Source organism: Amycolatopsis albispora, assembly GCF_003312875.1.
GTDB lineage: Bacteria > Actinomycetota > Actinomycetes > Mycobacteriales > Pseudonocardiaceae > Amycolatopsis > Amycolatopsis albispora.
The window spans coordinates 1,973,740-2,204,425 of record NZ_CP015163.1 but is presented as its reverse complement, the minus strand read 5'-3'; the positions used below and the strand labels follow the sequence as shown (position 1 = coordinate 2,204,425).

Annotated in this window: 199 protein-coding genes, 1 tRNA gene, 2 pseudogenes and 1 riboswitch (2 of these 203 running past the window's edge); of the genes and pseudogenes, 129 read left to right on the top strand and 73 right to left on the bottom strand. The window is 70.8% G+C overall.

The features are described from left to right. The 5 genes from A4R43_RS10205 to A4R43_RS10185 all read right to left on the bottom strand — a co-directional run. A protein-coding gene (locus A4R43_RS10205; protein WP_113692105.1) for an AEC family transporter crosses the window boundary here: on the bottom strand, window positions 1–168 show its 5' end (the start). The gene continues 747 nt to the left of window position 1, outside the view; 168 of the gene's 915 nt are visible here — the first part of the coding sequence; its start codon is at window positions 166–168; its stop codon lies off the left edge, out of view. Window positions 169–175: 7 nt separating this feature from the next. After that, entirely contained in the window at window positions 176–1,312 is a 1,137-nt protein-coding gene (locus A4R43_RS10200) for an L-talarate/galactarate dehydratase (RefSeq protein ID WP_113692104.1), read from the bottom strand. Window positions 1,313–1,332: 20 nt separating this feature from the next. Next, a complete protein-coding gene (locus tag A4R43_RS10195) occupies window positions 1,333–2,658 on the bottom strand; it encodes an enolase C-terminal domain-like protein (protein ID WP_113692103.1) in 1,326 nt (441 codons plus the stop codon). After that, the gene (gene kdgD, locus A4R43_RS10190; protein WP_113692102.1) at window positions 2,655–3,572 is read right to left on the bottom strand and encodes a 5-dehydro-4-deoxyglucarate dehydratase; all 918 of its coding nucleotides are present in this window, start codon (window positions 3,570–3,572) and stop codon (window positions 2,655–2,657) included. The genes A4R43_RS10195 and kdgD overlap by 4 nt, the downstream gene beginning before the upstream one ends. Window positions 3,573–3,692: 120 nt before the next feature. After that, window positions 3,693–4,586 carry a LysR substrate-binding domain-containing protein gene (locus A4R43_RS10185; protein WP_113692101.1) on the bottom strand — a complete coding sequence of 298 codons (894 nt, stop codon included), beginning with the start codon at window positions 4,584–4,586 and terminating at the stop codon, window positions 3,693–3,695. Between the two features lie 103 nt (window positions 4,587–4,689). Between A4R43_RS10185 and A4R43_RS10180 the strand changes: the two genes are divergently transcribed. Genes A4R43_RS10180 through A4R43_RS10170 form a run of 3 tightly spaced genes read left to right on the top strand, consistent with a single transcriptional unit; the run spans window position 4,690 to window position 7,684 of the window. After that, entirely contained in the window at window positions 4,690–5,703 is a 1,014-nt protein-coding gene (locus A4R43_RS10180; RefSeq protein ID WP_113692100.1) for a tripartite tricarboxylate transporter substrate binding protein, read from the top strand. After that, window positions 5,700–6,167 carry a tripartite tricarboxylate transporter TctB family protein gene (locus A4R43_RS10175; protein WP_113692099.1) on the top strand — a complete coding sequence of 156 codons (468 nt, stop codon included), beginning with the start codon at window positions 5,700–5,702 and terminating at the stop codon, window positions 6,165–6,167. The genes A4R43_RS10180 and A4R43_RS10175 overlap by 4 nt, the downstream gene beginning before the upstream one ends. Window positions 6,168–6,175: 8 nt before the next feature. Next, window positions 6,176–7,684 (top strand): tripartite tricarboxylate transporter permease, encoded by a 1,509-nt coding sequence (locus A4R43_RS10170; RefSeq protein ID WP_113692098.1) that lies wholly within the window; start codon window positions 6,176–6,178, stop codon window positions 7,682–7,684. Here A4R43_RS10170 and A4R43_RS10165 read toward each other — a convergent pair. Beyond that, entirely contained in the window at window positions 7,639–8,193 is a 555-nt protein-coding gene (locus tag A4R43_RS10165) for a TetR/AcrR family transcriptional regulator (protein WP_113692097.1), read from the bottom strand. The two genes, A4R43_RS10170 and A4R43_RS10165, sit on opposite strands and share 46 nt — an antisense overlap. A gap of 53 nt (window positions 8,194–8,246) precedes the next feature. On the opposite strand from A4R43_RS10165, the gene A4R43_RS10160 reads away from it, so the two are divergent. Next, complete coding sequence (locus A4R43_RS10160; protein ID WP_113692096.1) at window positions 8,247–9,569, top strand: glycoside hydrolase family 1 protein; 1,323 nt, start codon at window positions 8,247–8,249, stop codon at window positions 9,567–9,569. Here A4R43_RS10160 and A4R43_RS10155 read toward each other — a convergent pair. Then, window positions 9,566–10,144: a TetR/AcrR family transcriptional regulator gene (locus tag A4R43_RS10155; RefSeq protein ID WP_113692095.1), complete on the bottom strand. Its 579-nt coding sequence runs from the start codon at window positions 10,142–10,144 to the stop codon at window positions 9,566–9,568. The two genes, A4R43_RS10160 and A4R43_RS10155, sit on opposite strands and share 4 nt — an antisense overlap. 92 nt (window positions 10,145–10,236) lie before the next feature. Between A4R43_RS10155 and A4R43_RS10150 the strand changes: the two are divergent. After that, window positions 10,237–11,194, top strand: a pseudogene (locus tag A4R43_RS10150) (NADP-dependent oxidoreductase). A gap of 13 nt (window positions 11,195–11,207) precedes the next feature. Continuing rightward, the gene (locus tag A4R43_RS10145) at window positions 11,208–12,158 is read left to right on the top strand and encodes a GlxA family transcriptional regulator (protein WP_113692094.1); all 951 of its coding nucleotides are present in this window, start codon (window positions 11,208–11,210) and stop codon (window positions 12,156–12,158) included. Here A4R43_RS10145 and A4R43_RS10140 read toward each other — a convergent pair. After that, window positions 12,122–12,892 (bottom strand): class I SAM-dependent methyltransferase, encoded by a 771-nt coding sequence (locus A4R43_RS10140; protein WP_205215290.1) that lies wholly within the window; start codon window positions 12,890–12,892, stop codon window positions 12,122–12,124. The genes A4R43_RS10145 and A4R43_RS10140 overlap by 37 nt on opposite strands. 141 nt (window positions 12,893–13,033) lie before the next feature. On the opposite strand from A4R43_RS10140, the gene A4R43_RS10135 reads away from it, so the two are divergent. The 6 genes from A4R43_RS10135 to A4R43_RS10110 all read left to right on the top strand — a co-directional run bounded on the left by A4R43_RS10135 (window position 13,034) and on the right by A4R43_RS10110 (window position 20,082). After that, window positions 13,034–13,384: a DoxX family protein gene (locus A4R43_RS10135; protein ID WP_113692093.1), complete on the top strand. Its 351-nt coding sequence runs from the start codon at window positions 13,034–13,036 to the stop codon at window positions 13,382–13,384. 100 nt (window positions 13,385–13,484) lie between these two features. Continuing rightward, window positions 13,485–15,266 (top strand): pectate lyase, encoded by a 1,782-nt coding sequence (locus A4R43_RS10130; protein WP_113692092.1) that lies wholly within the window; start codon window positions 13,485–13,487, stop codon window positions 15,264–15,266. Between the two features lie 120 nt (window positions 15,267–15,386). Continuing rightward, window positions 15,387–15,851, top strand: a complete 465-nt coding sequence (locus A4R43_RS10125; RefSeq protein ID WP_113692091.1) for a (2Fe-2S)-binding protein — start codon at window positions 15,387–15,389, stop codon at window positions 15,849–15,851. Continuing rightward, window positions 15,848–17,905 (top strand): xanthine dehydrogenase family protein molybdopterin-binding subunit, encoded by a 2,058-nt coding sequence (locus A4R43_RS10120; protein WP_162788401.1) that lies wholly within the window; start codon window positions 15,848–15,850, stop codon window positions 17,903–17,905. Before A4R43_RS10125 ends, A4R43_RS10120 begins: the two co-directional genes overlap by 4 nt. A 54-nt stretch (window positions 17,906–17,959) precedes the next feature. Beyond that, on the top strand, window positions 17,960–18,661 hold the full coding sequence (locus tag A4R43_RS10115) for a DUF6882 domain-containing protein (RefSeq protein ID WP_113692089.1): 702 nt from the start codon (window positions 17,960–17,962) through the stop codon (window positions 18,659–18,661). 98 nt (window positions 18,662–18,759) lie between these two features. Beyond that, a complete protein-coding gene (locus A4R43_RS10110; RefSeq protein ID WP_113692088.1) occupies window positions 18,760–20,082 on the top strand; it encodes an MFS transporter in 1,323 nt (440 codons plus the stop codon). Here A4R43_RS10110 and A4R43_RS10105 read toward each other — a convergent pair whose 3' ends face one another. Continuing rightward, the gene (locus tag A4R43_RS10105; protein WP_236808879.1) at window positions 20,083–20,997 is read right to left on the bottom strand and encodes a hypothetical protein; all 915 of its coding nucleotides are present in this window, start codon (window positions 20,995–20,997) and stop codon (window positions 20,083–20,085) included. It abuts the gene before it with no gap. Window positions 20,998–21,001: 4 nt separating this feature from the next. Next, window positions 21,002–21,559: a hypothetical protein gene (locus A4R43_RS10100; RefSeq protein WP_205215289.1), complete on the bottom strand. Its 558-nt coding sequence runs from the start codon at window positions 21,557–21,559 to the stop codon at window positions 21,002–21,004. Between the two features lie 162 nt (window positions 21,560–21,721). Between A4R43_RS10100 and A4R43_RS10095 the strand changes: the two genes are divergently transcribed. Continuing rightward, on the top strand, window positions 21,722–23,113 hold the full coding sequence (locus A4R43_RS10095; RefSeq protein WP_113692087.1) for an FAD-binding oxidoreductase: 1,392 nt from the start codon (window positions 21,722–21,724) through the stop codon (window positions 23,111–23,113). On the opposite strand, the gene A4R43_RS10090 is transcribed toward A4R43_RS10095, so the two are convergent. The 9 genes from A4R43_RS10090 to A4R43_RS10050 all read right to left on the bottom strand — a co-directional run bounded on the left by A4R43_RS10090 (window position 23,088) and on the right by A4R43_RS10050 (window position 31,989). Further along, window positions 23,088–24,893 (bottom strand): helix-turn-helix domain-containing protein, encoded by a 1,806-nt coding sequence (locus A4R43_RS10090; protein WP_113692086.1) that lies wholly within the window; start codon window positions 24,891–24,893, stop codon window positions 23,088–23,090. The genes A4R43_RS10095 and A4R43_RS10090 overlap by 26 nt on opposite strands. A 41-nt stretch (window positions 24,894–24,934) precedes the next feature. Continuing rightward, complete coding sequence (locus tag A4R43_RS10085) at window positions 24,935–26,113, bottom strand: PQQ-dependent sugar dehydrogenase (RefSeq protein ID WP_113692085.1); 1,179 nt, start codon at window positions 26,111–26,113, stop codon at window positions 24,935–24,937. Between the two features lie 86 nt (window positions 26,114–26,199). Beyond that, complete coding sequence (locus tag A4R43_RS10080) at window positions 26,200–26,619, bottom strand: VOC family protein (protein ID WP_113692084.1); 420 nt, start codon at window positions 26,617–26,619, stop codon at window positions 26,200–26,202. Between the two features lie 63 nt (window positions 26,620–26,682). After that, window positions 26,683–28,509, bottom strand: a complete 1,827-nt coding sequence (gene glmS / locus A4R43_RS10075) for a glutamine--fructose-6-phosphate transaminase (isomerizing) (RefSeq protein WP_113692083.1) — start codon at window positions 28,507–28,509, stop codon at window positions 26,683–26,685. A gap of 16 nt (window positions 28,510–28,525) precedes the next feature. Then, the gene (locus tag A4R43_RS10070) at window positions 28,526–28,795 is read right to left on the bottom strand and encodes a hypothetical protein (RefSeq protein WP_418190814.1); all 270 of its coding nucleotides are present in this window, start codon (window positions 28,793–28,795) and stop codon (window positions 28,526–28,528) included. A gap of 66 nt (window positions 28,796–28,861) precedes the next feature. Further along, window positions 28,862–29,845, bottom strand: coding sequence for an aldo/keto reductase (locus A4R43_RS10065; RefSeq protein WP_113692081.1), 984 nt, complete (start codon window positions 29,843–29,845; stop codon window positions 28,862–28,864). A 20-nt stretch (window positions 29,846–29,865) separates the two neighbouring features. Next, window positions 29,866–30,867, bottom strand: coding sequence for an inorganic phosphate transporter (locus A4R43_RS10060; protein WP_113692080.1), 1,002 nt, complete (start codon window positions 30,865–30,867; stop codon window positions 29,866–29,868). Beyond that, window positions 30,868–31,494, bottom strand: coding sequence for a DUF47 domain-containing protein (locus tag A4R43_RS10055; RefSeq protein WP_113692079.1), 627 nt, complete (start codon window positions 31,492–31,494; stop codon window positions 30,868–30,870). A gap of 69 nt (window positions 31,495–31,563) precedes the next feature. Next, window positions 31,564–31,989, bottom strand: a complete 426-nt coding sequence (locus A4R43_RS10050; protein WP_113692078.1) for a MarR family transcriptional regulator — start codon at window positions 31,987–31,989, stop codon at window positions 31,564–31,566. Between the two features lie 84 nt (window positions 31,990–32,073). Here A4R43_RS10050 and A4R43_RS10045 point away from each other — a divergent pair, with 84 nt between their 5' ends. The 19 genes from A4R43_RS10045 to A4R43_RS09955 all read left to right on the top strand — a co-directional run bounded on the left by A4R43_RS10045 (window position 32,074) and on the right by A4R43_RS09955 (window position 59,366). Then, window positions 32,074–33,147 carry a substrate-binding domain-containing protein gene (locus A4R43_RS10045; RefSeq protein ID WP_236808877.1) on the top strand — a complete coding sequence of 358 codons (1,074 nt, stop codon included), beginning with the start codon at window positions 32,074–32,076 and terminating at the stop codon, window positions 33,145–33,147. Window positions 33,148–33,669: 522 nt separating this feature from the next. Beyond that, entirely contained in the window at window positions 33,670–34,299 is a 630-nt protein-coding gene (locus A4R43_RS10040) for an AmiS/UreI family transporter (RefSeq protein ID WP_113692077.1), read from the top strand. 15 nt (window positions 34,300–34,314) lie between these two features. Next, window positions 34,315–35,352, top strand: coding sequence for an aliphatic amidase (locus A4R43_RS10035; protein WP_113692076.1), 1,038 nt, complete (start codon window positions 34,315–34,317; stop codon window positions 35,350–35,352). Next, window positions 35,352–36,401, top strand: a complete 1,050-nt coding sequence (locus A4R43_RS10030; protein WP_113692075.1) for an AAA family ATPase — start codon at window positions 35,352–35,354, stop codon at window positions 36,399–36,401. Before A4R43_RS10035 ends, A4R43_RS10030 begins: the two co-directional genes overlap by 1 nt. 74 nt (window positions 36,402–36,475) lie before the next feature. Further along, the gene (locus A4R43_RS43900; protein ID WP_113692074.1) at window positions 36,476–36,736 is read left to right on the top strand and encodes a cation:proton antiporter regulatory subunit; all 261 of its coding nucleotides are present in this window, start codon (window positions 36,476–36,478) and stop codon (window positions 36,734–36,736) included. Further along, window positions 36,730–37,515: an alpha/beta fold hydrolase gene (locus A4R43_RS43235; protein WP_236808876.1), complete on the top strand. Its 786-nt coding sequence runs from the start codon at window positions 36,730–36,732 to the stop codon at window positions 37,513–37,515. Before A4R43_RS43900 ends, A4R43_RS43235 begins: the two co-directional genes overlap by 7 nt. Window positions 37,516–37,609: 94 nt before the next feature. Next, window positions 37,610–38,383 carry a 2,3-dihydro-2,3-dihydroxybenzoate dehydrogenase gene (locus A4R43_RS10015; protein ID WP_113692073.1) on the top strand — a complete coding sequence of 258 codons (774 nt, stop codon included), beginning with the start codon at window positions 37,610–37,612 and terminating at the stop codon, window positions 38,381–38,383. A gap of 114 nt (window positions 38,384–38,497) precedes the next feature. Next, entirely contained in the window at window positions 38,498–39,682 is a 1,185-nt protein-coding gene (locus A4R43_RS10010; protein WP_113692072.1) for an isochorismate synthase, read from the top strand. After that, entirely contained in the window at window positions 39,679–41,313 is a 1,635-nt protein-coding gene (locus tag A4R43_RS10005) for a (2,3-dihydroxybenzoyl)adenylate synthase (protein WP_113692071.1), read from the top strand. Before A4R43_RS10010 ends, A4R43_RS10005 begins: the two co-directional genes overlap by 4 nt. Before the next feature lie 3 nt (window positions 41,314–41,316). Further along, window positions 41,317–41,985 (top strand): isochorismatase family protein, encoded by a 669-nt coding sequence (locus tag A4R43_RS10000; RefSeq protein ID WP_113692070.1) that lies wholly within the window; start codon window positions 41,317–41,319, stop codon window positions 41,983–41,985. After that, a complete protein-coding gene (locus tag A4R43_RS09995; RefSeq protein WP_113692069.1) occupies window positions 41,982–42,224 on the top strand; it encodes a phosphopantetheine-binding protein in 243 nt (80 codons plus the stop codon). Before A4R43_RS10000 ends, A4R43_RS09995 begins: the two co-directional genes overlap by 4 nt. Beyond that, entirely contained in the window at window positions 42,221–43,084 is an 864-nt protein-coding gene (locus A4R43_RS09990; protein ID WP_113692068.1) for a siderophore-interacting protein, read from the top strand. Before A4R43_RS09995 ends, A4R43_RS09990 begins: the two co-directional genes overlap by 4 nt. A gap of 54 nt (window positions 43,085–43,138) precedes the next feature. After that, window positions 43,139–44,134, top strand: coding sequence for an ABC transporter substrate-binding protein (locus A4R43_RS09985; RefSeq protein ID WP_113692067.1), 996 nt, complete (start codon window positions 43,139–43,141; stop codon window positions 44,132–44,134). Further along, on the top strand, window positions 44,131–45,129 hold the full coding sequence (locus A4R43_RS09980; protein WP_113692066.1) for a FecCD family ABC transporter permease: 999 nt from the start codon (window positions 44,131–44,133) through the stop codon (window positions 45,127–45,129). Before A4R43_RS09985 ends, A4R43_RS09980 begins: the two co-directional genes overlap by 4 nt. Beyond that, a complete protein-coding gene (locus A4R43_RS09975; RefSeq protein ID WP_205215287.1) occupies window positions 45,126–46,148 on the top strand; it encodes a FecCD family ABC transporter permease in 1,023 nt (340 codons plus the stop codon). The genes A4R43_RS09980 and A4R43_RS09975 overlap by 4 nt, the downstream gene beginning before the upstream one ends. After that, window positions 46,145–46,921 carry an ABC transporter ATP-binding protein gene (locus A4R43_RS09970; RefSeq protein ID WP_113692065.1) on the top strand — a complete coding sequence of 259 codons (777 nt, stop codon included), beginning with the start codon at window positions 46,145–46,147 and terminating at the stop codon, window positions 46,919–46,921. Before A4R43_RS09975 ends, A4R43_RS09970 begins: the two co-directional genes overlap by 4 nt. Before the next feature lie 40 nt (window positions 46,922–46,961). Beyond that, window positions 46,962–56,972, top strand: a complete 10,011-nt coding sequence (locus A4R43_RS09965) for a non-ribosomal peptide synthetase (protein WP_113692064.1) — start codon at window positions 46,962–46,964, stop codon at window positions 56,970–56,972. Continuing rightward, the gene (locus tag A4R43_RS09960) at window positions 56,969–58,369 is read left to right on the top strand and encodes a DHA2 family efflux MFS transporter permease subunit (RefSeq protein ID WP_236808874.1); all 1,401 of its coding nucleotides are present in this window, start codon (window positions 56,969–56,971) and stop codon (window positions 58,367–58,369) included. Before A4R43_RS09965 ends, A4R43_RS09960 begins: the two co-directional genes overlap by 4 nt. Further along, complete coding sequence (locus A4R43_RS09955) at window positions 58,362–59,366, top strand: 3-deoxy-7-phosphoheptulonate synthase (RefSeq protein ID WP_113692063.1); 1,005 nt, start codon at window positions 58,362–58,364, stop codon at window positions 59,364–59,366. Before A4R43_RS09960 ends, A4R43_RS09955 begins: the two co-directional genes overlap by 8 nt. Window positions 59,367–59,524: 158 nt before the next feature. On the opposite strand, the gene A4R43_RS09950 is transcribed toward A4R43_RS09955, so the two are convergent. Beyond that, a complete protein-coding gene (locus tag A4R43_RS09950; RefSeq protein ID WP_113692062.1) occupies window positions 59,525–59,908 on the bottom strand; it encodes a tautomerase family protein in 384 nt (127 codons plus the stop codon). 350 nt (window positions 59,909–60,258) lie between these two features. Here A4R43_RS09950 and A4R43_RS09945 point away from each other — a divergent pair, with 350 nt between their 5' ends. From A4R43_RS09945 to A4R43_RS09920, 6 genes are all read left to right on the top strand, one after another. Further along, complete coding sequence (locus tag A4R43_RS09945) at window positions 60,259–60,861, top strand: TetR/AcrR family transcriptional regulator (protein ID WP_113692061.1); 603 nt, start codon at window positions 60,259–60,261, stop codon at window positions 60,859–60,861. Next, window positions 60,858–63,665 carry an AfsR/SARP family transcriptional regulator gene (locus tag A4R43_RS09940; RefSeq protein ID WP_162788400.1) on the top strand — a complete coding sequence of 936 codons (2,808 nt, stop codon included), beginning with the start codon at window positions 60,858–60,860 and terminating at the stop codon, window positions 63,663–63,665. Before A4R43_RS09945 ends, A4R43_RS09940 begins: the two co-directional genes overlap by 4 nt. Before the next feature lie 97 nt (window positions 63,666–63,762). Beyond that, on the top strand, window positions 63,763–64,914 hold the full coding sequence (locus tag A4R43_RS09935; RefSeq protein ID WP_113692059.1) for a WXG100 family type VII secretion target: 1,152 nt from the start codon (window positions 63,763–63,765) through the stop codon (window positions 64,912–64,914). 60 nt (window positions 64,915–64,974) lie between these two features. Then, window positions 64,975–65,286, top strand: coding sequence for a hypothetical protein (locus A4R43_RS09930; RefSeq protein ID WP_236808872.1), 312 nt, complete (start codon window positions 64,975–64,977; stop codon window positions 65,284–65,286). Next, window positions 65,283–66,074 (top strand): ESX secretion-associated protein EspG, encoded by a 792-nt coding sequence (locus A4R43_RS09925; protein WP_113692057.1) that lies wholly within the window; start codon window positions 65,283–65,285, stop codon window positions 66,072–66,074. The genes A4R43_RS09930 and A4R43_RS09925 overlap by 4 nt, the downstream gene beginning before the upstream one ends. Continuing rightward, complete coding sequence (locus A4R43_RS09920) at window positions 66,071–66,451, top strand: YbaB/EbfC family nucleoid-associated protein (RefSeq protein WP_113692056.1); 381 nt, start codon at window positions 66,071–66,073, stop codon at window positions 66,449–66,451. Before A4R43_RS09925 ends, A4R43_RS09920 begins: the two co-directional genes overlap by 4 nt. On the opposite strand, the gene A4R43_RS09915 is transcribed toward A4R43_RS09920, so the two are convergent. Then, complete coding sequence (locus A4R43_RS09915; RefSeq protein ID WP_113692055.1) at window positions 66,418–67,605, bottom strand: epoxide hydrolase family protein; 1,188 nt, start codon at window positions 67,603–67,605, stop codon at window positions 66,418–66,420. The genes A4R43_RS09920 and A4R43_RS09915 overlap by 34 nt on opposite strands. A 63-nt stretch (window positions 67,606–67,668) precedes the next feature. Here A4R43_RS09915 and A4R43_RS09910 point away from each other — a divergent pair, with 63 nt between their 5' ends. Continuing rightward, window positions 67,669–68,631 (top strand): helix-turn-helix transcriptional regulator, encoded by a 963-nt coding sequence (locus A4R43_RS09910; protein ID WP_113697469.1) that lies wholly within the window; start codon window positions 67,669–67,671, stop codon window positions 68,629–68,631. A 4-nt stretch (window positions 68,632–68,635) separates the two neighbouring features. Here A4R43_RS09910 and A4R43_RS09905 read toward each other — a convergent pair whose 3' ends face one another. After that, window positions 68,636–68,953: a DUF6223 family protein gene (locus A4R43_RS09905; protein ID WP_113692054.1), complete on the bottom strand. Its 318-nt coding sequence runs from the start codon at window positions 68,951–68,953 to the stop codon at window positions 68,636–68,638. A 164-nt stretch (window positions 68,954–69,117) separates the two neighbouring features. Between A4R43_RS09905 and A4R43_RS09900 the strand changes: the two genes are divergently transcribed. Further along, window positions 69,118–70,224, top strand: a complete 1,107-nt coding sequence (locus A4R43_RS09900) for a sensor histidine kinase (RefSeq protein ID WP_113692053.1) — start codon at window positions 69,118–69,120, stop codon at window positions 70,222–70,224. Next, window positions 70,221–70,874, top strand: coding sequence for a response regulator (locus A4R43_RS09895; protein ID WP_113692052.1), 654 nt, complete (start codon window positions 70,221–70,223; stop codon window positions 70,872–70,874). Before A4R43_RS09900 ends, A4R43_RS09895 begins: the two co-directional genes overlap by 4 nt. Here the strand turns inward: A4R43_RS09895 and A4R43_RS09890 are convergent, their stop codons facing one another. After that, window positions 70,875–71,687, bottom strand: a complete 813-nt coding sequence (locus A4R43_RS09890; RefSeq protein WP_113692051.1) for an SDR family oxidoreductase — start codon at window positions 71,685–71,687, stop codon at window positions 70,875–70,877. Continuing rightward, the gene (locus A4R43_RS09885; RefSeq protein WP_113692050.1) at window positions 71,680–71,880 is read right to left on the bottom strand and encodes an alpha/beta hydrolase family protein; all 201 of its coding nucleotides are present in this window, start codon (window positions 71,878–71,880) and stop codon (window positions 71,680–71,682) included. Before A4R43_RS09885 ends, A4R43_RS09890 begins: the two co-directional genes overlap by 8 nt. Before the next feature lie 331 nt (window positions 71,881–72,211). Between A4R43_RS09885 and A4R43_RS09880 the strand changes: the two genes are divergently transcribed. Continuing rightward, window positions 72,212–73,660: a DHA2 family efflux MFS transporter permease subunit gene (locus tag A4R43_RS09880; RefSeq protein ID WP_113692049.1), complete on the top strand. Its 1,449-nt coding sequence runs from the start codon at window positions 72,212–72,214 to the stop codon at window positions 73,658–73,660. An 8-nt stretch (window positions 73,661–73,668) separates the two neighbouring features. Here A4R43_RS09880 and A4R43_RS44440 read toward each other — a convergent pair whose 3' ends face one another. The 3 genes from A4R43_RS44440 to A4R43_RS09870 all read right to left on the bottom strand — a co-directional run bounded on the left by A4R43_RS44440 (window position 73,669) and on the right by A4R43_RS09870 (window position 75,427). Next, the gene (locus A4R43_RS44440) at window positions 73,669–73,797 is read right to left on the bottom strand and encodes a hypothetical protein (RefSeq protein ID WP_257791791.1); all 129 of its coding nucleotides are present in this window, start codon (window positions 73,795–73,797) and stop codon (window positions 73,669–73,671) included. A gap of 395 nt (window positions 73,798–74,192) precedes the next feature. Next, window positions 74,193–74,804, bottom strand: a complete 612-nt coding sequence (locus A4R43_RS09875; RefSeq protein WP_113692048.1) for a hypothetical protein — start codon at window positions 74,802–74,804, stop codon at window positions 74,193–74,195. Beyond that, entirely contained in the window at window positions 74,801–75,427 is a 627-nt protein-coding gene (locus tag A4R43_RS09870; RefSeq protein ID WP_113692047.1) for a TetR/AcrR family transcriptional regulator, read from the bottom strand. Before A4R43_RS09870 ends, A4R43_RS09875 begins: the two co-directional genes overlap by 4 nt. Window positions 75,428–75,531: 104 nt before the next feature. On the opposite strand from A4R43_RS09870, the gene A4R43_RS09865 reads away from it, so the two are divergent. Beyond that, window positions 75,532–76,713, top strand: coding sequence for a lipase family protein (locus A4R43_RS09865; RefSeq protein WP_113692046.1), 1,182 nt, complete (start codon window positions 75,532–75,534; stop codon window positions 76,711–76,713). Here A4R43_RS09865 and A4R43_RS09860 read toward each other — a convergent pair. Further along, window positions 76,710–77,483 (bottom strand): LysR family substrate-binding domain-containing protein, encoded by a 774-nt coding sequence (locus A4R43_RS09860; RefSeq protein ID WP_113692045.1) that lies wholly within the window; start codon window positions 77,481–77,483, stop codon window positions 76,710–76,712. The genes A4R43_RS09865 and A4R43_RS09860 overlap by 4 nt on opposite strands. On the opposite strand from A4R43_RS09860, the gene A4R43_RS09855 reads away from it, so the two are divergent. After that, on the top strand, window positions 77,482–77,853 hold the full coding sequence (locus A4R43_RS09855; protein WP_113692044.1) for a DUF5997 family protein: 372 nt from the start codon (window positions 77,482–77,484) through the stop codon (window positions 77,851–77,853). The genes A4R43_RS09860 and A4R43_RS09855 overlap by 2 nt on opposite strands. A 4-nt stretch (window positions 77,854–77,857) precedes the next feature. On the opposite strand, the gene lexA is transcribed toward A4R43_RS09855, so the two are convergent. The 3 genes from lexA to A4R43_RS09840 are packed head-to-tail and all read right to left on the bottom strand — an operon-like array spanning window position 77,858 to window position 80,443. Next, window positions 77,858–78,514, bottom strand: coding sequence for a transcriptional repressor LexA (gene lexA / locus A4R43_RS09850; protein ID WP_113692043.1), 657 nt, complete (start codon window positions 78,512–78,514; stop codon window positions 77,858–77,860). Between the two features lie 21 nt (window positions 78,515–78,535). After that, the gene (locus A4R43_RS09845; protein WP_113692042.1) at window positions 78,536–78,946 is read right to left on the bottom strand and encodes a PPOX class F420-dependent oxidoreductase; all 411 of its coding nucleotides are present in this window, start codon (window positions 78,944–78,946) and stop codon (window positions 78,536–78,538) included. A gap of 6 nt (window positions 78,947–78,952) precedes the next feature. Further along, on the bottom strand, window positions 78,953–80,443 hold the full coding sequence (locus A4R43_RS09840; protein ID WP_113697468.1) for a family 43 glycosylhydrolase: 1,491 nt from the start codon (window positions 80,441–80,443) through the stop codon (window positions 78,953–78,955). A 99-nt stretch (window positions 80,444–80,542) separates the two neighbouring features. Continuing rightward, window positions 80,543–80,707, top strand: a riboswitch (cobalamin riboswitch). A 53-nt stretch (window positions 80,708–80,760) separates the two neighbouring features. Here A4R43_RS09840 and A4R43_RS09835 point away from each other — a divergent pair. Both A4R43_RS09835 and A4R43_RS09830 read left to right on the top strand, forming a co-directional pair. Beyond that, the gene (locus A4R43_RS09835) at window positions 80,761–81,759 is read left to right on the top strand and encodes an ABC transporter substrate-binding protein (RefSeq protein WP_113692041.1); all 999 of its coding nucleotides are present in this window, start codon (window positions 80,761–80,763) and stop codon (window positions 81,757–81,759) included. Then, on the top strand, window positions 81,756–82,799 hold the full coding sequence (locus A4R43_RS09830) for a FecCD family ABC transporter permease (RefSeq protein ID WP_113692040.1): 1,044 nt from the start codon (window positions 81,756–81,758) through the stop codon (window positions 82,797–82,799). The genes A4R43_RS09835 and A4R43_RS09830 overlap by 4 nt, the downstream gene beginning before the upstream one ends. Here A4R43_RS09830 and A4R43_RS09825 read toward each other — a convergent pair. Beyond that, window positions 82,793–85,633, bottom strand: coding sequence for a beta-L-arabinofuranosidase domain-containing protein (locus A4R43_RS09825; RefSeq protein WP_113692039.1), 2,841 nt, complete (start codon window positions 85,631–85,633; stop codon window positions 82,793–82,795). The genes A4R43_RS09830 and A4R43_RS09825 overlap by 7 nt on opposite strands. 60 nt (window positions 85,634–85,693) lie before the next feature. Then, window positions 85,694–86,467, bottom strand: coding sequence for a class I SAM-dependent methyltransferase (locus A4R43_RS09820; RefSeq protein WP_113692038.1), 774 nt, complete (start codon window positions 86,465–86,467; stop codon window positions 85,694–85,696). Between the two features lie 48 nt (window positions 86,468–86,515). On the opposite strand from A4R43_RS09820, the gene A4R43_RS09815 reads away from it, so the two are divergent. The 3 genes from A4R43_RS09815 (at window position 86,516) to A4R43_RS09805 (ending at window position 88,756) form a co-directional block, all read left to right on the top strand. Beyond that, a complete protein-coding gene (locus A4R43_RS09815; protein WP_113692037.1) occupies window positions 86,516–87,088 on the top strand; it encodes a TetR/AcrR family transcriptional regulator in 573 nt (190 codons plus the stop codon). 43 nt (window positions 87,089–87,131) lie between these two features. Next, the gene (locus A4R43_RS09810) at window positions 87,132–87,764 is read left to right on the top strand and encodes a CatB-related O-acetyltransferase (protein WP_113692036.1); all 633 of its coding nucleotides are present in this window, start codon (window positions 87,132–87,134) and stop codon (window positions 87,762–87,764) included. A gap of 71 nt (window positions 87,765–87,835) precedes the next feature. Next, entirely contained in the window at window positions 87,836–88,756 is a 921-nt protein-coding gene (locus A4R43_RS09805; protein ID WP_113692035.1) for an NADP-dependent oxidoreductase, read from the top strand. Between the two features lie 11 nt (window positions 88,757–88,767). Here A4R43_RS09805 and A4R43_RS09800 read toward each other — a convergent pair whose 3' ends face one another. From A4R43_RS09800 to A4R43_RS09790, 4 genes are read right to left on the bottom strand one after another with little or no spacing between them, the layout of a single operon-like run. After that, window positions 88,768–89,466 carry a class I SAM-dependent methyltransferase gene (locus A4R43_RS09800; protein ID WP_113692034.1) on the bottom strand — a complete coding sequence of 233 codons (699 nt, stop codon included), beginning with the start codon at window positions 89,464–89,466 and terminating at the stop codon, window positions 88,768–88,770. A gap of 19 nt (window positions 89,467–89,485) precedes the next feature. Beyond that, window positions 89,486–89,830: a GNAT family N-acetyltransferase gene (locus tag A4R43_RS42640; RefSeq protein WP_162788399.1), complete on the bottom strand. Its 345-nt coding sequence runs from the start codon at window positions 89,828–89,830 to the stop codon at window positions 89,486–89,488. Continuing rightward, window positions 89,827–90,000: a hypothetical protein gene (locus tag A4R43_RS42635; protein ID WP_162788398.1), complete on the bottom strand. Its 174-nt coding sequence runs from the start codon at window positions 89,998–90,000 to the stop codon at window positions 89,827–89,829. The genes A4R43_RS42640 and A4R43_RS42635 overlap by 4 nt, the downstream gene beginning before the upstream one ends. Then, window positions 89,997–90,863, bottom strand: coding sequence for an LLM class flavin-dependent oxidoreductase (locus A4R43_RS09790; RefSeq protein ID WP_113692032.1), 867 nt, complete (start codon window positions 90,861–90,863; stop codon window positions 89,997–89,999). Before A4R43_RS09790 ends, A4R43_RS42635 begins: the two co-directional genes overlap by 4 nt. A gap of 309 nt (window positions 90,864–91,172) precedes the next feature. Between A4R43_RS09790 and A4R43_RS09785 the strand changes: the two genes are divergently transcribed. Both A4R43_RS09785 and A4R43_RS09780 read left to right on the top strand, forming a co-directional pair. Further along, a complete protein-coding gene (locus tag A4R43_RS09785) occupies window positions 91,173–91,472 on the top strand; it encodes a DUF1540 domain-containing protein (protein ID WP_113692031.1) in 300 nt (99 codons plus the stop codon). A gap of 163 nt (window positions 91,473–91,635) precedes the next feature. After that, window positions 91,636–93,495: a LamG-like jellyroll fold domain-containing protein gene (locus tag A4R43_RS09780; protein WP_113692030.1), complete on the top strand. Its 1,860-nt coding sequence runs from the start codon at window positions 91,636–91,638 to the stop codon at window positions 93,493–93,495. Between the two features lie 10 nt (window positions 93,496–93,505). Here the strand turns inward: A4R43_RS09780 and A4R43_RS09775 are convergent, their stop codons facing one another. Further along, complete coding sequence (locus A4R43_RS09775; protein ID WP_236808871.1) at window positions 93,506–94,261, bottom strand: MerR family transcriptional regulator; 756 nt, start codon at window positions 94,259–94,261, stop codon at window positions 93,506–93,508. Window positions 94,262–94,303: 42 nt separating this feature from the next. On the opposite strand from A4R43_RS09775, the gene A4R43_RS09770 reads away from it, so the two are divergent. Continuing rightward, entirely contained in the window at window positions 94,304–94,570 is a 267-nt protein-coding gene (locus A4R43_RS09770; protein WP_113697466.1) for a hypothetical protein, read from the top strand. A gap of 13 nt (window positions 94,571–94,583) precedes the next feature. Here A4R43_RS09770 and A4R43_RS09765 read toward each other — a convergent pair whose 3' ends face one another. Together A4R43_RS09765 and A4R43_RS09760 are read right to left on the bottom strand one after the other, a co-directional pair. Further along, complete coding sequence (locus tag A4R43_RS09765) at window positions 94,584–96,002, bottom strand: MFS transporter (RefSeq protein ID WP_113692029.1); 1,419 nt, start codon at window positions 96,000–96,002, stop codon at window positions 94,584–94,586. Window positions 96,003–96,151: 149 nt separating this feature from the next. Next, on the bottom strand, window positions 96,152–96,940 hold the full coding sequence (locus A4R43_RS09760) for an IclR family transcriptional regulator (protein ID WP_113692028.1): 789 nt from the start codon (window positions 96,938–96,940) through the stop codon (window positions 96,152–96,154). A 122-nt stretch (window positions 96,941–97,062) separates the two neighbouring features. Between A4R43_RS09760 and A4R43_RS09755 the strand changes: the two genes are divergently transcribed. From A4R43_RS09755 to A4R43_RS09705, 11 genes are all read left to right on the top strand, one after another. Beyond that, the gene (locus tag A4R43_RS09755; protein WP_113692027.1) at window positions 97,063–97,410 is read left to right on the top strand and encodes a bifunctional 3-phenylpropionate/cinnamic acid dioxygenase ferredoxin subunit; all 348 of its coding nucleotides are present in this window, start codon (window positions 97,063–97,065) and stop codon (window positions 97,408–97,410) included. After that, a complete protein-coding gene (locus A4R43_RS09750) occupies window positions 97,410–98,585 on the top strand; it encodes an NAD(P)/FAD-dependent oxidoreductase (protein ID WP_113692026.1) in 1,176 nt (391 codons plus the stop codon). Before A4R43_RS09755 ends, A4R43_RS09750 begins: the two co-directional genes overlap by 1 nt. 31 nt (window positions 98,586–98,616) lie before the next feature. Continuing rightward, window positions 98,617–99,759 carry an aromatic ring-hydroxylating oxygenase subunit alpha gene (locus A4R43_RS09745; RefSeq protein ID WP_113692025.1) on the top strand — a complete coding sequence of 381 codons (1,143 nt, stop codon included), beginning with the start codon at window positions 98,617–98,619 and terminating at the stop codon, window positions 99,757–99,759. 36 nt (window positions 99,760–99,795) lie between these two features. Beyond that, window positions 99,796–100,884, top strand: a complete 1,089-nt coding sequence (locus A4R43_RS09740; protein WP_113692024.1) for an S-(hydroxymethyl)mycothiol dehydrogenase — start codon at window positions 99,796–99,798, stop codon at window positions 100,882–100,884. Beyond that, window positions 100,881–101,501 (top strand): MBL fold metallo-hydrolase, encoded by a 621-nt coding sequence (locus A4R43_RS09735; protein WP_113692023.1) that lies wholly within the window; start codon window positions 100,881–100,883, stop codon window positions 101,499–101,501. Before A4R43_RS09740 ends, A4R43_RS09735 begins: the two co-directional genes overlap by 4 nt. A gap of 98 nt (window positions 101,502–101,599) precedes the next feature. Next, window positions 101,600–102,901, top strand: a complete 1,302-nt coding sequence (locus A4R43_RS09730) for a serine hydroxymethyltransferase (protein ID WP_113692022.1) — start codon at window positions 101,600–101,602, stop codon at window positions 102,899–102,901. Beyond that, window positions 102,898–104,136 (top strand): sarcosine oxidase subunit beta family protein, encoded by a 1,239-nt coding sequence (locus A4R43_RS09725; protein ID WP_113692021.1) that lies wholly within the window; start codon window positions 102,898–102,900, stop codon window positions 104,134–104,136. Before A4R43_RS09730 ends, A4R43_RS09725 begins: the two co-directional genes overlap by 4 nt. Before the next feature lie 14 nt (window positions 104,137–104,150). After that, window positions 104,151–104,426 (top strand): sarcosine oxidase subunit delta, encoded by a 276-nt coding sequence (locus A4R43_RS09720; RefSeq protein WP_113692020.1) that lies wholly within the window; start codon window positions 104,151–104,153, stop codon window positions 104,424–104,426. Then, the gene (locus tag A4R43_RS09715; protein WP_113692019.1) at window positions 104,423–107,200 is read left to right on the top strand and encodes a 2Fe-2S iron-sulfur cluster-binding protein; all 2,778 of its coding nucleotides are present in this window, start codon (window positions 104,423–104,425) and stop codon (window positions 107,198–107,200) included. The genes A4R43_RS09720 and A4R43_RS09715 overlap by 4 nt, the downstream gene beginning before the upstream one ends. Next, the gene (locus A4R43_RS09710; RefSeq protein WP_113692018.1) at window positions 107,193–107,786 is read left to right on the top strand and encodes a sarcosine oxidase subunit gamma; all 594 of its coding nucleotides are present in this window, start codon (window positions 107,193–107,195) and stop codon (window positions 107,784–107,786) included. Before A4R43_RS09715 ends, A4R43_RS09710 begins: the two co-directional genes overlap by 8 nt. A gap of 1 nt (window position 107,787) precedes the next feature. Further along, window positions 107,788–110,256 carry a GcvT family protein gene (locus A4R43_RS09705; RefSeq protein ID WP_113692017.1) on the top strand — a complete coding sequence of 823 codons (2,469 nt, stop codon included), beginning with the start codon at window positions 107,788–107,790 and terminating at the stop codon, window positions 110,254–110,256. An 11-nt stretch (window positions 110,257–110,267) separates the two neighbouring features. Here the strand turns inward: A4R43_RS09705 and A4R43_RS09700 are convergent, their stop codons facing one another. Next, window positions 110,268–110,933 carry a GntR family transcriptional regulator gene (locus tag A4R43_RS09700; RefSeq protein ID WP_113692016.1) on the bottom strand — a complete coding sequence of 222 codons (666 nt, stop codon included), beginning with the start codon at window positions 110,931–110,933 and terminating at the stop codon, window positions 110,268–110,270. Between the two features lie 42 nt (window positions 110,934–110,975). Between A4R43_RS09700 and A4R43_RS09695 the strand changes: the two genes are divergently transcribed. The 3 genes from A4R43_RS09695 to A4R43_RS09685 all read left to right on the top strand — a co-directional run bounded on the left by A4R43_RS09695 (window position 110,976) and on the right by A4R43_RS09685 (window position 113,560). Further along, on the top strand, window positions 110,976–112,349 hold the full coding sequence (locus tag A4R43_RS09695; protein WP_113692015.1) for an L-serine ammonia-lyase: 1,374 nt from the start codon (window positions 110,976–110,978) through the stop codon (window positions 112,347–112,349). 23 nt (window positions 112,350–112,372) lie between these two features. Beyond that, window positions 112,373–113,221, top strand: a complete 849-nt coding sequence (gene purU, locus A4R43_RS09690; RefSeq protein WP_113692014.1) for a formyltetrahydrofolate deformylase — start codon at window positions 112,373–112,375, stop codon at window positions 113,219–113,221. Window positions 113,222–113,359: 138 nt separating this feature from the next. Then, window positions 113,360–113,560 (top strand): antitoxin, encoded by a 201-nt coding sequence (locus tag A4R43_RS09685; protein ID WP_113692013.1) that lies wholly within the window; start codon window positions 113,360–113,362, stop codon window positions 113,558–113,560. Between the two features lie 42 nt (window positions 113,561–113,602). On the opposite strand, the gene A4R43_RS43895 is transcribed toward A4R43_RS09685, so the two are convergent. Then, a complete protein-coding gene (locus A4R43_RS43895; protein WP_236808870.1) occupies window positions 113,603–113,809 on the bottom strand; it encodes an SDR family NAD(P)-dependent oxidoreductase in 207 nt (68 codons plus the stop codon). Next, a complete protein-coding gene (locus A4R43_RS43890) occupies window positions 113,754–114,275 on the bottom strand; it encodes an SDR family NAD(P)-dependent oxidoreductase (RefSeq protein WP_236808869.1) in 522 nt (173 codons plus the stop codon). Before A4R43_RS43890 ends, A4R43_RS43895 begins: the two co-directional genes overlap by 56 nt. Window positions 114,276–114,540: 265 nt before the next feature. Here A4R43_RS43890 and A4R43_RS09675 point away from each other — a divergent pair, with 265 nt between their 5' ends. Continuing rightward, the gene (locus tag A4R43_RS09675) at window positions 114,541–115,389 is read left to right on the top strand and encodes an alpha/beta fold hydrolase (protein WP_113692012.1); all 849 of its coding nucleotides are present in this window, start codon (window positions 114,541–114,543) and stop codon (window positions 115,387–115,389) included. On the opposite strand, the gene A4R43_RS09670 is transcribed toward A4R43_RS09675, so the two are convergent. Continuing rightward, window positions 115,376–116,029: a haloacid dehalogenase type II gene (locus A4R43_RS09670; protein ID WP_113692011.1), complete on the bottom strand. Its 654-nt coding sequence runs from the start codon at window positions 116,027–116,029 to the stop codon at window positions 115,376–115,378. The genes A4R43_RS09675 and A4R43_RS09670 overlap by 14 nt on opposite strands. A 35-nt stretch (window positions 116,030–116,064) precedes the next feature. Between A4R43_RS09670 and A4R43_RS09665 the strand changes: the two genes are divergently transcribed. The 3 genes from A4R43_RS09665 to A4R43_RS09655 all read left to right on the top strand — a co-directional run bounded on the left by A4R43_RS09665 (window position 116,065) and on the right by A4R43_RS09655 (window position 119,555). Beyond that, the gene (locus tag A4R43_RS09665; protein WP_113697465.1) at window positions 116,065–116,646 is read left to right on the top strand and encodes a CGNR zinc finger domain-containing protein; all 582 of its coding nucleotides are present in this window, start codon (window positions 116,065–116,067) and stop codon (window positions 116,644–116,646) included. Window positions 116,647–116,691: 45 nt separating this feature from the next. Continuing rightward, entirely contained in the window at window positions 116,692–117,585 is an 894-nt protein-coding gene (locus A4R43_RS09660; protein WP_113692010.1) for a LysR family transcriptional regulator, read from the top strand. Between the two features lie 149 nt (window positions 117,586–117,734). Then, entirely contained in the window at window positions 117,735–119,555 is a 1,821-nt protein-coding gene (locus A4R43_RS09655; protein WP_418190813.1) for a glycoside hydrolase family 3 protein, read from the top strand. Between the two features lie 54 nt (window positions 119,556–119,609). On the opposite strand, the gene A4R43_RS09650 is transcribed toward A4R43_RS09655, so the two are convergent. Both A4R43_RS09650 and A4R43_RS09645 read right to left on the bottom strand, forming a co-directional pair. Continuing rightward, complete coding sequence (locus A4R43_RS09650) at window positions 119,610–120,959, bottom strand: aspartate aminotransferase family protein (RefSeq protein WP_113692009.1); 1,350 nt, start codon at window positions 120,957–120,959, stop codon at window positions 119,610–119,612. A 164-nt stretch (window positions 120,960–121,123) separates the two neighbouring features. Continuing rightward, the gene (locus A4R43_RS09645; protein WP_113692008.1) at window positions 121,124–121,603 is read right to left on the bottom strand and encodes an Lrp/AsnC family transcriptional regulator; all 480 of its coding nucleotides are present in this window, start codon (window positions 121,601–121,603) and stop codon (window positions 121,124–121,126) included. 107 nt (window positions 121,604–121,710) lie between these two features. Between A4R43_RS09645 and A4R43_RS09640 the strand changes: the two genes are divergently transcribed. Next, window positions 121,711–123,144, top strand: a complete 1,434-nt coding sequence (locus A4R43_RS09640; RefSeq protein WP_113692007.1) for an aminobutyraldehyde dehydrogenase — start codon at window positions 121,711–121,713, stop codon at window positions 123,142–123,144. Here A4R43_RS09640 and A4R43_RS09635 read toward each other — a convergent pair. Then, window positions 123,116–123,736: a TetR/AcrR family transcriptional regulator gene (locus tag A4R43_RS09635; protein WP_113692006.1), complete on the bottom strand. Its 621-nt coding sequence runs from the start codon at window positions 123,734–123,736 to the stop codon at window positions 123,116–123,118. The genes A4R43_RS09640 and A4R43_RS09635 overlap by 29 nt on opposite strands. A 173-nt stretch (window positions 123,737–123,909) precedes the next feature. Between A4R43_RS09635 and A4R43_RS09630 the strand changes: the two genes are divergently transcribed. Genes A4R43_RS09630 through A4R43_RS09590 form a run of 9 tightly spaced genes read left to right on the top strand, consistent with a single transcriptional unit; the run spans window position 123,910 to window position 134,361 of the window. Further along, window positions 123,910–125,556 carry an ABC transporter substrate-binding protein gene (locus tag A4R43_RS09630; protein WP_162788396.1) on the top strand — a complete coding sequence of 549 codons (1,647 nt, stop codon included), beginning with the start codon at window positions 123,910–123,912 and terminating at the stop codon, window positions 125,554–125,556. Further along, window positions 125,556–126,509: an ABC transporter permease gene (locus A4R43_RS09625; RefSeq protein WP_205215286.1), complete on the top strand. Its 954-nt coding sequence runs from the start codon at window positions 125,556–125,558 to the stop codon at window positions 126,507–126,509. The genes A4R43_RS09630 and A4R43_RS09625 overlap by 1 nt, the downstream gene beginning before the upstream one ends. After that, window positions 126,506–127,381, top strand: coding sequence for an ABC transporter permease (locus tag A4R43_RS09620; protein WP_113692004.1), 876 nt, complete (start codon window positions 126,506–126,508; stop codon window positions 127,379–127,381). The genes A4R43_RS09625 and A4R43_RS09620 overlap by 4 nt, the downstream gene beginning before the upstream one ends. Next, on the top strand, window positions 127,378–128,358 hold the full coding sequence (locus A4R43_RS09615; protein ID WP_113692003.1) for an ABC transporter ATP-binding protein: 981 nt from the start codon (window positions 127,378–127,380) through the stop codon (window positions 128,356–128,358). Before A4R43_RS09620 ends, A4R43_RS09615 begins: the two co-directional genes overlap by 4 nt. Continuing rightward, window positions 128,355–129,170: an ABC transporter ATP-binding protein gene (locus A4R43_RS09610; protein WP_113692002.1), complete on the top strand. Its 816-nt coding sequence runs from the start codon at window positions 128,355–128,357 to the stop codon at window positions 129,168–129,170. The genes A4R43_RS09615 and A4R43_RS09610 overlap by 4 nt, the downstream gene beginning before the upstream one ends. After that, window positions 129,161–129,631, top strand: coding sequence for a DUF3237 domain-containing protein (locus A4R43_RS09605; protein WP_113692001.1), 471 nt, complete (start codon window positions 129,161–129,163; stop codon window positions 129,629–129,631). The genes A4R43_RS09610 and A4R43_RS09605 overlap by 10 nt, the downstream gene beginning before the upstream one ends. Before the next feature lie 5 nt (window positions 129,632–129,636). Then, window positions 129,637–131,322: a CocE/NonD family hydrolase gene (locus A4R43_RS09600; RefSeq protein ID WP_113692000.1), complete on the top strand. Its 1,686-nt coding sequence runs from the start codon at window positions 129,637–129,639 to the stop codon at window positions 131,320–131,322. Further along, the gene (locus A4R43_RS09595) at window positions 131,319–132,974 is read left to right on the top strand and encodes an amidohydrolase (protein WP_205215285.1); all 1,656 of its coding nucleotides are present in this window, start codon (window positions 131,319–131,321) and stop codon (window positions 132,972–132,974) included. The genes A4R43_RS09600 and A4R43_RS09595 overlap by 4 nt, the downstream gene beginning before the upstream one ends. After that, the gene (locus A4R43_RS09590) at window positions 132,958–134,361 is read left to right on the top strand and encodes an NAD(P)/FAD-dependent oxidoreductase (RefSeq protein WP_113691999.1); all 1,404 of its coding nucleotides are present in this window, start codon (window positions 132,958–132,960) and stop codon (window positions 134,359–134,361) included. Before A4R43_RS09595 ends, A4R43_RS09590 begins: the two co-directional genes overlap by 17 nt. A gap of 20 nt (window positions 134,362–134,381) precedes the next feature. Here the strand turns inward: A4R43_RS09590 and A4R43_RS09585 are convergent, their stop codons facing one another. The 4 genes from A4R43_RS09585 to A4R43_RS09570 are packed head-to-tail and all read right to left on the bottom strand — an operon-like array spanning window position 134,382 to window position 137,545. Next, on the bottom strand, window positions 134,382–134,561 hold the full coding sequence (locus tag A4R43_RS09585; protein WP_113691998.1) for a hypothetical protein: 180 nt from the start codon (window positions 134,559–134,561) through the stop codon (window positions 134,382–134,384). Window positions 134,562–134,576: 15 nt separating this feature from the next. Next, entirely contained in the window at window positions 134,577–135,536 is a 960-nt protein-coding gene (locus A4R43_RS09580; RefSeq protein WP_113691997.1) for a YihY/virulence factor BrkB family protein, read from the bottom strand. A 50-nt stretch (window positions 135,537–135,586) separates the two neighbouring features. Further along, window positions 135,587–136,828, bottom strand: coding sequence for a DUF3500 domain-containing protein (locus A4R43_RS09575; protein WP_113691996.1), 1,242 nt, complete (start codon window positions 136,826–136,828; stop codon window positions 135,587–135,589). 15 nt (window positions 136,829–136,843) lie between these two features. Further along, on the bottom strand, window positions 136,844–137,545 hold the full coding sequence (locus A4R43_RS09570) for a FadR/GntR family transcriptional regulator (protein ID WP_113691995.1): 702 nt from the start codon (window positions 137,543–137,545) through the stop codon (window positions 136,844–136,846). A 60-nt stretch (window positions 137,546–137,605) separates the two neighbouring features. On the opposite strand from A4R43_RS09570, the gene A4R43_RS09565 reads away from it, so the two are divergent. Next, entirely contained in the window at window positions 137,606–138,451 is an 846-nt protein-coding gene (locus A4R43_RS09565; protein WP_113691994.1) for a fumarylacetoacetate hydrolase family protein, read from the top strand. A gap of 6 nt (window positions 138,452–138,457) precedes the next feature. On the opposite strand, the gene A4R43_RS09560 is transcribed toward A4R43_RS09565, so the two are convergent. Next, entirely contained in the window at window positions 138,458–140,197 is a 1,740-nt protein-coding gene (locus A4R43_RS09560) for a glycoside hydrolase family 3 protein (protein WP_113691993.1), read from the bottom strand. Further along, window positions 140,194–141,684, bottom strand: coding sequence for an MFS transporter (locus tag A4R43_RS09555; protein ID WP_113691992.1), 1,491 nt, complete (start codon window positions 141,682–141,684; stop codon window positions 140,194–140,196). The genes A4R43_RS09560 and A4R43_RS09555 overlap by 4 nt, the downstream gene beginning before the upstream one ends. Window positions 141,685–141,837: 153 nt before the next feature. Here A4R43_RS09555 and A4R43_RS09550 point away from each other — a divergent pair, with 153 nt between their 5' ends. Continuing rightward, window positions 141,838–142,461 (top strand): TetR/AcrR family transcriptional regulator, encoded by a 624-nt coding sequence (locus A4R43_RS09550; protein WP_113691991.1) that lies wholly within the window; start codon window positions 141,838–141,840, stop codon window positions 142,459–142,461. 13 nt (window positions 142,462–142,474) lie between these two features. On the opposite strand, the gene A4R43_RS09545 is transcribed toward A4R43_RS09550, so the two are convergent. Then, window positions 142,475–143,251, bottom strand: a complete 777-nt coding sequence (locus A4R43_RS09545) for an IclR family transcriptional regulator (RefSeq protein ID WP_113691990.1) — start codon at window positions 143,249–143,251, stop codon at window positions 142,475–142,477. Between the two features lie 104 nt (window positions 143,252–143,355). Here A4R43_RS09545 and A4R43_RS09540 point away from each other — a divergent pair, with 104 nt between their 5' ends. From A4R43_RS09540 to A4R43_RS09535, 3 genes are read left to right on the top strand one after another with little or no spacing between them, the layout of a single operon-like run. After that, window positions 143,356–144,951: an FAD-dependent monooxygenase gene (locus A4R43_RS09540; protein ID WP_113691989.1), complete on the top strand. Its 1,596-nt coding sequence runs from the start codon at window positions 143,356–143,358 to the stop codon at window positions 144,949–144,951. 30 nt (window positions 144,952–144,981) lie between these two features. Next, window positions 144,982–145,128 carry a hypothetical protein gene (locus A4R43_RS42630; protein ID WP_162788395.1) on the top strand — a complete coding sequence of 49 codons (147 nt, stop codon included), beginning with the start codon at window positions 144,982–144,984 and terminating at the stop codon, window positions 145,126–145,128. Between the two features lie 23 nt (window positions 145,129–145,151). Continuing rightward, a complete protein-coding gene (locus A4R43_RS09535; RefSeq protein ID WP_162788394.1) occupies window positions 145,152–146,384 on the top strand; it encodes an MFS transporter in 1,233 nt (410 codons plus the stop codon). A gap of 6 nt (window positions 146,385–146,390) precedes the next feature. On the opposite strand, the gene A4R43_RS09530 is transcribed toward A4R43_RS09535, so the two are convergent. The 3 genes from A4R43_RS09530 to A4R43_RS09520 all read right to left on the bottom strand — a co-directional run bounded on the left by A4R43_RS09530 (window position 146,391) and on the right by A4R43_RS09520 (window position 149,272). Beyond that, on the bottom strand, window positions 146,391–147,224 hold the full coding sequence (locus A4R43_RS09530; protein WP_162788393.1) for an alpha/beta fold hydrolase: 834 nt from the start codon (window positions 147,222–147,224) through the stop codon (window positions 146,391–146,393). A 16-nt stretch (window positions 147,225–147,240) separates the two neighbouring features. Then, entirely contained in the window at window positions 147,241–148,455 is a 1,215-nt protein-coding gene (locus A4R43_RS09525) for an MFS transporter (protein ID WP_162788392.1), read from the bottom strand. Between the two features lie 208 nt (window positions 148,456–148,663). Beyond that, window positions 148,664–149,272 (bottom strand): TetR/AcrR family transcriptional regulator, encoded by a 609-nt coding sequence (locus tag A4R43_RS09520; RefSeq protein ID WP_236808868.1) that lies wholly within the window; start codon window positions 149,270–149,272, stop codon window positions 148,664–148,666. Window positions 149,273–149,383: 111 nt separating this feature from the next. Between A4R43_RS09520 and A4R43_RS09515 the strand changes: the two genes are divergently transcribed. The 3 genes from A4R43_RS09515 to A4R43_RS09505 are packed head-to-tail and all read left to right on the top strand — an operon-like array spanning window position 149,384 to window position 152,949. Next, window positions 149,384–151,837, top strand: a complete 2,454-nt coding sequence (locus A4R43_RS09515) for a glycoside hydrolase family 3 protein (protein WP_236808866.1) — start codon at window positions 149,384–149,386, stop codon at window positions 151,835–151,837. A gap of 40 nt (window positions 151,838–151,877) precedes the next feature. Next, on the top strand, window positions 151,878–152,783 hold the full coding sequence (locus A4R43_RS09510; protein WP_236808864.1) for a phosphotransferase: 906 nt from the start codon (window positions 151,878–151,880) through the stop codon (window positions 152,781–152,783). After that, window positions 152,752–152,949, top strand: a complete 198-nt coding sequence (locus tag A4R43_RS09505) for a hypothetical protein (RefSeq protein WP_162788391.1) — start codon at window positions 152,752–152,754, stop codon at window positions 152,947–152,949. Before A4R43_RS09510 ends, A4R43_RS09505 begins: the two co-directional genes overlap by 32 nt. A gap of 146 nt (window positions 152,950–153,095) precedes the next feature. Here A4R43_RS09505 and rraA read toward each other — a convergent pair whose 3' ends face one another. Further along, window positions 153,096–153,584 (bottom strand): ribonuclease E activity regulator RraA, encoded by a 489-nt coding sequence (rraA, locus tag A4R43_RS09495; RefSeq protein WP_113691982.1) that lies wholly within the window; start codon window positions 153,582–153,584, stop codon window positions 153,096–153,098. A gap of 248 nt (window positions 153,585–153,832) precedes the next feature. On the opposite strand from rraA, the gene A4R43_RS09490 reads away from it, so the two are divergent. Continuing rightward, complete coding sequence (locus A4R43_RS09490; RefSeq protein WP_162788390.1) at window positions 153,833–155,323, top strand: hypothetical protein; 1,491 nt, start codon at window positions 153,833–153,835, stop codon at window positions 155,321–155,323. A gap of 24 nt (window positions 155,324–155,347) precedes the next feature. Here the strand turns inward: A4R43_RS09490 and A4R43_RS09485 are convergent, their stop codons facing one another. Both A4R43_RS09485 and A4R43_RS09480 read right to left on the bottom strand, forming a co-directional pair. Further along, the gene (locus A4R43_RS09485) at window positions 155,348–156,319 is read right to left on the bottom strand and encodes a hypothetical protein (RefSeq protein ID WP_162788389.1); all 972 of its coding nucleotides are present in this window, start codon (window positions 156,317–156,319) and stop codon (window positions 155,348–155,350) included. 164 nt (window positions 156,320–156,483) lie between these two features. Continuing rightward, the gene (locus A4R43_RS09480) at window positions 156,484–157,236 is read right to left on the bottom strand and encodes a LysR family transcriptional regulator (RefSeq protein WP_236808862.1); all 753 of its coding nucleotides are present in this window, start codon (window positions 157,234–157,236) and stop codon (window positions 156,484–156,486) included. Between the two features lie 130 nt (window positions 157,237–157,366). On the opposite strand from A4R43_RS09480, the gene A4R43_RS09475 reads away from it, so the two are divergent. From A4R43_RS09475 to A4R43_RS09440, 8 genes are read left to right on the top strand one after another with little or no spacing between them, the layout of a single operon-like run. Then, window positions 157,367–157,642: a hypothetical protein gene (locus A4R43_RS09475; protein WP_162788388.1), complete on the top strand. Its 276-nt coding sequence runs from the start codon at window positions 157,367–157,369 to the stop codon at window positions 157,640–157,642. After that, complete coding sequence (locus tag A4R43_RS09470) at window positions 157,639–158,355, top strand: class I SAM-dependent methyltransferase (RefSeq protein WP_113691979.1); 717 nt, start codon at window positions 157,639–157,641, stop codon at window positions 158,353–158,355. The genes A4R43_RS09475 and A4R43_RS09470 overlap by 4 nt, the downstream gene beginning before the upstream one ends. Before the next feature lie 5 nt (window positions 158,356–158,360). Continuing rightward, window positions 158,361–159,590, top strand: a complete 1,230-nt coding sequence (locus A4R43_RS09465) for an MFS transporter (protein WP_236808861.1) — start codon at window positions 158,361–158,363, stop codon at window positions 159,588–159,590. Between the two features lie 32 nt (window positions 159,591–159,622). Continuing rightward, window positions 159,623–160,594: an ABC transporter substrate-binding protein gene (locus tag A4R43_RS09460; protein ID WP_236808860.1), complete on the top strand. Its 972-nt coding sequence runs from the start codon at window positions 159,623–159,625 to the stop codon at window positions 160,592–160,594. Further along, complete coding sequence (locus A4R43_RS09455) at window positions 160,591–161,574, top strand: FecCD family ABC transporter permease (RefSeq protein ID WP_236808859.1); 984 nt, start codon at window positions 160,591–160,593, stop codon at window positions 161,572–161,574. Before A4R43_RS09460 ends, A4R43_RS09455 begins: the two co-directional genes overlap by 4 nt. Then, entirely contained in the window at window positions 161,571–162,569 is a 999-nt protein-coding gene (locus A4R43_RS09450) for a FecCD family ABC transporter permease (protein ID WP_113691976.1), read from the top strand. The genes A4R43_RS09455 and A4R43_RS09450 overlap by 4 nt, the downstream gene beginning before the upstream one ends. Next, window positions 162,566–163,426 carry an ABC transporter ATP-binding protein gene (locus A4R43_RS09445; protein WP_113691975.1) on the top strand — a complete coding sequence of 287 codons (861 nt, stop codon included), beginning with the start codon at window positions 162,566–162,568 and terminating at the stop codon, window positions 163,424–163,426. The genes A4R43_RS09450 and A4R43_RS09445 overlap by 4 nt, the downstream gene beginning before the upstream one ends. Continuing rightward, complete coding sequence (locus A4R43_RS09440) at window positions 163,423–164,424, top strand: RNA polymerase subunit sigma-70 (protein WP_113691974.1); 1,002 nt, start codon at window positions 163,423–163,425, stop codon at window positions 164,422–164,424. The genes A4R43_RS09445 and A4R43_RS09440 overlap by 4 nt, the downstream gene beginning before the upstream one ends. 22 nt (window positions 164,425–164,446) lie before the next feature. Here A4R43_RS09440 and A4R43_RS09435 read toward each other — a convergent pair whose 3' ends face one another. After that, complete coding sequence (locus tag A4R43_RS09435) at window positions 164,447–165,031, bottom strand: dihydrofolate reductase family protein (protein ID WP_113691973.1); 585 nt, start codon at window positions 165,029–165,031, stop codon at window positions 164,447–164,449. A 594-nt stretch (window positions 165,032–165,625) separates the two neighbouring features. Here A4R43_RS09435 and A4R43_RS09430 point away from each other — a divergent pair. Further along, complete coding sequence (locus tag A4R43_RS09430; RefSeq protein ID WP_113691972.1) at window positions 165,626–166,825, top strand: FAD-dependent monooxygenase; 1,200 nt, start codon at window positions 165,626–165,628, stop codon at window positions 166,823–166,825. Window positions 166,826–166,841: 16 nt separating this feature from the next. Here A4R43_RS09430 and A4R43_RS09425 read toward each other — a convergent pair whose 3' ends face one another. Continuing rightward, complete coding sequence (locus tag A4R43_RS09425; protein WP_113691971.1) at window positions 166,842–167,264, bottom strand: DUF6292 family protein; 423 nt, start codon at window positions 167,262–167,264, stop codon at window positions 166,842–166,844. Window positions 167,265–167,354: 90 nt separating this feature from the next. On the opposite strand from A4R43_RS09425, the gene A4R43_RS09420 reads away from it, so the two are divergent. Then, window positions 167,355–167,582 (top strand): SDR family oxidoreductase, encoded by a 228-nt coding sequence (locus A4R43_RS09420; RefSeq protein ID WP_236808858.1) that lies wholly within the window; start codon window positions 167,355–167,357, stop codon window positions 167,580–167,582. Here A4R43_RS09420 and A4R43_RS09415 read toward each other — a convergent pair. The 3 genes from A4R43_RS09415 to A4R43_RS09405 are packed head-to-tail and all read right to left on the bottom strand — an operon-like array spanning window position 167,579 to window position 170,413. After that, window positions 167,579–168,703, bottom strand: coding sequence for an aspartate aminotransferase family protein (locus A4R43_RS09415; protein ID WP_113691970.1), 1,125 nt, complete (start codon window positions 168,701–168,703; stop codon window positions 167,579–167,581). The two genes, A4R43_RS09420 and A4R43_RS09415, sit on opposite strands and share 4 nt — an antisense overlap. Before the next feature lie 60 nt (window positions 168,704–168,763). After that, window positions 168,764–169,963 carry a cytochrome P450 family protein gene (locus A4R43_RS09410; protein ID WP_113691969.1) on the bottom strand — a complete coding sequence of 400 codons (1,200 nt, stop codon included), beginning with the start codon at window positions 169,961–169,963 and terminating at the stop codon, window positions 168,764–168,766. A gap of 33 nt (window positions 169,964–169,996) precedes the next feature. Next, complete coding sequence (locus A4R43_RS09405; protein WP_113691968.1) at window positions 169,997–170,413, bottom strand: nuclear transport factor 2 family protein; 417 nt, start codon at window positions 170,411–170,413, stop codon at window positions 169,997–169,999. Between the two features lie 158 nt (window positions 170,414–170,571). Here A4R43_RS09405 and A4R43_RS09400 point away from each other — a divergent pair, with 158 nt between their 5' ends. From A4R43_RS09400 to A4R43_RS09390, 3 genes are read left to right on the top strand one after another with little or no spacing between them, the layout of a single operon-like run. Next, the gene (locus A4R43_RS09400) at window positions 170,572–171,972 is read left to right on the top strand and encodes a cytochrome P450 (RefSeq protein WP_113691967.1); all 1,401 of its coding nucleotides are present in this window, start codon (window positions 170,572–170,574) and stop codon (window positions 171,970–171,972) included. Next, window positions 171,969–172,970 (top strand): terpene synthase family protein, encoded by a 1,002-nt coding sequence (locus A4R43_RS09395; RefSeq protein ID WP_113691966.1) that lies wholly within the window; start codon window positions 171,969–171,971, stop codon window positions 172,968–172,970. Before A4R43_RS09400 ends, A4R43_RS09395 begins: the two co-directional genes overlap by 4 nt. After that, a complete protein-coding gene (locus tag A4R43_RS09390) occupies window positions 172,967–174,001 on the top strand; it encodes a polyprenyl synthetase family protein (protein WP_113691965.1) in 1,035 nt (344 codons plus the stop codon). The genes A4R43_RS09395 and A4R43_RS09390 overlap by 4 nt, the downstream gene beginning before the upstream one ends. Before the next feature lie 21 nt (window positions 174,002–174,022). Here the strand turns inward: A4R43_RS09390 and A4R43_RS09385 are convergent, their stop codons facing one another. Beyond that, the gene (locus A4R43_RS09385) at window positions 174,023–174,724 is read right to left on the bottom strand and encodes an alpha/beta fold hydrolase (protein WP_113691964.1); all 702 of its coding nucleotides are present in this window, start codon (window positions 174,722–174,724) and stop codon (window positions 174,023–174,025) included. Window positions 174,725–174,842: 118 nt separating this feature from the next. Here A4R43_RS09385 and A4R43_RS09380 point away from each other — a divergent pair, with 118 nt between their 5' ends. Continuing rightward, window positions 174,843–175,181 (top strand): winged helix-turn-helix transcriptional regulator, encoded by a 339-nt coding sequence (locus A4R43_RS09380; RefSeq protein ID WP_113691963.1) that lies wholly within the window; start codon window positions 174,843–174,845, stop codon window positions 175,179–175,181. 418 nt (window positions 175,182–175,599) lie between these two features. Here the strand turns inward: A4R43_RS09380 and A4R43_RS09370 are convergent, their stop codons facing one another. Next, window positions 175,600–177,096 carry a DNA/RNA helicase domain-containing protein gene (locus A4R43_RS09370; RefSeq protein ID WP_205215284.1) on the bottom strand — a complete coding sequence of 499 codons (1,497 nt, stop codon included), beginning with the start codon at window positions 177,094–177,096 and terminating at the stop codon, window positions 175,600–175,602. An 890-nt stretch (window positions 177,097–177,986) separates the two neighbouring features. Here A4R43_RS09370 and A4R43_RS09365 point away from each other — a divergent pair. The 14 genes and pseudogenes from A4R43_RS09365 to A4R43_RS09295 all read left to right on the top strand — a co-directional run bounded on the left by A4R43_RS09365 (window position 177,987) and on the right by A4R43_RS09295 (window position 211,034). Further along, complete coding sequence (locus tag A4R43_RS09365; RefSeq protein WP_113691961.1) at window positions 177,987–178,604, top strand: hypothetical protein; 618 nt, start codon at window positions 177,987–177,989, stop codon at window positions 178,602–178,604. Then, entirely contained in the window at window positions 178,601–179,926 is a 1,326-nt protein-coding gene (locus A4R43_RS09360) for a 7-cyano-7-deazaguanine synthase (RefSeq protein WP_162788387.1), read from the top strand. Before A4R43_RS09365 ends, A4R43_RS09360 begins: the two co-directional genes overlap by 4 nt. A gap of 199 nt (window positions 179,927–180,125) precedes the next feature. Further along, window positions 180,126–185,234, top strand: coding sequence for an AAA domain-containing protein (locus tag A4R43_RS09355; protein WP_236808857.1), 5,109 nt, complete (start codon window positions 180,126–180,128; stop codon window positions 185,232–185,234). Window positions 185,235–185,744: 510 nt separating this feature from the next. Continuing rightward, entirely contained in the window at window positions 185,745–190,091 is a 4,347-nt protein-coding gene (gene pglW, locus A4R43_RS09345; protein ID WP_113691958.1) for a BREX system serine/threonine kinase PglW, read from the top strand. Between the two features lie 59 nt (window positions 190,092–190,150). Next, window positions 190,151–193,756 (top strand): BREX-2 system adenine-specific DNA-methyltransferase PglX, encoded by a 3,606-nt coding sequence (gene pglX / locus A4R43_RS09340; protein ID WP_113697457.1) that lies wholly within the window; start codon window positions 190,151–190,153, stop codon window positions 193,754–193,756. Beyond that, the gene (locus A4R43_RS09335) at window positions 193,753–197,547 is read left to right on the top strand and encodes a BREX-2 system ATPase PglY family protein (protein WP_113691957.1); all 3,795 of its coding nucleotides are present in this window, start codon (window positions 193,753–193,755) and stop codon (window positions 197,545–197,547) included. The genes pglX and A4R43_RS09335 overlap by 4 nt, the downstream gene beginning before the upstream one ends. 2 nt (window positions 197,548–197,549) lie before the next feature. Continuing rightward, window positions 197,550–200,222: a BREX-2 system phosphatase PglZ gene (gene pglZ, locus A4R43_RS09330; protein ID WP_335645152.1), complete on the top strand. Its 2,673-nt coding sequence runs from the start codon at window positions 197,550–197,552 to the stop codon at window positions 200,220–200,222. Then, window positions 200,219–201,541 carry a BREX system ATP-binding protein BrxD gene (gene brxD / locus A4R43_RS09325; protein ID WP_113691956.1) on the top strand — a complete coding sequence of 441 codons (1,323 nt, stop codon included), beginning with the start codon at window positions 200,219–200,221 and terminating at the stop codon, window positions 201,539–201,541. Before pglZ ends, brxD begins: the two co-directional genes overlap by 4 nt. After that, window positions 201,538–203,643, top strand: a complete 2,106-nt coding sequence (locus A4R43_RS09320; RefSeq protein ID WP_113691955.1) for a DEAD/DEAH box helicase — start codon at window positions 201,538–201,540, stop codon at window positions 203,641–203,643. Before brxD ends, A4R43_RS09320 begins: the two co-directional genes overlap by 4 nt. Window positions 203,644–203,847: 204 nt before the next feature. After that, a complete protein-coding gene (locus tag A4R43_RS09315) occupies window positions 203,848–204,633 on the top strand; it encodes a transposase family protein (protein WP_113691954.1) in 786 nt (261 codons plus the stop codon). 378 nt (window positions 204,634–205,011) lie between these two features. Continuing rightward, complete coding sequence (locus A4R43_RS09310) at window positions 205,012–208,005, top strand: AAA domain-containing protein (RefSeq protein WP_205215283.1); 2,994 nt, start codon at window positions 205,012–205,014, stop codon at window positions 208,003–208,005. Between the two features lie 345 nt (window positions 208,006–208,350). Beyond that, window positions 208,351–209,581 (top strand): annotated as a pseudogene (gene istA / locus A4R43_RS09305) (IS21 family transposase). Beyond that, window positions 209,581–210,387 carry an IS21-like element helper ATPase IstB gene (gene istB, locus A4R43_RS09300; protein WP_113691953.1) on the top strand — a complete coding sequence of 269 codons (807 nt, stop codon included), beginning with the start codon at window positions 209,581–209,583 and terminating at the stop codon, window positions 210,385–210,387. Before istA ends, istB begins: the two are co-directional and overlap by 1 nt. 254 nt (window positions 210,388–210,641) lie before the next feature. Further along, window positions 210,642–211,034, top strand: a complete 393-nt coding sequence (locus A4R43_RS09295) for a PDDEXK family nuclease (RefSeq protein ID WP_113697454.1) — start codon at window positions 210,642–210,644, stop codon at window positions 211,032–211,034. A 122-nt stretch (window positions 211,035–211,156) separates the two neighbouring features. Here the strand turns inward: A4R43_RS09295 and A4R43_RS09290 are convergent. After that, window positions 211,157–211,240 (bottom strand) — tRNA-Leu (locus A4R43_RS09290). Between the two features lie 113 nt (window positions 211,241–211,353). On the opposite strand from A4R43_RS09290, the gene A4R43_RS09285 reads away from it, so the two are divergent. Together A4R43_RS09285 and A4R43_RS09280 are read left to right on the top strand one after the other, a co-directional pair. Next, the gene (locus A4R43_RS09285) at window positions 211,354–212,676 is read left to right on the top strand and encodes a M20/M25/M40 family metallo-hydrolase (protein WP_113691952.1); all 1,323 of its coding nucleotides are present in this window, start codon (window positions 211,354–211,356) and stop codon (window positions 212,674–212,676) included. A gap of 23 nt (window positions 212,677–212,699) precedes the next feature. Then, window positions 212,700–213,899 carry an RNA polymerase sigma factor gene (locus A4R43_RS09280; RefSeq protein WP_335645151.1) on the top strand — a complete coding sequence of 400 codons (1,200 nt, stop codon included), beginning with the start codon at window positions 212,700–212,702 and terminating at the stop codon, window positions 213,897–213,899. 22 nt (window positions 213,900–213,921) lie between these two features. Here A4R43_RS09280 and A4R43_RS09275 read toward each other — a convergent pair whose 3' ends face one another. Both A4R43_RS09275 and A4R43_RS09270 read right to left on the bottom strand, forming a co-directional pair. Further along, entirely contained in the window at window positions 213,922–214,281 is a 360-nt protein-coding gene (locus A4R43_RS09275; RefSeq protein WP_113691950.1) for a YciI family protein, read from the bottom strand. Window positions 214,282–214,373: 92 nt separating this feature from the next. Then, window positions 214,374–215,252 (bottom strand): NmrA family NAD(P)-binding protein, encoded by an 879-nt coding sequence (locus A4R43_RS09270; protein WP_113691949.1) that lies wholly within the window; start codon window positions 215,250–215,252, stop codon window positions 214,374–214,376. Window positions 215,253–215,921: 669 nt separating this feature from the next. Between A4R43_RS09270 and A4R43_RS09265 the strand changes: the two genes are divergently transcribed. The 7 genes from A4R43_RS09265 to A4R43_RS09240 all read left to right on the top strand — a co-directional run bounded on the left by A4R43_RS09265 (window position 215,922) and on the right by A4R43_RS09240 (window position 225,929). Next, complete coding sequence (locus A4R43_RS09265; RefSeq protein WP_113691948.1) at window positions 215,922–216,143, top strand: hypothetical protein; 222 nt, start codon at window positions 215,922–215,924, stop codon at window positions 216,141–216,143. Between the two features lie 217 nt (window positions 216,144–216,360). Beyond that, the gene (locus A4R43_RS09260; protein WP_162788386.1) at window positions 216,361–217,878 is read left to right on the top strand and encodes a hypothetical protein; all 1,518 of its coding nucleotides are present in this window, start codon (window positions 216,361–216,363) and stop codon (window positions 217,876–217,878) included. After that, window positions 217,875–218,612 carry a hypothetical protein gene (locus A4R43_RS09255; protein ID WP_113691946.1) on the top strand — a complete coding sequence of 246 codons (738 nt, stop codon included), beginning with the start codon at window positions 217,875–217,877 and terminating at the stop codon, window positions 218,610–218,612. Before A4R43_RS09260 ends, A4R43_RS09255 begins: the two co-directional genes overlap by 4 nt. After that, the gene (locus tag A4R43_RS09250) at window positions 218,613–222,962 is read left to right on the top strand and encodes a coiled-coil domain-containing protein (protein WP_113691945.1); all 4,350 of its coding nucleotides are present in this window, start codon (window positions 218,613–218,615) and stop codon (window positions 222,960–222,962) included. Beyond that, entirely contained in the window at window positions 222,952–224,001 is a 1,050-nt protein-coding gene (locus tag A4R43_RS09245) for a Wadjet anti-phage system protein JetD domain-containing protein (RefSeq protein ID WP_113691944.1), read from the top strand. The genes A4R43_RS09250 and A4R43_RS09245 overlap by 11 nt, the downstream gene beginning before the upstream one ends. A 365-nt stretch (window positions 224,002–224,366) precedes the next feature. Then, entirely contained in the window at window positions 224,367–224,987 is a 621-nt protein-coding gene (locus A4R43_RS42625) for a hypothetical protein (RefSeq protein ID WP_162788385.1), read from the top strand. 210 nt (window positions 224,988–225,197) lie between these two features. Further along, a complete protein-coding gene (locus tag A4R43_RS09240; protein WP_113691943.1) occupies window positions 225,198–225,929 on the top strand; it encodes an SDR family oxidoreductase in 732 nt (243 codons plus the stop codon). A gap of 3 nt (window positions 225,930–225,932) precedes the next feature. Here A4R43_RS09240 and A4R43_RS09235 read toward each other — a convergent pair whose 3' ends face one another. The 3 genes from A4R43_RS09235 to A4R43_RS09225 form a co-directional block, all read right to left on the bottom strand. Continuing rightward, the gene (locus A4R43_RS09235; protein ID WP_113691942.1) at window positions 225,933–226,970 is read right to left on the bottom strand and encodes an LLM class flavin-dependent oxidoreductase; all 1,038 of its coding nucleotides are present in this window, start codon (window positions 226,968–226,970) and stop codon (window positions 225,933–225,935) included. Beyond that, window positions 226,970–227,470: an SRPBCC family protein gene (locus A4R43_RS09230; RefSeq protein WP_113691941.1), complete on the bottom strand. Its 501-nt coding sequence runs from the start codon at window positions 227,468–227,470 to the stop codon at window positions 226,970–226,972. Before A4R43_RS09230 ends, A4R43_RS09235 begins: the two co-directional genes overlap by 1 nt. A 69-nt stretch (window positions 227,471–227,539) precedes the next feature. Further along, a complete protein-coding gene (locus A4R43_RS09225) occupies window positions 227,540–228,046 on the bottom strand; it encodes a winged helix-turn-helix transcriptional regulator (RefSeq protein WP_113697453.1) in 507 nt (168 codons plus the stop codon). Window positions 228,047–228,144: 98 nt separating this feature from the next. Here A4R43_RS09225 and A4R43_RS09220 point away from each other — a divergent pair, with 98 nt between their 5' ends. The 3 genes in view from A4R43_RS09220 to A4R43_RS09210 are tightly spaced (each overlapping or abutting the next) and all read left to right on the top strand, a layout consistent with a single transcriptional unit that may run on beyond the window. After that, window positions 228,145–229,011, top strand: coding sequence for an SIS domain-containing protein (locus A4R43_RS09220; RefSeq protein ID WP_418190841.1), 867 nt, complete (start codon window positions 228,145–228,147; stop codon window positions 229,009–229,011). Next, complete coding sequence (locus tag A4R43_RS09215) at window positions 229,011–229,916, top strand: 1-phosphofructokinase family hexose kinase (protein ID WP_113691939.1); 906 nt, start codon at window positions 229,011–229,013, stop codon at window positions 229,914–229,916. The genes A4R43_RS09220 and A4R43_RS09215 overlap by 1 nt, the downstream gene beginning before the upstream one ends. Beyond that, window positions 229,894–230,686: the 5' portion of a class II fructose-bisphosphate aldolase gene (locus A4R43_RS09210; protein ID WP_113691938.1), read on the top strand. Its footprint extends 41 nt past the window's final position; 793 of the gene's 834 nt are visible here — the first part of the coding sequence; it begins with the start codon at window positions 229,894–229,896; its stop codon lies off the right edge, out of view. Before A4R43_RS09215 ends, A4R43_RS09210 begins: the two co-directional genes overlap by 23 nt.

Sequence of the window (230,686 nt, the reverse complement as noted above, 5' to 3'; positions counted from 1 at the left end):
GTCGGCGTCGGCCAGGGTGAGCAGCAGCAGGGCCGGGGTGGCCACGTAGTAGGACAGGCGGGACAGCATTTCGGCCGCACCGGCACCGAGGATGCCGGTGCGGCCGGTCAGCCAGCCCACCGCGATCACCGCGAGCAGGGTGGCGAAACCGCCGAGGACAGCGTTCACGCAGTGATCATGCGGGCTTGTCCACGATCACACTGTCGGTGGTCCAGGCACGGGCCTGCTCGCTCAGCGTGATACCGAGCCCGGGGCGCGAGGACAGCCGCATCCGGCCGCCGCTGATCTCCAGCCGCTCGTTGAACAGCGGGTACAACCAGTCGAAGTGCTCGACCCACGGCTCGTGCGGGTAGGCCGCGGCCAGGTGCACGTGGATCTCCATGGCGAAGTGCGGCGCGAGCTGCAGGTTCCGGTGGTCGGCCAGGGTGGCCAGCTTGAGGAACTGCGTGATGCCGCCGATGCGTGGCGCGTCGGGCTGCAGGATGTCGGCGGCACCGTGGCGGATCAGCTCGTAGTGCTCGGCCACACTGGTCAGCATTTCGCCGGTGGCCACCGCGGTGGTCAGCGACCGCGCCAGCTCGGCGTGCCCCTCGGCGTCGTAGGCGTCCAGCGGTTCTTCGATCCAGACCAGGCCGAACTCCTCCAGCGCGCGCCCGGCCCGCATCGCGGTCGGCCGGTCCCACTGCTGGTTCGCGTCGACCATCAGCGGCACCGCGTCACCGAGGTGCTCGCGGATCGCGGCGACCCGGCGCAGGTCCTCGGCCAGGTCCGGCTGGCCCACCTTGATCTTGATGCCGCCGACGCCGGATTCGAGCGTGCGCGTGGCGTTGTCCTTGATCTGCTCGACGGACTCGTGCAGGAACCCGCCCGAGGTGTTGTAGCAGCGCACCGAATCCCGGTACGCGCCAAGGAGCTTGGCCAGCGGCAACCCGGCGCGCTTGGCCTTGAGGTCCCACAGCGCCACGTCGATCGCGGCCAGCGCCTGCGTGGCGGCCCCGCTGCGCCCGACCGAGGCACCCGACCAGGTGAGCTTGGTCCACAAGCGGCCGATGTCGCTGGGGTCCTCGCCGATCAGGTCCGGCGCGACCTCCCGCGCGTGCGCGAACTGGGCGGGCCCGCCCGCGCGCTTCGAATAGCTGAAACCGACGCCTTCGGCACCGGAGTCGGTGGTGATCTCCGCGAACAGGAACACCACCTCGGTCATCGGGCGCTGCCTGCCGGTCAGCACCTTGGCGTCGCTGATCCCGGTCGGCAGCGGCAGGGTCACCGAGGACAGCCGCACCGAGGCGATCCGGTCGAGCACGGGGGACATGGGCGCTCCTATGTAGACGGTCAGCGGACGAGGCTGGGCCGCTTGGGATCGAACTCCCAGCCGGGCACCAGGAACCGCATGGCCACCGCGTCGTCTCGGGCACCGAGCCCGTGTTCGCGGTATAGCTCGTGCGCGGCGGCCAGCGCGTCGCGGTCGAGTTCGACACCGAGGCCCGGCGCGTCGGGCACGGCCACCTCGCCACCGGTGATGCGCGGCGGGCGCCGGGTCAGCGCCTGGCCGTCCTGCCAGATCCAGTGCGTGTCGAGCGCGGTGATCGGGCCGGGGGCCGCGGCACCGGCGTGGGTGAACATGGCCAGCGAGATGTCGAAGTGGTTGTTCGAGTGTGAACCCCAGGTGAGCCCGGAATCCGCGCACAGCTGAGCCACGCGGACCGAGCCGCGCATGGTCCAGAAGTGCGGGTCGGCCAGCGGGATGTCCACCGCGTCCGCGCGCAGCGCGTGGGTCAGCTGCCGCCAGTCGGTGGCGATCATGTTCGTCGCGGTGCGAAGGCCGGTGGCACGCCGGAACTCCGCCATGGTTTCGCGGCCGGAGAACCCGCCTTCCGCGCCGACCGGGTCCTCGGCGTAGGCCAGCACGCCGTGCAGGTCGCGGCACAGCGCGATCGCCTCGTCGAGCGCCCAGGCGCCGTTGGGGTCGAGCGTGATGCGGGCGTCCGGGAACCGGCCGGCCAGCGCGCGAGCGGCCTCGATTTCCTGCTCCGCGGTGAACACCGCGCCCTTGAGCTTGAAGTCGGCGAACCCGTACCGCTGCTGCGCGGCCTCGGCCAGCTTGACCACCGCGTCGGCGGTGAGCGCGGGCTCGCGGCGCAGCCTCGCCCAGTCGTCGGCCGGGTTTCCCTCGGCTACGTAAGGAAGATCGGTGCGTTCGCGGTCACCGACGTAGAACAGGTAACCCAGCATCGGCACCGAATCCCGTTGCTGACCGTCACCGAGCAGTTCGGCCACCGGCACGCCGAGGTATTGCCCGTGCAGGTCGAGCAGCGCGGATTCGAGCGCGGTCACCGCGTGCACGGTGGTGCGCAGGTCGAAGGTCTGCAGGCCGCGGCCACCGGCGTCGCGGTCGGCGAAGGTCTCCGCGACCTGGCGCAGCAGCGACGCGTACCGCGCGACCGGCTGTCCCGCGAGCAGTTCGCCCGCCTCGGAAACGGTGCGCCGGATCGATTCGCCGCCGGGCACCTCACCGAGCCCGGTCCGGCCCTCGCTGTCGGTCACGATGGCCACGTTGCGGGTGAAGAACGGGCCGTGCGCGCCACTGAGGTTCAGCAGCATGCTGTCGTATCCGGCCACCGGCACCACTTCGACGGTGGCGACCGACGGCCCGCTCATCGCGCGGCCTTCTCGATCAGCGTGCTCAGCTCGGCCAGCTCGCTCGCGGTCAGGTCGGTCAGCGGCGGCCGCACCGGCCCGCCGTCCCGGCCGACCGCGGTCAGCCCGGCCTTGATGATCGACACCGCGTAGCCCTTGGCGCGGTCGCGGATGTCCAGGTAGGGCAGCACGAAATCGGCGAGCATGCGGTAGACCGCGGTCCGGTCCTGCGCGCGCACCGCGGTGTAGAACTTCATCGCGAACTCGGGCACGAAGTTGTACAGCGCCGAGGAATAGGTGGACACGCCGAGCTGCAGCAGCGGCAGTGCGAAGGTCTCGGCGGTGGGCAGGCCGCCGATGTAGATGAGCCGGTCGCCGACCCTGGCGTAGGTCCTGGTCATCCGCTCGATGTCGCCGATGCCGTCCTTGAGCCCGATCAGGTTCGGGTTGCGCTCGGCGGCCTCGGCCACGGTGGTGTCCGACAGCACGGCGTTGGCGCGGCTGTAGACGATCACGCCGAGCCGGGTGGCCCGGCACACCGCGCTGATGTGCTCGACCAGCCCGCGCTGCGAGGCCTCGGTCAGGTACGGCGGGAACAGCAGGATGCCGGACGCTCCGGCGGCTTCGGCGGCCTGCGCCTGCGCCACCGAGACCGCGGTCGCGCCGGTCGCCGGGGCGACCACCGGGACGGTGCCGCCCACCTCGCCGACGGCCGCGCGGACCACCTGGTCGATCTCCGCCGGGGTGAGCGAGAAGCCCTCACCGGTACCGCCCGCGGCGAACAGCCCGGCCGCGCCGCAGCTCGCCTGCCAGGCCAGGTGCTCGCGGTACCGCGGCTCGTCGAAGCGCAGCTCGGCGTCGAAGTGCGTCACCGGGAAGGAGAGCAGCCCGGAGGTCAGCTTTTCGGCCAGGGCGTCGGGCGGCAGCAGCGTCACGGTTGTTGTCCCCTTGGATTCCGGTGGTCCGCGTGGTGGCGCGGCGGTCACGATCACCGTAAGTACCGGAATCGATGCTTGTCCAAGTGCTGTTTCGCATGGCTTGATACCCGCGCGGCATCACTGGAGCGGAGTGAAGTCTTTCAGCACCTCCAGCGCGCGCCACAGCGCCGGGTTCGGGGAGTCGCGGCGCCACAGCAGGTGCAGCTCCGCGGGCTGCGGCACGGCGGTGGCCAGCCGGACGAAGCCCACGCCCGCGATGGACAGCCGGGCCGCCGACGCGGGCACGAAGGCGATCCCGCGCCCGGCCGCGACCAGCCACAGCATGGTCAGCACCTGGCTGACCGTGTGCACGGTGTTCTGGTGCGCGATCGGCACGATGCCGACCACCAGGTCGTAGAAGTACCTGGCCTCGGTGGGGGAGTGCATGATCACCGGCTCGTCGGCCACGTCGGCGGCGGTGACGTCCCGGCCCAGCTCGAGCAGCAGGTGCCCGGTGGGCGCGGCGACCAGCATCGCCTCGCGGTGCAGCAGGTGCGAGCTGAACGTCTTGTGGTCGAACGGGGGCCGCGCCAGGCCGAGGTCGATCTCCTCGTTGCGCAGCCCGGCGACCTGCTCCCTGGTGACCATCTCGCCGAGGCCGACGTCGACCTCCGGCAGTTCCGCGCTGAGCCGGTTGAGCAGCCTGCCGAGCACCCCGTAGGTCGAGGCGGCGGTGAAGCCGATGCGCACCATGCCGGTCGAGCCGGACGACACCCGGCGCGCCAGGTCCGGGGCCGCGTCGGCGAGCGAGAGCAGGCGGCGCGCTTCAAGCAGGAACACCTCGCCCGCCGCGGTCAGCTCGACCCGCCGGTTGTCGCGGACCAGCAACTGCGCGTCAACGGCCCGCTCCAGCTTTTGGATCTGCCTGCTCAGCGGCGGCTGGGTCATCTTCAGCCTGGCCGCCGCGCGGCCGAAGTGCAGCTCGTCCGCGACGGCGACAAAACCGCGGAGCTGTTCGAGCGTGAAGGTCATGCCGCGAAGGTATCAATCCATGCCTTATCGGATTTGGACAGACATCGAATGCCGCCCATACGCTCCCTTCCCTCTGGCCGCTTCTCGAAGGAGAGAAACGACAATGACCAGGAACCCCGGCACACGCCGATGGCTGGCGCTCGGCCTCGGCTTGGTGCTGGCCATGCCGCTGGGCGCGTGCGGCGGAAATCTGGGGGCCGGCGCGGACGCCGCAGCGAAGGACTACCCCAACGGCGACCCGATCACCGTCTACGCCGGCGCGGATCCCGGCGGCAGCACCGACCTCATCGCCAGGGCACTGGCCGACGGCGTGACCGGCGACCTCGGCGTCGCGGTCACCGTGGAGAACAAGCCGGGCGCGAACGGCGCGCTGGCGGCCAGGGAACTCAGCGGGAAGAAGCCGAACGGCCACACGCTGATGGTCTACAACGGCAGCCTCGCCTACATCACCCCGCTCGCGGTGCCGGAGAAGCAGGCGATCGACATCGCCGACTACGAGGTGGTCACCGGCGTTTCGCAGGACGACTACGTGCTGGTCACCGCGCCCGGATCCGGGCTGTCCACGATCGAGGACCTCAAGCGCGCCGGGCGCCCGCTCACCTACGGCACCACCGGCGCGGGCACCGGCAGCCAGCTCGCGCAGGCGCTGCTGTTCGCCCAGGCCGGGATCGCCGGCACCGCGGTGCCGTTCGACGGTGGTTCGCCCACGATGACCGCGGTGCTCGGCGGGCAGGTCGACGTCGGCGCCGTGCAGCTCGGTGAGGCCAGCGAGCAGATCGTCGCCGGGCAGCTCAAGCCGATCGTCACCTTCGCCGAGAAGCGTCCCGCCTACCTGCCGGGCACACCGACCGCGGTGGAGGAGGGCTACCAGGTGCCGGTGCAGCAGTCGCGTGCGGTGTTCGCGCCGAAGGGCACGCCGGTGGAGATCCTGCAGCGGCTGCGGCTGGCGTTCCAGCAGGTGTTCGCCACCCCGGCGTACCAGAAGTTCAACCAGGACAACCTGCTCACGCCGAACGAGGTCGACGGTGCGGAGTTGCGCCGCCAGTGGACCGCGAACCTGGAGCGGTACCGCGCGGTGACCCGGCAGTTCCAGATCGATCTGGGGGATTCCGAATGACCGCACCGGAAGAAGAACAGCCGTCCGCCGCCGGGCCGCTGACCAACGCGGTGACCGCGGTGGTGCTCATCGGCATCGGCGTGGTGGCGGTGATCGCCTCGCTGGCGCTCGGTGTCGGCACCGCGAGCGAACCCGATTCCGGCATGTGGCCGCTCCTGCTCGGGGGCGCGCTGGTGGTGCTCGGCGCCGCGCTGCTGGTGCGGTTCCGCGCCCCCGCCGACACCGAGCGCTTCACCGGTTCGAGCTGGCTGGTGCTCGCGGGCCTGGCGACGATGGTCTTCTTCGTCGCGGTCATCGAGTACATCGGCTTCGAGATCCCGGCGACGCTGCTCTGCTTCGCCTGGCTCCGGTTCCTCGGCCGCGAGAACCTGCGACTGTCCATTGTGGGCAGTGTCGCGATGGTCGCGGTGTTCTACGCCGTGTTTGTCGGCGCCCTGTCCGTGCCCATCCCGCACCTGCTCTAGGAGGGTTCGTGGACCTCACGCCCGTGCTCGACGGTTTCGCCGTCGTCGCCGAACCGGCGAACCTGCTCTACTGCCTGCTCGGCGTGGTGATCGGCATGCTGGTCGGGGTGCTGCCCGGCCTCGGCCCGGCGGCCACCATCGCCATCCTGCTGCCGCTGACCTTCGGCATCGAGCCGGTGACCGCGATCATCATGCTGGCCGGGATCTTCTACGGCGCGCAGTACGGCGGCACGATCACCTCGGTGCTGCTGAAGCTGCCCGGCGAGGCCTCCTCGGTGGTGACCGTGTTCGACGGGCACGCGATGGCCAAGCAGGGCAGGGCGGGCACCGCGCTCGGCATCGCCGCGATCGGCTCGTTCGTCGGCGGCACGGTGTCCATCGTGGCGTTGTCGCTGCTGGCACCGCTGGTCGCCGGGTTCGCGCTCGACTTCGGCCCGCCCGAGTACACCGCGCTGGCGCTGCTCGGCATCCTGCTGGTGGCCACGGTCAGCAGCGGCAACCGGCTCAAGGCGCTGATCGCCGCCTGCCTCGGCCTGCTGCTGGCCACCGTCGGCCGGGACGGGTTCACCGCGGCCGAGCGGTTCACCTTCGACAACCTGTCGCTGGCCGACGGGCTCGACTTCGTGCCGATCGCGATGGGCCTGTTCGGCCTCGGCGAGATCCTCTACAACCTCGAGCAGCGGCACCGCGCGGCGCAGGCACCGGCGACGGTGGCGAACGCCTGGCCGTCGCGGGCGGACCTGAAGCAGTCCTCCGGGGCCATCGGCCGCGGTTCGGTGCTCGGGTTCGTGCTCGGCATCCTGCCCGGCGGCGGCGCGACGCTGTCGTCGCTGGCCGCCTACGCCGTCGAGAAGCGCCGCGCGAAGGACCCCGGCCGCTTCGGCAAGGGCGCCGTCGAAGGCGTCGCGGGCCCGGAGTCGGCCAACAACGCGGCCGCTACCTCGTCGTTCATCCCGCTGCTGACCCTGGGCATCCCGGCGAACGCCACCATGGCGGTGATCTTCGGCGCGCTGCTCATCCAGGGTGTGAGCCCCGGCCCGCAGCTGGTCTCCGAGGACCCGGAGCTGTTCTGGGGCGTGGTCAACTCGATGTACCTCGGCAACATCCTGCTGCTGATCATGAGCATTCCGCTGGTCGGGTTGTTCGTGAAGATCCTGCGCGTGCGGGCCACCGTGCTCGCGCCGATCACCGTGCTGATCACGCTGATCGGGGTGTACACGGTGAACAACGACGTGTTCGACATCGTGCTGGTGATCGCCTTCGGCGCGCTCGGTTACCTGATGAAGAAGCTCGGCTTCGACCCGGGACCGCTGGTGCTCGCCTTTGTGCTCGGCTCGCTGCTGGAGGAGTCGCTGCGGCGGTCGCTGCTGATCTTCGACGGCAATCCCGGCGGCTTCTTCACCCGGCCGATCTCCGGGGTGCTGCTGGTGGCCTTCGTGCTCGTCGCGGCGTGGCCGGTGGTGCGGGCCCGTCAGCGCCGGTCCCGCGAGAGGAGTTCGGCGAGCACCCGGGTGTAGCGCCCGGCGTCCACCCCGCCGGGATCGGCGCCGAAGAACTCGGAAGTGAGGAAGTAGCCGACGGTCGCGCACAGCAGGACCGCCGCGTCGGCGGCCGGATCGCCGGAGCCCGTGCCGAGGTCTCCGGCGATCCCGGTCAGCCCGCCGTCGACGAGCACCTCCCGGACGCGGCGCACCAGGTGCGGCATGGCACCGCGTTCGCGGATCAGGATCTCGATCAGCGGCCGGACCTCACGCAGGAACTCCAGGTCGGCGGCCAGGCGGTCGGCCAGCGGGCGGCCGGGATCGGGTTCGCGCTCGGGCCGGATTTCCCGCAGCCGCGCCAGTTCCCGCTCGACCACGGCGTCCAGCACGGCTCGTTTCGACGGGAAGTGGCGGTGGAACGAGCCGGTGCCCTCGGCCAGGCCGACGCCGCGCTCGATGGAGCTGATCGTGGTGCCGGCGAAGCCGCGCTCGGCGAACTGCCGCAGCGCTTCGTCCATGATCCGTGCACGCGTCTCGCCGGACATGGGCGCAAGGGTACCCTTGCGTCGCGCAAGGGGTTCCTTGCATACTCGCCGGTATGGCGATCCGATGGCGTGCCGCGGCGATCCTGCTCCTGCTCATCCCGCTGGCCCTGCCGGGCAGCGCGGTCGCCGAGGCCGCGGTGCCGATTCCGCGGGTGCCCGCCGATTTCCACTGGGGCGTGGCGACTTCGGGCTTCCAGACCGAGGGTGACGCGCCGGACAGCAACTGGCGGCGCTACGTCGACGGCGGCGCCACCACGGTGCACGACCCGTACGCCAACGCCGTCGACTTCCGCAACCGCTACGCCGGTGACATCGCGCTCGCCGAGGACATGGGCGTGAACACCTTCCGGATCGGCGTGGAATGGCCGCGGATCGAACCGCGTCCCGGGGAGATCGACCAGTCGGCGCTGGCGCTCTACGACGGCATGGTGCGGGAGATCGAGGCGGCCGGGATGACGCCGATGATCACGCTGACCCACTTCACCCATCCCGGCTGGATCACCGACCGCGGCGGCTGGACGAACGCCTCCACAGTGGACAGCTGGCTGGCCTTCGCCGAACTGGTGGTGTCGCGGTACGCCGGGAAGGGCGCGCTCTGGATCACCTTCAACGAGGCCACCATCTACCGGAGCTTCGAGGAGCGCAACGGCGGGCTGAACGTGTTCCAGTCCGACGCGATGATGCGGAACCTGGTCACCGCGCACCGCCGCGGCTACGACCTGATCCACCGGCTCGACCCGGGCGCGAAGGTGAGCAGCAATCTCGCGGTCAAGCCGCCGCCGCTGCAGTGGTTCGACGACGCGTCCTTTGTGGACAAGGTGCGCGACAAGCTGGACTTTGCCGGCATCGACTACTACTACGGCGCCAGCCTGGACAACCTGAGCGCGATCCACGGTGCCACCGACGAGTTCTGGAAGATCGACCCGCAGCCGGACGGGCTGTACCACGCGCTGAAGACCTATCACCGCAAGTTCCCGGAACTGCCGCTGTACGTGGTGGAGAACGGGATGCCAACGGACAACGGCAAACCCCGCGCGGACGGCTACACCAGGGCGGACCACCTGCGTGACCACGTGTACTGGCTGCAGCGCGCGATGGCCGAGGGCATCGAGGTGATCGGCTACAACTACTGGAGCATCACCGACAACTACGAATGGGGCAGCTACCGGCCGCGGTTCGGGCTGTACACAGTGGACGCGCTGACCGATCCCGCGCTGACCCGGCGGCCGACCGACGCCGTGCCCGCCTACCGTGAACTCATCTCGGGCGCGGGCGTGCCGCCGGGCTACCTGCCGAAGCGCCGTCCGGCGTGGTGTGCCTTCGCCGACCTGAGCACCTGCTTCGGCCCGGTCCCGCTGTCGGCCCAGCCCGGTTAGCGGCCGGCCGGCGGGCGGAGGCCGTCCATCAGGAGGTTCAGCAGGCGACCGGCCTTGGCTTCCTGCTCGGGCCGCGGGGCCACGGTGAAGATGCCGATGAGGGAAGCGGCGATGTCTTCGGCCGTGACATCGGTGCGGAGATCGCCCGCCACGCGGCCCGCGTCGAGAATCGTGGTGATGGCCGCCAGTAGCTCGGCCCGGGTCCGCGCATGGGCGATCTCGCCCGCTTCGACCATCGCGAGCAGCGTGTCGAGCATGCCGTTCTTGGTCGCGATCCAGTCCCCGAACAGGTCCATCCAGTGCCGCATCGCGGTGGCCGGTGGCAGCCGGTCGAGCAGGTCGCGGGCACCGGTGGTCAGCCGCTCGACCTGGTCCCGGTAGACCGCGTCGACGAGCGACTCGCGGGTCGGGAAGTGCCGGTAGAGCGTGGCGATGCCGACGCCGGCCTCGCGGGCGATCGCCCGCATCGACGGCTCGGCGTCCGCCGAGGCGAACAGGCGAGTCGCCACCGCGAGCAGCTGGTCGCGGTTGCGGGCCGCGTCCGCCCGTGGTCCACGGGTCTCCACTTCGGCCAAAACGGATCACGCTCCGGTTGTGTTAGGCTCGTCCAGGTAACCGGAGCATAGTCCGTTTCGGCGTGTTCCCTCAGCCAAGGAGACAGGCGTACATGCGGCAACAGCACGATCGACCGCCGGTGGACCGGAGCCGGGCGGTCCGGCTCGATTCGTTCGGCGGTCCCGAAGTCCTGGACGTCCGCGAGGTTCCCGCCCCGCTGGCCGGTCAGGGACAGATCCGGGTGCGGGTCACCACGGCCGGTCTCAACCCGATGGACTGGATCATGACCGCGGACGCGGAGACCGCCGCCCGGTTCGGCCTGAGCCTCCCGGCCGGGTTCGGCACCGACTACGCGGGTGTGGTCGACCAGGTCGGCGCCGGGGTGACCGGCTTCGTGCCGGGCGACCGGGTGTTCGGGGGCGCGTTGTCCCGCGCGGTGGCTGACTTCGTGGTGATCGACCCTGGCGGGGCAGTCGCGGCGAACGAGGTGCATCACACCCCCGACGGCGTCGGCGACCGCACCGCCGCCACCCTCACCATCGCCGGCCGCACGGCATCGGCCGCGCTCGCCGCGGTGGCCCCCGGCCCGGACGACACCGTCCTGATCGGCGGCGCGGCCGGCGGGGTCGGGGTCTTCGCCGTCCAACTGGCCAGGATCGCCGGAGCGCGCGTGATCGGCACGGGATCCGGCGGCATCGGCCGGGTTCCTGCGTGATCTCGGCGCCGAGCCGGTCACCTACGGCGACGGCCTGGCCGACCGCGTCCGCGCCCTCGCGCCCGGCGGCGTCACCGCCGCCCTCGACCTGCACGGGACGGAGACCGTGCACACCGCGAGGGAACTCGGCGTCCCGGACAGCCGCATCTGCACCATCGCCACCAAGATCGACGGAGTGGCGGCGGCCAACGGCGCGAACGCCGCGCCCGGTGCGCTGGACGAGATCGCCGGCCTGGTCGCGGCCGGCCGGCTCCGGGTACCGATCGCCGCGAGCTTCCCGATCGAGAAGATCCGCCAGGCGGCCGAGCTCCAGGCCGGCCGGCACGTGCACGGCAAGGTCGTCATCGGCCTCTAGCTAGATTGGCCCCATGCACACCGTGGCCGTTCTCGCGCTGGACAAGGTCATTCCGTTCGACCTGTCGACGCCGATCGAGGTGTTCACGCGCACCCGCCTGCCCGGCGGTGACGCCGCCTACGAAGTGCGGGTTTGCGGGGTGTCGCCGGCGGTGGACGCCGGGGCGTTCGTGCTCCAGCCGCGCTGGGGACTCGACGGGCTGACCGGCGCGGACACGGTGATCGTGCCGGGTTGTGCCGAGGCGGCCGAGGTACCCGAGGCGGTGCTCGACGCGCTTCGGCGGGCCGCCGCCCGTGGCGCGCGGATCGCCTCGATCTGCTCGGGTGCGCTGGTGCTCGCGAGCACCGGGCTGCTCGACGGCCTGCGCGCGACCACGCACTGGGCCTGCGCCCCGGCGCTCGCCGCGCGTCATCCCGCGGTCGAAGTGGACCCGGACGTGCTCTACGTGGACAACGGGCAGCTCCTCACCTCGGCCGGGGCGTCGGCGGGCCTGGATCTGTGCCTGCACCTGATCCGCCGCGACCACGGTTCGGCGGTCGCCGCCGACGCCGCGCGGCTGTCGGTCATGCCGCTGGAACGCGAAGGCGGGCAGGCGCAGTTCATCGTGCACGAGCAGCCGCCGGTCCCGCGCGGCTCCGAGCTGGAACCGCTGCTGCGCTGGATGGAGGAGAACTCCGCGCGCGAGCTGACGCTCAACGACATCGCCGCGCACGCGGGCATGAGCCCCCGCACGCTGAACCGGCGGTTCCGCGAGCAGACCGGGACCACCCCGGTGCAGTGGCTGCTGCGGGCACGGATCCGCCGGGCGCAGCACCTGCTCGAAGCCACCGCGCACCCGGTCGACCGGATCGCTGGCGAGGTCGGGTTCGGCTCCGCGACGGCGTTCCGCGACCGGTTCAAGCGCGTGGTCGGCATCAGCCCGAAGACCTATCGCGCGGCCTTCTTGGTGCCGGTCACCAGGTAGCTCGGGAACCACGGGCCGCCCCACCAGGCCCGCCAGCCGAGATTGCGGCGTCCCGGCGTCTCGATTCCCTTGGCGCGCAGCACTTCGACGTACTTCCCGGTGTGCCCGAGATCCGCGATGGCGAGGCGGCCGCCGGGGCGCAGCACGCGCACGGCCTCGCCGAGCGCGGCCCGGCGGCCTTCGGCGGTCGGGATGTGGTGTAGCGCGAAGCCGCTGACGACCACGTCGAAAGCGTTGTCGGCGAAGGGCAGCCTGGTCATGTCGGCGGTGTGCAGCGACACCCGCGCGGCGACGCCCTCGAGTTCGGCGTTGCGGCGCGTGGCCTCCGGTGAATTGCCGGTCTGGTCGGGCCGCCACCGGTCGACGCCGGCCGCGTGGCCTCCGGGAAGCAACTCGGCCGCGGCAAGGAGAACCGCACCGCGGCCGCAGCCCAGGTCGAGCAGGCGTTCGTCCCCGCGCAGCCCGAGCGCGGCGAGCACGCGAGCCCACACCTCGAACTTGCCGACGCGGGAGGTGTAGGCGAACGTGGCCGCCGTGAACGCCAGCAGGGCGATGATCAGGCCGCCCCCGACGGCCGCCCAGACCCGCCCGGTGACGGCGTCGGACACCACAAAGCCCAGCAGGACGGCGAACATCGTGACGATGGCGACGCCCTGCACCTTGGCCGGGATCAGCCGGAAATCGCCGTCGATGCCGTACTTCCCGCGACGGCCGCGCGTTCCGGCATGTCCCACAACGACCTCCGTGCCCGATTCGGGTGACCGCGGCCATCCTCGGCCAGGCACGCACCTTTTGTGAAGATGTTTCGGGTCACCTCGGGTGGTCCCGGCTCGTCAGGGAAGTGGTAATTCCCTTTTCCGAGCAAAGGAGCGGCTGTGACTGTCGCGTTCTACCTGATCATCGGCCTGACCATCGTGCTGAACGCCGGGATCGCGATCGCGGACTACCTGCGGGCTGATTTTGTGCTGGCGAATTCGGCCGCGGTGGAGGTGCCGCCGTCGTGGCTGCCGATGCTGGCCACGGCCAAGCTCGCCGGTGCGCTCGGCCTCGCGGCGGGGCTGCTCGGCCTGCGGTACCTCGGCATCGCGGCGGCGGCCGGGCTGGTGTTGTTCTTCGTCGGCGCGGTGGTGGCCCACCTCCGGGTCCGGGTGCTGCGTTCGCTCCCGGTGCCCGCCGCTTTCCTGGGCCTCGCCACGGCTTCGCTGGTGCTCATGCTCGCTCACTGAGCGGCGAAGTTGTTGACGTGAGCGCTCCCGCGAGCCAAGCTGTCGTTTACAAATGTGGACGTTGTTCATGTATGTGAACACGCGGGAAGGGTGCTGGGGCATGGACATCACTCGTCGTCAGTTCGGTTTTTTCGCCACGGCCGTGCCGGTGGCGACGTTCGCCGCCGGAGGGCCCGCGCTCGCGGCCGGTGCGCCCAGTGCGCTTGGCAGTGCGCCTGATGTGCCCGCCGCGATGCGCCGGGCCGCGGTGTTCTTCGACGAGCACCTGTCCCACCGCGGTGGTTACGTGTGGAGCTACCTGCCCGACCTGTCGCGCACCTGGGGTGAGATGGCTGCCGAGCGCACCATGTGCTGGGTGCAGCCGCCGGGCACGCCGTCGGTGGGGCACAGCCTGCTCGACGCCTACCACGCCACCGGCGACGAGACGTTCTGGCGCGCCGCCGAGCGGACCGGTCTCGCGCTCGCCGAGGTGCAGCTGCCCGGCGGTGGCTGGAACTACGTGCACGACTTCGCCGGGGAGAAGTCGCTGCGCCGGTGGTACGAAACGGTCGGCGCGAGCGGCTGGCGGCTGGAGGAGTTCCAGCACTACTACGGCAACGCGACCTTCGACGACGCCGGTACCTCGACCGCCGCGCAGCTGATCCTGCGGCTGTACCTGGAACGCCGCGACCCCCGGTTCCGCGCGGCGCTCGACCGCGTGCTGCGCTTCCTGCTCAAGGCGCAGCTCAAGGGCGGCATCGTCGATGGCGGCTGGCCGCAGCGTTTCCCGCGCGTTTCGGGGGCGGTGACGGACACGCCGTGGCCGGAGGTGCTGCCGCCGTGGCTGCCATCGGACATCCGGCACGGCATGGAGGACGGCGACTACACCGGGCACGTCACGTTCAACGACGACGTGCTGGGGGAGAACATCAAGTTCCTGCTGATGTGCATGGCCACCCTCGGCAAGACGGAACTGGCCGGCCCGATCCGGCGGGCGATGGAGTGCCTGCGGCGGCTCCAGCAGCCCGGCCCGCAGGCCGGCTGGGGATTGCAGCACCTGGCACGCGCCGCCGGTGGCCGGCCGGCCGGGGCGCCCGCGGGCGCGCGCTCCTACGAGCCGCGCGCGCTGGCCACGCACACCACGCAGACCAACGTGCAGCAGCTGTTCCACTACTTCCGCCTCACCGGCGACCACAACTTCCTGGCCGGGGTGCCCGCCGCACTGTCCTGGTTGGACAGTTGCCGGCTGACCCCGCAGCAGCTGGCGGAAAACCCGCTGCTGGCCGGGAGAACGCACCCGACCTTCGTCGAACTGGGCACCAACCGGGCGCGGTTCGTGCACCGGTTCGGCTCGAACGTGCGCAACGGGGCGTACTACTCGGACTATGATCACCGGGCGACGCTGAGCCACTACTCCGGTGGTCGCGCGGTGGACACGGCCGGGCTGCGCAAGACCTACGACGAGCTGATGGCGCTGACCCCGCGCGAGGTCGCCGACCTGAAGGCGAGGTCACCGCTGAGCGGTGAGACGATCCCGCTGCCGAGGTACTTCTCGCTGCGCGATCTGCAACTGACCGACCTGTTCCGCGACGCGCCGATGCCGCTGCCGGTGGTCACGGACGAGGAGGCGCAGGGCCTGGCCGACAAGCTCGTCGGCGGGGAGTACTGGCTGAGCGCGTCGGACGCCACGACGAACCCGTATCTCGGGCCCGCGCCGGAGACGCCGTACCTGGGCAAGGCGTACATGAGCAAGCACGTCGGGGATGTCTACGACACGTCGCCGTACGACCCGGCGAACCCGCCGGAAGAGCCGCCGTACGTGCCGACGCCGCGGCCGCAGGTGATCAGCACGAGCACCTATGTGGCGAACATGGGGAAACTCATCGCCTGGCGAGCCGGGTAGCCCCGGCGGCGAGCGCAGGGCAGGCCCGATGTCACCTCAGCGGCCGAAAGGACGATTGTCGGGCTTCTGCGGCGGTGCGATGCTGGGTGGGATCGCTCCCACCACCATCCGGAGGCACTCGTGCCGGTGTACCGACTGCTGGTCAACGGCATCGAGCGGGAAGTCGAGGCACGCCCGGACACGCCCCTGCTCTGGGTCCTGCGCGACCAGCTCGGCCTGACCGGGCCCAAGTACGGCTGCGGCGTCGGCGCCTGCGGAGCCTGCGTGTCCCTGCTGGACGGCGAGGCGGCCAGGGTGTGCGTGCTGCCGGTCGGGGAGCTGGGCGAGCGCGCGGTGACCACCGTCGAGGGCCTGGACGACCACCCCGTGCAGCGCGCCTGGATCGCCGGTGACGTGGCACAGTGCGGTTACTGCCAGGCCGGGCAGATCATGAGCACCGTCGCGCTGCTGCGAGACCGGCCTCAACCGTCCGATTCGGACATTGACGAAGCGTTGCGGGACAACGTGTGCCGCTGCGGGACCTATCCGCGGATCCGCCGGGCCGTGCACGCGGCGGCGGAGCTGGCGCGGGAGGAGGGCCGGTGATCAGCAGGCGCGGCTTCCTGGCCGGTGCGGGTGCCGCGGCGCTGCTGGTCGCGATCCCCGTCCCGGCCGTCGGCCAGTCCGCGCAGTCCGCCCAGTCAGCCGAGTTCACGCCCAGCGTGTTCGTGCGCATCGGCGCGGACGGCCGCATCGAGGTGACCGTGCCGCGCCCGGACACCGGCCAGGGCGTCCGCACGGTCGCGTTGCTGCTCGTCGCCGAGGAGCTTTCCGTTGCCCCTGAACACCTCGTGGTGCACCAGGCACCCGGTGACACCGCGCGTTACGGCTCGCAGCTGGTCGCCGGTTCGCAGTCGGTCCAGCTGCTGATCGGGCCGTTGCGCACGGCGGGCGCGACCGCGCGCTGCCTGCTGCTGACCGCGGCGGCCCGCCGCTGGCAGGTGCCGGTCGCGCAGTGCCGGGCCCGCGACGGTTACGTCTGGCACGACCAGCACGGCCGCCTTTCCTACGCCGAACTGGTGGCCGACGCCGCCGCCATCGATCCGGCGACCGTGCCGGTCACGCTCACTCCGCGGGCCGAATGGCGGTTCCTCGGCAAGGAAGCCACCCGCATCGACGCCGCCGACATCGTCACCGGCCGGGCGCGCTTCGGCATCGACGTGCGCGAGCCGGGCACGCGGTTCGCCGTGGTGCGCCGCGCGGAGTGGATCGGCGCGACCGTCGCCACGGTGGACGACACCGCCGCCCGCGCGGTGCCCGGCGTGCTCGACGTGATCCGGCTCGACCCGGCCGCGGGCACGCAGGGCGGCGTGGCCGTGATCGCCGACTCGACCGCCGCCGCGCTCGCCGGGCGCGAAGCGCTGGTCGTCGGCTGGACCGGCGGCAGCCCGCAGGCCGACAGCCGGGCGTGGCTGGCCGGCCTCGCGTCCGCCGTGCCCGCGCCACCGCGGGCACCCGGCCCGGTCGGCCTCGACCTGACCTACCACCTGCCGCTGCTCGCGCACGCGCCGATGGAACCGCTCAACGCCACCGCGCACCTGCCCGGCGACGGCACGCTGACCATTCACGCGCCCACGCAGGACCCCGGCGGCATGCGCGACCAGCTGGCGCAGCTGCTCAAGCTCGACCGGGCCGCGGTCACCGTGCACGCGACGCTGGCCGGTGGTGCCTTCGGCCGCCGGTTCGAGCTGGACTTCGTGCTGGAGGCGGTCGCCTGCTCGCGGGTCACCGGGAAGCCGGTGAAGCTGCTGTGGACCCGCGACGACGACACGCAGCACGATTCGTACCGCCCGATGTCGGTGCACCGGCTCACCGCGGTGCTCGCCCGCGACGGCGTGCCGCGCTGGCGTTCGCACGGGGTCGCGACCTGGCCGCTCACCACGGCTCCGTTCTCCAACAACCCCGAGCTGGTGCTGCTCAGCGGTGACCAGTTCCCGTACCGGGTGCCGGGGAAACCGTCGGTGGTGCTGAAGCCGTCGCCGCTGCGCACCGGGTTCTGGCGGTCGGTCTACGCGGGCCCGTTCGTGTTCGCCGAGGAGTGCTTCCTCTCCGCCGCGGGTCACCGCGCCGGGCTGGACCAGGTGGAGCTGCGACGCCGGTTGCTGCCGTCCGATTCCCGGCTCCGGCGTGTGCTCGACGCGGCCGCGAGCCAGGCACCGCCGCCCGCCGGGGTGGTGCGCGGAGTCGCCTGCCATCTCGACTACGGCTCAGCCATCGCGGTGCTCGCCGACGTCCGCGATCTCGGCGGCACGCCGGTGGTCAGCCGGGTCACCGCGGCCGTGGACGTCGGGATCGCACTGCATCCGTCCGGCGTGCGCGCGCAGGTCGAGGGCGGCGTGATGGACGCGGTGTCCACTGTGTTCGGTGCGCAGATCACCGTGCGCGACGGCCGCGTGGTGCAGTCCTCGTTCCGCGACTACGCCTGGGCCCGCATCGACCGGGCGCCGGAGATCGACGTGGTCATCGTGGACTCCGGGGAAGCGCCGGGCGGGCTCGGCGAACTCGCCTACCCGCCGGCGTCCGCGGCGATCGCCTCGGCGGTGGCGGCACTGACCGGCGTGCCCGTGCACGGCATGCCGGTGACCGCGGAAACCGGCTGAGGAGTTCCCCGGAAACCGCCTGACGGCGGCCGCCGGAACAGTACGCTCCCCGCCATGCCCACGTTTCTCGAACTCCAGGACGACGCCGCCCTGCTTTCCTTCGAACACCAGCTGCACCTGTCCGAGCGGGTCGGTGAGCACTCGTGGCGCGTGGATCTCGCGCAGCCGCTGTTCGAGTTCACCGGGGAGAATCCGCTGACCTGCGACCGGGTGCACCTGCTCGGCAGCGCCGCGCCCGGCCCTGGATCGTGGCTGTGGGCGTGGGCGAACCCGTTCGGCTACCGGCCCGAGGTGCTCGGGATCGCGCTGGAGGCCAAGGAATTCGGGGAACGCCACGGCATTCCGGAACTCGCGCAGCCGGAGGTGCCGTTCGACGCGCTGCCGGGCTCGCCGTCGGAACCGGCGCAGGTGGCGTCGCTGATGATGGAGGCGGCGAAGGTGGCGACCGGCCGCTGGTCCGGTTACCAGGGCCCGGTCGGCGGAGGCACCAGGGCCGGCTTCCTGCTGGAGCACCCGGAACTCGCGCTACCGCCCGCGACCTCCGCGCGGACCATGCGTGTGCTGCAGCAGGGCGTGCTGGAGCTGACGCTGCACGACCACCGGCGCGCGTTCGGTGCCTACGCCGTGCACCGCGGGCTGCGGGTCACCGAAGACGGTCCACTGTGGATCTCCGGCCCGGATTTCCGGATCGCCGTCGAGTTCGATGAGCAGAACCTGATGACGAAGATGTCCGCGACGCTGGGCGCGCCGGGCTGAGGGTGAAGTGATCGATCGGCGCACCTTGTCAGCGCGCGTTCTGTCCGTATAGTCCGTAGGCCCGGGTTCGACCGGCCCCATCGGACAACGGAGTTCTCATGGCACAACCGACGGCGCCCGCCGCGCGGCCGAAGCGGACGCGTGAGGAAAAGAAGGTGCTGGCCAGCACGCTGGCCGGGACCACCATCGAGTGGTACGACTTCTTCATCTACGCCCAGGCCGCCAGCCTGGTGCTCGGCCCGCTGTTCCTGGCGCCGGTGAGTCAGGCGTCACCGGGGCTGGCCACGGTGATCTCACTGGCCACCATCGGGATCAGCTTCCTGTTCCGGCCGCTCGGCGCGATCATCGCCGGGCGCTACGGCGACAAGCTCGGCCGCAAGAAGATGCTCGTGCTCACGCTGGTGCTGATGGGCGCGGCCACCGCGCTGATCGGCGCGCTGCCCACCTACGCCGACATCGGCGTCACCGCCCCGATCGTGCTGATCGTGCTGCGGATCGTGCAGGGCTTCTCGGCCGGTGGTGAATGGGGTGGGGCCGCGCTGATGTCGGTCGAGCACGCCCCGGAGAACCGGCGCGGGCTGTTCGGGGCCTATCCGCAGGTGGGCGTGCCGATCGGGCTGATACTGGCGACCGGCGTGCTGTGGATCATGACCACGGTGACCACGCCCGCCCAGTTCCAGTCGTGGGGCTGGCGGGTGCCGTTCCTGTTCTCGGTGGTGCTGATCGTGCTCGGCTACGCGATCCGGCGCGCGGTCGAGGAGAGCCCGGTCTTCCAGGAGATGCTCCAGCGCCGCAAGGAATCCTCCGCGCCGCTGCGTGACCTGTTCAAGCACCACACCAAGCAGGTGGTGCTCACCGCGCTGATCTTCATCGCCAACAACGCCGCCGGGTACCTGGTGATCGCCTACTTCATCGCCTACGGCACCGGCACGCTGAAGCTTTCCCGGCCGTCGGTGCTGCTGGCGATCGTGGTCGGCTCGCTCGGCTGGCTCATCTTCACCCTCTACGGCGGTGCGCTGTCGGACCGGATCGGCCGCGTGCGCACCTTCCAGCTCGGTTACGCGCTGGTGTTCGCCTGGATGATCCCGCTGTTCCTGCTCATCGACACCCGCAACATCTGGCTGTTCGGCGCCGCCGTCTTCGTGCTGACCATCGGGCTGGGCCTGTCCTACGGCCCGATGTCGGCGATGTACGCGGAGATGTTCCCGACTTCGGTGCGTTACTCGGGGGTGTCCATCGGGTACGCGCTGGGCGCGATCCTCGGCGGGGCGTTCGCGCCGACGATCGCGGAGCTGCTGGTGCAGAACACCGGCTGGGCGCCCTCGGTGGGCATCTACATCATGGTGCTGTGTGTGATCTCCTTCGCCGCGGTCACCGCGGTCAAGGAAACGAAGGGCACCGACCTGCGCGTGCCCGCCTGATCAGCACCCCGGGGCGGGTGTGAACCTGGCCGGGGCGAAGTCCAGGCGGAGCTTGTCGGTGCGGGGCACCACGAACGCGGTGCCCCGCGACGGCCGCCAGCTCGCCGGGAGGAACACGTACTGGCCACCGGACTGGAGCAGCAGCTTCAGTCCGGTGTACCGGTACTTGTACGCGCTGTCGGGCTGCGCGCACACGTCCTCGCGGACCCCGTCGGCGACCAGGTTCAGGCTCTGCGCGCTGTACAGCACGGCCGCCGGTTTCGACGGCAGCGCGGCGGCCGTTTCGTAGGCCGACCGCACGCTGGTCGCCTGCGCGTAGTCGCCGACCGCCCAGAACAGGCCGAAGGCTACCAGCGTGTAGGCGGACACCCATTCCGCGACCGACAACCGGGACCGCCTGCCCGAGGCCGCGCCCAGCCGGTGCCACGCGGCGGCCAGCAGCACCACCCCGAGCGCGAGCCCCGCGCCCGGCAGCCCGGCAAGCCACCGGAACGGCCCCGGCTCGAGCACCACCGGCACGGTCAGTCCGATGAGGACGAACCCGGTCACCCCGGCGATCGGCGTGGCCACGCGCTGCAACCGCTCCCACGCGGTCTTCGGGAGGCGGTGCCGCAGCGTCCGGATGACCCCGAGCACCCCGAACCCCAGCGCGGCCGCCATCGCGATCGGCAGGAGCAGGCCGTTGACCCCGCGGCCGAAGATCTCGTCGGCGGTCTGGCCCAGCAGGGTGTAGTGCACCCGGAAGTAGGCGAAGAACTCCTGGGTGCGGAGCAGGCCGTAGTAGTACAGCAGCGCGGTCAGCAGGGTGACGTTTGCCGCGACGGAGGCGAGCACCTTCGCCGCGCGGCCGGTGCCCGGTTCCCCGGCCGGGGCCGGTGGCCGCGGCCGGAGCCGGTGGTGACGCGGCCCGGGCACGGTCTCAGCCGCCGGAGCCGGACCCGGACTCGGGCCCGGACTCGGCGGGCGAGTCGGAGCCGTCGCCGGAACCCTCGCCGGAGCCGTCGCCCGAGTCTTCGTCCGAGCTTGGACCGGCGGATTCGGGTTCCTCCGACGGCGGCTTCTCGTCGTCGATACAGGCTTTGGCCTTGACGGTGATCCGCCCGCCCGGCCGCACCGGGCGCGGGGTCACCGAGGCCACGCAGTCACCGGAACCGCTGATCACCACCTTGACCCCGCAGCGGTTCCGGCCGCACTGGTCGGCCAGCTGGCCTTCCATGTCGGCCTGCACGTCCTGCGGGCTCCGGCCGCCGCCGGTGCGTGTGTTGTCGTAGTCGATCGGGCCGCCGGGGATGTCCGGTGGCTCGTCGGCGGGATCATCCCGGTCGCCCCGTCCGCCGGTGGGTTCCGTGGTTTCCCGGCCGGTGGGCTGGTCCGCCGGGTCCTGGCTGTCAGTCGGCTCGGTGCCGCCGCAACCGGCCAGTGCCAGGCAGGCCGCGGCGATCATCGTGATCGGGCTGTACCAGCGAGTCCTCATCATCGCACTCACTTCCCCTCACCCGAGAGGACGGCCAAGCGGAGCAACCTGATACACCGGCCGCACGAACGGAGCAACCCGGTAGAGAAAACCTCCATGCCCGATCACGGACGGTGGTTGTTCCCTCCATTGGACTGACCGGTGCGAGCGTGCGAAGTTGACCGGATGCGTGCCCTCCTGGACGACCTTCGACGCGAGCTGCCCGCGGACCGGCTGGTGCTCGACCCCGACCTGATCCGCGGCTTCGTGCACGACGAAGCCGAGTGGGCCCCGCACGGCACGCCCGGCGTGGTGGTGCGGCCCCGGACTTCGGCCGAGGTGCGGGCCGTCGTGCTGGCGTGCGTGCGGCATCGCGTGCCGCTCGTGCCCCGCGGCGCGGGCACCGGGTTGTCCGGCGGCGCCAACGCGATCGACGGTGCCGTGGTGCTGTGCACCGCGCTGATGACCGAGATCCGCGAGATCGACCCGGTGGAACGCCTCGCCGTGGTGCAGCCGGGAGTGGTCAACGACGACCTGCGGGCGGCCTGCGCCGAGCAGGACCTGTGGTACCCGCCCGACCCGGCCAGCGCGCCGTGGTCGACCATCGGCGGCAACGTGGCGACGAACGCCGGTGGCATCTGCTGCGCGAAGTACGGCGTCACCCGCGACTACGTGCTGGCGCTGGAGGTGGTCACCGGCACCGGCGAGCTGGTCCGGCTGGGCAGGCGCACGGCCAAGGGCGTCGCGGGCTACGACCTCGCCGGGCTGATGGTCGGCTCGGAGGGCACGCTGGGCGTGCTCACCGAGATCACCGTGCGGCTGCGCCCGCGACGCGAGCCGGAGCACACCGTCGCCGGGTACTTCTCGTCCATTGTGGACGCCGGGCGCGCGGTGACCGCGGTCGGCGCGGCCGGGCTGACCCCGTCCGCGCTGGAGCTGATCGACCGGCACTGCCTGGCCGCGGTGGACAAGTGGAAGAACATGGGCCTGTCCGCCGACGCCGAGGTGGTGCTGCTCGGCCGCACCGACGCGCCGGGCGCGGCGGGGGAGCGCGAGGTCGAGGCGATGCTGGCGTGCTTCGAAGGCGCCGGGGCGACCTGGGCGGCGCGGTCCACCGACCAGGAGGAGGCCGACGCGCTGTTCGCCGCGCGGCGGCTGGCCTACCCGGCGCTGGAACGGCTGGGCCCGGTGCTCACCGAGGACGTCTGCGTGCCGCGGGCCGCGGTGCCGGAAATGCTGGCGCGCATCGAGAAAACCGCCGCCGAGCTGGACACGCTGATCGCGAACATCGCGCACGCCGGCGACGGGAACCTGCACCCGCTGCTGATCACCCCGCCCGGTGACGAGGACGCCCGCCGCCGCGCGCAGGCCGCGTTCGACCGGATCATCGCCGACGCCATCGAACTCGGCGGCACGGTCACCGGTGAGCACGGCGTCGGCCTGCTCAAGCGCGACGGCCTGCGTGCCGAGCTGAGCCCCGCCGTGCTGGACCTGCACCACGCGGTCAAGGACGCGCTCGACCCGCACGGCATTCTCAACCCCGGCAAGGTGTTCAGCCGCGCGCCCGGAGCGCGCTGAGCACGTCGTGCAGGCGCAGCGCGAGCTGGACCTCCAGCGCGCGCCGCGGTTCGCGCCAGCCGGGACCGAGCAGCCCGTCGATCCGCTCCAGCCGCTGGTAGAGCGTGTTCGCGTGGATGTGCAGCAGTGCGCAGGTCCGCGCGTGGTGCCGGGACTGCTCCAGATAGGTCCGGAGCGTGGTGGCGAGGTCGCGCTGCCGGTCGCGGTCGTGTGCCAGCAGCGGGCCGACCGCCTCGGTGATGAACACCAGCAGTTCGTCGCGGCCCGCCTGGCCGAACAGCGAGCGGTAGAGGCCGAGTTCGGCGGCTCGCGCGCAGTCGCGGGCGCGGCCGAGCGCGAGCAGCACGGTGGCGGTCTGGCGGGCGGATTCGTGGGCTTCGCGAATAGCCCGCACCCCGCCCGCGCAGTCCGCGATGCCGACCGCGCAGGGCGGGCCGACGCGCCGGATGCGCTCGGCTGCCTGCTCGCCCGTGGTGCCGGGCAGCAGGGCGACGACGTGGCCGCCGTGTTCGGCGGACCAGCCGCCGGCGTCACCGGCCACGCGGGCCGCGGACTGGGCGGCCTGCCGCGGGTCCGCGTCACCGGGGTCGAACACCGCGACCGCCCGCACCTGCGCGAGCGCGAGGCCTGCCCGCGCGGCACGGCGGCGGAGCCCGCCCTCGTCGGCGCCGGGGGAGAGGAGCGCGCCGACGAACTCGCCGCGCGTGCGCAACTCCGCTTCCACTCGCGACCGTTCCGAGGTGATCACCACCGCGACGGAGTTCGCGCCGAGCGCGAGCAGGCGTGGCGCGTCGGCGTCGCGGGCGGCTTCACCACGGGCGACGAGGCAACCGGCGTACCCACTGCCCAGCACGACCGGCGCCAGCACCGCGTCGCCGAGGTGGACCACCGTGTGGGGCGCACCGGCTTCCCGCACCAATTCCGCCGATTCTCCTTCCCCGGCAAGGAGTTCGTGGTCCGCGCCGAACACGGCGACCGGCCCGCGCAGGGCACGGGCGAGTTCGCCGGCGATTTCGGCGTACCCGCCGCCGTCGATCACGGCCGCGGTGAGGCGCTCCCGGAGTTCGTCGGCACGCCGCAGCGTGGCGTTCGCTTCGGTGAGTTCCTCGAACAGCCCGGCGTTGTGCAGCGCGACCGCCGCATGGGACGCGAGCGCGGCGAGCAGTTCGACCTCACCGCCGTGGAAGGCCCGCGGACGGCGGTCGGCCGCCAGCAGCACACCGATCGGCCGGTCCCCGCGAATCAGCGGCACGCCGAGAATGCCGCCGAGCTGCTCGCTCTCGGCGGCCGCGTCCACGGTGGCGACGTGCTTGATCCGGGTGTCGCGCAGGTAGTCCTCGCTCCACATCGGCTCGCCGGTGCGCAGGACCCGCCCGCCGAGCCCGCGGCCCGCCGCCAGCTCGATGCCACGCAGGACCGAGCCCATGGACCCGTCGACCACCTCGATGCGCAGCCTGCCGTCGTCCTGCCGGAGCATCAGGTAGGCGACGTCCACGCGGAGCAGCCGCCGGGCCTGCGCGGCGACCTCGGTGAGCACCTCGGCGGAGTCACGCAGGGTGGTCAGGCGGCGGGCGAGGTCGTTCAGCACGGTCAGCTCGGCCGCGTGCCGCCGCCGGGCGTCGAGCCGCCGCCGGATGGCGAAGGCGCGGTCGGCGGCCAGCGCCAGCCGGTCGCGGCGGGTGCCCCCGGCCCCGGTGAGCTGCTCGCGGCGGAACTCCTCCAGCTCGGCTTCGGGTCGTTCGTCGGCGAGCAGGCGCAACCAGGAGTCGGTCTCGGACATGGGTCCATCATGGAGGCCGTCTCCATGAACCGCTCCGGTGGCTACTTGCGCTGGAACGCAACGCGGTGCAGGCGGCCGGGGTACTCGTCGACCACGTACAGCTCGCCGTATTCGTCCACGCCGAACGCGGTGACGTCGGTCGGGAAGGTGCCGATCTCACCCCCGGTGTAGGTGCCGTCGGCGTTTTCCCGTACCGCCCATGCGGTGCCACGGCAGAAGTCGGTGGCGACGTAGGTGCCTGCCACGAGCTTCGCGAACTGGCGCCCCCGGTAGACGTGCCCGCCGATCACCGCGCAGCCCTGCTCACCTGAGACGTAGTCGAAGACCGGCCCGGTGTACTTGGCCGCCGGGTCGCAGCGTTCCTGGTTGTACACCACGGGCCCCTCCAGACACGACCAGCCGAAGTTCACCCCGCCCTGGTGCGCCCGGATGTGGTCGACCTCCTCGAACCGGCCCTGGCCGACGTCACCGATCCACAGCGAGCCGTTGTGCGGGTCGAACGAGAACCGCCACGGGTTGCGCAGGCCGTACGACCAGATCTCGGTGCGCACCCCGGCGTTGCCGACGAACGGGTTGTCGCCCGGCACGCAGTACGGCTTCCCGTCACACGACCGGTTCACGTCCAGCCGCAGGATCTTGCCGAGCAGCGTGTCCAGCCGCTGCCCGGCGGCCAGCGGATCACCCGCGCCGCCGCCGTCGCCGATGCCCCAGTACAGGTAGCCGTCCGAGCCGAAGGCGACCTGCCCGCCGTTGTGGTTCGGGAACTCCGGGTGCGGCTGCGACAGCAGCTCCTGCACCGCGCCGGTGTCGAGGCGCACCCGCGCCAGCGTCACCGCGTGGTCCGGCAGCCGCGTGTACGCCGCGTACGCCGTGCGGCGGTCCTTGGCCAGCGCCAGCCCGAGCAGCCCGCGCTCGACCGCGCCCGAACTGATCCGCGCGCTGAGGTCGAGCACCGGTTTCGCGGCCAGGCCGGTCTTCGGGTGGTACGACCGGATCACCCCGCGCTTCTCGGTGATCAGCAGCCTGCCGTCGCCGACCGGGGTGATCGAGGTGGGGTTCTGCAGCCCGGTCGCCACCTCGGTGGTGACCACGGTCAGTTCCTCCAGCGGCACCCCGGTGGCCTGGACCCCGCTCGCCGCCGGGACGGAACCGCCCAGCAGTGCGGTGACGGCGAGCGGAACGGCGGTCAGCCACCGTCTCCACGTGTGCGGTCGCGACATGTCTGCTCCCCAAACGCCCTAGGCCTGATTGGTCTGGTCCAATTCAAGCGGGCGTCCGGGCGCCGCGGTACCCCCAAACGGATCGCTCAGAACACCGGGCGCGGCACCAGCACCACCAGCCAGCCGTCCGGATCGGCGAACCCGAGCGCGCCGTTCTCCGCCCAGTACGGGTTCTCCAGCTCGACCGGCTCGTGACCGGCTTCACCGAGCCGCACCACCGTCTCCTGCATGCGCGCTTCGCCGTCGAAGTACAGCACCAGCAGGTTCTCACGGCTGGGCGCCGTGCCCGGGCTGCCGCCGGCGTGCGACGTGAACTCCAGGTGGTAGTCGGTGCCCGGCAGGCCGAGCATGACCCCGTCGTACCCGGCGTGCCCGCTGAAGCGGTACAACTCCGGCAGGCCGAGACAGCCCGAATAGAACTCGACCACCTCGGCCAGCCGGTCGGTCGGGCGCGCCACCCGCACCTGCGCCACCGCCAGCCCCGGCGGCCACTCCTGCTCCCGCATCACCTGATCCTTTCCCGCGGTCGGTGCGACCGTAGGAGCTCCAGCGGACTGGAGGTCAAGGCCTCATTCGACGGTGACGCTCTTGGCCAGGTTGCGCGGCCGGTCGATCTCGCGGCCCAGCGCTTTCGCCAGGTGGTAGGCGAACAGCTGCAGGGCCACCGAATGCGTGATCGGCGCGAGTTCGCGTTCGGCCCTCGGCACCCGGATCACGTCGGTGACCAGCCCGTCCGGCAGGTCGGCGTCGGTCACCGCGACGACCGGGCCACCGCGGGCCTTGATCTCCTCGATGGTGGACAGGTTCTTCGCGAGCAGGTCGTCGGCTGGCAGCACCACCACGGTCGGCATCTCCGGATCGATCAGCGCGAGCGGCCCGTGCTTGAGCTCCGACGCCTGGTAGGCCTCGGCGTGCACGTAGGAGATCTCCTTGAGCTTCTGCGCGCCTTCCCTGGCCACCGGCCAGCCCTGCACGCGGCCGACGAAGAACATGTGCTCGGCACCGGCGTACTTCCTGGCGATTCCGGCGATTCCCGGTTCCTGGCCGAGAATTCCGGCCAGCTGGGCCGGCAGCGCGAGCAGGCCGTCCACCAGGCGCCTGCCGTCGGCCATGGACAGGTCGCGCACGCGGCCGAGTTCCAGCGCCAGCAGCGCCAGCGCCACGCCCATGTTCGTGAACGACTTCGTCGCCGCCACCGAGATCTCCGGCCCGGCGTGCAGGAACAGGCCGCTGCCGCACTCACGCGCGATCGAGCTGCTGACCACGTTGACCAGGCCGATCACCCGGCCGCCCTTGCGCTTGAGCTCGTGCACCGCGGCCAGGGTGTCCAGCGTCTCCCCGGACTGGCTGATCGCCACGTACAGCGTCTCCGGATCGACCACCGGGTTGCGGTAGCGGAACTCCGAGGCCGGTTCGGCGTCGGCCGGGATGCGCGCGAGCTGCTCGATCAGCTCGGCGCCGAGCTGCCCGGCGTAGTAGGCGGAGCCGCAGCCGAGCAGCTTCACCCGCCGGATCTGCTGGTACTCGCGCGGGGTCAGGCCGATGCCGTCGAGCCGGGCGGACATGAACCGGCGGTCCAGGCGCCCGCGCAGGCAGCGGTCCACCGCGTCGGGCTGCTCGGTCATCTCCTTGTACATGAAGTCGGGGTGCCCGCCGAGTTCGTAGTCGACCGAACCGGCTTCGAGCGCGGTCGGCGGGCGGGTGGTCGTGCGCGGGTCCGTGCTGTCGCTGGTGCTGGTGCGGTAACCGTCCGCGGTGACTGTGGCCAGCTCGTCGTCCTCCAGGTAGATCACCTGCTCGGTGAACCGCACCAGCGCGGCGGTGTCCGAGGCGATCAGCATCTCCTTCTCGCCGAGCCCGAGCACGATCGGGCTGCCGCGCCGGGCGGCGATCAGCTCACCGGGGTTCTCCGCGTCCATCGCGATGATGCCGTACGTACCCTCCACTTGGGACAGTGCGTCCCGCACGGCTTCTTCCAAAGTGGACTCTTCGCTGCGGGCGATCAGGTGGGCGAGCACCTCGCTGTCGGTGTCGGAGGCCAGCTCCACGCCCTCGCCGGTGAGCCGCTTGCGCAAGACGTCGGAGTTCTCCAGCACACCGTTGTGCACGATGGCGATCCGGCGCTTGGTGTCCAGGTGCGGGTGCGCGTTGCGGTCACTGGGCTCGCCGTGCGTGGCCCATCGGGTGTGCGCGATGCCGGTGGTGCCGACCAGCCCGTCCGGGATGACGCGGCGCAGGTCCGCCACCCGGCCCGCGGTCTTGTGCACGCCCAGCCCGTCCGGACCGGCCACGGCGACGCCCGCCGAGTCGTAACCCCGGTATTCGAGCCGGTGCAGTCCCTCCACCAGCAGGGGAACCGCGTTCTTCGAACCGACGTAACCGACGATGCCGCACATCCGCCGCTACTCCTCCTCAGCCGTAGACGATGCGCCGCAGCTGCCGCTCCGACAGCTCCGGCGCCGCGACCGGGCGCACCGCGAGTTCTTCGCGGAGCACCGGCCAGATGCGGGCGTTCGGAAGCTGCCGGGCACGCAGCTCGGCATGGCGCCGGCGCACGTACTCCTCGGGCGTTTCGACGAAGTAACCCATCACGTCGGAGACCACGCGCCTGGCGATGGCGGACGGCAGGCCGCTGGTCCTGACCACGTGGCGCAGCAGGTCCTCCGGCACTTCGTCCCCCACGCCGGCCAGCATCGCACCGGGCGGGGGAGCGGCCCAAATCCCGTGCCCGGATTCGGGCACGTCAGCTCACCACCGGTCGTGCACCAGCGGGCGGACCAGCTCGTCGTAGACCTCGCGCACCGCGGCCGCCGCCGCGCTGTCCACTGTGGGCAGTGCGGCCGCCGAGGTGTTCGCCCTGGCCTGCGCCGGATTCCGGGCGCCGGGGATCACCGTGCTCACGCCCGGCTGGTCCAGGATCCAGCGCAGCGCGAACTGGGCGAGCGTCTGACCGGGCGGAACCACGCCGCGCAGCCGCTCGACGGCTTCGAGGCCCACCTCGTAGGGCACGCCCGCGAAGGTCTCGCCGACGTCGAACGCCTCGCCGTGGCGGTTGAAGTTCCGGTGGTCGTTGTCGGCGAAGGTGGTGTCCCGCGTGTACTTGCCGGACAGCAGGCCGGAGGCGAGCGGGACGCGGACGATGATCGCCGCGCCCGCCTCGGCCGCGGCGGGCAGCACCCGCTCGAGCGGCTTGAGCCGCAGGCAGTTCAGGATGATCTGGACCGAGGCGACGTTCGGCCTGGCCAGCGCGGTGAGCGCTTCCTCGCAGGTCTCCACGCTGACGCCGTAGCGGGCGATGCGCCCCTGGGCGACCAGTTCGTCGAGCGCGTCGAACGCCGCGTCGCTCGAATACACCGGCGTCGGCGGGCAGTGCAGCTGGACCAGGTTCAGCGTGTCCATGCCGAGGTTCCGGCGGGAGCGGTCGGTCCAGGCGGCGAAGTTCGCGGCGGTGTAGTTCTCCGGCACCTGCTCGGCGCGGCGGCCCATCTTGGTGGCGACGAACAAGTCACCGTTATCGCGGGCGGCGCGGAACCGGCCGACCAGCTGCTCACTGCGCCCGTCGCCGTAGACGTCGGCGGTGTCGAAGAAGGTGACGCCCTCGTCGGCGGCGGTTTCGAGCACGGCCAGCGCGTCCTTCTCGTCGACCTCACCCCAGTCGGCGCCGAGCTGCCAGCAGCCGAGGCCGACCGCGCTGACGCCGCGGCCGAGCCGCTTCACTTCGCGAATTTCCATGCCGCGATTCTGGCACCGGCTCAGGTGGTCAGCGCGACCAGTGGCCAGGAGAACAACGCGGCGACCAGGCCCGCCGCCGGGAAGGTGAGCACCCAGGCACCGAGAATGTTGCCCGCGGTGCCCCAGCGCACGGCGGAGAACCGGCGGGTGGCCCCGGCGCCCATGATCGCCGAGGTGATCGTGTGCGTGGTGGAGATCGGCGCGCCGAAGCCGAGCGCGGCCACGTAGAGCACCGAGCTGGCGGTGGCCTCGGAGGCGAAGCCCTCCGGCGGGCGCAGGTCGATCACCTTGCGGCCGAGCGTGGCGATGATCCGCCGGCCACCGGAGTAGGTCCCGGCCGCGAGCACCGCGCTGATCAGGAAGTACACCCAGACGGGGATGTGCCAGTCGCTCTGGTGACCGCCCGCGACCAGCGCGAGCACCACGATGCCCATCGACTTCGCCGCGTCCTGCATGCCGTGCCCGACCGCCATCGCCGCCGCCGAGCAGGTCTGCGCGGCGCGGAAACCGCGGTTCAGCTTCTTCGGGTGGCCGCGCCGGAACGTCCACAGCACCGCCAGCATCAGCAGGTAACCCAGCGCGAAGCCGAGCAGCGGGGAGATCACCATCGGCAGCAGCACGTCCTCGGCGATCCCGCCCCACAGCACCACGCCCGCGGCGGGCAGGGTGGCCCCGACCAGCCCGCCGACCAGCGCGTGCGACGAACTCGACGGCAGGCCGAAGTACCAGGTGACGAAGTTCCACCCGATCGCGCCGAGCAGTCCGCAGCCGACCACGGTCAGTGCGGTCAGCCCCGGCGGCAACCGCACGATCCCGGCGCCGACGGTCTTGGCCACCTTCGCGCCGAAGAACGAGCCCACCAGGTTGCCTGCCGCGGCCAGCGCCAGCGCGGTGCGGATGCTCAGCGCCCTGGTCGAAACCGAGGTGGCGATCGCGTTCGCCGCGTCGTGGAAACCGTTGGTGTAGCTGAACAACACGGTGAGCGCGACAACGGCGACCACCGCCACCAGCTCGCCGTTCACTCAGGACTCCTTGACCACGATCGCTTCCACCGTGTTCGCCACGTGCTCGAAGGCGTCGGCGGCTTCTTCGAGCACGTCGCCGATCTCCTTGAGCTTCAACACGGTGAGGGCGTCGTACCGGCCGCTGAACAGGTGCGTGAGCAGCTGCCGGTAGATGCGGTCGGCCTGGTTCTCCAGCTCGTTCGTGCCAATCCAGTAGTGCTTGAGGTCGCGTTTGGCGGCGAAGTCCTCGAACGCGGTCACGGCGAGTTCACCGAACGCGCGCAGCACTTCCAGCTGCTCGCACATCTGCGGCGGCGGGCGCTCGCCGTCGAACGCGGCGTAGAGGTGCGCCAGCGTCGCCGCGGCTTCGAGGTGGTCGATCACGTCGTCGAGGCGGGCGGCGAGCCGGTACATGTCGTCGCGGTCGAACGGGGTGATGAACGAGGAGTTGAGCTTGTTGTACAGCTCGTGGGTGACCTCGTCGTTCTGGTGCTCGATCTCGACGAGGCGGTCGCTCAGCGCCTTCGCGGGGGTGCCCGGTACGCCCAGGTCCGCGATCGCCTCGGTGGCGCTGGCGGTGTTGCGGGCAGCGCGCACGAAATACTCGAACAACTCGGGCTGCTTCGGCCGCAGTCGTAGGCGCATGATCGGGGCGTACCCGATCGGCCGGGCGCAAAACCCGGTCAGCCCACCGGGGCAGTGCGCAGACCCCGGTCAGGCCACCGGGGCGGTGCTCAGCGCGGCGAGCAGGGCCAGCACGGCCGGGCCGTCGCCGGTGCGGCCGAGCAGCTCGGCCTCGGCCTCGGCCACCTTGGGCGCCAGCCGCCGGTGCGCGGCGCGGCCACGCGGGCCGAGGTAGACCCGCACGCGGCGGCGGTCCTCGGCGTCGACCTCGCGGTAGGCGGCCGCGGTGGTGACCAGCCGGTCCACCACCCTGGTCAGCGTCGGGCCGGTGGCCAGCGTCCTGGTCGCCAGGTCGGCCATGGACAGGCCGCGCTCGCGGGCCAGCGCGTCGAGCACCAGCCACTGGTCCAGTGTCAGGTTCTCCGGCTTGAGCACCTGCTCGACCCTGGCCGTGACCGTGCGCAGGGCCCGGGTGAGCGCCCTGGTCAGCGGTTCGTCGCCGGTGTGCGCGGTCATCGGCCTCCCCTTGCGGAACCGTGCTCTGATGGACAAGACTTTGTTCCACCTGGAAGTATTCCACCAGTACGGGAGAGTCGCGGGATGACCTTCGCCACCGCCCGTGCCCCGCGGGCGGACTGGCGCGTCGCGATGGTGATCCCGCTGCAGGGCCCGGCCGGGTTGTTCGGCCCGTCCTGCGAGGCGATCGCCGAGCTGGCCGCGCACGAGTTCAACGCCGCCGGCGGGGTGCTCGGCCGGGAGGTGTCGCTGCACGTGGTCGACGGCGGCGCGCCACCGCCGGCGGTGGCGGCCGAGGTCGCCGCGCTGGCCGAAGCCGGTGAGGTGGACGCGGTCACCGGCTGGCACATCTCGTCGGTCCGGCACGCGCTGGCGCCGGTGCTGGCCGGGCGGCTGCCCTACGCCTACACCTCGCTCTACGAAGGTGGCGAGCGGCGGCCGGGAATTTTCTGCACCGGCGAGACACCGCGGTTGCAGATCGCGCCCGCGCTCCGGTGGCTGCGGGACAACCTCGGCGCGCGCCGGTGGTTCATCGCCGGGGACGACTACGTGTGGCCGCACGCGTCCACCAGCGCGGTGCGCCGGTTCGCCGGGGAACTGGGGCTGTCGATCGCGGGGGAGGCGTTCGTCGGCCTCGGCGGCGGGGACATGGCCGGGCTGATCCGGCGGGTGGAAGCCAGCCGGGCGGACGGGGTGCTGATGCTGCTGGTGGGGCAGGACGCGGTGGAGTTCAACCGCGCCTTCGCCGCGCGGGGGCTGCACGAGCGGCTGGTGCGGTTCAGCCCGCTGATGGAGGAGAACATGCTGCTGGCCAGCGGCAGCACGGCGACGCGGAACCTGTTCGTGGCGGCGGCGTACTTCCGGTCCATGGTCAACGCGGACGCGATGGACCTGCTGGGGCGGTACGTCGGGCTGCACGGGCCGGCCGCGCCGCCACTGAACAACGCGGCGGAGTCGTGTTACGAGGGTCTGCAGGCGCTGGCCAGCCTCGCGGGCCGCGCGGGGAGCGCACGCCTGCCGGACTTCAACGCGGTGCTCGACGGCGTCGCCTACCACGGCCCGCGCGGCACGGTCGAATTCCACGGACAGCAGGCGCGCCAACGAGTCCACCTGGCCGTGGCCGACGGCTGCGACTTCGACATCATCACCCGCCTCTAGCCCCGCCCGGTTGCGCCGCCTGGGGCGGGCCGCATGTCACGAATGTGGCTTTCGAGACGTTTCGCGTCCCGAAAGCCACATTCGTGACATGCCGGGGCGGCCGCCATCGGCTGCACGGCTCGCGGCGCGGATCGTTGTCCGGCGCACCCGCCTCGGCCAGCTCGCGGCCCTGCTGCCCCGCGGCTCGCGGCAGCGCTTGCCCCGGCTGCGCTGCTCGCGGCTGTGCTGCCCGCGGCCCCGGATCTGCGGCCCGCGGGCTCGCGGCCCCGCTGCCCGGGGCACCGCGGCCCCGGATCTGCTGCTCGCGACTGCGCTGCCCGCGGCCCTGCGGCGCCGCGGCCCGCGGCCCGCGGCCCCGGCTCCACCTGCTCCGGCGGACACGAATGTGGCTTTCGGAGCGGAATCCGCCCCCAAAGCCACATTCGTGTCCATCCCCCCGGGTTGACGCGCCCGCCCGTCACCACTTAGTTTCAGGTGAAACTATTCCAAGCGGATGCAATGTGGCACCGGACGGAGGTTCGCATGAACCAGGTCGGTCTGCTCTACGTCGGCGCGGTGCTGCTCCTGAACGGGCTGATGCTGCTCGGCCGCGTCCCCGCCCGGTCGGCGGCGGCGCTCAACCTGTTCGTCGGCGCGCTCCAGTGCCTCACCCCGACCGTGCTGATCATCCAGGCCGGCGGCGACCAGGACGCCATTCTCGGTGCCTCCGGCCTCTACCTGTTCGGCTTCACCTATCTCTACGTCGGCGTCGCGAACCTCGCGAACCTCGAACCCGCGGGGATCGGCTGGTTCTCGCTGTTCGTCGCCGGGGCGGCGGTGGTCTACTCCGGACTGTCCTTCTGGCACGACCACGACCCCGTCTTCGGTGTCATCTGGCTGGCCTGGGCCCTGCTGTGGGCACTGTTCTTCGCCGTGCTCGGGCTGGGCGCCGAGCGGCTGACCCGGTTCACCGGCTGGCTCACCGTCTTCTTCAGCCAGCCGACCTGCACCGTGCCCGCCTTTCTCGCGCTGACCGGCGGTTACCGCCCCAGCGCGGGGCTGGCCTGGCTGGCCGCGGCGCTGCTGGCCGCCCTCACCGGCGTCGCCGCGCTGCTCGCGCGCCGCGCTCCCGAACCCCGTTCCGTCCCGGCCGCCACCGCCGCGGCCGCGTGATCCCAGGAGGAAATGATGCGACACGGTGACATCTCCGCCAGTCCCGACACCGTCGGCGTCGCGGTGGTCAACTACAAGATGCCCCGCCTGCATACCAAGGCGGAGGTACTGGACAACGCCAGGAAGATCGCGGAAATGGTGGTGGGCATGAAAACCGGGCTGCCGGGCATGGACCTGGTGGTGTTCCCGGAGTACTCCACGCAGGGCATCATGTACGACCCCGGCGAAATGTACGCGACCGCCGCGACCGTGCCCGGCGAGGAAACCGCGATCTTCAGCGAAGCCTGCCGCGCCGCGAACACCTGGGGCGTCTTCTCCATCACCGGCGAGCAGCACGAGGACCACCCGGACAAGCCGCCCTACAACACCCTCGTGCTGATCGACAACCACGGCGAGATCGTGCAGAAGTACCGCAAGATCCTGCCGTGGTGCCCGATCGAGGGCTGGTACCCCGGCGACACCACCTACGTCACCGAGGGCCCGAAGGGCATGAAGATCTCGCTGATCATCTGCGACGACGGCAACTACCCCGAAATCTGGCGCGACTGCGCGATGAAGGGCGCCGAGCTGATCGTGCGCTGCCAGGGGTACATGTACCCGGCCAAGGATCAGCAGGTGCTGATGGCCAAGGCGATGGCGTGGGCCAACAACTGCTACGTCGCGGTGGCGAACGCGGCCGGGTTCGACGGGGTCTACTCCTACTTCGGCCACTCCTCGATCATCGGCTTCGACGGCCGCACCCTCGGCGAGACGGGCGAGGAGGAGTACGGCATCCAGTTCGCGCAGCTCTCGCTCTCGGCGATCCGGGACGCGCGCGAGTTCGACCAGTCGCAGAACCACCTGTTCAAGCTGCTGCACCGCGGTTATTCCGGCGTGCACGCGGCCGGTGACGGGGACAAGGGCGTCGCGGACTGCCCGTTCGACTTCTACCAGCTCTGGGTCACCGACGCCGAGAAGGCCAGGGAGAACGTGGAAGCGATCACCCGCGACACCGTCGGCGTCGCCGACTGCCGGGTGGGCGAGCTGCCGGTCGAAGAAACGATGCGGGCCTGATGCCGTACCTCACCGACCGGTACCACGACCAGAACCGGGAGGCCGCCGCCGCGCGGCCTCCCGGCGCGTTCGACCGCGACGCGGTGGCGGCCGGGCTGCGCGCGCGGATCCTCGGCCAGGACCCGGCCGTCGACGCGGTGGTGCGCGCGCTGACCCTGGCCACCGCGGGTGTGGCCGATCCGGCGCGCCCGCTGGCGAACCTGCTGCTGGTCGGCCCGACCGGCACCGGGAAAACCGAACTCGTGCGCCAGGTCGCGGCCCAGTTGCGCGGTGGGCCGGAGGATCTGTGCCGGGTGGACATGGGCGCGCTCGCGCAGGAGCACTACGCGGCTTCGTTCAGCGGCGCGCCACCGGGTTACGCGGGCAGCAAGGAGGCCTACTCGGTCTTCGAACGCTCCAAAGTGGAGGGTGACGCCTACACGCCGGGTGTGGTGTTGTTCGACGAGGTGGAGAAGGCGCACCCGACCGTGCTGCGCGCGCTGCTCCAGGTGCTGGACAACGGCGAACTGCGGCTGGCGAACGGGCAGGAGCGCATCTCCTTCCGCAACAGCTACGTGTTCCTCACCTCGAACCTGGGCAGCGCGGAGCTGGCGCGGCGCCGCCGGGCGCGCTGGCGGCGGCTGGCCGACCGGCTGGGCGACCGGCCGGGCGCGTTCACCCGGCGGCTGGCCGAGCGCGGCAACCAGGCCGCGGTTTCGGCCGCACTGGGCGATTTCTTCGACACCGAGTTCCTCAACCGGATCGACGAGACGATCGTGTTCACCGAATTCGACACCGAGACCGCGACCAGGATCGCGGCGGTGGAGATCGAGGAACTGCGCCGGAGGCTGCGACGCCGCTCGGTCGAACTGGTGGTGGACGATTCGGTGCCCGAGCTGATCGCCGAGCGCGGCTTCGATCCGGTGTACGGTGCCCGTGGCCTGCGCCGCTGCCTGCGCACGGCGCTGGCCGAGCCGGTCGCCGCGGCGGTGGTGCGGCGACGGCCGTCCGGCCGCGAGCCGATCACCGTCCGGGCGCGGGTGGTGGCCGGGGTGGTGGTCGCCGAGTAGCGGAATGGGGGTTGGCTCCGATGCGGCCACGCGGTCAATCCGGGCAAAGTGGACAGCATGCGGAGGTGAGACCCATGGAAACCGATTCGCACCGGTTGCCCGGCCACCGGATGGTGCACCACTTCCGGACGCGGTCCGGCGAACGGCTCGCCGTGCTGCACGCCGGCTCGGGCCGGTCGCTGCTGGTGTACGGCACGGCCGATCCGGACGCGCCCGAGCGCTCGATCGCGCTCGACGGCGACGAAGCCGACCACCTCGCCGAACTGCTGCACGGCGAGGGGATCCGGGAGCGGCTGGACCGGATCGAGCGGCGGATCGAGGAACTCGCGTGCTGAACGGCTCGTTGTCGCGCCCCGGCGCGGTGATCCGGTACGGGTGCTCGCCGGGTCGCGGTCCGGCGGTGGTGTTCACGCACGGCGCGGGCATGAGCCACGAGGCTTTCGCCGCGCAGGCCGCCGCGTTGCCGGAGCGCCAGGTGGTGTGCTGGGACCTGCGCGGCCACGGGGAATCGGTGCTGGAGCCCGGAACGCGGTTCACGGCCGAGGACGCCCTCGCGGATCTCGCCGCGCTGCTCGACCACCTCGAACTGGAGCGGCCTGTGCTGGTCGGGCATTCGCTCGGCGGCAACCTCTCCCAGGCGCTGGTGCGCCGCGCCCCCGCGCGGGCCGGTGGGCTGGTGGTGCTCGGCTCGACCTGGAACGCCGGGCCGCTGACCGGCACCGAACGCCGCCTGCTGCGCCTGGCCGCGCCCGCGCTGGCGATGGTGCCGGAAGCGCGGCTGCCGCGGCTGATGGCCAAGGCCTCCGCGGTGACCCCCGAGGCGATCGCCGCGACCGAGGCGGTGTTCGCCAGGATGCCGAAGCGGGTTTTCCTCGACGTCTGGCGCGCCACCGCGTCGCTGGTCGAACCCGACCCGGACTACCGCACGCCGGTGCCGCTCACCCTCATTCGCGGTGAGCGCGACCGCACCGGGAACATCGCCACCGCGATGCCGCGCTGGGCGGCGGCCGAGGGCGTGTCCGAGCACGTCGTGCCGGGTGCGGGGCACGTGGTGATGCTCGACGCGCCCGCGGAAATCGCGGTCTTGCTGGGCGAACAGCTGGCCGCCATGTAAGCCAGATCACCTGATCAATCCCTTTACCATCGCCGTGAACCCGTTAGGTTAGGGCAGCCTAAGGAAACTGTTCGGGTCGGTGAAGGGAGTTCCGGTGGAGGACGGCATCCGCGGTGGGGTCGCGGTGGTCACCGGGGCGGCCCGGGGCATCGGCGCCGCCGTGGCCGGGGCACTGGCGTCGGCGGGGGCCGCGGTCGCCGCGATCGATCTGGACGCGGACGGCCTGGCGAAAACGGTGGCCGGCGCGGATGGGCGGGTCCTGCCGTTCACCGCGGACGTGGCCGATTCCGCCGCCATCGCCGAAGTGGTCGGCCAGGTCGAGCGCGAGCTGGGGCCGATCACCATCGGCGTTCCGGTGGCGGGCATTCTCCGTCCGGGCTCGGTGACCGACACCAGCGACGAGGACTGGGCAGCCACCTTCGCGGTCAACACCACCGGCGTGTTCACCGTGCTGCGCGAGGTTTCCCGGCGGATGGTGCCGCGGCGGCGGGGCGTGCTGGTGACCGTCGGCTCGAACGCGGCCGGGGTGCCGCGGACGGGGATGGCCGCCTACGCCGCGTCGAAGGCGGCCGCCACCATGCTGACCCGCTGCCTCGGCCTGGAACTGGCCGGTTCGGGCATCCGCTGCAACATCGTCTCGCCCGGATCCACCGACACCGAGATGCAGCGTCTGCTGTGGACGGACGAAAACGGGGCGGCGCGGGTGATCGCGGGCGACCCGGCGCAGTTCCGGGCGGGCATCCCGCTGGGGCGCATCGCCGATCCGGCCGACATCGCCGACGCGGTGGTGTTCCTGGCTTCGGACCGGGCGCGGCACATCACCATGCAGAACCCCTACGTGGACGGCGGGGCGACGCTGCGGGCGTGAGATCCACGCCCCGTCTTCCACTGAGGTAAATCTTAGGTTAGGCTTTCCAAATAAACGAGAGTGTGCAGTGCGCGGTCACCGCCGCCGAGTCCTCTTTGCGAAAGGGAATGACCAGTGTCCTCACCCGCTCTGGCGCGACCGCGCCCGGTGCACCGCGCGGCCGATCTGCTGGCCGCCTACCTGCCGGGGTCGTTCTACTTCTCCTCCGGCCGCGGCTCGCTGCTGGCGGACGGGGTGCACACCACCGTGCAGGCACCGCACGGGCAGCGGGCGCGCGCGGCGGCGGACGCGCTGATCGCCGCCGACCTCGCGGGGGTCGAGGAGCCGCTGGTGGTCGGGGCGCTCGGGTTCCGGCCGGACGCCGAAGCCAGCCTGGTGGTGCCCGCGGTGGTGCGGCGGGCGGGCGTGCCGGAGCGTGGTGGGCGGGCCAGCGCGCTGGACGGCTCGTGGTCGATCACGCCGAAGCCCGAGCCCGAGGTCTACGCCGGCAGCGTGCGCCGCGCGCTGGAGCTGATCGACGCCGATGAGCTGAGCAAGGTCGTGCTCGCGCGCTGCCTGGAGCTGACCGCCGGTGCGCCGGTCGAGGTCCCGGCGCTGCTGGCCAGGCTGGTGGCCGCCGACCCGGCCGCGCACGTTTTCGCCGCCGACGTCAGCGCTCCCGGTGATCCCGCGCCACGCACCCTGGTCGGCGCGAGCCCGGAACTGCTGGTGTCGCGGCACGGTTCGACGGTGGTGGCGAACCCGCTCGCCGGTTCGCTGCCGCGGGTCGCCGACGAGGCCGAGAACCGCCGCCGGATCGACGCGCTGCTGGCGTCGGCCAAGGACCGCGCCGAGCACGCGCACGTCGCCGCCCAGGTGGCCGACGTGCTGGGCGGCTTCTGCCGCGACTTGGTGGTGCCCGAGGAGCCGACCGTGCTCGGTACGCCGACCATGTGGCACCTCTCGACGCGCATCACCGGCCAGATCGCCGATCCGGCCGTTTCCGCACTCGCGCTGGCCGAGGCGCTGCACCCGACGCCCGCGGTCTGCGGTGTGCCGGTGGAACGCGCCCGCGACACGATCGCCGAGCTGGAGCCCGAGGACCGCGGTTACTACTCCGGGCTGATCGGCTGGACCGACCTGAGCGGGGACGGCGAATGGGTGGTGACCATCCGCAGCGCCGAGGTGTGCGACCGGACGGTCCGCCTGTTCGCCGGGGCCGGGGTGGTCGCCGGCTCCGACCCGGCCGCCGAACTCGCCGAAACCAGCGCGAAGTTCCGCACCCTGCTGCGGGCGCTCGGCCTGGAGGGCGCGGCATGAGCGCCGGCCACGTCGCCTGGCCGGCCGAAACCGCCGCGCACTACCGCGCCGCCGGGTACTGGCGCGGGCAGACCTTCGGCTCGCTGCTGACCACCGTGGCCGAGGCGTACGCCGGGCGGACCGCCGTGGTGGGGGAGCGCGACGGTGAGACCGCGCGCTGGACCTTCGCCGAACTCGACGACCAGGCGCACCGGATCGCCGCCGGGCTCACCGATTCCGGGATCCGCCCCGGTGACCGCGTGGTCCTGCAACTGCCGAACATCCCGGAGTTCCTGCCGGTGGTGTTCGGGCTGTGGCGGGCCGGGGCGTGGCCGGTGTTCGCGCTGCCCGCCCACCGCGAAACCGAGCTGCGGCACTTCGCCGAGCAGAGCGAGGCCGTCGCCGTCCTGACCGTGGGCGAGCACGACCGGCACGACCACGCGGCCACCGCGCGGGCCGTCGCCGACGGCGTGGCCTCGGTGCGGGACGTGCTGGTCGTCGGCTCGCCCGAGTTCACCGACCTGGCCGCGACCGCGCCGCGTGAACTGCCCGACCCAGACCCGTCCGGCGTGGCGTTCCTCCAGTTGTCCGGCGGCAGCACCGGCCTGCCGAAGCTGATCCCGCGCACCCACGACGACTACCTCTACAGCGTCCGGGAAAGCGCGCGGATCTGCGCGCTGCGGCCGGACAGCGTGTACCTGGCGGCACTGCCGGTGGCGCACAACTTCCCGCTCAGCTCGCCGGGCGTGCTGGGTGCGCTGCACGCGGGCGCGGCCAGCGTGCTCTGCCCGCGCCCGGACGCGGACACCGCGTTCCGGCTGATCGAGGCCGAGGGCGTGACGATCACCGGCGTGGTGCCGCCGCTGGCCGCCGCCTGGGTGCAGGCCGCCGCGCGCACCGCCCGCGATCTGTCCACTTTGGACGTCATACTGGTCGGCGGGGCCAAGTGCGGGCGCGAGCTGGCCGAGCGGATCGGCCCCGCGCTGGGCTGCCGGTTGCAGCAGGTGTTCGGCATGGCCGAAGGGCTGGTCTGCTACACGCGCCTCGACGATCCCGAGGAGATCGTGCTCAGCACCCAGGGCCGCCCGATCTCGCCGGACGACGAGATCCGCGTGGTGGACCCGGCCAATCCCGAGGCCACCTCCGAAGACTTGGTGCCCGACGGTGAGGCCGGGGCGCTGCTCACCCGCGGCCCGTACACCATCCGCGGTTACTTCCGCGCCGAGGAGCACAACGCCACCGCGTTCACCCCCGACGGCTTCTACCGCACCGGCGACCTGGTCCGGCGCACCCCGGCCGGGCATCTCGAAGTGGTCGGCCGCGCCAAGGAGCAGATCAACCGGGGCGGCGAGAAGGTGGCCGCCGAAGAGGTGGAGAACCACCTGATGGCGCACCCGGCCGTGCTCGACGCGGCGGTGGTCGCGGTGCCCGACGAGTACCTGGGCGAACGGACCTGCGCCTACGTGGTGCCGGTCGCCGGCGGGGCGCCGACCGGTGCCGAGCTGCGCCGGTTCGTCCGCGAGCGCGGGATCGCCGCGTTCAAGGTGCCCGACCTGGTCCAGGTGGTCGAGGCCTTCCCGGTGACCGGGGTCGGCAAGACCAGCAAACGCGAGCTGCGAGCGGCACTGGCCGCCCTCGCTGGGAAAGGGTGAAGCGTGTCCCTGCCGAAGATCGAGTCCTATCCGCTGCCCACCGCGGCCGAGCTGCCGCCGGGCCGGGTCGACTGGCGGCCCGACCCGGCCAGGGCGGCGCTGCTGGTGCACGACGCGCAGCGGTACTTCCTGGCCCCGTACCAGGGCGCGCCGGTGCCGGAGATGGTCGCCAACATCGCCGCGCTGATCGCCGGCGCGCGGGAAGCGGGCGTGCCGGTGTTCTACACCGCGCAGCCGGGCCGCCAGGCCGCCGCCGACCGCGGGCTGCTCACCGAGTTCTGGGGTGACGGCATCGGCGCGGTGATCGACGACGACCCGGCGGCCGCGGACATCGTGCCCGAACTGGCCCCGGAACCGGCGGACACCGTGCTGACCAAATGGCGCTACAGCGCCTTCCAGCGCAGCACCTTCACCGAACAGCTGGCCGAAGCGGGCCGCGACCAGCTGCTGATCACCGGCGTCTACGCGCACATCGGCTGCCAGGCCACCGCGGTCGAGGCGTTCATGCGGGACGTCCGGCCCTTCCTGGTCGCCGACGCGGTCGCGGACTTCTCCCGCGAGCGCCACGACCAGGCCTGCGAGTACGTCGCGCAACGCTGCGGCGTCGTCACCACCACGGCCGGCGCGCTCTCGGCGCTGTCGGCCCCGATGCACGCGGGAGCACCACGATGAGCACCACCGGACTGACCGCGGACCAGGTCCGCGCCGACGTGGCCGGGTTGCTCGGCTGCGACGAGGCCGAGCTGACCCCGGACGCCGATCTGCTCGACCTCGGCCTGGACTCGATCCGGATCATGGGCCTGATCGAGCGCTGGCGTGCCGCCGGCGCGACCGGGCTGGAGTTCGCCGACCTCGCCGAGCAGCCGCGGCTGCGCCACTGGACCGCGGTGCTGGCCGGGGACGACGCGTGAACCGGGCCGAGCAGCGGGCGCGGTACCGCGAGCGGATCGCCGAGGTCCGCGCGGGCACCGCGGCGGAGAAGGTGCCGTACCCGATCCGCATCCGCCAGGCCGAGGTCCAGCGCACCAGCCGGGTGGGTGCCGGGCTGGTGCGGGTCACCCTGGGCGGCCCCGGCACCGCCGGGTTCGAGGCGCACTCACCCGACGAGCACGTCAAGCTGATCTTCCCGGAGCCCGACGGCACGCTGCGGCTGCCCGAGCCGAACGGCGACATGCTGCGCTGGCCCCGTCCGCTGCCGACCTCCCGCGAGTACACCGTCCGCCGCTACGACCCGGTCACCGGTGAACTGGACCTCGACGTGGCGTTGCACGACGGCGGCCTCGGCGCGGACTGGGCACGCGCGGCGCGTCCCGGTGACCTGGTGCACGTGGCCGGTCCGCCGGGCGGGCTGATCGTGCCGCACAACTACGACCGCTACCTGCTCGCCGGTGACCTCACCGCGCTGCCCGCGATCGCGCGCTGGCTCGAGGAACTGCCGCGCACCGCGGCGGGCTGGGCGTTCGTCGAGGTCGCGGACGAGAGCGAGCAGATCGAACTGCACCCGCCGGAGGACGTCGAGGTGCACTGGCTGCACCGCGGCGACGCCGAGCCCGGCACGAGCGATCTGCTGGAGAAGGCCGTGCGCGCGGTGCCGATCCCCGAAGGTGAGCGGATCTACGTCTGGCTCGCCGGGGAGGCGGGCGTGCTCAAGCCGCTGCGCCGCTGGGTGCGCGACGAACTCCGCCTCGACCGCGGTGACCACGACATCACCGGTTACTGGAAGCGCGGCGTGGCCGACTTCGACGAGGACCACGAGCACCACGAGCACTGAGCTCCCCGCCACGCAACACCCATCGCAACCATTGCGCAACCATTGAGGAAGCCCATGTCCATCGCCAGAACCTCCCGTCTCGCCGGCGCGCTCGCGCTCGCCGTCGCACTGGTCACCGGCTGCGCGTCGGGTGGCGCCGAAACCGGTGCCGCCTCGGGGGAAACCCGCGTGTTCGCCGCCGACAACGGGCAGATCACCATCCCGGTCTCGCCGAAGCGCGTGGTCGCCACCGGCTACGCGGTGCCCGCGCTGCTGGAGGCGAACGCGCCGCTGGTCGGGATTTCCAGCTGGCAGCGCGGCCTGCCGATGATGACGCCGGAGGACCGCGCCAAGTACGACGGCCTGGCGAAGGTGGCCGGCGAGTCCGCGGCCGAGACGAACTACGAGGCCATCGCGCAGGCCGAGCCCGACCTGATCGTGATCGGCGTGCCGAAGCCGGTGCTCGCCGACATCGACATCAAGCGGCTCGAAGCGCTGGCCCCGGTGGTGGCGATCGGCCCGTCCGTGCCGTCGATGTGGCGTGAGCTGTCGCGCAAGCAGGCCGACGCGGCGGGCTCGCTGGCCAGCTTCGACGCCACGCGTGACGAGTACGAGGCCAAGGCCAAGCAGCTCGCCGGAAAGTACGCCGGGGTGCTGCCGCAGCTCAAGCTCGGCCACGTCGGCGGGTACGGCGAGGTCGCCAAGGGCAACTTCCAGCGCGAGTTCAACGGCTCGTGGGGCACCAACATCGCCCAGGACGTCGGCGCCAACTACTACGGCCAGGTCAAGGTCAAGGGCGGCGGCTCGAAGGACGTCAGCGAGTACCCGTCGATCGAGGAACTGGCCAGCGCCTTCACCGAGGCCGACGCGATCTCCTACACCGTCGCCGCCGACGGTTCGGTGCCGCCGCCGGTCCAGTACGTGCTGGACTCGGAGCTGTGGAAGAACCTGCCCGCGGTCAAGGCGGGCAAGACCTTCCCGATCCGCTACACCGAGGCCGCCACCTACCGCGCGGCGATGAAGACGCTGGACGCGGTGGACCAGGCGTTCGCGCCGCTGCTGAACCCGTGACGGTCCGGCTCCGCGAATCCGGCACGCGGTCCGGCCTGCTGATCGCGGCGCTGGTCCTGCTGGTGGTGATCGCGGTGCTCAGCTTCGGGGTCGGCGCGCACGGCATCGCCCCTGGCGAGGTGCTCCGCGCCCTGTTCGGTGGTGACACCGCCAATCCGGACCACCTGGTGGTGCGGGACGTCCGCCTGCCGCGTGCGTACCTGGCGATCGCCGCCGGTGCCGCGCTCGGGGTGGCCGGGGTGCTGGTGCAGGCGCTCTCGCGCAACCCGCTGGCCGAGCCCGGTGTGCTCGGGGTGACCTCGGGCGCCGGGTTCGCCATCACCGTCGGGGTCTCGCTCGGGCTGTCCGGGCCCTTCGGGGAGCTGGTGCTGTCCGTGGCCGGTGCGCTGCTCGCGGCGGCGCTGGTGTACTCGGTGGGCAGGCAGTCGCCGCTGCGGCTGGTGCTCACCGGCACCGCGCTGACCTTCGTGCTCACCGGCGTCGGGCTGGGCCTGCGGCTGCTGGACCCCGAGGTGTTCGACGTCTACCGGTTCTGGTCGATCGGCTCGCTGGCCGGGCGGGAGCAGGCGCCGATGGCGCTGCCGCTGGCGGCGATCGGCGTCGGCCTGCTCGGCGCGCTGCCGGTGAGCAGGCAGCTCAACGCGGTCGCGCTGGGCGAGACGGTGGCGCACACGCTCGGCGCGAACGTGGCCAGGGTCCGGTTCGCCACGCTGGCGCTGATCACCCTGCTGGCCGGGGCGGCCACCGCGATCGCCGGGCCGATCCTGTTCGTCGGGCTGATGGTGCCGCACCTGGCGCGGCGGCTCGGCGGTGGTTCGGTGCCGTGGCTGGTCGGGTTCGGCGCGGTGCTCGGCCCGATCCTGCTGCTGCTGTCGGACATGGGCTCGCGGGTGCTGCTGCCGACCGGTGAGGTGCCGGTCGCCATCGTCACCGCGTTCGTCGGCGGCCCGGTGCTGATCTGGGCGGTCCGCAAGTACGGGGCGGCGCCGCTGTGACCGCGCTCGTACTCCGCCGGGGGCGGCTCTCGTTCCGCGTCGAGCGGCGCGTTCTCGTGCTCACCGCGGTGATGGTGGTGCTGATCGCCGGGCTCGGCCTGCTCGGCCTTTGCTACGGCGCGAACTGGGCCAGCCCGGCGAAGGTGTTCGCCGCGCTGTCCGGTTCCGGTGGCGGTTCCAGCGTGGTGATCCGCGACTGGCGGCTGCCGCGGGTGCTGGCCGCGGTGATCTTCGGCCTGGCGCTCGGCGTGGCGGGCGCGATCTTCCAGAACATCACCCGCAACCCGCTCGGCAGCCCCGACGTGATCGGGCTGGACGCCGGTGCCTACACCGGTGCGCTGGTCGCGATCACCGTGCTGTCCGGTTCGCCGGGGCAGCTGGCGGTCAGCTCGGTGGTCGGGGGCGTGGTCACCGCGGCCGCGGTGTACCTGCTCTCGCTCGGCGGCGGGCTGTCCGGGCTGCGGCTGGTGGTGATCGGCATCGCGGTCAACGCCATGCTGACCGCGTTCAACTCGTGGATCGTGCTGCGGGCCGAACTGGAGGTGGCCATCGCGGCGGTCGGCTGGAACGCCGGTTCGCTGAGCGGCGTCGGCTGGGACGGCCTGCGCATCCCGTTCGCGGTGATCGCCGTGCTGCTGGTCGCGCTGGCGCTGCGCGCGCAGGCGCTGCACCAGTACTCGCTCGGCAGCGCGATGGCGGTGACCACCGGTGTCGGGCTGGAACCGCTGCGGCTGCAGCTGGTGCTGATCGGTGTCGGCTGCACCGCCACGGTCACCGCGGTGGCCGGGCCCATCGCGTTCATCGCGCTGGCCGCGCCGCAGATCGGCAGGCGGCTGGCGGCCGCGCCCGGGGTGCCACTGCTGCCCGCCGCGCTCACCGGCGCGGTGCTGCTGCTGGCCGCGGACCTGGTGGCGCAGATGCTGCTGGCCCCGGTCGCCCTTCCCGTCGGCGTGGTCAGCACCGCGATCGGCGGCTGCTACCTGATCTGGCTGCTCACCAAGGAGGTGCGCCGAGCATGACCACGCGCCTGACCGCGAGGGACCTGACTCTGCGCTACGGGGAGCGGGTCGTGTCGACCCGGCTGTCCCTCGACGTGCCCGACGGCGCGCTGACCGCGATCGTCGGGCCCAACGCCTGCGGCAAGTCCACGCTGCTGCGGGCTTTCGTCCGGCTGCTGAAACCGGCCGAGGGCGAGGTGCGCCTCGACGACCGCGAAGTCGGCGCGTACCCGACCAAGGCGCTGGCGCGGATGCTGGGCTTCCTGCCGCAGGATCCGCTGGCGCCCGAGGACATCCGCGTGCGCCAGCTGGTCGCGCGCGGCCGGTTCCCGCACCAGTCGCTGCTGTCCACCTGGTCCGAAGAGGACGCCGAAGCGGTCGCCGAGGCGATGGAGGCGGCCGGGGTGACCGAGCTGGCCGGGCGCCCGGTGCACGAGCTGTCCGGCGGGCAGCGGCAGCGGGTGTGGGTGGCCGTGGTGCTCGCCCAGCAGACGCCCTACCTGCTGCTCGACGAGCCGACCTCGTTCCTCGACATCGCCCACCAGTACCAGCTTCTCCAGCTGCTGGCCGAGCTGCGTGACCAGGGCCGCACGGTGATCGCGGTGCTGCACGACGTCAACCAGGCCTGCCGCTACGCCGATCACCTGATCGCCATGAAGGAGGGCCGGGTGGTCGCCGAGGGCACCCCGGCCGAGATCGTGGACGCCGCGCTGCTCAAGGAGGTCTTCGACCTGCCGTCCGTGGTGGTGCCCGATCCGGTGACCGGTACGCCGATGGTGGTGCCCGCGCTCTGACGCGCGGGCCCGTCCACCCCCGAATTCCCAGGAGCGCGAGTTGAGCACTGCCCACGCCGATCCCGAGACCGCCGTGCTCGAGCTGACCAGCGCGCAGCTCGGCATCTGGAACGCGCAGCGGCTGGAACCGGATTCGCCGTACTACCTGGTCGGCGACGTGGTCGAGGTGGACGGCGGGGAACCGGTGGACGCGGCACTGATCGCCGAGGCGATCCGCCGCACCACCGAGGAGGCCGAGAGCCTGCGGCTGCGCGTTCTGGACACTGTGGACGGTCCGGTCCAGGTCATCTCGGCGGAACCGGTGCCACTGCCGGAGATCGTGGACCTCAGCGGCGAGCGTGATCCGGTGGCCGCGGCGCACGCGCTGGTCGAGGCCGAACGGCACCGCGCCGCCGAGGCGTGCCGCGCGATGGTGGACCGGCCGTTGTTCACGCACACGGTCATCCGGCTCGGCCCGTGCCGGGTGTGGTTCACGCAGCTGGGCCACCACCTGGTGTTCGACGGGTACACCGCGGCCATGCTCGCCCGCCGCACCGGCGCGCACTACACCGCGCTGGTGCGGGGCGATCCGCCGCCGGCGCCGTCGTTCGGCTGGTTCGCCGACGTGGTGGCCGCCGACCGCGAGTACCGGGAGAGCGAGAAGGCCCGGAAGGACCGGGAGTACTGGCGTGACCGGTTCACCCCGCTGCCGGAACTGGACGACGCCACCACCGCGACCGGGCTGCCGGAGCGCACCTTCACCGCCCGCGCCGTGCTCCCGGCCGCCGACGTGGACCGCCTCCGCGTGGTCGCCGAAAGCGCGGGCACCACCTGGGGTGAGGCGCTGATCGCCGGGTACGCCGCGTTCCTGCATCGCGTGCTCGGGCGGACCGACGTGGTGTTCGCGATGCCGTTGATGTGCCGCACGGGCACGGCCCTGCGGACCCCGGCGATGGCGGTGAACGTGCTGCCGCTGCGGGTCGCGGTGACCGGGGCGGACACGCTGGCCGAGCTGACCGCGCGCGTCGCGGCGGCGCTGCGGGACATGCGCAGGCACCAGCGTTACCGCGGCGAGAACCTGCCGCAGGACCTGGCCGTGCCGGGCGCGGGCGCGCTGCTGCACGGGCGCGGCATCAATCTCAAGGCCTTCGACCTGGCCATCGAGTTCGCCGGCGCCACCGGCGTGATGCGCAACGTGGCGGGCGGCCCGCCGGAGGACATGGGGCTGAGCGTGCTGCCGCACGGCGACGGTGGCCTGCTGCTCGGCTTCGAGGTGGACGCCCGCACCCACGACCAGGCCGGGGTGGAGCGGCAGCTGGCCGCGCTGCGGACGCTGGTCACCACGCTGTCCGGGCCGGACGAACCGCGGATCGGCCAGGTCGATCTGGTCGGCGATGCCGGGCGGAAGGCGTTGCTCGACGCCTGGACCACACCTGCGGTCCCCGGTGAACCGCTGGACGTGCCGGGCCTGCTCGCCGAGTTGTCCGTCCACTCCGGACAGACCGCGCTGGTGCACGGGGACGGGCGGCTGACCGCCGGTGAGCTGGTGTCGCGCGTGCACCGGCTGGCCAGGGCGTTGCGGGCCAGGGGAGTGGGCAGGGACGACGTGGTGGCGCTCGCACTGCCGCGCTCCGCCGACCTGGTCGTCGCCCTCCTGGCGGTGCTGGACGCCGGGGCCGCGTTCCTGCCGCTGGACACCGAGCACCCGCCGGAACGCCTGCGCGAGCTGATCACCGAGGCGGGCGCCGCGCTCGTGGTCACCGATGGTTCCGGGTTCGAGAACGCGCTGCGGCTCGGCGAACTGGACCTGACCGCGTTCTCCGGCGAGCCGCTGTCCGTGTCCCGGCATGCCGACGACCTCGCCTACGTCATCTTCACCTCCGGCTCGACCGGCCGGCCGAAGGGCGTGCTGTGCCGGGCGGGTGGTTTCGCCGAGCTGGTGCACCGCCACCGGCACACCACCGTCGCCGACGCCGGGCGGGCGGCGGGCAGGCGGCTGCGGGTCGCGCACACCTACTCGTTCGCCTTCGACTCGGCGCTGGACCAGCTGCTGTGGTTGCTGTGCGGGCACGAACTGCACCTCTACGACACCGATGTGACCCGCGACGCCGACGAACTGCTGGCCGCCTGCGTCCGCGACGGGATCGACGTGCTGGACACCACGCCGTCGATGGCCGCGCCGCTGGTGGACGCCGGGCTGCTGGACCGGCACCCGCTGACCCTGCTGGTGCTCGGCGGGGAGGCGACGCCGCCCGCGTTGTGGCGGCGCGTGGTCGAATCAGGGGTCACCGCGCGGAACATGTACGGGCCCACTGAGACCACTGTGGACAGTACGAGCGCGGTGCTCTCCGGTGCGGAGCCGACCATCGGTTTCCCGGTGCCCGGCACCTGGATCCGCTTGCTGGACAACGCTTTGCGCCCGGTTCCCGAAGGCGCGGCGGGGGAGCTGTACCTGGCCGGTCCGCATTTGGCACGTGGTTACCTCGGGCAACCGGGGCTGACCGCGGAACGCTTCGTCGCCGATCCGGTGGGGGAGCCCGGCGCGAGGATGTACCGCACCGGCGACCTGGCGCGCTGGGTTCCGGGCCGCGGGCTGGAGTACCTCGGGCGCCGCGACGGGCAGCTCAAGATCCGGGGCCACCGCGTGGAACTCGGTGAGGCGGAAGCCGCGCTGGGCGCGGTCGCCGGGGTGAGCGCGGCGGCCGCGGCCGTGCACGCGTCCCGGCTGGTCGGTTACGTGGTGCCCGCCGCCGGAGCCGCGATCACGCCCGAGCAGGTGCGCGCGACGCTCACCGAACGCCTGCCCGATCACCTCGTGCCCGCGATTGTCGTTGTCCTGGAAGAACTTCCAGTGACCGTCAACGGCAAGCTGGACCGGGCCGCGCTGCCCGTGCCCCGGGTGTCCGGTAGTGGCCGCGCGCCGAGCACGGAACGCGAACGGCTGCTGTGCGAAACCATCGCCGAGGTGGTCGGCGTGGAGCGCGTCGGCGTGGACGACGACTTCTTCGCGCTCGGCGGTGACAGCATCACCGCGATCAGCGTGAGCAGCCGCCTGCGGGCACGCGGGCTGGAACTGCGGCCCCGCGATCTGCTGGCGCGCCGGAGCTTCGCCGCGCTGGCGGCGGCGAGCACCGAACTCGGCGGCAAACCGGAGCAGGTGCCCGACGAGCCGACCGGCCCGGTGCCCGCGCCGCCGATCGTGCGTGCGCTGCTCAGCCCGCATCCCGATCTCGGCGCGGTGGCGGGTTATGCGCAGTGGACCGCGCTCCGGCTCGACGAACCGGTGTCGCTCACCAGCCTGCGGGACGGCCTGCGCGCGGTCCTCGACCACCACGACGCACTGCGGTTGATCGTGGATCCGGCCGGGCAGCTGGTGGTGCGGCCGCGGGGCAGCGCGTCCCCGCTGGTCGAGGAAATCGACGGGCCCGCCGACGTGACCGAGGTGGCCGGACGGCTCGCGGCCGCGCTCGACCCGGCCGCGGGTGAGCTGGTGCGGCTGGCCTGGCTGCCCGCCGCATCGCGGCTGGTCATCGTGGTGCACCACCTGGTGATGGACGGGGTGTCGTGGCGGGTGCTGCTGCCCGACCTGCACGCCGCGTGCACGGGGGGCTCGCTCGAACCCGTCGGCACCTCCTGGCGGCGGCACGCGCTGCTGCTCGCCGAACAGGGCGAAACCGGGGCGCGCCGGGCCGAACTCGACCACTGGCGTGCCACGGCCGACACCTTCCGGCTGGGGTCGCGCCCACTCGACAAGAGCCTGGACGTGGCAGCCACCGCCGAGCGCTCGACCACGATCGCGTCCCCGGAACTCACCGAGGCGCTGCTGACCACGCTGCCCGCCGCCTATCGCGCGGGCGTGGACGAGGTCCTGCTCACCGCGCTGGTGCTGGCCCTGCGGTCGTGGCGGCCCGCCGACGCGATCACCGTAACCGTGGAGGGGCACGGCCGCGACCAGGCCGGGACCGATCTCGCCCGCACCATCGGCTGGTTCACCAGCGAGTACCCGCTGCGCCTGCCCGCCACTGGCAGTCCGGCCGAACTGCTGCGCGCGGTCAAGGAAGCCAAGCGCGCGGTGCCGGACGGCGGCGTCGGCTACGGCGTGCTGCGGTACCTCGATCCGCTCACGCGCGAGGAATTCGGCGCCACCGCGCCGCCGGACGTGCTGCTGAACTACCTCGGGCGCTTCTCGGCTCCCGCGGGCACCGGCTGGCGCCTGCCGGAGCGGGACGCGTTCTCGGTGGTCGAGCCGCCCGCGAAGGCACTCGAACAGGTGCTGGCGCTCAACTGCTTCGTGCACGAGGACGGCGGCGCGCCCCGGCTGGCCGTCGAATGGACCGCGGCGAGCCTGGTGCTGCCGCCCTCGGCGGTGGCGGAACTGCAGCTAGCCTGGGAAGCGGCGCTCGAGGAGCTGGCCGGGCAGGGCGGTCAGGGCGGACTCACCCCGTCGGACCTCCCGTTCGTTCAGCTCGACCAGGCCGCCATCGACGCGCTGGAACGCCGCGGCCGCATCGACGACGTGCTTCCGGCGACCTCGCTGCAGGCCGGGCTTTCGTTCCACACCCTGGTCCGCGGGGAGCGGGACACCGACGTCTACGTGGTGCAGGCGAAGACCTTTCTCGAGGGCGAACTGGACCCGGAGCGGATGCGCGCCGCCGCCGCGGAACTGCTGCGACGGCATCCCGCCCTGCGTGTCCACCTGCACACCACGGCCGCCGGTGAGGTGGTGCAGGTGGTGCCCGCCGACGTCAGCCTGGACTGGCGGTTCGAGGACCTGTCCGAGGACTCCGAGGCGCCGGCGCTGTTCGGCGAGCACTGCCGGACCGAGCTGGCGCGCCCGTTCGACCCGAACGAGCCGCCGCTGATCCGGTTCCTGCTGTGCCGCCTGGCCGAGCGCGAGCACCGGCTGGTGCTCACCAATCACCACGCGCTGCTCGACGGCTGGTCGATGCCGCTGGTCGGGCGCACGCTGCTGGCCACCTACGCCGAACTCGGCGGCGGTGAGGCCGCGCCGGTAGCACCTTCGCTTGCCGAGTACCACCGCTGGCTGGCCGGTCGTGACCAGGAGGAGTCGCTGGCCGCCTGGCGGTCCGCACTGTCCGGAGTGGACGAAGGCACCCATCTCGCGCCCGCCGGGGTGGAGTCCACTGTGGAGCGCCCGGAGCGGGTGACCGTCGGGCTGGGCCCGGAGTTCAGCGAGCGGCTGCGAGCCTTCGCGAGGGCCAGGGGCGTCACGCCGACCACGGTGTTCCAGACCGCGTGGGGGCTGCTGCTGGGCAAGCTGACCGGTCGCCACGACGTGCTCTTCGGCTGCCCGGTGTCCGGGCGCCCGGCCGAGGTCGACGGCGTGGAAACCACCATCGGCCAGCTCGGCACCACCATCCCGGTGCGCGTCGCGTTCGACCTCGGTGACTCCGCCGCCGCGCTGCTGGGCCGGGTGCACGAGGACAGCGTCCGGCTCGCCGAACACCACCACGCCGGGCTGCCGGACATCCAGCGCGCGGCCGGGATCGGCGAGCTGTTCGACACCATGCTGGTGATGGAGAACTTCCCGCTGTCCAGCCGGAACCGCGCCACCCTGGCACCGGGGCTGGACCTGGTGGGTGTGGACATCACCGACGCGACGCACTACCCGCTGACCGTGATCGTCATTCCCGGCGAGAACGAGTTTGTCCTCGGCCTGGGCTACCAGCCGCACGCCTTCGGCGAGGCCACGGTGCGTGCCTACGGCCGGTGGCTGCGGAACCTGCTGCACGAGATCGTCCACGACCCCGACCGGCCGGTCGCGCGGTTGCGCGCACTCGACGCGGACGAGCACGACCGCATGCTGCGCCTCGGTGAAGGAGCGGAGCCGAAGCGGGAACGCGGTGGCGCGCTGGAGGAGTTCGCGCGGTGGGTGGAGGCCACCCCCGACGCGGAAGCCGTGGTGTGCCGTGATCGCAGCCTTTCCTACCGGGAACTGGACCGGCGCGCCAACCAGCTCGCGCACGCCCTGATCGAGCGCGGCGTGCGGCCGCAGGACGCCGTCGCTGTGCTGCTCGACCGGGACGTCGAGATGGTGGTGGCGTTGTTCGGCGTGCTCAAGGCGGGCGCGGTGTACGTGCCGATGGACCCGGACTACCCGGCCGATCGGCTCGCCTACATGCTCGGCGACATCACCCCGGCCGCGGTGGTGACCACTGGCGAGCCGCCGGGCGAGCTGCCAGTGGTGGATCCCGGCGCGCTCGACGGACTGTCCACTGAGGACCCGGTGCACGCGCGGCGGGACCGGACACCGGATTCGGTCGCCTACGTCATCTACACCTCGGGCACCACGGGCAAGCCGAAGGGCGTCGCGGTCCCGCACCGCGGGCTGCCGAGCCTGGTGGCGCTGCAGGAGGACGTGGTCGGCATCGGCGAGCGCGAGCGGTACCTGCACTTCGCCTCGACCAGCTTCGACGTGGCGTTCTGGCAGTTCATGCTGCCGCTGCTGTCCGGCGGCACGTCGGTGATCGCGCCCGCCGAGGTGCGCGTGCCGGGGGACGAGTTGCTCGACTACATCGCCGAGCACCGGGTCACCGGGGTGAACCTGCTGCCGTCGTTCCTGGCCGCGATGCCGGACGACCGCACGGTCGATCCGGACGTGTTCTTTGTCGTCGGCGCCGAGCGGCTGGACCCCGAACTGGCGCGCCGGTGGGGTGACCGGCGGGCGCTGTTCAACGCCTACGGGCCGACCGAGGTCACCATCAACTCGGTCACCTGGCACTACGACCCGGACGACCCCGGCCCGCTGCCGATCGGCCTGCCCGACCCCGAGGTGCGCGCGTACGTGCTGGACAGCGCGTTGCAGCCGGTCGGCGTCGGCGTGACGGGTGAGCTGTACCTGGCCGGGCCGAAGGTGGCGCGTGGTTACGTGAACCGGCCGGGGCTGACCGCGGAACGATTCCTGGCGGATCCGTTCGGGCCTCCGGGGGAGCGCATGTACCGGACCGGGGACCTCGTTCGCTGGCGGTCCGACGGCAACCTGGTGTTCCTCGGCCGCGCCGACCACCAGGTGAAGATCCGGGGCTTCCGCATCGAACTGGGCGAGATCGAGACCGCGTTGACGCGGCACCCGCAGATCCGCGCGTGCGCGGTGATCGTGCGTGAAGGACGGCTCGTCGGCTACGTGATCCCCGCCGACGGCGCCGAGCCGGACCCGGCCGAGGTCCGCGAATTCCTGGGCGCGGAGTTGCCCGAGCACATGGTGCCCGCCGCGCTGGTGACCCTGGACCGGCTGCCGCTGGGGCCCAGCGGCAAGCTCGACCGCGCCGCGCTGCCCGCGCCGGAGTCTCGCGCGGTTGCCCCCGCGCGTGAACCGGCCACCGAGGCGGAAACGGTGCTGCTGCGGGTGTTCCGCGAAATCCTGGGCACCGAGGACGTGCAGCTCGACGACAACTTCCTCGACGTCGGCGGCGACAGCATCGTGTCGCTGCGCGTGGTCTCCCGCGCCCGGCGCGAGGGGCTGACGCTGACCGCACGCGACGTGTTCGAAGGCAGGACGGTCGCCGGGATCGCCGCGCGCTGCGGTGGTGTGCCGGACGCGCCCGCCGAGGCGCCCGCGGTCGGCGACGCCCCGTTGACCCCGATCATGCGCGAACTGCTGCGCCGCAGCGGCGAGGCCGCCAACGGGTTCTGCCAGTGGGTCGAGGTCTGTGTGCCCGCCGGTGGAGACGTGGCGGCGTGGCGGGGGATCTTCGACGCGGTGCTCGCCCGGCACGACGTGCTGCGGGCTCATCTCGTCGAGGACGCGTTGCGCATTCCCGAGCCGGGCGCGGTCACCGGCGCCGACGTGCTGGAACACGTGCGCGCCGGGGATTCCGACCTGCGCGCGCTGGCCGACGAGCACATCGCCGCCGCCAGGGCGCGGATGAACCTGCGGACCGGCCCGTTGCTGCGCGTGGTCTGGCTCGACGCCGGGCCGGAGCGGCTCGGCAGGCTCGTCCTGGTCGCGCACCACATCGTGGTCGACGCGGTGTCGTGGCGGATCCTGCTCGACGACCTCGAGCACCTGCACCGGACCGGCGGGCCGCTCGCGCGGCACGGGCAGTCGTTCCTGGGCTGGGCCCGCGCGCACAACGAGGTTCCGCCGGCGCCCAAGGCTCCGGCGAAGCCGCTCGGGCGGGCGGCGCTGGACCCGGCCAGGGACACCGCCGCCACGGCCGTCCACCGGCTGGTCGAACTCGATCCGGAAACCACGCGTGCCGTGCTCACCACGCTGCCCGGTGCGTACCGGACAACACCGGACACGGTGCTGCTGACCGCGCTCGCGGAGGCGGCCCGCGACTGGCGTGGCCTGCCGGAAGTGGTGGTGGCGCTGGAAAGTCACGGCCGGGACGGCACGGGCGACCTTTCGCAGACAGTCGGCTGGTTCACCGCCGTGCACCCGGTGCGGATCGCGTTGCCGGACGGTGATACCGCGCGGGCGCTGAAAACGGTCAAGGAACAGCTGCTTACGGGCCAGTCCGATGTGGACCCTGAGATCAGTTGGAACTATCTGGGGCGCTTCACCGAGCCTGGCGAGGGCGTGTGGCAGCCACCGGCGGATGCCGACCCGCTCGGCTCCGGCGGCGGGGACGACCTGCCGTTACCGCACGCGCTGATGATCAACGCGATGGCCCGCGACGAGGCCCTGGGCATCCGGTTCACCTGGCCGTCCGCGTTGTTCACCGAGGCGGAGATCGACGCGCTCGCCGACTGCCTCCGGCGGGCAGTGGACCGGATCGCCGCCGATCCGGGCGCGCTGGCCGGGGCCGGGCTGACCCCGTCGGACGTGCCGCTGGCCGGGCTGGACCAGGCCGCCATCGACGCGCTCGAAGCGCGGTACCCGGTCGCTGACGTGCTGCCGCTGACCCCGTTGCAGCGGGTGATGCGCGACGCGGCGGACACCTACCCGGTGCAGGCGGCGTTCTCGCTGTCCGGCGCACTGGACGTGGACGCGCTGCGGGTTGCCGGGATCGAGCTGGTGCGGCGGCACCCGAACCTGGGCGCGGTGTTCCCGGCCGGGCCGGACGTCCAGGTGATCCCGGCCGAGCCGCGGCCGGGGTTCCGCGTACTCGATGTGTCCGATTCGGACGGTGCGGTGGAAGCCGCCCTGGACGGGGACCTGGCGGAACCGTTCGACCTGGTGAGCGGCCCGCCGCTCCGGCTGACCGTGCTCCGCCGCGCGCCCGGTCGTCACGTGCTCGCGCTGACCAGCCACCACGTGCTGTCCGACGGGTGGTCCGCGCCACGCATCCTCACCGAGCTGTTCTCCTTGTACGGCGGGGCTTCCCTGCCTGAACCGGTGCCGTTCGCGCGTTACCTCCAGTGGCGCGCCGACCGTGACCAGGACGCCGGGCTGCGTGCCTGGGGTGAGGAACTCGACGGCGTCGGCGAGGGCGACTACCTCACCCAGGGGCGGCCGCGGACCTCCGGTGCGGCCGAACCCGTGGTGTTCGAGGTCGAAGCGCCGGTGGTCGCCGCGCTGACCAAGGCGGGCGCGGAACGCGGACTGACGGTCAACACCCTGCTGCAGGGTGCCTGGGCGGCGGTGCTCGCCGCGCGTTCCGGCCGCCGTGACGTCTGCTTCGGGGCCATGGTTTCCGGCCGCACGGCCGACTTCCCGGGCGTCGAGGAGATCATCGGGCTGCTGGCGGGCACCGTGCCGGTCCGCGCCCGCTGGACCGGCACGCTCGGCGAGGTGCTGGCCGATCTCCAGGCGCGCCAGCAGAACCTGGCCGAGCACCACCACATCGGACTGTCCGAATTGGAGCAATTGACTGGCAGGCGCCCGTTGTTCGACAGCCTGGTGGTGTTCGAGAACTACCCGGTGGACCCGGCGAAGCTGGCCGAGCCCGCGCCGGGCCTGCGGATCACCGGCACGCGGTTCCGCGAGCGCACGCACCACCCGGTCACGGTCACCGTGGTGCCCGCGGAAACCGGCTGGACCGGTGTGCTCGGTTACCAGGCCGGGATGTTCACCGCCGACGAGGCCGCGGCGCTGGCCGCCGAACTGCAGCGGGTGCTCCGGGAGTTCCCGGCCCGGTTCGACGACGACGCTTCGGTGGTGTTGTGAGCACGGTGAGCCCGCCCGTCGGCGCGGCCTTGTGGCGCACGGCTTTTGTCCTGGTGCTGGGCACGTTCATGGCCACGCTGGACAGCACCATCGTGTCGGTCGGCGTGGCCGAGCTCGCGGCCGAGTTCAGCGCGCCGGTCACCGGCATCCAGTGGGTGAGCACGGCGTACCTGCTCGCGGTGGTCGCCGCCGTGCCCGCATCGGGCTGGCTGGCCGACCGCTTCGGCGGCCGCCGGGTCTGGCTGCTCGCGGTGGCCGGGTTCCTGCTCGGCTCGCTGCTGTGCGCGCTGGCCTGGTCGCTGCCCAGTCTGATCGCCTTCCGCGTGCTCCAGGGATTGGCGGGCGGGCTGCTGCCACCGACCGGGCAGGCGCTGCTCGCCCGCGCCGCCGGGCGCGACCGGATCGGGCGCGTGATCAGCATCGTCGGAGTGGTGCCGCTGCTGTCGCCGGTGCTCGGCCCGCTGCTCGGCGGTGCCGTTCTCGGTCTCGCGGACTGGCCGTGGCTGTTCTACGTCAACCTGCCGATCGGGCTGGTGGCGATCGTGCTGGCGCGGCGGTTCGTGCCGGTGGTGCCGCCCGCCGCCGAGCGCACCCCGTTCGACTTCCGCGGTGCCGCGCTGCTGTCGCCGGGACTGGCGGTGCTGGTGTTCGGCCTGACCGGGATCGGGCACGAGCAGGCGGTGCCGTCGTGGACGGCGGTGCTCGCCGTGGTGCTCGGTGCGCTGATGCTGACCGGGTTTGCCGTGCACGGCCTGCGGACGACCCGGGTCCCGTTGCTCGATCCGCGCTTGTTCGCGCGGCCGCCGTTCGGGGTCGCGGCGCTGGCGCTGGTGGTGCTGGGCGCGTCGGTGTTCGGCACGATGTTCCTGCTGCCGCTGTACCTGCAGACCGGCGAGCACCTGTCCGCGTGGGAAACCGGGCTGCTGCTGGCGCCGCAGGGTGCGGGCGCGCTGGCCGGGTCGTTCCTGGTGAACCGGCTGGTGGACGCGGTGGCCCCGCGGACGCTGGTGCTCACCGGCATCGCGCTGGTCGCCGCGGGCACGGCCGCGTTCACCCAGCTCGGGCCGGGGCTGCCGGACGCGGTGATCGCGGTTTCCCTGCTGGTGCGGGGATTCGGCGCGGCGATGATCGGCGCGCCGGTGATGACCATCGTCTACCGCCGCATCGCCCCGGCCCAGCTGCCCCGCGCCGCCGGGGCGCTCAACCTGCTCAACACCGTCGGTGGCTCGCTCGGCACCGCGGCGCTGGCCGTGGTGCTGCAGCACCGCCTGACCGCGCGCGGGACCGACCTGCCCGCCGCCTTCGCCGACGCCTTCTGGTGGGTGCTCGGCCTGGCGCTGGTCGCCGCGGCCGGCGCGCTCCGCCTTCCCCGAGAGAAGGACTCCCCGGATGCCTGACCAGGACACCCTGCCCACGCCCGCCGAGGTCACCGGCGGGCGGCCGCTGCCGGAAGCGGTCGGCCGCCACCGCGCCACCATCGACGCCGTGCTCGCCCGGCGCGACCGGCGCCTGCTGGTGGTGGCCGGCCCGTGCTCGGTGCACGACCCGGAAGCCGCGCTCGACTACGCGCGGCGGCTCGCCGACGCCGCCGAGCGGTACGCCGACGACCTCGTTGTGGTGCTGCGCGCGTACCTGGAGAAACCCCGCACCGTCGCGGGCTGGACCGGGCTGCTGCCGGACCCGACGCTCGACGGCAAGGGCGACATCGCCACCGGGATCCGGCGCGGCCGGTCGTTCCTGCTCGACGCGGCGGCCACCGGGCTGCCGCTGGCGTACGAGTTCGTCGACCCGGTGCTCGCGCACTACGTGGCGGACCTGGTCAGCTGGGGCGCGGTCGGCGCGCGCACGGTGGCCAGCCAGCCGCACCGGCACCTGGCTTCGTGGCTGCCGATGCCGATCGGGATGAAGAACTGCGTGTCCGGCCGTCTCGACACCGCGGTGCAGGCGATCCAGGCGGCCGGGCTGCCGCACACCTTTCCCGGGGTGGCGGCGGACGGGCGGCTGACCACCCTGCACAGCGCCGGGAACCCGGCCGCGCACCTGGTGCTGCGTGGTGGCGTGGCGCCGAACTACGACGCGGCGAGCGTGGCGGCAGCACTTTCGGCGCTCCGCGCGGCCGGGTTGCCGCCGCGCGTGGTGGTCGACGCCGCGCACGGCAACAGCGGCAAGGACCACAACCGCCAGCCCGCGGTGATCGCCGACCTGGCCGCGCAGATCGCCGGAGGCGCCAACGCGGTGGCCGGGGTGATGATCGAGTCGTACCTGTCCGACGGCAACCAGCCCTTGGCGGGGGAGCCGCGGCCGGAGCTGAGCGTCACCGACCCGTGCCTCGGCTGGCGCCGCACGGTGCCGTTGCTGGAGCAACTCGCGCTCGCCACGCGGCGACGGGGTTAGGGCGTGTTTCACCAGTCTGTTCGATGGGCTTCGTGATCCAGGTGGTTCCTGGCGGTGCCGGGCGTTCGGCCTCGTACTGGGCGTACTCGGCCGAAGGCCCGGTGCCGCCAGGGGCCGCCTGGGCGCGAAGAGCGCGAACAAGACTGGTGAAACGCGCACTAGGTCGCGTACTGGGCTTCGCCGTTGCCGATGGACCAGTCGATCGAGGCGTTCTCCGTGAGCACCACGAAGACGTTCCGCGGTTCGATGCCCGCGTACTCGTGGGCGAGTTCGGCGATCCGGCGGTACAGGGCCATCTTCTGCTCCGGGGTGCGCCCGGCGCGGAGGGTGATCTGGATGTAGACGATGTCCTCGTCGCGGTGGATGCCGAGGTAGTCGTCGTACCGGAGCTGGCTGGTGGTGCCGTCGTGGCTGGTCAGGATCTGGAACCGGTCGTCGGGCGGCATGCCGATCGCTTCACCGAGAGCTTCGTGCACGGCCTGGCCGAGCGCTTCGAGCCGCTCGGGCGTCGCGCGGAGCGCGTCAATTCTCACCAGAGGCATGGCCGTGAACCTACATACTAGTAGGTACAGCCCGCAAGCAGGTGCCGCCGGGCGCGAACACGAATAGTCGCCGTAGACGATCGCGACGGCCGAGGGCACCGGTTACGCGGCGACCCCGATGCTCGCGACACCGATCAGCACACCGGCGGCGGCCACCAGCGCCACCCGCCTTCCTGACGTGGACGACATGCCACTCCTTTCCATCGGGGGAACGCCGAGAAGGCAAGCAGCCCACGCGGTGTCCGGGTACGGGGCGAGCCGTCCGGGACAGGCCGGGACGAGTCCGTGGCTCTCTTCCGGGACCTACCCGGAGTCCGGGACATACACCGCGTAGGTCATATACTGCGCGCATGTCCACGCTCCGGAACCGGCGCGCGTTGTATTCGGACGCAACCAGGGCCGCGCTGCTGGACGCCGCCACCCGCCGCTTCGCCGAGTACGGGTTCGCCGCCACCACGCTCGAGGACGTGGCCGCCGACATCCAGGCCAGCCGCGGCGCGGTCTACCACCACTTCGCCGGGAAAGCCGCGTTGTTCGAAGCGGTGGTGGAAGAACTCCAGGCCGACCTGGTGCATCGCGTCACCGAGGCCGCGGCGGGCGCCGCCGATCCGTGGCAGGCCGCCGCCACCGCCGTCGATGCCTTCCTCGAATGCTGCTGCGACCCGGTGTACGGGCACGTGGTCTGGCGGGAGGCACCGGTGGCGTTCGGCTTCCGCCGGTGGCTGGAGTTCGAGGAAAAGTACGCCTACGGGCTGATCGAGCAACTGGTGCGGGCGATGCTCGCCACCAGCGAGGGCGACGCGCTACCGGGGGAACCGATGACCCGCCTGACCTTCCACCTCCTCGGCGGGGCCGGCCTCGCGCTGGCCGAGACCGCCGAGGCGGACAAACCACGGGTGAAGGCCGAATACCGGCAGGTCATCCTGCACCTGCTCGGCCGGGCGGCCCGGTGACCGGGCTGCGGTTCGCCGTGCTCGGCAGGCTGCGTGCCTGGCACGGCGACCAGGCGCTGGACCTGGGCCCGGTGCGCCAGCAGGCGTTGCTGGCCGCGCTGCTGCTCCGCCCGGGGGTGACCTTCGGCAAGAGCGAGCTGCTCGACCGCGTCTGGGGCGACGAACCACCCGGCACCGGCGTGAAGGTGGTGCCGGGGTACGTCTTCCGGCTGCGCCGGGCGCTGGCGGCCGCGGGTGTGGACGCGGACACGGTGATCGCCAGCGAACGCGGTGGTTACCGCTTCGCCGCCGACGGGATCGAACTGGATTCCGTGCGGCTGGAGGAAATCGCCGCGCGTGGCGCCGAAGCCGGGCGTGCCGGTGATCTGGCCGCGGCCGTCGAGCTGTATTCGACGGCACTCGCGCTGTACGAGGGCGAACCGCTCGACGGCCTGCCCGGCCCGTTCGCCGAAGGGGAGCGCTGGCGGCTCACCGAACGCCGGATCGTGCTGTCGCAGGAAAAGGTCGACTGGCAGCTGCGCCTCGGCTGGTACACCGAGGCGATCGACGAGCTGTCCGTGCTCAGCGCCGCCCACCCGCGCAACGAGACGCTGGCCGGGCTGCTGATGCGCGCCTACTACGCCGCCGGGCGCCGCGCCGACGCGCTCGAGGTTTTTGTGAAGCTCCGGCAGCGGCTGGTCGAGGAACTGGGCATGGAGCCCGACGCCGAAGTCCAGCAGGTGCACCAGGCGATCCTGCGCGGGGACGACGCGCTGCTGGGGGTCACGACCCGGCGCGAGGAACCGGTGCGGCGCGCCAGGGTCGAACTGCCGCTCGACGCCGGGGAACTGGCGGGCCGGGACCGGGAACTGGCCGTGCTCACCGCGCCGGTGGAGGACGACGCGGTGACCATCGCCGCGGTGGACGGCGTCGCCGGTGCCGGGAAAACCGCGCTGGTGGTGCGTGCCGCGCAGCAGTTGCGTGAGCAGTGCCCGGACGGCTGCCTGTTCGTCAACCTGCACGGGCACAGCGACGGGCAGCCGGCGCTGGCCCCGTCCCGCGTGCTGAGGCGGCTGCTGCGCGCGGTCGGCGTGGACGACAACCAGGCCATGGACGATCTCGATGAGCTGTCCGCGCACTGGCGGGCGGCGACCGCTTCGCTGCGCCTGCTGCTGGTGCTCGACGACGCCTCCGGCGCCGAGCAGGTGCGTCCGCTGCTGCCCGCCGGGCCGGGCAGCCGGGTGCTGGTGACCAGCAGGCGGCGCCTGTCCGGTTTGGACACCGCGCGCCGGGTTTCGCTGGGACCATTGGATCTGGAGCAGGCGCAGGACCTGCTGAACCGGATCGTCGGCGGGGCGCGGGCGGGTCGCGAGCAGGCGGCCGTGCGCGAGCTGGCCCGGTTGTGCGGCCGGTTGCCGCTGGCCCTGCGCATCGCCGGGGCCCGGCTGCAGAACCGTCCGATGTGGACATTCGAGTACCTGGTCTCGCGGCTGGCCGACGACGGCAGCAGGCTCGGCGAGCTGACCGCCGAGGACCGCAGCGTGGAGGCGGCGTTCCGGCTGTCCTACGAGCAGCTGCCCGCCTTCGAGCAGCGCGCGTTCCGCATGCTCGGGCTCGCGCCGACCCCGGAACTGGACCGGCTGGCGCTCGCCGCGCTGCTCGGCTCTTCGGTGGCGGAGGCGGAAAACGCGCTGGAAAGCCTGGTGGACACCAGCCTGCTGCAGCAGCCGGCGCCGGGCCGCTACCGGCCGCACGACCTGGTCGCGGTGTACGCGCGGCGGCTGGCCGCCGAAGAAGCGCCGGAGGTGGTCGAGGCCGCGCGGAACGCCGTGCTGAACCTCTACATCGGCGCCGGGCGGTACGCCAGCGAGTGCGGCCTGGCGAGCTTTCCCAGCGGCCCCGATCTCGACGGCGTGCCGTTCACCGGCTGGCGGGACTCGACGGCGTGGCTCGACCAAGCCGGTGACCTCAGCGACGTGGTGGCCTACGCGGTCGGCGTCGGCCGGGCCGACCAGGCGTGCTGGCTGGCCGAAAGCGTGGTCGACTACCTGGTCCGGCTCAGCCGGTACGACGAATGCCGCGCCGCCGTGCAACTGGTGCTGCCGCTGGCGAACCAGGCGAGCGACCCGCGGATGCCCGCGGCGGTCCGGCTCTACCTCGGCTTCGCGCACGCCATGCCCGGCTACTACGACCAGGCACGCGAGTGGTTCACCGAGGCGCTGCGGATCAGCGAGCACACCGGCAGCGGCCAGGAGGGGGCCAGGGCGCTGGCCGGGATCGCCACGCTCGACGTGCTGGCCGGGCGGTACGAGGAACCGATCGAGCGGCTGTCCGAGGCGCTGACGCTGGCCGGTGAGTACCACGACGACTGGCTGGCGGAACGGGCCATCTCCACCCTCGGGTACCTGCACCACCTCAACGGCAGGCACGAGGAAGCACTCGCCTGCTTCGCGCGTTCGCACGCGCTGGGGGAGAAGGTCGGCAATCCGTCGATGGTGGGCCGGACGCTGTGTTACTCCGGTTCGGTCCGGCTGGTGATGGGCGATTTCGCCGAGGCGGCGCGCTGCCTGCGGCAGGGCGCCGAAGCGGCCAAGGAGGTCTCGGACGGCAAGCTCTACGTCAGCTGCCTGACCAGGCTCGCCACCGCGGAACAGGAACTGGGCAATCTCGACGTCGCGCTCGAACTGCACCAGCGGGCGCTCGGGCAGATCACCGACCAGACCTACGGCTCGCTGCTGACCGAGGTCCAGGAGCGGTTCGCGGTCACCAGGCGGGCCGCCGACCGGCGGGACAGCCTGCGGCCCGGCGCACCCGCGCGGCTGTGACCAGCGGCTGAGTAGGCGAGATCGGCGTTACATCAGAATTTCATCGCGTCGCCCTACGGTCGGGTCCCAGAGCACCAGTGCAGATGGAAGACGGGAAATGACCGACAACTCGGGTGACGGAACGCTGATCGGCCAGGCCTCCGCCGGAGTGCAGGACCTGGCCGCGGCCGCCACCGCCGGACTCGAGCAGGCCGGGCCGATCGGGGCGCTCGCGCAGCCCGTGGTGGACCTGCTGCGCAACGTGTGGGAGGGCTACTTCGGCTCACCGATCCCGCCCGGCGGCACGAACTGGAACGCCTACACCCACGAAGAGCTCTACCAGATGCTCTGGGACAACGCCGACGTCGGCGAGGTGAGCTCGATGGCGGCCGAGTGGGGGCGGCACGGCAGCGAACTGTCCGAGCAGGGCGAGGAACTGCACACCCAGCGGGGAACGCTGCGGTCGAACTGGAGCGGTGGCGCGGCCGAGCTGGCGGCGAACCGGCTCGGCGAGATCGGCGACAAGTCCTCGGACATCGGCGGCCGCGCGAACACCGTGCAGGGCGCCACGCAGGACGCCGGTGACGCGCTCGCGGTCGCCCGCAACTCCATGCCACCGCCCGCCGACGACCCGCTCGGCGCGGGACTGGCGGGCGCGACCGCCGGTGCGGGCGCGGGTGCCGCCATCGGTGGCGTCGTCGGCGCGGGCGCCGGTGGGGTGGGCGCCGGTCCGGGCGCGTTGATGGGCGCGGCGATCGGGGCCGTCGCCGCAGGCGGGGCCAGCTACTTCCTGGCCAGCGCCGGTGCGGCCGAGCAGAAGGCGCAGGCGGTGCACGTGATGCAGCGCTACGAATCGAGCCTGCGGGACAGCAGCCAGAAGGTCACCCCCGCGGGCGCCGCGTCGACGGGCGGCATGAACGGCGCGACCACCGCGGCCGGGTACGCCGGTGCGGGCGGGCTGGCCGGTGGCGCGGTGGCGGGCAGCGGCGGGCTGCCGTGGAACCGGCTGGTCGGTTCCGGCCCGCTGGACGCGGGCACGTCGAGCGGCGGCGGGGTGCTGGGCCGCGGCCTGTCCGGCCGGGGCGCGATGTCCGGGGTGATGGGCACGCGCGGCGCCGGTGCGAACGGCATGCTGCCCGGGGCCGCGGGCGCGCGCGGGCAGGGCGCCGACGGCGACGACGACGAGGTGCACGTCAACCGCCTGCCCACCATCGACCAGAAGCTGTTCCACGTCGAAGAAAAGACCAGCAGCCCGGTCATCGGGCTCTAGCGGGCACACAGAGGAGCCGAGATCTTGACTTCCGGGGCGACACCCCAGCGTGGATTCCAGGTGGAACCGCAGGAGCTGACCGCGCAGGTGGCGGCGCTGGCCGCGCTCGGCGACCGCACCACCGGCCTGGTGTCCTCGGCGAACCGGCTGGCCGAGCAGCTGCCGCGGCTGGGCACCGCGCCACCCGCGCTGCACCTGGCGATGCGGTTGCGCGAAGCGGCGGGCGAATCCGGGCTCTCCGGTGAGGTCACCGCGGCCGACGGCCGCCTGAACGACTACCACCGCGCGCTGCACGCGACGGTCGACCGCTACACCGAAGCCGAGGCCGACCACCAGCGCGTGCTGCGCTCGGCGGAGGACACCGGCGCATGACGGTGACCGCCGAAGCACCCGCCGAGACCGTCCACTTCGGACTGGTGGAGCTGGACCTGCTGGCCGCGCACGCGGGGGTGCCGCTGCCGTTCCCGCTGCGGGTGCCGTCCTACGGGCGGATCGCCGGGGAACGCGAGGTCCTGTTCGCCGCCGCCGGGGAGGCGCTGCTGGTGCGCGGGCTGGCCGACGACACGGGGCCGGTCGGGGTGGCGGCGGAGGTGGTCACCGCGTTGCGAGAGCACCGCGGCACGCTCGACCTGGTGCTGGTCGACGCGGACCGCACCACCATGATCGCCGCGCTGGTCTACCGGTCCTCGGTGCTGTTCCTCCGGCAGGAACTGGGCTCCGAACGGGCCGGCGTCCGGCGGTTCCACGACGCGGCGCTGGCCGCCGAACTGCTCAAGCTGGTGCCGGAGGTGGCGGCGCCGGTGTCCATGCCGATCACGCTGCCCGCCGGTGCGGTCGAGGCGGTGACCCGGTCGGCGGAGGAGTTCGGCGAGCAGGAGCTGCGGGACCTCTTCCGCGACCACGGCGGTGACCCGTCCGCACTGGACAGCCTGGTCGGCCTGCTGGTGCCGCTGACCGGGCGCGGGCAGCTCGGCGCCACCCGGCGCACCGGCGGGCGCAGCGGGCGGGCCGGGGCCGAACTGTCCTGGTTGGACGGTCCGAAAGGGAGGGTCAGGGTGGACACGGCGGCCGACGGCTGGCTGAGCGTGAACCCGCTGCACCGCACGGCCGTGCGCGCCGCGGTCGAAGAACTGGCCACCGTGGTGAGGAGTTCGCGATGAGCGAAGGGATCGACGCCACGGCGAAGGAGGTCCGGTCGAACCTGAGCCAGGTCGGCGGCAGCGCGACCTCACCGCGGGGTGAGGTGTCGGTTTCGGTCGGGGCGGGCGGCGCGCTGGAGGACCTCCGGCTGACCGCCGCCGCCCGCTCGCTCGAAGCCGACCAGCTCGCGCGGCTGATCATGACCACCGCGCGGCAGGCGCAGCGGGAGGCCACCGGGCAGGTGCTCGAGATCATGACCGAGTACACCGGCGAGGGCCCGGCGCTGGAGCTGATCCGGGAGCGGCTGGCGGCCACCGGCGATTCCACCGTTCGCGCTGAGCCTCCCGCGGAAGACGACGATTACTACTTCTCGAGCCCGCCGGGGATCTCCCGCTGAGCGTGCTCGCGAAGCTTCCGGAAGAACTCACGCACGTCCCCGACCAGTGCGTCCGGGGCCTCCATGGCGAGGAAGTGCCCGCCGTGGCCGAGTTCGGTCCAGTGCACGATGTGGTGGTCGCGTTCCGCCCAGCGGCGGATGGTGACGTCGTGCGCGGACAGCAGCACCCCGGTCGGCACGCGGGCCGGGGGCTCGCCGGCCGACTCGGTCCAGTCCTTCGCCGAGGTCTCCTCGTAGTAGATCTGCGCCGCCGAGCCCGCGGTGCCGGTGAACCAGTACAGCGCGATGGTGGTGAGCATGCGGTCCCGGTCGACGGACTGCTCGGGCAGCCCGTCCTCCGGCATGGTCAGCTCCTTGAACTTCTCCACGATCCACGCCAGCTGCCCGGCCGGTGAGTCGTGCAGCCCGTAGGCCACCGTCTGCGGGCGCTTCGAATTGCACTGCAGGTAACCGTCGTTGAAGTTCTCCATCGCCTCCCACCGGCGCTGGTCCGCTTCGGGCAGGCCGTCCAGCTCGCCTTCGGTGCCGTCGGGGAACGCGATCACCCCGTTGAGGTGCACGCCGATCACGCGCTCCGGATCCTGCTTGCCCATTTCGGGCCCGACCCACGAACCGGTGTCGTAACCCTGCACGCCGTAACGCTCGTACCCGAGCGCCGCCATGAGCCGCGTGAGCACGCTCGCCATCTTCGCGGCGTTCATGCCCGGCCCGGCCAGCGGCGTCGAGAAGCCGAACCCCGGCAGGGACGGCACCACCAGGTGGAAGGCGTCGGCCGGGTCGCCGCCGTGGGCACGCGGGTCCGACAGCGGCCCGAGCACGTCGAGGAAGTCGGTCACGCCGCCGGGCCAGCCGTGCAGCAGGACCAGGGGAGTGGCGTCCGGTTCGGGGGAGCGCACGTGGAGGAAGTGCAGGCGCTGGCCGTCGATGGTGGTGACGAACTGCGGGTGCGCGTTCAGCTCGGCTTCCTGGGCCCGCCAGTCGAATTCGGTGCGCCAGTACTCGGCCAGCTCGGTCAGGTAGGCGACGGGCACCCCGCGGGTCCAGCCGACGCCGGGCAGTTCGCCGGGCCACCGGGTGGCGGCCAGCCTGGCGGCGAGGTCGTCGAGCTCGGCCTGCGGGATGTCGATCGAGAAGGGGCGGATGTCCGGTGTCATGGGAGCAACGCTAGAAGCCGCTTAGGACAGCTCCGGTCCTAACGATCGGGCAGAATGAAACTCGTGCTGGAAACCTCCGCGCGGCTGCTGAAGCTCCTGTCGCTGCTGCAAACCCACCGGGACTGGCCGGGCGCCGACCTGGCCGAACGCCTCGGCGTCACCACGCGGACCGTGCGCCGGGACGTGGAACGCCTGCGCGAACTCGGTTATCCGGTGCACGCGCTGCGCGGCACACCCGGCTACCGCCTCGGTGCGGGTGCCTCGCTGCCGCCGCTGCTGCTCGACGACGACGAGGCAGTCGCGGTGGCCGTCGGGCTGCGCACCGCCACCAGCAGCTCGGTCACCGGCATCGAGGAAACCGCGTTGCGTGCGCTCACCAAGCTCCAACAGGTGCTGCCGTCGCGGTTGCGGCACCGGGTGAACACGCTGCAGACCGCGACCGTGCGCGCCGGGGTGGCGCCCGGCCCGGAGGTCTCGGCGGACGCGCTGATGACCATCGCCGACGCGTGCCGCCGCCACGAGCGCCTGCGGTTCGACTACACCAGCGCTCGCGGCGGAGCTTCGCGCCGGACCGCCGAGCCGTACCACCTGGTCAACTTCGGCAGGCACTGGTACCTCGTCGCCTTCGACACCGGCCGGGACGACTGGCGCACCTTCCGCGTGGACCGGCTCCGCCCGCGACCGCCCGCCGGTCCCCGGTTCACGCCCCGCGAGCTGCCCTACGACGACGTGGCGGCCTATCTGTCGCACCAGCTTTCCGCGCGGGCCTGGGTGTGCCAGGCGACGGTCCGGCTGCACGAGTCGGCCGAGGCCGTCGCGGATCGGGTGTGGCCGGGAATGGGCGCGGTCGAAGCCGTCGACGAGCACAGCTGCCTGGTGCACCTCGGCGCCGAAACCCCGGACGACCTGGTCTGGATGATCACCTCGATGCAGACCGGCTTCACGCTGGTCAGCGGGCCACCCGACCTCGCGGTGGCGCTGCGGCGGCAGGCTGAGCGCTGTCTCGCCGCGCTGGACCGCGCCTAGCGGGTCAGCGCTGGACGGGCTTGGGGCGCAGGGCGAGCCCGCCCAGCGCCACGCCGAGCAGGCCGACGCCGAGCGCCACCACACCGCCGCCGAGGCCGTTGCCGGTGCCGAGCCCGCCGTCGGCGGTGAGCACCACCAGCCCGCCGGTGGCCATCGCGGCGACCCCGCAGGCCACGCCGACGGCGGCCCCACGCCGCCCGATGCGGCGAGCCAAGGCCAGCCCGGCGGCGACCACGGCGATCAAGCCGAGGACAGCACCCGCGATGGCCCCGATCCGGCCCGGGGTCATGCCGTAGACGTCGGCGGCGAGTAACACGGACATGGCGGTTCTCCTTCGATCCGAGGTGGTGGACACTGCCGAGAATCGCCGCCCGCCCCGGGTTCGGTCGTCGTGCGAGCGCAGGCAGTTCGTACCGCGTTCGTGGTAGGCGGAAATGCCTCTGCGCGGAGGACTCGGCCGGGCCGGGCGCCGATTAGGGTGCACGCATGGGAAGAGCCGGGGACTGGGTGATCGCCGCCGGTGTCGCGGCGTCGCTGCTGATCGCCGGACTGTCCGGACAGGACAGTGCGCCGGGGCAACTCGCGCCGCTCGGCTACGCGCTGCTGGTGGCGGGCGGGCTGGCGCTGGTGGCGCGCCGCCGGGCTCCGGTGGCGGTGCTGGCCGTGACCGGGGTCTGCGCGCTCGGGTACCAGGCCGCCGGGTTCGACGTGCCGGTGGTCGCCTACCTGTTCGCGGTGTACGCCGCCATGCGCGCCGGGCACCGCGTGGTCACGGTGGTGGCGTCGGTGCTCATGCTGGCCGTGCTGCCGCTCGCGATCCTGCTCTCGCCCCACGAACTGCCGATGGGTGCGGTGTTCACGCAGTCCAGGGACGTGCTGGAGGTGGCGTGGCTGATCGCGGCCGGCGCCGCCGGGGAAGCGCTGCGGCAGGCCGAGCGCCGGGCCGACGAAGCCGAGCGCACGCGTGAGGAAACCGCGCGCCGCCGCGCCAACGAGGAACGGCTGCACATCGCGCGCGAGCTGCACGATTCGCTCACGCACCAGATTTCGGTGATCAAGGTGCAGGCCGAGGCCGCCGTGCACGTGGCGCGGAAGCGGGGTGAGGAGGTGCCCGAGGCGGTGCTGGCGATCCGGGAAGCCGGGCGGGAGGCGGCCAGGGAACTCCGGGCGACGCTGGAAGCCCTGCGCGACGACGACCGCAGCCCGCCGCACGGCCTCGCCGAGGTCCCGGACCTCGTGCGGCGCGCGCAGGCGAACGGCCTCGACGCGCGGCTGACCATCGAAGGAGACGGTGACGTCCCGGCCGCGGTCGGCCGGACCGCCTACCGGATCGTGCAGGAGTCGCTGACCAACGTCGTCCGGCACGCGGCCGCCGCCACCGCGTCGGTCCGCATCGACCACCGGCCCGGCGCGCTGGCCATCCGGATCGACGATGATGGCACGGCCACCCCGGACACCACGCCGGAGCCGGGCGTCGGACTGCTCGGCATGCGCGAGCGGGTCACCGCGCTCGGCGGGCGGCTGAGCGCGGCTCCGCGCGGCGAGGGCGGGTTCACCGTCGAAGCCGAGCTGCCGGTGGAGCGGGTGCCGTGATCCGGGTCCTGCTGGCCGACGACCAGCCGCTCATCCGCAGCGGATTCCGCGCGCTGCTGGAGATCGAGGACAACATCGAGGTGGTCGCCGAGGCCGCCGACGGCGCCGAAGCGGTGACGCTGGCCGCGCGGCACCTGCCGGACATCGCGCTGATCGACATCCAGATGCCGGGCGTGGACGGCATCGAAGCCACCCGGCGCATCGCCGCGGACCCGGCGCTGGCGGGGGTGCGCGTGGTCATCCTGACCAACTACGGACTGGACGAGTACGTCTACCACGCGTTGCGCGCGGGCGCGGCGGGCTTTCTCGTCAAGGACATCCAGCCGGAGGACTTCCTGCACGCGGTGCGCGTCGCCGCGCGGGGTGACGCACTGCTCTCGCCGTCGATCACGCGCAGGCTGATCGACCGGTTCGTCAGCCTGCCACCCGCGGCCGGTGCCGGGCTGGCGGAACTGACCAAGCGCGAGAGCGAGATCGTGGCGCTGGTGGCGCAGGGCCTGTCCAACGACCAGATCGCCGGGCGGCTGGTGATCAGCCCGCTGACTGCCAAGACCCACGTGAACCGGGCCATGACCAAGCTCGGCGCCCGCGACCGCGCGCAGCTGGTGGTGCTCGCCTACGAGTCCGGCCTGGTGGCGCCGCGGCGGTAGTCAGTCCGGCGGAAACCGCGTCGCTGCGACGGCACCGCCGTCGGCGAGCAGGTCGGTGCCGGTGATGAAGCCGGCCTGCGGGCCGAGCAGGAAGGCCGCCGCGTCGGCGATGTCGTCCGGCGTGCCGATGCGGCCGGTGCCGGACCGGGCGATCAGCGCGCGAACCATGTCACCCGACGGCCCGTCGAGTTCGGCCCGGCCCATCGCGGTGGCGACCACCCCCGGGCTGATCGAGTTGATCCGCGCGCCCCGCCGGCCCCAGGTGCTCGCCGCGGCCTGCACGCGCAACGCGTTGGCGCGCTTGGACATCGGGTAGGCGAGCTGGGCGGATGTCACAGCCGTCAGGAACGGCAGGCCGAGCAGCTCGGCCGCGGGCGCGGTGGCGAGCGCGTGCTGCTGTTCGAAGGTCAGTTCGAGCGGTAGGTGCCCGGCCATGCTGGCGATCACCACGCCCGCCCCGCCCGGGGCGATCACGCGGGCGAACTCGTCCAGCACCAGCGCGACGCCGAGCAGGTTGACGCGCAGCACGGTTTCCGCCGGGGCCTGGGCGGGGGAGACTCCCGCGGTGTGCGCCACGTGCGTCACGCGGCCCAGCGCGGCGGCCGCGCCGGCCAGTTCGGCCACCGAGTCGCGTTCGGACACATCGAGCACCCGCGTGGTGATGTCGTGCCCTTCGCCGCGCAGCAGTTCGGCCGCCGAGGTCAGGGTCGGCTCGCTGAAGTCGGCGAGCACGGTCCGGCGCCCACCGGCCAGCCGCCGCGCGATAGCCAAGCCCATGCCACCCGCACCGGTGATCACCACCACGTCACTCATGGCACCACCATGGCAGAGACCAGCGCGGCGGGCCGACCCCGGCTTCGGCGAGCCACGCCGGTGGCAGCCCGGTGAGGTCGGCGGTCCAGCCGAACCGGTTCGAGGCGGGCGACCACACCAGCGTCTCCGGGCGCGTACTGTCCAAAGTGGTCCGATCGTCGAGCATCGGGGAGACGAGCAGCTGGAAGGGCACCGGGATCTCGCCACGGTCCCGCGCGCTGGGCGAGCGCGGCGGCGGCCACCACCGGCGCTCTCCCCGCCGACCGCGATCCGGGCCGGGGCGACGCCGACGTCCTCCGCGTGCCCTCCGCCAGCGCCACGGCCCCGGCCGCGGTCACCGCCGCGATCCCCAGCCTGCGCACCGTCCGGCCCTTCATCGCGGCTCCGTCCCGGTCCGCCACTTCCGCCGAGCGCGTAATTCGCTGGCGGGCCCGCGTTTCCCCACGTATACACTGATCACGCTGGCCGCATCGTCGCGCTCTGGCTCATCCGACTTCCGTGTTCGTTCCTGTGAGGTGCTTTTCATGCCCGGCTCCGCGACGGCCACGGCCGACCGCGACGTGGCACCGGCGCGTGCCGGTCTGCTGATCAGCGTGATGGTCATCGCGGCCTTCGTGATGATCCTCAACGAGACGATCCTCAGCGTCGCGCTGCGCGACCTGACCGTCGACCTCCAGGTGTCCACCACCACCGTGCAGTGGCTGACCAGCGGCTTCCTGCTGACCATGGCGGTGGTCATCCCGACCACCGGCTTCCTGCTCGAGCGGTTCACCCCGCGGCAGGTGCTGCTCGCCTCGCTGAGCCTGTTCAGCTCGGGCACGCTGCTCAGCGGCCTCGCGCCGGGCTTCGAGGTGCTGCTGGCCGGGCGCGTGGTGCAGGCCTGCGGCACGGCGATGATGCTGCCGCTGCTGATGACCTCGGTGATGCGCCTGGTGCCGCCGGAACGCCGTGGCGCCACCATGGGCACCATCACCATCGTGATCGCGGTGGCGCCCGCGGTCGGCCCGACCGTCGGCGGCGCGGTGCTGTCCTCGCTGGGCTGGCGCTGGATGTTCTGGATCGTGCTGCCGCTGGCGGTGGCCGCGCTGGTGGTCGGGCTGGTGTGGTTCCGCCTCGACGGCAACCCGCGCAAGGTGCCGCTGGACCTGGTGTCCGTGCTGCTGTCCGCGTTCGGCTTCGGCGGTGTGCTCTACGGGCTGGCGTCGTTCGGCGAGTCGAGCGGCGGGCACCCGGTGCCGCCGTGGGCGCCGATCAGCGCCGGCGCGCTCGCGCTGGTGGCGTTCACCTGGCGTCAGACGCGCCTGCAGCGCGAGGACCGCGCGCTGCTCGACCTGCGCCCGTTCACCCACCGCAGCTTCGTGGTGGCGCTGGTGCTCACCGCGCTGCTGTTCGTCTGCCTGATCGGCGCGGGCTCGATCATGCTGCCGCTCTACCTGCAGACCGTGCTGCACACCAGCACCTTCGTCAGCGGGCTGGCGGTGCTGCCCGGCGGGCTGGTGCTCGGCCTGCTCGGCCGCCCGGTGGGCGCGCTCTACGACAAGTTCGGCGCGCGGCCGCTGGTGATCCCGGGTGCGACCGCGATGGCCGCGGCGCTGTGGTTGTTCGCCACGCTCGGGCCGGAGACGCCAGTCGGCGCGGTGGTGGCCATCAACGTGCTGCTGATGGCCGGGCTCGGGTTCATGATGACCCCGCTGATGGCCGAGTCGCTCGGTGTGCTGCCCGACCACCTGCACTCGCACGGCAGCGCCATTCTCGCCACGCTCCAGCAGGTCGCGGGCGCGTTCGGCACCGCGGTTTTTGTCAGCGTGGCGACGCTCGGCAGCGCCGCCACCTCGCCCGGCCCGGACGCCTCCGGGCTGCGCATGGCCTTCGTGGTGGCCGGGGTGGTGGGCGTGCTGGCGCTGACCACTTCGCTGTTCGTGCGCCGCGCCGCGGACCGGCCGCCGTCACCGGCGGCCGGCCTCGGTCACTGAGGACGCGTTTACTGGCAGGCTTCGCAGTCGGGGTCGTCGATCCGGCAGGCGGCCCCGTCGGTGAGCTCGAAGTCGAAGTCGTCGAGGGCGGGCACGGCCAGGCCGGTGGCCGGTTCGGCCGGGGTGGTGGCGGACATGGCACTCCTTCACGGGGATTCATGCGGAACGGTTTCCTGCTCTGGTGTAGCGCTCAAGATCGACAGGCATTCCGTGACCCGTGACACACCGCGGGAGAGGAGCGGCTGGTGTTCGCCGCGCTGAACCGGCGCTCCGACCGCGTGGTCGCCGGGGAAACCGCCCGCGAAGCCACGCGCACCTGGTCTACAACGGACTCGCGGGCTGACCTCCGCAACGGACACGAATGTGGCTTTCGGGGCGAAAAACGTCCCGAAAGCCACATTCGTGTCCTCGGCCGGAGCTGGCTGGCTCCGGCTCGGGTGGGCTCGTGTCCGGCGAGTGCCGGAGGCCTGGCCGGCTCACGGAGTTGGGGGGCGTGAGTTTCCGCGAGCCGGCCGGTTCCCCCGGTGGGAGCTCAGCCCCACAGGACCGGGTTCTTGCGGTAGGCGTCGGCGAGGTTGAACTCGGCCATCGTGATCGCGCCGCCGTCCTTGCCGCCGTAGACCTGGCAGGCGTCGAACTTGTCGCCGGGCTTGGCGAACTTCCCCGACCGGGGCGCCGCGGTCTTCTGGCAGTTGTCCGTGCCGCCGAGCAGCGCCACCCCGGGGCGCTCGCCGCCGGCGTAGAGCCCGCGCAGCGCCACCCCGGTCCCGCCGAGGTCGCCGCCCTTGACGTGCTCGACGGTGTACTTGATGAAGTACGGCGTGACCCCGGCGACCTGGTCCGGCTGGTAGTTCTTCAGATCGGCGGGCGTGCCCGGCTCGATGCCGGTCACGGTGATCGCGATGGTGCCCGCGGTCTCGCCTTCGCCCACCGGGAGCAGGGCCCGCTCGCCGAACTTCAGCCGCATGCCGGGACTGGTGTGCCCGTCGGCCGTGGTCGGTTCCGCCGGGGTGGTCACGGCGGGACTGGCCGGGGCGGCCGCGTCGGCGGTGCCGGTTCCTTCCCCGGCTTGGGTGCCACACGCGGTGAGCGCCAGGGCGGCCAGCCCGGCGGCGACGAGGGGAACGGTGCGGACGCGCTTCACGGTGGTGACTTCTCCTTCGGTGCCTCAGCTGACGCGGTGACGCTAACCCGGTCGGCGGCACCCCGGTGTCCCCCGTTCGCACCACACCGGAACAGGCCGTCGAGCAGCACCTCCACCAGCCGCCGCACCGCTTCCGCGCGATCCGCCGGTGCCGGTCCGCCGGACAGCGCGGCTTCGAGCATTTCGAACAGCAGCGCCAGATCCGCGGGCTGCAGGTCGCGGCGCAGGGTGCCGTCGCGCTGGGCTTCGTCGAAGGCTGGCCGGAGCACGGCGATCAGCGCGTGGGTGAACTGGCGCTGGCTGCGCTCGGGCAGTTCGCGGAACACGCGGACCAGCGAGCGGCGCTCCACCTGCATGGCCAGCACGGCGTGCAGCAACTCGCGGAACGGCGGCCGCTGCCGCGCCACCAGCTTGAGCGCGGCGAGGTGCTCGGCGGCCACCGCCAGCGCGAGCGCGCGCCGGTCGGGGAAGTGCCGGTAGACGGTGGCGCGGCCGAGCCCGGCCCGGCGCGCGATGTCTTCCAGCGCAACGGTTCCGGTGTTCTCGGTGAAGGCTTCGTCGGCCGCGCGCAGGATCGTCTCCCGGTTGCGGCGAGCGTCCACGCGCCGCGGCTCTGCGCGCATGGGGTTACAGGCTACTCATCAGTAGTGAGACGGGCAATCGGTTCAGTCTCTCGCTTCGCGTCCTTAGGGTTGCCCTCGGTAACCCGGCTCGACGAGGAGTTCTGATGCGTAGTTTCCGCGCCGTGTGGCGGGCGTTCGTGGTTGTGGTGGTCACCGCGCTGGCGGTGTCCGCGGCTCCGGCCCTGGCCGCCGATCCACCGCGGGGACCCGCCGGCGACGCGTTCTACACGCCGCCGGATCCGTTGCCCGACGGCGAGAACGGCGACGTCATCTGGTGGCGGCAGTTGCCCGGGCAGTTCGGCGTGCGCGGTTACCTGGTGCTCTACCGGTCCACTTCGGCCACCGGCACGCCGATCGCGGTGTCGGGCCGGGTGCTGGTGCCCACCGCGGCGTGGACCGGGCCGGGGGAGCGGCCGATCGTCTCGGTGGCCAGCGGCACGCGGGGCATCGGCGACTCGTGCGCGCCGTCGAAGTTCCAGCCCGACTACGAGAAACCGCTGTTCATCGACGCGATGCTGCAGCGGGGCTGGGCCGTGGCGATCACCGACTACGAGGGCCTCGGCACGCCCGGCACGCACACGTACGTGGTCGGCCAGTCCGAAGGGCGCACGGTCATCGACGCCGTGCGCGCGGCGACGCGGCTCCCGGCGGCCGGGCTCACCGCGGGTGGTCCGGTGGCCTTCTCGGGCTATTCGCAGGGTGGCGGGGGAGCGGCGTGGGCCGGGGAACTGGCACCCACCTATGCGCCCGAACTGAACGTCGTCGGCGTCACCGCCGGTGGCACCCCCGCCGACCTGACCGCGGTATCGGAGTTCCTGGACGGCGGCATCGGCTTCGGTTTCCTGCTGCTCTCGGCGCTGGGCATGGACGCCGCCTACCCGGAACTGGACCTGCCCGCCTATCTCAACGACAAGGGCCGCGAACTGTACGAAACCCAGCAGGACGCCTGCGTGGACGCCGTGTTCGGGTACGCCTTCGGGCACATCGCGGACTACACCACGGCGAACCCGCTGGCCGAGCCGGACTGGCAGGCGCGCCTGGCCGAGAACGAACTCGGCCGGCGGCCGCCGGAGGCACCGATCTACCTGTTCCACGGGGTGGCCGACGAGATCATCCCGCTGGCGCAGGCACAGCGGCTGCGGTCGCGGTACTGCGCGGCCGGGGTGGACGTGACCTGGGGGACGTTCCTCGGCGAGCACGTCACCACGATGGTCTTCTCCGCCCCCGGTGTGCTCGGCTACCTCGGTGACCGCTTCGCCGGGAAGCCGGTGAAGAACAACTGCTAACCGCGGCGGCGGGGCTTCCCGCGCCGGGCGGTCCCGCCGCGTGGCCGCGGTTTCCGCGACTGGCCGGGCTTGGGCTTCCCGTGAGCCTGGGCCTTGGCCTTCGCCTTGGGTTTCGCCGGTTCCGGCTGGCGGCCCCGCGTGCTGTTCACCGTCCGGCCGCGCACGATCCCGATGAACTGCTCCATCAGGTCGGTGGTTTCCTCCTCGAGCCACGACAGCGCGACCTGCGACTCCGGCGCGCCGGTCAGCGGCCGGTAGGTCAGGTCGCGCCGGTGGTGCAGGCGGGCCAGCGACTGCGGCACGACCAGCAGGCCGACGCCCGCGGCGACCAGCTCGATGGCGCCCGCGGTGGTGTGCGGCCGGTCGATCGCGGGCTGGCCCGGCAGCGTGGTCCAGCCGAGCGTGTCGTCGCGCGGGTGGAGCACCACGTCGTCGGCGAGGTCCGCTGTGGACACTTCGTCGGCGGCGGTGAGCAGGTGGTCCTTGGGCACCACGACCACGGTCGTCTCGGTGTACAGCGGGATCGCGTGCAGGCCGGTGCGGTCGATCGGCAGGCGCAGCAGCGCGGCGTCGGCCTCGCGTTCGCGGACCTTCGCCTCGGCCTCCGCCGGTGTCACCTGGAGCAGGTGCAGCGGCACCTCGGGCAGCCGCTCGGCCCAGGTCCGCGCCCATTTGCCCGGGGTCACGCCCGGGACGTAGGCGAGGCGGAAGGAGTCGGTCACGACGGCCAGATTACCGGGCGTGACCGGGGTGGTTACCCTGGACCGCATGACGTCGCAGAAGACCTCCCAGACGATGAAGCCCGCGACCGCGGCGAAGAAGCTGGGCGTGTACCTCGAAGCCACCCCGGCCGAGTTCCAGGAGGGTGTCGTTTCGCGCGACGAACTGAACGCGCTGCAGGCCGACCCGCCGGAGTGGCTGCGCGACCTGCGCCGCAACGGCCCGCACCCGAGGCAGGTCGCCGCCGCGAAGCTGGGCATCTCCATCGGCGGCCTGGCGCGGGCCGGGCTCACCGACCCGCTGACCACCGAGCAGATCAACCAGCTCAAGGACGAGAACCCGGACTGGCTGGAGCGCGAACGCGCCACCCAGGCCGAGGTCCGCGCCGAAGCCGCCCGCCAGAAGGAAAAGCGCGCCTGACCGCTCAGACGCTGCGGAGCACGGACACGACCACACCCAGGATGACCGCGCGGTCGCCGTCGATCACCTCGTAGTCCGGGTTCCGCGGTTCCAGGTACACGTGCCCGCCGCGGCGGCGGTACACCTTCACCGTGGCCTCCTCGTCGATCATCGCGGCCACGATCTGCCCCGAATGCGCCTCCGGCTGCTGGCGCACGATCACCGTGTCGCCGTCGCAGATGGCGGCGTCGATCATGGAGTCCCCGCGCACCTGCAGGCCGAACACGGTGCCGCGCCCGGCGTACTGCCTCGGCAGCGTCAGCACGTCGTCCACGTGCTCGTCGGCGGCGATCGGCGTGCCCGCGGCGATGTGCCCGACCACCGGCACGCTCACCGAGTCGCCGTTGTCGGGCCGCTGCGAGCCGCGCAGGAACAGGCGCACGTCGATCGGCCGTGACACCGTGGTGCCCCGGCGCAGGAAACCCTTGTCCTCCAGCGCCGCCAGGTGCTTCGACACCGAGGACGACGACCGCAGGCCCACCGCGTCCCCGATTTCGCGGGTGCTGGGCGAGTACCCGTGCCGGTTCACCCAGTCCTGGATGGTGACCAGGATGCGTTGCTGGCGCTCGGGCAGTGCCGAGGCGTCCAGGTGGTCCAGCTCGTCGTCGTAGTAGGCGGTCACCCTGGCGATCCTAGAGGTGACTCAGTGCACCGTCTTGACCGCCTCGTACCAGTTCTCGCCGACCGGTTCGCCGTCCAGGTTCCAGCTCCACGACACCACCGGCGTGATCGGCAGGTAGCACCCCGGCCCGACCATGCCGACGCGCTCCTGCACCGCGCCCGCCCGGCCGTAGACGCGGATGCCCCTGGCGATGAACGGCTCCATCGACACCAGGTCGTCGACCACCAGTGCCACCGGCGCCTCGCTGGTACCGGCCACGTTGCGGAACTTCCGCGTGTGCACCACGGTCGCCCCGCCGCCGACCCAGAACCCGGCGCCGTCGAACTCGAATGCCACCGGGACCACGTCCGGCTGCCCGTCCGGCGAGACGGTGGACAGCCGGGCCAGCGGCTGGGAGCGCAGGTAGTCGATCTCCGCCTGGCTGAACGCCATCGGCGGTCACCCCTTCCGCACCTCGAAGTCGTCGAAGGCCGCCGAGGCGCCGAACACCCGGACCCCGTTCGCGCCGCTGGGGTGGGTGCCGTCGGTGACGCGCAGCTTCGGCGTGCTCAGGTCGTCAACATAGACCTCGATGACCGGACCCTTCGCGAGGACACGCAGGTGGTGTTCCTTGCCGACCGCGTCGGCCAGCGGCGCCGAAGCCAGCTCGGTCCAGGAATTGCTGGCACGCCCGAGAACGATCCGCCCCGACGCGCTGATCCCGGCGTAGTAGCCGGTGTAGCTGTCCGTGCCCACGGCGGCGCCGGTCGCGCGGAACACCACTCCGGCGTCGCCGCGGTTCGAGGTCAGCCGCACGTCGGTGTCCTGGACGAAGTCGGCGAAGTTGGTGTCCTGCAAGGCTTTCCCGCCCCAGGAGGGGGCGGCCATCAGCTGCCCGGCACGTGCGGTCCACCGGCCGTCGTAGGTCTTCCAGCCGAAGGTGTTGCCGTCGGCGAAGTTGTCCTGGACCTTCATCGTGATGCGCTCGATGGTGCCGTCGGGCCGGAAGTTCATCCGGTCGTAGGCGAGCTGGCGGTGGTTGCCGTCGGTCTCGCTGAGCGGGCGGCGGTGGTAGACGATGTACCAGACGTCCGTGCCGGGCACGTTGATCACGGAGTTGTGCCCGGAGCCCCGCGCGACCGCGGAATCCTGCGCGAGCACCTTGTCCAGCTTGGTGAACGGCCCGGTCGGCGAGTCGGCCATGGCGTAGGAGACCGAGTAGTCCGGGCCGGTCCAGCCGCCTTCGGACCACATCAGGTAGTACTTGCCGCCGCGCTTGAACAGCTGCGAACCCTCGACGTACTCCGGCGTCGGCGTGATCTCGCGGTAGGTCGTGCCGTCTTCGAAGGTGCCGAGGCTGGTCATGTCGCGGTTGAGCTTGACCACGTTCGCGTGGCCCCAGCCGCCGTAGTACATGTACGCCTGACCGTCGTCGTCGATGAAGACGTCCTGGTCGATGGGCTGCGCACCGTGGTGGAACTTGCCGATGAGCGGGTGGCCGAGCGCGTCGCGGTAGGGGCCCTCCGGCCGGTCGGCCACGGCGACGCCGATGCCGCCGAGTTCGTTGTCGCTCTGGATGTCGTTGGCGGCGAAGTACAGGAAGTACTTGCCGTCGCGTTCGATCGGCGCGGGCGCCCAGACCGCCTTCTCCGCCCACGACACGTTTTCGGTGGTGAGCACGTTGGGGTGCTTGGTCCAGTGCACCAGGTCCTTCGAGGAGAACGCGTCGAGGTGCGTCTGCTCGGCGTAGCGGCGCGAGGTGGTCGGGAAGACCCAGTAGGTGCCGTCGTAGATCGCCACGTCCGGATCGGCGTACCAGCCGTCGACGAACGGGTTGCCCGCTTCGGCGGTTTCGTAGTCGGGGAGCGGGGGCGCGGCCGCGGCCGGCGCGCTGAACACGAGCAGGGCGGCGAGCGCCCCGGAAACGGATCTGAACAGGCGAGCGGTCATCTTCGGCAGCTCCTGCACGCTATTCAACAACAACCAACAACTTCGGAAAAGATTGCACGGTATTCCACACGCTGGTCAAGACTCCGCCGGTGGGACGCGTGGTAGCGTGCGCACGCCAGTCGTAGGGAATCCGGTGAGAATCCGGAGCTGACGCGCAGCGGTGAGCGGCGACGGGCAGGACAACGGCCACTGGACCCCGGTCCGGGAAGGCGTTCTGCCCGGACGACCCCGAGTCCGAAGACCTGCTGGCACCCCGGCGCCGCCGGGGCCGTTGACCGACTGGGCTCCGCGTCCGAGCCCTCGACGCAGGGACATCCGTGCCGAAATTCCGTTCCCCCCACCTGTTCTTCGCCGGGCTCCTGGTGCTGGCCGGCTGCGGCACCACACCGGCGCCCGCCGATTCCGGGGCCACCACGACCGTCGAGAACTGCGGGCACCAGGTGAAGGTGGTCAGCCCGCCGCGGCGCGCGGTCGCGTTGAACCAGGGCAGCGCCGAGATCATGCTCGCGCTGGGCCTGGCCGACCGGATGGCGGGCACCGCCACCTGGACCGACCCGGTGCTGCCCGCGCTGGCCGCCGACAACGCCAAGGTGCCGCGCCTGGCCGAGAACAACCCCTCCTTCGAGGCCGTGCTGGCGGTCGAGCCCGACTTCGTCGCGGCGTCGTTCGTCTCGACGCTGGGCCAGGGCGGCGTGGCGACCCGCGAGCAGTTCGAGCAGCTCGGCGTGCCGACCTATGTCTCGCCGACCGACTGCCTCAAGGACAACAACGCCGGCGGCGACGGCGTGCGCACCGAGACGCTCACCATGGACGTGCTCTACACCGAGATCCGCCAGCTGGCGACGGTGTTCGGTGTGGCGGACCGGGGCGAGCGGCTGGTCGCCGAGTTGCAGGGGCGGATGCAGCGCGCGGCTCTGCGGTCGGGTGGCACGAGCCTGCTGTACTGGTTCGCCAACGCCGAATCGCCCTATCTGGCCGGATGCTGCGGCGCGCCCGGCATCATCACCACCACGCTCGGCGCGAAGAACGTCTTCGATGACACGCGCGCGGAATGGCCGCAGATCAACTGGGAAACCGTGGCCGAGCGCAATCCGCAGGTGATCGTGCTCGGGGATCTCACGCGCCGGTCGCAGACCGCCGAGAACGGCGAAGCCAAAATCGCCTTTCTCGAGTCGCATCCGGTCACCAAGGACCTCGACGCGGTGAAGCACAAGCGGTACGTGCTGCTCAGCGGGCAGGCGATGAACCCGTCGCTGCGCACCGTCGACGGCACCGAGCAGGTCGGCGAGGCGTTGCGGAAGTTCGGGCTGGCGTGAGGCGGCCGCCGGCGGGGTCGCAGATCGCCTGGTTCTGCGTGCTCGGCCTGGCCCTGCTCGTGGTCTCGATCGCGGTGGCGATCACCATCGGCCCGGCCGGGATCGGCATCGGCGAGGTCTATTCGACCGTGCTGGCGCACCTCGGGCTGGCCGATCCGGTGCTCGGCCCGCTGCGCGACGGCATCGTCTGGCACCTGCGCCTGCCCCGGGCGCTGCTGGCGGCGGTGTGCGGGGCGGGGCTGGCGGTGTGCGGTGTGGTGATGCAGTCGCTGTTGCGGAATCCGCTGGCCGAGCCGTTCGTGCTGGGCGTGTCGTCCGGGGCGTCCACCGGCGCGGTGATGGTCGTGGTGCTCGGCGTCGGCGGCGGTGTGGTTTCGCTGTCCGCCGGTGCTTTCGCCGGGGCCGCCCTGTCGTTCGCGGCGGTGCTCGTGCTCAGCCGGATCGTGGGTGGCAGCACCGACCGGGTGGTGCTGTCCGGGGTCGCGGCGATGCAGCTGTTCTCCGCGCTCACCTCGTTCATCGTGCTCACCGCCGCCGACGCCGAGACCACGCGCGGGGTGTTGTTCTGGCTGCTCGGCTCCTTCACCAGCGCGTCGTGGACCGAGGTCGCGGTGTGCGCGGCCGTGCTGGCCGTCTCGCTGGGCGTCTGCTTCGGGCACGCCCGCGCGCTGGACGTGTTCGCGCTCGGGCAGGACACCGCCGCCGCGCTGGGCGTCGCGGTCGGGCGGATCCGGATCGTGCTGCTGTGCGCCACCGCGCTGCTGACCGCGTCGCTGGTCAGCGCGGTCGGCGCGGTCGGCTTTGTCGGGCTGGTGCTGCCGCACGCGGTGCGGGCGCTGACCGGGCCGGGGCACAGCCGCCTGCTGCCGGTGACCGCGGTGGCCGGTGCGGTGTTCCTGGTCTGGGTGGACACGCTCGCCCGCACCGCGCTCGACCCGCAGGAGGTGCCGGTCGGCGTGGTCACCTCGATCATCGGCGTCCCGGCGTTCGTGCTGATCCTGTACCGGACCTCGCGGCCACGCGTGCGCGTGCCTCAGTAGGCGGCCCGCGCGGTGGCGAGCACGCCGGCGGTGTCTTCCGCGCTCAGCTGCCAGGTGCGGGCCGCCGACCGGACCCTGGCCACGAAGTCCGCCTTGGAGCGGAACGGGGCGTGGGACCAGAGGTCGTCGAGCAGGGTGAAACCGTTGGCGCGCACCGGATTCGCCACGCCCGAGTCGAGACCGCCGAACACGATCGCCGGTTCGTGCCGTTCGAAGTAGACGTGCGCCGGATCTTCGGTGCCTTCGTGGAAGGGCGCGAACTCGATGCCTTCCGCGAGGAAGTGCAGCGGCTTGCCGGGGATCGGCGTGAACGCGTCGCTCAGGTCACCGTCGAGGGCAGCCTTGCCGTGGAAGGAAAAGCGGAGGAAGGTCTTGCGCGGATCGCGGGCGACCAGGTTGACCGGGCCGTAGAAAAGGCTCTGGACAGCAGGGTTGTCCGGTGTTGCTTCGGTGCGGAAGCGGAACGGCAAGCGGACGCTGATGGTGTCGCCGTGCTGCCAGGTGCGCGTGAGGTCGAAGTAGCTGCCGGGCACCGCCGGTTGCGTCACCACGGTGTTGTTGACGCGGACTTCGAACCCGTCCAGGCACCACGCCGGAACCCGCAGGCGCAGGGTGAACTGCGCGGTGCCGCCGATGGTGAGCCGGGTGCCCTGCTCCACCGGGAAGGCCGTCCGCTGCGTGATCGTGACGCCCTTCGCGGTCCAGGTGAGCGTCGACGGGCTGTAGAGGTTGACGTACAGCGCCGAGTCGCCGTCACCGCGGAAGTACACCGAATCCTGGTACTTCGTGGCGCTTTCCAGGCCGGTGCCCTCGCAGCAGGTGGTGCCCTGTTTGGGCGTGTAGTCGCGGACGTGGCCCGGTGCCAGCCCGATGAAGTAGGTGACGCGAGGCTTCTCCGGATCCGGAGTGTCCTGTTTGGACCCCAGGATCTGGTTGTACAGCGTGCGTTCGTAGTAGTCGGCGTACTTCGGCGCGGGTTCGCGGCGGAACAGCGCGCGGGTGAGCTTGAGCAGGTTGTGCGCGCAGCAGGTTTCCGCGTTGACCTCGGACAGCGTGCTCGCGATGGCGCCGGGTTCACGCCAGAACTCACCGGTGCTGGTGCCGCCGATGCTGTACATCCGCGGTGGCACCACCATCGGCCAGAAGTTCCGCGCGGCGTCGAGATAACGCTGTTCGCCGGTGGCGTCGTGCAGCCGCAGCAGGCCGGTGAAGATCGGTATGTGCTGGTTGGCGTGCAGCCCGGTGAGCACGTCGGTGCCCGCGGCGCACGAGTCGATGAGGTGGTCGAGGTCGAACAGCCTGGCCAGCGCGAGGTGCTCGGGTTTCCCGGTGTGCGCGTGCACGTCGCAGATCGCCTCCACGATGCCGCCGAACTCACCGCTGGAGAAGATGCCCCACATCCGCTGGAGCGTGGCCTTGGGCAGCTTCGCCAGCCGCGAGTGCATCCAGTCGCACAGGCCGGAAGCGAGATCGAGGGCACGGGTGTCCTTTGTGGTCAGATACGCGTCGAGCAGGCCGCGCAGGATCTTGTGCGCGGTGTAGTACGGCGCCCAGACCACGGTGTAGTTGCCCGAGGTCATCGACTCCAGCGTGATGAACTGCGTTTCGGGATAGGCGGCCAGGAAACCGGGGTGGCTCGGGCCGCCCCAGGTGCGGCGCAGCGTGGCGGTCAGGCCGCGGCCGGACCCGTCGGCGAAGGTGCTCCCGGTGGTCTCGTCCAGGCGGTAGGAGGCGAGGTCGCCGGGTGACGGCGTGTGTTGAAGGTGCGCGATCTCGGCGGCGGACAGCGCCCGCGAGAAGATGTCCACCTGGTCGAAGGCCCCGGCGAACACCGGGTCGGGGAAGTGCGAGCGGCCGATCCAGTGGTGGGCCAGCGGGCCGAGCGCGGCCGGGGTGAGCGTCATCGCCGGGTTGCGCCCGGCCACCACACCGTTGACGTACAGCGTCCCGGCGGTGCCGTCGAGCGTCACCGCGAGATGGCTCCAGGTGCCGGGGGACAGCGGTGCCGTGCCGTCGACGACCTGCTCCTGGCCGGGGCCGCCGGTGGTGATGGCGAAGCGCGGCACGCCGGTCGCGGTGCGGGTGGCCAGGAACAGGTAGCGGGTGGTGTCGTTGCCGAAGTCGAACACCCGGGTCCAGCTGGCGTCGTGGTCCGGGCGCACCCACGCCGACAGCGTGACGGCGGTGGTCCCGGCGAGCACCCCGGCGGGCAGGTCGAGGTACTGGTAGGAACCGCGCACGTGCTCCAGGGCCCGGCCGAACCGGCCCGGAGTGCTGAGCACGACGGGATCGCGGCGGAGCGCGTCGCGGACCTCGGTCAGCGCGCCGATCATGTACCGGAGGCGGTCGGTGAACACGGCCTCACCGGTGCTGGCGTGGGCCTGGGCGAGCAGGGTGAGGAAGTGGCCGGTGTAGTGGCCGCGCAGATTGCCGTTGGCCTCACCGTCGAGGCCTTCCCAGCCGCCCGGCGCGACCGCGCCGAGCGTGGGGAGTCCCGCGTTGGCGCGGAAAACCTGGAGCAGGCGATCCACGTCGTAGCCGCGCGCGTGGTCCAGGACGAGGGCGCGCTTGGCCGCGAAGAGGCCGTCGGTGAGCTTGACGTCGGCCAGCGGGAACGGCTCGGCGAGCGCGGGACCCGCGGCCTGGACCGGCTTGGCGTGCGCGTGCGCCGCGGGCCAGGCGGGGAGCAGCGGCACGGCGGTGGCCAGTGCCGCGCCACGCAGGAAACCGCGGCGGCCCAGATGTGCGGCGGGCCGGACATCCGGGCCGTTCACGCCGTGCGCGCTGTCGCCGAATTCCTTGGCAGACCGGGAAAAGCCGGGTTGAGCAGGCATGGCCACCTCACCGCGCCGGGAGCAGGACCAGCGCAGTGTTAGCGATAACAGCCGGACGCGTCAAGCAGCGCCGGGTGCATCGCGCACCGCGGTGATCGACTCGGTGGTGGAGCGCATGGTGAAACCACCGCCGATGGCGTCGATGGCGGCACCGACCTCGGTCAGCACGACGGCGAGCGGTTCCGCGGGCAGTTGCGTGAGCGCGCCGGTGGTCGGCAGGTGGTCGAGCCATTCGTCCCGGCTGTAGTGCCGTTCCCAGGCGAAGCTGCCCTGCTCGGGCGTGCCGAACCCGCCCGCGGTCCGGAGACCGTCGGCGGTCCGGTCGATCAGCGGCTGGTAGCCGCGCTCGGCCACCCCGCGGAAGTTGAACGGGGAGCCGGGATTCACCCGCTCGAAGGCGGTCACGAACGCGTCGTTGACCTCGCCGGGTGCGACGAACACGTGCCAGAACGCGGTGAACGTGCCGCCGGGCCGGAGCACGCGGGCCACCTTGGCGGCGCCCGCGACCGGATCCACCCAGTGCCAGGCCTGCCCGGCGATCACCGCGTCGAAGCGCCGGTCGCCGGGTTCCCAGGTTTCGATGGTCGCCACCTCGACCTCGACGCCGGTGGTGCGGGCGAACCGTGCCATCCGCTCGTCGGGTTCGACCCCGAGCACGGTGCACCCGGCCGCCTGGAACTGGCGGGCCGCGATCCCGGTGCCGCAGCCGACGTCGAGGACCTCCTTGCCGGGGCTCGCCGCGAGGATGCTGTCGATGAGCGCGCCGGGATAGCTCGGGCGCATGCGGTCGTAGCGTTCGGCGTCGATGCCGAACGACTCACCTATAGTGGGCATGCGCCCACCATAGTGGGCAAGTGCCCACTCGTCGAGGAGGGATCGTCGATGCCGACCGGGGTCGCGTTGCGCGCGGTGCGAGCGCAGCTGTTCGAAGCCGCCGACCGCGTGCTGCGCCGTGCCGGGCCGAGCGGGCTGACCAGCCGCGCGGTGACCACCGAAGCGGGCTGCGCGAAGGGCGTGCTGCACCGGCACTTCGCCGATTTCGACGCCTTCCTCGCCGAATACGTGCTCGACCGCGTGGAGCGCATGGACGAGCAGGCGGCGAAGCTGCGGGAGTCGGCGGGCACCGGGACCGTCGCCGACAACGTGACCGACGCGCTGATCGCCGTCTTCGGCTCGGTCGCGGTGGCGATCGTCGCGCTGATCACCTTCCGGGACGAACTGCGGGCGCGCCTGCGCGAGACCTGGCCGGCGGGCGTGCCGGTGCTGACCGAGGCGGTCGAGCTGGTCCGGGACTATCTCGCCGCCGAACAGGACCTCGGCCGGGTCAGCGGGGACGTCGACGGCCTGGCGCCGACCCTGATCGGCTCGGCGCACCTGCTCTTCGCCGACCGGACGGGCCCCGCACCGGACCGCGAGGCGGTGCGCGCCACGGTCGTCACCGTGCTCGGCCACTAGGCTTCGCGCTGCTGGTTCCGGACGACCGCGAGGAAACCACCGCATGCCGCTGCCCGATCCGACGGTGCTCCACCCGATGCCCGGCCAGTCGCGGGTGGTGCTGCTCAAGCCGCTGGTGACCTCGCCGCTGATCGAGGCCGGGGAGTTCACCTACTACGACGACCCCGGCGACGCCACCGCGTTCGAAACCCGCAACGTGCTCTACCACTACGGCCCGGAAAAGCTGGTGATCGGCCGGTTCTGCGCGATCGGCACCGGCGTGCGGTTCATCATGAACGGCGCCAACCACCGCATGGACGGCCCGTCCACCTTTCCCTTCCCGATCATGGGCGGCTCGTGGGCGGACCACTTCGACCTGATCACCGGGCTGCCCGGGCGCGGGGACACCGTGGTCGGCCACGACGTGTGGTTCGGCTACGGCGTGACGGTGATGCCCGGCGTGCGCATCGGCCACGGCGCGATCATCGCGTCGGGCTCGGTGGTCACCTCGGACGTGCCCGACTACGGGATCGCCGGCGGCAACCCGGCGCGGCTCATCCGCACCCGGTACACCCCCGCGGAAATCGGGCGCCTGCTGGAGATCGCCTGGTGGGACTGGCCGCTCGAGCACCTCACCAGGCACCTGCGGACGGTCATGTCCGGCAGCGTGGACGAACTCGCCGCGGCCGTTCCGTAGGTCACCGTGCTGTGTGGACGTTCACCCGGCCGGACCGGAATGCGCGGGCGGGCCGGCCTGTTGAGCCGGGCATGAAGGCGATCACGCAGGCCGCTTACGGCGGCCCCGAGCAGCTCACCCTGACCGAACACCCGGAACCGAAGGTCGCGCCCAGCGAGGTGCTGATCGAGGTCAAGGCCGCCGGGGTGAACCCGGTGGACTGGAAGCTGGGCGCGGGTTATCTCGACTCGCTGATGGAGGTCCACTTCCCGCTCGTACCCGGGTGGGACGTGGCCGGGGTGATCACCGCGCTCGGCCCGGACGTGCCGGAATTCGCCGTCGGTGACGAGGTGTACGGCTACATCCGCAAGGACTCCGCGCACCTCGGGGCGTACGCGGAACGCGTGTCGGCGAACGTGCGCATGCTCGCGCGCAAGCCCGCCTCGCTGAGCTGGTCGCAGGCGGCCGGGGTGCCGCTCGCCGGGCTCACCGCGCTGCAGTCGATCGACCGCACCGGGGTCACCTCCGGGGACACCGTGCTGGTGCACGGCGCGTCCGGTGGCGTGGGTTCGCTCGGCGTGCAGATCGCCGTGGCCCGCGGTGCGCGCGTGATCGGCACGGCGAGCGAGCGCAACCACGAGTACCTGCGCTCGCTCGGCGCGGAGCCGATCACCTACGGCGACGGCCTCGCCGACCGGGTGAAGGCGCTGGCGCCCGAAGGGGTGGACGTGGTGCTGGACTTCGTCGGTGGTGGCGCGGTGCGGGCCTCGGTGGAGGTGCACCGGGACCGGTCGCGGCTGGTGTCCATTGCGGACGGTGACGTGGTCGGGCTGGGCGGCCAGGCGCTGTGGGTCCGCCCGGATTCGGCCGGGCTGGCCGAACTCGGGCGCCTGGCGGACGAGGGCAAGCTCGCCGTGCACGTCGAACACGAACTGCCGCTGGCCGAGGCGGCGCGCGCCTGGGAACTGAGCCAGGCGGGGCGGACGCGCGGCAAGATCGTGCTGACCGTCTGAGGTTTCCTCCGCTAGACGGCTTCCAGCACGAAGAACAGGAAGCACAGGAAGGCCTGCTTGCCCGCGAGCTCTTCGGGGAAGCGCTCGCGGGCACCCGGCCCCGGCGGCGGCTCGCTGATGACCGCCGTCCGGAAACCGGCTTCGGTGAAGGCGCCGGTCATCGCGTGCAGCGGCCGGTGCCAGTAGGTCAGCTCGGCTTTCTGCCCGTCGAAGGTGTACTCGTCGGACCACTTGGCGATGGCGAAGTAGTCGCTACCGGGGTGGACCAGCTTGTAGAGCAGCGGGTGGTTGACCGCCAGGATCAGCCTGCCGCCGGGCCGCAGCACGCGCCGCAGCTCGGCCAGCGGCGCGCTCCAGTCCTCCAGGTAGTGCAGCACCAGCGCGGACACGACGTCGTCGAACGCACTGTCCGGGTATGGCAGGGGCGCGGTGATGTCGGCGACGCGTAGGTCCGCGTCACCGCCGAGCCGCCGCCGGGCCAGCTCCAGCATCCTGGCGCTGGCGTCGAAGCCGGACACGACCGCGCCCCGGTCGCGCAGCTGGGCCAGCAGGGGACCGGCGCCGCAGCCCGCGTCGAGGATCCGCCGTCCGGCCACCTCGCCGGCCAGGTCCAGCATGGCCGGCAGCGTGTAGTACGCGTTGATCAGGCTGGTCTCGTTTTCGGCGGTGTACGCCTCGGCGAAGAGGTCGTAGTCGTTTTCCACGGGCATGCGGCCATCCTGGCACGACTCACCCGGCAGGCGGCTGGACGCGGAGCGGGAGGCCGGCCGCCCACAGCACCCGGGTGCGGTTCTGCCCGGCGGCCACGGTGATCTCCTCGCGGGACACCTCGGTGAAGCCGAGCCGCGCCAGCAGCGTCACGGCCCGGGCGTTCTCGGCGACGTGGCAGTCCACGCGCATCCGCTCGATGTCCCGCCCGGCCAGTTCCGCGCCGAGACCCAGCAGCAGTCCGGTGCCCAGGCCCTGCCCACGCCGGTCCGGGTCGACCACCAGCATGCCCAGCACCGCCGTGCGCGCGTCGGGATAGCCCTCCAGCAGATCGGCGGCGGCGACCAGGCGGCCGTCGACGGTCACCCCAGCAAGTGCTTGCGTTCCTCGGGAACGTGTTGCAGGCCTTCGAGGAACTGGCTTTGCGCGTCCGCCGCGCCGGTCGGGATGCCGAAGTTCATCCGCGAGTAGTCGTCGCAGCGCTCCAGCAGGTCCTGCAGCGCGGGCCCGTCGCCGGGCGTCAGGGGAGTCGTCACGGGACCTTCGGCGGCCCGGCTTCGATGCGCCGCAGGACCGCGTCGAAGCGGTGCAGGTCGTCGCTTTCCTGGAGCTGCCGTTCGTCCCACCAGGTCGCGCCGGCGTCGGCGAGCGGGGCGACCAGCGCGCGGGCCGCGGCGGCGTCACCGGGACTGACCCCGCCGACCACCACTTCGAACGGACCGGGCGCCGTGCGGTGCTCGGTCACGTAGGCCACCACGTCACGAACCTCTTCGACGGCGGGCGGGTGGCCGTGCGAAGCGGTCTTGAACAGCGGCACCACCCCGTCCCAGGCCGCCGCGCGGCGCATCGGGCGGCGGTTCGGCCACACCCCGGCGATCCACACCGGCGGCCGCGGCTGCTGCACGGTGGCGGGCAGCAGTTCGACTTCGCGCACGCGGTAGTGCCGTCCCTCGTGGTCCACGCGCGTGCCGGACCAGTACCGGTCGAGCAGGCCGAGGCCCTCGTCGAGACGCTCGGCCAGCTCCACCGGATCGACCACGTCACCGAAGCTGCCGAACTCGTCCTCGATCGGGCCGCCGACGCCCGCGCTGAAGATCACCCGGCCGTCGCTGAGCGCGTCGAGCGTGGCCACCTGGCGCGCGAGCTGCTCGGGACGGCGCCGCGCCACCGGCGTGACGAGCGTGCCGAGCCGGAGCCGCGAGGTGGCCAGTGCGGCGGCGGTCAGCAGCATCCACGGATCACCGAAGGGCTGCCCGCGGCGCTCCGCCTTGTCGTGCACGACGTGGTCCCAGACGAACAGGGCGTCCCACCCCGCGTCCTCGGCGGCCTTGGCCGCCTTCGCGACCGTCCTGGCGTCGGCGAAGTCGCCGAAGTTCGGGATGTTGATCGAATAGCGCACCCGCGCATCCTCGGGCACGCCGGCGGCCGGGGGCAACCGGATTTCCCGCGGCCGGGGCGGCCGTGGGGCGTCGATGAAAAGGCGCCGCGCCGAATTCGCCGGAGAATCACTCATTGGGGTCGGCTGTGGCCGGTCGAATGTTTTTCACCAATCCAGTGCACCGGGGCTGAGCTGCGAGGATGCGGGCGGAAATTGGCGCGCAGGTAAGGCTTGCCTCAATGGCCGCGCGGTTGCGGACGGCCTTTCCCGGTGGCACCGTTTCCGGGTACTGACGCATTCCCACCACTTCACCTTTGCGAGGTGCGGCTGATGACCACCACCGAAATGCCCGCCGTGCGCGAGTGCACGGTCACCGGGTGCTCCTACAACCACGACGGCTGCCACGCGTACGCCATCACCGTCGGCGGCAGCAACGGTGCCGCCGACTGCGACACCTTCGTCGCGCTGAACACCAAGGGCGGCCTGGACAAGGTCGTCGCACAGGTCGGGGCGTGCACGCGCTCGGACTGCGTGCACAACTCCGGTCTCGAGTGCACCGCCTCCGGCGTGCGCGTCGGCCCCGGCACCGGCGACCACGCGGCGAACTGCCTGACCTACCAGCCCTCCTGACGAACCCGCCCGGCGAACGCGGCCCCGGTCCTCGGCTGACCGGGGCCGCGTCGCGTCCGGGGGCGGGCTTGTTCGCCGGTGGGGCGCCGGTTGTTCGGCCGGGTGTCATCCAGGCGCAAGCGAACGGGTGAACGCTCGCGGCGAACCCGATCTTGGAGGACCCGTGCCCGACTCGCGTCAGCTCGCCCGCCGTTCCCTGCTCCGGGCCGCGGCCGTCACGCCCGCCGTCGCCGCTTCTTCGGCGCTGTGGCCCGGCTTTTCCGCACCGGCCGCACAGGCCGCGGAAGCCAGCGGCCCGGTCGATCCGCGCGACCCGCGGTTCACGCTCGCCGTCATGCCCGACACCCAGTACCTGTTCGACGAGGGCGGGTCCGACCCGGGTCCGGTGCGCGAGGCGCTGATGCACCTGATGAGACGACGGCGTGAGGACAACATCGTGTTCCTGGCGCACCTCGGCGACGTCACCGAGCACGGCACCGAAGCCGAGATGCGCGCCGCCGACGAGGTGTTCCGGTCGATCGACGGCAGGCTGCCCTACAGCATGCTCGCCGGGAACCACGACGTGCCCGGCAACAGCGACGACCAGCGCGGCGCCACCCCGTACCTGCGGACCTTCGGGCCGGACCGGTTCCGCCGGATGCCCACCTACGGCGGCTCGTCGCCGGACGGGTACCACAGCTTCCACGTGCTCACCGGCGGCGGCAGGCAGTGGCTGCTGCTCGCGCTCGACTGGCGTGCCTCCGAACGCGGTATCGCCTGGGCGCAGGGTGTGCTGGACAGCCACCCCACCCTGCCCACGATCCTGACCACGCACGAGGTCGTCGCGGCGGACGACGCGGGGCAGGCCTCGCTGTCCGGGTACGGCGACCTGCTGTGGAACCGGCTGATCCGCGGCAACGACCAGATCTTCCTCGCGCTCAACGGGCACTACTGGCCGTGCGGGCGCACCACGCTGACCAACGACGCGGGCCACCCGGTCCACCTGCACATCACCAACTACCAGGACCGCTACTACGGCGGCGCGGGCATGGTGCGGTACTACCGGTTCGACCTGGCGCGCGGCGTGATCGACGTGGAGACCTTCTCGCCGTGGCTGCGCGGGCTGCCCGCGGACCGGCGTGAGCCGCTGCAGGCCGAGCACGCCGAGCTGAGCGGGGACGTCGAGCGGTTCACCGTGGAAATCGACTTCGAGCAGCGGTTCGCCGCGTTCGCGCCGCCGGTGGTGCCGCCGCCGCGCCCGCCGTCCGCGGTGCTGGTGCCGGGCACGGTGGCCTACTGGCGGTTCGACGCGGCGGGCAGCACCCCCGGCCCGGACGGCTCGCCGGTCGCGCCGGGCACCGTCGCCCGCGACCTCACCGGCCACGGCAACGACCTGCGCGCGGAACTGCTGCACCAGAGCGCGCCCGAGGTGCTCACCTGGTCGGCCGAGCACCACCGCGCCCAGCCCGCGCACGCCAGCCTCCGCTTCGACGGCGGCAAGGGCCCCGACCGCGGCGCGGTGCTGCGGACCGGACCGGGCGCGCCGATCAACGGCATGGCCTTCCTGGAGGGCTACACCATCGAGACGTTCATCAAGCTGCCCGAGCCGTTCACCGGCGACCACGCGTTCATGGGCATTCTCAGCTGGGAGGGCCGCGCCGGGGACGCGGGCAAGACCAGCGGCTGGTCGCCGGAGGAGCCGACGTGCAGCCTGAACCTCTCCGGTGAGCGGTTCCTGCAGTTCGTGGTCTACCCGAAGCACACCGACGCCGACCCGACGTCGTGGAGCCACGCGCTGCCGACCGGCCGCTGGACCCACGTCGCCGTGGTCAACGACGGCCGCCGCACGATCGTCTACGTCGACGGCTCACCGATCGCCCGCAACGCGAGCGAGGAGTCGCGGGGCATCGCCACGCTCGGCAAGCCGTTTGTCATCGGCGCCACGCAGTTCGCGCTGTCCTACGGGCACGGCTTCTACGGCTGGGTCGGCGACACCCGGGTGGTGGCGAGGGCGCTGAGGCCGGAGCAGTTCCTCCGGGCCTGAGGCGGCCGGGTCAGCGGAGGCCGAGTTGTTCCCGGATCAGGGCGTCGATCCGTTGCCACGCCGGGGAAGAGGCGTTGACCGCGGCCTGGATCATCGCGGGGATCTCGGTGCCGGTGTCCTGGCCGGGCAGGTCACCGGTGCCGTACCGCGCGCGGGTGGCCTGGACGGCCCGCCGGGCGAGCGCGTCGATGCGCGGATCGTGGGGATCGAGGTCGTGCGCGTGGTCGTAGTCGAGGAACATCTCGCGCAGCACGGGATCGGTGAGCATCTGGGCCTGCTCGTGGAACAGCGCGCTCGCCGTGCCGGGTTGGGTGGCGTACACGAGGATCCACAGGTCCGTCTGCAACTCGACCCACCGTTCGCTGAACCCGAGGCGCGGCAGCTGGTCCAGATGCGCCCTGACCTCCGCGGGCAGCGCCAGCAGGCGGCCGTGGGCCAGCCGCCGGAGGCGTTCCTGGGTGGCCTGCAGCGCGGCGATGCGCTCGGTGAGGTCGGCGTCGAGGCGGGTCAGCGTCTCCTGGAACTCTTCTTCGGTGGCCGCGCGCAGTTCGCGGATGCGGGCCAGCGGCACCCCGGCCTCGGCCAGCGTGCGGATCTTGACCAGGTCGATCGCGTGCCCGGCGTCGTAGCGCCGGTAACCGGAGGCGTCACGCGGCGGCTCGGGCAGCAGGCCCTTGTTGTGGTAGACGCGAATCGTCTTCGCCGACACCCCGACGTACCGGGCCAGCTGGCCGATGGTGATCACCCGGCCCATCTTCCCACTCACCGCTTGACCTTGCCCCAGGGGAAAGGCCGCAGCATGGCGGACATGGTCAAGTACAACCGGGAAACGCTGCGCGCCCTCGCCGACGAGGGCAACGAGACCGCCATGGACCGCCTCGCCGAGCTGGCCGACGCCGAGAGCGACGTGGCCGAGCTGAGCGGGCTGCTGGACGAAGGCTGCCGGCGGGCGGGGGAGTTGCTCACCCGGCGCGCGGTCGCGGCCGGGGACCTCGTCGAGCTGCAGCGCATCTCGGACGCCGGGTACGAGCAGGCGAGTGCCGAGCTGGAGCGCCTGCTGAAAGCACCCGGCTGAGGCGCTTGAGGCGCTACTGACGCGGATTTTCCAGCGGCACACCGGTTTCCGACAGTTCCGGCGACGGCAGGTCGGCGCTGGAGGCGAGCGGCGCCGCCCCGGCCAGCGGCTGCCCGGCCGGTTCCTTGAGCCAGAGCGTGGCGAGCAGCCCGATCACCCCGGCGCCGATGAGGTAGTAGCCGGGCCAGTCGAGATTGCCCGAGGTCGTCACGGCCACGCCGATCACCGTGGGCGCGGTGCCGGCGAACGCGGACACGAAGATGTTGAAGATGATCGCCAGGCTGCCGTAGCGGATGAACGTGGGGAACAACGCGGGCAGCGTCGACGGGGTCACCGCGGCGAAGCACACCAGCGTGAAACCCATGATCAGCAGCCCGGCGACCTGCCCGGCGGGCCCGCTCTGCAGCAGCCACACCGACGGCAGCCCGAGCAGCACCAGCGCCAGGCTGCCGGTGGCCAGGATCGGCTTGCGGCCGATCCGGTCGCTGAGCCTGCCGAGGAACACCACCACGCACAGCATCGCCAGCATCACGCCGACCTGCAGCGCGGTGGACACCGACTCGCTGGTGCCGTGGTGCCCGTGGTCCGGCAGCGTGCCGGTGAGATAAGCAGGCACGTAGTTGGTCAGCACGTAGTTGGTGACGTTCCAGGCGATCACCAGCCCACCGGCGATCAGCGCCGCCGAGCGGTAGCGGGTGACCAGGATGTGGAAGGCGCGGCGCAGCGACATGGTGGCCATCGCCGGTGAGCGTTCCATCAGCTGGCGGAACGCCGGCGTCTCCTCCAGCCGGACCCGCAGGTAGATGCCGACCACGCCGACCGGCAGCGCCAGCATGAACGGGATCCGCCAGCCCCACGACAGCAGGTCGTCCTCGGGCAGCACGGCGATCAGGATCGCGCAGATCCCGGCGCCGAGCGTGTAGCCGACCAGCGTGCCGAATTCGAGCCAGCTGCCGAAAAAGCCGCGCCTGCGGTCCGGGGCGTATTCGGCGACCAGGGTGAGCGCGCCGGTGTATTCACCACCGGCCGAGAAACCCTGCAGCATCCGGATGAACAACACCAGCAGTGGCGCGGCGATGCCGATCGTGCCGTACCCGGGCACCAGCCCGAGCAGGACCGTGGCCACCGCCATCAGCAGCACCGTCCCGGCCAGCACCTTGGTGCGGCCGATCCGGTCGCCGAGCGGGCCGAGAATGAATCCGCCGAGCGGGCGCACCACAAAAGCGGCGGCGAAAGTGCCCAGGGTGAAAACCGTCGCCCAGGCACCGGCGTCGGGAAAGAAAACGCGATCAAGTGCGACCGCGGCGAGATAGGAATAAATGCCGAAGTCGTACCATTCGGCGATATTTCCCAGTGTGGCCGCGGTGGTCGCGCGGCGGATCGTGCGCTCGTCCTCGACCACGGCCTGGCGGGGTGCGGGCTGGTCGTCCATGCCGCTCACCCCGCCGTCCCGGTGCGCGGCTGGTGCGGGAAAGGCCTCGTCCGATGCGAATTCATGATCACCCTTGATCGGCTGGACGACTGATATATCTGTGGAACGTAATAGATGTGTCAGAAGGGGTCAAGGGTGGCGGCCGCGGTTCAGGGCTGGGTCAGCCGCTGCAACCGCGCCAGGATTTCGTCCGCGGCCTGGGTGAGCACCCTGGCGATGTCCTGGAAATCGTCGAGCCCGAGGTGTTCTTCGGCGGCGGACACGCTCAGCGCGCCGGCGATGCGGCCGCCGGGCCCGCGGACCGGCACGGCGACGGAGTTCAGCCCGGTCTCCAGCTCCCCGATGGTGGCGGCCCAGCCGCGATCGCGAACGCGATTCAGGTCTGCCAGCAACGCGCCGCTGGCGGTGATGGTGTTGGCGGTCAGCCGCTGGCGCGGGCGTTCCAGCGCGTTGCTGAGTTCCTCGAAACCGAGGCTTGCCAGCAGAACTTTTCCGGTCGCGGTGGCGTGCAACGGCATCCGCACCCCGATCCAGTTGCGTTCCGTGCTCGGTTCCTGGACAACGGCCGTGGCGCCACCGCCTTCGAGCACGCTCAGGCTGACCGTGCCGCCGTACAACTCGGCGGCGAGCCGCGCGCAGACCGGCCGCCCCTCCCGGCCGATGTCGAGCTGCGCGGTGGTCGCCCCGGCGAGCCGGACGATGCCGAAGCCGAGCCGGTACTTGCCCCGGTTGCCGTCCTGCTCGACGAACCGGAACTTCTCCAGCGCGGAGAGCAGCCGGGTCGCGGTCGACTTGTGCACGCCGAGCTCACGCGCCAGATCGGTGACACCCGCCGGGCCCCGCTGGGCCAGCAGGGTGAGCATGGACAGCGCTCGATCCACGGTCTGGCTTGATGATCTGGGTTCGCCGGTGCCTGCGGTGTCGCCGCTGTTGTACATATTGCAACTCCGTGCCTGGGAGAGGGGTTGTCGGTCCGGGAGGGTTGACGCGTGGCGGGAGGGTGCCGGATTCTCCGTTGCGTATAGCACGCCGTGTTCCGCCATATGCAACAGGAGCCACGATGATCTTAGTTGGCGCGGTGTCCGAAATTCCTGTCGGAGAGTCTGTACGCGTGCAGGGCCAGGTGGCAATCGCGGTCTTCAACGCCGACGGTGAGTTCTACGCGATCGACGACACGTGCACCCATCAGGACGCTTCACTGTCCGACGGCTGGCTGGAAGGATGCGCGGTCGAGTGCCCGTTGCACGCCGCGTGCTTCGACCTCCGCACCGGGCGGCCGAGCGGGCCGCCCGCGAAGAAGCCGGTGCGCACGCACGAGGTGGTCCTCGTCGACGGTTACGTCTACGTGCACGAAACCATCGGTGCCGCGGCGGAGGCCGCGCCCGCGTTCGCGGAAGAGGTCGCCTGATGCGGGCGGTCACCGTGGTCGGTGCTTCGCTGGCCGGGCTGACCGCGGTCCGCGCGCTGCGCGACCAGGGTTACGACGGCCGGATCACCGTGGTGGGTGACGAGGGCTACGCGCCGTACGACCGCCCGCCGCTGTCGAAGGAGTACCTCGCGGGCACGGTGTCCGAATTCGACCTCAAGCTGGAAACGCCGGAGGACGCCGCGCTCGGCGCCGACTGGCGGCTCGGCCGCACCGCCACCGCGCTGGACACCGCCGGCCGCGCGGTGGTGCTCGACGACGGCGAGCGGATCGTGTCCGACGGCGTGGTGCTGGCGACCGGCGCCCGCGCGCGGCGGCTGCCCGGCCGCCCCTTCGACGGCGTGCACACGCTGCGCACCCTCGACGACGCCATCGCGTTGCGGAAGGCGCTGGTGCCCGGTTCGCGGCTGGTGGTGATCGGGGCCGGCTTCATCGGTTCGGAGATCGCCTCGACGGCCGCGGCGATGGGCATCGAAACCGACGTGGTGGAAGCCGAGGCGTCACCGCTGCACCGGCCGCTCGGCCCGGAGATGGGCCGCGTGTGCGCCCGGCTGCACGCGACCAAGGGCGTCCGGCTGCACACCGGCCACGGGCTGGCCGGGCTGATCGGGAACGGCCGGGTGCGCGCGGTCCGGCTCACCGACGGCCGCGAGCTGCCCGCCGACGTGGTGGTGCTGGGCATCGGCGCGTCCCCGTGCGTGGACTGGCTGATCGGTTCCGGCGTCGAGCTGGCCAACGGGGTGCGCACCGACGCGCGGGGCCTGACGAACGTGCCCGGCGTGGTCGCGGTCGGCGACTGCGCCAACTCCGACCGCGCGCACGCCGGTGGCCCGTCCCGGCTGGAGCACTGGACCAACGCCGTCCAGCAGCCGATCGCCGCGGTGTCGGCCCTGCTGGACCGCGAGTACACCCCGCCTGCCCACCACCGCCTGCCCTACTTCTGGTCCGACCAGTACGGCCACCGCATCCAGTTCGCCGGGCACCGCACCGAGGACAGCACGGTGGAGGTGCTCGAAGGCGAGGTGGCCGAATTCGACTTCCTCGCGCTCTACCGCGACCGCGCCGGCGAGCCGGTGGCCGTGCTCGCGGTGGACCGCGCCCGCTCGTTCGGGCGGTGGCGCCGCCGGCTCGCCGGGCGTCTGTCCACTTCGAACTGACTTTCCCCGAACCGCCGCAGAAAGGACCACCGTGAGTTCCGTCGAAGTTCGCGCCCAGCAGCCGGAGCCCGCCACCAGCCTGATCCCCACCCTGCCCGGGGCCCACTACACCGATCCCGCCCTGTTCGAACGCGAGCAGCAGCGCATCTTCCAGAAGAACTGGTTCGCCGCCGCGCGCAGCAGCGACCTGCCGGAGCCGGGCAAGTTCCGCACGGTGGACGTGGGCGGGGAGAGCGTGCTGATCGTGCGTGGCCGCGACCGCTCGCTGCGGGCGTTCCTCAACGTGTGCCGTCACCGCGGCGCGCGGTTGTGCATGGACGACTCCGGCTCGGTGCGCCGGTCCCTGCAGTGCCCGTACCACGCCTGGACCTACGGCCTGGACGGCAAGCTCATCGCGGCGCCGAACCTGAACTCGATGAACGACGTCAACCGCGACGAGTACGGCCTGATCGGGGTGGCGCTGCGCGAGTGGCTCGGCACGGTGTGGGTGTGCCTGGCCGACGAGCCGCCGTCGTTCGCCGACACCGTGCAGGCCGCGGTCAGCGGCCGCCTCGGCGACGGTGACGTGATCGAGAAGTGGGGCATCGACGAGCTGGCCGTCGGCCGCCGGATCACCTACGACGTCAAGGCGAACTGGAAGCTGATCGTCGAGAACTTCATGGAGTGCTACCACTGCGCCACCATCCACCCGGAGCTGACCGAGGTGCTGCCGGAGTTCGCCGACGGGTACGCGGCGCAGTACTACGTCGGCCACGGCGCCGAGTTCGGTGAGGACATCACCGGGTTCTCCATCGACGGGCAAACCGGTTTCGGCACGCTCGCCGGGGTCGACGAGCACCACGACCGGCGCTACTACGCGATCACGGTCAATCCGCAGGTGTTCATCAACCTGGTGCCCGACCACGTGATCTTCCACCGGATGTACCCGATGGCGGTGGACCGGACGATCGTCGAGTGCGACTGGCTCTATCCGCAGTCGGTGCTCGACAGCGGGGCCGACCTGAGCAAGTCGGTGGAACTGTTCCACCGGGTCAACCAGCAGGACTTCGAGGCCTGCGAACGGTGCCAGCCCGCGATGTCGTCGAAGGCCTACGCGGCGGGCGGCGTGCTGGTGCCCAGCGAGCACCACATCGGCGAGTTCCGCGACTGGGTCGCGGACGCCATCTCCGACTGACGCCCCGAGTCCACCGAAGAAACAGGAGAGAACAGCATGGCCCAGAAAGTCCGCGGCGTGGTCTCGCTCGAAAAGGGCAAGCCGGTCACCGTCGAGACCATCGTGGTGCCCGACCCCGGGCCGGGGGAGGCGGTGGTGCGGGTGCAGGCCTGCGGGGTGTGCCACACCGACCTGCACTACCGCGAAGGCGGCATCAACGACGAGTTCCCGTTCCTGCTCGGCCACGAAGCCGCCGGGGTGGTCGAGTCGGTCGGCGAGGACGTGACCGACGTCGAGCCGGGTGACTACGTGATCCTGAACTGGCGCGCGGTGTGCGGGCAGTGCCGCGCCTGCCGCAAGGGCAAGCCGCAGTACTGCTTCGACACGCACAACGCCACCCAGAAGATGACGCTGACCTCCGGGCAGGAGCTGAGCCCGGCGCTGGGCATCGGCGCGTTCGCGGAGAAGACGCTGGTGGCCGCCGGGCAGTGCACCAAAGTGGACAGCCGGGCGCGGCCGCAGGCGGCCGGCCTGCTCGGCTGCGGGGTGATGGCGGGCATCGGCGCCGCGGTGAACACCGGGCAGGTGGGCCGGGGCGACACGGTGGCGGTGATCGGCTGCGGCGGGGTCGGGGACGCGGCCATCGCCGGGGCGCGCCTGGCCGGGGCGACCACCATCGTCGCGGTGGACCGCGATCCGCGGCAGCTCGACAAGGCCAGGGAGTTCGGCGCCACGCACGTGGTGGACGCGCGCGACCTCGACCCGGTCGAGGCGATCCGCGGGTACACCGGCGGGTTCGGCGCGGACGTGGTGATCGACGCGGTGGGCCGCCCGGAGACCTGGAAGCAGGCGTTCCGCGCCCGGGACCTGGCGGGCACGGTGGTGCTGGTCGGCGTGCCCACGCCCGAGATGAAGGCACCGGACCTGCCGTTCCTGGAGTACTTCTCGCACGGCGGCGCGCTGAAGTCGTCGTGGTACGGCGACTGCCTGCCGTCGCGGGACTTCCCGGCCCTGATCGAGCTGTACCTGCAGGGCCGGCTCCCGCTCGACGCGTTCGTCACCGAGGAGATCGCGCTCGACCACGTCGAGGACGCGTTCGCCCGGATGAAGGAGGGCGGGGTGCTGCGCTCGGTGGTGGTCCTGTGATCGAGCACCTGGTCACCTCCGGCACCTTCTCGCTGGACGGCGGGACGTGGGAGGTCGACAACAACGTCTGGATCGCCGGCGACGAGCGCGAGGTGCTGCTGATCGATCCCGCGCACGACGCGGGCGCGATCGCCGCGCGCGTGGGGGATCGCCGGGTGACCGCGATCGTCTGCACCCACGCCCACGACGACCACGTCGGGCAGGCGCCCGCGCTGGCGGACAGCTTCGGCGCGCCGATCCTGCTGCACCCGGAGGAGGCTCCACTGTGGAAGCTGACCCATCCGGAACGCTTGCCGGACAAGGAACTCACGCACGGCGAGGTGGTCTCCGCCGGTGGCGTGGAGCTGACGGTGCTGGTCACTCCCGGGCATTCGCCCGGTTCGGTGTGCCTGCACGCGCCCGAACTCGGCACGGTGTTCTCCGGGGACACGCTGTTCCGCGGCGGGCCGGGCGCCACCGGCCGCTCGTACTCCGACTTCGGCACGATCATCGAGTCCATCCGGGACACGCTGCTGGTGCTGCCGCCGGAAACCGAGGTCCGGACCGGCCACGGCGAGAGCACCACGATCGGCGCGGAGGCACCGAACCTGCACGAGTGGATCCATCGCGGATTCTGACCGCTTCCGGCCTCTTGACCCGCGCCGACGTGGGCCTTAGCGTGACATTTGATTGATATATCAGAAATCCCGTGGAGATATGACAGGAGTGGGGCCGCATGTCCGTAACCGTTGACCGCCCCGGGACCCAGGGTCCCGAACGGGTGCTCGGCCTGTCGCTGGCGGACGCCGATCCGGAGGTCCACCGGGTGCTCGGGCTGGAGGTGGCGCGGCAGCGGGGCACGCTGGAGATGATCGCCAGCGAGAACTTCGCGCCGCTGAGCGTGCTCGAGGCCCAGGGCTCGGTGCTGACCAACAAGTACGCCGAGGGTTATCCCGGCCGGCGCTACTACGGGGGCTGCGAGCACGTGGACGTGCTGGAGCAGCTGGCCATTGACCGGGTGAAGGCGTTGTTCGGCGCGGAGTTCGCCAACGTGCAGCCGCATTCGGGGGCGCAGGCCAACGCGGCGGTGCTGGCGGCCCTGCTCGAACCGGGGGACACCTTCCTCGGCCTCGACCTCGCGCACGGCGGTCACCTGACCCACGGCATGCGGCTGACCTTCTCCGGCCGGTACTTCGACGCGGTGCCCTACCACGTGCGCGAGGACACCCACCTGGTGGACCTGGACGAGGTGGCGCGGCTGGCCCGCGAGCGGCAGCCGAAGCTGATCATCGCCGGCTGGTCGGCCTACCCGCGGCAACTGGACTTCGCGGCGTTCCGGCGGATCGCCGACGAAACCGGTGCCCTGCTGATGGTGGACATGGCGCACTTCGCCGGGCTGGTGGCGGCCGGGCTGCACCCGAACCCGGTGCCGTACGCCGACGTGGTCACCTCGACCACGCACAAAACGCTCGGCGGCCCGCGTGGTGGTGTGGTGCTGGCGAAGCGGGAACTGGCCAAGAAGCTCAACTCCGCGGTGTTCCCCGGCCTGCAGGGCGGTCCGCTGGAGCACGTGATCGCGGCGAAGGCGGTGGCGTTCAAGCTCGCCGGGGAGCCGGCGTTCCGGCTGCGGCAGGAGCGCACGCTGGCCGGGGCGAAGATCCTCGCCGCGCGGTTGCTGGCCGAGGACCGGGTGGGCGTGGTGTCCGGCGGCACCGACGTGCACCTGGTGCTGGTGGACCTCCGTCACGCCGAACTGGACGGAAAGCAGGCGGAGGACCGGCTGCACCGGGTGGGCATCACGGTCAACCGCAACGCGGTGCCGTTCGACCCGCGCCCGCCGATGGTGGCTTCCGGGGTCCGCATCGGCACCCCGGCGCTGGCCGCCCGCGGTTTCGACGAGGCGGACTTCACCGAGGTCGCCGACATCATCGCGCTCGCGCTGCGGCCGGGGACCGGCGAAGCCGGGCTCGCCGCACTGGCCGACCGGGTCGCCGCGCTCGCCGCCCGCCACCCCCTCTACCCGGAGCTGACGGCATGACCACCGACACGAACCCGCCGGGCGCGGACCTGCCCGAGCACCCGGACTTCCTCTGGCGCAACCCGGAGCCGAAGAAGACCTACGACGTGGTGATCGTCGGCGGTGGCGGGCACGGCCTGGCCACCGCGCACTACCTGGTGAAGAACCACGGCATCACCAACATCGCGGTGCTGGAGAAGGGCTGGCTCGCGGGCGGCAACATGGCCCGCAACACCACGCTGATCCGGTCGAACTACCTGTGGGACGAGTCCGCCGCGATCTACGAGCACTCCCTGAAACTGTGGGAAGGCCTGGAGGACGACCTCGGTTACCCGATCCTGTTCTCCCAGCGCGGGGTGCTCAACCTGGCGCACACCGAGCAGGACGTCCGCGACTCGGTCCGCCGCGTCGAGGCCAACAAGCTCAACGGCATCGACGCGGAGTGGCTGGGGCCGGACGAGGTCAAGCGGATCTGCCCGATCATCAACACCTCCGCAGACATCCGCTACCCCGTGCAGGGCGCGACCTACCAGCCGCGCGCGGGCATCGCCAAGCACGACTACGTGGCCTGGGGCTTCGCGCGCCGCGCCGACGAAGCCGGGGTGGACCTGATCCAGGACTGCGAGGTCACCGGGTTCACTGTGGACGGTGACCGGGTGACCGGGGTGCGCACCAGCCGCGGTGACATCGGCTGCGGCACGGTGGCGCTGTGCGCGGCCGGGCACACCTCGGTGCTGCTGGACCAGCTCGGCGTCCGCGCGCCGTTGCAGTCACATCCCTTGCAGGCGCTGGTTTCCGAGCTGCTGGAGCCGGTGCACCCGACGATCGTGATGTCCAACGCGGTGCACGTGTACGTGTCGCAGGCGCACAAGGGCGAACTGGTGATGGGCGCCGGGGTGGACGCCTACAACGGCTACGGGCAGCGCGGCGCGTTCCACATCATCGAACGGCAGATGGCCGCCGCGGTGGAGCTGTTCCCGGTCTTCGCCCGCGCGCACCTGCTGCGGTCGTGGGCGGGCATCGTGGACGTCACCCCGGACGCGAGCCCGATCGTCGGGCACACGCCGTACGAGAACGTCTTCGTCAACGCCGGCTGGGGGACCGGTGGCTTCAAGGCGACCCCCGGCATCGGCTGGTGCTTCGCGCACACCGTCGCGCACGGCGAACCGCACCCGTACGTCCGCCCGTTCGGCCTGGACCGGTTCACCACCGGCGCGCTGGTCGACGAACACGGCGCCGCCGCCGTGGCCCACTGAAGGCGAGGACAACCATGCAACTGATCCACTGCCCCTGGTGCGGCCCCCGCGAGGAGGTCGAATTCCACTACGGCGGCCAGGACGGGATCGCCTATCCCGACCGGCCCGCCGACCTGTCCGACCAGGAATGGGCCGAGTACGTGTTCTACCGCGACAACCCGAAGGGCACCTTCGCCGAGCGGTGGAGCCATGCCGCGGGCTGCCGCCGCTGGTTCACCGCCGTGCGCGACACGCACACCTACCGCTTCCTGAGCACCAGCAAGCCGCGGCCGAAGGAGGTGCGGGTATGAGCCGGGTCCAGGGGTACGGCCGCGTCGATCGCGGCCGCACGCTCTCGTTCACCTTCGACGGCCGCACCTACACCGGGCATCCCGGCGACACGCTCGCGTCGGCGCTGCTGGCCAACGGCGTGCACCTGGTCGGCACCAGCGTCAAGCTCGGCCGCCCGCACGGCATCAGCGCGGCGTGGACCGAGGACGCCACGGCGCTGGTGCAGATCGAACGGCCGTTCCCGGAGCCGATGCTGCAGGCCACGACGGTCGAGCTGGTGGACGGACTGGTCGCGCGCGGGGTCAACGGGCAGGGCCGCCTCGCCGGCACCGCCGACCCGGACCGCTACGACCGCAAGCACACGCACACCGACACGCTGGTGATCGGCGCCGGTCCGGCCGGGCTGCTCGCCGCGCTCGGTGCCGCGCGTGCCGGGGAGGACGTGGTGCTGGTCGACGACCGGCCCGCCGCGGGCGGCAGCCTGACCGGCACCGAGTCGATCGGCGGCCGTCCCGCGCTCGAGTTCGTCGCGGACGTGGTCGCGGAACTGGCGGAACTCGGTGTCCGGCACCTCCAGCGCACCACCGCGTTCGGCCAGTACGACGACGGTTTTGTGCTCGCGCTGGAACGCCGGACCGACCACCTCGGTGCCGCGGCGCCCGCGCATCGCAGCCGCCAGCGCGTGCACCGCATCCGCGCGCTGAAGGTGGTGGTCGCCACCGGCGCGCAGGAACGGCCGATCGTGTTCGAGGACAACGACCGCCCCGGCATCATGCTGGCTTCGTCGGCGCGTGACTACCTGCACCGGTACGGCGTGCTCGCCGGACGCGAGATCGTGGTGTTCACCAGTGACGACGCCGCCTACGCCGCCGCGATCGACCTGGCCGGGGCGGGTGCCCGCGTGACCATGCTCGACGTGCGCGAGAACCCGCCGCGCGACTGGGAAACCCGCGCTGACGAAGCCGGGATCCTGGTGCACCCGGCGTCCGTGGTCACCGGGACCGAGGGGGAGGAGCGGGTGCGGGCCGTGCTCGCGCGCACCGCCGACGGCGGGGTCCGGCTGCCCGCCGACCTGCTGCTGGTCTCCGGCGGCTGGAACCCGGTGGTGCACCTGTTCAGCCACGTCCGCGGGGCGCTGGCCTACGACCCGTCGCTCGGCGCGTTCCGGCCGTCCGGTTCGCTGCCGGGGGTCACCGTGATCGGCGCGGCCAACGGCACCCTGGACCTGGCGGGCGTGCTGCGCGAGGGCGCCGGGCCGGACGCCCCGGCGGCCGGTCCGGAACCGGCCCGCACGCCCACGTCAGTGGTGTGGCGCACCGACGGCGACCCGGACCGCCAGTTCGTCGACCTCCAGCGCGACGCCACGGTGACCGACATCGGCCGCGCGGTGGGCGCCGGACTGCGCTCGGTCGAGCACGTCAAGCGGTACACCACCATCGGCACCGCGCACGACCAGGGCAAGACCTCCGGGGTGATCGCCTCGGGCATCACCGCCGAGCTGCTCGGAGTGTCCATTGAGGACCTCGGCACCACCACCTTCCGGCCGCCGTACACCCCGGTCGCGTTCGCCGCGCTGGCCGGGCGGTCGCGGGGCGGCCTGTTCGACCCCGAGCGGGTCACGCCGCTGCACGACTGGCACGTCGAGGCGGGCGCGGTGTTCGAGGACGTCGGGCAGTGGAAGCGCGCGCGGTACTACCCGAAGCCCGGCGAGGACATGGATGCCGCCGTGCTGCGTGAATGCGCGGCGGCCCGCTCCGCGGCCGGCCTGCTCGACGGGTCCACCCTCGGCAAGATCGACGTGCAGGGCCCGGACGCCGGGGTGCTGCTGGATCGCTTGTACACCAACATGATGAGCACGCTCAAGGTCGGCCGCGTGCGGTACGGCGTGATGTGCGGCAACGACGGCATGGTGCTCGACGACGGCACCGTGCTGCGGATCGACGAGAACCGGTTCCTGCTCACCACGACCACCGGTGGCGCGGCCACGGTGCTGGAGTGGATGGAGGAATGGCTCCAGACCGAATGGCCCGAGCTGCGCGTGCACCTGACCTCGGTCACCGAGCAGTGGTCGGTGTTCCCGGTGGTCGGCCCGCGGTCGCGGGACGTGGTCGGCGAGGTCTTCACCGAGCTGGACGTGTCCAACGAGGCGTTCCCGTTCATGTCGTGGCGCGACACCACGCTCGACGGCGTGCCGGTGCGTGTCGCCCGCATCTCGTTCTCCGGTGAGCTGGCCTACGAGGTCAACGTCGGCTCGTGGTACGCGCGGGCGCTGTGGGAACGGCTGCTGGCGGCGGGGGAGAAGCACGGGATCACGCCGTACGGCACGGAAACCATGCACGTGCTGCGCGCGGAGAAGGGTTACCCGATCATCGGGCAGGACACCGACGGCACGGTCACCCCGCAGGACCTCGGCATGAGCTGGGCGGTGTCGAAGAAGAAAGAGGACTTCGTCGGCAAGCGCTCCTTCACCCGGCCGGAGAACCTGAACCCGCAACGGAAGCAGTTCGTGTCGCTGCTGCCCACCGACGGCCGCACCAAGCTGCCGGAGGGTTCGCAGATCGTCGAGCTGTACGAGGACGGCAAGCTGCCCGAGCCGCCCGTGCCGATGCTCGGGCACGTCACCTCCAGTTACCACAGCGCGGAACTCGCGCGCCCGTTCGCGCTCGCGCTGGTGAAGAACGGCCGCGCGCGCATCGGCGACGTGGTGCACGTGCCGGTGGACGGCGCGCTCGTGCCCGCGCTGATCGGCGAAACCGTGCTGGTCGATCCGGAAGGAGCCCGCCGCGATGGCTGACACCCTCTACCGCACGCACCCGCTGGAGCACCGGCGGGAAGCGCTGGCCGGGCTGCCCGCCGGGCTCACCGCGTATCCGGAAGACCTGTTCGCGGCGGTGGACCTGCGGGTCGATCCCGCCGGGCCGGGGGCCGAGGCGGTCGGCCGCGCGCTCGGCACCGCGCTGCCGGTCGAACCCAACACCTGGACCCACACCACCGACGGCCAGGTCGTCTGGCTCGGTCCCGACGAGTGGCTGGTGACCAGCTCGACCGCGCAACCCCAGCAGTTCGAGCAGGAACTGGGCTGGGTCGTGTCGGCCTTCGACGGCGCGGCGGTGGACGTCTCCGCGCAGCGCACCAGCATCCGGCTGCGCGGGGAACTGGCCAGGGAACTGCTTTCGCTGGGCTGCGCCCTCGATCTGCGGCCCACCGCGTTCGGGCCCGGCGCCTGCGCGCAGACCCAGCTCGGCCAGGCCGGCGTGCTGCTGCTCGCGCTCGGCGACGGCGACTTCCGCGTGTTCGTGCGGCAGTCCTTCGCCACCTATCTCGCCGACTGGGTGCTCGACGCCGCCGAAGACTTTTCAGACTTCCGGAAGGAGACCTGACATGAGCACCACGCCTCGCGTTGTCATCATCGGAGCCGGGATCGTCGGCGCCAACCTGGCCGACGAGCTGACCGGGCGCGGCTGGCACCGGGTCACCGTGCTCGACCAGGGCCCGCTGCCGCTGACCGGCGGCTCCACCTCGCACGCACCCGGCCTCGTCTACCAGACCAACGCGTCCAAGACGATGACCGAATTCGCCGCCTACACCGTGGACAAGCTGCTGGGTCTCGACGTGGACGGTGCCTGGTGCTTCAACCAGGTCGGCGGCCTGGAGGTCGCGACCACACCGGAGCGCCTGGCCGATCTGCACCGCAAGCAGGGCTGGGCCCTGTCCTGGGGCGTGCCCGCCGAGGTGGTCGATCCGGCCCGGTGCGCCGAGCTGCATCCCTTGCTGGACAAGGAAAAGGTGCTCGGCGGCCTGCACACGCCGACCGACGGGCTGGCCAAGGCGTCCCGCGCGGTGGTCGCGCTGGCCGCCCGCGCCGAGTCGCGCGGCGCGGTGTTCCGCGGCTCGACCCGCGTCACCGACGTTCTGCAGCAGGGCGGCCGGGTCACCGGCGTGCGCACCGACGCCGGTGACGAGATCCCGGCCGACATCGTGGTGTCCTGCGCGGGATTCTGGGGTCGCGCGGTCGGCGAGCTGGTCGGCATGAAGGTGCCGCTGCTGCCGCTGGCCCACCAGTACGCCCGCACGAGCCAGCTGCCCGAGCTGGTCGGCCGCAACGACGAGCTGATCGAGGCGCGCCTGCCGATCCTGCGGCACCAGGACCACGACCTGTACTACCGCGAGCACAACGACTGCCTCGGCATCGGCACCTACGCCCACCGCCCGATGCCCGCCCGGCTGAGCGACCTGCCCGAGGTGGACAGCCTGAGCGAGCAGGCCATGCCGTCGATGCTGCCGTTCACCGAGGAGGACTTCGCACCGTCGTGGGAGCACAGCCGGGCGCTGCTGCCCGCGTTGCGCGACGCCAAGGTGGAAACCGGGTTCAACGGGGTGTTCTCGTTCACCCCGGACAACGGCCCGCTGCTCGGCGAGTCGCCGGACGTGGCCGGGTTCTGGATCGCCGAGGCGGTGTGGGTGACGCATTCGGCCGGGGTGGCGAAGGCGGTCGCGCAGCTGCTCGTGGACGGCCGCAGCGAGGTCGAGCTGCACGGCTGCGACGTCAACCGGTTCGATGAACTGCAGACCACCGACGCCTACGTGGACGAGACCGCGCAGCGGAACTTCGTGGAGATCTACGACGTGCTGCACCCGTTGCAGCCCAAGCTTTCCCCGCGTGAGCTGAAGGTCAGCCCGTTCTACGCGCGGCAGCAGGAACTGGGCGCGTTCTTCCTCGAAGCCCACACCTGGGAGCGGCCGCACTGGTACGAAGCCAACGCCCGGCTGGTCAAGGAGCTGCCGCCGGAGTGGCAGCCGCCGTCGCGGGACGCGTGGTCGTCGATGTTCCACTCGCCGATCGCGGCGGCCGAGGCGTGGAAGACGCGCACGGCGGTGGCGATGTACGACATGACCCCGCTCAAGCGGATCGAGGTCTCCGGCCCTGGCGCGACGGAGTTCCTGCAGCGCCTGACCACCGGCAAGATGGACAAGTCGGTCGGCTCGGTGACCTACACGCTGTTGCTCGACCGCGCGGGCGGGATCCGCTCGGACCTGACCGTGGCCCGCCTCGGCGAGAACGTGTTCCAGGTGGGCGCGAACGGGAACCTCGACGTGGACTACTTCCGCCGCCAGGCTCCGGCCGACCACAGCGTGCAGATCCGCGACATCACCGGCGGTACCTGCTGCATCGGCGTCTGGGGACCGCTGGCACGGGAGCTGGTGCAGCCACTGGCGGACGCCGACTTCTCGCACGAAGCGCTGAAGTACTTCCGGCTGCGGCACGCGCACCTGGCGGGCATCCCGGTCACCGCGATGCGACTGTCCTATGTGGGCGAACTCGGCTGGGAGCTGTACACCAGCGCCGAATACGGCAGGCGGCTGTGGGACGTGCTGTGGGAGGCCGGGCAGCCGCTCGGCGTGATCGCCGCCGGGCGGGCCGCGTTCAACAGCCTGCGCCTGGAGAAGGGCTACCGGGCGTGGGGGAGTGACATGACCACCGAGCACAACCCCTACGAAGCGGGGCTCGGGTTCGCGGTGAACAAGAAGAAGACCGGGTACGTCGGCCACGAGGCGATCGCCGGGCTGGAGCACGAGACGCCCGCGCGCCGGCTGGCCTGCCTCACCGTGGACGACGGGCGGAGCGTGGTGCTCGGCCACGAACCGGTGTTCCTGGACGGCCAGCCCGCCGGTTATGTCACCTCGGCCGCGTTCGGGCACACCATCGGCAAGCCGATCGCCTACGCCTGGCTCCCGTCGTCGGCGGTGGAGGGCACGTCGGTGGAGATCCAGTACTTCGGGCGGAAGGTGCGTGCCACCGTCACCGCCGAACCGCTGGTGGACCCGGAAATGACCCGCATCCGCCGATGATCACGACCCGCTCAGAGGATCGCGCGGATCGCCTTCTCGAAGCCGGTGACGTGGTCGCGGGCCAGGGTGGCGGCCCGCGCACCGTCGCCGGCGGCGATGGCTTCGAGCAGGCCGGCGTGCTCGCCGATGTGCGCGTCGAAGTGGCTGACCCGGTCCAGGAACAGGCAGAAGATCCTGGTCGCGAGGTTGTTGTACCGGACGAGCGTGTCTTCCAGGTGCGGGTTGCCCGCGGCCCGGTAGAACGCGCGGTGGACGCGCATGTCCCAGTGCATCAGCTCGTCGCGGGCCAGGGTGTGCACGTCGTTGGTCCGGATCGTCTCGGCGAGTTCGGCCAGCTTGGCGCGTGCCGCGTCGCCGGACTTCTCGGCGGCGCGGCGCGCGGCGACCGGTTCGAGCTGCACGCGGATCTCGGAGATGTAGGCCAGGTCGGTGATGTCCACGCCGGTGGCGAAGGTGCCGCGGCGGGGATAGGAGACCACCAGGCGGTCGATCTCGAGCCGCTTGAGCGCCTCGCGGACCGGGGTCCGGCCGACGCCGAGGGACTCGGCCACCGCGACGTCGTCGATCGGGGCCATGGGCGGGATCTCGAGCATGATCAGCCGGTCGGTGAGCGCGGCGTAGGCGCGGTCGGCCAGCGAGGCGGGCTGCCGCTCGAGCTCGTCAGGGGCGATGGTCACCGGCCCAGCTTAGTGCAGATTGATATATGAGTTGGAGCGCCGATGACCATTTCCGTGTTCGACCTGTTCAAAGTCGGGATCGGGCCGTCCAGCTCGCACACCGTCGGCCCGATGCGGGCGGCCTGGCTTTTTGTCACCCGGTTGAGGGAGTCCGGGCGGCTGGAGCGCGTGGCCCGCGTGCGCTGTGAGCTGTTCGGCTCGCTCGGCGCCACCGGGCACGGCCACGGCAGCGTGAAGGCCGTTGTGCTCGGCCTGTCCGGGGAGCAGCCGCAGCTGGTCGATCCGGTGGCGGCGGACCCGGCGGTGGCCGCGGTGCGGGCCGGGCACCGCATCCAGCTCGGCGGCAAGCACGAGATCGGCTTCTCCCCGGACGACGACGTGGTGCTGCACCGGCGGGCCCGCCTCGACTTCCACAGCAACGGCATGGTGTTCACCGCCTTCGACGGCACCGGCGCCGAGGTCGACCGGCGCGAGTACTACTCCGTCGGCGGCGGCTTCGTGCTGGACGAGGACGAGGCCGGGCGGCCCGTGCTGGCCGAGGACCCGACGCCGGTCCGCTACCCGTTCACCACCGGCGACGAGCTGCTGGCGCTGACGGCGGAGACCGGCCTGCGGATCAGCGACCTGATGCTGGCCAACGAGCGGTCGTGGCGCGGGGAACCGGAGATCCGCGCCGGGCTGCTGCACATCTGGTCGGTGATGCGCGAGTGCGTGGACCGCGGCACGCGCACCGGCGGCACGCTGCCCGGCGGGCTCCAGGTCCGCCGCCGGGCAGCCGCCCTGCGCGACCGGCTGGAGTCCGGTGTGGACGACCACGATCCGTTGCACGCCATGGAATGGGTCACCTTGTTCGCGCTCGCGGTGAACGAGGAGAACGCCGCGGGCGGCCGGGTGGTCACCGCGCCCACCAACGGCGCGGCGGGCATCGTGCCCGCGGTGCTGCACTACGGCGCCCGGTTCCTGCCGGGCTTTGGCGACGAGGACGTGGTGCGGTTCCTGCTCACCGCCGGCGCGATCGGCCTGCTGTTCAAGGAGAACGCCTCCATCTCCGGTGCCGAGGTCGGCTGCCAGGGCGAGGTCGGCTCGGCCTGCTCGATGGCGGCGGCCGGGCTGGCCGAGGTGCTCGGCGGCTCGCCGGAGCAGGTGGAGAACGCCGCCGAGATCGGCATCGAGCACAACCTGGGCCTGACCTGCGACCCGGTCGGCGGGCTGGTGCAGATCCCGTGCATCGAGCGCAACGCGGTGGCCTCGGTCAAGGCGATCACCGCGGCGCGCATGGCGGTGCGGGGCGACGGGGCGCACCACGTCTCGCTGGACAAGGCGATCAAAACCATGCGCGAGACCGGCGCGGACATGAAGGACAAGTACAAGGAGACCGCCCGTGGCGGGCTGGCTCTCAACATCGTCGAATGCTGACCAGAACAGCCGAGGAGAATGCCGTGAGCGTCACCTTCACCCTCACCCTGAGCTGCCCCAACCGCACCGGCATCGTGCGCGCGGTCAGCGGGTACCTGTTCGAGCAGGGCTGCGACATCGGCGAGCACCGGCAGTTCGACGACAACGTCAGCGACCGGCTGTTCATGCGGACCCAGGTCACCGCGCCGGCGGACGCCGATCTCGACCGGATCTCGGCGGACTTCGCGCCGGTCGCCGCCGAGTTCGGCATGACCTACGAGTTCAGCGCGAACCACGACGCCCGGATCCTGGTCATGGTGTCGAAGCTGGGCCACTGCCTCAACGACCTGATCTTCCGGTGGCGCGCGGGCAGCCTCGGCGCCGACATCGTGGCCGTGGTGTCCAATCACGAGGACCTGCGCCCGATGGCCGAGTCGGCCGGGCTGCCGTTCGCGCACATCCCGGTCACCCCGGAAACCAAGGAGGCGGCCGAGGCGGAACTGCTGCGGCTGGTCGACGACTACGAGGCCGAGCTGGTGGTGCTCGCGCGTTACATGCAGATCCTGTCCGACGCCACCAGCAAGGCGCTGTACGGGCGCGCGATCAACATCCACCACTCGTTCCTGCCCGGGTTCAAGGGCGCCAAGCCCTACCACCAGGCCTACGACCGGGGCGTGAAGCTGGTCGGGGCCACCGCGCACTACGTCACGTCCGATTTGGACGAAGGCCCGATCATCGAGCAGGAGGTGATCCGGATCGACCACACGCACGACCCGCGGGCCCTGCAGACCGTCGGCCGTGACGCCGAAGCGCTCGCCCTGTCGCGGGCGGTGCGCTGGCACTGCGAACGCCGGGTGCTGCTCAACGGCCAGCGCACGGTGGTTTTCCCGTGACGGCTCACCTGTCCGGGTGAGCACGGGGTGAATTCACCCCATCCGGGGCTTGGGGCCGATATCCGGTTTGGACTCTTCGCGGCCGTGGTTAACCCCTACCGACCGGCCGGGAAAACCGGCCGCGGCGAAGGAGTGCGAATGAATTTGTTCGACAAGGCAAAAGAGGCGATCGGCAACAACCCGGACAAGGCCGAGCAGGGCATCGACAAGGCCGCCGACGCGGCCAAGTCCCGCTTCGGCGACCACGCCGACAAGGTGGACCAGGCCTCGGACAAGGCAAAGGACTACCTGCGCCGGGACGACAACCAGCAGAACCCCGACAACCCCGCTGGCCCCTGAAGTCGCCCGGTGGTGGCGCGGTTTACGGCCGCGCCACCACCGTCACGGCGTGAGCGGGGGATAGGCGACCCCGGTCAGCTCCGCCGAAATCGCCCACAAGCGTTCCCGCAGTTCCACGTCGTGTGCGCGGGCGCTCGCGGTGACGCGGTCCGGGAAACCGCGGATTTCGAACAGTCCCGCCGGGCCGGAGTAGTCACCACCCCGCACGGCCGGATCGGTGGCCGCGCGCAGCGTCGGCAGCGCGCCCATGGCCGGTGTCCGGCCGAAAACCCGTGCTGGCGCCGCCAGCTTCGACCGAGCGTAGGCACCACCGCCCGAGCAGCCGGTCGAGCCGATGCCCGATGAACGCGAAGTGGCCGAGGTGGTTGACGCCGAACTGCACCTCGAACCCCTCCTCCGTGCGGCCGGTCACGCCCGCGTTGTTCACCAGCAGGTCGATGCGCTCGTGCCGGGCGCGGATCTCGTCGGCGGCCGCGCGCACCGACTCCAGCGACGCCAGTCGCACCACCTCGGTCCGGCCCCCGATGCGCGCGGCCGCCGCCTCCGCCCGCTGGGGATTCCGGCAGGCGAGCACCACCAGCGCGCCGCGGTCGGCACGCTGTACCGGCACTTCCCGACGAAGAACGACCTGGTCCAGGCGATCGTGGCCGAACTGGCCGCCACCATCGACGGCACGCTCGACGCCCCGTTCGACGAGATCGCCGCCCTGCTGCACCTGCCAAGCAGGCGCTGGGCCGGTTGGTGGCGGACGCTCATCGCGACGGCGCGTTGCGGCCGGACGTCACGGTCGACGACGTCGCGCTCCTGCTGGCGACCTCACCCGGCGCGGAAGTGCCCCGCGCGGCGCGGGAGCGCTGGGTGGCCCTGGCGCGACAGGACTTGTATAACGCCCTATTCAGCACCGCTATAAGCGCCGATGTGCCACATCGATCCCTAAAAAGACGTTAGCCGGGGATGTGAGGGAGTGTTACGGTACATTCATGACCACGATCTACAAGACGGAGACCGGCCGCCAGGAGATCCTGCGCGGCTACGAGCAGGTCCTGTCGAACTGGCCCGTTCCCGCCGAGCGCCGCCACGTGCCGACCGGTGAAGGCGACACGTTCGTGCTCGTGTGCGGGCCGGAGGACGCGCCGCCGCTGGTGCTGCTGCACGGCTCCGGCTCGAACGCGGCGATGTGGGCCGGTGACGTCACGGCCTGGTCGGAGCACTTCCGGGTGTTCGCCATCGACCTGATCGGCGAGCCGGGCCTGTCCGCGCCTTCGCGTCCGCCGCTGGACTCCGAGGCGCACGCGCGGTGGCTGGACGAGGTTCTGGCGCAGCTCGGCGTCGGCAGCGTTTCGCTCGTGGGCATCTCACTCGGCGGCTGGCTGGCGCTCGACTACGCGACCCGGCGGCCGGAGCGCGTGGCGCAGCTGGTCCTGCTGTGCCCGGGTGGTGTCGGCCGCCAGAAGTTCGGCTACCTGCTGCCGGTCCTGTGCTACAAGGCGTTCGGGAAGTGGGGCGTGCGCCGCTCGATCAAGGCGGTCGCGGGCGTCGACCCGGCCGAGCTGCCGGAGGTCGCGGACTACCTCACGCTGATCTTCACGCACTTCCTGCCCCGCCGGGACAGGCTGCCGCTGTTCTCCGACGAAGCCCTGCGCGGGCTGAAGATGCCGGTGCTGGTGATCGCCGGCGCGCGTGACGCGATGTTCGACTCGCACGACACGGCCAAGCGCATCCAGGAAAACGTGCCGCACGCGAAGGTGACCGTGCTGCCGGACGTCGCGCATTCCATCGTCGGCCAGACCGGGCCGATCCTGGATTTCCTGCGCGTCAAAGCGCGTTGACCAGCTCCCCGAGTCCGCCGAACCGGCCGTCGAAAGCGTCGCCGCCCGCGGGCGGATCCCCGCCGGGGCGCTCGACGTAGGCGGTCCGCAGGCCCGCCGCCTGGGCAGCACGCAGGTCCCAGGCGTGCGCGGCCACCATCAGCACGCGGTCCGGCGGGCACCCGGCGGTGTCGATGGCGAGCCGGTAGACCTCGGGAGCGGGTTTGCAGGCCCGCGCGGTTTCGCCGGAAAGTGCCTGGTGCCAGCGAAGCCCGGCGTGCGCGCTGAGGCGCAGCAACGCCACGCGGCTGGCGTTGGAGAGTCCGACCACGGCGAACCGCCGGGCGAGTTCGCCGAGTCCGGCGGCGGAATCGGGCCAGGCGGGCAACCGCTGACCGGCGGTGGCGAGCCGGGCGACGGCCGCGGGCTCGGTGATCCCGGCGCGGGCGGCGACCTGCTCGGCGGCTTCCCGGTCGATGACCTCGGAGTTGGCGTACGCGCGCTGCCCTTCGGCGATCCGCCGTTGCTCGGTCTCGACGTGGCGCTGCCACACGGTGACCAGTTCGTCGTCGCCGAGCGCCGCGCGCAGGCCGCCGGGTTCGTCGACCAGCGTGCCGAGCACGTCGAAGACCACCACCTCGATACCGCCGATCCCGGCCATGGGCCCTCCCGTCGTCACCGGTTCAACTGGTGACGATGTTGCCAGCCGCCGGCGTCACCGGTCAAGATGGTGACGTGGACTTCGCCTTTGTCAGCGGCAACCCGGCCCTCGACCTGGCGGGCACGGTGGGCTCGCGGCGGGACAACCCGGTCGACCTGCTGGCCACCCCCGCCGATCTCGAGCGCTGGGTGACCGAGTGCGACGAGCTGCCGGACGACGTGACCGCCGACGACGCCACCTTCGAGGCGGCGTTGTCGGTGCGGGAAGCGCTCTACCGGCTCGCGCTCGACCGCGTGCTCGGCCGGTCGTTCGATCCGGGCAGCCTCGCGCTGGTCAACCACACCGCGGCCGGTCCCGTGCCGGTGATGACGCTCGGGGACGCGGGCGTCGAGCTGTCCGGCGACCTGCGTGCCGCGCTCACCCACGTGGCCAGGAGCGGCATCACGCTGCTCGCCGATCGTGACGCCTGCCTGAAGGAATGCGGGCGCGCCGGGTGCACCCGGATCTACGTCGATCGCTCGCGGGGAGCCCGGCGCACCTGGTGCGGCATGGACGAATGCGGCAACCGGGTGAAGGCCGCCGCCTACCGCGCCCGCCGCCGGGCCGCCTCGGCTTGACCCGTCGCGCAACTACCGACGGGCACGGTTGCCTACGATGCAACCGTGCCCGACCAGCTCGATCTGAACCTGCTGCGGGTGTTCGACGCGCTGCTGAAGGACGGCAGCGTCACCGCCGCGGCCGAACGCCTCCACCTGTCCATTCCGGCGACCAGCCGCGCGCTGGGCAGGCTGCGGCGGGCGATGGGCGACCCGATCCTGGTGCGCGCGGGCCGCGGCATGGCGCCGACGCCGTTCGCGCTCCGGGCCGCGCCCCGCGTGCGGTCGCTGCTCGACGAGGCGGCCGCCCTGATCAGCGCCGACCGTGAGATCACCGTCGCCGAACTCGACCGCACCTTCACCATCCGGATCAACGACGGCGTGGCCGCGACACTGGCGACGGCCGCGGTGGCGGCCACCTCCGCCGCCGCGCCCGGCGTGGTCCTGCGTTTTGTCACCGAGGGCAGCGAAAGCGCCGAGGCGCTGCGTGACGGTTCGGTGGACCTGGACATCGGGGCGGGCGCACCGGCCTCGCCCGACATCCGGTCGGCGCTGCTCTACCGAGAGCAGGTGGTCGGCATCGTGCGCGAGGGCAGCCCGCTGGGCCGTCACCGGCGGCCGACGCTGGCGCAACTGTGCCGCCACCCCCATGTTTCGGCGTCCCGGCGGGGGCTGACGCGCGGTCCGCTCGACGACGTGCTCGCGGCGGCCGGGCTGCGGCGGCACGTGGCCGCGGTGGTGCCCACGTCGGCTGTCGCGGCGTTCCTGGTCGCGTCGAGTGACTACGTCGGGCTCGTGCCGCAGCGTCTCGCCGAGCAGTACGGGGAAGCGCTCGGCCTCCGCTGGTTCCCCATCGCCGCTGATCTGCCCGAGATCGAGGTGCGGCAGCTGTGGCACGCGCGGCTCGACGCCGACCCGGCGCACCGCTGGCTGCGCACCACTTTCCGCGACGCACGGTGACCATCTCGATCGTCCACTGTGGACGATCCGAACCCGGGCGATTGACGGGTCCGGGGCGCCGGTAGTAGCTTGCGAAGTCCGCGATTGGACTAGACCATGCGGTGGGGGGTCTTCCGCCCGCCAGCCTCCTTCGACAGGAAGAGGTCATCGTGCCGAGAGGGCATGCGAGCAGTCGTACCAAGGGGATCAGAGCGCTCACGCTCACCTGTGCCGGTCTGCTGGGGGCCGGAGTGCTGTCGGCGGCGGTGCCGGCGACCGCGACCGAAGCACACGGCGCGGACACCGCCGTGGCCGCGCGCGCACTGCGCGGGATGACGCTGGAGCAGAAGATCGGGCAGTTGTTCGTGGTCACCGTCTACGGCAAGTCGGCGACCGACGCGCACCCGATGAACCAGCAGATGTACGGGGTGGCGACGCCGGCCGAGGTGGTGCGAAAGCACCAGGTGGGCGGGGTCATCTACTTCAACAACGACGACGCCGACAACGTGGACGACCCGGCGCAGCTGGCCCGGTTCTCCAACGGCCTGCAGCGCGCGGCGCTGTCTTCGGGCGCGCACATCCCGCTGATCACCTCGATCGACCAGGAAGGCGGGCAGACCACCAGGATCAGCGCGCCCGCCACGGAATATCCGAGCAGCATGGCGGTCGGCTCGACGCGTTCGGCCGAGAACGCCAGGAAGCTGGCCGCGGTCAACGCCCGCGAGCTGCGGGCGATGGGCATCAACCAGAACTTCGCCCCGGTGGCGGACGTCAACTCGAACCCGCTGAACCCGGTGATCGGCACCCGGTCGTTCTCCTCGCAGCCGGGGCTGGCCAGTGAGCTGGTGGCCGCGGAGGTCCAGGGGTACCAGAACTCGGGCAGGCGGACCGAGACCGTGTCGACCTCGGCGAAGCACTTCCCCGGCCACGGCGACGCGGACACCGACAGCCACACCGGGCTGCCGATCATCAACCGCAGCGAGGCCGACTGGCGCAAGATCGACCTGCCGCCGTTCCAGGCCGCGATGGCGCAGGGCGCGGACTCGATCATGAGCGCGCACATCTCGATGCCGAGCCTCGACCCGTCGGGTGCGCCCGCGACGCTGTCCAAGCCGATCATGACCGGGCTGCTGCGTGACGAACTGGGTTACGACGGCGTGGTGGTCACCGACGCGCTGCGGATGGACGCGATCCGGAAGCTGTACCCGGACGAGGAGGCCCCGGTGCTGGCGCTCGAGGCCGGTGCCGACCAGATGCTGCTGCCGGGTGACTTCGCGGCCGCGGTCAAGGGTGTCTCGGACGCGGTGAAGACCGGCAGGCTGTCGGAGGAGCGCATCGAGCAGAGCGTGCTGCGGGTGCTGAAGCTGAAGGTCAAGCGGGGCATCTTCACCAAGCCGCTGGTGGACGAGCGGGCGGTCGGCAAGATCGTGGGCAGCAAACAGCACCGCGCGGCCATCGCGAAGATCACCGACCAGGCGACCACGGTGCTGCGCAACGACGCCGGCCTGCTGCCGCTGAAGCAGCCGGGCAAGGTGCTGGTCACCGGCTGGAGCAAGGCCGACTTCCCGGGTTACCCGGCGGATCCGGTCACGTCGCTGGCCAAGCAGCTGTCCGGCACGGCCAAGCCGACGGGCGAGAACCCGGCCGAGGCCGACATCGCCGCGGCGGTCGAGGCGGCGAAGCAGGCGGACACGGTGGTGGTGCTGGCGAACGGGCTGCGCACCAGCCCGGCGCAGGTTTCGCTGCTGAAGGCCGTGCAGGCGACCGGCAAGCCGGTGGTCGCGGTGTCCATCCAGGAGCCGTACGACCCCGCCTTCGCCGATGCCGCCACCTGGGTGGCCACCTACGACTGGCGTGACGTGTCGATGTCCACGCTGAGCAAGGTGCTGCTGGGCAAGCTTTCCCCGTCGGGCAAGCTGCCGGTCGACATCCCGGCGGCCGGGGACCCGGGGCAGCTCCTGTTCCCGTTCGGGCACGGGCTGACCTGGTAAGCACTTCCCGAGTCAGGACAGCGAAGGCCGCCTCGCCGAGGCGGCCTTCGCCGTCTACAGCAGTGACCAGGCGCTGGTGAGGGCGTCGCGGAGGATCTGGGTCATTTCGTCGAACTGGGCCTGGCCGCAGATCAGGGGCGGAGCCAGCTGGATGACCGGTTCGGCCCGGTCGTCGGCCCGGCAGTAGAGGCCCGATTCGAACAGCGTGGGGGAGACGTGGCCGCGCAGGATCCGCTCCGATTCCGCCGGGGTGAAGGTTTCCCCGGTGGCCTTGTCCTTCACCAGCTCGACGCCGTAGAAGAACCCGGCACCACGGACGTCACCGACGATCGGCAGCTCCCGTAGCGTGTCCAAAGTGGACTTGAAGGCGGCTTCGGTGTCCCGTACCCGGTCCAGCAGGCCTTCGCGGTCGATGAGGTCCAGGTTGGCCAGTGCGACCGCGCAGGAAACCGGGTGACCGCCGTAGGTGGAGCCGTGCATGAACGTCACGCCGTCGCGCTGGAAGGGCTCGGCAACGCGGTCGCTGATCAGCACCGCGCCGAGCGGGGCGTAACCGGAGGTCAGGCCCTTGGCGGTGGTGATCAGGTCGGGCTGGTAACCGTAGCGCTGGGCGCCGAAGTCGTGGCCCAGCCTGCCGAACGCGCAGATCACCTCGTCGGACACCAGCAGCACGTCGTAGGCGTCGCAGATTTCCCGCACCCGGTCGAAATAACCCGGCGGCGGCACAAAACAGCCACCGGTGTTCTGCACCGGTTCGAGGAACACCGCGGCCACCGTGTCCGGGCCTTCGAACTCGATCGCCCGCGCGATCTGGTCGGCGGCCCACCGGCCGAACGCCTTCTCGTCACCGGCGTGCTCGGGGGCGCGGTAGAAGTTGGTGTTGGGCACCCGGACCGTGCTGGGCACCAGCGGTTCGAAATCCTGCTTGGCCGCGGGAATGCCGGTGATCGACAGGGCGCCGTGCGAGGTGCCGTGGTAGGCCAGCGACCGGCTGATCACCTTGTGCTTGGCGGGTTTCCCGGTGAGCCGGAAGTACTGCTTGGCCAGTTTCCAGGCGGTCTCGACGGATTCACCGCCGCTGACGGTGAAGAACACGCGGTTCAGGTCGCCGGGCGCGGCGGTGGCGAGCCGCTCGGCCAGTTCGAGCGCCGTGGGGTGGGCGTGCGACCAGAGCGGGAAGTACCCGAGCCGCCCGGCCTGCCGGGCCGCCGCCTCGGCGAGTTCGGCGCGGCCGTGCCCGACCTGGACGGCGAACAGCCCGGCCAGGCCGTCGAGGTAACGCTTGCCGCGGGCGTCCCAGACGTAGGCGCCTTCGCCGCGCACGATCACCGGGATCTCCGACGGGTCCTGGCCGCCGTGCGGGGTGAAGTGCAGCCACAGGTGATCGGTCGCGGTGACGCTCATGGATTTCCTCGCTAGGGACGACGGCACCGCGGAGTCGATCATCCGGCGGCGGGGCCCGATTTATCGCACAGCCCGCGCCCGCCGGGCAAGCGGATCGATCACGAAACGACAACCCGGCGGCCAATTTGCCGCCCCGGAGGCCCCGGTTGCTTCGGATTTCGTCGTCAGCGGCCCCGGCTGGTCCAGCGATAGGTCTGTTTGCGCAGCTTGAGGTAGACGAGCATTTCCGCGGTCCGCACGCCCGGCAGGGTCCGGATCCGGGTGGAGAGCAGTTCCAGCAGGGTGGTGTCGTCCGCGCAGACCGCCTCGCACAGCACGTCGAACCGGCCCGCGCAGACCACGACGTAGGCGATTTCGTCCATTTCGGCCAGTGCGTCGGCCACCGGTTCGAGCGCGCCGTCCACCGTGATCGCGATCATCGCCTGCCGGAAAAGGCCTACCTGCAAGGGATCCGAGACCGCGACGATCTGGATCACGCCGGCCTCGGTCAGCCGCTGCACCCGCTGGCGGACCGCGGCTTCGGACAGGCCGACCGCCTTGCCGATGGTCGCGTACGGCCGCCTGCCGTCCTCTTGCAACTGCTCGATGATCCGCTTGGACAGCTCGTCCAGCGGTGCCGCGGCGGCGGAAGGGGTCTTGGTCATCGGCGCAGTATCACCGCCGAAGCCGGGCGGTTCAAGGGCCACCACAACGGATTTCGTCGATTTTCCGGCGTTGACACCGCGGAAACGGTGGGGTTTCATCCCGGCGCATGGCAGCTACGAAGCTTTTCCGCAACTTCATCGACGGAAAACCGGCCGATGCCGCCGACGGCCGCACGCTCGACGTGCTCGACCCGGTGACCGGCTCCGTCTACGCCACCTCGGCCCTGTCCGGGCCCGCGGACGCCGACGCCGCGTTCGCCGCGGCCTCCGCCGCTTTCGAGACCTGGTCGGAAACCACGCCGGGGGAGCGGCAGCTGGCGTTGCTGCGCATCGCGGACGCGCTGGAGGCCCGGGCCGAGGAATTCGTCCGCGCCGAATCCGCCGACACCGGGAAACCGCTCGCGCTGACCCGCACGGAGGAAATCCCGCCCGCGGTCGACCAGCTCCGGTTCTTCGCCGGTGCCGCGCGGGTGCTGGAGGGCCGCGCCGCCGGTGAGTACCTGGCCGGCCACACCTCGTTCGTGCGGCGTGAGCCGGTCGGCGTGTGCGCCCAGGTCACACCGTGGAACTACCCGCTGATGATGGCGGTGTGGAAGATCGCCCCGGCGCTGGCCGCGGGCAACACCGTGGTGCTCAAGCCCGCCGAGACCACCCCGGCCAGCACGGTGCTGCTGGTCACGCTCGCCGCGGAGTTCCTGCCGCCGGGGGTGCTCAACGTGGTGTGCGGCGACCGGGACACCGGGCGGGCGCTGGTCGCCCACCCGGCGCCCGCGATGGTGTCGGTGACCGGCTCGGAACGCGCGGGCATCGAGGTCGCCGGGGCCGCGGCGGCCGACTTGAAACGGGTCCACCTCGAACTCGGTGGCAAGGCGCCGGTGGTGGTGTTCGAGGACGCCGATCTCGCGGCGGCGGCCGCGGGCATCGCCGCGGCCGGGTTCTTCAACGCGGGCCAGGACTGCACCGCGGCGACCAGGGTGCTGGTGCGGGACACGGTGCACGACGAGTTCCTGGCCGCGCTCACCGAACAGGCGAGGGCGACCCGGACGGGCCCGCCGGACGAGGCGGGTGTCGCCTACGGCCCGCTCAACAACGACGCGCAGCTGAGCCGGGTCGCCGGGGTGCTGGACCGGCTGCCGGACCACACGGAAATCTACTGTGGAGGGTCGAGAGCCGGTGACACCGGGTACTTCTTCGAGCCGACCGTGGTGTCCGGGGCGCGGCAGGGCGACGAGATCGTCACCGACGAGATCTTCGGGCCGGTGATCACCGTGCAGCCGTTCGGCGGGGAAGCGGAGGCGGTGCGCCTGGCCAACGATGTCCGATATGGACTGGCCTCGTCGGTGTGGACCGGCGACCACGGCCGCGCGATGCGGCTGGCCAGGCGGCTCGACTTCGGGTGCGTGTGGATCAACACGCACATCCCGGTGGTGGCCGAGATGCCGCACGGCGGCTTCAAGCGCTCCGGGTACGGCAAGGACCTGTCGCTGTACAGCCTGGAGGACTACACCAGGGTCAAGCACGTGATGTCGGCGATTTCCTGACCGGCCCGGCGGGGGTGAGCATTTTGAGCACGCGGCGGCACAGTGTGCCGACCCGGCGGGTCCGGGACGGGCCGATGCCGGTCTGCGACAGGTGCGCGTTGCCGACCGCGGCACACAGCATCAGGTAGGCGATTTCGTTCGCGTTCTTCTCCGGCAGCGTCTCGTCGGCACCGGCCAGCGCGCCCGCCAGGGTACTGAGGATGTCACGGTAGCTGTCGAGGAACATTGCCCGCAGTGTCTCGTCCCGGCGCGCTTCTTCGAACAGGGCGAGGAAAACCGCGAGTCCTTCGCTCGGTTCGTAGAAGCGCGGGTTGAACAGGTAGTCCATCACCGCCGCCGCCCGCTTGCCGTCGTCGGCGATCTGGCGCACCTCGGTGAACGCCTCCTCGCCCGCGGCGCTGACCCATTCGCACAGCGCCACCACCTGGTCGTGCCGGTTGCCCAGGTAGTGCCGGACGTGGCCGCGGGCCAGCTTCGCCTCCTCGGCCACGGATTCCAGCGAAGTGCCGGCAAAACCGGATCGCGCGACGCAGCGCGCGAACGCGCTGAGGATCTGTGCCTTGCGTTCCTCGGCGAGGCTGTTCCGGCCCACGGTGGTGCTCCCTTCCCTGTTCCACGCAGGATAGCCAGCCACGGGACGCGGACGGTCACGTCCCTTTTCTTAGTCGGTCTTGACTAACTATGACGGGGCGTTCCAGAATCAGCCAACTCAACACCGATCGAGCGTTCTCGTCGCCGGTCGGGACCCCCACGGAGGGACATCTCGTGAGCCGACCGAATTCCCCGCTCCGCCGGAAGCGCCGAGCCGTCCCGGCCGTCCTGATCGCCGCCCTGCTCGCCACCGCGTGTGGCGGAGGTGGCTCGACCGGTGCCCAGGGGCCGATCGACCTGACCGTGCGGACCCCGCCGGCGGCGGGTGACATCGACCGGGTGCGGTGGGCGCTCCCGCAGGGCGAGCCGACCACCATCGATCCGGTGAAGGCGGGTGACTACTCCTCGAACGCGGTGGTGCTGAACCTGTGCGAACCGCTGATGCGGTTGAACCCGGACTTCAGCGTGGAGCCAGGGCTCGCCGAGAGCGTGACGCAGCCGGACCCGACCACCTTCGTTTTCACCCTCCGGCCCGGCATCCGGTTCTGGAACGGCAATCCGGTCACCGCCGCCGACGTCGCCCACAGCCTGCGGCGCAATCTCGACCCGACGAACACCCCGGCACACGGCGACGTGTTCCGCCAGGTCAAGGCCATCGAAGAGACCGGGCCGCAGCAGGTCACGGTGAAACTCGCCGTGCCGGACGCGCAGTTCGTGAACAGCATGGCCGGGGTGCAGAGCGCGGTCAGCGAGAAGGCCGCGGCCGAGCAGGCCGGTCCGGCCTACGGCACGCCGGGCACCGGCGTGATGTGCACCGGGCCGTTCGAATTCGGCGGCTGGACGCCGGGGGAGCGCATCGTGCTCACCCGCAACGACGACTACTGGGGCACCAAGGCGAAGGCAGGCCGGTTCGAGTTCGTCTTCTTCACCGACGACAGCACGCTCACCAGCGCGCTGCTGTCCGGTGAGATCGACGGCACCTACGAAGCGCCCATCGGCAGCTTCTCGACCCTGCGTGCGTCCTCGTCCGGGAAGCTGTACCTCGGCCCGTCCACGCAGTCGCTGAGCATCGGCCCGGTGTCGCCGAGCGGGCCCGCGGCGGATCCGCGGGTCCGCGAGGCGCTCGACCTGGCGATCGACAAGACCAGCCTGGTGCGGAACGTGCTCCACGGCGCGGGCGCTCCACTTCGGACGTTCACGCCACCGCTGTTGTGGGCGGGGCATCCCGCCGCTGCCGTGTTCGACGCGGCGTACCAGGAGCTGCCGGACACGTCGAACCCCGACCTCGCCAGGGCGAAGCAGCTGATCGCCGAGGCCGCGCCGGGCGCGGAGCCGCTGAAGCTGGCGATCCCCTCCGGTGACCAGATGACGTTGCAGACGGCGACCATCGTGCAGGCCGCGGCGAAGGAGATCGGCCTGGCCATCACCATCGAGCAGCAGCAGCCGACGGTGTTCGGCAAGCTGTTCTACGACCCGGCCGCGCGGGAGAGCGTCGATCTGGTGGCCACCGTCGGCTACATCGAGGTGCCCGGGGTCTACTACTACGCGCCCGCGTTCGCGCTCAAGGACAACCTGTTCAACTGGACCGGCTGGAGCGATCCGCGGGTGGAGCAGCTGCTGACCGAGGGGCAGCAGGCAGCCGATCCGCGGGTGTCGGCGGAGAAGTTCGTGGCCGCGCAGAAGATCTTCGCCGCCGCGCGGTTGCAGATCAGCCTCGCCTCGCTGCACGAACGGCTGTACCTGAGCAACCGGATCACCGGGGCGCCCGCGTCGTTCGCCTACATCAGCTCGGCCTGGGCCGCGTCGGTCGGGAAAGCGTGATGGCGGGCCTGCTCACGCGGTTCGTCGCACGCCGGCTCGCCGCGTTGTTCGTGACCCTGCTGGCCGCCAGCGTGGTCATCTACGGTGCCCTGCACCTGGGCCCCGGTGACCCGGCGGCGCTGCTCGCGGGTGGCCGCAGCCCGGACCCGGAGGTGCTGGCCGCGGTCCGCGCCCAGTACCACCTGGATGATCCTTTTTGGACACGGTACGGGCGGTGGCTGTCCGATGTGGCCGGCTGGCGGCTGGGGCGCTCGATGACCTTCGGCACGGACGTGGCGGGACTGATTTCGGCGCGGCTGGGCAACACGTTGTTCCTGGTCGGGTACGCGGCCGTGCTGATCCTGGTCATCGGCATCGGGTTCGGCCTGCTCGGTGCGCTCGGCGGCCGGGTGGGCGCCACCATCACCACGGTGAGCTCCGGGGTGCTGATGGCGGTGCCCGCGTTCATCGCGGCGATCGTGCTGATCTGGCTGTTCGCCACGCGGCTGAACTGGCTGCCGGTGTTCGGCTCCGGCACCGGTTTCACCGGCCGCATCGAGCACCTGACGCTGCCCGCGCTGGCGCTGGCCGGGTCCTACATCGCCTACCTGAGCCGGATCACCCGGTCCGCGGTGGCCACCGAGCTGCGTTCGGAGCGGGTGGAGACCGCGCGAAGCCGCGGGGTGCGCATGCCCGCGATCGTGCGCAGGCACGTGCTGCGCAACGCCGCGGCGCCGGTGCTGACCGTGTCCGGGCTGACCGTCGCCGGGCTGATCGCCGGGACCGTGGTGGTGGAGCAGGCCTTCGGCGTGAGCGGGGTCGGCTCGCTGCTCGTGCTGGCCGCGCAGAAACAGGACTTCGTGGTGGTGCAGAACATCTCGTTGCTGATGGTGGCCGCGTTCTGCGTCGCGAACACGCTCGTGGACGTGCTGAACGCGGTGCTGGACAAGCGATTGCTGAGGACGGGGCGATGAGCGCGCCGAGCATCGGGCACGTGGTGGCCCGCGGACGCTCGGGCTCGACCCGGTGGCTGGCCGTACTCGGCCCGGCCGGTGCGGTCGCGGCGGTGGTGTGCGCTGTCCTGGCGCTGGCCGCGCTGCTGGCGCCGTGGCTGATGCCGCACGACCCGTACGCGGTGGACGCGGCGGCGGTGTTCGCCGGGCCGTCCGCCGAGCATCCCCTCGGCACCGACGACACCGGGCGGGACCTGCTGTCCCGGCTGCTCGACGGGGCGCGGCTCAGCCTGCTCGGCCCGTTGCTGGTGACGGCGCTGTCGGCGAGCGCGGGCACCGCGATCGGGGTGCTGGCGGCCTGGCGGGGCGGGGTGCTGGACGCGGTGGTCGCGCGCGTGCTGGACGTGCTGTTCGCGTTTCCCGGGCTGGTGCTGGCGATCATCGCGGCCGCGTTGTTCGGCAGCGGGTTCGTCGCACCGGTGGTCGCGCTGTCGGTGGCGTTCGTGCCGATCACCGCGCGGGTGATGCGCGCGGCGGCGATGCGTGAACGCAAGCTGCCGTACGTGGAGGCATTGCGGTTGCAGGGCCTGTCCGGCACGGCGATCTGCGTCCGGCACCTGCTGCCGAACCTGGCGCCGCTGCTGCTGGTGCAGTGCACGGTCGGATTCGGGTACGCGATGCTCGACCTGGCCGCGATCTCGTTCCTCGGGCTCGGCGTGCAGCCGCCCGAGTCCAACTGGGGCGTGATGGTCGCGAACGGCAAGGGCGCCATTCTCGACGGCCACCCCGAGCAGTCGCTGTACGCGGCGATCGTGATCGTGATCGCGGTGGTGGCGGTGAACCTCGTCGGTGAGCGGCTCGCGGCCCACTACGAAGTGGGTGAGACGGCATGACCGATCCGTTGTTGCAGGTCGACGAGCTGCGGGTGGCGCTGCGGACCCGGGCCGGGGCGCGGCCGATCCTGCGCGGGGTGAGCTTCGGCATCCGGGCAGGTGAGGCGTTCGGCCTGGTCGGTGAGTCGGGATCGGGGAAGTCGATGACCGCGCGCTCGATCATCCGCCTGCTGCCGGAGAACGCGGAGACCGGTGGCATCGTCACCTTCGACGGCGTGCCGGTCACCGGGCTGGGCCCGGCCGGGCTGCGGAAGCTGCGCAGCACGGGCCTCGCGATGATCTTCCAGGACCCCCGCGCGCACATCAATCCGATCAGGACGGTCGGGGACTTCCTGTGCGAGGGCCTGGTGCTGACCAGGGGCGCGACCCGCCGCGATGCTCGCCGCGTGGCCCGGCGGCTGCTCACCGACGTGCGGATCCCGGACGCGGAACGCCGGCTGCGCCAGTACCCGTACGAACTGTCCGGCGGATTGCTGCAGCGGGTGATGATCGCGGCCGCGCTGGCGATCGAGCCGAAGCTGATCCTCGCCGACGAGCCGACCACCGCGCTCGACGTGACCACGCAGGAGGAGGTGATGGCGATCCTGGACGAGCAGCGGCGGCAGCGGGACCTGGCGCTGTTGTTCATCACCCACGACCTGGACCTGGCGGCCGCGGTGTGCGACCGCACGGCGGTGATGTACGCGGGCCGGATCGTGGAGACCGCGCCGACCGGCGCACTGCACCGGGACGCCACCCACCCGTACACGCGGGCGCTGCTGGCCGCCCGGCCCGCGATCGCCCGGCCGGGGGAGCGCCTGGCCACCGTGCCGGGGCGGCCGGCCGCGGCCTGGGAGGCGGAGGCGGGCTGCGCGTTCCAGCCGCGTTGTCCGCGCGCGACCGATCGGTGCGCGCGGGAGGATCCGGCGGATCGGCCGGTGCACGACAGCGTCGTGGCCTGCCACCACGCCGGTGAGCACACGGAGGTGCCGGTATGACCGCGCCGATCCTGGCGGTCCGCGGGCTGCGCAAGGTGTACCCGGTACGCGGGCGGCACGGTGAGCTGGTCGCGGTGGACGACGTCGGCTTCACGGTCGAAGCGGGCCGTTGCCTCGCCGTGGTCGGCGAATCGGGCTCCGGGAAGTCCACGTGCGCCCGGATCGTCGCCGGGCTGGAACGGGCGACCGCGGGTGAGGTCGAGGTCGACGGCGCGCCGTGGCCCACCGGCCGTCTGTCCACTTCGGAACGGCGACGCCGCGCGACGGTGGTGCAGATGGTCTTCCAGGACCCGTACCTCTCGCTCGATCCCCGGCAGCGCGTGCGGTCCTGCCTGGAGGAGAGCCTGCGCCTGCACTTCGACCTGACCGCCGGGCAGCGCGCCTGCCGGGTCCGTGAGCTGCTCGACCTGGTCGGGCTGGCCGAGGACCACGCGCGGCTGCGGCCGAAGCAGCTTTCCGGTGGCCAGCGGCAGCGCGTGGCGATCGCCCGCGCGCTGGCCACCCGGCCCCGGCTGCTGATCCTGGACGAGGCCGTGGCCGCGCTCGACGTGTCCATCCAGGCGCAGATCCTGAACGTGCTGATGGACGCCCGTGAGCACACCGGCGTCGCGCTGCTGTTCATTTCCCACGACCTCGGGGTGGTGCGGCAGCTGGCGGACGACGTGGTGGTCATGCACCACGGAAAGGTCGTGGAACAGGGCCGCGCCACCACGGTTTTCGACCATCCCGCGGATACCCGCACCCGCCGCCTGCTGGAGTCCGTACCGCGGCCCGGCTGGCGTCCCACCCTGAAGGAGCTTCCATGCCGTTGATCGAACCCACCCTGCGCTTCGCCTTCGAGGCCCGCGTCAAGATCGCCGAACCGCTCTGGGTCGGCCGCGCCCCGGAGGAGGAAGTGATGTTCACGCCGATCACCGGCGGTGTGGTCGAAGGCCCCCGGCTGACCGGCGAGGTGCTGCCCTACGGTGGCGACTGGTCCACCACCCGCGGCAAGGGCGAAAGCACCGAACTCGACGCGCGGTACCTGCTGCGCGCCGACGACGGCGGCACCATCGACATCCACAACCGGGGCTGGTACCGCGCCGAGAACGAGGTGGAGCAACGCATCCGCGCCGGGGCGGAGGTCAGCGAGGCCGAGTACTACTACCGGACCTTCCCGGTCTTCAAAACCGACGCGCCCGCGCACGCCTGGCTGAACACCACGGTTTTTGTCGGCATGGCGCGCGCCGAGGCCATCGACGAGGTCCGCATCCGCTTCTTCGCATTGGACTGACGAACATGCACATCGAACGAATCGGGCCTGGCCCGCGCAGTCCGCTCGCCACCGAGGTCATGGTGCCGATGCGGGACGGTGTCCGGCTGGCCACCGACGTCTACCTGCCCGGCGGCGAGGTGACGCCGGGTCCGGTGATCCTGGTCCGGCTGCCGTACGACAAGAACGGCCTCTACACCGGGCAGCCCGCGGTCGCCGGGTACTTCACCCGGCACGGGTACCGGGTGGTCGTGCAGGACGTGCGCGGCAAGTTCCGCTCGGAGGGCGAACGGCTGCTCTTCGTCAACGAGGCCGAGGACGGCTACGACACCATCGACTGGATCGTCAAGCAGCCGTGGTCCGACGGTGTGGTCGGCATGTGGGGGGATTCGTACTACGGCTTCACCCAGTGGGCGGCGGTGTCCGCGAGGCACCCGGCGCTGCGCGCGATCTCGCCCCGCGTCACCGGCACGCGGCTCGGTGAACTCGCCGAACCCATTCCCGGCACGCACACCAGGGAGGTGGAGATGGCCGTGCACCGGCTGTATCCGCTGACCATGTTCCACGAGCGGGACATGATGCTGTGGGAGATGGACTGGGCCGCCCTGCCGTACCACGAGACCGTGGAGAAGTACTTCGAGCAGGCAGGCAGCCGGTCGGCGGCCTACGACCTGTGGTACCCGAACCCGGTGCGGCTGCGCCGGTTCCGCAACGGCAGCCCGTTCGACGGCCCCGCGATCCCGGTGCTGATGACCATCGGCTGGTGGGACAACTGCGCGCCGTGGCAGTGGGCGGACCACGAGCAGCTCCAGCGACGGCCCCACTGGGCGCTCAACGAGTACCTGATCATCGAGGCGATCGACCACGAGTTCAACTCGCACTTCGAGCGGCCGTGGCGGAACGGCGGCGCCCGGCCCACGCCGGAGGAGCGCGGCGAGACCCTGCCGCGCTACCTCGATCCGGTCCTCGAGTTCTTCGACATCTTCCTGCGGGGCAACGGGAAACCCGCCGACATCCCGCGCGTGCGCTGGCAGCTGGCGAACAGCTCACCCGAGTACCGGACCAGCGAGACCTGGCCGCCCGAGGGAACCACCACGCTGACGCTGTACCCGGGCGGCGCGGCGGCGGCGCGGGGCCAGGGCGACGGCGGCACGCTGGCCCCGCAGCGGCGGGCGGAAGAGGAGACAGCCGCGTGGCGCCACGACCCGGCCGATCCCGTGCCCTCGCTGGCCCCCGACCCGTTCGCGTTCCTGGTGTTCCACCCCGACGAGCGGGCCCTCGGCGACCGGCCGGACGTGCTGGCCTTCACCGCCGAACCGGTCACCGAACCGCTGGACCTCGTCGGCCCGGTGACCCTGCGGACCAGGGTGCACGCCGACGGCCCGGAGGTGGACGTGTTCGCGCGGCTGTTCGACGTGGCACCGGACGGATCGGCGCACCGGATCGCCCGCGGACAGCTGACCGTGCTCGCCGAGGGATACGACAGCGACATCGAGATCGACCTGGGCCATCTCGGCTACCGGCTGCCCGCGGGGCACGCGCTCCGCCTGATGGTCGCGGGCAGTGACGCGCCGGAGTTCGTGCCCTTCCTCGGGCAGGCGGGCAACCGGTGGGCGCAGACGATGGCGACCGCGACCACGCAGTCGATCAAGCTCGGCGGCGAGTCGGGCACCGCGCTCAAGCTGAGCGTGTACCGGGGGAGCGAGTCGTGAACGCGGTGATATTCCACAATGGACTCGTGTTCACCGCGGACGCGGCGCGGTCGCTGGCGAGCGCGGTGGCCGTGCGGGACGGGCGGATCGTGGCGGTCGGCGGGGACGCGGAGGTCGCGCGGTTCCGGGCTGGTGCGCACGAGGTGGTGGACCTGGAGGGGCGCCTGCTGCTGCCCGGGTTTGTCGACGCCCACGCGCATCCGGTGATGGGCGGGCTCGAACGGTTGCGGTGTGACCTGAGCGAGCTGGAGACCGCCGACGAGTACCTGACCGCGATCGGCGCCTACGCCGCGGCCACCACCGGCTGGATCCTCGGTGGCGGCTGGTCGATGAGCGCGTTCCCCGGCGGCTGCCCCGCCGCCGAACTGCTGGACCGCGTGGTGCCGGACCGGCTCGTCCTGCTGCCGAACCGCGACCACCATTCGGCCTGGGTGAACACCCGGACCCTGGAACTGGCCGGGATCGGCGCGGACACCCCGGATCCGCCGGACGGCCGGATCGAGCGTGATGCCGGCGGCCGTCCGACCGGGACCTTGCACGAGGGCGCCATGCGCCTGGTGGAACGGCTGGTACCGGCCGAGACCCAGGCCGAGTTCGACGCCGCGTTGGCCGAGGCGCAGCGATATCTGCACTCGCTCGGCGTGGTCGGCTGGCAGGACGCGATGGTCAAGGCCGGGCCGGGCGCGTCGGTGCACGAGGCGTACCTGCGAGCTTGCCGCGACGGCACGCTCACGGCCAAGGTGACCGGCGCGCTGTGGTGGGACCGGGACTGCCCGGCCGACGGCATCGCCGACCAGGTCGCCGCGCTGGCCGCCTTGCGGGACGAAACGGCGGGCGGCCGGTACGACGCGGGCACGGTGAAGGTGATGCTCGACGGTGTCGCGGAGACGTTCACCGCGGCCATGCTCGAGCCCTACCTGGACCATTGTGGACACTCGACCGGCAACCACGGGCTCAGCTTCCTCGACGCCGCACAGGCCAAGGCGGTGGTCACCGCACTGGACGCGGCGGGATTCCAGGTGCACTTCCACGCGCTCGGCGACCGCGCCGTCCGGGACGCGCTCGACGCGCTCGCCGCCGCACGTGCCGCGAACGGGACCTCGGGCCGGGCACACCACCTCGCGCACCTGCAACTGGTGCACCCCGACGACATCCCGCGGTTCGCCGCGCTCGGCGCGACCGCGAATCTCCAGGCGCTGTGGGCCGCGCACGAGCCGCAGATGGACGAGCTGACCATCCCGTTCCTCGGCGCCGAACGCGCGGACCGGCAGTACCCGTTCGGTGCTCTGCTGCGTGCCGGCGCGCCGCTGGCGATGGGCAGCGACTGGCCGGTCAGCACACCAGATCCGCTGGCGGCACTGCACGTGGCGGTCAACCGGATCGACCCGCAGGCTCCCGAAGGCACCCCACCGCTGGGCGCGCACCAGGCGTTGCCGCTGCCCGTCGCGCTCGCCGCCTACACCACCGGATCGGCCAGGGCCGCGCGGCTCGACACCGGCACCATCGCCGTCGGCCGCCCCGCCGATCTGGTGGTGCTCGACCGGAATCCGCTCACCGGCCCGCCGGGGGAGATCGGCGCCGCGAGGGTGGCACGGACCTATGTGGACGGACAGCTGGTCCACGCCGGGGAGCGCGATGACCACCGGCGCTGAGACCGCCCTGCGTGACGCCCGTGAGCTGCCCTACTGGCTGGACCAGCCGGAATGGCGGCGCCCGCCGGCCGATCCGCTGCTCGGCAACGACCGCTGCGACCTCGTGGTCGTCGGTGGTGGCTACGCGGGGCTGTGGACCGCCTTGCTGGCCAAGGAACGCGACCCGGGCATCGACGTCGTGCTGCTGGAGGCCCACCAGATCGGCTGGGCGGCGTCCGGCCGCAACGGCGGGTTCTGCGCGGCCAGCCTCACCCACGGCATCGCCAACGGCGTCCAGCGGTTCCCCGGGGAGATCGGCGCCCTGGAACGGCTCGGCCGGGAAAACCTCGACGCCATCGAGGAAACCGTGTGGCGTCACGAGATCGACTGCGACTGGCGGCGTACCGGCGAACTGACCGTCGCCACGCAGCCGTGGCAGCTCGACGACCTCGCCGAGACCCAGGCGCTCGCCGCCCGGCACGGCACCGAACTGCGGCTGCTGGACCGGGACGAGGTGCGTGCCGACGTGCGTTCCCCGACCTATCTCGGCGGGCTGGCGGACCCGGACGGTGTCGCACTGGTCGAACCGGCGAGGCTGGCGCGCGGCCTGCAGCGGGCCTGCCAGCGGCTCGGCGTGCGGATCCACGAGGCCACCGAGGTGACCCGGCTCGACCGGGAGGGCGCCGGGATGCGGGTCACCACGGCCACCGGAACGGTGCTGGCCGGGAAGGTGGCGTTGTGCGCGGGGGCGTTCAACCCGCTGCTGAACCGGCTGCGCTGGTACGTGGCGCCGGTGTACGACCACGCGATGATCACCGAGCCGCTGTCGGCGGAGCAGCTGGCGAGCATCGGCTGGTCGCGGCGGCAGGGCATCAGCGACGCCGGGAACCAGTTCCACTACTACCGGCTCACCGGCGACAACCGGATCCTGTGGGGTGGCTACGACGCGATCTACCACTACGGCAACCGCATCGCCCCCGCACTGGAGCACCGGCAGCGGACCCGCGGTGTGCTGGCGCGGAACTTCTTCCGGACGTTCCCGCAACTGCGCGGGGTCCGGTTCACCCACACCTGGGGCGGCGTGATCGACACCTGCACGCGGTTCAGCCCGTTCTTCGGCACCGCGCACGGCGGGCGGGTGGCGTACTCCGCCGGGTACACCGGGCTCGGTGTCGGCGCGACCCGGTTCGGCGCCCGCGTCCAGCTGGCCCTGCTCTACGGCCGCGACCTGGACCTGACGTCGCTGGAGCTGGTGCGCCGCAAGCCGTTGCCGTTCCCGCCGGAACCGATCCGGTACGCGGGCATCCAGCTCACCCGCTGGTCGCTCGCCCGAGCCGACCGCGCCAACGGGCACCGCAACCTGTGGCTGCGCACCCTGGACCGCCTCGGCCTCGGCTTCGACTCCTGACCTGCCGGATACGCCGCTGTTCAGCCATGCCCGAGGGGCAACTCCACCAGCCCACCGGCGGCGGTGCCGAGCACCACGGTGCCGCCGTCGTCAGTGACCAGCTGCCGCGCGATCGCCAGGCCCGGCCCGGAACCGTTCGGCCGGGCCGCGGTGAGCGCCTCCGCGACCGGCCATGGGATCGACGGCCGCGCTCCGGCCAACGCTCGGCCTCGCGGTCAGCCCCCGTCCTCCGCGGCGGTGGTGTCTCGGGGCGGAAGGATGGGTTCCTGGTCTTCCCGCGCACCCTTCTCGATGCGAGCGCCGCGTGCCAGTTCCGCGTCGAATTCGGCGCCCAGCAAAACCGCGATGTTCGAGATCCACAGCCACACCAGGAAGACGATCACGCCCGCCAGCGAGCCGTAGGTCTTGTTGTAGGAGCCGAAGTTCGCCACGTAGAGCGCGAAGCAACCGGAGGCGGCCAGCCACAGCACCACCGCCAGCACACCGCCGGGGCTGAGCCAGCGGAAACCGGGCTGGCGCACGTTCGGCGCCGCCCAGTACAGCAGGGCGAAGGCCAGGCTGATCAGCAGCGCCAGCACCGGCCACTTGGCGATGTCCCAGACCAGCACGCCCGCCGAGCCGACACCGAGCCAGCGGCCAAGGCGGTCCGCGATGCCGCCGGTGGCCACCACCGCCGCCGCGCACACCGCCAGCAACACCACCAGCGCCGCGGTCAGCCCGACGCGCAGCGGCAGCGTCTTCCACAGCGGGCGGCCTTCCTCGACCTCGTAGATCCCGTTGGCCGCGCGCATGAACGCCCCCACGTACCCGGACGCGGTCCACAGCGCGGCGACCAGGCCGATGACGGCGAGCGGACCGGCCAGCCCCCGCGAACCCTGCAACTCGCGGATGGCGCCGATCAGCAGATCCGTGGCGCCACTGGGCCCCAGCTTCCCGACGGCGTCGACGAGCACCTGGATCGTGCCGGGGCCGAGCAGGCCCAGCACCGCACTGAACACGATGATGGCCGGGAACAGCGACAGCACGCTGTAGTAGGTCAGCGCGGCGGCCCAGTCGAGCAGGTTGTCCTGCTTGAACTCCCGCACCGTGCGGCGCAGCACCTGCCACCACGAGTGCCGGGACAGCTCGGTGGGCCCGTCCGCGACGCCTTCGCCGGTCTCCGCACGTCGGTCCATGACCCCGGCTTACCCACACCGGAGCGGGCCATGCCTCGAACTTCGGCCCATCACCGCCCGCGCGCCTGCCAGTCCCGCACGTAGGCGCGGCCGTAGTCGTTGCCGTGCGGGGTCCGCAGCACGGTGTGCACGTGGAACGGTTTCGGCGTGTCGTAGTCGAGGAAGACACCGCAGTGGTGGTCGAGTTCGACGATGATCACCGGCGACTGGATGCGGTAGTAGAAGACGTCACCGGGTTCGTGCCCGCCGATCCAGCTGAACCAGGTTTCGCCGAGCCACGACCGGACCTCCCGCATCCGCGCCGCCCTCGGCCCGGCGGGCAGCGGCGAGACGAAGGTCTCCACGATGTCGAGCGCGATGCGCTGGGCCTGCTCGGGCATGTCGGCGACCCGGATGCCTTCGAACGGGATGACCCGGTTGTCCTGGAAGGCACCGGCCAGGTGGCGTTCGTCGCCCGGATGCACCCGCCCCGGCGGCATGTCCGGGTCCACCATCCGCCGGTAGGTGACCGCGGCGTGGCGCTGTCCGGCGGGCAGCGCGGCCATCAGGTCGGTGCCCAGCCGGATCCGTTCGGTGAAGGCGGTGACGCCCGCGTGCGGCCCTTCGTCGATCTCGTTGGGCTCGGCGCCGAGAAAGATCGGGCTGACCACCATCCGGCCCTCGACCACCAGGCAGTGGACCGCGCAGTGGTGCCCGAACAGCTGCCAGCCCCATGGCGCGACCGGGTCGGGCCTGCCGTACAGCGCGAAGTTGTAGCTGAACTCGTTCAGGATGCGTTCCAGGCCGACCACCTCGCCGAGGAAGCCGTTGATCAGCATCATGTTGTGCACCAGCTCGAAACCGCCGGGACTCAGTGAAGCGCGCACCAGCTCCAGCGCCCGCTGGCGTACTCCGGCCGGTTGGAACTCCAGCCGGATACCGGTGTCGAACTGCAGGAACTCCGGATTCGCCCAGGTCTGCCATTCGACCGCGTCCACCGGATGGTTCAGGGCGCGGCGGCCGGTGTCGTCGAGCGCGGCTTCCAGCGCGAGGGCGGCCTCGATCATCGCGGCGACCGGCGCCTGTTCACCCGGCAGCGCGGGGGTCAGCGGATGGCAGCCGGGACGTAGCGCGCCGTCCTCGGTGATCCCGCGGAACTCGTTGAGCTGCAACGGTTTCCAGCCCTCGATCAAGCCGCCGGTGAACGGATCCCGTTTGGCCGCTTCCCGGTACTCGTAGGCGTCGAGGCCCTTGAGCGCGGTGATGCGCGGCGAGTCCGGTGGGTAGAGGAACCGGCGGAATTCGGCGGACACGGCGCTCCTTCTGGCTCAGTCGGTGGAGTTGTGCCGGGCGACGGCGGCGCGGACGGCGGCCTCGTCTCCGGCGGCGATCGCCTCGACCAGGTCCGCGTGGATCCGCAGCCGTTCCGCGCGGTAGGCCCCGGTGTCGGGGGAGTCCGATCGTGGGGTGGTCGAGCCGAGGTGGCCGAGCGTGCCGAGATACACCGCGCGGGCCATGGCGTTGGGGCACAGCGCGGCGATGTGCTCGTGCAGCGCCCAGTTCGCCCGGACGAAGCCGTCCCAGTCGGTGGCCTCGGCCATCGCCGCCACGGCGGACCGCAGCCCGGGGATGTCCGACTCGCGGCGGCAGCGGGCGGCACCGACGTCGATGAGTTCTTCGAGGTGATCGCGCAGCTCGACCGCGTCCGCCACCGTCTCCTGGGCGTCCTCGCGAATGCCGAGCAGGGTGCGCCGCATCCGGACGACCGGCCCCTGGTCCGCGACGAACAGGCCGCCGCCGCGCCCGGGCCGCACGACCAGCACGTCCCGGTCGGCCAGCAGCCGGACGGCCTCGTTCACGGTCGCCCTGGCGAGCCCGGATTCGCGCTGGAGCGCCTCGATCGTGCCGACCGGCGATCCCGCGCCCAGGCCGGCCGTGCGGACGCGGTTCTCCACGGCGGCCGCGAGCTGCGCGGCCCGGGTGCGGGGCGTGGCGCTCGCGACCTTGAGTCCGGCGAACAACTCGGTCATAGTGCTAGTCAACCATAAACTCTGTAATGTTTACAGAGTTATCTACGGCCGAGGAGTGACATGCGGATTGTGGGAGTGGCGCGCGCGGGCGGCGTCGACGTGGCGACGCTGTCCGAGGACGGAACGCAGGTCACCGTCCTCTGCGGGCTTGAGGAGTTCTGGGCCGAACCCGAGGGGCACCTCGGTCAGGAAGCGACGGGGGAGAGGCTGCCGCTCGGCGCCGTCACGCTGGTGCCGCCGGTACTGCCGGACGCGCGGGTGCTGTGCATCGGGCTGAACTACCTCAAGCACGTCGCCGAGGGCTCCTACCGTGATCAGGAACTGCCCGAGCACCCGACGCTGTTCGCCCGGTGGACGCGGTCGTTGACCGTCGGCGGGGCGGAGGTGCCGGTGCCCGCGAACGAGGACGGCCTCGACTGGGAGGGTGAGATCGTCGCCTGGGTGGGACGAACGCTGGTGGACGCCGAGCCGGACGAGGCGCTCGCGGCCGTCGTCGGTTACTCGGTCTTCAACGACATCACCGCGCGGCGGGCGCAGAAGCTGACGTCGCAGTGGATTCTCGGCAAGAACGCCGACCGGTCCGGGCCGCTCGGGCCGCTGGTCCCCGCGAGTGAGGTCGGCGATCTGCGGAACGGTCTCCGGGTCCGGACCCGCGTCAACGGCGAGACCGTCCAGGACGGCTCGACCACCGAGATGGTCTACCACGTCGGGGAGACCCTCGCGCACATCTCCCGGACGATGACCCTGCGTCCCGGTGACCTGCTGGCCACGGGCACGCCCTCCGGGGTCGGTTACGCGCGCACGCCGCCGTGGCTGCTGCGGCCGGGTGACGTGGTCGAGGTCGAGGTGGACCGGCTGGGTGTGCTCCGGAACCCGATCGTCGGCAGCGAGCACCGCCGCCCCTGACGGGGCTCAGGACGCCGGGTACCGCAGGCCGTGGCCGAACGGGAAGAGCGGGTCGGGGCTTTCCCGTGGCACGTCCGGCCTGCCACCCTCCACTTCGGACATCGAACGCGGCAGCTGGAACGGCAGCGCGCCCTCCGGCGCGGACCGTCCGAAAAGGACGTCCAGCAGGGCGCGGTCGCCGGTGCCGTAGGAGGCGACCAGCGCGGCGCAGCGGCCGGCGATCTCCGGGATGACTGCGGGCCGTTCCAGGTGGATGACCACCACGGTCGGGACCGCGTCCAGCAGGGTGAGGATCTCCTCGAGGCGCTCCGGGGCGAAGTCGAGGCGCCCGGCGTGGAAGAAGGACTCGAAGAGACCGGGCCGCGGTTCGTACGGGGTGCTCAGCCGGAGCACCGCGAGATCGGCCTCGTGCGGTGTGGCGGCGAGTTCGGCGTACTCGGCCACGGCTTCCGCGGCGACGCCTTCCACGTACAGCCGAGGACGCCCGCGCACCGGCAGCATCCCGTCCCGGTTGTGCAGCAGGGTCAGCGAACGCCGTTGCGCGTCCCGGCCGTCGGCGCGGAAGTCGGCCCTGCCGACGAGCTCCTCGGCGGCGTCCGGGTCCACGTACCGGCGGTCGTCGAACAGGCCGAGCCGGAACTTCTCGGCCAGCAACCGGGCCGCCGATTCGTCGACGCGGGCTTCGGGGAGCCGTCCGGCCCGCACCAGCTCCACCACCAGTTCGGCGCAGGACTCGCCGCCGAACTGGTCCACTCCGGCGTCCAGCGCCAGCAGCAGCCGCTGCGCCGGATCGAGTTCCTCCACTCCCCAGGCGCGCGCCTGGTGCGGTTCCCCCATCACCAGCTGGTCGGTGAGCAGGCCCCAGTCGGTGCACACGATGCCGTCGAACCCCAGTTCCTCGCGCAGCAGTACGGTGATGATGCCCTTGTTGAAGCCGAAGGCGACCTCTTCGTAGCTCGTGCCGACCGGTTTGCCGTAGTACGGCATGATCTGCGTCGCGCCCGCGGCGATGGCGGCCCGGAACGGCCGCAGGTGGTAGTCGAAGAACCCGCCGGGGTAGATCTGTTCCTTGCCGTAGGGGAAGTGCGGGTCTTCGCCGCCGGCCTGCGGACCGCCACCGGGGAAGTGCTTGACCATCGCGGACACGCTGTCCTTGGCGTCCCCGGTTCCGCGCAGCCCCTCGAGATAGGCGACGCCGAGCTTCGCGGTGAGGTCCGCGTCCTCTCCGAAGGTGCCGGAGATACGGGCCCAGCGGGGTTCGGTGGCCAGGTCCAGCTGGGGGTGCAGGGCGACCCGGAAGCCGACGGCGAGGTATTCGCGGCGCACGGTTCCGGCGTAGCGGCGGACCAGCTCCGCGTCGCCGATCGCCGCCAGGCCGAGGGTTTCCGGCCACTGCGAGAACGCGCCCGCCAGCATCGCCGTGCCCGGGTTGTCGGTGAAGGAGTGCCGGGGGTCGGTCGACAGCGTCACCGGGACGCCGAGGCCGCTCTCCTCGGCCCGCTGCTGCAAGTCGTTGTGCAGCATGGCGATCTCGCGGGCGCTGCCGGACCCCAGCAGGTTGAAGTGCGTCATCCGGCTTTGGGACAGCATGTGCTCGCCGGTGCGGCCGGCCGGTGCCGGCCGGTCGCCGATCCCGATCACCTGGTGGAACAGCAGTCCGGCCTTGTCCTCCAGGGTCATCCGCGGCAGCAGGTCCGCCACGCGGTCCGCGGTGTCCCGGCCGGGATCCTGGTAGGGGTGGGTCATTTCCGCTCCTCGTCGGTCGGGTGCCGGATGCCTCCGGCGGACGGTTCGCCGCGCTGCGGCGGGATGAACAGCGACAGCAGCAGCGTCACCGCGGTCAGGAGCGCCCCGATCCAGAAGACCCAGGCGAATCCGGCGTCCTGGTAGAACAGGTTGCCGTGGAAGACGGTGCCGTGTTCGGTGAGCACGGCGAAGGCCATCGCCGTCACCACCGCCCCGAACAGGTTCATCAGCATGTTCAGCATGCCGCTGCCGATGCCCTGCTCCGCCGGGGACACCACCCCGACGACCAGCGCCGGTGAGCCGGCGAGCACGAACCCGGCACCGAAGTTGGCCAGGCACGCGGTCAGCACGAGTTCGATTTCGTTGCCGTGGAAGAACCCCATCAGCCCGTACCCGGCGCCCATCAGCAGCAGCCCGGCCCACCACACCAGCCGGGCGTCGGTCCCGCGCAGCAGGCGGCTCGCGAACAGGCCCGTCACGAACATCACCAGGTTCCAGCTCACCCCGACCACCGCGTTGTGCTGCCCGGTCCAGCCGAGCCCGCCGGAAACCCCCGGAATGCTGGGGAAGAGGGCGAGCATGATCCCGATGGCGGGCAGGGTGAACGCGATCGACTGCGCCAGCCCGCCGGTGACCAGCACCAGGGCGACCGGGCGCCGGGTGAGCACCTTCAGGTCCAGGATCGGATGCGCGCTGCGCCGCTCCACCAGGACGAACAGCACCACGGCCAGCAGGCCGCCGCCGAACCACCCGAGGGTGCGGCCGCTGAGCCAGCCCCAGCTGGGTCCCTGGCCGAGGGCGAAGACCACCGCGGTCAGCCCGCCGCCGAGCGTCAGCCCGCCGAGCCAGTCGAAGCCGGGGCGGTGGTCGCGCCGCGGCGTGCGCGGAACGACGAGGGCGATCAGGACGAACGAAAGCGCGGTCATCGCGGCCAGGAACCACATCACGCCGCGGTAGCCCCAGGTGTCGACCAGCCAGCCGGCCAGGAACGGCGCGGCGAGCGCGACCAGCCCCATGCTGCTGCCGAGAATGCCGCTGGCCGGCTTGACCAGGGCGCGGGGGAAGATCTCGCGGACGGCGGGAAAGGCCATCGCGGCGAACGGCCCGTAGCACCCGGCGATCGCGCGGCCGAGCAACAGCAGCGGGAAACTGCCCGCGAGCGCGGCGATGAGGTCGCCCAGCACGCCGAGCCCGGTCATCGCCAGCATGACTGGCTTGGTGCCGAAGCGGTCACCCAGCTTGATCACGAACGGGGTCAGCAGCGTGGAGACCAGCACCACGGTCAGGCTGAACCAGGCCACCTGCGCGGTCTGGAAGCTCCCCGCCACGCTCGCGGTCGCGTTGGCCCCGAGAATGCCGGCGGCCGCGAGCAGCTGCGTCGGCAGCGCCAGCGCGATCAGCACGGCGACCAGCCGGGGTGTCCACTTCCCGTCGTTTCCGGCTGGCGCGGTGGCATCGAGTTGCGGGCTCGCCGACGTCGGTGTCATGAGCCGCTCCTTTCGGGGCGTGGGAAGGCGCTTCAGCGTGTGGAGAAGATGATGGGTCCAAAAGCTAGTGATCACTAGGTGTTGGCGCTGTGGTCCATGTCACAGGGCAGTGCGGGTGGTCCGGGACCGTCCCCGTGCCCGTACGGTGACCGCATGGTGACCTCGAGAGGGCCGCGCGGGGCGTACGCGGCCGGAGTGGCCAGGCGCAACCAGATCCTGGACGCCGCGCTGGTGCGGTTCGGCCGGGACGGCTACCGCAAGACCTCGCTCGCGCAGATCGCCAGGGACGCCGGGATCACCGATGCCGGGCTGCTGCACCACTTCCGGGACAAGCAGCAGCTGCTGCTGGCCGCGGTCGAGTACTGGCACGCGCAGCTCGACGTGCGCTGGCGTCGCGTGTCGGATTCCGTGCGCGACGCGTTCCGCTGCCATCTCGAAGACACCGAGGAGTCGTTGCGGACCCCCGGAATCGTCGAGCTGGCCGTGGTGATCGGCGCGGAGGCGACCGCGCCGGAACATCCGGCGCACGAGTTCTTCCGCGCCTGGCAGGACAAGGGCGTGCGTGAGCTGACCGAGCGGCTGCGTGCCGCCGCGGAAGCGGGTGAACTGAAGCCGGGCCTCGACTTCGAGTCGATCGCCCGCGAGTGCGCGGCGATGGACATGGGCCTGCGGTGGCAGTGGCTGACCGCCGGGCGGTCGTTCGACCTCGTCGCCGTGATGCGCGCTCACCTGGACCGGCTGATGCGCGCGATTTCCCGTGACGGCGAGGGTTTGTGATCGGTCGCCGGGCTCACTCCGCGCGTGCCGGCCGTGCGCCGAGCGCGCGGGAAACGGCCAGCGCGGTGGCGCGGACGACCTGCTCGTAGGCCTGTGGCCTGGCCGCATCGACCGGGACCACCACCGACACCGCGGCGACCACGCGTCCGGCGCCGTCCCGCACCGCGACGGCGACCGAGGACACGGCGGCGGGCCTGCGGCGCGCGAACACCGCGACCCCGGTCCGCCGCACGTCGGCCAGCCGCCGGCGCAACGTCGCCGCGGCCGGAGAGTCCAGTTCGGACAGTGCCTGCGCGCGCACCGCGGCGTCGGCGAAGGCCAGCAGCACCAGCCCGACGCCGGTGTCGTGCAGCGGCAGGCGGCCGCCCACCCGGTAGGCGACCTGGACCGCCCCGAGCGTGGACAGCCGCTCGACGAGCAGGGCCGCTCCCTGGTCGAGCACCGCCAGCAGCACGTGCTGACGGGTGATCTCGTGCAGGTCCTCCAGGTACGGCAAGGCGGCTTCGCGCAGGCCGTGGCTGCGCGGCGCCAGTGACGCGACCTCGAACAACCGCAGCCCGATGACGTACCGCCCGTGCTCGTCCCGTTCCAGCGCGCCCCAGGCCTGCAGCCGGGCGGCCAGCCGCGAGGCGGTGCTGCGCGGTATCCCCGCCCGCCGGGACAGCTCGACCAGCCCGAGCGCACGGTGTTCCTCGGTGAAGGCGGCCAGCAGCGCCAGTGCCCGGTCCACCACCGGATCACCGCTCTTGGGGCGCTTGCCCCGGACCGGGCGCGCGTCTGGAGCCGACATGCCCCGGAGTCTGACAGGCCCAACCAATGGAACTCCGGGTGACCCCGGCCACAGTCGTTCCGCATGCTTCGCCCACCCGATCCGGTGTCGAAGAGGAGGACCGAATGCCCGAGCGCGTTCCGGTGCTGATCGCGGGTGGCGGCCCGAGCGGGCTCGCGACGGCCATCGAACTCGGCCGGGCGGGCATCCGCTGCCTCGTGGTCGAGCCACGCGAAACGACGGGCACCGACCGGCCGCGCGCCAAGACGACCAGTGTCCGCACCATGGAGCTGCTGCGCCGGTGGGGACTGGCCGGGCGGGTCCGGGCCGCGGCGCCGCTGCCGGTGTCGTACGCGCAGGACGTGGTGTTCTGCACCGCGGTCACCGGCCGTGAGATCACCCGGTTCCCCAACGCGTTCGGGCTGTTCGCGCAACGCCGGGACGAGTTCGCCGAAGGCGGGCAGCAGATCCCGCAACCGGCGGTGGAGGCGGTGTTGCGAGAGGCCGTCGCGGAACTGCCTTCGGTGGAGCTGCGCACCGGGCACCGGGTGGCCGGTGTGCGGGACGGCACGGACGGCGTGCGCGTGGAGATCACCGGACCGGACGGCGTCCGGTACCCGCTCGACGCCGGTTACCTGATCGGCTGCGACGGCGCCAACGGGGTCAGCCGCGCCGCGATCGGCGCCCGGTTCTCCGGCGGCAGTGGCGAACTGCCGAACCTCAACATCACCTTCCGCGCGCCGGAGCTGACCGAGGAAGCGTTGTGCGCGCGGGGAGTGCACTACTGGGTGCTCGGGTCCGACGGCGGCGGCATCGTCGGCCGCATGGATCTCGACGGCACCTGGTGGGCCATCGCGCACGGCGTGGACGGCCGGGCCGGCGCGGTGGATCCGGGCGCGCTGGTGCGCCGGATGATCGGCCGTGACCTGGCGGTCGAAGTGCTCGCCACCGACCCGTGGGCGGCCAGGATGCTGCTGGTGGACCGGTATCGCGGCCAGCGGGTCTTCCTGGTCGGCGACGCGGCGCACCTCAACCCGCCGTGGGGCGGGCACGGGTACAACACCGCCATCGGTGACGCGGTGAACCTCGCCTGGAAGCTGGTCGCGGTGCTGCGCGGATGGGCGGGGCCCGCCCTGCTGGACAGCTACGAAGCCGAGCGGCGGCCGGTCGCCGCGCAGACGATCGCCGACGCCGCCACCCAGGAAACCCAGCTGGCCTGGGCATACGCGCATGCCGACATCGACGCGGACACCCCGGCGGGCAGCGCCCGGCGGGCCGAGGTCGCCGAGGCACTGGCGGCCAAGCGCGTCGAGTTCCACAGCCTCGGGCTGGTGCTCGGCTACCACTACGCGGGCTCGCCGATCGTCGTCGACGACGGCTCGCCGGTGCCGGAGCACGAGCCCCTGACCTACCACGGCTCGGCCCGGCCGGGCGCGCGCCTGCCGCATCGCTGGCTGCCGGACGGTTCGTCGCTCTACGACCACCTCGGCCCCGGCTTCACCCTGCTGCGCCTGGACCACACGGCCGACGTGACGCCGTTCGTGCGGGCGGCCGAGGCGCGGCGGGTGCCGCTCACCGTGCTTGATCCCGTCGGTGTCGCGGACCCCGGTTCCTACCGCGCCCGCCTGCTCCTCGTGCGACCCGACCAGCACGTCGCCTGGCGCGGCAACGAAGCCGGGGACGCCGCCGCCGTGCTCGCCGCCGTGCTCGCCACGCCCTGACCCGTCATCCGTCCTCAACGTGGAGGAACCATGAACGTCGAACCCACCACCGGCAGTGACACGGCCACCGGAGCGCGCTTGCTGGCCAGGGTGGAGCGCATCCCGCTGACCCGGTTCCACCTGCGCGTCGCGTCGATCCTCGGCGTCGGCACCTTTTCGACTCGTTCGACGCGCTGATCCTTTCGGTCGCGCTGACCGCCGTGCTGACCTCACTCGGCGCGCCGATGTCGGTGGCCGGTCTGCTGATCGCGGCCGGCTACGTCGGGCAGGTCCTCGGCGCGCTGGTGTTCGGCGTGCTCAGCGAGCGGGCCGGCCGCAAGGTGGCGTTCGTGGCGGCGTCCGCGTTGTTCGGGGCGCTGTCGGTGGCTTCGGCGCTGGCGTGGAGCGTGGAGAGCCTGATGACCTTCCGGCTGCTGCAGGGCATCGGGCTCGGTGCGGAAGTGCCGGTGGCGGCGGCGATGTTCAACGAGTTCGTCCGGGCCAAGGCCAGGGGACTGGTCGTGCTGGTCTACGAAAGCCTCTTCGTCTGGGGCATTCTCGGCGCGACCCTGATCGGTGCGCTGGTCCTCTCGGTCTTCCCGCCGGAGGACGCGTGGCGGTACCTGTTCTTCCTGGGCGGCGTTCCGCTGCTCACCGCGGTGTGGGCGTGGTTCCGGCTGCCGGAGTCGCCCCGGCACCTGGTGCACCGGGGGAAGCTGGCCGAGGCCGAACGGGTGGTCGCCGGCATGGAGGCCTCCGCCCGCCGCGGCGGGCGGGAACTGGCCGAGCCCGCCGAGGTGGCGCCCGCGCCCGCCGAACCGCCGACCCGGTTCGGCGAGCTGTTCTCACCCGGCTACCGGACGCGGACGCTGACCCTGTGGGTCCTGTGGTTCACCACCTTCCTGCCGCTGGCCGGTTTCACCACCTGGATGCCGGCGCTGCTGATCCGGGTGGGCGGGCTGAGCCCGTCGGTCGCGTCGTTGCTGACCGGCGGGATCGTGGTCGGCAACCTGGCCGCGCTCTACCTCGCCGCGTCCACTTTGGACAAGCTGGGGCGCCGGTTCTGGTTCGGCGTCGGCTACGGCCTGGCCTTGGCGGGCAGCGCCGGCGGCGTGGTCGCACTCGGGTTGTTCGGCTGGCAGGGCTGGCCGGTGCTGTTCGTCTGCGGTGCCCTCGTGCTGTTCGGGGTGAACATCAACGCTCCGATCGCCTACCTGTACACCGCCGAGCTGTACCCGACCCGGATGCGGGCGTGGGCGACGATGGTGAGCAGCACGATGCGCAATCTGGCCTCGGTGGTCGCGCCGATCACCATCGGCCTGCTCCTCGGCGCGGTCACCGGGGTGCTGTGGAGCTTCGTGCTGACCACGATCGTGCTGGTGATCGGCCTGACCGTGGTGTTGCGGCACGGTGTCGAAACACGGCAGCGGAAGCTGGAAGAGCTGGCCCGGTAGCCGCTTCTAGGCGGCTTCGGCCCAGAAGCCGGTGAACAGGCGCGCCGTGACGCCGGGTTTCTCCTCGTTCGGCGTGTGGCCCGCGGCGGCGATGACCTCATACCGGGCGCCGAGCCGGGCCGCCATGTCGCGTTGTGCTTGGGCGGGCCAGGCCGCGTCGTGCTCGCCGTGGGCGACCAGGATCGGGACGCCGGTGGCACGCAGTTCTCCGACCCGGTCCGGCTCGGCGGCGATCGCGCGGCTGATGCCGAGCAGGTTGGCGGGATTGGTCTCGTGGATCCGGGTCCGCAGGTACGCGACCACCGGTTCCGGCTGCCCGGCCGCGAAGAACGGCTCGAGGAAGCGCCAGGCTCCCGCCGCCCCTTCCGCGGTGATGGCGTCTTCCAACGTCGGACCGGCCGGGCCGGTCACCGTGGCGCCGCCCGGCCCGGAACACAGAATCGTGTAACTGAGGAACCGCCGCGGTTCCCGGATCACCGCGGCCCGGGTGACCAGGCCGCCGAAGCTGTGCCCCACCAAGTGCACCCGCTCGCCGGACACGGTGGCATCGAGTACCTCCAGCAGGTTCGTGGCGAACGCCTCCACCGTGTAGTCCTCGGCCCGGTCCGGGCCTTCCGACTGCCACTGCCCGAGCTGGCTGTAGGCGAGCACGTCGTAACCGGCCGCGGTGAGGTCACGCAGCATCGGCACGAAGTCCTCTTTGGACCCGGTGAAGCCGGGAACGAGGACGGCGATGCCCTTGGTGGCACTCCCGTCCGGTGGGGTGGCCCGAATGGCGGAGAGCCTGCCCGCGGAGGTGGGCACGGTGAACGGCCGGGCGTTGGCGGGAAGGGTGTGCAACGGTTGCTCCTCGAGGTCAGCGGACGGATCGGATGGGCAGGAACGCGGCGGCGCCGGCAAGCACGAGCACACCGGCGACGGCGAACAGGGCGTGGTACCCGGCAAGGGTGATCAGGAACGCGGAGAAGGTCGGCGCCACGGCCTGCGGGAGATTGGTGGCGACGTTGAGCAGGCCCAGGTCCTTGGCGGCGGCGTCGTCGCTGGGCAGCACCTGGGTCATCAGGGCGACGTCCAGGGTCATGTAGGTGCCGAACCCGAACCCGGCGATCGCCGCGAACGCGAACATGCCGCCGAGGGTCGGGCTGATCAGCGGGCAGGCCAGCCCGGCGGCGGTGACCACCGACGCGGCGATCACGAACGGCTTGCGGCGGCCGACGCGGTCCGACCACGGCCCCGTCACGAAGCTGGAGAGCACGGTGCCGGCGAGCATCACCAGCGACAGCTGGCCGGTCACGGCGTTCGCCCGCTCCAGCGGGATGCCGACGTGGTCCACCAGGATGTAGAGCTGGAAGTTGTAGACGGCCCAGTACCCGAGCACGAACAACATCCGGGCGGCGAACGCCCAGGCGAAGTCGGGATACCTGCGCGGGCTGACCCAGAAGCCCTTCAGGAACGCCGCCCACGACCACGCCGCACGCGGCCGTCCGGCGCTGGAGGTGTCCCGGTTGACGATGACGAACAGCAGCACCACCACCAGCACGACGGCGGCGAAAACGCGGTAGCCGACCCCGAGATCGGCGGCGAACCGCGCGGCCAGCAGCACGCCCGCGGTGGCGCCGACCATGCTGCCGACGCCGACGAACGCCGACGCCGTGCCGCGTTGCCCGGCGGGCAGCCGGTCGGCCAGGATCGCCGTCATCGGGCCCTGCACGATGTTGAGCGAGACCTGCACGAGCAGCCAGAGCACGGCCAGCAGGGCGACCGAGCCCGCCACCGGAAGCGTCACCAGGAACACGGCGCCCAGCAGCGCGCCGAGCACCATCCACGGTGTCCGGCGGCCGAACCGGCTGCGGGTGCGGTCGGACAGCGCCCCGACAATGGGCTGCACAAAAAGCGTGGCGAACGCCGAAACGCTCACCACCAGGCCGAGGCTCGAGACCTTCCCATCGGGGTCCACCCCGGCGACCTGGTTCGGCAGCAGGATGCCGAGCAGGCCCGAATAGGCGAGGAAAAGCGAAAAGTTGCCGATCATCAGCGAGCCGATCAGCGTCCGCCGGCGACCGGGATACACGACCGGGACGTCGGCCGCCGGAGTCGCAGTGTGCGGTGCTGGGTCAGGCAGTGTGGGGGCCATGGCCGCCTCCTGAACGCGATGCCGGGCACCACTGCCTCGGCGCGTGCGGGGCATCACATCACGGCCACCGACCGCTCAGTCTGTGCCGTTATCCGTTCGTGACCATTTGGCGTTGTCCGCGTTACCTGTTTCCGAGTTGGCGGGCTCAGGTGGCCTGGCGAAGCAGCTGGACCAGTGTGCGGAACGCGGCGGGCATGTCCACTTCGCCGGGTTCCAGGAGCCACTGGAACTGCATGCCGTCCATCACCGCGATCACCAGCGGGGCCACGGCTTCCGGGGTGAGGTTGCCGGGCAGGCGGTCGCCGAACTCCTCGCGCAGGGTCTCGGTCAGCGACGTGCGGATCGTCGCGTAGCGGCGGGCGAAGAAGTCCTGTGCCGGATGGCCCTCGGTGACGCTCTCGCCGAGCAGGGCGGAAAAAGTCTGCACCACACCGGGCCTGCTGGCGTTGTACTCAATCAGGGTGGCGAGAAGGTCTAGTGGCCACGGGCTGGTGGCCTGCTTCCCGGCGGCGCCGGTGTCCCATTCGTCGCGGGCTTCGAGTACGGCGATGAGCAGGTCTTCCTTGGTGGGGAAGTAGTGCAGCAGGCCCTGCTGGGTGATGCCGACCCGTTCGGCAACGGCGGCCAGTGAGGCGCCGCGGTAGCCGCGTTCGGCGATGACGGCCATGGTGGCCCGGAGGATTTCACCGCGGCGGTCCGCGCGCCGTCCGGCTCGTGCTGCGCCGACCGGCCCGGCCTGCTCTGCTGTGCCCACGAAGCCAGCCTAGCCGGTGCGTGTTACATAACGAAACGAAAACAATACCTACCAGCTGTCAAGTGTCTGGGTGACGATGGTGGCAGCCGTTCCGTCGCAGAGGAGTCGCAGTTGAGCAGTCAGCACGTCGATCTCGAGGCGGCGATCGACGCCGCGTTGCCCGCGCTCGACCTGGACGCGAAGACCAGGCTGCTGGCGGGTCGCGACATGTGGTCACTGCCCGCGTTGCCGGAGATCGGCCTGCGGTCGCTGGTGCTGTCCGACGGCCCGATCGGGGTCCGTGGTGTGCGGTGGACCGCCGCCGATCCGTCGATCGCCCTGCCGAGTCCCACCGCGATGGCGGCCACCTGGGACCCCGGGCTCATCCGCCGGGCGGGCCACCTGCTGGCGCAGGAAGCCCGCCGCAAGGGCGTGCACGTGCTGCTGGCGCCGACGGTGAACCTGCACCGCTCACCGCTGGGCGGCCGGCATTTCGAGTGCTACTCCGAGGATCCGTACCTAACCGGGGCGATCGGCACCGGGTACGTGCGTGGTGTGCAGGAGGGTGGCGTCGGGACCACGGTCAAGCACTTCGTCGCGAACGACGCGGAGACCGATCGGTTCACTGTGGACAACGTCGTGGACGAGCGGACGTTGCGTGAGCTGTACCTGGCGCCGTTCGAAATGATCGTCTCCGGGGCGAAGCCGTGGGGTGTGATGGCGGCGTACAACTCGGTCAACGGGCGGACGATGACCGAACACGACGAGCTGCAGAACGGTGTCCTGCGGGAGGAGTGGGGCTTCGACGGCGCCATCGTCTCCGACTGGTTCGCCGCCCGGTCCACCGTGGGCGCTATCGGGGGAGGGCTCGACATGGCGATGCCCGGTCCGCGCACCGTGTACGGCGCGGCACTGGCCGAGGCCGTCCGCGCGGGCGAGGTGTCTGAGTCCACAGTGGACGACGCGGTGCGCAGGGTGCTCCGCCTGGCCGCGCGGACCGGGGTCTGGGACCGGGTCGCGCCCGCGGTCACCGAGCTACCCGCGCCGATCGACGGCGTGGCGCTGGCCCGCGAACTCGCCGGACGCGCGTTTGTGCTCCTGCGCAACCAGGACGACGTGCTACCGCTGGACCCCGCGCGTCACGGCACGGTCGCCTTGCTCGGCGCGGCGGCCCGGGACGCCCGTGTGCTGGGTGGCGGGTCGGCGCAGGTTTTCCCGGCGCGGGTGGTGTCCCCGCTGGACGGCCTGCGCGCCGCGCTGCCGGAGGACGCCCTGACCTTCCGGATCGGCGCCGACCCGACCGATGAGCTGGGTGTCGCGGACACCGGCTTCGCGCTGCGTGCGGTGTGCCGGGACGCCGATGGAGTGGTGCTGGGTGAGGAGGTGCTGCCCAACGGGATGGTGCAGTGGTTCGGTGACGACCTGCCCAGCGGTGTCACGCACGACCGGCTGCACACGGTGGAGATCACCGGCACGTTCACCCCGCGCGAGTCCGGGTTGCACGCGTTCGGCACCAAAGGGCTCGGCGCGTTCGTGCTGTCGGTCAACGGCGAGGCGCGCTTCGACGGCGCCGCGGTCGCCGACGGCGGCGACCCGTTCGAGGCGTTTTTCGCCGCACCGGCCGAGCGTGCGACGGTGGAGCTGACCGCGGGGGAGACCGTCGAGGTCGGCCTGACCTACACCGTGCCCGACACGTCGGACGCGCCGATGCGGGCGGTCAGTTGCGCGCTGGCGCACCGCGAGCCGCGGCGCGACGGGGACGAGCTGATCGGGGAGGCGGTGGCCGCCGCGGCGGCGGCCGACACCGCGATCGTCGTCGTGGCGACGACCGAGCGGGTGGAGAGCGAAGGCTTCGACCGCGCCGACCTGCGCCTGCCGGGCCGCCAGGACGAGCTGGTGCACCGGGTGGCCGCGGTCAACCCTCGCACGGTCGTGGTGGTCAACTCCGGTTCGCCGGTGGAGATGCCGTGGCGGGACGAGGTCGCCGCGGTGCTGCTGAGCTGGTTCCCCGGCCAGGAGGCGGGTTCCGCGCTCGCGGACGTGCTGCTCGGGCAGGCCGAACCCGGCGGCAGGCTGCCCACGACCTGGCCCGCCCGGCTGGAGAACGCACCGGTGACGCAGGTGCGGCCGGTGGCCGGAAAGCTCGCCTACGACGAGGGCGTGTTCATCGGCTACCGCGCCTGGCAACGCGACAAGGTCGAACCCGCGTACTGGTTCGGTCACGGCCTCGGCTACACCGACTGGTCCTACGAGCGAGCCCGCGTGGTTCCACCGGACACTGCGGACGGAGACGTGCGGGTCACGGTGACCGTCCACAACGCCGGCACCCGCGACGGCCGCGAGGTCGTGCAGGTCTACGCCGCCCGCCCGGACAGCACGGTGGACCGCCCGCACCGATGGCTCGCCGGCTTCGCTACGGTGGAATGCGCCGCCGGTGCCCGGGCCACAGTGGACATCACCATCCCGCGGCGCACCTTCGCCCACTGGACCACCACCTGGACAACCGAACCCGGCGACTTCGAACTCCACATCGGACGCTCGGTTGCCGACATCCGCCTCGTCCGCCCGGTGACCGTCAAGCCATGAACCGGACGCGCCGACCACGAAGACATGCGAAAATGTACTGATGTCGGTCGATTCCGTTCGCCTTGCTCGGTGGTGCGTGGAGCAGCTGGGCAGCCCGCCCGTGGGGGAGATCTTCAGGTCCGGGCACCTGTCCGCGGTCATCGGGTTGCGGCTGGCTGACGGCCGCGAGGTCGTGGTCAAGGTGCGCCCGGGCTCGCCGCGGGTGGCGGCCTGCGTCGAGGTGCAGCGGCGCATGTTCCAGGCCGGTTATCCGTGCCCTCAGCCACTCACCGGCGCCGAGCCGTTCGGTGACGACGTGGCAACCGCGGAGGTCTACGTGCCCGACGGCGATGCGCTCCCGAGCGAGGACAACGCTTCCGCCGAGGCCTTTGCGCGGCTGATCAAGCTCGCGCCACGGCCGTTCGAGGTGTCCACACTGGACCCACCGCCGTCGTGGGCGGCGTGGGACCACAACGAGGACGGGCTGTGGTCGCGTCCCGAGGGCTCCAGCGTCAACCTCAACGAGGTGGACGGTCCGAAGTGGATTGACGATGCCGGACGCCTGGCCCGTGACCGGTTGCGGGCCGGGCAGTCCGAAGCGGTGATCGGTCACTGCGACTGGCTTGCCGGAAACCTGCGCTGGAACGGCGACGCGCTGCTGGTGGTCCACGACTGGGACAGCATGACCGTGGACAGCGAGGCCGTCCTCGTCGGCTTTGCCGCCGCGCTGTATTCGAGCGTCGACGTGGACCAGTTGGCGACCGTGGAGGAAACAGAGCGGTTCCTCGACGCGTACTGCCACGCCCGTGGCCGGAAGTTCACCGACGACGAACTCCAGCGGGCGTGGGCGGCGGGCGTCTGGACCCGGGCCTACGACGCCAAACACCAGCACACGGTCGGACAGCCCATCGCCTCACTGTCCGAAAGCGAGGCCCGTGAGCGCCTTCGTCGCAGTGGGACCGCGTGAGGAGCGTCAGCCCTCGGCGTCACTGGGCGAGCCGAAGGTCGCCGCGCACCCCGAACAGGTGACCGCCAAGTACTTCGAGCTGGCGAAGCGGCTGGACGCCGCGGTGATTCGCGCTGGCCGGATTCGATCCGTGACCACCAGCGCGCGGTGGCCGTCGACCGGGTGAAGCACCCGATGCTGGGCGGCTCCACGGCCAGCATCGGGCCGCGCTGGTGACGGCCGACCAGGGCGGGCACGGGCTCTACCCGTGGGGCGGCAACTGGCTGCTCGACGGAGGCGCGGGCTGCCCCCCGTGATCGGACCGGCTGGTGTTCAGTGGTCCGCGGGCAGGACGACGATGCCGTCGTCGTCGCTGTGCAGGGTGGCGCCCGGGGTGAAGGTGGCGTTGCCGAACTCGAGCACCACGTCGCGTTCGCCCGCGCCGGTTTTGGCGCTCTTGCGCGGGTTCGAGCCGAGCGCCTTCACGCCGAGGTCCAGCTCCCGCAGGGCGGCGACGTCCCGGACCGCGCCGTTGATCACCACGCCGGACCATCCATTGTGGACCGCGATCCCGGCGATGACGTCACCGAGCAGGGCGCGGTGCACCGAGCCACCGCCGTCGACGACCAGCACGCGTCCTTCGCCCGGTTCGGAGAGCACGGCTTTCAGCAGTGCGTTGTCCTCGTGGCAGCGGACCGTCACGATCGGGCCGGAGAACACGGCGCGGCCCCCGAACTGCCGGAACTGGGTGTCGCACGACTCGAGGGTCTCGCCGTGCTCGTCGTAGAGATCGGCGGTGAGCGGCTGGCTGGGCAAGGACATCGTTCTCCTCAGATCGCGGAACTCAGCTTTCGCGGAGCCTGGCTGTGGGGAGTATGCCGAGCCGGGACGCGGCCTTGGCACCGAGGCTGGTGCCGCGCTCGGATCCGCGGCCCGACGCGGCGGTAGCGGTCCGTCTTGTCCCACCGCGGCTTGCCCGAATTGGCTCTTGCGGTGCGGTATGCCACGTTGCAAGCTTGGGTGCCCCGGCCCCCCGCGGGTCGTCCCGGAATCCCCAGACCGGAGGTCTTGTGAGCGAGTACGGAATCGACCGGCGTGACGTCCTGCGTGGTTTGTCGCTGCTGGGGGTGACCGGTGCGGCGGGCTTGCTCGGCACCACCGGCGCCGGCGCGAGCACCGAGGCCACCCCGTTCGACCTGCACTTCTCCGTCATCGAGCAGTTCCGGCCGTTCGACCTCATCGCCCCGCGGTTCGTGCAGTACGACTCGGCGGTGGCGCCGCGCCAGGACGCGCGCGGCACCCTGATCACCACCGGTGTCCGGCCCAGGGCGCCCTTCGGCACCGTCACCGTCGAAGTCAGGCGGCTCGACGGTGACGCCGGGGTCGTCGCCGGGTTCGCCGGTGACGATGCGGCCGTGCTCGGCGCCTACGACGCCGGCACCGGCACGGTCAGCATCGAGGTCACCCAGGGCGGGACGACCAGCGTGGTCAAGACCGCTCCCGCCACGCTGCGGGCGCCGTTCGGCTTCGCCGTCGTGGTCAACGAGAACGCGGTGACCGTGCTGGCGGACCCGACCGGGACCGGGGCCGGGTGGCAGCCACTGCTCACCGAACGGGACCAGGTCCGCGCCCGCGTCGACCTGCGCGATCCGGCGGTGCTGGGCAAGCTGAGCTACGCCTACGGCGGACGCGGCGGCGGTTCCGCGCGGCTGGGCCGGGTGCGCGCCGGTTACTTCGGCCAGGCCGGGGTGCGTGACCCGCACGTCGTCCAGCACGCCGATGGCAGGCCCTTCGTCAAGAACGGCAAGCTGTACCTGACGATGACCAACGCGGGGCTGGGATTCTTCCAGCAGGCGCACTGGGCGGTGTGGACCCTCGACCTGGCCGACCCGACGAAGCTCGAGCAGGTCGCGACGCTGTTCTTCGCCCGTGACGGGGTGGTGCTCGGCGATCACGCCGGCCAGCTCGTCTACGACGACGAGCGGCGGCGATTCATCGTCCTGATGAGTTCGTGGGGGGATTTCGCCTTCAACGGGGTGCACATCCGCCACGCCACCACCCGCGCCGACGTGCTCTCCGGCGTCCACGTTCTGCCCACCGCACGGCTGCCCTTGCCCACCAGCGTCAGTTCGTGGGATCCGGCGCTGACCAAGATCAACGGCAGTTGGCACCTCGCCTTCGTGGAAAGCCCGGCCCAGCAGCCGTCGTTCGTGTTCCACCCCGCGCTCGCGGCGGGCCCCCGCGGCGCCGACTACACCGACGGCCTCGAACTGGTCGGCGCCGATCTGTCGGTCGACCAGACCGAAGGCACCATCATCCAGCGGATCGGCGGCCAGTGGTACGTGCTGGCCAGCGACGGCGATGCCCGCCAGTACCCGGTGTACGACCTGCGCATGCGGAAGCTGGGCACGCTCGATGCCCCGTACGGCACCAACATCCCGCACCCGATGCTGGTCCGGGTGAACGGCTCCTGGTGGATGCCCACGTTCAACGGCACCCAGTACGCCGAACCGGTCCTGGGCTACGGCGGCCACGGTGACTTCATCCTGATGCGGGCGTAGAAGCCCAGCGGCCGCCGGCCCTCGTCACCCGGTGATGAAGGTGGTGGTTGCCGTGGTGCCGTTCCAGGTGGCGGTCAGTGTGCCTTGGCTGCCGCGCGGAATCGACGGGGCCGCGGTGAGTGGAATGGCGATACCCGGGGAGCCGGGCGGGATGTGCACGGTCGATGGCACCGTTACTCCGGGGAAGTCGGTGTGGAGCCGCACGGTGGTGCCTTCGGGGTTCGGCGCGCGGCCGATGCCGATGGCGCCTGGGGTGACCGTTCCCGGTTTGAGCAGCAGGCCGTCGGAGAGGGCGAACCGGTCGGGCACGACCACGACGTCCCGGCTGGCCCGGGAGGTGCCGAGGTCCGCTGACGGTGACACGACCGCGGGAGTCTCCGCCCTGGTTGCCTTGAGCGGGAAGGTGGCGGTGGTGCTGCCTTCGGGCACCACGACGTAGGGCGGTACGTGGACGCCGGGGCCGTAGTGGGTGTTGCTCCACAGGCTGACGGCGAGGCCACCGGCGGGTGCGGGCTGGGCGAGGGTGACTGTGCCCTGCGTGGTTTCGCCCACGACCAGTGATTCCTTGGTGTAGGACAGCGAGGTCACCGCGCGGGTGGCGGGATCCGCGGGCCGGATGGTCACCTCGGCGACCGGGACCAGTGGGGCGCCGCTGACCTGCGCGTGCAGCGTGCGGACCACGTCGGTGGCGGGTGCGGCGGTCCGGAACGGGAAGCTGACCGTGGTCGCGCCGGCGGGAACGTAGGCGTGACGGCCGGTCGAGTGGCCGTAGACCAGGTCGCCGTAGAGGGAAACGTGGGTTCCGCCGGGCGGTGCCGGTGCGGACAGCACGATGGTCTGGACCGCGCCGTCGCCGCCGGTGAGCACCGGCGGTGAGACAAAACCCGGCCTCAGCTCAGGGCCGCTCGCCGACGCGGGTGCCGCGGTCAGGATCCCCGCCGCGGCCACGGCCGCCGCCACGATCGAGGCTCTTCTCCCGGTTGTGCGCATTTCCATCCTCCCAGGCTGGTGTGCTGCTGCCTCCGCCAGCTAAGTCCACCGCCGGGCGCGCTCCCACCCTTCCGGGACCAGCTTCCTCCTTTCGTAAGATCAAGCCGGTCGCCCCGTGGCCGATGTCGAGGAGTTCGTGGAGAATGCCGCGGCGAACGCGGCGAATTCGGTCATCTTGGCCCGGAACGCGCGGCCGAAGACGTCCTCGGCCAGCCGGTAGTGATCACGGCGCCCGCGGGGCGGGCGGAAGCGCTCGACGAGCCCGCCCCGTTCGAGCTGAGGATCGACTGCAGGTACTCACGGCTGTGCGGCAGGTCGAGCAGCACCATCGGCTCGTCGGCCAGTTCGTGCAGCGACACCTTGCGCTGCTTGCGCCGCGCGAGCCGGTGGTCCTCGGCGACGAGCGCGTATGGCGGTGCCGTGCCGACGACCTCACGATCGATGTCGTCACCCAGGTCGTAGCCGTAGAGCAGGGCGAGCTCGGTCTCACCCGAGCGCAGGGCCGAGGTGAGCGCGTGGTGCTCGCCTTCACGCAGCGACACGTGGACCCGGGGATGCCGGGCCTCGAACTCCGCCAGCAGGCTCGGCAGCCGGAACGGCGCGAGCGTGGCGAAGCAGCCGACCGTCAGCGTCCCGGCCAGTTCGGTGCCCGCCTGCCGGGCGGTCTCGACCAGTTCGGCGCCGTGCGCGAGGAAATCCAGCACCCGCTTGTAGAACGTCTCACCGGCGGTGGTCAGGCTGAGCCCGCGGGCGTGGTGGCGCAGCAGGAACTGCACCCCCATCTCCTTCTCCAGCTGCGCGATCGCGGTCGACACCGCCGACTGGGACACCATCAGCTCCTTCGACGCGGCGGTCATGCTCAGGTGCCGGGCCGCCGCCTCGAAGTACCGCAGCTGCACGAGGGTGAAGGTGGGCTCGCTCATGGCGACATCCTGCCTCCCGCAGAGGGCACTCCGCCCGACCGGCCCGCACGCCGGGTTAATACTCATGGTTATCATTTCCACTAGGGAGGCGGCGCATCCGGTGCTGCGCCTGGGTGAATGGTGACGGTGCGTGGTGGGAAGGGTGGACGCGGTGGCACAGGGTGGTGACCCGGGCTCCTGGCCGGGGCTCGGCGCGAGACTGGCCGGGGACCTGCTGACCAGGCGCGATTGCGCGGTCGAAGCCGCGGTGGCCTCGCTGGGGTTGCGGCCGGGGGCCAGGGCACTCGACGTCGGTACTGGGCCTGGCGCGTGCCGGGGCGCTGACGTGGCCCCGGGGAGTTACGACGTGATCTGGGCCAGTGATGTGGTCTTGCCGGTGGCGCTCACCTCCGGGCGGCGGCCGTGAACTACCGCGAATACGCACCGTCGGCGGAATATCTGCACCTGCTCAGCCGTCCGATGTGGACGTCGCTGTCGGGCCGCCTGGCCGCGGTCCTGGCGGGCGTCGATCCCGCCGGGGGAGTGGTGGTCGAATTCGGGGCCGGTACCGGACTCGGCACCGACGTGCTGCTCGACACCGTGCCGGACGCGCCGGTGCTGGCCGCCGAGCCGTCGCCGGAGTTGCGCGCGGTCCTGCTCGCCCGCCTCGCCGCGCGGCCGGACGCGGACCGCGTCACCGTGTACCCGGCGGGCGCGGCCGACCTGCCCCTGCCGGACCGGATCGCGGCGGCCGTGGGCATGCACATGATCGGCCACCTCGCCCCGGGCGACCGCCGTGCGTTGTTCACCGCGCTCGTGCCCCGGCTCGCGCCCGGCGCGCCGGTGGTGTTCAACGTCCAGCCGCCCGAGACGGCGGTCGAGGTGCCCGAGAGCGAGCCATTCGCCGTGCGCGCCGGGCGCCTGCGTTACGAGGGCCGTGGCCGGGCGGAACCGGTCGGCCCGGACCGTCTCCGCTGGACGATGACCTACCGCACCCTCGACGGTGACGCCGAAATCACCACCGCGGTCACGCACTACGACTGGTGGACGGTCTCCGCCACGACACTGGCGGCTGAGCTGCGCGCGGCTGGCGCGTCCTCTGTGGACATCGACGGCGATCTTGTCGCCGCGCGGGGTTGACGCGCGTGGAGATCGAGAAGGCGTTCCGGCGTTACCTGGCCGCGCGCGTGGTGTCGGTGGCGGGCAGCGTGGTGTCGGTGGTGGCGCTGCCGGTGCTGGTGTACCAGCTCACCGGCTCGGCGGGCTGGACCTCGGCCGTGGCAGTGGCGGAAGCGTTGCCGTACCTGCTGTTCGGCCTGGTCGCCGGTGCGGTGGCCGACCGCGCGCCACGGCGGGTGCTGATGGTGGGGCTGGAACTGGCGACCGCGGTGCTGCTCGCCAGCGTGCCGCTGGCGTGGTGGCTGGGCCTGCTGACGGCGGTGCACGTGCTGCTGGTCGCCTTCGCCGTCCAGGTCCTGTTTGTCTTCTTCGACGCCGCCAACTTCGGCGCGCTGCCGACCCTGGTCGGCCGCGCCAAGCTCACGGCGGCGTACTCGAAGCTCTACGGCGCCACCACGATCGTCGAAGTGGCCGTGCCCCCGCTGGCGGGGCTGGCGGTGGTGCTCGCCGCACCGGCGCCGCTGATGGCGCTCAACGCGGTCACCGCGGTCGCGTCGGCGCTGCTGATCCGCGCGATCACCCGGCCGCTGTCGGCCGTTCCGGCGGGCGAGCGTCCGGCGAGGTTGTGGTCGGACATCGGTGCCGGGCTGGGCTTCCTGCGTCGCGAGCCCGTGGTGCGGCTGCTGACGCTGGTCGGCATGACCCACGCGGCCGCCGGTGGCGCGTGGGTCGCCATGCTCGTGCCGTTCGCGGACCAGGCACTCGGCGTGCGTGCGTCCGGTGACGCCCGGCTCGCCGTGTTGTTCGCCTGCTGGGGCATCGGTGGCGTGCTCGCCGCCCGGCTCGTGCCGCGGCTGGGCGCCCGGTTCGGCCCCGCCCGTTTCGCGCTCACCGCCCTGCCGTGCTCCCTGCTCGCCGCGGTGGCGACCACGCTGACCACGCACTGGCTGCTCGCCGTGCTGACGGTGATCTGCTGGGGGACAGCGCATTCGGCGGTCGTGCTCAACGCGGTCACCTACCGGCAGCAGCTGAGCCCCGACGAGTTGCAGGCACGGGTGAACACCACCGGCCGGATGCTCGCCTGGGGCGTCGGCCAGCCCGCCGGAGCCGCCTTGGCGGGCGCGGTCGCGGTGACCGGCGCGGGCGCTCGCGGCGGTCTCGTGGCCGGTACCGCGGTCCTCGCCGCCGGTGTGGCGTTCGCCTGGCTGTCGCCCACCTTGCGGGCCCGCGCCCGCACCCCCGAACCACTCGCCTGAGCACTGTCCACATCGGAATGGAGAACCCCGCCGTGCGCCGAACCTTCGGCGCGGCCCTCGCCGCGCTCGCCCTGACCTTGTCCGCCTGCGCCACCGAACCGGCCGGGAGCAGCACTGCCGCCCCGGTCGTACCCGTGGACCGCGCGGTCGCCCCGCTGGAACCGTCGCTGCGGATCACCGACCCGCACGGGCAGGAACTGACGCTGACCGCGCCACCGCAGCGCATCGTCTGCCTGAGCGGCCTCTGTGATGACCTCACCACCGAACTGGGCATCGTGCCCGCCGGAACCAGCAACCCGCGGCTGCTCAGCCACCCGGTGCTGCTCGGTGACGCGGGCGCGGCGGTGCCGGTGGTGCGCGGCAGCTTCGGCAGCGAAGACGTGGAGAGCATCGCCGCGCTGAAGCCGGACCTGGTGATCGGCCTGTCCGGTGTCCACGATGGACTGGCGAGCACCGTCGGCCAGTTCGCGCCGCTGTGGCTGACCGAACCCAAGACGTGGCAGGAATCGGTCGGTTACCTGCGCAATCTCGGTGCGCTCACCGGACGGGTCGAGGAAGCCACGCGGGCCGAGGAGCGGTTCCGCGCGATGCTGGCCGACACCGTGGAAAAGCGCGGGCAGCGGGGCACGGCGGTGCTGATGTACGGCAGTGTCGACGCGATCGGCGTGGACAACGCCGACTCGCTCAAGGGCGACCTGCTGGCCCACCTCTTCCGCTACCCGTTCCCGGCCAAGAACTCCGATGTGGACACCGCGAGCAACTACAGCGTGGAGGAACTGCTCGCCCAGCAACCCGACGTGGTTTTTGTGTACTCGCTGCTCTTCTCCACCGACGCGGTGCCGTTGTCGCGGCAGCTGGCGGACAACCCGGTGTGGCGTGAGATCCCCGCGGTGAAAACCGGTGCGGTGCACGAGATGAACGCCGATCTCTGGGGCAAGGGCCGCGGCACGCGCAGCCTGGCCGCGATCGTGCGCGAAGCCGTGGACAAGGCTCCCGCGGCGTGAGCCGGGTGGCGGTGGCCGGGGTTGTGCTCGGCGCGGTCGTGCTGGCCGTGCTCGCGCTCAGCCTCGGCCAGCCGGTGGTGACTCCCGACCACTTTCCCGCGGTGCTCGCCGGTGACGCCCCGGTGCTGGACCGCCTGGTGGTGCTCGAACTGCGCGCACCGCGGCTGGTGCTCGCGTTGTTCGCCGGCGCGGTGCTGGGCGCGGCCGGGCTGCTGCTGCAGGAATCGCTGCGGAACCCGCTGGCGGTGCCGGAACTGCTGGGGGTGTCGTCCGGCGCCGCGGCCGCGGTCGCGCTGGTGGTGGTCACCGGGGTGAGCGTGCCGGGCGCGCCACTGGTCCCGGCGCTGCTCGGGGCGGCGGCCGGCGGCGGGCTGACCCTGCTGGCCGTCCGGCGCGCGGTGGGCCCGGCCGCCGTGCTGCTGATCGGCGCGGCGATCGGTTCGGCGCTGCAGGCGGTGCTGCTGGCCGGGATGTCCCTGACCGAGTCCCGCGAGCAGGGCGTGCTCGTGCGGTACCTGCTCGGCTCGCTGACCGGCACCACCTGGACCACGGTGCTCACCTCGGTGCCCGGCATGCTGCTCGCGCTGCCGCTGACCGTGCTGGCACTGCCCGCGCTCGGCGTGCTGCGGCTCGGCGACGACACCGCGACTGCGCTCGGCCTGCCCGCGGGTGCGGCCAGGGTGGCGGTGCTGGCGATCGGCTGCCTGCTGGTGGCGACCGTGGTCGGGGCATGCGGTCCGGTCGCCTGGGTCGGTTTCCTCGCGCCGCAGCTCGCCCGCGCCCTGCGGCCGTCGGGATCCGCCCTGGCCTGGCTCGGCTGGTCGGTGGCGACCGGTGCGCTGCTGGTGACCGCGGCCGACCTGCTCGCGCGCACCGTGCTGTACCCGGTCGAACTGCCCGTCGGCGGGCTGACCGCGTTGCTCGCGGTGCTCTGCGGGGGAGTGCTGGTGCTCCACCGGCGGCGGGCGGCGCGCACATGAGGCGCTGGCTGTGGCCTGGTCTGGTACTGGGCACCGTGATCGCGGCACTCGCGCAGCTGATGACCGGCGCCTCCGGCAGCGGGCTGTGGACCATGCTCGGCGACGAGACCACCCGCCGGATCGTGCTGGACCTGCGCCTGCCGCGGGTGCTGGTGGCGCTCGGCGCCGGTGCCTGCCTCGGCGTCGCCGGGTGCGTGCTGCAGAGCCTGCTGCGCAATCCGCTGGCCGCACCGGAAATCACCGGCGTCGGCTCCGGTGCCGTGCTCGGCGCGGTGACCGCCTCCCTGCTCGGCGGCGCGATCGCCACCCCGCACGGCATGATCGGCACCGCCGTCGCCGGTGGGGTGCTCGGCGGCGGAGTGCTCTGGGTGGTGGCCGCGCGCACCGGCAGCGACCCGCTGCGGCTGTCGGTGCTCGGCGTGCTGATCTCCGCGGTGCTCACCGGGATCACGCTGATCCTGCTGACCGCCCGGCCACAGGGCGCCGCCGCCATGGTGCAGTGGCTGGTCGGCTCGCTCAACGGCCGCGGCTGGGCGCACTGGCAGGCGCTGCTGCCGTGGCTGGTCCCGGTGCTGGTGGCCGCCGTGCTGGCCGCGCCGGTGCTCGGGGTGCTCGCGGTCGACGACGACCACGCCCGCGGGGTCGGGCTCGACCCGGCCCGGTGGCGCAGCGCGACCCTGCTGCTGGCCGTGGTGGCCGCCGCCGCGGCGATCGCCACCGTGGGCGCCCTGGCCTTCGTCGGGCTGCTCGCCCCGCACGCCGCGCGGCTCGCCTTCGGCGCCGACCACCGCCTGCTCGTGCCCGGCAGCGCGCTCATCGGCGCGGCCACCGTCTGCGCCGCCGACGCCGCGGCCCAGCAGCTCACCGAACTCGCCGCGCTCGGCGGGCAGCCGCTGGGCGTGCCCACCGGCGCGATCACCGCGATCGCCGGTGCGGTCGTGCTCGTCCGCGCGGCCCGCCGCCAGTCCGCCCTCACCTCCGGAGATGGCTCATGACCGCTCTGCTCGCCACCGGCATCACCGTCACCTTCGGCAGCCGGACCGTGCTGGACGGGGTCGGCCTCGCCGTGCCGAGCGGGCAGTGGCTCGCGCTGGTCGGCCGCAACGGCTGCGGCAAATCCACCCTGCTGCGCGTGCTCGCCGGGCTGCACGCGCCCGACGCCGGTTCGGTGTCACTGGACGACCGGCCGCTGCGCACGCTTTCGCGCCGGGCCGTCGCGCGCCGCATCGCGGTACTGCCGCAGGCGATGCCGCCGGTGCCCGCGCTCACCGCGCGCCAGCTCGTCCGGCAAGGCCGCTACGCCACCCGCGGACCGCTGGGCATGCTCGCCGGGGGCGACGACGAGCAGGTCGAACGGGCACTGGCCGACGCCGGGGTCGAGGCCTACGCCGACGCCGTGCTCGACCGGCTCTCCGGCGGGGAACGGCAACGCGTCCGCCTCGCGCTCGCACTGGCCCAGGACGCGCCGCTGCTCCTGCTCGACGAGCCCACCACCTATCTCGACGTGCACCACCAGCTGCAGATGCTCGACCTGATCGACCGGCTGCGCGCCGAACGCGGCCTGACCGTGGTCACCGTGCTGCACGACCTCGTCCAGGCCGCCCGCTACGCCGACCGGATCGTGGCACTGCACGACGGCCGCGTGCACGCCGACGGCCCCGCCGCCGAGGTCGTCACCGCCGATCTGCTCGAGGCGGTCTTCGGCGTCCACGGGCGCGTCTGGCACGACGAAGTGACCGGCCGCCCGCTCTGCGCCTACGATCGCGTCAGCGGCTCCACCGATCAGAAATCCTCCGCCGCGCCGTCAGTTCTGGCAGCCCCCTCACGCCGGTGGAAGGATCGACGACCATGACCGACGCTAGCTCGCTGGGTGCCGACGCGGCCACGTTCATCGCGGTGGTCCGCGCGGGCGATAAGGCGCGGTTCGCGCTCATCACCGAGCGCCACCGGCGTGAGCTGCAGCTGCACTGCTACCGGATGCTCGCGAACTACGAGGACGCCCAGGACATGACGCAGGAGACGTTCCTGCGGGCGTGGCACAAGCGGGAGTCGTTCAAGGGCAACGCCGCGCCGCGGACCTGGCTGTACCGGATCGCGACGAACGCCTGCCTCGACTTCCTGGAAAAGCGCAACGACCGCACCCCCGTGCCGTCCGAGCTGGCGGACTCCGAGCTGCCGTACCTGCAGCCGTATCCCGACCGCATGCTTCCCGAGGACCCGCAGGAATCGGCGGTGGCGCGGGAAACGGTCGAGCTGGCGTTCATCGTCGCCGTCCAATACCTGCCGCCGCGGCAGCGGGCGGTGTTCATCCTGCGCGACGTCCTCGGCTGGCCGGCGTCGAAGGCCGCCGACGCCCTCGAGCTGACCGTCGCGTCGGTGACCAGCGCGCTGCAGCGGGCGCGCGTGACGATGCGCGAGCAACTGCCTGGCCGTCGTCTCGACTGGCGCGGTCCCGCCACCCACGAGCTGTCGAACGACGAGCGCGGGGTGGTGAAGTCGTACATCGGGGCACACGAGCGCAACGACCTCGACGGGCTGATCTCCCTGCTGCGTGACGACCTGCGCTTCGCGATGCTGCCCGATTCGGGCACCTTGGTCAGGACGGCGAAGGCCGCGGTGGACGGCTGGGTCTCCGGCGGACTTTTCCAGCCCGGCCACGACGACTGGCGCGGCATCGTCACGACGGTCAACCGCATGCCCGCCGCCGCGTTGTACCTGCGCACCCCCGGCGACCCGGCGTACCGGCTGTTCGCGATCGCGGCCCTGCGCGTCGTCGACGGGAAGATCGCCGAGCTGACCGGATTCGACGCCACCGGCCAGCCGTGGCTGGACCTGCCGCCGACGGTGTGAGCACCGCCGGCGGCAGGTGCGCTCATCGCCTCGTCTGGTACCGGGTCAGCAGTACGCCGCCGGGGAACGTCCGCGTCTCCACCAGGTTCAGGTTCACCCAGCTGTCCAGGGCGGTGAAGAACGGCGTGCCGCCGCCCACCAGGACCGGCACGGTGACCAGCACGTACTCGTCGATCAGCCCGGCCCGCATGGCCGCCGCGGCGAGCGTCGCGCCGCCGATGTCCATCGGGCCGCCGTCCTCGGCCTTGAGCCGGGTGATCTCGGTGACCGCGTCGCCGGTGACCAGGCGGGTGTTCCAGTCGACCGTGCTGGTCGTCGAGGAGAACACCACCTTCGGCATGTCACGCCAGCGGCGGGAGAACTCCTTCTCCGCCGGGGTGGCGCCGGGCCGCTGGTCGGCGGTCGGCCAGTGGGAGCTCATGTTCGCCCACAGCTTGCGCCCGTACAGCGCCAGTCCCGTCGCCGCCACCCGGTCGGACCACCACCGGAACAGCTCATCCCCGGGCGACGAGTCCGGTCCGTCACCCCCGCTCCAGCCAAGGTCATCCCCGCGCGCGGCGATGTAGCCGTCCAGGGACACGTTCATGGCAAAGGTCAGTTTCCGCATGGCGTTCAGCCTCCTGTGAGTCGCTCTCACAGATACAGACGGCCGCGGCGCCGAAACCTGATCGGTGCCCGGCGTGCACCGGGAAGTCGCTCCAAGCGGCAGTGCTGAGTCGCTCGGCGTGGCGCTGAGGCAACCGCGGTGACGCCGAGGAGCGCCGCGGTGAGGATGACAACGGCCTTCGTACGAGCTGGCGATCGAGATCGGTCCGAATGACGACTTCCGATTGGATCGTGCGCTGGCGGCGTTGGGGCCGGCGGTCGGAGTCGCTGACTGGTACGGCACCTCCAGCCTGGAGCCTTACCGGCAACAGCCGGTGCCGCCCTCGTTGGTGTCGCTGGAAACCCATCGTTTGTGATGTCGGTGTCGTTCGCGAAGATGACGGATCAGACTGGATTGATTTCGGAATTCCGATCGGAGCACTGGAATTCGCCTATCCCGGGGGAGACTCGGCCGCCAGGATTCGTGCTGAAGGAATACCTCGAAAACGGGTTTATGGTTACCTCGTGCCCGATGATGGGCAGGTCGTCTACCTGCCGAGCACTAGTTAACGGCAAACCCGGTACGATCCAGGCGGTCGAATCTGGGGGGGGCGCGGTGAGCGGCATCAGTGTGCTGGTGGCAGGGGCGAGCATCGCGGGGCCCGCGCTGGCCCACTGGTTGCACCGGTGGGGAGCCGAGGTAACCGTGGTGGAGCGAGCGTCCGAGCTGCGTCCCGGCGGGCAGGCGGTGGATGCGCGCGGGGTGGCCAAGGAGGTCATCGGGCGCATGGGGCTGGACGCCGCGGTGCGCGCGGCGTGCACGGACACCGCCGGCGCGCACACCGTGGACGCGGACGGGCAGGTGCTGCAAACCTTCCACGCCGAGGACGACGGTGGTGACGGGTTCATCGCCGACATCGAGATCCTGCGCGGGGACCTGTCGCGGGTGCTCTACGACGACACCCGCGACAGCGTCGAGTACCTCTTCGGCGACCGGATCGCCGAACTCACCCAGGACGCGGACGGGGTCGGCGTGACCTTCGCGGGCGGCGACCGGCGGCGCTTCGACCTGGTGGTCGGGGCCGACGGGCTGCACTCGGCACTGCGGGCGATGGTCTTCGGGCCGCATGAGCGGTTCCTCCACCACCTCGGGCACGTGCTGGCCTTCTACAGCGTGCCCAACGAGTTCGGGCTGGATCGCTGGCTGCTCGAATACCAGGAGCAGGAGTCCGGGCGCTCGGCACTCCTGCGGCCCATCCAGGACGCCACCCGGGCGATGGCGATGTTCTACTTCGCCTCGCCTGAGTTCGATGTGGACTACCGTGACGTCGCGGCCCAGAAGGTTCTGCTGCGCGAGCGGATGGCGGGCTTGGGCTGGTTGACCCAGGACATCCTCGCGCACCTGGACGACACCCCGGACTTCTACCTCGACCAGGTCGCCCAGGTGGTGATGGACCGCTGGTCGAACGGACGGGTGGGACTGCTCGGGGACGCGGCGTTCAGCTCGTCGCCGATGTCCGGGCAGGGCACCGGGCTGGCCCTGGTCGGGGCCTACGTGCTGGCCGGTGAACTGGCCGCCGCCGGCTGGGATCCCGACGCCGGGTTTGCCCGCTACGAGGCGCGGATGCGCTCGTTCGTCGAGGCCAACCAGGAGATCGGCAGGCTGAACGCCCGCAGCCGCGACGTCCCCGGCGCCGAGCCGCCACCCGATTTCACCGGCGAATGGTTCACCGAGCTGGTCGGGCGCGCGATCAACGGCGTCGAGCTGCCCGACTACGCGGGGGTGCCGGACGCGGAGGCTGTCGCTCCTCGGTGAAGCTTCGGGAAGTAGGTCAGCCTGTCGCGTCGTGGACGTAGGGCTTCAGCCGTTCGGCCAGCGATCCGCGGGTCGCGGTGCTCGCCGGGCCGGGACGCGCCTGGCCGGGGTGGTGCCCGGCGGCGGTGTCGGTGACGAACCGCGCCACCGCGTCCGGGGCGGGCACGACGTCGCCGCCGTGGTGGGCGAGGAGGATGGGGGCCGCGGCGGGATCGGTTTCCACCGCGAGCGACCAGCCGCGCCGTTCGTTCCAGACCAGCATGACGTCGTGGCCGGGCCGGTCGGCCCACCGGAGGGGCAGGCCGAGGTAGGCGGTGGCGGTGTCGCTGATCTCCACCGTGGTGCTCTCGTCCGGAACGCCGACCGCGGCCGCGACCGCCCGCACGTACTGGCGGAGGGCGCGTTCGAGGGTTCTGGTGTCGGGTTCGGGGTGTTCCACCCCCACCACGCTAGAGGGCCCGCCGGTCAGCGTGCCCGGCGGGCGCGTGCCCCGGTCAGGTCCGGGAAGTGACGGCCTCCTCGCGCAGCAGTGCCTGGACTGAGCCCGGGCCTGACCGTCACCAACACCTTCAAACCGCTCGGCGCCGACCGCCAGGCCGCCATCTACGAGGAACTCCGGCGGACCGTGCCCCTCCATCGGCCGGGAACCACCGCCGAGATGGCGAAGGCGGCGGTCTATCTCGCCTCGGACGAATCCGCCTACACCGTCGGCACCGTGCTGCGCGTGGACGGCGGCATCGGGGAGCTTGCCTACTAGCTGGTGGTGACGGCTTCGGCGATCTGGTCGAGGTGGTCCGGTGTCATGGCGGTGGACAGGGCGAGCAGGCCGTTGGTCCCGATCAGTACTCCTCGCCGGTAGAGGTCCCACCACAGCCGGGTGGGGTCGGGCGTCATCAGCCGCAGCAGGGAGCCTGAGCCGTTGACGGCCACGCCTTCCGCGCGAAGCCGGGACCGCAGTTCGTCGCCGCGCTGGTTCAGTGCGGCGATTTCCGCGGTGCCGAACAGGGTGAGCGCGGTGAGCCCGGCGGCCATCGTGACCGGGTTGGCGTTGAAGGTGCCGCCCCAGGACACCGCGCCCGCGGCCGGGGCGAACGGCGCCAGGACTTCGGCGCTGCCGCCGATCGCTCCGACGGGGAAACCACCGCCGATCACCTTGCCCACGGCCACGAGATCGGGCTCGATGCCGTACGTGCGATGCAGTCCGCCTTCGTGCAGGCGGAACGTGATGATCTCGTCGATGGCGAGCAATGCGCCGTGCTGCCGGGTGAGGTCGCGAAGCGCCTCGACGTAGGCGGGATCGGCGGGGGCCAGACCGGCGTGGTTGGGCATGAGGTCGATCAGCACCGCGGCGACCCGGTCCCCGTGCTCTCGCATCGCGGCGGTGAGCGCGCCGAGGTCGTGCTGCGGCAGGACGAGCACCGCGCTGGGTGCCACACCCGGCGCATCGGGGGAGACGAGGGCGTCGCCGGTGCCGTGGTAGCTGCCTTCGAACCGCACGACGAGGTCGCGGCCGGTGTGCGCCCGGGCCGCGCGCAGGAGCATCAGCACGGCCTCGGAGCCCGAGTTGCAGAACCGCCACTGCTCGATCCCGGTGCGGTCGCGCAGGTGCTCGGCGAGCGCGACTTCGGCGTGGGTCGGCAGGCCGAACGCGGTGCCGCGCTGGGCGGCTTCGATGGCCGCGGCGAGCACGTCCGGGTGGGCGTGGCCGTGGATCAGCGAGGTGTAGTTGTTGTTGCCGTCGATGACCCGGTGGCCGGTGTCGTCGGTGAGGACCGCGCCTTCGCCGCTGACCGCGTAGGGCGGGTGGGGCGGGACGAATATGGTCGTCCGGGTGTTGCCGCCCGGCAGCACGCGCCGGGCCCGGTCCGCGAAGTCCACGACGCGCTCCTCACGTTCGGCGAAACGAAGCCGCTGGTGCCCCGCCGAGTGTATAACGACCTATTCGGCCGGGCTCAACACAACCGGCAGCGCCTCCAGCGCACGTACCGTCGGCATCATCCGCCATCGCAAATCCTCGGCAGGGACGGCAAGACGGATACTGCCACAGCGTTCCAGCAGCACGGTGAACGCGACCTGGGCCTCCAACCTGGCCAGCGGGGCGCCCAGGCAGTAGTGGATGCCGCGGCCGAAGGCCAGGTGCCGCCCCGGCTCGCGGCGGATGTCGAACCGGTCGGGTTCGGCGAACCGCCGCGGATCGCGATTGGCCGCCAGTATCGAGCCCATCACCACGTCCCCGCGGCGGATCCGCGCGCCCGCGAAGGTGAAGTCCTCGGTGGCGAACCGCAGCAGGCTCGAACCGAGGGTGGATTCGTAGCGCAGCATCTCCTCGACCGCGCCGGGGATCAGCTCCGGTTCGGCACGCAGCGCGGCGAGCTGGTCCGGGTGGCTCAGCAGGGTCAGCAGCCCGGCCGCGATCAGGCCGGACACGGTGTTGAACCCGCCGACGAGCAGCATCAGCGTCATCGCCGCCAGTTCGGTGGCGTTGAGCCGATCGTCGTCGTTCTCGGTGACGAACGCGCTGAGCAGGTCGTCACCGGGCTCGGCCTGCTTGTCGGCCACCAGTCCGGCGATGTATGCGGACAGCCAGGCCATCGCGCCGGGCACCCGGTCCGCGTCGGCCGGGTCGCTGGACAGGAACAGGTAGGTGTTCTCCGCGAACGTCTGGCTGTCGGTGATCGGCACGCCGATCAGCCGCATGATCATCTCGATGGTCAGCGGGAGCGCAACGTCCGCCATGATGTCGGCGCGGCCGCGCTCGGCCGCCGCGCCGATCAGCCGCTCGGCGGCCACGCGTGCCCGCGGGCGCAGCCGTTCCACCTGGCGCGGGGTGAACGCGCTGTGCGCGAGCCGGCGCAGTCGCGTGTGCTCGGGTGGGTCCACCACGGCGAGGCACTGCCCGAGCCCCATCGCTTCGGCGGCCGCCACCCACGGCACGGCGCGCACGTGATCGGGCGCGTGGCGGGGGTTCACCGACAGCCTCGGCTCGGTGTACATCGCGTGGAGGTCGTCGAACCGGGTGACCAGCCAGCCCGGCACGCCGTGGTGCACCACCCGCCGGATCCGGTCCCGTTCCCGCAGTTCCGCCAGCACCGGGCAGGGGTTGCCGAGGAAATCCCGGCCAAGCCGATCAAGGTCCATGATGCCGCCTCCGGGTACGTCGACGCGAAATGATCAGGCGGCGAGAACGCCGATTTGCTGCAAAAGGCTCAATGCGTCGTAGTAGTCGGTGTGGCTGACGATCAATCCGTCCCGATCGAGATCGAGCACGCTGATCGCGGGCAATTCGATGCGGCTGCCGCGGACGGCGGTCGGCGGCAGGTGGGGGAAATGCCCCGAAAGGACGCCGCGACCCGTCCAAGTGACCACCAGGCCGGACTCCGTCGGCAGTACGCGGTCCAGGTCCACCTGGCTTTCCGGGCTGGCCGCACACCATTCCTCGAAGAAGACGGCCAGTTCCCCGCGACCGCGGAAGGTCCGGCGCAGCGCCTTGTCCTCGAGGATTCCGGTTTCCGCGTAACAGGCCACGAAGGCGGCCGCGTCGTGGTTGTTGAACGCGGTGGCCCAGCGTTCGGCCAATTCGATCTTCATCGGGTTCCTCCTGGAATCGGGAATGAGATCACGATCGCCGAAGCGCGGATGCCGAACAACATCAAAAACGGCAAAGCGCAGGATCGGAGACCCTTCGAATTCGCCGAAAAGTATGGTTCCCGGTATCCGACACGAGACCGGGGCAGGGGCTGGGGCAGATGACGAACCAGGCAGTCGATGATCGCCGTGCGCGCGGCGCGGAAACCGGTTCGGCGCGGCCGGTACCGCGGCCGAGCCTGCGCGACGAAGTGCGCAGCACCTTCGCGATGCGGCGGGACCAGGTCGGTTTCCTGAACCAGATGATCGGCCGGTACGGCGACATCGTGCAGATCAGGGTCCTGGGCATCAAGATGGCGATGCTGAACCACCCCGACTACTTCGAGCACGTGCTGGTGCGCAACCACGAGAACTACAACAAGGACACCTTCCTGTTCCGCGCGATCGCGCCGATCCTGCGTGGCGGGCTGATCGGCAACGTCGGCGGTGAGCCGTGGCGGCACCAGCGGCGGACCATGCAGCCCTCGTTCCACCGGCCGCAGGTGGCCGGCTTCGCGTTGAACATGACCGACGAAACCGCGCAGATGCTGGATCGCTGGGACCGCCAGTACGGGCCGTCGGACGTGGTCAACGTCAGCACCGAACTCGGCCAGCTGGCCATGCGGATCGTGTTCCGCTCGCTGTTCGGCGCGAAGGTCGGCGCCCGCGGCAAGGCGATCGAAGACATGTTCTTCGAGGCCAACCAGATCGCCTGCGCGTTCTTCCGCTTCCCGCTGATCCCGCTGACCTGGCCGACGCCCTCGCACCGCAGGCTGGCCGAGATCATCCGGACGATGGACGGGTTCGTCGCCGACATCATCGCCGACCGGGTGCGCAGCGGGGAGCAGCACGACGACCTGCTCGACGCGATGCTGCACGCGGTCGACGACGTGACCGGCACCGGCCTGTCCGAGCAGCAGCTGCACCGCGAGGTGCTCAACCTGATCATCGGCGGCTACGAGACCACCAGCAACTCGGTGTCCTGGCTGATGCATACCGTCGGGCAGCACCCCGAAGTGCAGCAGCGGCTGCTCGACGAGGTCGATACCGTCCTCAATGGACGCGCGCCGACCTTCGACGACGTGCTGAACCTCAAGTACACCAGGATGATCGTCGACGAGACGCTGCGGTTGTACACGCCGGCCTGGCAGACGATGCGGTCCTCGATCGAGGAGGACGTGATCGGCGGCTTCCGGATCCCGGCGAAGTCGGATCTGTACCTCAACATCTACGCGCTGCACCGGCACCCGGAGTTCTGGCCGGATCCCGAGACCTTCGATCCGGACCGCTTCACCCCGGACGAGGTCGCCAAGCGGCCCAAGCAGGCCTACATCCCGTTCGGCAGCGGCCCGCGCATCTGCATCGGCAAGCACTTCGCGCTGACCGAGCTGGTGATCATCCTGGCGATGATCGCGCAGCGGTACCGCGTGGTGATCCCGCCAGGCTGTGGCAACGTGCAGCCGGAACCGCTGATCACCCTGCACCCCAAAGGCGGGGTGCACGTCCGGGTGGTCCGGCGATGACCGGCCCGGTGACCAGGATGGTCGAGGCGTTCGAGGCCATCGCCCCGGAGTGCAATCCGCACGCCGACGCCGCGACCGCGCACCTGAACCGGTGGGTGGGGGAGCAGGGGCTGATCGGGCGCGCGGCGGCGAGGGAGCGGTTCGACCGCGCTGCCTTCGGCTGGTTCGCCGCGATCACCTATCCGACGGCGAGCGAACGCGACCTCGGCCTGGTCGCCGACTGGTTCGCGTGGTTGTTCCTGCTCGACGACCAGCTCGACGACGGGGTGCTCGGCCGCGATCCCGAGCGCACGCACCAGTTCCTCGGTGCGCTTTTCGGCGTGCTGGAAGGAAAGGGCGCCGATCCGGCGGGGCCGTCGATCGTGACTTCGCTGGCCGACCTGTGGGACCGCACCACGGAAACGGCGAGCGAGGCGTGGCGGCGGCGGTTCGTCGAGCACGTGGTGGCCGGTGGGCTGGCGGCGGGCTGGGAGTCGGCGAACCGGGTCAGCGGCACGATTCCCGGTGAGGCCGACTACGTGGAGAAGCGGCGGCACACCGGCGCGATCTACGTCTGCTTCGACCTGATCGAGATCGCCGAACACCTGGACGTGCCGGCCGAGGTGTACGACAGCGAACCGTTCGCCGAGGCGGTGCGCGCGGCCTGTGACGTGGTGGGCTGGACGAACGACCTGTACTCGCTGGACAAGGAGACCGCGCTCGGCGAATACCACAACCTGGTCACCGTGGTGCAGCACGCGAGGGGGATCGGCCAGACCGAGGCGATCGGTGTGGTCGCGGAGCGGATCACGCGGCGGTTGCGCGAGTACCTCGCCGCCGAACCGCTGATCCGCAAGCGCCACAAGGAAATCGAGCCGTACCTCGCGGGCCTGCGGTCGTGGATGCGCGGCAACCTGGACTGGTCGGCGAGCACCCGGCGCTACCGGGAAGCGTTGCACGACACCGAAAACCCGGCGAGCTACCTGGAACCGGCGCTGATCGACCGGAGCGCGGCATGAGCGCCCCCGCGTTCGAAAGCGCGCCGGTCAATCCGGGTGTGGTGCTCGCCCGGCGCCTGCTGCCGCCGGTGCTGGGGGAGTGGATCGACCGGCTGGGCGGGGAACTCGCCACGGTCTGTGGCTACCAGCTGGGCCTGTGCGACGACACGGGCAGGCCGACCGGCGGGGTGAGCGGGAAGCTGCTGCGCCCGGCGTTCGCGCTGCTGTGCGGGGCGGCCACCGGTGCGCGACCGGCCGACGTGGTGCCGTCGGGCGCCGCGATCGAGTTGCTGCACAACGCTTCGCTCATCCACGACGACATCATGGACGGCGATCGCGAACGGCGGCACCGGCCGACCGTGTGGGCACGCTTCGGGGAAGCCACCGCGATATTGGCCGGTGACGCGCTGATCGCGCTGGGCTTCGAGGTGCTCGCCGCCCAGCGGCACGCCGCGACGGCGCGTTCGGTGACGCTGCTGGCGAAAACCTTGCGGCTGCTCGCCCGTGGACAGGAACTGGACCTGCGGTTCGAGTCCGAAACCGGGGTGACCGTGGACGAGTGCCTGGCGATGATGACCGGCAAGACCGGGGTGCTGCTCGGCTGCGCCTGCCGGCTCGGCGTGGCCCACTCGGGCGCGCCGGCGGAATGGGCGGTGCGGTTCGAGCGGTTCGGCGTGCACCTGGGCGTGGCCTTCCAGCTGGCCGACGACCTGCTGGGCATCTGGGGCGATCCGGCGGTCACCGGCAAACCGGTCGGGGCGGACCTGCGGGCACGCAAGAAGAGCGCACCGGTGGCCGCCGCGCTGGCCGCCGGGACCGCCGGGTCCGCGCGCATCGCCTCGCTCTACGCCAAACCCGAAGCCCTCACCGACGCCGAGGTGGCGCAGTTGACCGAACTGGTCGAGGAAGCGGGCGGTCGCGAGTGGACCCGCGCGGAAGCCGATCGCCGGGTGTCGGCCGCGTGGGACCTCATCGATGTGCTGGACCTCGACGGCCCCGCTCGCGCCGGCCTGGCCGCGCTGACCGGCAGCCTGCTCGACCGCGATCACTGAGAACCGCCGCAGTCCCGCGGCCTACCGGGCTGCTTCGACCAGCAACTCGGTCAGTTCGGCGGGCATGGTGATCATGCAGTCGTGGCCGGTGGGCAGTTCTCGCACCCGCTCGCCTGCCGGGACAGGGCGCCGGGTGATGCCCGCCGGCCGGTCCGCGAGGCAGTGGATGTGCGTACGCGGGATCGTGCGCGCGGCCGGGTTGTCCAGCCGGGCGGGTTCGAGCAGGCACCGCACCGGCTGGTCCGACAGCATCGAGCGCAACCAGGCGACGTCCTCGGGGTCGGTGACGCCGAACAGGCCGAGCGGGGGCGGCTGTTCCGGCATCGGCGGGACCCGCCAGCCGTCGACGGCGAGGTCGACGAGCTGCTTGGTGACGGGATGGACGTCGACCGCGGCTTCGCCGTCTTCGGGCACCATCGCGTCCAGGAACACCAGGTGAGCGATCCGCTCCGGAACCCGGTGGGCGACGCCCGAGATGACCATCCCGGCGTAGCTGTGCCCGACGAGGACGACGTCGTCGAGACGCTCAGCTTCGATCAGGCCGACGATGTCGTCCACGTGGGTGCCGAGCCCGACTTCGGGGCTCAGCAGGTGTGCCTGGTCGCCGTAACCGGTCAGCGACGGCGCGAGCACCCGGTGCCCGGCCGATTCCAGCAGCGGGACCACGCGGTCCCAGCTCCGCCCGCTGTGCCAGGCGCCGTGTACCAGCAGAAAGGTGGCCATGGTCGGGTGGTTCCTCCTCGTGCCTCGGTATCCTTTGGTAACCGACCACATCGTGGTCCACCCGGCGCGCACCGGGCAATACGGCACTTTCGGGTGCCCCGGTTCTCAGGAGGTAACCATGCAGGACCCGTGCCAGGCCCGCGAAGTACTCGGCATCGTCGGGGACAAGTGGGCGCTGCTGATCGTGCGCATGCTCAAGGACGGCCCGCGGCGCTTCACCGAGCTCAAGCGGTCCATCGACGGGATCAGGCAGCGCATGCTCACGGTGACGCTGCGGGATCTCGAGCGCGACGGGATCCTGACGCGCACGGTCCGCAACGTCATGCCGCCGCACGTGAGCTACGAGCTGACCACGATGGGCCGCACCCTGCGGGAGGCCACCGCGCCGCTGCTCGAGTGGAGCATCACGCACCTGCCCCACATCGACGCCGCCCGCGCGGCGTACGACAGCCGTTGACGCTCACCGCCCGCGGCGAGCCTCTATCGGACGCGGCCGAGGGGCGATCGGTTCGGCCCGGCACCAGAGGCAGCGCGTACCGCCGGGTCAGCCGGAAGCTCAACCGCGTTCACCTGGCCAAGCTCCAACAGTTCTACGAGGCGTTCGGCCTGGACATGGTGTACTACGCAAAAGAGCGGATGGTCGAGGTGACCATCCGCCCGCCCCGTAGGGTTAACGCGTGTGTCCGAGGGGCGAGGTGCGCACTAACCACACGCCTGTTCCTGCCGAACTTCTTCCTGTGCGAGTGAACCAAGTCGTCTGAGGTGGCGTGCTCACAACAGCAGGTCCGTTGGCTGGTCAAGATGACCAGGCACCACCGAGCTATCTCGGGAAGAGGGCTTGATGACACGAATATGCATTCGGATCGCGTGGGTGTTCACAACTTGTGGACGCCTAGGTCGGCGAAGAGCTTCCTCGTGGCAGAATCGACCGAGTAGAGCACCGTGCCGCGGATCGAACGAGTCATGAGCACCCCGTAGGCGTTTCGGATCGCGCGCCGGAGGTCTTCGTCCGCATTGATCCTGTTGGCCTTGCTCCGCACGTGTTCGCGGTGGACCTTCCAGCTACCGCCGTCCCAGGTGAGGTCGGGGCCCATGATCACACCGCCCCACTCGTACTCGAGGCCCTGCGCGGTGTGCACGCAGCCGATCTGCCCGAAGCCACCGGGTTCGGTCGCCCAGAATCGCCGCTTCGGGACGCCGGGTGTGTTGTGCTGGTCGCCGGCGTTCCACGGGCGTGCCCAACCCGGCTCCGGGTTGACCTCCGGATCAGTGCCGCTGCGATCTTCCCACTTCCAGCAGATCCCGGCGCTGATCCGAGCGCTTTCTCCCTCGTTCTCCTTATCACGGAGAAAGCGCTCCATGGTGGCGGCGCTGTCGGAGTAGTAGAGCTGGAACGGCTCAGGATCGTTCCCGCCATCCGGCTTCCAGGGCAGTGGGTCGCCTGCGAGCAGGTGCTGGACCCACGTGTCGTACGTCGCGCTACCCACGGCGCGGAGCACCCGGTCCAGGGTGATCGGCACGACCTCCGTGCCGAGGTCGTGGAGCTCGCTGGTGAGCGCTTCCGGTGACCAGACCTCGTCCGAAAACAGACGTTGGTCACCGTCAATGAAGAAGACCGGCACCTTCGCCCGTGTGACGACCACGGAGACCGAGGATTCGCCGGGTCGCATGGAGTAGGAGCCCTTCATCGGGCGTTCCGTCAGCCGGTGCGCCTCGTCGCACAGGATCAGGTCCAGCTCGTTCGCCGCCCGGTTGTCGGCGATGTTGTTGAGGGTGGCGAAGGCTTGCCGCCGCCCGTTGGAAGCGCGTTTGAAGGTTTCGCGTGACGCGATCCCCCCTGATACGTAGCAGGCTTCCCGCCTGGCATTGAGTGCCTGTCCGAGCAGTGTCAATGCGATCAGTGACTTGCCGCTCCCAGCTCGGCCGCTGACGACGAAGACCTTCTTCGTGCCGACCGGTGCCCAGCTGTCCAGCGCCTCCGCCACGGTCGTCACGGCGGTCAGCTGGTTCTCCACCAAGCTGAACTTCGTGTGCCCCGCTACGATCGCTCCCACCTCCGGCTCGATCAAGGAGTTGGAGCGACGTCGGTCGAGCAGTGCTTCAGCGGCGTCGGCACCCGACTGCGCACTGAAGTTGTCTCTCAGGAATTTCCCCAGCTCACCGGGGGAGCGGACCGTGAACGTCGGTATGCCGTTGCGAGGTGAAACGTGCCGTATCCATTGGTATTCTGGTTCCTTCAAGTTGTGCAGATATGACGCACCGACAAGGTTCACATAACGGTCATCGAACATGCTGTGGTGCACCTTGAGTGCGAGCAGGTTCTCGTGCACCTGCACGGCGGGGTGCTTTTTGTGCTTCTCGTATGCGTCCAAGTAGACCTTGTCGAGGGCTCAAGCCGCCGTCCGGGTGAAAACCTGAGAGGACAACGTCAATAGGGCTCATCTTCGGATCGACGTGGTACTCCACGAACCTCCAGATCCGGCCGAGGCGGAGGTGGTCCAGCAGCGAGGCCAGCCGATAGACGCTTTCCCGCCAGGTTGTCACGTCCCCGGGCGAAGGCTGCGCGTTCCTGGGGTGCGCTTGTACGTAACAACTCTCAATTTCCGGGATCAGCTTCTCTTTATCCCGAAGGAACTCTTCGGCGGGCCAGTACACTTCAAGCGGCTGCCACCTGTTTGTCGCTACTGAGTTCTGTGCCATTTCCCGAAGTTTCTTGTGGTTCCGCAATCTTCTCTGCTGGTGCGGCGAGGTCGAGAATCGGTTCACGAGGAGGCTTCGCGCTTCGGCTCGGACCGCGGAACTTCACGACCTGCGCCCCGGCTCCGCCGTTGCCCTTGGTTGGCGCGTTTGCGAATCGTGCCTCCCGAGCTTTGTGTCGAGTTCGTTGAGATCCCGGCACATTCAAACACGACCGGGTGGCCCGATCTCTTTCGGGTGTAACCAGGTCGACGGAGACTGCATGGCAGCTGATTCCTCGGCCAACATGGCTGGGCCGAACAGGTGGAATCACCTATGGCTATTGCGCTGTGACTATCTGTGCGTAGCGTGAGAGGAGTCGCCGGCACCGGGGAGCGCTTGCGTGGGTACTTCGAGCAGATGGGCCGGGCCGCAGACGGCCGAGTGGAAGACCGTGTCCCGAAGCGTGGCACGGATCTGGCCAGCCCAGGGACTGGCCGCGTCAGCTGCGGACATCCCCGGGCCGCGCCAGCCGGAGGATCATCCCATTTCGGACGAGTCGGCGGCGAAACGAGGACGGCGTTGCTTGGAGGCACTCGCCGCGGCGGTGCGTGAAGACCCGAATGCCTATGGCCTCCGCGCGACAATGGTGAGAGCCGGGGGCTCGCTGATCGATGCGGTCGAGGGCCTCGGCAGCGGCGGCGGGCCGGTGAACCTGGTAGTCGGCTCGGGCTGGTCAGGCACCCCGGGAGAATGGTTTCTCTACCAGTTCGTTTCCGTCGTAGCCGGTGAAGGTACGACGATCGCCGACGCCCTTGCACGGCGCTCTGCCACAGCCTGCGCCGAGAGGATTCTCGCCGATCCGGCGACGCGAGGGGCTATTGAGCGGCAGACTTCCGACTGGAACTTCGCCGACAGCCTGTTTTGTGAGGTCTACCAGCTATTTTTCGCGGATTACGTGGCCGCATTCGTGCGAGCGGTCATAGCTGAGAAGGTGAAGCTCGTGGTTCCTGCGCTCGTGCTCGTGGACCCGAGCGGGCAGATCGCGGACTGGGTCGCCGACCAGGTCGCCGCGGTGCTGCCGATGCCGTGCGCTGAGAAGGAAAAGCAACGGGACGATCCTCGCTCCATCACCGAAATCGCCCGGGACATGTTGCAGGACACGGTGTCCGCGGCGCTGGGGCTTCCTGGGGGGATCACGTGACCGCCGTGGCTCGGCGCTTTGCGTTCACCGCGAGTGGCCGCCATCGCACGGATTCCGATCGCGAGCCGCTGTGTGACGCTGACTTCCATGATCGGGAGGCTCGTCTTGATCAAGGAATGACGATGGCCGGGCCCGCGGAACCCTGGGCGCGCGACCTCCTGCAGGTGGCGCGTGCCGTCTATCTGGTGGACAAGCGCTACGTCCGGCGAACTGAAGACGGCTGGTCGCGCGCGGTCGACCTCTCGGTCGAAGTCGCGGAGCCGGAACGCTGGGGTGCGGCGCAACTGGAGGACCTTGCCACCTTGTTGGCCACGCTGACCAGCGATACCTGGCAGGTTCGCGTGGTGGGAGGTGCCGCCTACCGGCAGTGGTTCGACTACGAAGAGCGCGTTTCGGAGGTAGCCCTCTTCTCCGGGGGCTTGGACTCGACCTCGTATGCAGCTCAAGCTTCGGCGCAGGGAAATGACGCGGGAACGCTGTTGCTCATGGGGTACGACGACAACATGCGAGCCCGGCAGCAGGAGGTCTGGCGGTCCGTCGATCGGGTCCGGAACCGGCCGGTCAAGCTGGTGCAGATCGGCCAACGGGTGCTTTCGGGTCCCGGTGGCGAGCTCGAACCCAGCACGCGCACGCGGGGCCTGCTATACACGGCGACCGCCGTAGCGGCTGCATCGGCGCACGGGGTCGGTCAGGTCAACGCTCCGGAGAACGGGCAGCTCGCGATCAACCCGCCGTTGACCCCGAATCGGTTGGCTGGGCTCTCGACCCGCTCGGTCCACCCGTGGACGCTGGAGCTGACGAACCGAGTGATCCGCGGGCTCGGCGGCGCTGTCGAGGTGGTCAATCCGCTGCTGTCGTTCACCAAGGGTGAGGTGTGCGGCCAGGCCCTGGAAGCAGGGCTCTCACCGGAAGATCTCGCTCGCACAGTCAGCTGTGGCGATCCCAGCAGTGCGCGCTACTCCCAAGCGCCGCCCAACTGTGGCCATTGCTTCCCGTGCCTGGTCCGACGCTCGGGGCTCGCTTGGGCCGCCGGGATCGACCGGACCGACTACCGGATCGAACTGGGTGGCATCGACATGAGAGCGAGGGCAGCGGAACACCTTCGTGCATTGGCTCGCTGGCTGGCCAGCGACTTCGGGTTCCGGGACCTGGTCGCCGACATGCCGTTCCCCAGCTCGACGCCCATACCAGCGGTGTTGCCGATGCTGCACCGCGGGCGACGTGAATTGGCGGCGATGGTTGATCAGGTCATACCCCAGAACAGCCTGCTTCGGCGAACTTGGGCGCCCAAGCTCGTGGGTCGAGCACCCAGTACCGCTTGACTTGCTAGCGCGTACGTCCGGAGCCCGCGAACCGATCCGTCCTGTGGCACGAGCTCCTACTTTCGGACCTCTGGTGCTGCGGACGCAGTTCACGATTCGATAACTCTGTGTGACGTTTGGTCAACTGTGACGATGGAGGAGGGGCGTGGCGTTTCAAGCGCTGGTGCTGATCTCCAGGTGATCGTCGGACAGGGGTGGGATGGGTACGTCGTTGGTGGACCGCGCACGGCGGTTGTTCGAGTTCCTCCGTGGTGCGCAGCGGCTCAAGGCGACCCCGGTGCGCTCGGTCGAGACCTACCAGCGTGATGGTGCTGTGTTCTGGTTCGCGGAGCTACCACGGCACCCGGCGGTCCGGGTGGCTCAGACGGGGCTGACGGGGATCGATGAACCCCTGGTCGTCGTCGACAGGGTGCCGAAGGTTGAGCCACCCGAGCCGGGGGCCGAACTCGCCCGTTGGCTGACCGCGCCGTGGGATCAGCCCGACCAGCCCCCGGCACTGCGCCAGCGGATTCGCTGGACCGGCGACGAGGAGGCAGCCGAGTCGCGGGTCTTGACTCTCGAGGAATCGCCGGAGGTCGAGGAGCAGTTCCGCCTGTGGTTGCCGAAGTGGCAGGAGTGGGCCAACCAGGACCTGGTCGACGCTCCCGCGCGCCAGTTGTACAGCGACCTGTATTCGACGTACATCAGTGCCACCGATAGTCCGGAAGAGCTCGAGTTGGTCGTCGGCGTCGGCTGTTTGAGCTGGCTCCCGGAGGACCAGCAACCGGTGATCCGCCACGTGCTGACCAGTCCGGCGACCGTGCACTTCGATGACCGGACGGGCGCCATCGAGGCGCACCGGGTCGGAGCTGGCGAACCCATGCGGCTCGAATTGGACATGGTGGACCCGAGCCTGATCACAGCGCCCGACAAGGTCAACGAGGTCCGTGCGGATGTCGAGGCGTTCGAAGGCAGTCCGCTGGACCGCGACGCGGTCGGCGAACTCGTACGACGCCTCGTGCACAGCCTGGATGCTGACGGCGAATACCGAGATCAGGACCAATTCGTCAAGCCGGTACCGCACGCCGTCGCGGCGCTGGCCCCAGCTCTGATCCTTCGGCGGCGCACGGAGAGCGGCCTGATCGAGATCTTCGATGCGATCCTCCGCCAGCTCGGCGATGCGGGTGAAGTGCCGGACGGCCTGGTGCCCCTGGTGGATCCCGATCGGAAGCCGACAGCTCCGGGGCCGGACGGGGAGGGCGCGATCGTCGCGGTCGACGACGAACCCTTCCTGCCGATGCCGGTCAACGACAAGCAGCTGGCGATCATCCGCAGGGTTGACGCACAAGCTCAGACCCTGGTGCAGGGCCCGCCCGGCACCGGTAAGACGCACACGGCAGCGGCTCTCATCTCCCACCTCCTCGCTCAAGGCAAGCGGGTGCTGGTCACCGCGCACACCGATCGCGCGCTCCGTGAGGTCCGGGAGAAGCTGCCTGACCCGATCAAGCCGCTGTCCGTCGCAGTGGTGGGTGCGGCTCGTGAAGACATGGCTGACCTCAAGCTCGCCGTCCAGGAGATCGCGGCGGCGGCGGTGGACCACGATCCGGAGGCGAACGCCGAAGCCATCCGTACCCACCTCGGTGAGATCGACCGGCTGAGGCGCGAACGCGCGGCTTCCTTCCGCCGGCTGGTCGAAGCCAGGGAACGTGAGGTCCGGCATCGCGAACACCGCGGCTACCGCGGCACGCTGGCGGCCATCGCGCGACAGCTGGACACCGAATCCGAGGCCCACCGCTGGCTGCCGGCTCACGTGGCGGTCGGCGCCGACGACCCGGCACCGTTGTCCAGCCCGGAAGCGGTCGAGTGGCACGGCTACCTGCTCGACGACCGGCTTCGAGCCGATGAGGTCGAAGCACGCACGCGGCTGCTCGAGGTCGAGGCGGTGCCCGCACCCGAGGAATTCGCCCTGCTGGTGATGAGGGAGCGCGGTTCGACCGCCGAGGAACAGAGGCATGCTCAGCTCAAAGCGCACGTTGCGTTCGACGCGGTGCTGATGCTGTCCGCGGACGAACGCACGCGGTTGCAGCAGCGGTTGCACCGGCTCGCCGATGAGGCGGATCGGCTCGCAGCCAGACGAGAGCAGTGGATGAACGACGCACTGCGGGATGTCCGTTCCGGGAGAGCCGGCCAGTGGCGCGCCAGGGCCGACACGTTGCAAACCCTCGTCGCGCAGTGCGCTGCGTGCACGGCGCGGCTCGGTCCGCTGGCTTCCGTGGAATTCCAGGGGGAACCCGGGCCGCTGGTGGCACTGGCGGGTGAGGTGTCCCGATACCTGGCGGACGGCGGCTCCATCAAGACCCTGCCAGACGGCCAGCCGAAGGTCGGGACCTTCTCGCCCAAGGTGCTCAAGCAGGCGCAGCCGTTGTTCGACGGGGTGCGTGTCGACGGATTGCCGCCCACGTCGGTGGACCAGCTGGACGCGTTCCTCGCCTGGATCGGGGCGTCAAAAGCGTTGTCCGCCCTGGACCGGGCGTGGCCCTCGAACGTTGCCATCCCCGCCGAGGACACCCCGCAGGAACGACTCCAGTGGCACGTGACCGAGCTCGACCAGTTGCGCCACGTGTTGGCATTGGGTGATGAGCTCGGCGCGGAGGAGGAACGGCTGCGGGTGCTCAAGCTCCCTGCGCCGGATTGGAACGACCTGGACGGCGTCCGCCGCTATGCGCAGTTGACCGATGCGGCAGGCGCCGAGGATGCCAGGCGTTCGGCGACGGCACCACTCGCAGCACTCGAGCAGCTGATCGCAGGAACCGCGCAGTGGACCGATGCGGCCCCGTGCACCGCGGAGTTGCTCGACGCGGTCAAGCTCCGGGCTCATGATGCGTACGCGTCGGCGTACTGGCGGTTGGAGAGGCTGTGGGAGGTGCGACGGCTCGTCCAGCGCCGTGAAGAACTCGCCGGTCGGCTGAACGCGGTGGCCCCGGAACTGCGGCGGGCCGTCGTCGAGGCTGGCCGGGAGCAGGTTTGGACGTCCAGGCTGGCGCGATTCGACGAGGCGTGGTGCTGGGCCGCGACGCGGACGTGGGTGCTGCACCAGGAATCGATCGACGTCAATTCGGTGCAAGCGCGGATCAGGGATATCGAAGAGAACATCCGCACGCACGTCGAATCGGTCGCCGCTCGCCGCGCGTGGGACTTCGCCGCCGCACCGGAGCGCCTGAGCGGTACGGCGCGCGCCGACCTGACCCAGTACGCCCAGTTGGTGCAGCGGGCGGGCAAGAACACGGGGATCTACCGCAACCAGCGCAGGGTGGAGATCCGGAAGGCGATGGACCGGTGCCGGCCATCGGTACCGGTGTGGATCATGCCGCTCTACCGGATCGCCGAACAGCTCCGCGTACGGCCGGACATGTTCGACGTCGTCGTGGTCGACGAGGCTTCGCAGGCCGGTACCGAGGCGGTGTTCCTGCAGTACCTCGCGCCGAAGATCGTGGTCATCGGCGACGACAAGCAGGTGTCGCCATCGGCTGTGGGGGTCGACCAGCAGCAGTTGCGAGACCTCGCACGCCAATATCTGGCGGACGATCGGTACCGCGATTCCTGGCACGACCCCAAGCGCAGCCTGTTCGACGAGGCCAAGATGCGCTACGGCAACCTGATCACCCTGACCGAACACCGGCGATGCGTACCGGAGATCATCGGGTTCTCCAACCGGATCGCTTACGAGCCGGACGGGATCCGGCTCGTTCCGGTCCGGCAGTACGGCGCAGACCGCCTGGAGCCGGTCAAGGCGGTCCACCTCCCCGAGGGGTATGAGCGAGGAACGACCAACAAGCTGAATCCCGTCGAGGCCGAGGCGATCGTCGACCAGATCGAGAAGTGCATCGCGGACCCGGCCTACGACGGCAAGACCTTCGGTGTCATCTCCTTGCTCGGCCCAGCACAGGCCAAGGACATCCAGACCCGGTTGCTCAGCCGGATCCCGAAGGACGAATGGAGGGCTCGCGACCTGCGTTGTGGCGATGCCGCGGACTTCCAGGGGTCCGAGCGCGACGTGGTGTTCTTGTCGATGGTGGCGGCGCTCGCGCCCGGCAAGCGGCTCGCCGCATTGACCCAGGAGCAATACGTGCAGCGCTACAACGTCGCCGTCTCACGCGCCAAGGACCAGGTGTGGCTATTCCATTCGGTCGGCCTGGACGACCTGGTGAACCAGGCGTGCATGCGCTTCCAATTGCTCGATTACAGCTACGGCGTGATGCGGCGCGGGCAGGGCACCGGCGATGGGGCCGGTAACGCCGTGCCGGAGGACCAGCGGGTCGACCCGTTCGATTCGCTGTTCGAGCAGCGCGTGTACAACCGGATCATCGATCGCGGATACACGGTCCTGCCGCAGTACGAGACCCTGGGATACCGCATCGACCTGGTGGTGGTCGGCGGACGGGGACGCCTGGCAGTCGAGTGCGACGGTGATGACTGGCACGGCCCGGACGTCTACGAGCGCGACCTCGCCCGCCAGCGCGACCTCGAACGGTGCGGCTGGCGCTTCTTCCGGATCCCCGGCTCAGCCTTCGACGTCGACCCGGCGGCTGCGCTCTCCGGCTTGTGGGACGTGCTCCAGGAGGAGGGCATCCACCCGTCCGGCTATCGACCGCTGACCGCCGACAACGCTGCGCCCGAAGTCGCCGAGGCCCGGCCGCACGTGGCCGACGAGCACACCACCGTTCTGCCGAACTTGCAGGCCGAGCGGCAGTGGCCGACCGGGGAAGAAGCCCAAGAGCCGACCGAGGACGTTGTCAGCGAAGGAGTGCTCGAACCGTATGCCAGCTATACGGGCACCCTCGTGCCGGTAGCGGAGGCTTCGCGCCAGGAGCTGATCGACGGCATCAGGGAGATCGTCGCGGTCGAGGGACCGGTGCTGGGTGAACGCATCCACAGCGCCTACGTGCATTGTTCAGGTGGTCGGCGGGTGGGCTCCCAGCTGGCGCGCACGCTCAATTCCGCGGTGACCGCGGCGGTGCGCCAGGGCCTGCTGGAGGTGGACAACCCACTCGGCCAGAGCGGGGTCCGCCCGCTCACCTATCGGTTGCCCGACCAGCCGCTCGTTCGATCCAGGCAGCTTGGACCGCGCGACCTCGGCGACGTACCTCCCCGTGAGTTGGCCACCTTGATCGCCGATACCGCCGAGCACCACGGGTGGGCTGACGAGGAAACCCTGTTCCGGGCAGTGCTCGAGAGCTTGGGCTTGAAGCGGCTCACGCGGAATGTGCACGATCGGCTCTCCGGTCTGGTGGAGCTGGCCCGTGCGCACGCATCCGATACCAACGGGTGATCCTGGGTTCGTAACGTCACGCTCCGCGTCGACGACATTCGGGGATGTGGATCTCCGACTCGACTTCGGACGAGTTACCCGTCAAACGAGAACAGCGTCGCTCGGAGGTGGCTGACCGCGACAGTAGGCGAAGATTGGCCACCTTCGGTTCGAGGATGGGGAGTCCACGGAAATAGGTGCAAACGCAGCGGTCGCGGCGCCAGTGCTTCTCCAGGTGTACGCGCGACGGGGCGTCGGTCGCTGGTTCAGCTCCACCGCTGATGGCCGGTGGCGCGTGCAACCGACCGTGAGTCACTCGCCGATGCTGACTTCCTCGGCGTGGCGCAGGATGGTCAGGCGCCAGTTCGCGCGCCTGACGGACGTGGGTGAGGCTGAAACGTAACGCAGTGTGACGACGACTCGATACCGAGTGAGTGACTATCGACTGTTCGACATCGTAGGGCGCAGAACCGACCTGGTGGAGGCACCTAAGATCGTCGGCGAGCGGTTCAGCGAAGAAGGGGAGACTGAGTGTCGGGCGGTGGATCACCTGTACCCAAACCTGCACCTCCACCGCAGCAGAAGCGCTGGTTCCAGGAGCGGACGTCGCCCTACCCGTGGGAGCAGGAGGGGCTCGATCACGTACGTAGGCTCATGCCCAAGGCAGAACCCTACCGCGCGTGGGCCACCTTCTCGTTCACTGCTGCTTCAGGCCGCATCAACGAGTGCGACCTGCTCGTCGCTGTCCCAGGCGGCCTGTACCTGATCGAACTCAAAGGGCACCCCGGGCGGGTCGTGAACAACGGCGAGACCTGGCGATTCCTCCAGGACGGCTCCAATCGGGCGCGCATTCTGCGCAACCCCCTGCACCTCACCGACCTCAAGTCGAAGGAGCTCAAGGGCAGGCTGGAGTGGGCCGCCAAGCGGTTGCACCTCAGCCAGCGGGTGCCGCGCGTGGAAGCGGCTGTGTTCTTGTCCGCGCCGGATTTGCGGTCCGAGCTCGACGAGGTGCAGAGCACCCGGGTCTACGGCCGCGACGACGCTTCGCGGGGTCTGCCGTGGCTGTGGCGCGACCTGCTGTCCCGCCCGCCGCAGCAGGATTCGCAGCGGATCACGCCGGCCTTTTCCGCGGTTCTGCCGAAGCTGCTGGAAGAAATCGGCATCCGCGCATCGACGGCGCACCTGCGCTTCGGCGACGACTGGACACTCGGCTCGGATCTGCTCGACGCCGGCCCCACGTGGGAAGACCGCCTCGCCGAACGGAAGGGGATCGTCCGCGAAGAGGGCCGGGTGAGGATCTACCTCACCGCCCAGCAGGCCAGTGAGGAACGGCAGCAGTCCGTCGAACGCGCGGCACGCCGCGAGTACCAGGTGCTGCAGGGCATCACCCACCGCGGGATCGCTCAAGCGGTGCAGATCCGCGACCACGGGGGCGGTCCGGCGATTCTGTTCCGCCACCGCTCGGATGACCTGCGGCTGGATTCGTACCTCGCGGTCCACGGTGAGCACCTCGGTGCCGATGTCCGCCTCGACATGGTTCGCCAGCTCGCCGAGGCAGTCCGATACGCGCACAGCCGCTCTCTCTACCACCGCGCGCTGGCCGCGCGGTCGGTGTACGTGTCGGCGAACGAGGATGGCTCCCGACCGGTCATGCGGATCATCGACTGGCAGGCCGCAGCACGTGACTTCGACACCACCGGATTCTCCTCGATCGGCAACACCTCGCTGCCGGGCGAGCACGTCTCGAACTCCGCCGACGTGTACCTGGCGCCGGAGGTCGACACGCCGTTCGCCGATCCGGTCGACCTCGACGTCTTCGGGCTCGGGGCGATCGCCTACTTCGTCGCGACCGGCCAACCTCCCGCTGCCCAGCGCAGCGGGCTGATCGAGCGACTGACCACCGACAAGGGACTGCACCCCTACGCCGTCTCAGACGTCGTTTCCGACCCGCTCGACGCGCTGATCTTCGATGCGACCCGCGCTGACGTCGCAGATCGGCTCGATTCGGCCGACGCGTTCCTCGCACGCCTGGACGCAGTCGAGCAGGACGCCGTGCCCGCTGAAGAGACCACTGCGCAGGCGGACCCCCTCACCGCGATGCCAGGGCAGAACGTCGACGGCGACTGGGAGGTCGACCGGATCCTCGGCACCGGCGCGACGGCCCGGGCCCTGCTCGTCACCCGTGCTGAGGAGGACGACGACGGCAAGCCGCACACCAAGCGGCGCGTCTTCAAGATCGCGCTCGACGACAACAAGGCCGCTCGCCTCCGCGCCGAGGCCGTCGCGTTGGACCAGGTCGGCGGCGGCGTGATCGTCCGCCTGCTCGACGGTCCGCGGGAGCTCGCCGGCCGGACCGTGCTCGACCTCGAGTTCGCTGGTGGGGAGGACGCCACCGGCCCAACGCTCGGTGCGTTGCTGCGCGCCGAAGGCAAGCTCACCTACCACCAGCTGGAGCGCTACGGCAAAGACCTGTTCACCGCGCTCGACCACCTCGCGGGCAAGGGGGTGCGTCACCGGGACCTCAAGCCCGACAACTTCGGGGTGTACCGGCGGGCCGACCGCTCCACGCAGCTGATGCTGTTCGACTTCTCCCTCGCCGACGCCTCCGATCGCGACGTCCAAGCGGGTACCCGTGGTTACCTCGACCCGTTCCTCGGCTCCACCCGGCGTCCCGCCTTCGACGACCACGCCGAGCGCTACGCGGCGGCGGTGACCCTGCATGAGATGGCCTCGGGGCAGCGGCCGGTGTGGGGCGACGGCATGACCGACCCGCGGACCACGGCCGACGAAACCCCGACGATCGCCTCGGATCTGTTCGACCCCGCCCTCCGGGACGGTCTCACCGACTTCTTCCTGCGTGCCTTCCACCGCGACGTCGACCGGCGCTTCGACACCTACCGGCAGATGGAGGACCAGTGGCGTGCGGTGTTCGTCGCCGCCGACACCGCCGCCCCGCTCACCAACCAGGCCACGGTCGGGATGGAAGGCGAATCCCTCGAGGACACCCGTGACGCGCACGCGGCGGCTGCCAAGCTGGACACCCCGCTCGAGCTGGCCGGCCTGACGCCGCGCGCGGTGTCGGTGGCTCAAGGCTTCGAGGCCAACACCGTCGGACAGCTGCTCGAGGTCCCGCTGCACCTGATCGCGAAGGCACGTGGCGCGGGCGCGATCGTGCGGAAGGAACTCAACCGCAGGCACAAGCAGTGGTCCAAGCAGCTGCTGCACGCGGAATCCGCGGCTGCGCGCCCGGCAGACGAGGACCACCTCACCATCGAGGACCTGGCCGCACTCCTCACGCCGGCACAAACGCGCCGGGGGTCGAAGAAAGCCGACGTCATCCGGCTGACGCTCGGCCTGCCCGACGGTGACGAGCCGCTTGAGCCATGGGCTTCGCAAGGCACAGTCGCCAAGCGCCTCGCCATCTCGCAGCCCTCGGTGTCACGTCACCTCAATGCCGCTGCGAAGGAGTGGTCGGTCGCGCCGTGGCTGGTCACGATCCGCAACGAGCTCGTCGACGCGGTGGCTGAGGCCGGTCGGGTCGTCACCGTCCAGGCGCTCGCCGCTGCGCTCCGTACCCGACATGGCGCAGGCGAGGACGACGCGGAACGCACCATGGCGCGGGCGATGGCCGTCGTGCGCGCCGCGATCGAGACCGAGGTCTGGGCCGGCCTGCACACCAAGGACGGGGAAGACACCGGCCCACGTCTCGCGGTGCAGCGGCGTGGACAGCGGGTGCTGATCGCGCTCGAGTCACTGCCCGGTTCCCAGGACCCGAGTGCCCCGGAAATGGCTGACTACGCCTTCGCTCTCGGTGTCCGCGCCGACGATTTGGTGGGCCGGGAACCGCTGCCCGGCCGGGGCGTCGTCGTGCGCGAGCTGCGCGCGGTGCCGCCGCCGGAGGGCCTGCCGCCACTGGCCGACACGCGGCTCGTCGAGCTGGCCTCGGTGATGTCCGAGCACGCGGCGGCGTCGCCGCGGCTTGAGCTGTATCCGCGTGAGCTGGACCTAGTGCGCGCGCTGCGTATCTCGCAGGCCGCGGCCGGGGTGCGGCGTGACCGCGGCATCACTCAGCCCGACCTGATCGCCAAGGTCCGGGCCCGGTTCCCCGCCCTCGATGTGGACGAGCGGCTCACCCACGTAGACCTGGAAGATGCTCTGCACGCCGCTGGCTTTCCGCTGAACTACGACGCGGCGGACAAGGTGTTCCGGCCGCCGGCGCTCGAGCAGTCACGCTTCACCACTTCGTCCTCCGCGCTCAGCGGGCATGGGCACGGTCGCGCCGCCGGCGCAGACCCCCACGAGGTTCTGACGAGGAAGCTCACTGCGGCGATCAAGCGTGGCGGGTTCCTCGCGCTCACCCTGCGCGGGGCTTACCTGCCCGGCACTCCGGAGGGCATCGCCGCCCGGTATCCGGTGCGGATGATCGACGTCGACCGCGAGTTCGTGTCGGCGTTTCGGGCGCTCGTCGCGGAGCGTGGGCAGGATTGGGCGAAAGTCAGCAAGCTGGATGCGAGGTTCGGCGAAACCGGCCTCATTTCGCCGGGACTGGCGTCGTACGTGCGGACGACTTGGGAACGGGTGCGCTCCCGCATCGACGAATCGGCGGGCGGGGCCAACGTCGTGCTGTTCCTGCACCATGCGGGCCTGCTGGCACGCTACTTCGACGAGGGCGGTCATGCCTTGCTGACGCAGCTGCAGAACGCGGCCCGCCGACCTGACGAGGCACCACACGGCCTGTGGCTGCTGTGCCCGGCGGAGTCGGCGCTCGACACCCCGCAGCTGGACGGCAAGATCGTCGAAGTACTGACCGACAGCGAACGCGTGGTGCTCGACCGCGCGTTCCTCGACGAGGTTCGCACCACGGACGGTGCGGCGTGAGTGAAGGACAAGGGCAACCGGTGACGACGGCAGGGCGCGCAGTGGACGGCAAGCAGCTGATGAAGGACCTGCAGCGCCAGGTGCTGATCCTGGAGGACGACCTCCGGGAACGCGCCGGCGAGGAGCCCGAGTTTGCCACCGCACTGCGGGCCGAGTACGACGACGCCTACGAGAAGAAACGCACCGCGTCGACCTACGAGTCGTGGCTCGATGCCCGGGTCACCCAAGTCGCGGCCGCGTGGGTGCTCGGCACGGTGTTCGTGCGGTTCTGCGAGGACAACGGGCTCATCGAGCAGCCGTTCATCTCCGGTCCCGGCGAACGGCTCAGGGAGGCAGAGGAGCACCACGAGGCATACACCAGCAAATTCACGAGCCACAACGACCGCGACTGGCTGATCGCGGCTTTCAACCACATTGCCGACGCACACCCTACAGCCGCCGGACTTTTCGACAAGCGGCACAACCCGCTGTGGGAGATCACTCCGTCGTACGAGGCGGCGACTTCACTGCTGAAGTTCTGGCGGCGCCCCGATGAAGAGCTCCGCTACGACTTCACCGATGCCGATTGGGACACCCGGTTTCTCGGCGACCTCTACCAGGATCTCTCCGAGCACGCCCGCAAGACCTATGCCTTGTTGCAGACCCCGGAGTTCGTCGAGGAGTTTATTCTCGACCTGACGCTGGAACCTGCGGTCGACGAGTTCGGGCTTAAGGGGCTGCGGACCATCGACCCGGCCTGCGGTTCCGGCCACTTCTTGCTGGGCATCTTCCAGCGTCTGCTCGCGAAGTGGCGTGAGGCCGAACCCGGCACCGACGACTGGGAGCTGATCAAACGCTCACTGGAGTCAGTGCACGGCTGCGACAAGAACCCGTTCGCGGTGTCCATCGCCCGGTTCCGCCTGCTGATCGCCGCATTACACGCAGGCGGCGAAACGTGTCTGACGAAGGCGCCGGTGTTCCCGATCAACGTCGCAGCCGGCGACTCACTGATGCATGGTCGTGGCGTGAACTGGGAACAAATCGAACTAGGTCTGTTCGCCACTGACGAGCGGCACACGTACCGCACCGAGGACGTCAACGAGTTCGTCGGCTCCTGTGACCTGCTCGGGGTGGGTTCATACCACGTGGTGGTCGGCAACCCGCCGTACATAACGGTGAAGGACAAGCAGGAGAACGAGAACTACCGCAAGGTCTACAACAAGGTTTGTTCAGGCAAGTATGCATTGTCTGTACCATTTGTACAGCGACTATTCGACCTGGCCATCCGAACCGGCGGGTCGGATCGAAGAGCGGGTTGGGTCGGGCAGATTACTGCGAACTCATTCATGAAACGCGAGTTCGGCAAGAAATTGATTGATGTATTCCTCGCGCAGCGCGTCTCTTTGACTCACATCATAGACAGTTCCGGCGCTTACATTCCTGGTCACGGGACACCAACGGTCATTCTCGTCGGACGGAACAATATCGGGCGAAAGAAAGACCCGATCCGCGCGGTACTCGGAAAGCGGGGTGAGCCAGCGCAACCAGAAATTCCCGCGGACGGCTTGGTCTGGTCAGCGATCGTGCAGCAGGTTTACAAGCCGGGCAGTGAGTCGGAATGGGTGTCGGTCGAAGATGCTGAACGAGAGCGGTTCGCGGGTCACCCGTGGAGCGTGAGTGGCGGAGGTGCACGTGATGTCATGGAGCTATTTGGCGACTGCCCCGACATCATTGTGCATAGATCCTCACGAATTGGAGTTTTCGGAATCCCTGGCGGGGATGACGTTATGCTCACGCCTCGTGAAGCCTGGCTGCGTCGCGCGGCTGAAATTGAACACATAAAACAACTCGTACTTGGCGACGAGATTCGGGACTGGCGAGCATCTCATAATACGTTCAGCTTCTTTCCGTATTCTTATGATCTTGAACTTCTGCCGCTTGACGCGTTGGGTTTGACCAATCGGTGGATATGGCCTTGCCGAACAAGCCTTGGCAACAGAATGACCTTCAGCAAAGAAACCTACTTCGACGACGGTCGGCCATGGTACGAGTGGCATCAGGTGACTCCGGCACATGGGGCCCACTCCTGGACAATTTCATTCGCGGAAGTCGCTACACATAACCATTTCTTCCTCGATCGTGACGAAAGGATCTTTAAGCAGACCGCGCCGGTGATCAAGTTGCCAGAGGGGGCGAGCGAGGATGATCACCTGGCACTGCTGGGCGTACTCAACTCCTCTGCGGGCTGCTTTTGGCTTAGGCAGGTTTGTCATGACAAGGGCAACCGCGGTGAAGGTGGCGGGATAACGAGCGCCGCATGGGAGCGATTCCATCAATTCAACGGTACGAATGTCGCGCGCTTTCCACTTCCTGCTGAACTGCCGCTCGAGTTCGGCAGGAGTCTGGATTTCCTCGCTCAGCAACTCGCGGCGCTCGAGCCGGGAGCGTTGTGCGGTAGCGAGGTACCATCGAGGGAACGACTCGACAAGACGCGGACTGAGCACGAGCATGTTCGAAGCCGGATGGTGGCACTTCAGGAAGAGCTTGACTGGCACACTTACGGTCTGTACGGGCTGCTGACGCTCGGCGATCTCGCGCGGCTCTCCGCCGCCGACCGCGACGAAGTTCCCGAGATCCGCCTTGGTGAGCGGGCCTTTGAAATTGTGTTGGCGCGTAAGGCCGCCGTGGGCGAGATCGAGACCGCGTGGTTCGAGCGCCACGGGTCAACACCCATCACCGAGATTCCTTCGCACTGGCCGGAGTGGTACCGGCAGATCGTGCAGGCTCGGATCGACATCATCGAGCAGCGCCGCGACATCGCGCTGATCGAGCGGCCGGAGTGCAAGCGGCGGTGGGCGACGCAGCCGTGGGAGAAGAAGGAAGCCGAGGCGCTCGAGACTTGGCTGCTGGACCGCTGTGAGCGACGCGACCTCTGGTACGGTCTGCGTGACGGTTTCGAACAGCCGCGGGCGCTGACGATCAGCCAGCTCGCCGACGCGTTCCGGAACGACGTCGACATGCACTCGGTCGCACAGCTTTACGCTGCCGACCATCTCGGCAAACGTGACTTCACGCTGGTTCAGGTCCTGGAAAAGATCATCGCCGACGAGCACGTGCCGTTCCTCGCCGCGATGCGATACAAAGATCCGGGGCTGCGCAAGCGCGCGCAGTGGGAGAAGGTCTGGGAGCAGCAGCGCGAAGAAGACAGAACAGGCGAACGTCTCGACATTCCGGTGCCCCCGAAGTACACCTCCGCCGACTTCCGCAAGACCAGCTACTGGTCCCAGCGCGGCAAGCTCGACGTGCCCAAGGAACGCTTCATCTCCTACCCCGAGGCGAGCCCGGACGGCGACCCGACACTGCTGCTCGGCTGGGCTGGCTGGGACCACAAGGACCAGGCGCAGGCGCTGGTGAACGTCATCAACGACCGCACCCAGGAAGCCGGCTGGGAAGCCGGGCGGCTGAAGCCGCTGCTGGCCGGGCTTGCCGAGGTCATGCCGTGGGTCAAGCAGTGGCACGGCGAGTACGACGCCGAGTGGGGCGGGGTACCGGCCGACGAATACCAGGCGTTCCTCGACGAGCAGCTGACCAAGCATCAGCTGGCGATGCAGGACCTGACCGCATGGCGTCCCGAGGCCCCGCGCCGCGGGCGCCGCACCAGCAACGCAAAGGGTGATCAGCGGTGAGCGGAGCCGAGATGTACCTGCGGGACGTCATCGACATCCCGGACTCCGTCCACGCCGGCGACTTCAAGATCGACCTCACCAAGGGTTTCGTCGAGACCGACGCCCGCGTCGCCGAGTACGTGGTGACCGATCAGCTCCAGCAGGCGTTCGGCAAGGCGCTGTCGATCGTGCGCGCCGCCGTGCGGGACGGTGCTTCCCATGCGGCGTACCTGCACGGCTCGTTCGGTTCCGGTAAGAGCCACTTCCTGACCGTGCTGCACGCGGTGCTCAACAACGACCCGGTCGCCCGCGCCAAGGCCGGGCTGCAGCCGGTGATCGCCGAGCACGACGAGTGGCTGCGAGGCAAGAAGTTTCTCATGGTGCCTTACCACCTGGTCGGTGCCACCGACATCGACTCGGCTATCCTCGGCGGCTACGTCAGCACCGTGCGCCGACTGCACCCGAAAAAGGGCACCCCGGCTGTCTACCGCGCCGATGCGATGCTCCACAACGCTCGAGGACAGCGGGAGTTTCTCGGCGACGACGCGCGGTTTGCCGAGTGGCTGGGCAGCGAAGCGCCGGCCACCGCGGACGACGTCCTCGACGACGTCGACGACCTGGACGTCATCGAGGGCACCACCGTCCGCACCTGGACGTCCGCCAAACTCGATCATGCGTTCAGCGCTCCCGCGGGCGACCCGGTGCGCGAGGCCTTGGTCTCGGCGCTGCTGTCCGGACCAATGTCGGCGTACAGTCGTGGTGCCACGGGCGATGCCGAGGCGTTCCTCCCCCTGGAGGACGGCCTGTCAGTGATCAGCCGCCACGCCCGCGGCCTCGGCTACGACGGGCTTGTCCTCTTCCTAGACGAGCTGATCCTCTGGCTGCAGGCCCACATGGCCGACCAGGAGTTCGTCAACACGCAGGTCAGCAAGCTCGTCAAGCTGATCGAATCCGGCAACGCCGACCGCGCGCTGCCGATCGTCTCCTTCATCTCCCGGCAGCGGGACCTGTCCAAGTTGGTCGGCGAGGACGTCACCGGTGCGGACGTGAAGAACCTCGAGGCGCAGGTGCAGTACCTGGCCGAGCGGTTCGACATCGTGTCACTGGAAGACCGCAACCTGCCGGCGATCATCAAGGAACGCGTCCTCAAACCGAAGACACCCCAAGCGAAAACCGCGTTAGAAGGTGCGTTCACGGCCATCGAGTCGACGAACTCGGCCGTGCGCGACGTCCTGCTGGACGCCAACGGCGCCACCGGCGCCGACTGGACAGATTTCCGCGCCGTCTACCCGCTTTCCCCCGTTCTGCTCAACGTGCTCGTCGCGCTATCTGGAGCCCTCCAGCGCGAACGCACCGGCCTGAAGCTCTTGCAGGAGATGCTGTACCGGCGCCGCGCCGACATGAGGCTCGGCGAGCTGATCCCGCTGGGTGATCTTTGGGATGTCCTCGCCGACGGTATCGGGGAAGCCTTCACCGAGCGGTTGCGGCAGGAATCCGCCGCAGCGCACCGGTTCCACGCGAAGGTGCGGGCGTACCTGTTGGAGAAGTACGGCAGTGAGACCGACATGCGGTTCGTCGCCGACGACCGGTTCGTCAAGACGCTGATGCTGGCCGCGCTGGCGCCGGACGTGTCCGCGCTGGCGCGGTTGACCGGGGCACGGTTGGCCGCCTTGAACCACGGCTCCATCCGCTCGCGCACCGTCGCGCCCGGGACGATGGTGGTCACCCGGCTGCGCGAGCTGGCCGCGGAATTCGGCGAGCTGCGCTCCGAAGGCGACGAGGACCCGGTGTTCCGCCTGCAACTGTCCGATTTGGACATCGAACCGCTACTGGACGCCGTCGGCGAGCAGGACTCGATCGGCGCCCGCCGGATCTGGACCAAGCGCCAGCTGTGGAGGAAGCTCGGCATCCGCGACGTCGAGGAGTTCGTCTGCGACCGCGAGGTTGTGTGGAAGGGCACGCGTCGCACCGCGGAGTTCGTGTTCGCCAACATCCGTGACAGCCAGGACCTGCCGGACGTGCAGTTCAGCCCCAGCGTGCCGGGGCGGATCAGGATCATCCTCGACTACCCCTTCGACCAGCACGGCCACCCACCGAGCGACGACGTCGCGCGGGTGAACCGGCTCCGGCGTGAGGGCTTCGCCGCAGCCACTATCACCTGGATCCCGCATTTCCTGTCGGCGCAGAAGTCCAACCAGCTGGGGCGACTGCTCAAGATCCACTACCTGCTCGAGCGCAACCGGCTCGACGACTACGCGGGGGAGATGTCCGCGGACAACCGGGTCAAGATCCGCCACCAGCTGCAGGCCCAGGCCGACACCCTCGAATCACAGCTCACGGCGTCCCTGATGCAGGTCTACGGCATTGCGCGGGCCGAGGAGTCCACGCTCGGTGCGCAGGTCGGCGAGGAGGGACACGTGCTCTCCCTGTGGCCGGGCCACACACCACGGCTGGCCGCTGGCGCAGGCTTCGAGCAGAACGGGCTCACCCTCGCGGACGGCCTGTTCTCCGCGCTGTACCCGAAGCACCCGGACTTCGACACGACCGGGAACCGCAAGCCGATCACCGTCGGCGAGCTCAAGACCGTCCTCGGCTGGATCACGCAGGCGATGGAGGAGGGCAAGCGGCGCATCGTGGTCGACCGGTCAGAGCTGGCGCTGGTTCGGCGGATCGTGCATCCGCTCGAGCTCGGCGAGGTCTCCGACGGGCCGCTCAACGTCTCCGCAGAGTGGCGTCGCCGCATCGACCAGGCGGCCGGACAGCGCGGTGTGGACGGCGATTACTCCGTCGAGAACATCCGCTCGTGGATCGAGGAGCTCGGCTACACCGGGTTGGACAAGGTTGTCGCCAACCTGATCATCGCGACCTACGCTCTGCTGTCCGACCGCGCCTGGGTCTTGCACGGTTCGCCGCTGCGCGAGGCCCCGGAGCTGGACAAGATCGGTCCCGGGCACGCGTTGCGGGCTCAGGAACTCCCATCGGCGGACGAATTCGCCACTGCGCGCGCTCGGGCGTCGGCGCTGCTCGGGGTAAACGTGCCTGAACATCTGGTCGCCCGCAACGTCACCCGCCTCGCGTCCGACGTGCGCGAGAAGGTGACGAGCCTGGAGACAGCGGTCAACAACCTCCGCCGGGCGCTGGAGACGCGGGCCGATCAGCTGGGTGTGCCCGCGACCGCCGCTCGCATCACGATCGCGCGCTACGCCGCCAATCTGCTCGCCCGACTGTCGGCCACTCGCGATGCCATGGCGATCGTGCGCGAACTGGCCGGCGCAGGCCACGACGACGTGAACGACCAGGTGCTTGGCAATGCCATCGCCACAGCACCGCAGGTGCTCGACGCGCTCGACCGGGTTGACTGGAACCTCGTCGAGTCCGTGCGCCGGTTCGTCGAGCGGGAAGACGCCGTCGGCGTTCAGGCCCGGCGGCTGCTGGACGATATCAGCGACACTGCCGCCAGCGACGAGTTCACTCACTCGCTGGCTCCGGTACTGGGCGATATCCGCCGCCGTGCCATCGCACTGATCGAGGAAGCCGCACGACTTGCCGCCGTGACGGCCCCTCTCCCAGTGCCGACCCCGTCACCGAAACAGCCGAGTTTCCCGCAGGACGCTCCGTCTTCTCATCCGACGGAGCACCCAGAATCGGCCGGCGGCCGGGCGAAGCCGGCCGCGCGCCGGATCACGGCCAGCGTGGTCGAGCAGCAGCTGCAAGCGATTCTGGACGACTTCTCAACCGAGATTCGCGACTACGCGAAGGACCACCCCGGCGTCGATATCGTTCTTGAGTGGCGCATCGCGGGCGAGGACTGATCGTGACTACCGCCACGCCGCAGCTGACCAAGCGGATGATCGAAACCTTGCTCGCGGGCTGGCTGCCGCAGGCCAAGGAGCACCGACTCGTGCTGATCTACGGCCGGTACGAGGACGGGAGCAGCGACTTCGTCTTGAGCACCGAGCAAGACCACAAACGGGTATACATCACCGATCAGCACTCGGTGCTCGGGATTGTCGAAGCGTGGCAGCAGCACCAGACCGAACGGGGCGCCGACGATGTCCTCGTGGTGACCACGAGCGTCGACGACGCCCAGCTCGGCTGGGACATCCGGGGATACGCGCTCGGGCGCTCCACCCGCACCGCGGACCGCGCCAGCATCGTGGCGCAGCGATTCGGTGCAGCGGACCTCGACCCGCGCGTCCGCGCCGAGCCGTGGCTGATCGACGCGCTGCTGGACGCTGAACCGGCGGGTGGTTGGCCCCGCAGCGGGTCGGTGCTCACGCGCGACACAGCCATGCGCTCGCTGATCGGTGCCCGGCTTGGTATCGGCACGTTGCGCGAGGACGCGCTTGATGCCGGCGCCCTGCTCGCCTGGTCGCTCGATCCGACCGGGCCGAACCGGTTCGCGCGCTTCCCCGCAGCCGAGCAGGCCGGAATGACCGACTGGTTGGCCGGTTCGGTCGGCGAAGTCGCTCCGATCGTCCTGCGGCTGGCGGCCGCGGGAAAGGCAGCCGACGCCATGCCGCTCGGCCTGGTCGGCACGGTCGCGACCCGTCCGGACGCCTCCCCGGAAGCCGCGCTCGCCTTCGGCGGGCTGCTGGCAGGTGTCCGGCCGCCGGCGTTGCGCGCCTTCACCGACGCGGTCGAGGGAACGTTGGAGCGCTGGCTCAGCGAGGCCGAGTCCGGTGGGAGGCTCGCCCGGGAGCGGATCACCGACGTCGCGAACCGCGCCGATCAGCTCGCCGCGAGCGCGCACCTCACCGAAGCTCTTCGCGACAGCCGGTTCCTTCCGTCCAGCTACGCAGCCGCGCTGGGCACGCTGGCGGGTGCGCTGTCACCGACCCCTGTCAAGAGCAGCATCACCGCGGTCGAACGGGCACTCGACGAAGCCCGTGACCACGGGCTGGCGCGGCTGGAGCCGGAACGCCTCAAAACGGCGGAGATGGCAGTACGGGTCCACCGATGGCTCGCATTGCCGCTTCCGGACGTCGGCTCCGCCGCGCTCGCCGCGAACCGGCAGGTCATGGACTGGGCGTGGGTGGACCGCGCCCTGACGACGTTGTGGGTCGGCGACACCGGAGGCGATCCCGCCGTCGCTCAGGCGTACCGGGCGCTCCACCAGGCTGCCCGCAACCGGCGCGACCGGCTCGACGAGCAGTTCGCCGCGCAGCTGGCCAGCTGGGTTCCCCGCGCGTCCGGCACCAACCCTGGTGGTTGCCTCTTGATCGAGGACGTCCTCGACACCGTCGTTCGCCCTGTGGCGAGCCGGCGCACGCCGCTGGTGATCGTCCTCGACGGGATGACTACCGCGATTGGCGCCGCGATCGGCGAGGAAACCGCCGCCGGTGGTTGGCGTGAAGCCTCGCCACGTCAGGGTGAACGCGTCGCCGCGGTGACGGTGTTCCCTTCGGTGACCCGTGCGGGCCGCGCAAGCCTGCTTTCCGGTGTGCCGAGCGTCGGTGACCAATCGGTCGAGCGTGCCGGTTTCGCCGCGTTCTGGCGCAAGCACCGGCGCGAAGCCGCGCTGTTCCACAAGAACGACCTGGCGGGCGAAGCCGGCCAGCGGCTCTCCGAGAGACTGCTGACCGCACTCGCCGGCGACGGTGTCGTCGGTGTCGTCCTCAACACGATCGACGACGCGCTGGACCACGGCAAGGAGGGCGAGCGCGCCGGCTGGTCGACGCGCGACATCACGTACCTGCCCGAGCTCCTCGACGCCGCACGGGGATACGGGCGGCCGGTTGTGCTCGTCGCCGACCACGGACACGTCCTGGAACGGTCATCGACGGAGAAGCCATCGAAGGCCGAGGGGACGTCGGCCCGATGGCGCACCGGTCCGGCGGGCGACGACGAGATCGAGCTGGCTGGACCCCGCGTGCTGCTCGGCGGCCGGGTGACCGTGCCGTGGCGCGAGGACATCCGCTACACCTCCCGGAAGTCCGGCTACCACGGCGGCGCCTCGCTCGCCGAGATGATCGTGCCCGTCCTCGTCCTCCTGCCGTCCGACGAACTCGTACCGGCCGGGTGGCACATTCTGTCGCCCGAAGCTGTGACCCCCGCTTGGTGGGAGCCACGGCGAACGGTGCTTCCGGAGCAACCTGCGCCGGCTCGCAAGCCCGGCCGACGCAAGCCCGAGCCGGAACCGGCCGTACCGCTGTTCGCGGTGGAGGCGCCGGACGAATCCGTCGGTACCCGGGTCGTGGCCACCGATCTCTATGCCGCCCAACGGGCTTTCGTCCCGAAGGCGCCGGACAAGCAGGTCGTGGCGGCGGTGATCGATGCGTTGCTCGAAGCGGACGGGTCGCTTTCGCTCAGCGCGGTCGCGGAACGGGCCGGCCGGGCCGCGCGCCGCCCAGAATTCTTCGTCAGGACTCTGGAGCGTTTGGTGAACGTCGATGGTTACCCGGTGCTGACGCTGCGCGACGGGGATCGCAGTGTCAAGCTTGATCGAGAAATGTTGCAGACGCAGTTCGGAGTGCGAGTGCGATGACCGTACAAGCCAGCGAGGCGCGGCGACGCGAGGCAGTGGACGCCCTGCGGCGCGGCACGGTGCCGCAGTCGGGACTCGACCTGCTCGCGGTGGGTTTGGACCGGTTCGTCTGCGCGATGGACGAGGATCTCGCCACCGTGGCGCGCGGGGGCGCGACCTTCCACGCCGTGCGCGGTGAGTACGGGTCCGGAAAAACGTTCTTCACACGCTGGCTGGCAGAACGCGCAAAACGACGAGGACTCGCGACCACCGAGATCCAGATTTCCGAGACCGAGACACCGCTGCACCGGCTGGAGACCGTCTACCGACGCCTCACCGAGCGGCTGACCACAGCCAGCCACCAGCCCAGCGCACTGCGGGCCGTCGTCGACTCCTGGCTCTACACCCTCGAGGAACAGGTCATCGAGGCCGGTGACGTCGCCGAGGACGATGAGAAGGCGTTGGCCGCGGCAGTCGAACGGCTGATGGAGCAGCGTCTTGCGGAAGTAGCTCGGACCACCCCCGCCTTCGCCGCGGCGCTGCGGGGCTACCAGCAGGCCGTGACCGCCGGGGACAACCCCACTGCGGAGGCCCTCATCGCGTGGCTCGGAGGGCAGAAGTCGGTCGCCGCGGCCGCTCGCCGGACCGCCGGGGTGCGCGGGGACCTCGACCATTTCGGGGCGCTCGGCTTCCTCCAGGGACTGCTCACCGTGTTGCGGGACTGCGGGCACCCCGGTCTCCTCGTCGTGCTGGACGAGACCGAAACGCTGCAGCGCGTGCGCGGCGACGTGCGAGAGAAGGGCCTCAACGCGCTCCGGCAGCTGCTCGACGAAATCGACGCCGGTCGATTCCCCGGGCTCTTCGTCATCATGACGGGGACACCGGCGTTCTTCGACGGCCAGCAAGGTGTGCAGCGCCTGCCACCGCTGGCTCAACGGCTGGCAACGGACTTCGGCACCGACGCCCGGTTCGACTCGCCACGCGCCGTGCAGTTGCGGCTGCTGGGTTTCGACTTGGATCGGCTCGTCGAGCTGGGCCAACGGGTTCGCGAGCTGTATGCGAGCGTCGCGCAGCATCCTGACCGGATCGCCACCGTGGTCGACGACGCGTACCTGCGGAGCCTGGCTTCGGCGCTGACCGGTCAACTCGGCGGCAAGGTGGGCGTCGCGCCGCGGCTGTACCTGCGCAAGCTCGTGGCCGACGTGCTGGACCGCGTCGACGAGTTCGGGGACTTCGACCCCCGAGTCCATTACGCGCTGACCGTGTCGAGCACGGAGCTGACCGAGTCCGAGCGCAACGCCGCCGCGAGCGCGGACGACGTCGACCTGGAATTGCCGTGACCCATGCGTTGACGCGGCTGCATCCGGCGCTGGTGCACCACATCGTCAACACCCTGGGCTGGCGGTCGCTGCGACCGCTGCAGGAGCAAGCGATTGAGCCGGTCCTCGGCGGCCAGGACGCGGTGCTGCTCGCCCCGACCGCCGGCGGCAAGACGGAAGCGGCCTGCTTCCCGCTGCTGAGCGCGATGGAGGAACATCGCTGGACCGGTCTGTCGGTGCTCTACGTGTGCCCGCTCAAGGCGTTGCTGAACAACCTGTTGCCGAGGCTCGAGACCTATGCTGCATGGCTCGGCAGGCGGGTCGGGCTCTGGCACGGCGACATCACGGCAAGCGCCCGTCGCGCGATCCTCCGCGACCCACCCGACCTGCTGCTCACCACGCCCGAATCACTCGAAGCAATGCTGGTCAGCGTCAACGTCGATCACACGCAGCTCTTCGCCGATTTACGCGCGATCGTGGTCGACGAGGTGCACGCTTTCGCCGGTGACGACCGCGGGTGGCACCTGCTCGCTGTGCTCGAACGCCTGACGCGGATCGCCGGCGTGCCGATCCAGCGCATCGGGCTTTCCGCGACGGTCGGCAATCCGCACGAGCTGGTGACGTGGTTGCAGGGGTCGAACCGCACCACACGAGAAGGTCGGGTGGTGGCCCCCGACACCAAACCTGCGCCCGGGGCGACGCCGCCAGGCGACCTGGAGATCGACTACGTCGGCTCGGTGCACAACGCAGCCACCGTGATCGCTGCCCTGCACCGCGGCGAAAAACGGCTGGTGTTCTGCGACTCGCGGCAGTTGGTCGAGGAAATCGGGGCCGCGCTGCGTGAGCGGGGCGTGACGACTTACCTCTCGCACGCTTCCCTTTCGCTCGACGAACGCAGACAAGCCGAGAAGGCGTTCGCCGAAGCGCGGGACTGCGTCATCGTGTCCACCTCCACCCTGGAGCTGGGTATCGACGTCGGCGACCTCGACCGAGTCATCCAGGTCAACGCCCCGTCCACCGTGGCGTCGTTCTTGCAGCGCCTGGGCCGGACGGGTCGCCGACCTGGCGGCACTCGGAACTGCCTCTTCCTCGCCCTTGACGAGAACTCGCTGCTGTGGGCGTACGCGCTGGTGCTGCTGTGGAGCCGCGGTTTCGTCGAGCCGGTGCACGCACCACCTGAGCCTCGCCACATCGTCGCACAGCAGATTCTGGCCTTGTGCCTGCAGGAGCACTCCTTCGGCAACAGGCTGTGGAGCGAGGCTTGGAACGAGCTCGCGCCGTTCGACCGCAGCGCGGAGCCGATCACGCGTCACCTGGTCGAGGAGGGGTTCCTCGACCAAGACGGTGAGCTCCTGTTCATCGGCGACGAGGCCGAACGTCGCTTCGGCCGCCAACACTTCATGGGGATGACCGCGGTGTTCACGGCTCCGCCGCAGTTCACCGTCCTCGAAGGGCGCCGCGAGATCGGTCGGACCGATCCGGCGCTGCTCACCGAAAAGGTTGACGGACCCCGCTTGCTGTTGCTGGGCGGACGCAGCTGGAAGGTCACGTGGATCGACTGGAAACGGCGCCGATGTTTCGTGGAGCCTGCCAAGTCGGGAGGCCGCGCACGCTGGATGACCCCGGGCATCGGTGGCGTGGGATTCGATCTTTCCCGCACCGCGCGCGACGTGCTGCTCGGCGAGGACCCGCCGGTGAAGCTGACGCAGCGGGCCATGCGGGTCATGGCGGAACTGCGCGAAGACCGTATCGGCTCGGTTCATCCCGGTGGAACGGTGATCAGCAGGCAGGGCTTGGACGTGCGCTGGTGGACGTGGGCGGGGTTTCGCGCCAACGCCACCTTGACCGCAACCTTGGGGCACCTGACCGACGAGAAGCAGCGGTTCGACGACGTGTCCGTCCGGCTCCGTTCCGACCTGGATCGGGATATGTGGCACTCGGGCGTCGCGGACGCCGCCCAGCGCCTGTGCCTGCCAGAAATCGACGAGCGAGCACTGGACGGGCTGAAGTTCAGCGAGGCCCTGCCGCACCGGCTCGCCATGGCTACGTTGGCAGCACGGCTTGCGGACGTCGATGCGGCAGCAGAGGTGCTTGAAGAACCCACGCGTTTCGTCGTTCAGTGATAACCTAAAGCACAACCCGGTAGATAGGGTGACTGTACCAAAAATTGGTTCCGATACCGCTACGCGAACGGCGATACAGCTGCGACAGTGAGCCTTTTCCAACCTGATGTGGGTTGGTGAGGGTGTGTCGCTGGGCTGGACAGGGCGAAGCTCCTGGTAGATGCGTGTATCGACCAAGAAACATGCGCTACCAGGAGCTTCGTTGTGCTTTCTTACCCCTCGGTGATCCCGGTGTCCACCCAGACACTGCGCGAGCTGACCCGGATCATCCGTACCCACCGCCGCGCGATCGGCTCACGCTGGCGCAGGCTGTCCCCGCAGCGCCAAGCCCTGCTCACCCTGGCCCACCTGCGCAACGGCGACACCTACCACCGCCTCGCCGCCGGGTTCGGCATCGCAGTGGCCACCGTGTGCCGCTACCTGCACGAAACCATCACCCTGCTCGCCCACCAGGCTCCCACCCTGACCGACGCCCTCCGACGGCTGGCCCGCACCCGGCACAACTACACCATCATCGACGGCACCGTCGTCCGCATCGACCGCGTTGCCGCGAACAAGCCCTTCTTCTCGGGTAAACACCGCTACCACGGCATCAACTTCCAGGCCCTCACCGATCCTGATGGCCAGCTGCTGTGGCTCTCGCCCGGGCTGCCCGGCGCGATCAACGACACCGCCGCCGCCCGCCACCACCGCATCTGCGAGCAGGTCCGCCAGGCCGGGCTGCGGCTGCTGGCCGATGGCGGCTACGACCAGGTCGCCCCCGGGGTGATCACCCCGTACCGCAACCGCCGCAACCGCCACCAGCCCAAACGTGAACTAGGGCCCGCCTACAAAGCCGCCAACAACGCCCTGGCCAGGGTGCGCAGCCGCGGCGAACGCGGATTCGCCACCCTCAAAAACTGGCGCGTCCTCACCCGAGCCCGCTGCAGCACCCACCGCGTCACCACACTCGCCCACGCCATCCTCACCCTCGAACACCTCCCCAACTAACCAAGATGGAAAAGGCTCAGTGCATCGTGCATTCCTGCGCGAACGCGGTTCACGTTTGTAGGAACATGGACGCTCTCGTGTCCGAGGTCGGAATCGTGCACCAAGCATACGTTTCCACCTTATCGACTACGCGTAGCGCGGTTGATTCGCTCGTTAGCGTAGGTCGTTCTACCAAAGAGGCGGCCTCGGCGTAGGCGTGTCGTGACCGAGATAGGCCGATTTGGTGAACGAGTCAGCGATGAAACTACCTGTGATATCGGAAACGGCAATGAGTGCTCTCGAGGCGGCCACTCGTGTCAGACCGGTGACGTTCGACTGGTGACACACGATACGGTGAGTTGCCGACGGCACGCGCTGTGGGGACTGGGGAGGTATCGGGTGACCGCTGAGACGGACGAGGTTCAGCAGGCAATCAGTGAACTGCTGCGCGCGGTCCGCGCGGAGATCGACGCGACGATCGGTGCGGAGACCGGGTTCGACAAGGTGGCGTTGACCGATGGTCGGGTGACGGGCGGCGACGGCGTGCAGTTCGAATACTCGTTCACCACCCGCGGTTGGAAGGAGTCGTTCGCCGAAAAGCCGCTGCTGGTGCGGCCCCGGACGGGCGCCGCCTGGGAGTCAGCGGAACTGGTCGCAGTGGCTCAGGCTCGGCTGCGGCTGCGTACGCCAACTTCGCTGGGCATGAAAGCCGAGCTCCGCGAGGACGACACGGCTGGGCTGGTCGTGCTCGCGGAACAACTTGAGCAGGCCGCCGCCGGATCCACCGGATTGAACTTGACCACAGCCGGATGGCTGCTCGGCCGGAACATCCCAGCCGCTGCGCCGTGCTCAGAGCCGGAGCGGTACGTGCACGACTGGCGGAGCCTGCAGCTGAATGACCGGCAGCGTGCCGCCGTCGTCGGCGCACTCGGTAGCGAACTGGCGTTCGTCTGGGGCCCGCCCGGCACTGGCAAAACCGAAGTCGTCGGTCACATCGTGGAGGGCAGCTACCGACAGGGGCATCGGGTGTTGTTCCTCGCACCGACCAAGGTCGCTGTCGACCAGGCCATGGAACGGCTGTGCACGCTACTCAATGCCGAGAGCGGATTCGCCGACGGGCTCGTCCAGCGGCTCGGCGACATCGCGGTCAGTTCTCTCAAGGATAAGTACAGCAAACAGATTGAACCGGACAAGATCGTGGCGCGTTTGAGCGCTGCCCTGTCCGACGAAATATCCGTGTTGCGTCCTCGTCTCGCAGTTGCCGACGAGCAATTGGCGCTTCACGTCGAATATGCCGAACTCGCTCAGAACTTCGAGCAGCTGCGGGCCAGTGCCGCGCAGTGCGCACAGAACGCCGCTGCAGCGGCGGCACGAGCCGACTCAGCCGTTCGGATAGCGAACCTCCTGCGCAACGAGCTCACCGAAATCGGTGTACCGTCCGGTATGTTCGCCAGCCGGAGGGCACGGAGACGCGACGAACTCCTGTATCAACTACAGGCTGCTGATCGGGATGCAGCCGACTCCTGGGGGCAGCGCCAGTTCGCCACCGCCGAACAGCAACGCCTCACAGCGCAAGCGGAAGCCGTGTCGCTCAAATGTAGCGGGCTCCGGCCACAACTGTCTGGGATCGCACCCGCCGAACGACTCGCCGCCACAGCTGCGAGTCTTCGGGAACGTCTCGAGGTGTTGCAGGAGGAACTCCGTACCATCGAGGAAATGGTGCGCAGGAACTGCCGGGTCATGGGCACGACGGTGGCCAAAGCGGTGCAGTCGCGATCCCTGATCAACAAGTTCGACACCGTCGTCATCGACGAAGCAGGCATGGTCAATCTCCCTTCTGCGTGGTACGCGGCAGCTTTGGCGGCGAAGCGGGTGGTCGTGGCGGGCGATTTTCGACAGCTGCCTGCGGTCACCCGGGCATCCAGCGACCGCAAGGCCACCCAGGAGGTGAAGGCGCACTCCGAGCGCTGGATGGATCGGGACGCTTTCCACGCGGCTGGTATGGTCGACGACCGCGGGCGGGTCCGGCCCCGTGACTGCCTGGTCAGACTGAACACCCAGTATCGCATGCGTCCGGCGATCTGCGCGGTCGTGAACACCATCGCTTACCCCGATGCACCCCTGGTCACAGGTCGGGGGGACGCCAGTCGGCTGCCCCCGTCGCCGTTGCTGGGGGCTCCCTTGATCCTGGTCGACACCGCCTCCCGCCGCACGGCCGCTCGAGGTGGCTCAGTCGGCCACAAGGTCAACCCCGTGCACGAAGCCGTGATCCACGAACTTGTCCGCGGCCTTCAGTACGACGGCGTGTTGCCTGTGCGTAAACAAGACGATCATCCGCCCGAAGTCCACCCGTCCAATCGAATGGCGGTCATCACTCCCTACCGCGACCAGGTCAGGGCGCTGCAGGGCAGCCTCGCCTACCGGTTCGGTGTTGATTACGACGGCGTCGTAGACACCGTACACCGCTTCCAGGGTAGCCAGCGGCCCCTGGTGGTGATCGACACCGTCGCTGGCGCCGGGGACAAAGTCGGATTCTTCTACGAGGGCGTGGGCTTGTCCTCCGCGACATCTCGACTGCTCAACGTGGCCGTGAGCCGCGCGCAAGACCACCTCGTCGTGGTCGCGGACGTTGACTTCCTGAGCCGGACCCTCAAGCCCCACGGCGAAGCCGCCCGCTTGGTCGACTACTTGCAGAAGTATGCACACCGGCTCGACGTCGGTGATCTCGTGCCGTTCCGCGCGGCGGATGACCTCGCCAGCCTCGGTCCCGACGAACTGAGCCGGCCGGCCTTCTTCCCCGCCGACGAAGTGCCGCGCGCCGTCGCTTGGGACATCGACCACGCGCGGCGCAGCATCGACATCTACTGCGCGTTCCTCGACCCCGCTCCGGTCGAGCGCTGGCTCTCGCGACTGAAACCTCGCATTGACGACGGCTTGCGCGTAACCATCCACACGCGACCATCCCAGCGAACCAAATCCGAGCGGCTGATCGCCGTGCTCGACGCGGCAGGTTGCATCGTGGTCCAGCGTGAACGCATGCACGAGAAGGTCGTGATCATCGACGATGAGGTGCTTTGGCACGGGTCACTCAACCTGTTGGCCGGGACCGGGCTCACCGACCTGATGATGCGCATCACCGATCCCGGAGCCTGCGAACGGGTGCGCCGCATCGTCGAACGTGCTCGACCTGACCGCCCGGCCAGTCCCACTCGTCCTGGGAGGCAACGCACGCCTCAGCAGAGGGACACCGGCGCCGCCCGGTTGTACCTGAACGTGCCGTACGAGGAGAAGGAGGCGGCCAAGAAGTCCGCAAAAGCCCGTTGGGATCCCACGGTCAAATGCTGGTACGTGGCAGCGGACACGCCCCGTCACCTCGTCGAACGCTGGCTGTGAGCTTCCACAAATCAGATGCACGGCTGGGCGGTTGACGCCAGACAAAATGACCGCACCACGCGGATGTACAAAGACCTGTGCTGCATCTAGGAGCTGTTTGGGGTTCGGATCATGTGGGTCGGGTTAGGTGCTTCAGCCACAGGGGTTGCTCCTCGTGGATGCAACCCGGCCTCGTAGCTTTGCGGTGTCTTGTCTTAGCGGGTGGCCAGGCCGCGCCATGTCTTAACCTTCTGGGAGCAGCGTTCGACGGTGTTGCGACGTTGGCTTTTCGGCTGTGTCAGTTCCGGCTGAATACTGACCCTCTGGTTCCGGGTGAACCTTGACCCACCCGTGAACGATCATGAGGTGTTGAACGTGGAGGACTGGGCGGAGATCCGCCGGTTGCATCGCGCCGAGGGGATGACAATCCGGGCCATTGCCCGGCGGCTGGGGATCGCGCGGAACACGGTGCGGCGGGCGCTGGAAGCGCATGAGCCACCACGCTATGAGCGGCCGGCGAAGGGCTCGATCGTCGACGCGGTGGAGCCGCAGATCCGGGCGTTGCTGGCCGAGTTCCCGGAGATGCCCTCGACGGTGATCATGGAACGGGTCGGCTGGGAACGCGGAAAGACGGTGTTCTTCGAACGGGTCCAGCAGCTGCGGCCGCTGTTCAAGCCCGTGGATCCGGCGTCGCGGACGGAGTACCAGCCGGGCGAGCTGGCCCAGCGCGACCTGTGGTTCCCGCCGGCCGACGTCCCGCTCGGGTTCGGCCAGACCGGTCGTCCGGCGGGGTTGGTGCTGGTCAGTGGCTATTCGCGGATGATCACCGCGGTGATGCTGCCGTCGCGGCAGTCACCGGATCTGCTGGCCGGGCACTGGCACCTGCTCTCGGGCTGGGGACGTGTCCCGAGGGCGTGGTCTGGGACAACGAGTCCGCGATCGGGCAGTGGCGGGGCGGGAAGCCGCAGCTCACGGAGGCGATGAACGCCTTCCGCGGAACGCTCGGGATCAAGGTGATCCAGTGCCGGCCCGGTGACCCGGAAGCGAAGGGCCTGGTCGAGCGGGTCCACGGCTATCTGGAGACCTCGTTCCTGCCCGGCCGTTCGTTCACCAGCTCCGGCGATTCAACGCCCAGCTCACGGGCTGGCTCGAGCGGGCCAACCAGCGCCGGCATCGCCGGCTGGGCTGCCGTCCGGTCGATCGCTGGGCCGCGGATCGCACCGCGATGCTTGCGTTGCCGCCGGTCGCTCCGGTGACCGGCTGGCGATCGAGCAGCCGGCTGCCGCGGGATCACTACCTGCGGCTGGATTCGAACGACTACTCGGTCCATCCCAACGTCGGTCGTCGTGTCCACCTCGCCGCCGGTCTCGACGAGGTGGTGGTGACCTGCGAGGACGTCGAGGTCGCCCGGCATGCCCGTTGCTGGGCCGATCACCAGAGCATCACTGACCCGGTTCACGCGGCCGCGGCTGCGGAGATGCGCCAGGCGCGCCGGCTGGTCGCGGTTCCGAAGGTCGACACCAGCGTCGAGCACCGGGCCCTGACTGACTACGACCGCTTGTTCGGCCTGGACGGTGCTGAGGAAGGGATCGCTTGATGGCCACCGCGAAAACCACCGCCAAGACCAGCGGCCGCAACGTCGCCGGCGAGCTCGCCTACCTCACCCGCGCCCTGAAAGCCCCCTCGCTGGGCCAGGCCGTCGAGCGCCTCGCCGAACGGGCCAGGGCGGAGAACTGGACGCACGAGGAGTTCCTCGCCGCCTGTCTGCAACGCGAAGTCGCCGCCCGGGAGTCCCATGGCGGGGAGGGCCGGATCCGCTCGGCACGGTTCCCGTCACGGAAGTCGCTGGAGGAGTTCGACTTCGACCATCAACGCTCGCTCAAACGCGACACCATCACCCACCTCGGCACCCTCGACTTCAACACCGCCAAGGAAAACGTGGTGTTCCTCGGCCCACCCGGAACCGGGAAGACGCACCTGTCGATCGGGCTGGGGATGCGAGCCTGCCAGGCCGGGCACCGGGTCGCCTTCGCCACCGCCGCCGAGTGGGTCTCGCGCCTGGCCGACGCTCACCACGCCGGGAAACTGCAGGCCGAGCTAGTCAAGCTCGGGCGGATCCCGCTGATCATCGTCGATGAGGTCGGCTACATCCCGTTCGAAGCCGAAGCGGCGAACCTGTTCTTCCAGCTCGTCTCCTCGCGCTATGAGCGGGCCAGCTTGGTCGTCACCAGCAACAAGCCGTTCGGGCGCTGGGGCGAGGTCTTCGGCGACGACGTCGTCGCCGCGGCCATGATCGACCGCCTCGTCCACCACGCCGAGGTCATCTCGATGAAGGGAGACAGCTACCGCCTCAAAGACCGAGACCTCGGCCGGGTCCCACCAGCCACCAAAACCAACGACTAACAGCCAAACCAGGGTGGGTCACAGTTCACCCGGAACAGCCGGGTCCAGTTTCGACCGGAGTTGAAAGGCTAGCCGATCTCCGTCGGAGCGCTGAAGGAAACGACTCGCTTCGTCGTCTCGAAACCTTGATCGGGATACCGCCGGGAGCCCGTACTTGCGAGACTGTCGGTGCCCGCCGGGATGCTGTGGTGGTGTACAAGCACTTGGATCCGGGGCCCGCCCCTCCCGCGTCGTCTCCAGCGACCGCGCGTGTGATGCGTCGAACTCGCAGGTCTGGTGGCAGGCCAGAACTCGCGATGCGTAGGGCACTGCACAGGCGTGGCTTGCGCTTCGTTGCGGACCGGGCTGTCCCGGGCGGCAATCCGCGCCGACGGGTGGACATCCTGCTGCGCGGTGCCCGAGTCGCGATTTTCGTGGATGGCTGCTTCTGGCACTCGTGCCCGCAGCACGCACACCTCCCGCGGGCGAACAGGAGCTGGTGGCGGTTGAAGCTGCGCGGCATTGCCCTGCGTGACCGCGACACAGACGCTCGGCTGCAGGAAGCGGGCTGGCTTGTCATCAGAGTCTGGGAGCACGAGGACCCTGCGGAGGCAGCCAGCATGATCGAGAGAATCGCGCTCGATCGGCAAGACCGACGATCTGGGTAGCCGAGAGGCGGTGGCACTCAACCGAGCGCAGGGCCCGGACAATCCAATGCTTGACAGCTGCCGACCTGGGTAGAGCCGACTGCGTCCGCTCTGTGTATCGGTAGGGAGTTGAATCCCCAGAGTGTCCGAGGGGGGACTTGAACCCCCACGCCCGTTAAGGGCACTAGCACCTCAAGCTAGCGCGTCTGCCATTCCGCCACTCGGACTTGCTGGGGAACAGATTACTCGATCCGCCAACCGCCGTTAACCGGGGGGCTGGTTCGCCCGCCGATGGGCTGGTGGCAAGATCATCCGGCTCGGCGGGTGGTAGAAACGCGGGGTGACCGAACCGAGCCTGATCGATACAGCCGCCGACGAAGCCGTGACGCTGACCAGCGAACTCCTCCGGATCGACAGTACGAACACCGGGGACCCCGACACCCTGGTCGGCGAGCGCGAGGCCGCGGAGTACGTGGCCGAGAAGCTGACCGAGGTCGGCTACGAGATCGAGTACGTCGAGTCGGGCGGGAAGAACCGGCACAACGTGATCACCCGGCTCGCCGGCGCCGACCCCGGCCGCGGGGCGCTGCTGATCCACGGCCACCTCGACGTCGTCCCCGCCGACGCGTCCGAGTGGTCCGTGCACCCCTTCTCCGGCGCCATCCAGGACGACTACGTCTGGGGCCGCGGTGCGGTCGACATGAAGGACATGGTCGGCATGACGCTGGCGCTGGCCCGCCACTACAAGCGCAACGGCATCGTCCCGCCCCGCGACCTGATCTTCGCCTTCGTCGCCGACGAGGAGGCCGGCGGCAAGTTCGGCGCCCAGTGGCTGGTCGATCACCGCCCCGAGCTGTTCGAGGGCGCCACCGAGGCGATCAGCGAGGTCGGCGGCTTCTCCATCACCCTCAAGGACAACGTCCGCGCCTACCTCATCGAGACCGCCGAGAAGGGCATCCGCTGGATGAAGCTGCGTGTCCGCGGCACCGCGGGCCACGGCTCCATGATCCACCGCGACAACGCCGTCACCAAGCTCTCCGAGGCCGTCGCGCGCCTGGGCAACCACCGGTTCCCGCTGGTCATGAGCCCGTCGGTCCGCGAGTTCCTGGACGGGGTCACCGAGATCACCGGCTGGGACTTCCCCGACGACGACATCGAGGGCGCCGTCGCCAAGCTGGGCAACATCTCACGCATGATCGGCGCTACGCTCCGTGACACCGCGAACCCGACCATGCTCACCGCGGGCTACAAGTCGAACGTGATCCCGTCGGTGGCCGAGGCCGCGGTCGACTGCCGCATCCTGCCCGGCCGCATCGAGGCGTTCAACCGCGAGCTGGACGAGATCCTCGGGCCGGACATCGAGAAGGAGTGGATGGAACTCCCGCCGGTCGAGACCACCTTCGACGGCGCGCTGGTCGACGCGATGACCGCCGCGGTGCTCGCCGAGGACCCGGGCGCGCGGACCCTGCCGTACATGCTCTCCGGCGGCACCGACGCGAAGGCATTCCAGCAGCTGGGCATCCGCAACTTCGGCTTCGCACCGCTGCAGCTGCCCGCCGACCTGGACTTCTCGGCGCTGTTCCACGGCGTTGACGAGCGCGTGCCGGTGGACGCCCTCAAGTTCGGCACCCGCGTCCTGGACCGCTTCCTGCGCGCCTCCTGACCAGCACCGGCACCGTGGACGAAGTGACCGAGCTGGTCGAGCGGGTCTGGCGGGCGGACGCGGGCGGCATGCTCGGTGCGCTCAGCCGCCGGCTCGGGAACTTCGACCGGGCCGAAGAGGCGCTGGCGGAGGCGGTGGCCGAGGCGCTCAAGCGCTGGTCAACCGAGGGCGTGCCGGACAACCCGGCCGGGTGGCTGGTGACCACGGGCTGGCGCAAGGCGCTGGACCGGCTGCGCCGCGACGCGGTCGGCCGGGAGAAGCTGGCCAGGGTGGCCGCCGAACCACCGCCGGAGCCCGGGGTGGACGACCGCCTGGCCATGGTTTTCGCGTGCTGTCATCCGGACCTCGCGGAACCGGCGCGCGTCGCGCTCACCTTGTACGCGGCGGGCGGGCTGACCACGGCCGAGATCGCCGCCGCGTTCCTGGTGCCGGTGCCGACGATGGCGCAGCGGCTGTCCAGGGCCAAGCGCCAGCTGCGGGAGCGTGGCATCGGGTTCGAGCCGCCGTGGCCGGACGAGTACGCGGACCGGCTGCCCGCCGTGCTCGCGGTGATCTACCTGGTGTTCAACGAGGGCTACCTGTCCAGCGGCCGGTCGGCCCAGCGGCGGGAACTGGCTCGCGAGGGGGTCGAGCTGGCCCGCCAGCTCGCCGCGCTGCTGCCTCGCGAGCCGGAGGTCGGGGGCCTGGCCGCGTTGCTCGAGTTGCACCACGCCCGCGCCGCCGCGCGGTTCGACTCGTGGGGCCGCATCGTGCTCCTCGAACAGCAGGACCGGCGGTTGTGGGACAGGCAGGCGATCGAACGCGCGGTGCTGCGGCTGAAGGAAGCCGTGTCGCTGGGGCAACCCGGGCCGTACCAGGCACGGGCGGGGATCGCCGCCCTGCACGCGCTGGCACCGTCCTATCAGGACACCAATTGGGCCGACGTGCGCGCGCTGTACGACCGCCTGTACCCGCTGGATCCGTCGCCGGTGGTGTTGCTGAACCGGGCGGTGGCGACGCGGTTCGCCGTCGGCCCGGCCCCGGCGCTCGCCGAGGTGGACGCGCTCGGCGAGCGGCTGGCCGGTTACCACCTGTGGCACGCCGCCCGTGCCGACCTGCTGACCACGCTCGACCGGCCGTCCGAGGCACTGGAGGCCGCGGAACGAGCCCTGGAACTGGCCACGAACCCGGCCGAACGTGAGCTGATGTCGCGCCGGGTGGGCGAGCTGAGGCGCCGGCGGTGAGACCGGCGCCCCAGCGCCGCCGTCACTCGCGGCTCAGCAGCGGGCGGACCTCCACCGCGCTCACGCCGGGCGCGAGCGGCCAGGTCGCCGCGACCTCGACGGCCTCGTCGATGGTGTCGCACTCCAGCACGATCACCGAGCCGACGACCTCCTTCAGCTCCAGGTACGGCCCGTCGGTGATCACCGGTTCACCGTTAGCGCCCGCGCGTACCGTCTTCGCCGTGTCGCGTGGCTGCAGCTCGATGCCCCCTTCGGCGACCTTGCCAGCCGGCTGCCAGCGCTCGAACCAGGCGAAAACCTGCTTCATCACCTCCTCCTCGGCGGCCGGGGACAAGGTGGCCCACTCGCGGTCGTCACCGCAGATCAGCATGGCGAACTTCATGGTCGCTCCTCAGCGTCGAAGGGATGGTTCGCCGGGGTGACGAACGGGCGGCATCGTCTCTCGACAGCTTCCCGCGGAATTTTCGCGGCCGCCTATCCGGGGAGCAGGTGCTGCTGTGCCCAGGCGGCCAGCGTGGTCGGGGTGGTGGTGAGCACGCTCCGGGGGTTCTCGGGGACAAACCCGCTGCTCAGCCCGGCGGACATGCCCGCGATGCCGTCCACCTGGGCTTCGGGCAGGCCCACGGAACGGAGCATCGACCGGAACTCGTCGGCGGCGATGTGTTCCGCCTTGATCTCGTGGCCGAGCACGTCGCCGAGGATGCGGGCGACCTGGGTGAAGGTCAGGTCTTCCGGCCCGTGCACGGCCTGCACTTCGACGCCCTGCCAGTTCGCGGCGAGCAGCTTCACCGCGGCGACCTCGGCGATGTCGCGCGGATCGACCCAGCCCATCGCGTAGTCGAGCGGCCACGGGGTGCGCAGCACGCCCGCCCGCAGCGACTCGGCCTCCATCAGCAGGTTGCTGAAGAAGTAGGCGCAGCGCAGGTGCGTCACGGCGGCGCCGGTGGCGTTCAGGTGCTCCTCGGTGCGGGCCAGGCCGTCGATCTCCCCCGCGCCGTGCCGTTTCTCCGCGCCGACGCTGCTCAGGAAAACGGTGTGCGCGATGTGGTTCGTCTTGACGGCGAGCGCGGCGTTCGCCCCCTGGCGGTCGTAACCCGCGGCGCCGTCGGAGGTTGGCGGATTCACCCAGAAGAGCGCATCGGCCCCGCGGGTAGCGCGGACGACGTAGTCGGCGTCGCCCTGGTCGCCCTCTTCGACATCGACCCGCGCGCGGGTCTCGGGGTCGAGCTTGCCCGCGTCGCGCAGGAGCAGGGTCGGCCGCACACCGGCCTGGAGCAGCAGGCGCACGACTCGGGAACCCACCTGGCCGGTGGGCGTGGTGACAACGATCTTCCGGTCTGAATTGGCGGTCATGCCCGGACGGTAGCCAGGGTTGTGGTCAGATACCGGCCACAACTGACATGAACTCAACGCCTTCGAACGCCGTTCGACGACTGCGCCTGCGGCCTCGGCTGCGGCGCCGGCTGGCACCGCGCCCTATACGGCCACCAGCTCTACACCGGCTCGTGCCTGCTGCCACCGGCGAGCCCGTGCCCGCGCTGTCGCTTCCTGGTCGCCCCCGCTTTCCCGCCGTGCCCCGCAGCCCAGCCCGCACGCGCTCCCTCCGGCGCTGTCTCCGCGCCCTCAAACTCCGGCCGTCCCGCCGCCGCGCCCGCCTCAACGGGCACGGCGATGCCCCGGCAGAGACCGGCCGGACACCGCCGGTGGGGGCGGACGCAATCCCGTCCGCCTCCACCGGCTCGAACACCGTACGTGGTGGTGATCGTCGATCTTGTTCAGCAGAGCGGCATTTCACTGGGCCGTTCCGGTAATTCGGGTTGAGCTGAGCTAGCCGACCCCGTCGTCCCGTTGCGCCGCGTCTCGGCGGACGGGATCCGCTCGTGGTTCGGAGCGGACAATCGGACGACTTCCTTCAGCGATTTGGCCAGCCACGGAGAGCTACTCCAAATCACCGGGGTGTGGACGAGTCTGCCGAACCAAGCCGCCGAGCTGGCCGCAGGAGAGGCGCGAAGTGCCCGGCGGGTGGGTGATCGGATCCGGCAGCAGCTCGCTCGGCCGGAGGACGGGGCCAAGTTGGTCGACGCGGTCGGCTTGACCACGATGCTCGCATACGCGGACGCGTCGGGCGAGTTCATGAACTACGACGAGGCGTTCGTCACCGAGGATCTCCTGGCCCTGTTCGACGACCACGGAGGGGTCGCGACCATGAACGTCCTGAGCCCCCGGGACGTGCTCGTGGAGTGATCACCAGACGGCTTGTGGGCCGAACCGGTCATCGCGGCGGCATGGTGGGTGTTCTCCACGTCACGCCGAGGTGGTTCCGCCTGGTGGTTGGCCGCCGAGAAGTCGGCCTCGATTGGGCCTTGCCGGCGCATTCAGGTGAAGATCGCGTACCTGTGTAATGCATGGTTTTCGCCAACCGACTACACCGCGAGAGGTCGGGGAGGGCCTGGAGGTGCCGATGGCAGGGGTAGCCGGTGATCGTGCCGGTGGTGAATTGCACGCGCGGTGGCAGGCGCTGCAGCTGCTGCAACCGGTCTTCGAACTGGTGAACCGTGCGGCTCCGCGGGCCGGGTTCGACCACCGCCGGTATGACCTGCCACAGCTCGCACTGCGGTTGATCGACTTCGTCGTGCTGAACCAGGCCAGTATGGAGGGTTCGGTCAGCCCGGGCGCGATCGTCGACCACCTAATGCTCGCCGCACGCCGGATGAGCCCAGACGATGACAACCGGCCGTGGGCGAAGGTAGCCAAGGTCGTCTTGAACACGCTGCTCAACGACGGGCGCCCGCACGAGGTGTTCTGGCGTGAACCTGCAGCCGACGGTGAACAGTGGAGTGAAGCCGTCGCGTACCGCTTTCAGCTCCTGACCCTCACCGAGGAGGTAGAGGGGATCGCGGTCAAGGCGACCGACCCCGCGATCCTCGTGTTCCTGCAGGCTCTCAACACCAATCTGGCCGACCAGGCGCTCGCGCTCAAGATCATGGTCGAGATCCAGATGAACTCCGGCGAGTTCGACAAGGCGCTCGCGACGGCCAAGCAGGCCACTCGGACCGCCCAAGGGCTCTCGGCCAGCCTGAGGGAGAAGCTGGACGACACGCGTCGTGACATCCGCAGCGTCGACTGGGCCGGCGAGATGCCCGGCTGGCTCGAAAATGTCCTCGAGAAGGTCGGGCAGCAGCTCGACAAGGACCGGCAGCTCCGCGACCTGGCCCGGCGGGCGGGTGAGGATCCCGCCGCGGCCGAGGTCTGCCGCCTGATCGAGGAGACCGTCGCTCGCGGACAGGACGTCTGGGTGCGTCTGGAGCTCTACCTCCAGCAGGCCATTCCGGTGTTCTTGGCGGCCCAGGAGGTGCAGCGCTTCCAGCCCCGGGGGCTCGCGGCCGCAATCGACCTGGGTGAACAGGTGCTGGCGCCGATTCTGGTCGCCGACGATCCCGAGTTCGAGATGGTCGCCGGAATCCTGATCGCCGGGGTGTCGCCGCCGCGCGTCACGCCACAGTGGGGCCTCGACGACCTGCTCAAGCAGCTTCTCCGCGAGCCCACCGCACGGGAGATGCGGGACCCTGATGTCGACGATCCCGGTGAACTCGGGGAGGAAGCCCACGATTCAGTGCCGGACGACATTGCCGCTTGCGCCACCGAAATCCTCTCCGCGGCCGCGCACACGCCCGTCCGCCTGTCCGGGTTGCTGGCGGCTGGGCGAGAGGCAGCTGACCGAGTCGAACAGCCCGTCCGCCTCCTCGACGTCCTTTGGGGCGCGGCTCTCTACGTGGTCGTGAACACCTCGGAACTCACAGCCGACGAGCTGCCGGCGCGGCCTGACCTGGCCGCTGCGGTCGCGGCGCTGGCCGCGGTCGACGACGACACCATGCTCGTGGACCCGCGGTTCTCCGGGCCGGATCTGCTGCTGGCTACCCCTGCGGCACTCGACCGGATCGACGCGGTGAGCGCGGGTGACCTGATGGGAGCCGAATGAACCTGACCGATGTGGGTGACGCTGCTTCCCTCGTGCGGTTCGCGCTCGTGCCGAAAAGCCGTCCCACACCCGACAGCCCGTACCGGTCGCTGCTCGACCGGTACCGAACGGACACGGAGTTCGCCGAGGTCGTCGGCCGGATCGCCGACGGCCTCGGGCTCCGCGTTCACCTGCCGACCCAGCTGGGGCTGCTGGTCACCGGGGCACCGGACGGTCCGTTCGCGGTAACGCTGGACAACAGCGGCCTGCCGCGGCGGACCGGGCCGAAGCAGCTGCAGGATCGGCACTGCTTCGGCTTGGTCCTGGTGGGCTTGGCCGCCTACGCCTATCCAAACGGAGAAGCTTTGCTCGACTCGGGTAGTCCCGGTGTCCGGACCGCCGAACTGCAACGTTTCCTCACTCGTCATGCGAGGACCGCCGCCGAAGCGGCCGACAACGCCGAGGAGACGCGGAGCCGTCAACTCGGCGAGGCGGCGAAAATGTGGCTCGACCTGCCCGACGTCCCGCTGAATGACAGCGTTCGCAGCCGAGACAACCGCCGCTACTACGTCCACGCGCTCCTGCAGTACCTCGTCGACAAGGGCCGTGCTCGGCGCGAGCCGGCACTCGACGACGAGCGCGGTGAGGCCTACCAACTCAACGATCGGTTCCGGATCGGCCTGGCCGAAGTGACCGAGGACGCCGTGTACGCCGTGTTCGCCGAAGCGCGGCAGGCGGAAGAGGAGCGTGACTAGATGTACCGCCTGCGCCGGTTCTACCTGGACTCGATCGGCGTGCCCGACAACCGGTTCTCGGATCTGCTCGTCGACTTGACCGACGCCGACGGTGCGCCCGCGGATAGCATCGTGTGGCTGCGCAACGGCGCCGGCAAAACTACGATGCTGTCCTTGTTGCTGGCGCTGATCCTGCCCGACCGCCGTGACTTCCTCGCCACTCGGACGAAGAAACGGACGCTTGAGGATCTGGTCCAAAGCCACGACACCGCGCACGTCGTCGCCGAGTGGGCCGATTCCGAAGGACGTGTCCTGCTGACCGGTGCGATCTACGAATGGGACGGGCGGCAGCGACCGCGCGACTACAACGCCGCGGGCAAGGAGAACCTCAAACGGACCTGGTGGTGCGTGCACCCCGAGCCGGCGGTCGAGGGGTCCGCCCTCGACGATCTGCCGTTCACCTTCCGGACCTCCGGTCGCTGCGACCGGGACGGTTTCCGCAGGCACCTCAACGAGCTGGCGGCGCACGGAGTGAACGTGGTGGTTGCCAGCTCGACGATCGCGGAGTGGCACCAAGCGCTCCGCGAGCGGCGCTTCGACCCGGATCTGTTCCGCTACTTCACCGAAGTCAACGCCACCGAAGGCGGCATCGAGGCGTTGTTCGACGGAATCGACTCGCCGGGGGCGTTCGTTCGCTACCTGCTGAGGTTCGTCAGCGACCGCAACCGGACCGCGCCCGTGCGCGATCTGCTTTCCGAAACACAGAAGGAGATCGCGAAGCAGCCCGGCTACGAGGCCGAGCGGGAGTTCTGCGCGGAGGCCCAGCCGAAGGTGGGCGCGCTGGGCGAGGCGCACCGCAAGGTAGTAGCGGCGACGGCGGCCCGTGACGAGGAGCGAGCTCGTGTCGCGGGCTTCAAGAAAGCCTTGCTGGACAAGGCCGACGGCGCGACGGCGCTACAGCGGCTCGAGCGTGAGCGGCAGGAGCACCTGGACGATCGGTTCAAGGAGAAACGCGCCGAGGCCGACGCCGCACGTCGCCAACGCGACGAGTACACGCGGCTCGCCGCTGTGTTCCGCGTCCGGACTGCGCGGGACCAGGTCAGCGACGCGACCGAACGAGCAGGCGCGCTCGCCCTTGACGTGGCTGCCTGGGAGGCGGTCGCGGACCGAGCCGCTTTGGACGAAGCGATCGCGGCCCTGTCTGTCCGGCAGGGGGCCTTGGCCGCCGCTGCCGAAGAAGCTCAGCCGTTGATCGAACTGTTCGAAGCGGCACAGGCGGAGTGGGCAGGTGCACTCGAGGCGGCGGCTGAAGGCGCGCGGCTCCGGCTCGCCTCGCTCGCATCGGCGGTGACGGCCGCACGGCGGGAGAAGGAAGCCGCCGAACGTGCCCGCCGGACGGCTCACGAGCGGTATGTGGAGCTGGCTTCCGAACTCCGGGAGCTGACCGAGCGGGTCAACCGCTTCCAGGCCACCCGGGCCGCTGCCGTCGAGAAGGGGACACTGGAGCCGTCCGAACGGCTGGAAGCCGCAGTCGAGCGATATCGCCACCGGCTGCGCGTGTGCACAGCGGATCTGGAGCGGTTGGTGGGCGAACGCGAGTCGTTGGCGCGTGATCTCGTCTCGGCCGACGACAGGTGCGAGTCGGCCAGGCAGGAACGTCAACGAGCAGGTGCTGTACACGACCGGTTGCAGGCCGAGCTGACGAACCTGGAGGAGCGTGCGGCGCAGATCGGCGACGATGCTCGGCTGCGTCAGCTGCTTCAGGCGGATTCGGTCGATCTGACCGAATCCGCAGCCGACGCGGTCGCGCTGCTCACCGGGTCAGTGGCAGGGATCGAGGCCGAGATCCTCGGCGTCCGAACCGGACTGGTCCAAGACGAGAACGCGGTGGAAGGCCTGCGGGCGGACGGGTTCCTGCCACCCCGGCCCGCAGTCGAGGCGGTGCTGTCCGAGCTGCGCGCGGCAGGTGTCACGGCGTTCTCCGGGTGGAGCTACCTGGCGAATCACGTGCCTGCTGAAGAACAGCGGAGGAAGATCACGGAGCTTCCCGAGGTCGTGGAGGGGGTTGTCATCTATGGCGATCCCGCCGAAGCAGCCGAGCGGATCGAAACGACGCTGGACGACGCTGTCGTGGTCGCTTCGGCGCGGGTCTTCCAAGAGGAGCGGACGCCACGGGTCGTGCTCGGCCCGGTGGCGGCGCGCTACGACGCGGCCGCCGCAGCCGACGAACACCGCCGTCGGGCGGATCGGCTGACGGCCGGGCAGGACCGGCTCGAACGGCTGAACCGGCAACGCGATGGCGAAGCGGCGAAAATCGCTGAAATCCGAGCACTGGTGCAAGCCTTCCCGGACGACGGCGTCACGGGGCTGCGCAACCGCCTCAGGTCGGCCAAGGCTGCTTCACGAGATGCTGAGACCGAGGAGTCGGCCGCGACCAGCGACCGCGACGAGCTGCGCGGGCAACACGCGGAAATCGTCGAAGAACACGCCCGGCTGCGCGAGACTTTGCCGGAACTTCGCGTCGCGCTGGCGCGAGTCGAAGACCTCGAACGCGAGGAACAGGAGGTCGTGAATCCGGCCAGCGCCCGTATGGAAGCGATCCCTGCGTTGCAGGAGGCCGAAAAGGAGGCGGAAACGGCTGCTGTCGCGACCTACGAATCCGCCGACGTCGACATCGAGCGCTTTCGTGACGAGAGTCGCGGACTCGAGTCGAGCAGACGAACCTGGACCGCGACCCGTGCCACGCTGCCAGCGCACTCGATCTTTACCGACAAGAGCGTGGAGAGCGCGGAGGCGGCCGTCGCCGAGAGCAAGGAGCTTCTGCGCCGGCAGTTCCCCGAAGCGGAACTGCGCCGTGCCGAGGCGGAAGCCGAGAAGACCGTTCGCGCCGGCGCGCAAAAGTGGGAACGCCACGCCAGCCCAGTACGGGCGCGGGCCGCACAGCTCTCAGCTACAACGGTCGCCGAAGATCGCGAGCTTCGCCAGGAAGCCTTGGATCGGGTACGTGACGCGAAAACCGCGACCGAACGCAAGCTCGGCGCGGCCGAAGCGGAGTTGCGAGAGGCCGAGACCGAGTTGCGAACGGCGACTCCGCGCGGGCGGACCCGCCACACGGAGCAGGTGTTGGAACCGGCCGACCGGGGTGATGCCCTCCGGCACGCGGCGGAGTCCAACGAACTCGCCATCGGCCTGCAGCTTGCTGCGGGATTCCTGGAGCGGGAGCGTGACGACGCCGGTCGGGCGGCCGATGACGCGAAGGGCTTGATCGGAGTCCTTCTCGACCAGGCCAACCTGTTCCGGAGCGTCGATCCCGCCGACGTCGCGAGAGGGATCGTCCCGGACCGCGATGACGAGATCCGGGCGAAGACCGAGCGGCTCGTGCAGGGATTCGAGGCCCTCGAGAGCGAGTACAACGGCCTCCTCGGAAATCGGTCTCAACATGCAGAACGACTCCGGAACTGGGCAGCGGACGACCGGTTCGCCGCAGTGGCCGAAGACGAGAACGGCCAGGCGGTGCGCCGGCTCAGGGAGCTGTTCCGCAGTGAGCACTTGTATGAACGCGTCGCCGCGCGCGCGGGTGAGTTCGCCGACGACCTGGAGACCCGGCAGCAGGCCATCACCCGGCAGCTGACCCAGGTCCAGGAACACAAGCAGAACGTGGTGTCACGCCTGGGCGACCTCGTGGACGACGCGCTGCGACTGCTCGGCCGGGCATCGGCCTTGTCCGAACTACCGGAGGGCGTGGGTCCGTGGGCGGGTTACCGATTCCTGGCCGTCGACGCCAAGAAACGTCCGACGCGGGAGCAGGCAGCGTTGCGCATCGGCGAACTGGTGGACCGGATGGTGGGCGCGGGCAAGGTCGAGACCGACCCGACCGAACTGCTCTGGCGGGCGACCGAAGCCGCCGTGACCGCGGGATTCCGGGCATCGGTCCTCAAGCCCGCTCCGGATCAGCCGACCGGGCGAACGGCGGTCGAAGACATGCGCAAGTGGTCCGGCGGGGAGAACCTCACTGCGTCGCTGGTGCTCTTCTGTGTCATGGCCCGGCTGCGCACCGAACAGCGGACCGGTCACCGCACCAGCTCGGTCGGCGGCCTGGTTCCGCTCGACAACCCGCTCGGCAAAGCCAACTATCTGCCGTTCCTCGACTTGCAGCGGCGGGTGGCGAAAGCGAGCGGCGTGCAGCTGGTGTTCCTGACCGGGATCGGTGACCTCGGCGCGGTGACCGCGTTCCCGCGGATCGCCGCAATGCACAAACGGCCCTCGGCTACGCGGCCAGGACGAGCCTACGTTTCGAACGACCTCGACAACTCCGCCGCCGGCACGAGCCAGCTGGTCGACGTCGTTTCGTCGGTGCGTCGTGATCCCTGAGCCAGCGCTGATCGGCGCGATCGCCGAGACCGTTCGCGTATACGGCCCCCGGCGGGTACCACTCGACGTCGTCCTCTCGGCCGCGGCGAAGGTCGACCACAGCGCAGCGGTCTCGGTGCACTGGCGTCGCCGGGTGCTCACCGCGATCACGTTCCTCGCAGCCGAGGGGGTGATCGACCTCCCGAAGACCCGGACCGACCGCCGCGCCGATCCACCGCTGCCCGCGTACGTCACCCGACGGGGAGCGCCGTCGGGGCAGGCGGAGAAACCAGCACCGATCGTCTGGCACGCGGACCTCGGCTGGGCGGCGCTCGCCGACGAACGCGGCGAGTGGAGTACCGCGGAGCGATCATGTCTCGCGCTGGTGAACTCCTGGCTGCCCCGCCGTCGTGGGGTGGTCGTGCCGATTCGGGAACGGTCGCTCGAGATCACCGGTGACGACAAAGCCCTCGAGAATTGGCTGTTCGGTCCCTTGTTCCGGCCAGGACGGCTGACCCTGGATCTGCTGGAGTGTGAACAGTGCTGGCCGCCGGTAAACCGTCGGATCCTCGGTGACAGCGATACCTGGCTCCTCGTCGAGAACTACACGACCTACGTCTCGCTGTCGCGTCGTGCGGCAGAGCTGGGCTTCGACGGCCAAATCATCTGGGGATCGGGAAATCAGGTGCGCACCAGGTTACGAGCCCTCGCCGCTTGCGGCGAACGCCCACTTGAGTGTTGGTACTTCGGTGACGTCGACGCGGGAGGTTTCCGGATCGCCCGAACAGCTTGGCAATGCGTACGCGATCTCGGATTCGAGGAACTTCGGCCGGCGAAGGGGTTGTACAGCCTCGCTATCGAGTATGGGCAGCGCCGGCCGAGTGGGCGCACGCTGCGGATGAGCGCCGCCACAGCCGCTTGGGTTCAGGAATGGCTGGACGAGTCTTTGGGCGACGTGTGCCTGGCCGTTGCCCGGTCCGGCGAACGGGTCGTGCAGGAAAACGTCGGGGTTGAAGTTCTCGCCGCGACGGCTCTCTCCGACTGGTTCAATGATCGGTGAGGCGGTGCAGCGCAGCCCTCTCAGCCACGGTCATTGCGCGATGACTTCCGCGCGACGGTTTGCGTGCGAACCATCACGAGCCCACCGCAGCGTCGGCGTCGGCCACCAGGCGGTCGAGCAGTGCGGCATCCAGGAACCGGTCGCCGGTGAGGAAGGATGTACTTCGTTTCCCTGGGTCCGGCGTCGACGCTGCGACCTGGACGGACTCGGGTAGCGGCACGTCCGCAGTGCCCCCCCGACAGCCCTAGGCTGAACCGCCTTGACCGGTAGTGTGGCGGGCGCGCCACCCGCGTCGATCAGCGCGGCGCGCCATCGGGCTCGAACACCGCACACCAGATGGAGCACCGAAGCTCTAAGATGGCGCAGTGAACGCAATATTACCGAAGTCGCTCGACGATTTCTGGGCTGTAGTTGTCTACGAGTCGTATGGTGGCGGGACGCGTCTGTTGTGGTCGCCTGAGCATCATGATTGGCTTCCCTCAAACGCGTACGGGAGTGGGTTCGTCAGAATGCCAGTTCCCGGCTACGAGGGAAGACCATACGATGACGAACTCTCAGGTGCCATCGCGCTGGCTGACGAGCTATTACGTCGCCGCATCTGCCAGCGCTGTGGACTATCGGACCTTGAAGACCATTTCGTTGCACCCGACGTGTTCGGCACGGCCGCGCTCTACTGCCTGCAGCAGCCAGACCCAAGGGTAGTCAGCTCATTCGGAGGCACCGGAACCCGTAAGCATTGGGGCTCGCGACTCGGTTGCGCATCCGTGAGGGCCAAGTACTTCACCGACCGTGACAACGAACGGTACGTCGACTACGGCGAAGGCCTTGTAGCGTCCCACGTTCGTGACTGGGAATGGTGTGCTCGCTGTACTGGCGCGGCTGGCAACGTCGCCTGCAACCCAGAAGTCGGCGACCGCTCACCCTGGGATTACGTAGAAGAGGTCGAGGGCAAAACGCACATCCGACGCTATCCTTACGCGCTGTGACGTGACGCCGCCCTTACGCTGGCAGGCTCAGGCGTGTGGTTAGTGTGCAAGTCGCCCCTCGGACACGCACATTATCTACACCGGAGCTGGTCGTCGCGTAGACGGCCAGCTTTTTTGGTTCGTGGTACCCCTCGTTCACCGCTGCCTGCGCTCGCGGCGGTGGTATCGTTGTTAACGTCTCAGTGGTAGCGGCGATTAAGGACGGCGGGTATGGCCGAGCAGCGGGTGGCGATCGTGACCGGCGGGTCGCGCGGGATCGGGCGTGACTCCGCCGAGCGGCTGGCCAGGGACGGGATGGCCGTCGTGGTTGTGTGCGCGGGTAACGAGGCCGAGGCCAACGCGGCGGTCGAGGCGATCACCGCCGGTGGTGGGCGGGCGATCGCGGCCAGGGCGGACGTGGCCGACGAGCAGGCCGTCGCGGCGGTGTTCGACCGGGCCGAGGCCGAGTTCGGGGGAGTGGACGTGGTGGTGCACGCGGCCGCGCGCATGGTGCTCGCGCCGCTCGCCGAACTCGACCTGGACGAGCTGGACAGCATGCACCGCACCAACATCCGCGGCACCTTCGTGGTCGGCCAGCAGGCGGCCCGCCGCGTGCGCGACGGCGGCGCGATCATCAACTTCTCCACGTCCGTGCTCGCGCTGGCGATCCCGGGTTACTCCGGGTACGCGGCGTCGAAGGGCGCGGTCGAGGCGATCACGCTCATCCTGGCCCGCGAGCTGCGCGGCCGCGACATCACCGTCAACGCCGTGGCGCCAGGGCCGACGGCGACCTCGCTGTTCCTGGACGGCAAGGACGAGGAGACCATCGCGCGAATGGCCGCGCAGCCGCCCCTGGAACGGCTCGGCAATCCGTCCGACATCGCCGAGGTGGTCTCGTTCCTGGCCGGTCCCGCGCGCTGGATCAACGGCCAGACCATTCGCGCGAACGGCGGGATCGCGTGACGCTCAAAGCTCGGCGACCAGCTGCAACGCCCTGCCCAGGGTGGTGAGCCGGGCGTCGAGGGTCTCGCCCGCCGGGTACAACCGGACGGTGTCGACGCCGGCGTCACGCCACACCTTGAGTCGTGCGCGCACCATTTCTTCGGTGCCGATCAGCGTGGTGCCGAGCACCATTTCGTCGGTCACCAAAGCGGCCGCGCCCGTGCGGTCCCCGGAAAGCCAGCGCGACCGGATTTCCGCGGCGACATCGGCCCAGCCCTGCCTGCTGTAGGCGTCGTTGTAGAAATTGCTTCCGGCGGAGCCCATGCCGCCCAGGCTGAACGCCAGCTCCATTTTGCGGCCCGCGACCATTGCGCGGAGTTCGTCCTCGTCGGCCGCGAACGCCACTTCGGCACCCTGGCAGACATCCAGCTCGGCTCGGGTGCGGCCGGCCGCGGCCAGGCCTTCGTCGAGATAGCGGAAGTAGGCGTCCGCGCCTTCCGGTACAAAGCTCGTGCCGAGCCAGCCGTCGGCGATTTCCCCGGTCAGCCGGAGCATGCGCGGGGAAAGCGTGGCCAGGTAAATCGGAATGGGGTGTCCGGGGCGGGTGGAAAGGCGCATCGGACGGGCCTCACCGGGCAACGGCAGTTCGAACGCCGAACCGGAATAACGCAGTTTCTCGCCGGTGAACGCGGACCGCACGATGTCCACGGTTTCACGCAGCCGGGTGAGCGGCCGGGCGAACGGAACGCCGTGCAGGCCTTCGATCACCTGCGGGCCGGAGGGGCCGAGTCCCAGCAGGAACCGCCCGTCCGACATGTTCGACAGCGTGATCGCGGTCTGCGCGATGGCCGCGGGCGTGCGCGTGCCGAGCTGGATGATGCCGGAACCCAGCAGCATCCGCTCGGTGCGCGCGGCCAGGAAACCCAGGGGAGCGGGTGCGTCGGAGCCCCAGGCCTCGGCGACCCAGCAGATGTCGAGTCCCAGCTTCTCGGCTTCCAGCACGAACTCGACGATCTCCGGCCACGAGCCGCCGGACGCTTCGATCGTCGTCGCGGTGCGCATCAGCCTTCGGCCAGCTTCTTGATCGCGTCGAGATTGGCGAGGATGGCGTTCTCCAGCTCACGCAGCCGGACAAACACGATCTTCTGCTCCTTCTCCGGCATGCGCTGGATCGCGGCCGACAGCCCGGACGGGCCCGGCCCCATCTGCATCCACTGGCGCAGCTCGGTCCCGCCGTCGTGTGGTTCGAGGCTGAACCGCCAGCTGGCCGACGGCTTCTCCGGATCCGTCACCGCCCAGGCGAAGGTGCGCTGCGGCTCGTAGCCGACCACATGGGAAACGGTCTCCCAGTTGCCGAAGGACGGATGCGTGTTGCGCCCGCGGAACCGGGCACCGAGCGCGGGCCCGTCGTCGAGCCATTCGACGGCCTGCAGTTCGGCGCTGAGCGAGGGCAACAGGTTGATGTCGGAGACCAGTTCCCAGACCCGGTCGGGCGGCGCGTCGATCCGGATCCGCTGCTCGATGGTCGGTGCATCCGCGTACCGTGCGCCCGTCCACTCCACCGCGCGAACCTCCTCAGCTCCGAGAAAACGCCCTCTGAGCTTCAGAGTTTCGTATTTGGACTCACCATGTCAAGACGTCAGGTCCTCGAAGCGGCGCCGGACGTCCGGCCGGGCCTTGAGGCCTTCCGGGTACCCGGGCCCGGTGCGCATGCGGATCCGCGCGGGATCGAGCGGCTCGCCGCAGGAAGCGCAGACCACCTCGGCGTGCGTGTCGTGCCCGCAGTCCAGGTGGTGCATGCGCACCGGCGGGCCTTCCGGGCCGGACAGCCAGCGGTCGCCCCAGCGCGACATCACCGCGAGCACGTCGAAGAAGTCGCGGCCCTTCTCGGTGAGCAGGTACTCGTGACGGACCGGCTCGTCCTGGTAGGCGCGCTTTTCGAGCAGGCCTTCGTCGACCAGTCGCTTGAGCCGGTCGGCCAGCGTGTTGCGCGGAATGCCCAGTTCCTGCTGGAAGTCGCCGAAGCGGCGGATGCCGTAGAAGCTCTCGCGCAGCACCAGCGGGCTCCACTGGTCCCCGAACAGGTCCATGGTGCGTGCGATGGAGCACGGCCACCTGGCAAAAGAGGTCCGCTTCATGCCGTTGAGCATAGGCCCGCGCACGGCATGCGCGAAGTTGCTTGAAAGAGCGATTGACCGAGCAAAAACACGCAACTACGCTGATCCTCATGTCAGAGATGGATGCGGAGATCGCCAGCCAGCCCGCGCACTGGCGCCAAGCCGTGGACCTCGCCGCCGATCCGGCCGTGGCGAGCCTGCTGCCGCGCCCGGGCCGCCGGGTGGCCGTGGTGGGCTGCGGTACCTCGTGGTTCGTCGCGCAGGCCTATGCCGCGCTGCGCGAGCGCGCCGGGCTCGGCGAGACCGACGCGTTCGCGGCCTCGGAGTTCCCGCTCGGCAGGCGGTACGACCAGGTGCTCGCGATCACCAGGTCCGGTACCACCACGGAGATCCACCGGCTGCTCGGGCAACTCGGCGCGCCCGCGACCGTCCTCACCGGCGTGCCGGCCGAGATCGAGCACCAGGCGGGCGCGGTGGTGGACCTTTCCTTCAGCGACGAGCGATCCGTGGTGCAGACCCGGTTCGCCACCGCCACGCTCGCCCTGCTCCGCGCCCATCTCGGCGAAAACCTCGACCGCGCCATCGCGGAAGCCGAGCAGGTTCTCGAGACCACTGTGGACACCGACGTGCGGGCAGCGGGGCAGTTCACCTTCCTGGGCACCGGCTGGACCGTCGGACTCGCCGCGGAGGCCGCGCTCAAGCTGCGCGAAGCGTCGGTCAGCTGGGCCGAGTCGTATCCCGCGCTGGAGTACCGGCACGGGCCGATCAGCATCGCCGAACCCGGCCGCGTGACCTGGATGTTCGGCCAGGCGCCGGAAGGGCTGGCCGACGAAGTGCGCCGCGCCGGTGCGTTGTTCGTGGACGACAACCTGGACCCGATGGCGGACCTCGTGCGTGCCCAGCGGCTCGCCGGTGCGCTCGCCGCGGATCGCGGGCTCGATCCGGACAACCCCCGCAACCTGACCCGATCCGTAGTCCTCGCCTAGTGATCGTCACGGTCACCGCGAACCCCGCGCTGGACGTCACCTACCGGATCGGCGCGCTCGAACCCGGTGCCGTCATCCGGCCCGCCGAGGTGCGCAAGCGCGCCGGGGGCAAGGGAATCAACGTGGCCAGGGTGCTGCACGCACTCGGCCGCGAGACCCTCGCCATCGCACCGGTCGGCGGCACCGACGCCGAGCTGTTCCGCGAAGACCTCGCCGCCGCGGGCATTCCGCATCGGCTGACCGCGATCGACGGTGCCACCCGCCGCACCACCGCGCTGGTGGCGCCGGACGACGTGACCCTGGTCAACGAACCGGGGCCACGGATGTCCGAAGTGGACTGGCAGCGCCTGACCGGGGAAGTGGGAAAGCACCTCGAACACGCCGGGGTGCTGGTCTGCTCGGGCAGCCTGCCGCCGGGTGCCCCGCTCGACGGGTACGCCCAGCTCATCGTGCTGGCGAAGAACGCGGGCGTGCCCACGGTGCTGGACACGTCGGGGGAGGCGCTGCGCGAAGGCATCAAGTCCGGACCGGACGTGGTGAAGCCCAACGCGGACGAACTCCGTGAACTCACCGGCGATCCCCACGAACTGCGGGCCGGTGGCGCGGGCGCGGTGCTCGTTTCCCTGGGCCCGCGCGGCATGCTCGCCGCCACCGCCGACGGCACCTGGCTGGCGCGGCCGTCGCGGAAGCTCGACGGCAACACGACCGGCGCGGGTGACGCGGCGGTGGCGGGCATCGCGATGAACCTGCACCGGAGCTGGCCCGAGGTGCTGCGGCACGCCGTCGCGCTGTCCGCCGCGGCCGTGCTCGGACCGCTCGCCGGCGACGCCGATCTTGCTCACTACCGGCGCGAACTCGGCGCCGTGACCGTGGAGGAAACCCATGCCACTGGTGTCAACGGGTGACATCGCCGGCCCGGCGGCCGAACTCGGCACCGGCTGCGGCGCGTTCAACGCCATCCTGCTGGAGCACATCAGCGCGATCATCGAAGGCGCCGAACGGGCCGGGCTGCCGGTCATCCTGCAGCTGAGCCAGAACGCGGTCCGCTACCACGGCGCGCTGGCGCCGATCGGGGCCGCCGCGGTGGCCGCGGCCCGTGGTGCGGAGGTGCCGGTGGCCGTGCACCTGGACCACGCCGACGAGCCGGAACTGGTGCACGAGGCCGTCGAACTCGGCTTCAGCTCGGTGATGTACGACGGGTCCACTCTGGACTACCGCGACAACCTGCAGTCCACCAAGGAAGTCGTGGCCTACTGCCACGACCGGGGCGTGTGGGTGGAGGCCGAACTCGGCGAGGTCGGCGGCAAGGACGGCGTGCACGCGCCCGGCGCGCGGACCGAGCCGAGAGAGGCACGTGCGTTTGTCGAGGCGACCGGCGTGGACGCGCTCGCGGTGGCCGTCGGCAGTTCGCACGCGATGCTCACCAGGGACGCCGAACTCGACTTCGAGCTGATCGGCGCGCTGCGGGCGGAAGTGCCGGTGCCACTGGTGCTGCACGGCTCGTCCGGCGTGGCCGACGAGCACCTGGCCACCGCCGTGCGCCACGGCATGACCAAGATCAACATCGCCACGCAGCTGAACAAGGTGTTCACCGCGGGCGTGCGCGAGCAGCTCGCGGCCCGGCCCGGCACCGTCGATCCGCGCAAGTACCTCAGCGCGGGACGGGAAGCGATGG

Bases quoted from the DNA above. Each gene is read 5' to 3' on its own strand.
- A4R43_RS09945 (WP_113692061.1), top strand. From the start codon at position 60,259: ATGTCCACGCTCCGGAACCGGCGCGCGTTGTATTCGGACGCAACCAGG.
- A4R43_RS10005 (WP_113692071.1), top strand. From the start codon at position 39,679: ATGAGCGCCGGCCACGTCGCCTGGCCGGCCGAAACCGCCGCGCACTAC.
- A4R43_RS09920 (WP_113692056.1), top strand. From the start codon at position 66,071: ATGAGCGAAGGGATCGACGCCACGGCGAAGGAGGTCCGGTCGAACCTG.
- A4R43_RS09840 (WP_113697468.1), bottom strand. From the start codon at position 80,443: ATGACCGCTCGCCTGTTCAGATCCGTTTCCGGGGCGCTCGCCGCCCTG.
- A4R43_RS10085 (WP_113692085.1), bottom strand. From the start codon at position 26,113: ATGTCGCGACCGCACACGTGGAGACGGTGGCTGACCGCCGTTCCGCTC.
- A4R43_RS09405 (WP_113691968.1), bottom strand. From the start codon at position 170,413: ATGAAGATCGAATTGGCCGAACGCTGGGCCACCGCGTTCAACAACCAC.
- A4R43_RS09695 (WP_113692015.1), top strand. From the start codon at position 110,976: ATGACCATTTCCGTGTTCGACCTGTTCAAAGTCGGGATCGGGCCGTCC.
- A4R43_RS09725 (WP_113692021.1), top strand. From the start codon at position 102,898: ATGACCACCGACACGAACCCGCCGGGCGCGGACCTGCCCGAGCACCCG.
- A4R43_RS09220 (WP_418190841.1), top strand. From the start codon at position 228,145: ATGGATGCGGAGATCGCCAGCCAGCCCGCGCACTGGCGCCAAGCCGTG.
- A4R43_RS09250 (WP_113691945.1), top strand. From the start codon at position 218,613: ATGTACCGCCTGCGCCGGTTCTACCTGGACTCGATCGGCGTGCCCGAC.
- A4R43_RS09710 (WP_113692018.1), top strand. From the start codon at position 107,193: ATGGCTGACACCCTCTACCGCACGCACCCGCTGGAGCACCGGCGGGAA.
- A4R43_RS09235 (WP_113691942.1), bottom strand. From the start codon at position 226,970: ATGCGCACCGCGACGACGATCGAAGCGTCCGGCGGCTCGTGGCCGGAG.
- A4R43_RS09270 (WP_113691949.1), bottom strand. From the start codon at position 215,252: ATGACCGCCAATTCAGACCGGAAGATCGTTGTCACCACGCCCACCGGC.
- A4R43_RS10065 (WP_113692081.1), bottom strand. From the start codon at position 29,845: ATGGAAATTCGCGAAGTGAAGCGGCTCGGCCGCGGCGTCAGCGCGGTC.
- brxD (WP_113691956.1), top strand. From the start codon at position 200,219: ATGACCGTACAAGCCAGCGAGGCGCGGCGACGCGAGGCAGTGGACGCC.
- A4R43_RS10165 (WP_113692097.1), bottom strand. From the start codon at position 8,193: ATGTCCGGCGAGACGCGTGCACGGATCATGGACGAAGCGCTGCGGCAG.
- A4R43_RS09665 (WP_113697465.1), top strand. From the start codon at position 116,065: ATGTTGCCAGCCGCCGGCGTCACCGGTCAAGATGGTGACGTGGACTTC.
- A4R43_RS43895 (WP_236808870.1), bottom strand. From the start codon at position 113,809: ATGGGCGCGCTGCCGACGCTGCGCGCGGCCACCGATCCGGCCGTGCGG.
- A4R43_RS10110 (WP_113692088.1), top strand. From the start codon at position 18,760: ATGGCACAACCGACGGCGCCCGCCGCGCGGCCGAAGCGGACGCGTGAG.
- A4R43_RS09820 (WP_113692038.1), bottom strand. From the start codon at position 86,467: ATGCCCACTATAGGTGAGTCGTTCGGCATCGACGCCGAACGCTACGAC.
- A4R43_RS09480 (WP_236808862.1), bottom strand. From the start codon at position 157,236: ATGAGCGAGCCCACCTTCACCCTCGTGCAGCTGCGGTACTTCGAGGCG.
- A4R43_RS09565 (WP_113691994.1), top strand. From the start codon at position 137,606: ATGCGGATTGTGGGAGTGGCGCGCGCGGGCGGCGTCGACGTGGCGACG.
- A4R43_RS09590 (WP_113691999.1), top strand. From the start codon at position 132,958: ATGACCACCGGCGCTGAGACCGCCCTGCGTGACGCCCGTGAGCTGCCC.
- A4R43_RS09555 (WP_113691992.1), bottom strand. From the start codon at position 141,684: ATGACACCGACGTCGGCGAGCCCGCAACTCGATGCCACCGCGCCAGCC.
- A4R43_RS10040 (WP_113692077.1), top strand. From the start codon at position 33,670: ATGAACCAGGTCGGTCTGCTCTACGTCGGCGCGGTGCTGCTCCTGAAC.
- A4R43_RS09985 (WP_113692067.1), top strand. From the start codon at position 43,139: ATGTCCATCGCCAGAACCTCCCGTCTCGCCGGCGCGCTCGCGCTCGCC.
- A4R43_RS09275 (WP_113691950.1), bottom strand. From the start codon at position 214,281: ATGAAGTTCGCCATGCTGATCTGCGGTGACGACCGCGAGTGGGCCACC.
- A4R43_RS09445 (WP_113691975.1), top strand. From the start codon at position 162,566: ATGACCGCTCTGCTCGCCACCGGCATCACCGTCACCTTCGGCAGCCGG.
- A4R43_RS09600 (WP_113692000.1), top strand. From the start codon at position 129,637: ATGCACATCGAACGAATCGGGCCTGGCCCGCGCAGTCCGCTCGCCACC.
- A4R43_RS09640 (WP_113692007.1), top strand. From the start codon at position 121,711: ATGGCAGCTACGAAGCTTTTCCGCAACTTCATCGACGGAAAACCGGCC.
- A4R43_RS09580 (WP_113691997.1), bottom strand. From the start codon at position 135,536: ATGGACCGACGTGCGGAGACCGGCGAAGGCGTCGCGGACGGGCCCACC.
- A4R43_RS09260 (WP_162788386.1), top strand. From the start codon at position 216,361: ATGGCAGGGGTAGCCGGTGATCGTGCCGGTGGTGAATTGCACGCGCGG.
- A4R43_RS10035 (WP_113692076.1), top strand. From the start codon at position 34,315: ATGCGACACGGTGACATCTCCGCCAGTCCCGACACCGTCGGCGTCGCG.
- A4R43_RS09955 (WP_113692063.1), top strand. From the start codon at position 58,362: ATGCCTGACCAGGACACCCTGCCCACGCCCGCCGAGGTCACCGGCGGG.
- A4R43_RS09755 (WP_113692027.1), top strand. From the start codon at position 97,063: ATGATCTTAGTTGGCGCGGTGTCCGAAATTCCTGTCGGAGAGTCTGTA.
- A4R43_RS09255 (WP_113691946.1), top strand. From the start codon at position 217,875: ATGAACCTGACCGATGTGGGTGACGCTGCTTCCCTCGTGCGGTTCGCG.
- A4R43_RS09620 (WP_113692004.1), top strand. From the start codon at position 126,506: ATGAGCGCGCCGAGCATCGGGCACGTGGTGGCCCGCGGACGCTCGGGC.
- A4R43_RS09510 (WP_236808864.1), top strand. From the start codon at position 151,878: ATGTCGGTCGATTCCGTTCGCCTTGCTCGGTGGTGCGTGGAGCAGCTG.
- A4R43_RS09545 (WP_113691990.1), bottom strand. From the start codon at position 143,251: ATGTCGGCTCCAGACGCGCGCCCGGTCCGGGGCAAGCGCCCCAAGAGC.
- A4R43_RS09925 (WP_113692057.1), top strand. From the start codon at position 65,283: ATGACGGTGACCGCCGAAGCACCCGCCGAGACCGTCCACTTCGGACTG.
- A4R43_RS09540 (WP_113691989.1), top strand. From the start codon at position 143,356: ATGCCCGAGCGCGTTCCGGTGCTGATCGCGGGTGGCGGCCCGAGCGGG.
- A4R43_RS10195 (WP_113692103.1), bottom strand. From the start codon at position 2,658: ATGAGCGGGCCGTCGGTCGCCACCGTCGAAGTGGTGCCGGTGGCCGGA.
- A4R43_RS09950 (WP_113692062.1), bottom strand. From the start codon at position 59,908: ATGCCTCTGGTGAGAATTGACGCGCTCCGCGCGACGCCCGAGCGGCTC.
- A4R43_RS10030 (WP_113692075.1), top strand. From the start codon at position 35,352: ATGCCGTACCTCACCGACCGGTACCACGACCAGAACCGGGAGGCCGCC.
- A4R43_RS09650 (WP_113692009.1), bottom strand. From the start codon at position 120,959: ATGAGCGTCACCGCGACCGATCACCTGTGGCTGCACTTCACCCCGCAC.
- A4R43_RS09720 (WP_113692020.1), top strand. From the start codon at position 104,151: ATGCAACTGATCCACTGCCCCTGGTGCGGCCCCCGCGAGGAGGTCGAA.
- pglX (WP_113697457.1), top strand. From the start codon at position 190,151: ATGAAGGACCTGCAGCGCCAGGTGCTGATCCTGGAGGACGACCTCCGG.
- A4R43_RS09400 (WP_113691967.1), top strand. From the start codon at position 170,572: ATGACGAACCAGGCAGTCGATGATCGCCGTGCGCGCGGCGCGGAAACC.
- A4R43_RS09750 (WP_113692026.1), top strand. From the start codon at position 97,410: ATGCGGGCGGTCACCGTGGTCGGTGCTTCGCTGGCCGGGCTGACCGCG.
- A4R43_RS09825 (WP_113692039.1), bottom strand. From the start codon at position 85,633: ATGCCTGCTCAACCCGGCTTTTCCCGGTCTGCCAAGGAATTCGGCGAC.
- A4R43_RS09865 (WP_113692046.1), top strand. From the start codon at position 75,532: ATGCGTAGTTTCCGCGCCGTGTGGCGGGCGTTCGTGGTTGTGGTGGTC.
- A4R43_RS10055 (WP_113692079.1), bottom strand. From the start codon at position 31,494: ATGCGCCTACGACTGCGGCCGAAGCAGCCCGAGTTGTTCGAGTATTTC.
- A4R43_RS09880 (WP_113692049.1), top strand. From the start codon at position 72,212: ATGCCCGGCTCCGCGACGGCCACGGCCGACCGCGACGTGGCACCGGCG.
- A4R43_RS10200 (WP_113692104.1), bottom strand. From the start codon at position 1,312: ATGTCCCCCGTGCTCGACCGGATCGCCTCGGTGCGGCTGTCCTCGGTG.
- A4R43_RS09570 (WP_113691995.1), bottom strand. From the start codon at position 137,545: ATGACCGAGTTGTTCGCCGGACTCAAGGTCGCGAGCGCCACGCCCCGC.
- A4R43_RS09225 (WP_113697453.1), bottom strand. From the start codon at position 228,046: ATGAAGCGGACCTCTTTTGCCAGGTGGCCGTGCTCCATCGCACGCACC.
- A4R43_RS10090 (WP_113692086.1), bottom strand. From the start codon at position 24,893: ATGTCCGAGACCGACTCCTGGTTGCGCCTGCTCGCCGACGAACGACCC.
- A4R43_RS09240 (WP_113691943.1), top strand. From the start codon at position 225,198: ATGGCCGAGCAGCGGGTGGCGATCGTGACCGGCGGGTCGCGCGGGATC.
- A4R43_RS09810 (WP_113692036.1), top strand. From the start codon at position 87,132: ATGCCGCTGCCCGATCCGACGGTGCTCCACCCGATGCCCGGCCAGTCG.
- A4R43_RS09610 (WP_113692002.1), top strand. From the start codon at position 128,355: ATGACCGCGCCGATCCTGGCGGTCCGCGGGCTGCGCAAGGTGTACCCG.
- glmS (WP_113692083.1), bottom strand. From the start codon at position 28,509: ATGTGCGGCATCGTCGGTTACGTCGGTTCGAAGAACGCGGTTCCCCTG.
- A4R43_RS09915 (WP_113692055.1), bottom strand. From the start codon at position 67,605: ATGACACCGGACATCCGCCCCTTCTCGATCGACATCCCGCAGGCCGAG.
- A4R43_RS09800 (WP_113692034.1), bottom strand. From the start codon at position 89,466: ATGCCCGTGGAAAACGACTACGACCTCTTCGCCGAGGCGTACACCGCC.
- A4R43_RS10095 (WP_113692087.1), top strand. From the start codon at position 21,722: ATGCGTGCCCTCCTGGACGACCTTCGACGCGAGCTGCCCGCGGACCGG.
- A4R43_RS10050 (WP_113692078.1), bottom strand. From the start codon at position 31,989: ATGACCGCGCACACCGGCGACGAACCGCTGACCAGGGCGCTCACCCGG.
- A4R43_RS09760 (WP_113692028.1), bottom strand. From the start codon at position 96,940: ATGTACAACAGCGGCGACACCGCAGGCACCGGCGAACCCAGATCATCA.
- A4R43_RS42630 (WP_162788395.1), top strand. From the start codon at position 144,982: ATGAACGTCGAACCCACCACCGGCAGTGACACGGCCACCGGAGCGCGC.
- istB (WP_113691953.1), top strand. From the start codon at position 209,581: ATGGCCACCGCGAAAACCACCGCCAAGACCAGCGGCCGCAACGTCGCC.
- A4R43_RS10180 (WP_113692100.1), top strand. From the start codon at position 4,690: ATGACCAGGAACCCCGGCACACGCCGATGGCTGGCGCTCGGCCTCGGC.
- A4R43_RS09295 (WP_113697454.1), top strand. From the start codon at position 210,642: ATGCGTCGAACTCGCAGGTCTGGTGGCAGGCCAGAACTCGCGATGCGT.
- A4R43_RS09765 (WP_113692029.1), bottom strand. From the start codon at position 96,002: ATGGACGACCAGCCCGCACCCCGCCAGGCCGTGGTCGAGGACGAGCGC.
- A4R43_RS09705 (WP_113692017.1), top strand. From the start codon at position 107,788: ATGAGCACCACGCCTCGCGTTGTCATCATCGGAGCCGGGATCGTCGGC.
- A4R43_RS09715 (WP_113692019.1), top strand. From the start codon at position 104,423: ATGAGCCGGGTCCAGGGGTACGGCCGCGTCGATCGCGGCCGCACGCTC.
- rraA (WP_113691982.1), bottom strand. From the start codon at position 153,584: ATGTCCTTGCCCAGCCAGCCGCTCACCGCCGATCTCTACGACGAGCAC.
- A4R43_RS09855 (WP_113692044.1), top strand. From the start codon at position 77,482: ATGACGTCGCAGAAGACCTCCCAGACGATGAAGCCCGCGACCGCGGCG.
- A4R43_RS09435 (WP_113691973.1), bottom strand. From the start codon at position 165,031: ATGCGGAAACTGACCTTTGCCATGAACGTGTCCCTGGACGGCTACATC.
- A4R43_RS10045 (WP_236808877.1), top strand. From the start codon at position 32,074: ATGACCTTCGCCACCGCCCGTGCCCCGCGGGCGGACTGGCGCGTCGCG.
- A4R43_RS09670 (WP_113692011.1), bottom strand. From the start codon at position 116,029: ATGGCCGGGATCGGCGGTATCGAGGTGGTGGTCTTCGACGTGCTCGGC.
- A4R43_RS09395 (WP_113691966.1), top strand. From the start codon at position 171,969: ATGACCGGCCCGGTGACCAGGATGGTCGAGGCGTTCGAGGCCATCGCC.
- A4R43_RS09870 (WP_113692047.1), bottom strand. From the start codon at position 75,427: ATGCGCGCAGAGCCGCGGCGCGTGGACGCTCGCCGCAACCGGGAGACG.
- A4R43_RS09685 (WP_113692013.1), top strand. From the start codon at position 113,360: ATGAATTTGTTCGACAAGGCAAAAGAGGCGATCGGCAACAACCCGGAC.
- A4R43_RS09730 (WP_113692022.1), top strand. From the start codon at position 101,600: ATGTCCGTAACCGTTGACCGCCCCGGGACCCAGGGTCCCGAACGGGTG.
- A4R43_RS09815 (WP_113692037.1), top strand. From the start codon at position 86,516: ATGCCGACCGGGGTCGCGTTGCGCGCGGTGCGAGCGCAGCTGTTCGAA.
- A4R43_RS09845 (WP_113692042.1), bottom strand. From the start codon at position 78,946: ATGGCGTTCAGCCAGGCGGAGATCGACTACCTGCGCTCCCAGCCGCTG.
- A4R43_RS09785 (WP_113692031.1), top strand. From the start codon at position 91,173: ATGACCACCACCGAAATGCCCGCCGTGCGCGAGTGCACGGTCACCGGG.
- A4R43_RS10145 (WP_113692094.1), top strand. From the start codon at position 11,208: ATGCACACCGTGGCCGTTCTCGCGCTGGACAAGGTCATTCCGTTCGAC.
- A4R43_RS10175 (WP_113692099.1), top strand. From the start codon at position 5,700: ATGACCGCACCGGAAGAAGAACAGCCGTCCGCCGCCGGGCCGCTGACC.
- A4R43_RS09890 (WP_113692051.1), bottom strand. From the start codon at position 71,687: ATGAGTGACGTGGTGGTGATCACCGGTGCGGGTGGCATGGGCTTGGCT.
- A4R43_RS09770 (WP_113697466.1), top strand. From the start codon at position 94,304: ATGGTCAAGTACAACCGGGAAACGCTGCGCGCCCTCGCCGACGAGGGC.
- A4R43_RS09390 (WP_113691965.1), top strand. From the start codon at position 172,967: ATGAGCGCCCCCGCGTTCGAAAGCGCGCCGGTCAATCCGGGTGTGGTG.
- A4R43_RS43900 (WP_113692074.1), top strand. From the start codon at position 36,476: ATGGAAACCGATTCGCACCGGTTGCCCGGCCACCGGATGGTGCACCAC.
- A4R43_RS09450 (WP_113691976.1), top strand. From the start codon at position 161,571: ATGAGGCGCTGGCTGTGGCCTGGTCTGGTACTGGGCACCGTGATCGCG.
- A4R43_RS10080 (WP_113692084.1), bottom strand. From the start codon at position 26,619: ATGCGGGAGCAGGAGTGGCCGCCGGGGCTGGCGGTGGCGCAGGTGCGG.
- A4R43_RS09995 (WP_113692069.1), top strand. From the start codon at position 41,982: ATGAGCACCACCGGACTGACCGCGGACCAGGTCCGCGCCGACGTGGCC.
- A4R43_RS09675 (WP_113692012.1), top strand. From the start codon at position 114,541: ATGACCACGATCTACAAGACGGAGACCGGCCGCCAGGAGATCCTGCGC.
- A4R43_RS10185 (WP_113692101.1), bottom strand. From the start codon at position 4,586: ATGACCTTCACGCTCGAACAGCTCCGCGGTTTTGTCGCCGTCGCGGAC.
- A4R43_RS09740 (WP_113692024.1), top strand. From the start codon at position 99,796: ATGGCCCAGAAAGTCCGCGGCGTGGTCTCGCTCGAAAAGGGCAAGCCG.
- A4R43_RS09560 (WP_113691993.1), bottom strand. From the start codon at position 140,197: ATGACCCACCCCTACCAGGATCCCGGCCGGGACACCGCGGACCGCGTG.
- A4R43_RS09645 (WP_113692008.1), bottom strand. From the start codon at position 121,603: ATGACCAAGACCCCTTCCGCCGCCGCGGCACCGCTGGACGAGCTGTCC.
- A4R43_RS44440 (WP_257791791.1), bottom strand. From the start codon at position 73,797: ATGTCCGCCACCACCCCGGCCGAACCGGCCACCGGCCTGGCCGTGCCC.
- A4R43_RS09615 (WP_113692003.1), top strand. From the start codon at position 127,378: ATGACCGATCCGTTGTTGCAGGTCGACGAGCTGCGGGTGGCGCTGCGG.
- A4R43_RS09440 (WP_113691974.1), top strand. From the start codon at position 163,423: ATGACCGACGCTAGCTCGCTGGGTGCCGACGCGGCCACGTTCATCGCG.
- A4R43_RS09385 (WP_113691964.1), bottom strand. From the start codon at position 174,724: ATGGCCACCTTTCTGCTGGTACACGGCGCCTGGCACAGCGGGCGGAGC.
- A4R43_RS09550 (WP_113691991.1), top strand. From the start codon at position 141,838: ATGGTGACCTCGAGAGGGCCGCGCGGGGCGTACGCGGCCGGAGTGGCC.
- A4R43_RS09900 (WP_113692053.1), top strand. From the start codon at position 69,118: ATGGGAAGAGCCGGGGACTGGGTGATCGCCGCCGGTGTCGCGGCGTCG.
- A4R43_RS09625 (WP_205215286.1), top strand. From the start codon at position 125,556: ATGGCGGGCCTGCTCACGCGGTTCGTCGCACGCCGGCTCGCCGCGTTG.
- A4R43_RS09410 (WP_113691969.1), bottom strand. From the start codon at position 169,963: ATGGACCTTGATCGGCTTGGCCGGGATTTCCTCGGCAACCCCTGCCCG.
- A4R43_RS09805 (WP_113692035.1), top strand. From the start codon at position 87,836: ATGAAGGCGATCACGCAGGCCGCTTACGGCGGCCCCGAGCAGCTCACC.
- A4R43_RS09380 (WP_113691963.1), top strand. From the start codon at position 174,843: ATGCAGGACCCGTGCCAGGCCCGCGAAGTACTCGGCATCGTCGGGGAC.
- A4R43_RS09485 (WP_162788389.1), bottom strand. From the start codon at position 156,319: ATGGAAATGCGCACAACCGGGAGAAGAGCCTCGATCGTGGCGGCGGCC.
- A4R43_RS09860 (WP_113692045.1), bottom strand. From the start codon at position 77,483: ATGCGGTCCAGGGTAACCACCCCGGTCACGCCCGGTAATCTGGCCGTC.
- A4R43_RS10100 (WP_205215289.1), bottom strand. From the start codon at position 21,559: ATGATGAGGACTCGCTGGTACAGCCCGATCACGATGATCGCCGCGGCC.
- A4R43_RS09935 (WP_113692059.1), top strand. From the start codon at position 63,763: ATGACCGACAACTCGGGTGACGGAACGCTGATCGGCCAGGCCTCCGCC.
- A4R43_RS10115 (WP_113692089.1), top strand. From the start codon at position 17,960: ATGCCCACGTTTCTCGAACTCCAGGACGACGCCGCCCTGCTTTCCTTC.
- A4R43_RS10130 (WP_113692092.1), top strand. From the start codon at position 13,485: ATGGACATCACTCGTCGTCAGTTCGGTTTTTTCGCCACGGCCGTGCCG.
- A4R43_RS09355 (WP_236808857.1), top strand. From the start codon at position 180,126: ATGGGTACGTCGTTGGTGGACCGCGCACGGCGGTTGTTCGAGTTCCTC.
- A4R43_RS09905 (WP_113692054.1), bottom strand. From the start codon at position 68,953: ATGTCCGTGTTACTCGCCGCCGACGTCTACGGCATGACCCCGGGCCGG.
- A4R43_RS09605 (WP_113692001.1), top strand. From the start codon at position 129,161: ATGCCGTTGATCGAACCCACCCTGCGCTTCGCCTTCGAGGCCCGCGTC.
- A4R43_RS09970 (WP_113692065.1), top strand. From the start codon at position 46,145: ATGACCACGCGCCTGACCGCGAGGGACCTGACTCTGCGCTACGGGGAG.
- A4R43_RS10160 (WP_113692096.1), top strand. From the start codon at position 8,247: ATGGCGATCCGATGGCGTGCCGCGGCGATCCTGCTCCTGCTCATCCCG.